General features: G+C 72.3%; 203 protein-coding genes, 4 tRNA genes, 29 pseudogenes and 1 riboswitch (2 of these 237 cut by a window edge). Of the genes and pseudogenes, 108 read left to right on the top strand and 128 right to left on the bottom strand.

Going from position 1 to position 230686, the window contains the following annotated elements:
- The 6 genes and pseudogenes from QQK45_RS13185 to QQK45_RS13165 all read left to right on the top strand — a co-directional run.
- Nucleotides 1–1056, top strand: the end of a protein-coding gene (locus tag QQK45_RS13185; protein WP_284293645.1) for a glycoside hydrolase family 15 protein. 1266 nt of this gene lie to the left of the window's left edge; only the last 1056 of its 2322 coding nucleotides appear in the window; the start codon falls outside the window, past its left edge; the stop codon is at nt 1054–1056.
- Between the two features lie 204 nt (nt 1057–1260).
- A complete protein-coding gene (locus QQK45_RS13180) occupies nt 1261–2175 on the top strand; it encodes an alpha/beta fold hydrolase (RefSeq protein WP_284293644.1) in 915 nt (304 codons plus the stop codon).
- Between the two features lie 111 nt (nt 2176–2286).
- On the top strand, nt 2287–2778 hold the full coding sequence (locus QQK45_RS13175) for a TetR-like C-terminal domain-containing protein (protein WP_284293643.1): 492 nt from the start codon (nt 2287–2289) through the stop codon (nt 2776–2778).
- Between the two features lie 91 nt (nt 2779–2869).
- A pseudogene (locus tag QQK45_RS23590) lies at nt 2870–3577 on the top strand (hypothetical protein); the annotation flags it as partial.
- 257 nt (nt 3578–3834) lie between these two features.
- The gene (locus QQK45_RS22330) at nt 3835–4326 is read left to right on the top strand and encodes a class I SAM-dependent methyltransferase (protein WP_348525229.1); all 492 of its coding nucleotides are present in this window, start codon (nt 3835–3837) and stop codon (nt 4324–4326) included.
- Complete coding sequence (locus tag QQK45_RS13165) at nt 4323–5270, top strand: MBL fold metallo-hydrolase (protein WP_284293642.1); 948 nt, start codon at nt 4323–4325, stop codon at nt 5268–5270. The genes QQK45_RS22330 and QQK45_RS13165 overlap by 4 nt, the downstream gene beginning before the upstream one ends.
- 73 nt (nt 5271–5343) lie before the next feature.
- On the opposite strand, the gene QQK45_RS13160 is transcribed toward QQK45_RS13165, so the two are convergent.
- Entirely contained in the window at nt 5344–5763 is a 420-nt protein-coding gene (locus QQK45_RS13160; protein ID WP_284293641.1) for an FKBP-type peptidyl-prolyl cis-trans isomerase, read from the bottom strand.
- Nucleotides 5764–5931: 168 nt separating this feature from the next.
- On the opposite strand from QQK45_RS13160, the gene QQK45_RS13155 reads away from it, so the two are divergent.
- Nucleotides 5932–6570, top strand: a complete 639-nt coding sequence (locus QQK45_RS13155; RefSeq protein ID WP_284293640.1) for a dihydrofolate reductase family protein — start codon at nt 5932–5934, stop codon at nt 6568–6570.
- Between the two features lie 54 nt (nt 6571–6624).
- Here the strand turns inward: QQK45_RS13155 and QQK45_RS13150 are convergent, their stop codons facing one another.
- On the bottom strand, nt 6625–7434 hold the full coding sequence (locus QQK45_RS13150) for a Bax inhibitor-1/YccA family protein (protein WP_431310275.1): 810 nt from the start codon (nt 7432–7434) through the stop codon (nt 6625–6627).
- Between the two features lie 229 nt (nt 7435–7663).
- Here QQK45_RS13150 and QQK45_RS13145 point away from each other — a divergent pair, with 229 nt between their 5' ends.
- Complete coding sequence (locus QQK45_RS13145) at nt 7664–8647, top strand: ABC transporter ATP-binding protein (protein WP_284293639.1); 984 nt, start codon at nt 7664–7666, stop codon at nt 8645–8647.
- Nucleotides 8644–9474, top strand: a complete 831-nt coding sequence (locus QQK45_RS13140) for an ABC transporter permease subunit (RefSeq protein ID WP_284293638.1) — start codon at nt 8644–8646, stop codon at nt 9472–9474. Before QQK45_RS13145 ends, QQK45_RS13140 begins: the two co-directional genes overlap by 4 nt.
- A 414-nt stretch (nt 9475–9888) precedes the next feature.
- On the opposite strand, the gene QQK45_RS13135 is transcribed toward QQK45_RS13140, so the two are convergent.
- On the bottom strand, nt 9889–11121 hold the full coding sequence (locus QQK45_RS13135; RefSeq protein ID WP_284293637.1) for an MFS transporter: 1233 nt from the start codon (nt 11119–11121) through the stop codon (nt 9889–9891).
- A gap of 60 nt (nt 11122–11181) precedes the next feature.
- Here QQK45_RS13135 and QQK45_RS13130 point away from each other — a divergent pair, with 60 nt between their 5' ends.
- Nucleotides 11182–11712, top strand: a complete 531-nt coding sequence (locus QQK45_RS13130) for a MarR family winged helix-turn-helix transcriptional regulator (protein WP_284293636.1) — start codon at nt 11182–11184, stop codon at nt 11710–11712.
- Nucleotides 11713–11818: 106 nt separating this feature from the next.
- Here QQK45_RS13130 and QQK45_RS13125 read toward each other — a convergent pair whose 3' ends face one another.
- Both QQK45_RS13125 and QQK45_RS13120 read right to left on the bottom strand, forming a co-directional pair.
- Nucleotides 11819–12733 (bottom strand): alpha/beta hydrolase, encoded by a 915-nt coding sequence (locus QQK45_RS13125; protein ID WP_348525228.1) that lies wholly within the window; start codon nt 12731–12733, stop codon nt 11819–11821.
- Nucleotides 12734–12742: 9 nt separating this feature from the next.
- Nucleotides 12743–13654, bottom strand: coding sequence for an NAD-dependent epimerase/dehydratase family protein (locus QQK45_RS13120; RefSeq protein ID WP_284293635.1), 912 nt, complete (start codon nt 13652–13654; stop codon nt 12743–12745).
- A 79-nt stretch (nt 13655–13733) separates the two neighbouring features.
- Between QQK45_RS13120 and QQK45_RS13115 the strand changes: the two genes are divergently transcribed.
- Together QQK45_RS13115 and QQK45_RS13110 are read left to right on the top strand one after the other, a co-directional pair.
- The gene (locus QQK45_RS13115) at nt 13734–14306 is read left to right on the top strand and encodes a TetR/AcrR family transcriptional regulator (protein ID WP_284293634.1); all 573 of its coding nucleotides are present in this window, start codon (nt 13734–13736) and stop codon (nt 14304–14306) included.
- Nucleotides 14307–14337: 31 nt separating this feature from the next.
- Nucleotides 14338–14793, top strand: a complete 456-nt coding sequence (locus tag QQK45_RS13110) for a YdeI/OmpD-associated family protein (RefSeq protein ID WP_284293633.1) — start codon at nt 14338–14340, stop codon at nt 14791–14793.
- Between the two features lie 81 nt (nt 14794–14874).
- On the opposite strand, the gene msrA is transcribed toward QQK45_RS13110, so the two are convergent.
- From msrA to QQK45_RS13095, 3 genes and pseudogenes are all read right to left on the bottom strand, one after another.
- On the bottom strand, nt 14875–15429 hold the full coding sequence (gene msrA, locus QQK45_RS13105) for a peptide-methionine (S)-S-oxide reductase MsrA (RefSeq protein ID WP_284293632.1): 555 nt from the start codon (nt 15427–15429) through the stop codon (nt 14875–14877).
- Nucleotides 15426–15904: pseudogene (msrB, locus tag QQK45_RS13100) on the bottom strand (peptide-methionine (R)-S-oxide reductase MsrB). The gene msrA and the pseudogene msrB overlap by 4 nt, the downstream one beginning before the upstream one ends.
- A gap of 87 nt (nt 15905–15991) precedes the next feature.
- On the bottom strand, nt 15992–16282 hold the full coding sequence (locus tag QQK45_RS13095; RefSeq protein WP_284293631.1) for a hypothetical protein: 291 nt from the start codon (nt 16280–16282) through the stop codon (nt 15992–15994).
- A 338-nt stretch (nt 16283–16620) separates the two neighbouring features.
- Here QQK45_RS13095 and QQK45_RS13090 point away from each other — a divergent pair, with 338 nt between their 5' ends.
- Genes QQK45_RS13090 through QQK45_RS13075 form a run of 4 tightly spaced genes read left to right on the top strand, consistent with a single transcriptional unit; the run spans nt 16621 to nt 19048 of the window.
- The gene (locus tag QQK45_RS13090; protein ID WP_284293630.1) at nt 16621–17229 is read left to right on the top strand and encodes a dihydrofolate reductase family protein; all 609 of its coding nucleotides are present in this window, start codon (nt 16621–16623) and stop codon (nt 17227–17229) included.
- A 50-nt stretch (nt 17230–17279) separates the two neighbouring features.
- Nucleotides 17280–17603, top strand: a complete 324-nt coding sequence (locus QQK45_RS13085; protein ID WP_284293629.1) for a YciI family protein — start codon at nt 17280–17282, stop codon at nt 17601–17603.
- Nucleotides 17604–17617: 14 nt separating this feature from the next.
- Nucleotides 17618–18850 (top strand): RNA polymerase sigma factor, encoded by a 1233-nt coding sequence (locus QQK45_RS13080; RefSeq protein ID WP_284293628.1) that lies wholly within the window; start codon nt 17618–17620, stop codon nt 18848–18850.
- Between the two features lie 45 nt (nt 18851–18895).
- Nucleotides 18896–19048: a hypothetical protein gene (locus QQK45_RS13075; RefSeq protein ID WP_284293627.1), complete on the top strand. Its 153-nt coding sequence runs from the start codon at nt 18896–18898 to the stop codon at nt 19046–19048.
- A gap of 43 nt (nt 19049–19091) precedes the next feature.
- Here QQK45_RS13075 and QQK45_RS13070 read toward each other — a convergent pair whose 3' ends face one another.
- Nucleotides 19092–20108 (bottom strand): aldo/keto reductase, encoded by a 1017-nt coding sequence (locus QQK45_RS13070; protein ID WP_284293626.1) that lies wholly within the window; start codon nt 20106–20108, stop codon nt 19092–19094.
- Nucleotides 20109–20139: 31 nt separating this feature from the next.
- The gene (locus tag QQK45_RS13065; RefSeq protein WP_284293625.1) at nt 20140–21099 is read right to left on the bottom strand and encodes an SDR family NAD(P)-dependent oxidoreductase; all 960 of its coding nucleotides are present in this window, start codon (nt 21097–21099) and stop codon (nt 20140–20142) included.
- A 78-nt stretch (nt 21100–21177) separates the two neighbouring features.
- Here QQK45_RS13065 and QQK45_RS13060 point away from each other — a divergent pair, with 78 nt between their 5' ends.
- Nucleotides 21178–21780 carry a TetR/AcrR family transcriptional regulator gene (locus QQK45_RS13060; RefSeq protein ID WP_284293624.1) on the top strand — a complete coding sequence of 201 codons (603 nt, stop codon included), beginning with the start codon at nt 21178–21180 and terminating at the stop codon, nt 21778–21780.
- Between the two features lie 102 nt (nt 21781–21882).
- Here QQK45_RS13060 and QQK45_RS13055 read toward each other — a convergent pair whose 3' ends face one another.
- Nucleotides 21883–22314: a MarR family winged helix-turn-helix transcriptional regulator gene (locus QQK45_RS13055; protein WP_284293623.1), complete on the bottom strand. Its 432-nt coding sequence runs from the start codon at nt 22312–22314 to the stop codon at nt 21883–21885.
- Nucleotides 22315–22551: 237 nt separating this feature from the next.
- Between QQK45_RS13055 and QQK45_RS13050 the strand changes: the two genes are divergently transcribed.
- Nucleotides 22552–23013: an NAD(P)-dependent oxidoreductase gene (locus QQK45_RS13050; protein ID WP_284295046.1), complete on the top strand. Its 462-nt coding sequence runs from the start codon at nt 22552–22554 to the stop codon at nt 23011–23013.
- A gap of 24 nt (nt 23014–23037) precedes the next feature.
- A protein-coding gene (locus tag QQK45_RS13045; protein ID WP_431310274.1) for an IS3 family transposase occupies nt 23038–24209 on the top strand; the annotation gives its coding sequence in 2 pieces (ribosomal slippage) (nt 23038–23316 and nt 23319–24209; 1170 coding nt in all).
- 207 nt (nt 24210–24416) lie between these two features.
- On the opposite strand, the gene QQK45_RS13040 is transcribed toward QQK45_RS13045, so the two are convergent.
- Nucleotides 24417–24977: an isochorismatase family protein gene (locus QQK45_RS13040; RefSeq protein WP_284293621.1), complete on the bottom strand. Its 561-nt coding sequence runs from the start codon at nt 24975–24977 to the stop codon at nt 24417–24419.
- A gap of 281 nt (nt 24978–25258) precedes the next feature.
- Here QQK45_RS13040 and QQK45_RS13035 point away from each other — a divergent pair, with 281 nt between their 5' ends.
- Together QQK45_RS13035 and QQK45_RS13030 are read left to right on the top strand one after the other, a co-directional pair.
- Nucleotides 25259–26770: an MFS transporter gene (locus tag QQK45_RS13035; protein WP_284293620.1), complete on the top strand. Its 1512-nt coding sequence runs from the start codon at nt 25259–25261 to the stop codon at nt 26768–26770.
- Nucleotides 26767–27369, top strand: coding sequence for a TetR/AcrR family transcriptional regulator (locus QQK45_RS13030; protein ID WP_284293619.1), 603 nt, complete (start codon nt 26767–26769; stop codon nt 27367–27369). The genes QQK45_RS13035 and QQK45_RS13030 overlap by 4 nt, the downstream gene beginning before the upstream one ends.
- Before the next feature lie 80 nt (nt 27370–27449).
- On the opposite strand, the pseudogene QQK45_RS13025 reads toward QQK45_RS13030, so the two are convergent.
- A pseudogene (locus QQK45_RS13025) lies at nt 27450–28783 on the bottom strand (ISL3 family transposase).
- 165 nt (nt 28784–28948) lie between these two features.
- Nucleotides 28949–29947: an IS481 family transposase gene (locus QQK45_RS13020; RefSeq protein ID WP_284293618.1), complete on the bottom strand. Its 999-nt coding sequence runs from the start codon at nt 29945–29947 to the stop codon at nt 28949–28951.
- Between the two features lie 16 nt (nt 29948–29963).
- On the opposite strand from QQK45_RS13020, the pseudogene QQK45_RS13015 reads away from it, so the two are divergent.
- Nucleotides 29964–31211, top strand: a pseudogene (locus QQK45_RS13015) (recombinase family protein); the annotation flags it as partial.
- Nucleotides 31212–31817: 606 nt separating this feature from the next.
- Here the strand turns inward: QQK45_RS13015 and QQK45_RS13010 are convergent.
- The 9 genes and pseudogenes from QQK45_RS13010 to QQK45_RS12970 all read right to left on the bottom strand — a co-directional run bounded on the left by QQK45_RS13010 (nt 31818) and on the right by QQK45_RS12970 (nt 39258).
- Nucleotides 31818–31895, bottom strand: a tRNA-Leu gene (locus tag QQK45_RS13010).
- Between the two features lie 118 nt (nt 31896–32013).
- A complete protein-coding gene (locus QQK45_RS13005; RefSeq protein ID WP_284293616.1) occupies nt 32014–33447 on the bottom strand; it encodes an NAD(P)/FAD-dependent oxidoreductase in 1434 nt (477 codons plus the stop codon).
- 149 nt (nt 33448–33596) lie between these two features.
- Nucleotides 33597–34940 (bottom strand): hypothetical protein, encoded by a 1344-nt coding sequence (locus QQK45_RS13000; RefSeq protein ID WP_284293615.1) that lies wholly within the window; start codon nt 34938–34940, stop codon nt 33597–33599.
- A pseudogene (locus QQK45_RS12995) lies at nt 34937–35271 on the bottom strand (PadR family transcriptional regulator). Before QQK45_RS12995 ends, QQK45_RS13000 begins: the two are co-directional and overlap by 4 nt.
- Before the next feature lie 112 nt (nt 35272–35383).
- Nucleotides 35384–36457, bottom strand: a complete 1074-nt coding sequence (locus QQK45_RS12990; protein WP_284293614.1) for a fatty acid desaturase family protein — start codon at nt 36455–36457, stop codon at nt 35384–35386.
- Entirely contained in the window at nt 36441–36887 is a 447-nt protein-coding gene (locus QQK45_RS12985; RefSeq protein WP_284293613.1) for a hypothetical protein, read from the bottom strand. The genes QQK45_RS12990 and QQK45_RS12985 overlap by 17 nt, the downstream gene beginning before the upstream one ends.
- A 277-nt stretch (nt 36888–37164) precedes the next feature.
- Nucleotides 37165–38117 (bottom strand): annotated as a pseudogene (locus QQK45_RS12980) (Ppx/GppA phosphatase family protein).
- A 156-nt stretch (nt 38118–38273) separates the two neighbouring features.
- Nucleotides 38274–38791: pseudogene (locus QQK45_RS12975) on the bottom strand (DUF501 domain-containing protein).
- Nucleotides 38792–38832: 41 nt separating this feature from the next.
- Nucleotides 38833–39258, bottom strand: coding sequence for an FtsB family cell division protein (locus tag QQK45_RS12970; RefSeq protein ID WP_284293612.1), 426 nt, complete (start codon nt 39256–39258; stop codon nt 38833–38835).
- On the opposite strand from QQK45_RS12970, the gene QQK45_RS12965 reads away from it, so the two are divergent.
- Nucleotides 39236–39460: a hypothetical protein gene (locus QQK45_RS12965; protein WP_284293611.1), complete on the top strand. Its 225-nt coding sequence runs from the start codon at nt 39236–39238 to the stop codon at nt 39458–39460. The two genes, QQK45_RS12970 and QQK45_RS12965, sit on opposite strands and share 23 nt — an antisense overlap.
- 268 nt (nt 39461–39728) lie before the next feature.
- Here QQK45_RS12965 and eno read toward each other — a convergent pair whose 3' ends face one another.
- Nucleotides 39729–41012, bottom strand: coding sequence for a phosphopyruvate hydratase (eno, locus tag QQK45_RS12960; RefSeq protein ID WP_284293610.1), 1284 nt, complete (start codon nt 41010–41012; stop codon nt 39729–39731).
- 98 nt (nt 41013–41110) lie between these two features.
- Nucleotides 41111–41827 carry a class I SAM-dependent methyltransferase gene (locus tag QQK45_RS12955; RefSeq protein WP_431310339.1) on the bottom strand — a complete coding sequence of 239 codons (717 nt, stop codon included), beginning with the start codon at nt 41825–41827 and terminating at the stop codon, nt 41111–41113.
- 332 nt (nt 41828–42159) lie between these two features.
- Here QQK45_RS12955 and QQK45_RS12950 point away from each other — a divergent pair, with 332 nt between their 5' ends.
- Entirely contained in the window at nt 42160–42888 is a 729-nt protein-coding gene (locus tag QQK45_RS12950; RefSeq protein ID WP_284293608.1) for an alpha/beta fold hydrolase, read from the top strand.
- Between the two features lie 412 nt (nt 42889–43300).
- On the opposite strand, the gene QQK45_RS12945 is transcribed toward QQK45_RS12950, so the two are convergent.
- Together QQK45_RS12945 and QQK45_RS12940 are read right to left on the bottom strand one after the other, a co-directional pair.
- Nucleotides 43301–44467 carry a glycosyltransferase 87 family protein gene (locus tag QQK45_RS12945; RefSeq protein WP_284293606.1) on the bottom strand — a complete coding sequence of 389 codons (1167 nt, stop codon included), beginning with the start codon at nt 44465–44467 and terminating at the stop codon, nt 43301–43303.
- Nucleotides 44468–44689: 222 nt separating this feature from the next.
- Nucleotides 44690–48187 (bottom strand): glycoside hydrolase family 3 C-terminal domain-containing protein, encoded by a 3498-nt coding sequence (locus QQK45_RS12940; RefSeq protein ID WP_284293605.1) that lies wholly within the window; start codon nt 48185–48187, stop codon nt 44690–44692.
- A 238-nt stretch (nt 48188–48425) separates the two neighbouring features.
- On the opposite strand from QQK45_RS12940, the gene QQK45_RS12935 reads away from it, so the two are divergent.
- Nucleotides 48426–48827 (top strand): hypothetical protein, encoded by a 402-nt coding sequence (locus tag QQK45_RS12935; protein ID WP_284293604.1) that lies wholly within the window; start codon nt 48426–48428, stop codon nt 48825–48827.
- Complete coding sequence (locus QQK45_RS12930; protein ID WP_284293603.1) at nt 48824–48952, top strand: hypothetical protein; 129 nt, start codon at nt 48824–48826, stop codon at nt 48950–48952. The genes QQK45_RS12935 and QQK45_RS12930 overlap by 4 nt, the downstream gene beginning before the upstream one ends.
- A 42-nt stretch (nt 48953–48994) precedes the next feature.
- On the opposite strand, the gene QQK45_RS12925 is transcribed toward QQK45_RS12930, so the two are convergent.
- The 9 genes from QQK45_RS12925 to QQK45_RS12885 all read right to left on the bottom strand — a co-directional run bounded on the left by QQK45_RS12925 (nt 48995) and on the right by QQK45_RS12885 (nt 58488).
- Nucleotides 48995–49387, bottom strand: a complete 393-nt coding sequence (locus tag QQK45_RS12925; protein ID WP_284293602.1) for a PIN domain-containing protein — start codon at nt 49385–49387, stop codon at nt 48995–48997.
- A complete protein-coding gene (locus tag QQK45_RS12920) occupies nt 49384–49659 on the bottom strand; it encodes a type II toxin-antitoxin system Phd/YefM family antitoxin (protein WP_284293601.1) in 276 nt (91 codons plus the stop codon). The genes QQK45_RS12925 and QQK45_RS12920 overlap by 4 nt, the downstream gene beginning before the upstream one ends.
- A gap of 35 nt (nt 49660–49694) precedes the next feature.
- Nucleotides 49695–50375: a phosphatase PAP2 family protein gene (locus QQK45_RS12915; RefSeq protein ID WP_284293600.1), complete on the bottom strand. Its 681-nt coding sequence runs from the start codon at nt 50373–50375 to the stop codon at nt 49695–49697.
- Nucleotides 50376–50450: 75 nt separating this feature from the next.
- Nucleotides 50451–54119: a transcription-repair coupling factor gene (gene mfd, locus QQK45_RS12910; protein ID WP_284293599.1), complete on the bottom strand. Its 3669-nt coding sequence runs from the start codon at nt 54117–54119 to the stop codon at nt 50451–50453.
- 82 nt (nt 54120–54201) lie between these two features.
- Nucleotides 54202–54798, bottom strand: coding sequence for a hypothetical protein (locus tag QQK45_RS12905; protein WP_284293598.1), 597 nt, complete (start codon nt 54796–54798; stop codon nt 54202–54204).
- Nucleotides 54795–55724, bottom strand: a complete 930-nt coding sequence (locus tag QQK45_RS12900; protein WP_284293597.1) for a glycosyltransferase family 39 protein — start codon at nt 55722–55724, stop codon at nt 54795–54797. The genes QQK45_RS12905 and QQK45_RS12900 overlap by 4 nt, the downstream gene beginning before the upstream one ends.
- Nucleotides 55725–55826: 102 nt before the next feature.
- A complete protein-coding gene (locus QQK45_RS12895; protein ID WP_284293596.1) occupies nt 55827–56870 on the bottom strand; it encodes a glycosyltransferase family 4 protein in 1044 nt (347 codons plus the stop codon).
- Nucleotides 56863–57954 carry a glycosyltransferase WbsX family protein gene (locus QQK45_RS12890; protein ID WP_284293595.1) on the bottom strand — a complete coding sequence of 364 codons (1092 nt, stop codon included), beginning with the start codon at nt 57952–57954 and terminating at the stop codon, nt 56863–56865. Before QQK45_RS12890 ends, QQK45_RS12895 begins: the two co-directional genes overlap by 8 nt.
- A 60-nt stretch (nt 57955–58014) precedes the next feature.
- Entirely contained in the window at nt 58015–58488 is a 474-nt protein-coding gene (locus QQK45_RS12885; RefSeq protein WP_284293594.1) for an acyltransferase, read from the bottom strand.
- 208 nt (nt 58489–58696) lie between these two features.
- Between QQK45_RS12885 and QQK45_RS12880 the strand changes: the two genes are divergently transcribed.
- Together QQK45_RS12880 and QQK45_RS12875 are read left to right on the top strand one after the other, a co-directional pair.
- Complete coding sequence (locus tag QQK45_RS12880) at nt 58697–59542, top strand: hypothetical protein (RefSeq protein WP_284293593.1); 846 nt, start codon at nt 58697–58699, stop codon at nt 59540–59542.
- Entirely contained in the window at nt 59535–60551 is a 1017-nt protein-coding gene (locus QQK45_RS12875) for a glycosyltransferase family 2 protein (protein WP_284293592.1), read from the top strand. Before QQK45_RS12880 ends, QQK45_RS12875 begins: the two co-directional genes overlap by 8 nt.
- Here QQK45_RS12875 and QQK45_RS12870 read toward each other — a convergent pair.
- Nucleotides 60548–61327: an ABC transporter permease gene (locus QQK45_RS12870; protein ID WP_284293590.1), complete on the bottom strand. Its 780-nt coding sequence runs from the start codon at nt 61325–61327 to the stop codon at nt 60548–60550. The two genes, QQK45_RS12875 and QQK45_RS12870, sit on opposite strands and share 4 nt — an antisense overlap.
- Nucleotides 61328–61442: 115 nt before the next feature.
- Entirely contained in the window at nt 61443–62570 is a 1128-nt protein-coding gene (locus QQK45_RS12865) for an ABC transporter ATP-binding protein (protein ID WP_284293589.1), read from the bottom strand.
- Nucleotides 62571–62904: 334 nt separating this feature from the next.
- On the opposite strand from QQK45_RS12865, the gene QQK45_RS12860 reads away from it, so the two are divergent.
- From QQK45_RS12860 to QQK45_RS12845, 4 genes are read left to right on the top strand one after another with little or no spacing between them, the layout of a single operon-like run.
- The gene (locus QQK45_RS12860; RefSeq protein ID WP_284293588.1) at nt 62905–63603 is read left to right on the top strand and encodes a glycosyltransferase; all 699 of its coding nucleotides are present in this window, start codon (nt 62905–62907) and stop codon (nt 63601–63603) included.
- Nucleotides 63570–64058, top strand: a complete 489-nt coding sequence (locus QQK45_RS12855; RefSeq protein ID WP_284293587.1) for a glycosyltransferase — start codon at nt 63570–63572, stop codon at nt 64056–64058. Before QQK45_RS12860 ends, QQK45_RS12855 begins: the two co-directional genes overlap by 34 nt.
- Complete coding sequence (locus QQK45_RS12850; RefSeq protein ID WP_284293586.1) at nt 64051–64833, top strand: glycosyltransferase family 2 protein; 783 nt, start codon at nt 64051–64053, stop codon at nt 64831–64833. Before QQK45_RS12855 ends, QQK45_RS12850 begins: the two co-directional genes overlap by 8 nt.
- Before the next feature lie 14 nt (nt 64834–64847).
- Nucleotides 64848–64982 carry a hypothetical protein gene (locus QQK45_RS12845; RefSeq protein WP_284293585.1) on the top strand — a complete coding sequence of 45 codons (135 nt, stop codon included), beginning with the start codon at nt 64848–64850 and terminating at the stop codon, nt 64980–64982.
- Between the two features lies 1 nt (nt 64983).
- Here QQK45_RS12845 and QQK45_RS12840 read toward each other — a convergent pair whose 3' ends face one another.
- On the bottom strand, nt 64984–66066 hold the full coding sequence (locus QQK45_RS12840) for a phosphotransferase family protein (RefSeq protein ID WP_284293584.1): 1083 nt from the start codon (nt 66064–66066) through the stop codon (nt 64984–64986).
- A 52-nt stretch (nt 66067–66118) separates the two neighbouring features.
- Nucleotides 66119–66679 (bottom strand): annotated as a pseudogene (locus QQK45_RS12835) (acyltransferase); the annotation flags it as partial.
- Between the two features lie 97 nt (nt 66680–66776).
- On the opposite strand from QQK45_RS12835, the gene QQK45_RS12830 reads away from it, so the two are divergent.
- Nucleotides 66777–67895 carry a glycosyltransferase family 2 protein gene (locus QQK45_RS12830; RefSeq protein WP_284293583.1) on the top strand — a complete coding sequence of 373 codons (1119 nt, stop codon included), beginning with the start codon at nt 66777–66779 and terminating at the stop codon, nt 67893–67895.
- Here QQK45_RS12830 and QQK45_RS12825 read toward each other — a convergent pair.
- The 6 genes and pseudogenes from QQK45_RS12825 to QQK45_RS12805 form a co-directional block, all read right to left on the bottom strand.
- Nucleotides 67822–68769 (bottom strand): glycosyltransferase family 8 protein, encoded by a 948-nt coding sequence (locus tag QQK45_RS12825; protein ID WP_284293582.1) that lies wholly within the window; start codon nt 68767–68769, stop codon nt 67822–67824. The two genes, QQK45_RS12830 and QQK45_RS12825, sit on opposite strands and share 74 nt — an antisense overlap.
- Entirely contained in the window at nt 68766–69293 is a 528-nt protein-coding gene (locus tag QQK45_RS22325; RefSeq protein ID WP_348525361.1) for a DegT/DnrJ/EryC1/StrS family aminotransferase, read from the bottom strand. The genes QQK45_RS12825 and QQK45_RS22325 overlap by 4 nt, the downstream gene beginning before the upstream one ends.
- A complete protein-coding gene (locus tag QQK45_RS22320) occupies nt 69290–69895 on the bottom strand; it encodes a DegT/DnrJ/EryC1/StrS family aminotransferase (RefSeq protein ID WP_348525227.1) in 606 nt (201 codons plus the stop codon). Before QQK45_RS22320 ends, QQK45_RS22325 begins: the two co-directional genes overlap by 4 nt.
- Nucleotides 69896–69897: 2 nt before the next feature.
- A pseudogene (locus QQK45_RS12815) lies at nt 69898–71024 on the bottom strand (DegT/DnrJ/EryC1/StrS family aminotransferase).
- A gap of 32 nt (nt 71025–71056) precedes the next feature.
- Nucleotides 71057–72051: pseudogene (locus QQK45_RS12810) on the bottom strand (NAD-dependent epimerase/dehydratase family protein).
- A complete protein-coding gene (locus QQK45_RS12805) occupies nt 72048–73142 on the bottom strand; it encodes a Gfo/Idh/MocA family protein (protein ID WP_431310273.1) in 1095 nt (364 codons plus the stop codon). The pseudogene QQK45_RS12810 and the gene QQK45_RS12805 overlap by 4 nt, the downstream one beginning before the upstream one ends.
- Before the next feature lie 264 nt (nt 73143–73406).
- On the opposite strand from QQK45_RS12805, the gene QQK45_RS12800 reads away from it, so the two are divergent.
- From QQK45_RS12800 to QQK45_RS12780, 5 genes are all read left to right on the top strand, one after another.
- On the top strand, nt 73407–74384 hold the full coding sequence (locus QQK45_RS12800; RefSeq protein ID WP_284293580.1) for a class I SAM-dependent methyltransferase: 978 nt from the start codon (nt 73407–73409) through the stop codon (nt 74382–74384).
- Between the two features lie 9 nt (nt 74385–74393).
- Entirely contained in the window at nt 74394–75068 is a 675-nt protein-coding gene (locus tag QQK45_RS12795; protein WP_348525226.1) for a glycosyltransferase, read from the top strand.
- The gene (locus QQK45_RS12790) at nt 75050–75214 is read left to right on the top strand and encodes a hypothetical protein (protein WP_284293579.1); all 165 of its coding nucleotides are present in this window, start codon (nt 75050–75052) and stop codon (nt 75212–75214) included. Before QQK45_RS12795 ends, QQK45_RS12790 begins: the two co-directional genes overlap by 19 nt.
- A 150-nt stretch (nt 75215–75364) precedes the next feature.
- Complete coding sequence (locus QQK45_RS12785) at nt 75365–76195, top strand: glycosyltransferase (protein ID WP_348525225.1); 831 nt, start codon at nt 75365–75367, stop codon at nt 76193–76195.
- A 17-nt stretch (nt 76196–76212) separates the two neighbouring features.
- The gene (locus tag QQK45_RS12780; RefSeq protein WP_284293577.1) at nt 76213–77259 is read left to right on the top strand and encodes a GNAT family N-acetyltransferase; all 1047 of its coding nucleotides are present in this window, start codon (nt 76213–76215) and stop codon (nt 77257–77259) included.
- On the opposite strand, the gene QQK45_RS12775 is transcribed toward QQK45_RS12780, so the two are convergent.
- From QQK45_RS12775 to QQK45_RS12765, 3 genes are all read right to left on the bottom strand, one after another.
- A complete protein-coding gene (locus QQK45_RS12775; RefSeq protein WP_284293576.1) occupies nt 77233–78345 on the bottom strand; it encodes an ATP-grasp domain-containing protein in 1113 nt (370 codons plus the stop codon). The genes QQK45_RS12780 and QQK45_RS12775 overlap by 27 nt on opposite strands.
- Before the next feature lie 179 nt (nt 78346–78524).
- Nucleotides 78525–79331, bottom strand: a complete 807-nt coding sequence (locus QQK45_RS12770; RefSeq protein ID WP_284293575.1) for a polysaccharide deacetylase family protein — start codon at nt 79329–79331, stop codon at nt 78525–78527.
- Nucleotides 79332–79412: 81 nt separating this feature from the next.
- On the bottom strand, nt 79413–80312 hold the full coding sequence (locus tag QQK45_RS12765; RefSeq protein ID WP_284293574.1) for a glycosyltransferase family 2 protein: 900 nt from the start codon (nt 80310–80312) through the stop codon (nt 79413–79415).
- 88 nt (nt 80313–80400) lie between these two features.
- Here QQK45_RS12765 and QQK45_RS12760 point away from each other — a divergent pair, with 88 nt between their 5' ends.
- From QQK45_RS12760 to QQK45_RS12735, 6 genes are all read left to right on the top strand, one after another.
- Nucleotides 80401–82410 carry a glycosyltransferase gene (locus QQK45_RS12760; RefSeq protein WP_284293573.1) on the top strand — a complete coding sequence of 670 codons (2010 nt, stop codon included), beginning with the start codon at nt 80401–80403 and terminating at the stop codon, nt 82408–82410.
- Between the two features lie 448 nt (nt 82411–82858).
- Nucleotides 82859–83545, top strand: coding sequence for an O-antigen ligase family protein (locus QQK45_RS12755; RefSeq protein ID WP_348525224.1), 687 nt, complete (start codon nt 82859–82861; stop codon nt 83543–83545).
- The gene (locus tag QQK45_RS12750) at nt 83494–83802 is read left to right on the top strand and encodes a hypothetical protein (RefSeq protein WP_284293571.1); all 309 of its coding nucleotides are present in this window, start codon (nt 83494–83496) and stop codon (nt 83800–83802) included. Before QQK45_RS12755 ends, QQK45_RS12750 begins: the two co-directional genes overlap by 52 nt.
- A complete protein-coding gene (locus QQK45_RS12745) occupies nt 83799–84836 on the top strand; it encodes a glycosyltransferase family 4 protein (RefSeq protein ID WP_284293570.1) in 1038 nt (345 codons plus the stop codon). Before QQK45_RS12750 ends, QQK45_RS12745 begins: the two co-directional genes overlap by 4 nt.
- Nucleotides 84833–85276, top strand: coding sequence for a hypothetical protein (locus tag QQK45_RS12740; protein ID WP_284293569.1), 444 nt, complete (start codon nt 84833–84835; stop codon nt 85274–85276). The genes QQK45_RS12745 and QQK45_RS12740 overlap by 4 nt, the downstream gene beginning before the upstream one ends.
- Complete coding sequence (locus tag QQK45_RS12735) at nt 85231–86031, top strand: glycosyltransferase (protein WP_284293568.1); 801 nt, start codon at nt 85231–85233, stop codon at nt 86029–86031. The genes QQK45_RS12740 and QQK45_RS12735 overlap by 46 nt, the downstream gene beginning before the upstream one ends.
- Here the strand turns inward: QQK45_RS12735 and QQK45_RS12730 are convergent.
- The 5 genes and pseudogenes from QQK45_RS12730 to QQK45_RS12710 all read right to left on the bottom strand — a co-directional run bounded on the left by QQK45_RS12730 (nt 86028) and on the right by QQK45_RS12710 (nt 91655).
- Nucleotides 86028–87218, bottom strand: coding sequence for a glycosyltransferase family 4 protein (locus QQK45_RS12730; protein WP_284293567.1), 1191 nt, complete (start codon nt 87216–87218; stop codon nt 86028–86030). The two genes, QQK45_RS12735 and QQK45_RS12730, sit on opposite strands and share 4 nt — an antisense overlap.
- On the bottom strand, nt 87215–89086 hold the full coding sequence (locus QQK45_RS12725) for a polysaccharide biosynthesis tyrosine autokinase (protein ID WP_284293566.1): 1872 nt from the start codon (nt 89084–89086) through the stop codon (nt 87215–87217). Before QQK45_RS12725 ends, QQK45_RS12730 begins: the two co-directional genes overlap by 4 nt.
- A 48-nt stretch (nt 89087–89134) precedes the next feature.
- Nucleotides 89135–90325, bottom strand: a complete 1191-nt coding sequence (locus QQK45_RS12720) for a glycosyltransferase (RefSeq protein WP_284293565.1) — start codon at nt 90323–90325, stop codon at nt 89135–89137.
- A gap of 2 nt (nt 90326–90327) precedes the next feature.
- A pseudogene (gene pth / locus QQK45_RS12715) lies at nt 90328–90931 on the bottom strand (aminoacyl-tRNA hydrolase).
- 115 nt (nt 90932–91046) lie between these two features.
- Nucleotides 91047–91655 carry a 50S ribosomal protein L25/general stress protein Ctc gene (locus tag QQK45_RS12710; protein ID WP_284293564.1) on the bottom strand — a complete coding sequence of 203 codons (609 nt, stop codon included), beginning with the start codon at nt 91653–91655 and terminating at the stop codon, nt 91047–91049.
- A 393-nt stretch (nt 91656–92048) separates the two neighbouring features.
- Between QQK45_RS12710 and QQK45_RS12705 the strand changes: the two genes are divergently transcribed.
- The 3 genes from QQK45_RS12705 to QQK45_RS12695 are packed head-to-tail and all read left to right on the top strand — an operon-like array spanning nt 92049 to nt 95637.
- Nucleotides 92049–94508 (top strand): hypothetical protein, encoded by a 2460-nt coding sequence (locus QQK45_RS12705; protein WP_284293563.1) that lies wholly within the window; start codon nt 92049–92051, stop codon nt 94506–94508.
- A gap of 59 nt (nt 94509–94567) precedes the next feature.
- On the top strand, nt 94568–95158 hold the full coding sequence (locus tag QQK45_RS12700) for an alpha/beta hydrolase (RefSeq protein WP_284293562.1): 591 nt from the start codon (nt 94568–94570) through the stop codon (nt 95156–95158).
- Nucleotides 95159–95199: 41 nt separating this feature from the next.
- Nucleotides 95200–95637: an alpha/beta hydrolase gene (locus tag QQK45_RS12695; RefSeq protein WP_284293561.1), complete on the top strand. Its 438-nt coding sequence runs from the start codon at nt 95200–95202 to the stop codon at nt 95635–95637.
- A 3-nt stretch (nt 95638–95640) separates the two neighbouring features.
- On the opposite strand, the gene QQK45_RS12690 is transcribed toward QQK45_RS12695, so the two are convergent.
- The 4 genes from QQK45_RS12690 to QQK45_RS12675 form a co-directional block, all read right to left on the bottom strand.
- Complete coding sequence (locus QQK45_RS12690) at nt 95641–96324, bottom strand: SIMPL domain-containing protein (RefSeq protein WP_284293560.1); 684 nt, start codon at nt 96322–96324, stop codon at nt 95641–95643.
- Between the two features lie 91 nt (nt 96325–96415).
- Nucleotides 96416–97402, bottom strand: coding sequence for a ribose-phosphate diphosphokinase (locus tag QQK45_RS12685; protein ID WP_284293559.1), 987 nt, complete (start codon nt 97400–97402; stop codon nt 96416–96418).
- Nucleotides 97399–99066, bottom strand: coding sequence for a bifunctional UDP-N-acetylglucosamine diphosphorylase/glucosamine-1-phosphate N-acetyltransferase GlmU (gene glmU / locus QQK45_RS12680; RefSeq protein WP_431310338.1), 1668 nt, complete (start codon nt 99064–99066; stop codon nt 97399–97401). Before glmU ends, QQK45_RS12685 begins: the two co-directional genes overlap by 4 nt.
- Nucleotides 99067–99198: 132 nt before the next feature.
- Nucleotides 99199–99269, bottom strand: a tRNA-OTHER gene (locus QQK45_RS12675).
- Nucleotides 99270–99584: 315 nt separating this feature from the next.
- Between QQK45_RS12675 and QQK45_RS12670 the strand changes: the two genes are divergently transcribed.
- From QQK45_RS12670 to QQK45_RS12640, 8 genes and pseudogenes are all read left to right on the top strand, one after another.
- Nucleotides 99585–100196: a TetR/AcrR family transcriptional regulator gene (locus tag QQK45_RS12670; protein WP_284295044.1), complete on the top strand. Its 612-nt coding sequence runs from the start codon at nt 99585–99587 to the stop codon at nt 100194–100196.
- 132 nt (nt 100197–100328) lie between these two features.
- A pseudogene (locus QQK45_RS23260) lies at nt 100329–100850 on the top strand (ABC transporter ATP-binding protein); the annotation flags it as partial.
- 182 nt (nt 100851–101032) lie between these two features.
- The gene (locus tag QQK45_RS23255; protein ID WP_431310272.1) at nt 101033–101278 is read left to right on the top strand and encodes a hypothetical protein; all 246 of its coding nucleotides are present in this window, start codon (nt 101033–101035) and stop codon (nt 101276–101278) included.
- Nucleotides 101275–102492 (top strand): ABC transporter permease, encoded by a 1218-nt coding sequence (locus QQK45_RS12660; protein WP_284293557.1) that lies wholly within the window; start codon nt 101275–101277, stop codon nt 102490–102492. Before QQK45_RS23255 ends, QQK45_RS12660 begins: the two co-directional genes overlap by 4 nt.
- Nucleotides 102493–102682: 190 nt before the next feature.
- The gene (locus QQK45_RS12655; RefSeq protein WP_431310337.1) at nt 102683–103846 is read left to right on the top strand and encodes an FAD-dependent oxidoreductase; all 1164 of its coding nucleotides are present in this window, start codon (nt 102683–102685) and stop codon (nt 103844–103846) included.
- 79 nt (nt 103847–103925) lie between these two features.
- A pseudogene (locus QQK45_RS12650) lies at nt 103926–104428 on the top strand (MarR family winged helix-turn-helix transcriptional regulator).
- A gap of 29 nt (nt 104429–104457) precedes the next feature.
- Nucleotides 104458–105489 carry an MFS transporter gene (locus QQK45_RS12645; protein WP_284293556.1) on the top strand — a complete coding sequence of 344 codons (1032 nt, stop codon included), beginning with the start codon at nt 104458–104460 and terminating at the stop codon, nt 105487–105489.
- The gene (locus QQK45_RS12640) at nt 105486–105689 is read left to right on the top strand and encodes a hypothetical protein (RefSeq protein WP_284293555.1); all 204 of its coding nucleotides are present in this window, start codon (nt 105486–105488) and stop codon (nt 105687–105689) included. The genes QQK45_RS12645 and QQK45_RS12640 overlap by 4 nt, the downstream gene beginning before the upstream one ends.
- A gap of 14 nt (nt 105690–105703) precedes the next feature.
- On the opposite strand, the gene QQK45_RS12635 is transcribed toward QQK45_RS12640, so the two are convergent.
- Nucleotides 105704–106321 (bottom strand): transposase, encoded by a 618-nt coding sequence (locus QQK45_RS12635; protein WP_284295042.1) that lies wholly within the window; start codon nt 106319–106321, stop codon nt 105704–105706.
- A 74-nt stretch (nt 106322–106395) separates the two neighbouring features.
- On the opposite strand from QQK45_RS12635, the gene QQK45_RS12630 reads away from it, so the two are divergent.
- From QQK45_RS12630 to QQK45_RS12605, 7 genes and pseudogenes are all read left to right on the top strand, one after another.
- Nucleotides 106396–107919, top strand: a complete 1524-nt coding sequence (locus QQK45_RS12630; protein WP_284293554.1) for an RNA-guided endonuclease InsQ/TnpB family protein — start codon at nt 106396–106398, stop codon at nt 107917–107919.
- 177 nt (nt 107920–108096) lie between these two features.
- Complete coding sequence (locus QQK45_RS12625; RefSeq protein WP_284293553.1) at nt 108097–109770, top strand: thiamine pyrophosphate-binding protein; 1674 nt, start codon at nt 108097–108099, stop codon at nt 109768–109770.
- Nucleotides 109771–109841: 71 nt separating this feature from the next.
- Nucleotides 109842–110063 (top strand): annotated as a pseudogene (locus QQK45_RS22315) (MarR family transcriptional regulator); the annotation flags it as partial.
- Nucleotides 110064–110173: 110 nt separating this feature from the next.
- Nucleotides 110174–110362, top strand: coding sequence for a hypothetical protein (locus QQK45_RS22310; protein ID WP_348525387.1), 189 nt, complete (start codon nt 110174–110176; stop codon nt 110360–110362).
- A 198-nt stretch (nt 110363–110560) separates the two neighbouring features.
- A complete protein-coding gene (gene fdhD, locus QQK45_RS12615) occupies nt 110561–111490 on the top strand; it encodes a formate dehydrogenase accessory sulfurtransferase FdhD (protein ID WP_284293552.1) in 930 nt (309 codons plus the stop codon).
- Nucleotides 111487–113861, top strand: a pseudogene (locus QQK45_RS12610) (FdhF/YdeP family oxidoreductase). Before fdhD ends, QQK45_RS12610 begins: the two are co-directional and overlap by 4 nt.
- Before the next feature lie 86 nt (nt 113862–113947).
- Nucleotides 113948–115783: an ABC-F family ATP-binding cassette domain-containing protein gene (locus QQK45_RS12605; RefSeq protein ID WP_431310271.1), complete on the top strand. Its 1836-nt coding sequence runs from the start codon at nt 113948–113950 to the stop codon at nt 115781–115783.
- Here the strand turns inward: QQK45_RS12605 and QQK45_RS12600 are convergent.
- Nucleotides 115764–116381, bottom strand: coding sequence for a TetR/AcrR family transcriptional regulator (locus tag QQK45_RS12600; RefSeq protein ID WP_284293551.1), 618 nt, complete (start codon nt 116379–116381; stop codon nt 115764–115766). The two genes, QQK45_RS12605 and QQK45_RS12600, sit on opposite strands and share 20 nt — an antisense overlap.
- A gap of 160 nt (nt 116382–116541) precedes the next feature.
- Here QQK45_RS12600 and QQK45_RS12595 point away from each other — a divergent pair, with 160 nt between their 5' ends.
- Together QQK45_RS12595 and QQK45_RS12590 are read left to right on the top strand one after the other, a co-directional pair.
- A complete protein-coding gene (locus QQK45_RS12595) occupies nt 116542–117462 on the top strand; it encodes a zinc-binding dehydrogenase (protein WP_284293550.1) in 921 nt (306 codons plus the stop codon).
- Between the two features lie 106 nt (nt 117463–117568).
- Nucleotides 117569–119089 carry an arylsulfotransferase family protein gene (locus QQK45_RS12590; protein ID WP_284293549.1) on the top strand — a complete coding sequence of 507 codons (1521 nt, stop codon included), beginning with the start codon at nt 117569–117571 and terminating at the stop codon, nt 119087–119089.
- Nucleotides 119090–119238: 149 nt separating this feature from the next.
- Here the strand turns inward: QQK45_RS12590 and QQK45_RS12585 are convergent, their stop codons facing one another.
- From QQK45_RS12585 to metG, 14 genes and pseudogenes are all read right to left on the bottom strand, one after another.
- On the bottom strand, nt 119239–120288 hold the full coding sequence (locus QQK45_RS12585; protein WP_284293548.1) for a sodium:solute symporter family protein: 1050 nt from the start codon (nt 120286–120288) through the stop codon (nt 119239–119241).
- Entirely contained in the window at nt 120285–120959 is a 675-nt protein-coding gene (locus QQK45_RS12580; RefSeq protein WP_284293547.1) for a sodium:solute symporter family transporter, read from the bottom strand. The genes QQK45_RS12585 and QQK45_RS12580 overlap by 4 nt, the downstream gene beginning before the upstream one ends.
- Nucleotides 120956–121342, bottom strand: coding sequence for a DUF3311 domain-containing protein (locus QQK45_RS12575; protein WP_284293546.1), 387 nt, complete (start codon nt 121340–121342; stop codon nt 120956–120958). The genes QQK45_RS12580 and QQK45_RS12575 overlap by 4 nt, the downstream gene beginning before the upstream one ends.
- 102 nt (nt 121343–121444) lie before the next feature.
- Nucleotides 121445–122388 (bottom strand): annotated as a pseudogene (locus tag QQK45_RS23250) (4-(cytidine 5'-diphospho)-2-C-methyl-D-erythritol kinase).
- A pseudogene (gene rsmA, locus QQK45_RS12565) lies at nt 122385–123252 on the bottom strand (16S rRNA (adenine(1518)-N(6)/adenine(1519)-N(6))-dimethyltransferase RsmA). The pseudogenes QQK45_RS23250 and rsmA overlap by 4 nt, the downstream one beginning before the upstream one ends.
- 38 nt (nt 123253–123290) lie before the next feature.
- Entirely contained in the window at nt 123291–123521 is a 231-nt protein-coding gene (locus tag QQK45_RS12560) for a transglycosylase family protein (RefSeq protein ID WP_284293545.1), read from the bottom strand.
- On the bottom strand, nt 123431–124600 hold the full coding sequence (locus QQK45_RS12555) for a resuscitation-promoting factor (RefSeq protein WP_284293544.1): 1170 nt from the start codon (nt 124598–124600) through the stop codon (nt 123431–123433). The genes QQK45_RS12560 and QQK45_RS12555 overlap by 91 nt, the downstream gene beginning before the upstream one ends.
- A 235-nt stretch (nt 124601–124835) precedes the next feature.
- Nucleotides 124836–125729 carry an aggregation-promoting factor C-terminal-like domain-containing protein gene (locus QQK45_RS12550; protein WP_284293543.1) on the bottom strand — a complete coding sequence of 298 codons (894 nt, stop codon included), beginning with the start codon at nt 125727–125729 and terminating at the stop codon, nt 124836–124838.
- A gap of 283 nt (nt 125730–126012) precedes the next feature.
- Nucleotides 126013–126240: an aggregation-promoting factor C-terminal-like domain-containing protein gene (locus QQK45_RS12545; protein WP_431310270.1), complete on the bottom strand. Its 228-nt coding sequence runs from the start codon at nt 126238–126240 to the stop codon at nt 126013–126015.
- Entirely contained in the window at nt 126237–126722 is a 486-nt protein-coding gene (locus QQK45_RS12540) for a G5 domain-containing protein (RefSeq protein WP_431310269.1), read from the bottom strand. Before QQK45_RS12540 ends, QQK45_RS12545 begins: the two co-directional genes overlap by 4 nt.
- 110 nt (nt 126723–126832) lie before the next feature.
- Nucleotides 126833–127081 (bottom strand): hypothetical protein, encoded by a 249-nt coding sequence (locus tag QQK45_RS12535; protein WP_284293542.1) that lies wholly within the window; start codon nt 127079–127081, stop codon nt 126833–126835.
- A gap of 387 nt (nt 127082–127468) precedes the next feature.
- The gene (locus QQK45_RS12530) at nt 127469–129175 is read right to left on the bottom strand and encodes a resuscitation-promoting factor (protein WP_284293541.1); all 1707 of its coding nucleotides are present in this window, start codon (nt 129173–129175) and stop codon (nt 127469–127471) included.
- A 284-nt stretch (nt 129176–129459) separates the two neighbouring features.
- Nucleotides 129460–130437, bottom strand: a complete 978-nt coding sequence (locus tag QQK45_RS12525) for a TatD family hydrolase (protein WP_284293540.1) — start codon at nt 130435–130437, stop codon at nt 129460–129462.
- A gap of 5 nt (nt 130438–130442) precedes the next feature.
- Nucleotides 130443–132236: a methionine--tRNA ligase gene (metG, locus tag QQK45_RS12520; protein ID WP_284293539.1), complete on the bottom strand. Its 1794-nt coding sequence runs from the start codon at nt 132234–132236 to the stop codon at nt 130443–130445.
- 347 nt (nt 132237–132583) lie between these two features.
- On the opposite strand from metG, the gene QQK45_RS12515 reads away from it, so the two are divergent.
- From QQK45_RS12515 to QQK45_RS12490, 6 genes and pseudogenes are all read left to right on the top strand, one after another.
- Nucleotides 132584–132889, top strand: a complete 306-nt coding sequence (locus QQK45_RS12515; protein ID WP_284293538.1) for a putative quinol monooxygenase — start codon at nt 132584–132586, stop codon at nt 132887–132889.
- Nucleotides 132890–132924: 35 nt separating this feature from the next.
- Entirely contained in the window at nt 132925–133914 is a 990-nt protein-coding gene (locus QQK45_RS12510; protein WP_348525221.1) for a LacI family DNA-binding transcriptional regulator, read from the top strand.
- Between the two features lie 19 nt (nt 133915–133933).
- Nucleotides 133934–134641 (top strand): alpha/beta fold hydrolase, encoded by a 708-nt coding sequence (locus QQK45_RS12505; protein WP_284293537.1) that lies wholly within the window; start codon nt 133934–133936, stop codon nt 134639–134641.
- Nucleotides 134642–134683: 42 nt separating this feature from the next.
- Nucleotides 134684–135778 (top strand): substrate-binding domain-containing protein, encoded by a 1095-nt coding sequence (locus tag QQK45_RS12500; RefSeq protein WP_284293536.1) that lies wholly within the window; start codon nt 134684–134686, stop codon nt 135776–135778.
- Between the two features lie 28 nt (nt 135779–135806).
- Entirely contained in the window at nt 135807–136838 is a 1032-nt protein-coding gene (locus QQK45_RS12495) for an ABC transporter permease (RefSeq protein WP_284293535.1), read from the top strand.
- 7 nt (nt 136839–136845) lie between these two features.
- Nucleotides 136846–137615 (top strand): annotated as a pseudogene (locus tag QQK45_RS12490) (ATP-binding cassette domain-containing protein).
- A gap of 153 nt (nt 137616–137768) precedes the next feature.
- Here QQK45_RS12490 and QQK45_RS12485 read toward each other — a convergent pair.
- Complete coding sequence (locus QQK45_RS12485) at nt 137769–139067, bottom strand: PQQ-dependent sugar dehydrogenase (protein WP_284293534.1); 1299 nt, start codon at nt 139065–139067, stop codon at nt 137769–137771.
- A gap of 56 nt (nt 139068–139123) precedes the next feature.
- On the opposite strand from QQK45_RS12485, the gene QQK45_RS12480 reads away from it, so the two are divergent.
- Nucleotides 139124–139969, top strand: a complete 846-nt coding sequence (locus QQK45_RS12480; RefSeq protein ID WP_284293533.1) for an aldo/keto reductase — start codon at nt 139124–139126, stop codon at nt 139967–139969.
- A complete protein-coding gene (locus QQK45_RS12475) occupies nt 139966–140829 on the top strand; it encodes an aldo/keto reductase (RefSeq protein WP_284293532.1) in 864 nt (287 codons plus the stop codon). The genes QQK45_RS12480 and QQK45_RS12475 overlap by 4 nt, the downstream gene beginning before the upstream one ends.
- 11 nt (nt 140830–140840) lie before the next feature.
- Here the strand turns inward: QQK45_RS12475 and QQK45_RS12470 are convergent, their stop codons facing one another.
- From QQK45_RS12470 to QQK45_RS12450, 5 genes are all read right to left on the bottom strand, one after another.
- Nucleotides 140841–141341 (bottom strand): copper chaperone, encoded by a 501-nt coding sequence (locus tag QQK45_RS12470; protein ID WP_284293531.1) that lies wholly within the window; start codon nt 141339–141341, stop codon nt 140841–140843.
- A 316-nt stretch (nt 141342–141657) separates the two neighbouring features.
- Nucleotides 141658–142125, bottom strand: a complete 468-nt coding sequence (locus QQK45_RS12465; RefSeq protein ID WP_488803255.1) for a DUF7868 domain-containing protein — start codon at nt 142123–142125, stop codon at nt 141658–141660.
- The gene (locus QQK45_RS12460) at nt 142032–143126 is read right to left on the bottom strand and encodes a tyrosinase family protein (RefSeq protein ID WP_284293529.1); all 1095 of its coding nucleotides are present in this window, start codon (nt 143124–143126) and stop codon (nt 142032–142034) included. Before QQK45_RS12460 ends, QQK45_RS12465 begins: the two co-directional genes overlap by 94 nt.
- A gap of 108 nt (nt 143127–143234) precedes the next feature.
- Nucleotides 143235–143426, bottom strand: coding sequence for a hypothetical protein (locus QQK45_RS12455; protein WP_284293528.1), 192 nt, complete (start codon nt 143424–143426; stop codon nt 143235–143237).
- 17 nt (nt 143427–143443) lie between these two features.
- Nucleotides 143444–144403: a hypothetical protein gene (locus QQK45_RS12450; protein WP_284293527.1), complete on the bottom strand. Its 960-nt coding sequence runs from the start codon at nt 144401–144403 to the stop codon at nt 143444–143446.
- 238 nt (nt 144404–144641) lie between these two features.
- Between QQK45_RS12450 and QQK45_RS12445 the strand changes: the two genes are divergently transcribed.
- Nucleotides 144642–146048, top strand: coding sequence for an AAA family ATPase (locus tag QQK45_RS12445; protein ID WP_284293526.1), 1407 nt, complete (start codon nt 144642–144644; stop codon nt 146046–146048).
- 41 nt (nt 146049–146089) lie between these two features.
- Here the strand turns inward: QQK45_RS12445 and QQK45_RS12440 are convergent, their stop codons facing one another.
- From QQK45_RS12440 to QQK45_RS12415, 6 genes and pseudogenes are all read right to left on the bottom strand, one after another.
- On the bottom strand, nt 146090–147175 hold the full coding sequence (locus tag QQK45_RS12440; RefSeq protein WP_284293525.1) for an LLM class flavin-dependent oxidoreductase: 1086 nt from the start codon (nt 147173–147175) through the stop codon (nt 146090–146092).
- 1 nt (nt 147176) lies between these two features.
- Nucleotides 147177–148540, bottom strand: a pseudogene (locus QQK45_RS12435) (LLM class flavin-dependent oxidoreductase).
- 12 nt (nt 148541–148552) lie between these two features.
- Nucleotides 148553–149347 (bottom strand): ABC transporter ATP-binding protein, encoded by a 795-nt coding sequence (locus tag QQK45_RS12430; protein WP_284293524.1) that lies wholly within the window; start codon nt 149345–149347, stop codon nt 148553–148555.
- On the bottom strand, nt 149323–150192 hold the full coding sequence (locus QQK45_RS12425) for an ABC transporter permease (protein WP_284293523.1): 870 nt from the start codon (nt 150190–150192) through the stop codon (nt 149323–149325). The genes QQK45_RS12430 and QQK45_RS12425 overlap by 25 nt, the downstream gene beginning before the upstream one ends.
- Nucleotides 150189–151304 (bottom strand): ABC transporter substrate-binding protein, encoded by a 1116-nt coding sequence (locus tag QQK45_RS12420; RefSeq protein WP_284293522.1) that lies wholly within the window; start codon nt 151302–151304, stop codon nt 150189–150191. Before QQK45_RS12420 ends, QQK45_RS12425 begins: the two co-directional genes overlap by 4 nt.
- 385 nt (nt 151305–151689) lie before the next feature.
- Nucleotides 151690–152973, bottom strand: a complete 1284-nt coding sequence (locus QQK45_RS12415; protein WP_284293521.1) for an ROK family transcriptional regulator — start codon at nt 152971–152973, stop codon at nt 151690–151692.
- A gap of 230 nt (nt 152974–153203) precedes the next feature.
- Here QQK45_RS12415 and QQK45_RS12410 point away from each other — a divergent pair, with 230 nt between their 5' ends.
- Nucleotides 153204–153638, top strand: a complete 435-nt coding sequence (locus tag QQK45_RS12410) for a phage holin family protein (protein ID WP_284293520.1) — start codon at nt 153204–153206, stop codon at nt 153636–153638.
- Nucleotides 153639–153664: 26 nt separating this feature from the next.
- Here QQK45_RS12410 and QQK45_RS12405 read toward each other — a convergent pair whose 3' ends face one another.
- Nucleotides 153665–154858 carry an aminotransferase class I/II-fold pyridoxal phosphate-dependent enzyme gene (locus QQK45_RS12405; RefSeq protein ID WP_284293519.1) on the bottom strand — a complete coding sequence of 398 codons (1194 nt, stop codon included), beginning with the start codon at nt 154856–154858 and terminating at the stop codon, nt 153665–153667.
- Between the two features lie 1508 nt (nt 154859–156366).
- On the opposite strand from QQK45_RS12405, the gene QQK45_RS12400 reads away from it, so the two are divergent.
- Nucleotides 156367–156774, top strand: a complete 408-nt coding sequence (locus QQK45_RS12400; RefSeq protein ID WP_284293518.1) for a hypothetical protein — start codon at nt 156367–156369, stop codon at nt 156772–156774.
- Between the two features lie 314 nt (nt 156775–157088).
- Here the strand turns inward: QQK45_RS12400 and QQK45_RS12395 are convergent, their stop codons facing one another.
- From QQK45_RS12395 to QQK45_RS12370, 7 genes and pseudogenes are all read right to left on the bottom strand, one after another.
- Complete coding sequence (locus QQK45_RS12395; RefSeq protein WP_284293517.1) at nt 157089–157406, bottom strand: hypothetical protein; 318 nt, start codon at nt 157404–157406, stop codon at nt 157089–157091.
- Nucleotides 157407–157417: 11 nt separating this feature from the next.
- The gene (locus QQK45_RS12390) at nt 157418–158146 is read right to left on the bottom strand and encodes an RHS repeat-associated core domain-containing protein (protein WP_284293516.1); all 729 of its coding nucleotides are present in this window, start codon (nt 158144–158146) and stop codon (nt 157418–157420) included.
- Nucleotides 158143–160521 (bottom strand): RHS repeat domain-containing protein, encoded by a 2379-nt coding sequence (locus QQK45_RS12385; RefSeq protein WP_284293515.1) that lies wholly within the window; start codon nt 160519–160521, stop codon nt 158143–158145. Before QQK45_RS12385 ends, QQK45_RS12390 begins: the two co-directional genes overlap by 4 nt.
- Nucleotides 160461–160961: a hypothetical protein gene (locus QQK45_RS12380; RefSeq protein WP_284293514.1), complete on the bottom strand. Its 501-nt coding sequence runs from the start codon at nt 160959–160961 to the stop codon at nt 160461–160463. Before QQK45_RS12380 ends, QQK45_RS12385 begins: the two co-directional genes overlap by 61 nt.
- Nucleotides 160962–161516: 555 nt before the next feature.
- Nucleotides 161517–161882: pseudogene (locus QQK45_RS23245) on the bottom strand (hypothetical protein); the annotation flags it as partial.
- Between the two features lie 869 nt (nt 161883–162751).
- A pseudogene (locus tag QQK45_RS23240) lies at nt 162752–163810 on the bottom strand (DNRLRE domain-containing protein); the annotation flags it as partial.
- A gap of 1042 nt (nt 163811–164852) precedes the next feature.
- The gene (locus QQK45_RS12370; protein WP_284293512.1) at nt 164853–165236 is read right to left on the bottom strand and encodes a hypothetical protein; all 384 of its coding nucleotides are present in this window, start codon (nt 165234–165236) and stop codon (nt 164853–164855) included.
- Between the two features lie 69 nt (nt 165237–165305).
- Between QQK45_RS12370 and QQK45_RS12365 the strand changes: the two genes are divergently transcribed.
- Entirely contained in the window at nt 165306–165890 is a 585-nt protein-coding gene (locus QQK45_RS12365) for an isochorismatase family protein (RefSeq protein ID WP_284293511.1), read from the top strand.
- A gap of 127 nt (nt 165891–166017) precedes the next feature.
- Here the strand turns inward: QQK45_RS12365 and rsmI are convergent.
- Nucleotides 166018–166925: pseudogene (gene rsmI / locus QQK45_RS12360) on the bottom strand (16S rRNA (cytidine(1402)-2'-O)-methyltransferase).
- On the opposite strand from rsmI, the gene QQK45_RS12355 reads away from it, so the two are divergent.
- The 3 genes from QQK45_RS12355 to QQK45_RS12345 are packed head-to-tail and all read left to right on the top strand — an operon-like array spanning nt 166837 to nt 169953.
- Nucleotides 166837–168738 (top strand): phospholipid carrier-dependent glycosyltransferase, encoded by a 1902-nt coding sequence (locus QQK45_RS12355; protein ID WP_284293510.1) that lies wholly within the window; start codon nt 166837–166839, stop codon nt 168736–168738. The pseudogene rsmI and the gene QQK45_RS12355 overlap by 89 nt on opposite strands.
- A 5-nt stretch (nt 168739–168743) precedes the next feature.
- A complete protein-coding gene (locus QQK45_RS12350) occupies nt 168744–168959 on the top strand; it encodes a GrpB family protein (protein WP_284293509.1) in 216 nt (71 codons plus the stop codon).
- Nucleotides 168960–168969: 10 nt separating this feature from the next.
- Entirely contained in the window at nt 168970–169953 is a 984-nt protein-coding gene (locus QQK45_RS12345) for a nucleoside hydrolase (protein ID WP_284293508.1), read from the top strand.
- A 113-nt stretch (nt 169954–170066) separates the two neighbouring features.
- Here QQK45_RS12345 and QQK45_RS12340 read toward each other — a convergent pair.
- The 5 genes and pseudogenes from QQK45_RS12340 to QQK45_RS22290 all read right to left on the bottom strand — a co-directional run.
- Nucleotides 170067–171508, bottom strand: a pseudogene (locus tag QQK45_RS12340) (beta-N-acetylhexosaminidase).
- Nucleotides 171509–171584: 76 nt separating this feature from the next.
- Nucleotides 171585–171998 carry a DUF4190 domain-containing protein gene (locus QQK45_RS12335; protein WP_284293507.1) on the bottom strand — a complete coding sequence of 138 codons (414 nt, stop codon included), beginning with the start codon at nt 171996–171998 and terminating at the stop codon, nt 171585–171587.
- Nucleotides 171995–172813, bottom strand: coding sequence for a Nif3-like dinuclear metal center hexameric protein (locus QQK45_RS12330; protein WP_284293506.1), 819 nt, complete (start codon nt 172811–172813; stop codon nt 171995–171997). Before QQK45_RS12330 ends, QQK45_RS12335 begins: the two co-directional genes overlap by 4 nt.
- 48 nt (nt 172814–172861) lie before the next feature.
- Entirely contained in the window at nt 172862–173449 is a 588-nt protein-coding gene (locus QQK45_RS22295; RefSeq protein WP_348525360.1) for a fibronectin type III-like domain-contianing protein, read from the bottom strand.
- 93 nt (nt 173450–173542) lie between these two features.
- Nucleotides 173543–174879 (bottom strand): annotated as a pseudogene (locus QQK45_RS22290) (glycoside hydrolase family 3 C-terminal domain-containing protein); the annotation flags it as partial.
- 491 nt (nt 174880–175370) lie between these two features.
- Between QQK45_RS22290 and QQK45_RS12320 the strand changes: the two are divergent.
- Nucleotides 175371–175925 carry a TetR/AcrR family transcriptional regulator gene (locus QQK45_RS12320; RefSeq protein ID WP_348525359.1) on the top strand — a complete coding sequence of 185 codons (555 nt, stop codon included), beginning with the start codon at nt 175371–175373 and terminating at the stop codon, nt 175923–175925.
- A 27-nt stretch (nt 175926–175952) separates the two neighbouring features.
- Here QQK45_RS12320 and QQK45_RS12315 read toward each other — a convergent pair whose 3' ends face one another.
- Nucleotides 175953–176594: a LysE family translocator gene (locus tag QQK45_RS12315; protein WP_284293505.1), complete on the bottom strand. Its 642-nt coding sequence runs from the start codon at nt 176592–176594 to the stop codon at nt 175953–175955.
- A gap of 71 nt (nt 176595–176665) precedes the next feature.
- Nucleotides 176666–176738, bottom strand: a tRNA-Ala gene (locus QQK45_RS12310).
- 673 nt (nt 176739–177411) lie between these two features.
- On the opposite strand from QQK45_RS12310, the gene QQK45_RS12305 reads away from it, so the two are divergent.
- Nucleotides 177412–178470 (top strand): IS110 family RNA-guided transposase, encoded by a 1059-nt coding sequence (locus QQK45_RS12305; RefSeq protein WP_284293504.1) that lies wholly within the window; start codon nt 177412–177414, stop codon nt 178468–178470.
- 16 nt (nt 178471–178486) lie between these two features.
- Complete coding sequence (locus tag QQK45_RS12300) at nt 178487–179440, top strand: helix-turn-helix domain-containing protein (protein WP_284293503.1); 954 nt, start codon at nt 178487–178489, stop codon at nt 179438–179440.
- 14 nt (nt 179441–179454) lie between these two features.
- Here the strand turns inward: QQK45_RS12300 and QQK45_RS12295 are convergent, their stop codons facing one another.
- The gene (locus QQK45_RS12295) at nt 179455–179628 is read right to left on the bottom strand and encodes a hypothetical protein (protein ID WP_284293502.1); all 174 of its coding nucleotides are present in this window, start codon (nt 179626–179628) and stop codon (nt 179455–179457) included.
- Nucleotides 179629–179936: 308 nt separating this feature from the next.
- On the opposite strand from QQK45_RS12295, the gene QQK45_RS12290 reads away from it, so the two are divergent.
- Nucleotides 179937–180464 carry a hypothetical protein gene (locus QQK45_RS12290; RefSeq protein ID WP_284293501.1) on the top strand — a complete coding sequence of 176 codons (528 nt, stop codon included), beginning with the start codon at nt 179937–179939 and terminating at the stop codon, nt 180462–180464.
- Between the two features lie 161 nt (nt 180465–180625).
- Here QQK45_RS12290 and QQK45_RS12285 read toward each other — a convergent pair whose 3' ends face one another.
- Entirely contained in the window at nt 180626–181291 is a 666-nt protein-coding gene (locus QQK45_RS12285) for a GNAT family N-acetyltransferase (RefSeq protein WP_431310268.1), read from the bottom strand.
- Between the two features lie 125 nt (nt 181292–181416).
- Between QQK45_RS12285 and QQK45_RS12280 the strand changes: the two genes are divergently transcribed.
- Together QQK45_RS12280 and QQK45_RS22285 are read left to right on the top strand one after the other, a co-directional pair.
- Nucleotides 181417–182070: a 5-formyltetrahydrofolate cyclo-ligase gene (locus QQK45_RS12280; protein ID WP_348525220.1), complete on the top strand. Its 654-nt coding sequence runs from the start codon at nt 181417–181419 to the stop codon at nt 182068–182070.
- A 70-nt stretch (nt 182071–182140) separates the two neighbouring features.
- Nucleotides 182141–182281, top strand: a pseudogene (locus QQK45_RS22285) (FmdB family zinc ribbon protein); the annotation flags it as partial.
- Between the two features lie 14 nt (nt 182282–182295).
- Here the strand turns inward: QQK45_RS22285 and QQK45_RS22280 are convergent.
- A complete protein-coding gene (locus tag QQK45_RS22280; RefSeq protein ID WP_348525386.1) occupies nt 182296–182475 on the bottom strand; it encodes a hypothetical protein in 180 nt (59 codons plus the stop codon).
- 337 nt (nt 182476–182812) lie between these two features.
- Here QQK45_RS22280 and QQK45_RS12270 point away from each other — a divergent pair, with 337 nt between their 5' ends.
- Both QQK45_RS12270 and mscL read left to right on the top strand, forming a co-directional pair.
- A complete protein-coding gene (locus tag QQK45_RS12270) occupies nt 182813–183430 on the top strand; it encodes an SAF domain-containing protein (RefSeq protein WP_284293499.1) in 618 nt (205 codons plus the stop codon).
- Between the two features lie 106 nt (nt 183431–183536).
- The gene (gene mscL, locus QQK45_RS12265) at nt 183537–183977 is read left to right on the top strand and encodes a large conductance mechanosensitive channel protein MscL (protein ID WP_284293498.1); all 441 of its coding nucleotides are present in this window, start codon (nt 183537–183539) and stop codon (nt 183975–183977) included.
- Between the two features lie 90 nt (nt 183978–184067).
- Here the strand turns inward: mscL and QQK45_RS12260 are convergent, their stop codons facing one another.
- The gene (locus tag QQK45_RS12260; protein WP_284293497.1) at nt 184068–184715 is read right to left on the bottom strand and encodes a TetR/AcrR family transcriptional regulator; all 648 of its coding nucleotides are present in this window, start codon (nt 184713–184715) and stop codon (nt 184068–184070) included.
- A gap of 222 nt (nt 184716–184937) precedes the next feature.
- Here QQK45_RS12260 and QQK45_RS12255 point away from each other — a divergent pair, with 222 nt between their 5' ends.
- Both QQK45_RS12255 and QQK45_RS12250 read left to right on the top strand, forming a co-directional pair.
- Nucleotides 184938–185528, top strand: a complete 591-nt coding sequence (locus QQK45_RS12255) for a DUF6230 family protein (RefSeq protein WP_284293496.1) — start codon at nt 184938–184940, stop codon at nt 185526–185528.
- 89 nt (nt 185529–185617) lie between these two features.
- Nucleotides 185618–187192, top strand: a complete 1575-nt coding sequence (locus tag QQK45_RS12250; RefSeq protein WP_284293495.1) for a DUF6114 domain-containing protein — start codon at nt 185618–185620, stop codon at nt 187190–187192.
- 172 nt (nt 187193–187364) lie between these two features.
- Here the strand turns inward: QQK45_RS12250 and QQK45_RS12245 are convergent, their stop codons facing one another.
- Nucleotides 187365–191963, bottom strand: coding sequence for a hypothetical protein (locus tag QQK45_RS12245; RefSeq protein ID WP_284293494.1), 4599 nt, complete (start codon nt 191961–191963; stop codon nt 187365–187367).
- 364 nt (nt 191964–192327) lie between these two features.
- On the opposite strand from QQK45_RS12245, the gene QQK45_RS12240 reads away from it, so the two are divergent.
- The 4 genes from QQK45_RS12240 (at nt 192328) to QQK45_RS12225 (ending at nt 195145) form a co-directional block, all read left to right on the top strand.
- Nucleotides 192328–193329 (top strand): metalloregulator ArsR/SmtB family transcription factor, encoded by a 1002-nt coding sequence (locus tag QQK45_RS12240; RefSeq protein ID WP_284293493.1) that lies wholly within the window; start codon nt 192328–192330, stop codon nt 193327–193329.
- A gap of 42 nt (nt 193330–193371) precedes the next feature.
- On the top strand, nt 193372–193764 hold the full coding sequence (locus tag QQK45_RS12235; RefSeq protein ID WP_284293492.1) for a hypothetical protein: 393 nt from the start codon (nt 193372–193374) through the stop codon (nt 193762–193764).
- Complete coding sequence (locus QQK45_RS12230) at nt 193695–194297, top strand: putative glycolipid-binding domain-containing protein (RefSeq protein WP_284293491.1); 603 nt, start codon at nt 193695–193697, stop codon at nt 194295–194297. Before QQK45_RS12235 ends, QQK45_RS12230 begins: the two co-directional genes overlap by 70 nt.
- Nucleotides 194298–194452: 155 nt before the next feature.
- Complete coding sequence (locus tag QQK45_RS12225) at nt 194453–195145, top strand: SAM-dependent methyltransferase (RefSeq protein WP_284293489.1); 693 nt, start codon at nt 194453–194455, stop codon at nt 195143–195145.
- A 13-nt stretch (nt 195146–195158) separates the two neighbouring features.
- Here QQK45_RS12225 and QQK45_RS12220 read toward each other — a convergent pair.
- The 3 genes and pseudogenes from QQK45_RS12220 to QQK45_RS12210 form a co-directional block, all read right to left on the bottom strand.
- Nucleotides 195159–196975: pseudogene (locus QQK45_RS12220) on the bottom strand (glycoside hydrolase family 2 protein).
- Nucleotides 196976–197171: 196 nt separating this feature from the next.
- Complete coding sequence (locus QQK45_RS12215; RefSeq protein ID WP_284293488.1) at nt 197172–197948, bottom strand: LacI family DNA-binding transcriptional regulator; 777 nt, start codon at nt 197946–197948, stop codon at nt 197172–197174.
- A gap of 35 nt (nt 197949–197983) precedes the next feature.
- On the bottom strand, nt 197984–198208 hold the full coding sequence (locus tag QQK45_RS12210) for a LacI family DNA-binding transcriptional regulator (protein ID WP_284293487.1): 225 nt from the start codon (nt 198206–198208) through the stop codon (nt 197984–197986).
- 200 nt (nt 198209–198408) lie between these two features.
- Here QQK45_RS12210 and QQK45_RS12205 point away from each other — a divergent pair, with 200 nt between their 5' ends.
- From QQK45_RS12205 to QQK45_RS12190, 4 genes are all read left to right on the top strand, one after another.
- A complete protein-coding gene (locus QQK45_RS12205; RefSeq protein ID WP_284293486.1) occupies nt 198409–199716 on the top strand; it encodes an extracellular solute-binding protein in 1308 nt (435 codons plus the stop codon).
- 17 nt (nt 199717–199733) lie between these two features.
- On the top strand, nt 199734–200696 hold the full coding sequence (locus tag QQK45_RS12200; RefSeq protein WP_284293485.1) for a carbohydrate ABC transporter permease: 963 nt from the start codon (nt 199734–199736) through the stop codon (nt 200694–200696).
- A gap of 1 nt (nt 200697) precedes the next feature.
- Nucleotides 200698–201657: a carbohydrate ABC transporter permease gene (locus QQK45_RS12195; protein ID WP_431310267.1), complete on the top strand. Its 960-nt coding sequence runs from the start codon at nt 200698–200700 to the stop codon at nt 201655–201657.
- A gap of 208 nt (nt 201658–201865) precedes the next feature.
- Nucleotides 201866–202054, top strand: coding sequence for a hypothetical protein (locus QQK45_RS12190; protein ID WP_284293484.1), 189 nt, complete (start codon nt 201866–201868; stop codon nt 202052–202054).
- Nucleotides 202055–202126: 72 nt separating this feature from the next.
- On the opposite strand, the gene QQK45_RS12185 is transcribed toward QQK45_RS12190, so the two are convergent.
- The 3 genes from QQK45_RS12185 to QQK45_RS12175 form a co-directional block, all read right to left on the bottom strand.
- Nucleotides 202127–202333: a hypothetical protein gene (locus QQK45_RS12185; RefSeq protein ID WP_284293483.1), complete on the bottom strand. Its 207-nt coding sequence runs from the start codon at nt 202331–202333 to the stop codon at nt 202127–202129.
- Nucleotides 202326–202949, bottom strand: coding sequence for a hypothetical protein (locus QQK45_RS12180; RefSeq protein ID WP_284293482.1), 624 nt, complete (start codon nt 202947–202949; stop codon nt 202326–202328). The genes QQK45_RS12185 and QQK45_RS12180 overlap by 8 nt, the downstream gene beginning before the upstream one ends.
- A 1323-nt stretch (nt 202950–204272) precedes the next feature.
- Nucleotides 204273–204767, bottom strand: coding sequence for a hypothetical protein (locus QQK45_RS12175; RefSeq protein ID WP_284293481.1), 495 nt, complete (start codon nt 204765–204767; stop codon nt 204273–204275).
- A 182-nt stretch (nt 204768–204949) separates the two neighbouring features.
- Between QQK45_RS12175 and QQK45_RS12170 the strand changes: the two genes are divergently transcribed.
- Nucleotides 204950–205750, top strand: coding sequence for a tyrosine-type recombinase/integrase (locus tag QQK45_RS12170; protein ID WP_284293480.1), 801 nt, complete (start codon nt 204950–204952; stop codon nt 205748–205750).
- Nucleotides 205738–205929, top strand: a complete 192-nt coding sequence (locus tag QQK45_RS12165; RefSeq protein ID WP_284293479.1) for a hypothetical protein — start codon at nt 205738–205740, stop codon at nt 205927–205929. The genes QQK45_RS12170 and QQK45_RS12165 overlap by 13 nt, the downstream gene beginning before the upstream one ends.
- Before the next feature lie 57 nt (nt 205930–205986).
- Here QQK45_RS12165 and QQK45_RS12160 read toward each other — a convergent pair.
- Nucleotides 205987–206059: transfer RNA gene (locus QQK45_RS12160), tRNA-Arg, on the bottom strand.
- A gap of 251 nt (nt 206060–206310) precedes the next feature.
- On the opposite strand from QQK45_RS12160, the gene QQK45_RS12155 reads away from it, so the two are divergent.
- Nucleotides 206311–206505 (top strand): hypothetical protein, encoded by a 195-nt coding sequence (locus QQK45_RS12155; RefSeq protein ID WP_284293478.1) that lies wholly within the window; start codon nt 206311–206313, stop codon nt 206503–206505.
- Between the two features lie 5 nt (nt 206506–206510).
- Here the strand turns inward: QQK45_RS12155 and QQK45_RS12150 are convergent, their stop codons facing one another.
- Together QQK45_RS12150 and QQK45_RS12145 are read right to left on the bottom strand one after the other, a co-directional pair.
- Nucleotides 206511–207080, bottom strand: coding sequence for a dihydrofolate reductase (locus QQK45_RS12150; protein WP_284293477.1), 570 nt, complete (start codon nt 207078–207080; stop codon nt 206511–206513).
- The gene (locus QQK45_RS12145) at nt 207080–207919 is read right to left on the bottom strand and encodes a thymidylate synthase (RefSeq protein ID WP_431310266.1); all 840 of its coding nucleotides are present in this window, start codon (nt 207917–207919) and stop codon (nt 207080–207082) included. The genes QQK45_RS12150 and QQK45_RS12145 overlap by 1 nt, the downstream gene beginning before the upstream one ends.
- 222 nt (nt 207920–208141) lie before the next feature.
- On the opposite strand from QQK45_RS12145, the gene QQK45_RS12140 reads away from it, so the two are divergent.
- Genes QQK45_RS12140 through QQK45_RS12130 form a run of 3 tightly spaced genes read left to right on the top strand, consistent with a single transcriptional unit; the run spans nt 208142 to nt 209879 of the window.
- Nucleotides 208142–208507, top strand: a complete 366-nt coding sequence (locus QQK45_RS12140) for an OsmC family protein (RefSeq protein WP_284293475.1) — start codon at nt 208142–208144, stop codon at nt 208505–208507.
- Nucleotides 208508–208509: 2 nt separating this feature from the next.
- The gene (locus QQK45_RS12135) at nt 208510–209346 is read left to right on the top strand and encodes a hypothetical protein (RefSeq protein WP_284293474.1); all 837 of its coding nucleotides are present in this window, start codon (nt 208510–208512) and stop codon (nt 209344–209346) included.
- Nucleotides 209343–209879, top strand: coding sequence for an SRPBCC family protein (locus QQK45_RS12130; protein WP_284293473.1), 537 nt, complete (start codon nt 209343–209345; stop codon nt 209877–209879). The genes QQK45_RS12135 and QQK45_RS12130 overlap by 4 nt, the downstream gene beginning before the upstream one ends.
- Here QQK45_RS12130 and QQK45_RS12125 read toward each other — a convergent pair.
- Nucleotides 209866–210633 carry a PadR family transcriptional regulator gene (locus tag QQK45_RS12125; RefSeq protein ID WP_284293472.1) on the bottom strand — a complete coding sequence of 256 codons (768 nt, stop codon included), beginning with the start codon at nt 210631–210633 and terminating at the stop codon, nt 209866–209868. The genes QQK45_RS12130 and QQK45_RS12125 overlap by 14 nt on opposite strands.
- Before the next feature lie 328 nt (nt 210634–210961).
- On the opposite strand from QQK45_RS12125, the pseudogene ddaH reads away from it, so the two are divergent.
- Both ddaH and rocD read left to right on the top strand, forming a co-directional pair.
- Nucleotides 210962–211714: pseudogene (ddaH, locus tag QQK45_RS12120) on the top strand (dimethylargininase); the annotation flags it as partial.
- Between the two features lie 70 nt (nt 211715–211784).
- Nucleotides 211785–212987, top strand: a complete 1203-nt coding sequence (rocD, locus tag QQK45_RS12115) for an ornithine--oxo-acid transaminase (RefSeq protein WP_284295036.1) — start codon at nt 211785–211787, stop codon at nt 212985–212987.
- Between the two features lie 170 nt (nt 212988–213157).
- Here rocD and QQK45_RS12110 read toward each other — a convergent pair whose 3' ends face one another.
- From QQK45_RS12110 to QQK45_RS12100, 3 genes are all read right to left on the bottom strand, one after another.
- Nucleotides 213158–214129: a universal stress protein gene (locus tag QQK45_RS12110; RefSeq protein WP_284293471.1), complete on the bottom strand. Its 972-nt coding sequence runs from the start codon at nt 214127–214129 to the stop codon at nt 213158–213160.
- Nucleotides 214130–214211: 82 nt separating this feature from the next.
- Entirely contained in the window at nt 214212–214961 is a 750-nt protein-coding gene (locus QQK45_RS12105; RefSeq protein ID WP_348525219.1) for a C40 family peptidase, read from the bottom strand.
- Nucleotides 214962–215060: 99 nt separating this feature from the next.
- A riboswitch (cyclic di-AMP (ydaO/yuaA leader) is annotated at nt 215061–215253 on the bottom strand.
- Between the two features lie 138 nt (nt 215254–215391).
- Entirely contained in the window at nt 215392–216099 is a 708-nt protein-coding gene (locus QQK45_RS12100; protein WP_284293470.1) for an iron-dependent transcriptional repressor DtxR, read from the bottom strand.
- Between the two features lie 96 nt (nt 216100–216195).
- Here QQK45_RS12100 and serC point away from each other — a divergent pair, with 96 nt between their 5' ends.
- Nucleotides 216196–217329: a phosphoserine transaminase gene (gene serC, locus QQK45_RS12095; protein WP_284293469.1), complete on the top strand. Its 1134-nt coding sequence runs from the start codon at nt 216196–216198 to the stop codon at nt 217327–217329.
- A 9-nt stretch (nt 217330–217338) separates the two neighbouring features.
- Here serC and QQK45_RS12090 read toward each other — a convergent pair whose 3' ends face one another.
- The 7 genes and pseudogenes from QQK45_RS12090 to QQK45_RS12060 form a co-directional block, all read right to left on the bottom strand.
- Nucleotides 217339–218343 (bottom strand): epoxide hydrolase N-terminal domain-containing protein, encoded by a 1005-nt coding sequence (locus tag QQK45_RS12090; RefSeq protein WP_284293468.1) that lies wholly within the window; start codon nt 218341–218343, stop codon nt 217339–217341.
- Between the two features lie 46 nt (nt 218344–218389).
- Nucleotides 218390–219750 (bottom strand): annotated as a pseudogene (locus QQK45_RS12085) (MFS transporter).
- Complete coding sequence (locus QQK45_RS12080; RefSeq protein WP_284293467.1) at nt 219747–220217, bottom strand: MarR family winged helix-turn-helix transcriptional regulator; 471 nt, start codon at nt 220215–220217, stop codon at nt 219747–219749. Before QQK45_RS12080 ends, QQK45_RS12085 begins: the two are co-directional and overlap by 4 nt.
- Nucleotides 220218–220382: 165 nt before the next feature.
- Nucleotides 220383–220940 carry a hypothetical protein gene (locus QQK45_RS12075; protein WP_284293466.1) on the bottom strand — a complete coding sequence of 186 codons (558 nt, stop codon included), beginning with the start codon at nt 220938–220940 and terminating at the stop codon, nt 220383–220385.
- Between the two features lie 266 nt (nt 220941–221206).
- Nucleotides 221207–221602, bottom strand: a pseudogene (locus QQK45_RS12070) (type I phosphomannose isomerase catalytic subunit); the annotation flags it as partial.
- A gap of 13 nt (nt 221603–221615) precedes the next feature.
- The gene (locus QQK45_RS12065) at nt 221616–223064 is read right to left on the bottom strand and encodes an NCS2 family permease (protein ID WP_284293465.1); all 1449 of its coding nucleotides are present in this window, start codon (nt 223062–223064) and stop codon (nt 221616–221618) included.
- 72 nt (nt 223065–223136) lie between these two features.
- Nucleotides 223137–224654 carry a sugar transferase gene (locus QQK45_RS12060; protein ID WP_284293464.1) on the bottom strand — a complete coding sequence of 506 codons (1518 nt, stop codon included), beginning with the start codon at nt 224652–224654 and terminating at the stop codon, nt 223137–223139.
- A 264-nt stretch (nt 224655–224918) separates the two neighbouring features.
- On the opposite strand from QQK45_RS12060, the gene QQK45_RS12055 reads away from it, so the two are divergent.
- Both QQK45_RS12055 and QQK45_RS12050 read left to right on the top strand, forming a co-directional pair.
- Nucleotides 224919–225173 carry a DUF2530 domain-containing protein gene (locus QQK45_RS12055; protein ID WP_284293463.1) on the top strand — a complete coding sequence of 85 codons (255 nt, stop codon included), beginning with the start codon at nt 224919–224921 and terminating at the stop codon, nt 225171–225173.
- 175 nt (nt 225174–225348) lie between these two features.
- On the top strand, nt 225349–227880 hold the full coding sequence (locus QQK45_RS12050; protein ID WP_284293462.1) for a choice-of-anchor D domain-containing protein: 2532 nt from the start codon (nt 225349–225351) through the stop codon (nt 227878–227880).
- A gap of 59 nt (nt 227881–227939) precedes the next feature.
- Here the strand turns inward: QQK45_RS12050 and QQK45_RS12045 are convergent, their stop codons facing one another.
- A protein-coding gene (locus tag QQK45_RS12045) for an ATP-binding protein (protein WP_284293461.1) crosses the window boundary here: on the bottom strand, nt 227940–230686 show its 3' portion. The gene runs 163 nt beyond the window's last position; the window shows 2747 of its 2910 coding nt (coding positions 164–2910); the start codon falls outside the window, past its right edge — the gene reads right to left on this strand; it ends in the stop codon at nt 227940–227942.

Below are 230686 nucleotides of genomic sequence, written 5' to 3'. Positions count from 1 at the left end.
CGGCCCGTGCGCGTCGGGAACGACGCGTACATGCAGACCCAGCACGACGTGTGGGGTGCCGTCCTCGACTCCGTCTACCTGCACGCCAAGTCCCGCGAACAGCTCCCCGAGTCGCTGTGGCCCGTCCTCAAGCAGCAGGTCGAAGAAGCCGCGAAGCACTGGCACGAAAAGGACCGCGGCATCTGGGAGGTGCGCGGCGAACCCCAGCACTTCACGTCCTCCAAGCTGTTCTGCTGGGTCGCCCTCGACCGCGGCGCCCGGCTCGCCGAGCTGTACGACGAGCACGACTTCGCGTCCCAGTGGTCCAAGATCGCCGACGAGATCCACGCCGACATCTGCGCGCACGGCGTCGACGACCGCGGCGTGTTCACCCAGCACTACGGCACGACGGCGCTCGACGCGTCCCTGCTCCTCATGCCGTTGCTGCGGTTCCTCCCGCCCGACGACGAACGCGTCCGCAACACCGTCCTCGCCATCGCAGACGAGCTCACCGAGGAAGGGCTCGTCCTGCGGTACCGCACCGACGAGACCGACGACGGGCTGTCCGGCGAAGAAGGCACCTTCACGATCTGCTCGTTCTGGCTCGTGTCGGCGCTCGTCGAGATCGGGGAGGTCGACCGCGCGCGGACCCTGTGCGAGCGGCTGCTGTCGTTCGCGAGCCCCTCGGCCTGTACGCGGAGGAGATCGACACCCGCAACGGCCGGCACCTCGGGAACTTCCCGCAGGCGTTCACGCACCTGGCGCTCATCAACGCCGTCATGCACGTGGTGCGCGTCGAGGAGTCGGCGACCTCGCCCGTCGGGTTCGCCGCGGCGCACCGGTCGGCGAGCTGACCGGTGCACACCGACGGTGACGCTGGGTGCACCGACGGTGACGTGGTCGGGTTCGCGGGTGGGTGCGGCGAGCATGCGATCGTCCACCGTCGCCCGCGCCGACCATGCGAGCAGACCCCTGTTCGGCGTCGAGAAGGTGCCTGTTCGCATGGTCGGTGGAGCGGGGGCGTGGAGCGCGTCTCACCGACGCGGACTCTCGCCGCAGCGGGTCTGGGGCGGGTGACCGGCTGTGGAGGTGAGCTGACCGCTAAGGGTGGGGCGGGTGGGGTGCGCACGATCGTGGAGGGTCTGGCGGGAGCCGAAGCGAGGAACGAGCGAGGCGGATGGAAGACCGCGCGCACCCCACCCGCCCCACCCGCCCCGCCCACGAGAACGTTCGGACCGCAGGGGGTTGCACACTCTGGCTAACACGCATAGCTTTATGGCTATGAGCAACACACCCGGACCCGTCCAGCACCTCTCCCGCCCCGAGGGCCGCATCGCGTACAGCGTCACGGGCACAGGCCCGCTCGTCGTCGCGACCCCGGGCATGGGCGACCTCCGCTCCACGTGGGACGACCAGGTCCCCGCCCTCGTCGCGGCGGGATACCGTGTGGCGGTCGCGGACCTGCGCGGCCACGGCGACTCCGACACGACGTTCCGCACGCACGGCGACGCCGCGACCGCGTCCGACGTCGTCGCGCTCGTCGAGCATCTCGTCGGCCCGCACCCCGCGGCCGACGACCGCGCCGTCCTGCTCGGGAACTCGATGGCCGGTTCTGCCGCGATCATCGCGGCCGCCGAGCGCCCCGACCTGGTCCGCGGGCTGGCGCTGGTCAGCCCGTTCGGTCGCGAGCACGCCGAGGGAGCCAAGCGGGCTCTCCTGCACGGCGTCCTTCGCGTGCTCCTCGCCCGGCCCTGGGGCGCCAAGGCCTGGGCCGGCTACTACACCAGCCTCAACAAGGGTCACCGGTCCGCCTGGCTCCCCCGCCACACGGCGGAGATCCGCTCCTCGATGCGGGACACCGCCCATCTGCGTTCCTTCCGCGAGCTGGCCCTCCAGCTCGACCACCACGAGGTCGACGACGCGGTCCGGACCCTTGCCGCGCAGCCCGTCCCGACGGTCACGCTGGTCGGCGCGCTCGACCCCGACTACCCGGACCCGGTCGCCGAGGCCGCGTGGCTGCGGTCGCGGCTCGGCGGGACGGCCGTCGTCGTGCCGGATGCCGGGCACTACGCCCAGCACCAGGCGCCCGACGTCGTCAACGACGCGATCCTCGCCCTCCTCCGCGAGCTCGACGCGCCGACCCCTGCCGCCACGACCGAGTCGGCCGAGACCGAGGCGGCCGAGCACCGTGCCTAGGGCGGGCCTGTCCCGGGACGCGGTCGTCGAGCACGCGCTCGCGCTCGTCGACGACGGCGGGCCCACGGGGTTCGCCGACCTGACCCTGGCCCGGGTGGCCGCGCGAGCGGGGTGGCGACGCCGAGCCTGTACAAGCACGTCGGGTCGGTCGAGGACCTGCGCCGCGGGGTCGCGCTCGTCGCGGTCCGCGAGCTCGGGCGGGCGTGCGCGGCGGCGACGGTCGGGCGGAGCGGCCCCGACGCTCTCCGGTCTCTCGCGCGGGCGATCCGCGGCTACGCCGTCGAGCACCCCGGGCGGTACTCGGCGACGCAGGTGGCGCCCGACCCGTCGTCGGCGGACGACCTGGAGCTCTCCGCGGCGGGCGCCGACGTCGTCGCGGTCGTCGCAGCGACGCTGCGGGGGTTCGACCTCGACGAGGCGCGCACGGTCGACGTGGTCCGCGCCGTCCGCTCCGCCGTCCACGGGTTCGTGGCCCTCGAGCTGGGCGGGGGCTTCGGCCTGCCCGACGACGTCGACGCGAGCTACGACGTCCTCGTCGAGCTCCTGGTGGACGGACTCGAGGGGCTGACGGCGGATCCTGGGACCGTGCCGCCCGCTTCCTAGGACGGGGTGGCGCGCGGCCCCCGGTGTGGGAGAACGGGAGGGCTGCGCTCGACGAGCCCTTCGACGCCGTCCGAGCGCCTAGGCACGGGAGATGGACCAGACCGTGCGGTGGGGCGTCACCGTCGACTGCGCGGACTCCCGCACCCTGGCGCCGTTCTGGGCGCTCGCGGGTGCGACCACGTCGCCAAGGCGGACCCCGGGGGCAACGAGCTCTGTGTCGTCTGACGCGGCAGCGCATTCGGGGCAGACTGGACGCGTGCCCGCCCCCGACGCTCCCCCGCTGCCCGCCGCCGTGACCGACGTGCTCGCCGGGCTGCGCCGCTGGCCCGACGTCGAGGGCCCGGACCTGGTCGCCGCCGACGGCGCGGACCGCCTCCTCCTCGCGGAGCTCGCCGGGCTCCTGGCCGGGCCGGACCGCGAGGCGCTCACCCGGGCCGGCGCCGTGACCGTCCTGGACGACGCCCACGGCGCCCTGACGCTCGGCGCGCTCGCACTGGGGGTCCGCCGTCCGCGCGTCTGGCAGGACTCCGTGGTCGCGGAGCGCGCGCTCGACGCCAACGCCGGACGGCTCGGGCTCGGCGGTGCGTTCGAGCGCCACGCCGCCGGGGCACCCGGGGCGGCGCTCGTCCCGGCCGACGCGCTCGACGGCGCACGGCTCGTCCTCCTCCGGCTGCCCCGGTCGCTCGCCGCGCTCACCGAGCTCGCGGAGGCGGTGGCGCGGTCAGCGGCACCGGACGTGGTCGTGCTGGCGGGCGGGATGGTCAAGCACATGACGCCCGCGATGAACGACTCGCTCGGCCGGTGCTTCACCGCTGTCCACGCGACGCGCGGCCGGCACAAGGCGCGCGTCCTCGTGGCCTCGGGGCCGCGGGACGTCGAGCCCACGTACCCCGTCTCGGAGCCGATGCCGGGCGGCCTCGCGCTGTGGGCCCACGGGGCGGCGTTCGCCGGGCCACGGCTCGACCGTGGCGCCCGCGCGCTGCTCGAGGCGCTCGGGCTTCCACCTGGCGGCTCCCCGGGCCGGCGGACGCGCCCGCGATCCCCGACGGTGCACGCGTGCTCGACCTGGGCTGCGGCACCGGCGTCCTCGCCGCGAGCGTCGCGCGCGCCTTCCCCGACGCACGGGTCGTCGCGACCGACGTGTCCGCGGCCGCGGTCGCGTCGACGGCGCTCACCGCGGCGCACGCGGGCGTCGGCGACCGGGTCGAGGTCGTCCGGGACGACGCCGGCCGCGACCTGCCCGCCGCGGCGTTCGACGTCGTCCTGTGCAACCCGCCGTTCCACGTCGGCGCCGCCGTCCACACGGGCGCCGCGTCCCGGATGTTCCTCACCGCGGCGCGCGTGCTCCGTCCGGGCGGCGTCCTGTGGACGGTCTACAACTCGCACCTGCGGTACCGCGCGGAGCTCGCGCGCGTCGTCGGCCCGACGACGCAGGTCGCCCGCGACCGCACGTTCACCGTGACCCGTTCGGTCGCGCGGCCGCCCGGCCGCGCGACGCCGCACGACCGACCGGTGAGCGGCACGCCGCCGGAGGAGGAGTCGCCATGACCGAACCGACCCCGGACCCGCCTCGCACCCCGCCGGTCCCCGCGACGTTCCCCGACCGGTGGGCCGTCGCCGCGCCCGTCGCCGGGGACACGACCCCCATCGAGGTGCACGCGCTCGAGGACGACACGGTCCTCCTGCGGCAGTCGAAGCGGTCGAACCACGAGGCACCCGTGCTCGCGCTGATGTTCGGGTCGGAGCGGGCGCTCCTCCTCGACACCGGCGCCACCGCCGACCCGACGGCCTTCCCGCTCCGCACGACGGTCGACGCGCTCGTCGCCGACTGGCTGGGGCGGAACCCGCGCGAGGACTACGGGCTCGTCGTCGTGCACTCGCACGCGCACGGCGACCACGTCGCCGCGGACGGTCAGCTCGCGGACAGGCCCGGCACGGTCGTCGTCGGGAAGGAGCTCGCGGACATGCAGGCGTTCTTCGGGCTCGGGGAGCCGGGGAGCGACGACGACGAGGTGGCGTTCGATCTCGGCGACCGCGTCCTCACGGTCCTCGCGACGCCCGGGCACCACCCGACCGCGATCACGCTGTTCGATCCCCGGACCGGGATCCTGTGGACGGGCGACAGCGTCTACCCCGGGCGTCTCTACGTCGACGACCGCCGCGCCTTCGCGACCAGCACGGCGCGGCTCGCCGCGTTCGCCGCGGACCACGCGGTGACCTGGGTGGTGGGGGCGCACGTCGAGGCGAAGCGCGAGCCACGCACCGAGTACCCGCTCGCCGCACGGTCCCAGCCGGACGAGGCTCCGCTCGCCCTCGCTACCGACGTCCTCACCGAGGTCGCCGACGCCGCGGCGGAGCTCGCGCTCACCCGGCCCGGACGGATCGTGCGCGACCGGTTCACCGTCGTCGACGTCACGAGCAGGCGCGCGCTCGCGCGGCTGCTCCTCGCGAGCTGGGCGCACCGGCTCCGCGGGCGCAACCGGCTCCCCTGAACCTCGCGACGTGTCAGAAGCTCGTGAGCCTCGAGGCTCACGAGCTTCTGACGAGCGCGGAGACGCAGAGCTCTCAGGCGATGTCGACGAGGTCGACGACGAACACGAGGGTGTCCGTGCCGCCGATCCCGGCCTGCGGGACGCCACGCTGGCCGTAGCCGTACTCCGGCGGCACCGACAGGAGCACGCGCGAGCCGAGGTTCTGGCCGACGAGGCCCTGGTCCCAGCCGCCGATGACCATGCCGACACCGATCGGGAAGTCGATCGTCGCGCCGCGGTCGTACGAGTTGTCGAAGACGTGCCCCTCCCAGGTCTGGCCGAGGTAGTGCACGACGATCGTGTCGCCCTTGCTGATCTCGGGGCCGTCGCCCTGCTCGAGGACCTGCACCTGCAGGCCGGCGGGCGCGCCACCCTCGGGGAAGCTCAGCGTCGGCTTGTCGCCGAACGAACCGGACGCGGCGGGCAGCGCAGGTGACTGCGAGGACTCGGACATCAGGGGTTCCCCTCTCGATCGGATTGACTCCCCACCCTAACGGGGTGCGCCGCCTGCGGCGGCCGGGACGCACAGCCTCGACGACGGCGCGGACGGCCGGCGATGAGTCCGTCCTGCCCCGCGGGTCTACCCGGGTGACGACGCCCCAGCGACCTGGAGGAGCACACCATGAGCCTCATCCACATCGAGCTGTTCACGACCCTCGACCTCGTCGCGCAGGCGCCGGGTGGCCCGGAGGAGGACCCGGACGGGTTCCCGTTCGGCGGCTGGCAGGCTCCCCTGCTGGACGAGTCGTCCGGGGCGCAGATCGCGGCCGCGTACGACGGCACCGACGCGCTGCTGCTCGGGCGCCGCACGTACGACATCTTCGCCGCCTACTGGCCGCACGTCGGCGACGAGGAGGGCGGCGGCTTCGGCGCCCTGTTCAACAGCATCCCCAAGTACGTCGCGTCGCGCGGCGCGCCCGACCTCTCCTGGGAGGGCTCGGTGCTGCTCGGCCCGGACCTCCCCGCGGCCGTCCGGGAGGTGCGCGAACGGCACGAGCACGTGCACGTCGTCGGGAGCCTCGACCTGGTGCAGACCCTGCTCCGCGAGCGCCTGTACGACCGCCTCGACCTGCTGGTGCACCCGATCGTGCTCGGTGTCGGGAAGAAGGTGTTCGACGGCGGCGCGGTACCGACGAACCTCACGCTCCTCGAGCCGCCCGCGGCGGGTGAGAAGGGCGCGGTGATGCTGCGGTACGGGCTCGCCGACGGCGTCCCCCGCACCGGCGACATGTCGGCCCCGGACCTGGGCCTCGAGAGCTGAGGCGTGGACCGGGGCCGGCTGCGGGACGCGCCGTTCTAGCGGCGCGCCCGCAGGTCAGTTCCTGAGGATGGAGAGGAGGCGGAGGAACTCGACGTAGAGCCAGACGAGGGTCACGACGAGCCCGAACGCGGCAGCCCAGGCGAACCGCGCCGGGACCCCTCGCTCGACGCCGCGCTTGATGGAGTCGAAGTCGACGAGCAGTGACGCCGCGGCCATGGCGACCGCCACGATGCCGATGACGACGCCGAACGGGCCGCCGCGCATGCCCCACCCGCCGAGCACGCCCGTCCACACCAGCACCAGGTTGACCAGCGAGAAGATCAGGTAGCCGCCCATCGCGACGAGCAGCCAGCGCGTGAACTTGGGGGTGACCCGGACCTTGCCGGAGCGGAAGAGGATCAGGGTCGCGGCGAACGTCGCGACGGTGGCCAGGACCGCCTGCAGGACCACGCCGTCGTAGAAGTCCTCGTACATGCGGCTGATGCCGCCGAGGAACGCACCCTGCGCCACGCCGTAGGCGAGGATCATGGCCGGGCTGGGGACGCGCTTGAACGCGTTGGCCAGGCCGAGACCGAGGCCCACGAACATGCCGACGACCCACACCCACGGCGCCTGGGGCGTGATCGCGTAGGTCACCGCCCCGACGGCGACGAGCACGGCGAGCAGCGAGCCCGTCCGGACGATGACGTCGTCGTAGGTCATCCGGCCCGTCTGCGTGGACGTCGCCGACGGCGACTTGTACATCGCCTCGAGGGTCGCGGCATCCACGGTGCCTGGGACGGTCGTCGTCTGGCCCTGCCCGGACGGCACGGCCCCTCCGCGCGCGTTGAAGGCGGGGTTCTTGTCGAAGTACGGGTTGGCCACGTGTCCTCCTGGGTCGTTCCGGATGCCCTCCGGAGCGGTCTCGACCATCCTATTCGGACGGGGCGACGCCGTGACAGGTGCGAGGGCTCCCTGGGGACAAGACCAGGGAACCCCCGATCGAACCCTGGACATGACAAATGGCCCATCCCAACCGGGCCTCGACTGTCTAGGCTCGGACGCAGGGCCCGGGAGCGCGGCTCATCACACGAACGACACAGACAGGACACCCATGATCGAAGCTCATGGCCTGACCAAGAGGTACGGGCCGAAGACCGCCGTGGACGGCATCTCGTTCACCGTCCGACCGGGAACCGTGACGGGCTTCCTCGGCCCGAACGGTGCCGGGAAGTCGACCACCATGCGCATGATCATGGGGCTCGACCGTCCGACCGCCGGCAGCGTCATCGTCAACGGCAAGCCGTACGCGCAGCACCGCTCGCCGCTCACCGAGGTGGGCGCGCTGCTGGAGGCGAAGGCCGTGCACACCGGCCGGTCCGCCTACAACCACCTGCGCGCGCTCGCCGCGACGCACGGGATCCCCGCCTCGCGCGTGGGCGAGGTCATCGAGATGACCGGCCTGCAGTCGGTCGCGAAGAAGCGCGTGGGCGGCTTCTCGCTCGGCATGGGCCAGCGCCTCGGGATCGCCGTCGCGCTGCTCGGCGACCCGAAGACCCTCATCCTCGACGAGCCGGTCAACGGGCTCGACCCCGAGGGCGTGCTGTGGGTCCGCAACCTCGCGAAGTTCCTCGCGTCGGAGGGCCGGACCGTCTTCCTGTCCAGCCACCTCATGTCCGAGGTCGCGCAGACCGCGGACCGGGTGCTCGTCATCGGCCGGGGGAAGATCCTCGCCGACGCGTCCGTGCAGGAGTTCGTCGACGGGTCGTCGCAGAAGTCCGTCAAGGTCCGGTCGCCCCAGGCCGCGCAGCTCGCCGAGCTCGTGACCGGCGACGGCGTCACCGTCACCAGCAGCGAGCCCGGCCTCCTCGACGTGGCTGGTTCCGACGCGGTGAGCATCGGCGAGACGGCCGCCGCGAACGGGATCGTCCTGCACGAGCTCACCCCGGTGACCTCGACCCTCGAGCAGGCGTACATGGAGCTCACCGCCGAGTCCGTCGAGTACCACGCCAGCACCGGCCACGAGGGCGACGCCCAGGCCGTTCCGGCCGGCGCCGCCACCGACGCCCCCACGAGCACGGAAGGAGGCGCACGATGAGCGCCGCCGCAGCCCTGGCCAAGTCGCCCGTCGAAGGCACCCTCCCCGCGTCGAAGTACCACGTGACCTTCGGGCGCGTGGTCACGTCCGAGTGGATCAAGTTCCGGACCGTCCGGTCGACCGTGTGGACGCTCGGGGCCACGTTCGTCGTCCTGGTGGGCCTGGCGCTGCTCGTCGCCGCCACGACCGGGTCCTCCGACCCCGGGATCGGCCTGGACAACGCGGACATCGCGACGACCCCGCTCGTCGCCGGGACCGGGTTCGGGCAGCTCGTCCTGGCCGTGCTCGGCGCGCTCACCATCACCGGCGAGTACTCGACGGGCATGATCCGGTCCACGTTCTCGGCCGTGCCGACCCGCACGCCCGCCCTGGTCGCGAAGGCCGTCGTCGTCGTGATCGCGAGCTTCGTGGTGGCGGCCGTGTCGACCGTGGTCGCGGTGCTCATCGTCAAGCCGATCTTCTCCGGCACGCCGCACGAGCTCGACTTCGGCAACGACGACATCCTGCGCGTCGTCGTGGGCGTGCCGCTCTACCTCGCCGCGACGGCGCTCCTCGCACTCGCGTTCGGCATCCTGATCCGGAGCTCCGCGGGCTCGATCTTCGCGGTGATCGGCCTGGTCCTCGTCGTCGGCCCGATCCTCGCCAACATCCCCGTGCACTGGCTGAACAACATCGCGGACTACCTGCCTTCGCAGGCGGGTCAGCAGCTCTTGACGATCGATCCGAGCCAGGGCCCGGCGCCGTGGTTCGGTTTCATCGTGATGGTGGCTTGGGGCGTGGTGCTGTTCGGCATCGGGGTCTTCCTGGCGAAGAAGCGCGACGCCTGACACACCACCCGCACGTCGAAGGGCTCCGCGGCATCAGCCGCGGGGCCCTTCTATCTCTCCGACGGCGACGTCCCGTTCGCCGACGGTGACGTCCCGTTCGCCGACGGCGACGTCAAGATCACCGACGGTGACGTCAGGACCGCCGACGGTGACGTTCGTCCACAGACACGCGTCGTTCACCTGTGTACGGGCGTCACCATCGGCGCGGCGAGCGTCACCATCGGCGCGGCGAGCGTCACCATCGGCGCGGCGAGCGTCACCGTCGGCGCGGCGAGCGTCACCGTCGGCGAACACAGCGTCGCCGTCGGCGAAGGGCAGGGCCCGCGGCAGCAGCCGCGGGGCCTCTTCTTGCATTCAGGTGGTGCGGCCCGCCCGGACCGTCCCCGTCGACGCCCCGGACGAACCGGTCCGGGGTCAGACCTCGCCGAGGATCTCCTCGGGCGTGCCCTCCTCGACGCGGGCGGCGGCGTTCCACTTCGCCCAGAGGAACCGCTCGCCCATGCCGCGGGCCATGACGTGCCCGGCGGCGAGGAAGACGATGATCCCGACGGCGAGCACCGCGGCACCCACCCAGAACGGGGCGGCGACGTGCGTCTTGGAGATGATGCCGGCGATGACCGGTGCGGGGGCCGCGAAGCCCCAGCGCACGAGGTTGAACGCACCGGTGGTGACGCGGCGGTCGGGCGAGCCGAGCGCGAGCGACATGTCGGTGAGGTTGGCGTTCATGATGCCCATGCAGATGCCGGCGAAGACGAGCACGACGACCATCCACGCGGTCGAGGGGTGCAGCGCGAAGATGATCACGGAGACGAGGACGCCGAGGATCGCGACGAAGATCGTCTGGACGGCGCCGATCTTGTGGGCGAGCTTGTGCCCGACGACGAGGATGCCGAACGCGAGTCCCACACCCCAGCCGGTGAACACGAAGCCGAGGGCGATGACGCCGAGGTTGAGGAAGACCGGCGTGTAGCCGAGGACGACGAAGAACACGTAGTTGTAGGCGGCGGTGATGACGCAGAGCACGAGGAACGCGGGCTTGCCGTAGAGCTTGAAGATCGAGCCGAGGCGCAGGGGCGCGGGCTTCTCGGCCGGGTCCTTGAGGCGGGACGCGGACACGACGAGCGCGATGATCATGAACAGGCCGCACGCGAGGAACGGGATGCGCCACTTGATCTCGCCGAGCAGGCCGCCGAGCAGCGGGCCGACGGCGAAGCCGAGGCCGACGCAGGTCTCGAAGAGCTCGACGACCCAGGCACGGTCGGACGCGAGCGACACGAGGAGCACCATCGCGGTCGCGAAGAACATGGCGTTGCCGAGGCCCCAGAACGCGCGGAGCACGGCGAGCTGGGCGATGTTCTGGCTGAACCCGGCGAGGATCGCGGCGACACCGACGGTGCTGACGCCGGTGATGAGGATCTTCTTGTAGCCGAACTTCCCGGTGGCCATGACGGCGGGGATCATGCCGAGCGCCATGAGCGCGATGTAGGCGGTGAAGAGCAGCTCGATTTGCCAGGTGGACGCGCCGAGGTCCGCCCCGATGACGGGGAGGATCGGGTCGACGATCGCTATGCCGGCGATCGCGAAGAACGCTGTGAGGGCGGTCGCGTAGATCGCGGTCTTGTTGGGTTCGTTGCGTGTGGACGCCACGGGAACGGGTCTCCTTGAGATTAGCTGTATCTACCAGGTACTTGCCTGTATCATACACCTATGACGATCGAGGACGTGAGCGGCCCCGCCACCGGCCGGCACGACGACGACCCCGGCGGACCGCAGGACGACGCCGCGGCGGCCGTCCTCTCCCGCATCGAGTACCAGGTCGCCCAGCTCATGCGCCGGGCCGACCGCTCCGTGAGCCGGGGCTCCAAGCGCCCCGGGACCGGGACCATGGACCGAGCCGCCTACCTGCTCCTGCACCACCTCGTCAGCGAGGGTGCGGAGAACGTCAACGTGCTCGCGGACCGGCTCGGCCTCGACGCGTCGACCGTGACCCGTCAGGTGGCCGTGCTCGAGAAGGCCGGGCACGTCCGCCGTACCCGCGACCCCCACGACGGCCGCGCCGTCCTCGTGGAGCCGACCGACGAGGGCGTCGAGGCCCTCGCGGAGAACCGTACGGAGCGCCGCGCCCTCTACGGCGAGGTGCTGGGCTCGTGGACGAGGCTCGACCGCGCGCTGCTCGCGGAGCTCCTCGGCCGCCTCAACTCCTCGCTCACCGACTACCGCCGCCGCGCCGAGGACTGACTCCCGTACGCGTCCGCCCAACGCCCGAGCACCCGGTACGCGTGCGCGCGGACCTCGGGAGCCGAGAGGACGACGTCGTGCAGGGCGCCCTCGATCCGCGCGAGGGTCACGTGCGAGCCGAGCTGCACGGCGCGGACCGCGACGCGCCCAACGTCGAGCGCGGTGTCCGACGACCGCATCGCGTCCGACCAGACCGGGAGCAGCGTCGAGCGCGCCGAGAGCAGGACGAGCACGGGGAGGTCGAGCCCGAGCCCGCGGGCGACGTCGGCCTGGGCACGGAAGACGGCGTCCAGCCAGCCGGGGTGCAGCGCGAACCCGTGCTCGGGCCGCCAGGCGTCGTCGTAGTCCCACTCCCCTCGAACCGGCTCGACACGGTACGCGTGTAGAAGCCGAGGTCGACGGTGACCATGCGTCCGCGGGGCTGCAGCCGCGAGCGCAGGCCGAGCGCGGGCGCCACGACGGCGCGGCCCGTCGCGCCCGCCTGGAACTCGAGCCACGGGCTGTTGAGGACGAGCGCCGTCGCGCGTCCGGGGAACGCCGCGGCCCACAGGCTCAGCGTCAGCCCGCCCGTCGAGTGGCCGACGAGCACGAGCGGGCGGTCCTCGCGCGAGCGCTCGTCGGGCAGGATCCCGTGGCCCATGACCGCGAGCGCCGCCTCGACGTCGCGGAAGTAGTGCCGCAGGTCGGTGGTGAAGCCCGGCGTCTGGCCGGGGCGCAGGCTGCGGCCGTACTTGCGCAGGTCGAGGGCGTAGAAGCGGGCGCCGCGGTCGTGCCAGAAGCGGGCGTGCTCGACCTGGAAGAAGTAGTCGGACCAACCATGCACGTACAGCACGTCGGCACCCGCGCGCGACCCGTCAGAAGCTGGTGGCCGTACACCGGCACCAGGCCCTGACAGGTCGGGGACGAAGCGCACGAGGGTCGCGACGAGCTCGCCCTCGTCGTCCTCACCCAGCGTCAGCGTGCGCTGCTCGAAGCCGTCACCGAGGATGTCCGGCCGCCAACCCGCCTGCTCGTCGTCCATGGCGCCACGCTAGGTGCGCGACTCCGGCGGCGCGCGGCGGTCAGCCCGGGTAGCCGCCGGCTGCGAGGTCCTCGAGCAGGCTCGGATGGGTCGGCTCCCAGCCGAACCGCTCGCGGGTGAGCGTGCTCGACGACGGCTGGTCCACCGCGAAGACCGCCCCGAGGAAGCCGAAGCTCTCCGCGGGCACGGGCTCCCCGGCAGGTCGAGTGCGTCGCCGATCGCCGTCGCGATGGCGAGCATCATCTCACCCTCGTCCGCGACGGCGTGCGCGATGTCACCGGGCTCGGCCTGTTCGAGCACGAGCCGGAAGAGGCGCGCCGCGTCGAGGCGGTTGACCGCGGGCCACCGCTGGCTGCCGTCGCCGACATAGCCGGAGACACCGATACGCCGCGCCGCGGCGATCAGCATGCCCGCAAAGCCGTAGGCCGAGCCGCGCAGGTGCACCGAACGCGGTAGCCGGACGGCGGCGGGCCGCACGCCACGTTCCTGGAGCGCTAGCACGATCTGGGCGGTGCGGGCACGCTCGGCCATCGGTCCCTCGGCCGGGGTCGGGTCGTCCTCGGTGCTGGGCCGGCCGGGGACGGCGGGCGTCCCCGATGCGAACACCAGAGGCTTGTCGGTGTCCTCGAGAGCGGATCCGAGCGCCTCGACCGCGGCACGCTCCTCAGCGATCCCCTCGGCGACGCGCGTGAAGTCGTTGCTGAACGCAAGGTGCACGACGCCGTCGGCGGCGGTCGCCGCGGCGCGCAGAGCGTCGAGGGTGGTGAGGTCGCCCCGCAGCGGCTCGGCCCCGAGCGCGGCGACCCGGGACGCAGCCGCGTCCGAGCGGGCGAGGCCGACGACCGTGTGCCCGGCCGAGAGGAGCTCGGGAAGGACGGCGGAACCGATGCCGCCGCTGGCCCCGGTGACGAAGACGCGCATGACTGCTCCTAGTGATGGGACTTGTGTCTCATCACGGTAGCAAGAGACGGGACCTTTGTCTCGTCACTAGGATGGGGCCATGCCACGCTGGGAGCCCGACGCCCGTGAACGCCTCGTCGTGGCGGCGCTGCACCTGTTCAACGAGCAGGGGTACGACGAGACGACCGTCGCGCAGATCGTCGAGCGCGCCGGGCTCACCCGCAGCACGTTCTTCCGCCACTTCCCCGACAAGCGCGACGTCCTCGCGGCCGGCCAGGAGACGCTGTCCCGGCTGCTCGTCGAGGGGATCGCCTCCGCGCCCGACGACGCCGGGCCGCTCGACGCGGTCCAGGCAGGCCTCCTCAGCGCCGCGCAGGCGATGGGTCCCGCGAACCGCGCCTTCGGCCCGCAGCTCCAGGCCGTCATCGCGGCGAGCGCCGAGCTCCAGCAGCGCGACCAGCTCAAGCGGGTCGGGCTCGCCGCCGCGGCCGCCGACGCACTGCGCACCCGCGGCGTCGACCGCCGCACCGCCGACCTCGCGGCCGAGCTCGGCATGCTCGCGTTCAAGGAGGCGTACGCGACCTGGGTCGCTGCGGACGACGAGCAGGACTTCGGCACGCTCGCGACCGAGGCGCTCGAGGAGCTGCGCGTCGCGGCGGCCACCCTGGGCTGAACCAGCGCAGCACCGACGAGAGGAGACCCGCATGGAGTTCCGCAGCACCGTCGAACCGCCGGAGCCGATGCACGGCCTCGAGATCCCGCCGGGCGTCGTCGAGTCGCTGGGCGGCGGGAAGCGGCCACGCGTCGTCGTCACGCTGGGCGGGCACACGTGGCGCACCCGCGTCGCGATCCTGCGCGGGCGCGACCTGATCGGCCTGAGCAACGCCAACCGCGCGGCGGCGGGGGTCGCCGTGGGCGACGAGGTCACGGTAGGCCTCGAGCTCGACGACGAGCCCGTCACGGTCACCGAGCCCGACGACGTCGCCGCGGCCCTCGATGCGGCGCCGGCGGCACGGGCGGCGTTCGACCGGCTGACGGTGAGCCAGCGGAAGCAGCACGTGCGCGTCGTCGAGCAGGCGAAGCGGCCGGAGACCCGCGCGAAGCGGGTCGCGGCGCTCGTCGAAGGGCTCGCGGGCACCGGGACGACGGCCCCGGACTGACCGCCGACAGGGGCCGATCGACGAACGGCCGCCAGCCGGCGGAGGACCCGGACGAGTCCCCGCCGACCGGCGGCCGTTACCTCAGGCCGACGCCTGCTCGCGCTTCGGCAGCACCCAGCCCGGGCGCACGAAGTGGCACGTGTACCCGTTCGGGTACTTGAGCAGGTAGTCCTGGTGCTCCGGCTCGGCCTCCCAGAACGGCCCGGCGGGCTCGATCGTGGTCACGGCCTTGCCCGGCCACAGGCCGGAGGCGTCGACGTCCGCGATGGTGTCCCGCGCGACCCGCTCCTGCTCGGGCGTGAGCGGGAAGATCGCCGAGCGGTAGCTCGTCCCGACGTCGTTGCCCTGCCGGTCCAGCGTCGACGGGTCGTGGACCTGGAAGAAGAACGCGAGCAGGTCACGGTAGGTCGTCTGCGTCGGGTCGAAGACGATCTCGACGGCCTCCGCGTGGCCCGGGTGCTTGCGGTAGGTGGCGTGGTCGTTCTGCCCGCCCGTGTAGCCGACGCGCACCTTCTCGACGCCGGGCTGGCGCCGGATCAGGTCCTCGAGGCCCCAGAAGCAGCCGCCCGCCAGGACGGCCGTCTCGGTCCCCGGCTCACGGGTGATCTCGCCGGTGTCGTTGATTCCGCTGGTCATGACGCCTTCTCCTTGGTGCTCGGGCTCTCGGGTGACTCGAACAGCGCCCGGTACCGACCGTAGCCCTGCTCCTCCAGCTCGGACGCGGGGACGAACCTCAACGCGGCCGAGTTCATGCAGTACCGCTGCCCGCCGGCGGCGACCGGGCCGTCGTCGAACAGGTGGCCGAGGTGGCTGCCCGCGCCCGCGGAGCGCACCTCGGTCCGGACCATCCAGAAGGACGAGTCCGTCGACGTGGTCACCGCGTCCTCGGCGATCGGCCGGGTGAAGCTGGGCCAGCCGGTGCCGCTGTCGTACTTGTCGGTGGACGAGAACAGGGCTGACCGGACACCACGTCCACGTAGATCCCGGGCTCGTGGTTGTCCCAGTACTCGTTGCGGAAGGCAGGCTCGGTGCCGCCGTCCTGCGTGACGTGACGCTGCCGCCGGGTGAGGTGGCTCAGCGCCCCGGGAGACTTGCTGTAGTCGTTCGACACGTTCTTTCTCCTTCGTTCCGACGTCGCTGGCTGCGGCGTCGTTCCTTCCAACACCGTGCGCCCTGGGATTGGTCCCGAGCTCACCGACTACCGCCGGAGCTTGCCGACCAGACCGCACAGGTCGAGCCCCAGGAGGCCATCCACCTGCGAGAACGCCGCGAACTTGCTCCCGGACGCAAGCTGGTGCCGCACCTCGAGCCGATGCAGCTCCGTCAGCACCGCCGCGGTGTCGAGCCGGTCGCCGAGCAGCTCACGCACCACGACCTCCAGCCCCGTCGGCGGCGGCGCGACGGGCATGTCCTTCCACTCGGCAACCTTGATGCGCCGACGGTGCGACGTCTCCTCCGCGCGGTGCAGACGCGCGACCGACAGCTCCACCGGATCCGGAGGACGGGATCTCAGCAGCGCCAGCCGAAGCACCAGCGGCGACTCCAGGTCGTCGGCGTCGAGCTCTCCGCCTGCCCGGTACGGCTCCGGTGTCCGCACGGTGTGACGGGTTACCACGGCGCCCACTTCCGCTCGAGTCCTGCTCCACCACCGTAGTCAGTGACCGGCGGACGCCGCCCGTGCCGGTGCGATCCGCCCACGATCGGCCTCACGGCCGACCAGGGTGAGCAGATTCGTCCGAGCTGAGGTGTCGGATCGGCGTGGTGCTCTTCGTGGAAAGGGTGAGGCCGCCTCACCGGAGGCGGCGCCGAGCCGGAGGAGTCCCGACCATGAAGCTGACGACCATGACCCAGGTGACCCTCGACGGGGTGATGCAGGGCAACGGCGCCACGTCCGACGACCGCAGGAACGGGTTCACGCGGGGCGGCTGGGCGCTCGGTGCGGGCGACGACTCGACCCGCGACCTGATCACCGAGACCTACGAGCGCGCTGCGGCCTTCCTGTTCGGCCGGCGCACCTACGAGCTGTTCGCCGGCTCGTGGGGCACGGTCGACGCGATGCGCGCCCACCCCATCGGCGTCGCCCTCGAGCAGGCGCCCAGGTACGTCGCCTCGACGACGCTCGGCGCACCGGCCTGGGCCCGCACGACGGTTCTCGACGGCGACCTCGCGGATGCCGTCCGTGAGCTCAAGGCCGCGCCCGACGGCGAGCTGCAGGTCCACGGCAGCGGCGCCCTGGTCCGGTGGCTGCTGGAGCACGACCTCGTCGATGAGCTGACGCTGATCACGGTCCCGGTGGTCCTGGGCCAGGGCGGCAGGCTGTTCCCCGAGAACGGCCCCGACCGCGCGCTCGACCTCCTGGAGTCGCGGGTCGACTCGAAGGGCGTGACGATCCAGGTCTACCGACCCGCCGGGCGCCCGCACTACGCCACCGCCTGATCCGCGACCGCCCCCACCACACAGGCTCGCCACCCGAGGAGATGACTTCGATGCAGTACCTGGTTTCCGTGATCGACGACAAGACCAACCCCGGCCGCGACGACCGCGAGCCCCTCATCAGCGCGTTCAACGAACGGCTCATCGCCGACGGCCACTGGGTGTTCGCGGGCGGCCTCGCGGACACCGACGCGGCGACCGTCGTCGACAACCGGGGCGACGAGCCGATGCTCACCGACGGACCGTTCGTGGAGTCGAAGGAGTTCCTCGCCGGAGTGTGGATCTGGGAAGCCCCGGACCTCGACGTGGCGCTCGCGCTCGCGGCCGAGGCGTCGAAGGTCTGCGCCCGGAAGATCGAGGTGCGGCCGTTCCTGTGAACGGCGCCGTTCCCGTGAACGAGACCGTGGAGGCGGTCGCCCGGGCCCACCGCGACGAGTGGGCCCGGCTGGTCGGCTCCCTCGCACGCCGCTTCGGCAACCTCGACGTCGCCGAAGAGGCTGCGGCCGAGGCGTTCGCGACGGCCGTCGCGCGCTGGCCCACCGACGGCGTGCCCCGCAACCCCGCCGCGTGGCTCACGACGACGGCGCAGCGCAAGGCCGTCGACAGGCTCCGACGCGAGAACCAGCGTGACGCGAGGCACCGGGAGGCTCGGATGCTGCACGACGACACGCCGCCCGAGCCGCTCGGCCTCGTCGACGACGACCGGCTGCGGCTGATCTTCACCTGCTGCCACCCGGCGCTGGCGATGCCGAGCCGGGTCGCGCTCACCCTGCGCCTCGTCGGTGGGCTGACGGTCCCCGAGATCGCCCGCGCCTTCCTCTCACAGGAGTCCGCGATCGGGCAGCGCATCACGCGCGCCAAGGCCAAGATCAAGGCCGCGCGCATCCCCTACCGCGTGCCGTCGGCCGACGACCTCCCGGCCCGGCTGTCCGGCGTCCTCGCCGTGCTCTACCTGGTGTTCAACGAGGGCTACCTGGCGAGCGGGCCCGGCACCGACCCGGTGCGGCAGGACCTGACGGCCGAGGCGGTCCGCCTCGCCCGCCTGGTCCGCGAGCTCCTGCCCGACGACGGCGAGGTGGCCGGGCTGCTCGCGCTCATGCTGCTGACCGAGGCGCGCCGCGAGGCCCGGGTCGAGGGCGGCGAGCTCGTGACGCTCGACGAGCAGGACCGCACGCGCTGGGACGCTGCGCTCACCGCCGAGGGGCACCGCCTGGTCCGCGAACGTCTCGTCGCCGCGGCCGCCGGGACCGCCCCCGGCCGCTACCAGGTCCTCGCGGCGATCAACGCCGTGCACACGTCTGCCCGCGACGTGCGCGACACGGACTGGTCGCAGGTCGTCGCCCTCTACGACCAGCTCGCCCGGCTCGACCCCTCGCCCGTCGTCGCGCTCAACCGGGCCATCGCGGTGGCGGAGCTCGACGGTCCGGAGGTCGCGCTGGCGCTCGTCGAGCATCTCGGGTCCGACCTCGACGACTACCACCCGTACCACGCGGCCCGCGCCGACCTGCTGCGACGCCTGTGCCGTGACGCCGAGGCCCGCGCGGCCTACGACCGCGCCATCGGGCTCACCGGCAACACGGCAGAGTCCGCGGCCCTGACCCGCCGCCGGGACACGCTGCGGTGACCCACTGGCGCCCGCCCACACCCAGTCGACCCCCGGAGCCACGAGATGACCCGCACCACCGCCGACGTGGTCGCCCGCTTCAACCAGGCGCTCACCGACCACGGCCCTGCACTGACGGCGGACCTCGTCGCGTCGGCCCGCGTGATGGAGACGGACTCCGGTCCCACGCTTCGATCCCTGCTCCGACTCCCCTCGTGACGGGAAGACGACCGGCCTCACGACCCTCGACGTCTGCCCTCGATCAGCTCCGCCGGCGCAGGCGCTTGTCCGCGATCGCCGGGACGACGGCGTCGTAGTTGTCCTCCACATTCAGCTCGACCCCCGGCGCGACGATCTCGTCGATCCGGTCGAGGACGTCTCCGCTCAGCACCACGTCGGCGCCCGCGAGCAGGTCGTCGAGCTGCTCGGGCGTGCGTGGACCGATCAGGGCGGTGCTGACTGCGGGGTGGGCGCGGGCGAACGCCAGTGCCAGGTGGGGCATCCGGATCCCGGCGTCGTCAGCCAGGGCGCGCAGCTGGTCGACGGCCCGCAGCTTGGCCTGGTTCCCGGCGCTGTCGAGGTCGAACACCTGAGGTGCGAGAGCCGCACGCCTGCCCTCGGCCGGGTTCGGCCGCCCGGAGAGCCATCCGCTCGACAGCGGTCCGTAGACCAGCACTCCCATGCCGAAGCGCTGGAGGGTCGGGAACACGTGGGACTCCGGGCGGCGGTTGAAGATCGAGTACCTCGGCTGCTCGGTGACGAACGGGCGGAGACCGCCCTCACGCGCCGCCCACTGTGCCGAGACGATGAGCTCGGCAGGAAAGGTGGACGATCCGATCGCGCGGACCTTGCCCTCGCGGACGAGATCGGTGAGCACGCCGAGCGTCTCGGCGACGTCCGTGCGGTAGTCCGGGCGGTGCATCTGGTAGAGGTCGATGCGATCGGTGTCGAGCCTGCGCAGGCTGTCCTCGATCGCCTGTCTGATCCACAGCGCCGAGCCGCCGCCCTGGTTCGGGTGGTCGCCCATCGAGAGGCCGAACTTCGTGGCCAGCACGACCTCGTCCCGCCGGCCCTTGATGGCACGCCCCACCACCCGCTCCGACTCGCCGTGCGTGTAGACGTCAGCGGTGTCGACCAGGTTGATGCCGGCGTCCAGCGCCCTGTGCACCATCCCGGCTGCGGCATCCTCGGTCGGCCCATCGGGATAGCCGAAGTTCATCGCTCCGAACGCGAGGTCGCTCACCACGATGCCCGAGTGGCCCAGGGTCCGATATTCCATGTCTGCTCTTTCGTCGCTTCGGTCGGTCTTGCTACAGCGCAGACGTGATGTCGGCGCCTGCTCGCGTGATGTCGACGGACATGTCCCACAGTCGGCGAGCAGCCTCCTCGTCGAGCGCGTAGTCCTTCACGCCACGACGCACGCCCTCGATGAACGGCTCCGCCTGCTGGCAGTCCTCGAAGTAGGTTCCGGTGACGCCCTCGACCAGCGGGGAACCCGCGAGCAGCACCGTGGTCGCCGCTCCCTGGGCGATGCTCTTCTCCGAGACGCCCGTCGACCCCGAGGGGTCGAATGTCAGCGGCGGGGTGTCGACGTGCCGACCGAGGCCGGTGCCCCAGATGCGGCCCGGGTTCAGTGCGTTGACCGCGATCTCGTCGCGGGCCCACCGCTTCGCGGCCTCGACGGCGAAGAGGATGTTCGCCGTCTTGGACTGTGCGTAGGCTAGCCAGGGGTCGTACGGCTCCGCCGTGAAGTCCGGGTCGTCGAAGCGCACGGGCCCGTTGACGTGACCGACCGAGCTGAGGACGACGACGCGCGCACCGTGCGCCACCGCCAGGGCGTCGTGGAGCCCGACGGAGAGGGCGAAGTGGCCGAGGTGGTTGATCGCGAACTGCAGCTCGTGGCCGTCGGCGGTGCGCTGCTCCGGAGTCGCCATCACGCCGGCGTTGTTGACCAGAACGTGGAGCGGCCCCATCCAGCCCGCCACGAAGGCACGCACCGACCCGAGGTCGGCGAGGTCCAGCGAAGCGGCGTGGACAGCCTGGTTGCTCGTGCTCTCGGCGATCTCCTCTGCCGCCCTCCGGACCGCGTCGAGCCGGCGGCCGGCGACCGTCACGTCCGCGCCCGCAGCAGCGAGCACGCGCGCGGTCTCGTACCCGAGCCCCGACGCGCCTCCCGTCACGATCGCGCGACGACCGGTCAGGTCGACCCCGGCGAGCACCTCCTCCGCTGTCGAGTGCGCGCCGAACGGGGTGATGAAGCGATCCGCCATGGTCCTGTTTCCTTTCCTGAGCGGGCGTCGGCGCCACGTATGATGACAACCGGAGTCACGTCCGCTTACGGTCCGACCATGACCGGACCCGGGTCCGTTTACAAGAGGGGTGTGCCAATGGGCCTATCACTACGCGCCGACGCACAGGCCAATCGCGATCGCCTCCTCGAGGTCGCCGCCAACGTGTTCGCCCGGTCCGGCGCGGACGCGTCACTCAAGGCGATCGCCGCCGAGGCAGGCGTCGGGATCGGTACGCTGTACCGCCGCTTCCCCACGCGCGACGACCTGATCGAGGCGGTGTACCGAACTCAGACCGACAGCCTCGCCGGCACCGCAGCCACACTCCTCACCGCGCATGAGCCGACCGAGGCGCTCCGCGCATGGATGGAGCGATTCGTGGACTACATGCTGACCAAGCAGGGCATGGCGGACGCGCTCCCCGCAATCCTGGCCGCGCACGACGGGCTGAGCGCCCACAGCCGGGTCGCGTTGCACGATGCGGTCCACAAACTGGTCGCCGCAGGCCAGGAGGCGGGAACGCTGCGCCGCGACATCGACGCGGGCGACGTGCTCATGGCGCTCGGCGGCATCACACTGATCACCGGGCACGAGCATCAGCGCGAGCTCGCGAGCCGGTTGATCACGCTCCTGCTCGAGAGCCTTGTCCTCGGGCGCCCCTGACGGCCGAGCCCGCATCCCGGCCCACTCCCCACACCCGAGCCCGCGACTGGTCGTCGCAGGTCGCACCTGCTGTGGCGAGCCGTCGAACCTGGGCGACGACGCCTACGATGCTCCCCGCCGACCGCCTCCCAGCTCCTCCGCCGAGTCCGCGGCGGCACGCTGAACCCGCTGGAGGAAGCCGGCGATCAGCTCGAGCTGGGCGTCGTCGTAGTCGGCGCAGATCTGGTCGAGGCGGGCGTTCATCCCCGCATAGAGGTCGAGCACCTCGGCGTTCCTGTCCGGAAGGACCCGGAGGACGACCGCGCGCCGGTCGATCGCGTCACGGTCCCGCACGATCCAGCCGCCGCGCTCGAGACGATCGAGGATGCCGGTCATCGTCGCGGGCCGCACCCCGGCGAGCCTCGCGAGTGCGCCGGGGCTGATGGGCCCGTAGACCGAGACGAGGTCGAGGCAGTCGAAGTCCGTGTCCCGGACGTCGACGCCGCTGCCGATCCGGTGGTTCAGGGCGGACAGCTGCACGCGTGCCTCGCGCATGGACGTACGGACCGGGTCCGCACGGTGCGCAGGAGAGCGGAGTGTCGAGGGTCGTTCGTTTTTCATATGCTACGCTTTCCGTAATATACGAGTTCTAAGACCAGCGTACCGGAAGGGTGCCACCATGAACATCGTCGTGTTCGGAGCCAACGGGCCTACGGGCCGGCTCGTCACGAGCCAGGCGCTCGCGGCCGGTCACCGGGTGACGGCGGTCACCCGCCGGCCCGAGTCGTTCCCCTGCACGATGAGCGGCTGCGCGTCCTCGGGGCCGACGTGCACGACGCCGAGGCGGTCGACTCGGCCGTGGCCGGACAGGACGCGGTGCTGTCCAGCCTCGGCGTCCCCTACAGCCGGCAGCCGGTCACGGTGTACTCGACCGGCGCCACCAACGTCGTCGCGGCCATGCGTCAGCACCAGGTCCGGCGCCTCGTCTGCGTCAGCGCCAGCCTCACGGACCCCACCCTCGGACCGCACGGCGGGTTCTTCGTCGACAAGGTCGCCGGGCCCCTGGTCGCGTACTTCGGCCGGACCGTCTACGCCGACATGGCCCGCATGGAGTCCCTCGTGCGCGCGAGCGGCCTGGACTGGACTGTCATGCGGCCCAGCGGCCTGTTCGAGACGGGACACGTCACCGACTACCGCACCGCCGAGGACGGGACTGCTGCACGAACAGGTGACATCCGACGTGTGGTGCCGTGAGGCGCTGCTGGAAGGATGTTCATCGTGCCTGCACCCCATCCCAAAGAGTTCCGTGATGACGTCGTGGCGATCGCCCGTCGCGGTGAGGCTCCGGTCAAGCAGATCGCGAAGGACTTCGGGATCTCCGAGTCCTGCCTGCGTAACTGGATGCGCGCGGCTGACGTCGAGGACGGCGCCAAGCCCGGCGTGAGCGCGGCCGAGTCTGTCGAGCTGCGCGAGGCCCGCCGCCGGGTGCGTCTGCTCGAGCAGGAGAACGAGGTGCTGCGCCGGGCTGCGGCGCACTTCGCCCAGGCGCACCTGCCGGGAAAATGAGCTACCCGCTGGTCCGTGAGCTCGCCGGCGACGGTATCCCCGTGACGGTGACCTGCCGGGTGCTCGACCTCGCACACCAGCCCTACTACCGGTGGCTCGCCGCTCCCGTCACGACCCGCGAGCTGGAGCAGGCACATCTCGCGAACGCCCTGTTCGACGCCCACCGTGACGACCCGGAGTACGGGTACCGGCTGCTCGCGGACGAGGCCCGCGAGGCCGGGCACGAGGCGTGCGACCGGACCATGTGGCGTCGCTGCACGGAGAACTCGTGGTGGTGCGTGTTCGGGAAGAAGAAGGGCAAGGGCGGCAAGCGACCCGGGCCGCCCGCGCATGACGACCTCGTGAACCGGGACTTCACCGCCGAGGCACCGAACGAGCTGTGGCTGACGGATATCACCGAGCATCCCACCGGCGAGGGAAAGGTCTACCTGTGCGCTATCAAGGACGTGTACTCGAACCGGATCGTCGGGTACTCCATCAGCGACCGGATGAAGTCCTCCCTGGCCGTCCGGGCGCTCGAGAACGCCGTCGCCCGGCGGGCCGTGGACGGTGCCGACGTGGCCGGATGCATCGTCCACTCCGACAGGGGCAGCCAGTTTCGAAGCCGGAAATTCCTGGCCGCGATGCGACGTCATGACCTGGTCGGATCCATGGGCCAGGTCGCCTCCGCCGGTGACAACGCCGCGATGGAGTCGTTCTTCGCGCTCCTGCAGAAGAACGTCCTCGACCGGCGCAGGTGGGCCACCCGCCACGACCTGCGGATCGCGATCATCACCTGGATCGAACGCACCTACCACCGGCGCCGTCGCCAGCAGCGTCTGGGACGTTTGACCCCGATCGAGTTCGAGACAATCATCACCACTCAGGTCGCACTCGCCGCCTGAGATCACCTGTCACCTGTTCGTGCAGCAGTCCCGATGGTGGGTGCGCCGACACACCCCGTAGCGTTGGACAACGTCGAGGTCCTCGAGAAGAGCAGAGAGCTTGGTCGCCTCTGATCCTCGGGGACCTCGACCCCATTACTCCAGCACCACGCTCACCGGCGAGCCGCCCCCACCCGATGTCCCATGAGCCACTAACGCCACGCGCCACTAGCTTTTCGTGAGTGCGGTGATGATCTCGGTGACCGTTCCGGTCTCTCCGAGGTCGGGGAAGACGCTGGACAGACTGTGCTGGTGGGCCGACTCGGTGAAGTCGGTCATGGCGTCAGTGGCGAGGGTGACGTGGAAGCCGTGGTCGTATGCGGCACGTGCGGTGGATTCGACCCCCTTGCTGGTCGCGAGTCCGGCAAGGACGACCTGGGTGACACCGAGCGCCGTGAGGTGCTCGTAGAGGCCGGTGTCGTGGAATGCGCCCCAGCGGTTCTTGGCGAGGGTGTGGTCGCTGTGATGCCAGCCGAGCTCAGGCAGGAGGTCGGCGAACCCGTCGGGAAAGGCGCGTGCGCTGGCGTCACCGTTGTCGGTTCGTCCGGGAGCACTCCCGGTCACGGCGACGAGGACGACGGGTTGTCCGTGCCGGCGGAACGCGTCGGCGAGTTCGCCGGCACGGGCCGCGATGTCGCGGACGGGGTGGATGGTCTTCGCCCCGGCAACGCCTTCCTGCAGGTCGATGACGAGCAGCGCGGTACGCGGATCGACGGTGGTGATCGGCATGCAGGAATCTCCTAGGTGCTTCGAGCCGGACGCGAGCAGTCGGTCGCGCGGGACGCAGCCGGAAAGAGGGCTCGACTGAGGGGGCCGGACCGGCGCCGAGCCCGCCAATCGATCTCACCCACGACTCGCCTGCACTGTCGCGGAAAACGATGCCGCTGATCGCGGAAGTAGCGATGGAGCCAATATATACGAGCGAGGGAGTAGTCTTCATCTGTAGACATCAGTTGCTGACTTAGCTTGGGAGGTGGGTTGTGACCACAGTCAATGCCGGCACACCCCTCGTGATCGAGGCGAACGTTCCGCACGGTCGGGCCCTGGTTCCTGTTCTGGTGTTCGTCGGCGTGCTGGTTGCGGTGGTGAGCAGTCTCGGGGCTCCGCTGATTCCGACGATCGGCACTGACTACGGCGTTTCGTTCGGCACCGCGCAGTGGTCCCTCACGATCACCGTGCTCGTGGGCGCGGTGATCTCGCCGGTGGTGGGACGCTTCGGGGATGGCCCTCACCGCAAGCGGATGCTGCTCGTCGGACTCGGTGTGGTGGTCGTCGGCAGCGCACTGGCCGCGCTGCCGACGACGATCTTCACCCTCTTGCTCATCGGCCGGGGTCTGCAGGGCGTCGGACTGGCATTGATGCCGTTGGCGATGGGTGTGGCCCGCGACCACCTCCCCGTGGAGCGCAGCCGTTCCGCGCTGGCGACGCTCTCCGTGACAACGGTGGTCGGTGTCGGACTGGGCTACCCGATCACCGGAGTGATCGCCGAATACCTGAGCTTCCGTGTCGGCTTCTGGATGGCCGCAGGACTAGGTGCGCTGGCGATGGTCGCGGTGGCGCTCGTCGTCCCGAAGAGCACTCACCGCCTGAGCCAGCGATTCGACCTCGCTGGGGCGGCACTGCTGGCTCCAGCCCTGACCGGCGTGCTGCTCGTGATCAGCGAGGGTGAAACCTGGGGATGGGGGTCATGGCCACTCTGGACCGTCCTGGCCGTGTCACTGGTCATATTCGCCATCTGGATCTGGCACGAACTGCGAACCTCCGCGCCGCTCGTCAACCTGCGACTGTTGCGCGACCGGATCGTGCTGACCACCAACGCAACCGGAATGGTCGCCGGGATCGGCATGTACATCCAGACATCACTCATCGTCCGATACATCCAGACGCCGACCTCGATCAGCTACGGATTAGGAGCCACCGTGATCGTGAGCGGACTGGCGCTCGTGCCGATGTCGGCCCTCAGCTTCTTCTCCAGCAGGCTCACCACCCGCCTGGGCCAGCGGATCAATCCCGGACGACTCCTGCCGTTCGGTGTTCTAGCGCTGGCCGCATCGCTGGTGATGACCGCGTTCGCCCGAGGCAGCCTGTGGGAGATCTTCGTGATCATGGGGATCAGCGGCATCGGCACTGGCTGCGCGTTCGCGGTGATGCCCCGCATGATCGTCGGCGCCGTCCCAGCCGACGAGACCAGCAGCGCACTGGCAACCAACCAAGTACTGCGGACGATCGGCTACTCGATCGGCAGCGCGCTCGCCGCCGCCATCCTCACCGCGCACACCGCGGCCGGCGCCACATTCCCCGCCGACGACGGATACACCGTCGGCAGTCTGGTCGGCGTCGTACTCTGTGTCGTAGCCGCGCTCCTCAGCTGGCTGCTGCCCACTCGACGCAGCCAGCCCCTTGTGTTGAGCGCGGATCAGCAGCTTGAGGTCGAAGAAGACGTCGACGCCGCGATCTCCGGAACGATCGCCCTCGACGAAGGACTCGAGAACGCCGACACGCACGAGCGAGACATCCGATGAACCCAACAACGGCCACCCAGGCGAGCGAGCCGACTCCGCGCCGGCGCAATGCCGCGGACAGCCGGGAACGGCTGCTCCGTGCGGCGCAGGAGCTCTTCGCGGAGCGGGGCTACGAACGCACCACGGTCCGCGAAATAGGACACCGCGCCGAGGTCGATCCGGCGATGATCGCCCGCTATTTCGGGAGCAAAGCGACCCTGTACCTGGAGACGCTGCGCCGCGATCAGGCGATCGACGACGAACCCTTCGACCTGACCGACGTCACGACGATCCAGGCGCTACTTGACCGGGTCGGCACGCGCGGCACGACGCCGACGCTCTATGCAGCAGCACACCCGCATGAAGACACCGAGCTCCAGGCCGCAGCGATGGACGTCCTGCAGCGGCGCATGATCAGCCCGTCCCGGCGCAGTGCCGAGCAGGCCGACCGCGACGAGCCGCAGCTCCGAGCCGAGATCGCCACCGCGGCGTTGGCCGGGATCGTGCTGAGCCGAACATCCGGAACGCTGGGCGCGTTGGCCGCAGCACCATCGGCCGACGTCGCCAAGCTGGTCGCCGAACTGATCAGTTCGGTTCTGCGCCCCGACCGCGTTGCTTGACCGGTGTGGCGGGCGCCCCCACCGGCCTGGATCGTATCCGTCGTGGATGCGCTCAAGCGGTGACTGACCCGATTACAGGCTCATGGGATATCCGGTGGGGGCTTGAGGTCGAGTCCGCCGGCGGCGAGGAGCATGCGGAGGCGGTAGTTGTCGCGGTTGCGGTAGCCGCGGGCGAGGCGGCGGTGGAGCTCGATGATCCCGTTGATGGGTTCGGTGGGGCCGTTGTTCTGGCGGCGGTGGTGAAGTAGGCCAGGAATGCCCCGGACCAGCGCCGCAGGGTCCGGCCGAGGCGTGCGACTTCGGGGATCGGGCAGGTGTGGAACGAGTTCAGGACCTTCTCGGCGCGCTTGCGGCCCTCGGCGAGGTCCGCGGCGCGGTAGGCGGCGCGTAGGTCCTGGGCACACTGCCACGCGACGAACACTTCTTCGTGGGCCTCGTTCGCTTCGATCGCACGGGTCAGGCGCGCCCACTGCTTGTCGGTGAGGTTCTCGGCCCCGGCACGCAGGATGGTCTGGATCCCCAGCAGCGGGTCGCCCTTGCGTCCGCGGTGCCCGGTCGTGGTCTGCTGGACGCGGCGTCGGACCTCGTCGACCACGGCGGTGCCGAGCTTGACGACGTGGAACGCGTCCAGGACCGCGGTCGCGTCCTCGAGCTGTTCGTCGATCGCGGACTTGTAGCCCCCGAACGGGTCGAGCGCGGCGACGCCGATCCCGGCCCGGAAGCCTTCGCCGCGCTCGGTGAGCCAGTCGACGTAGGCCTTCTTCGATCTGCCCGGGACCAGGTCCAACAGGCGGGCGTGCACCCGACCCCCGCCGTCGCGGGTCAGGTCGACCATCCCAGTCAGCTCCTTGGGGCCCTTGGTGCGGCGGTCACCGTGGTGCCACACGTGCTCGTCCACACCCAGCGACGTCACGCTGGCGAACCGGGACTCATCGCCCGCCAAGTCCTCCAGGACCGGCCTGACCGCGCGCCACAGCGTCTTCCACGCGACTGCGAGGCGGCGGGCCAGACCAGCGATCGTCGCGTGATCATGACGCAGCTGCCCGATCGCCCAGATCACCGCCCGGCGCGTGAGCGACCCGCGCGGGCGCACCAGCGCGCGATGCTGCTCGACGAAGGCCCCTACGCCGCATCCCGGGTCCGGGCACCTCCAGGTGCGCTGACGCCACCGCACGACCACGGGCTGTTCACCGGGCACGTCGTGCAGCACCCGCACCCGCCGACCGCGCGCCTCGGCCACGACCCCGCAAGCCGGACAGCCCATCACCTGTGACGGTGTGGAGACCGTGACCGTCAACCGCGTCGGGCCACGCTCGACACGCTCGACATGAACACCCTCGACACCCAACAGGGCATCACAGCGCGGGCACGGCTCGATGGTGGGTGCGCCGACACACCCCGTAGCGTTGGACAACGTCGAGGTCCTCGAGAAGAGCAGAGAGCTTGGTCGCCTCTGATCCTCGGGGACCTCGACCCCATCACTCCAGCACCACGCTCACCGGCGAGCCGCCCCCACCCGATGTCCCATGAGCCCTCAAACCCCGTCGAACGACGGGCGAACCTAAGTGGCCGTTCCGGCCTAGTTGTGATGTCCAGGCAGGTTGTTGTCGATCCTGCTGATGGGTGGGGCTCCGATGGCGGAGTGGTGCCTGTGGTGATTGTAGAAGTGGAGCCAGCCGGGTAGCGCGGATCGGCGCTCGGATTCGGATCCGTAGAAGCGGGCGTAGGCCCAGCCGTCGGCGAGGGTGCGGTGGAAGCGCTCGATCTTCCCGTTGGTCTGCGGCCGGTAGGGGCGGGTCTTCTTCGCGGTGATCCCGAGCTGCGTGCAGGCGTCGCGCCAGGCGTGGGACTTGTAGGCAGACCCGTTGTCCGAGAGAACCCGCTCGACGGTGACGCCGCGGGCAGCGAACCAGGACACCGCGCGGCGCAGGACACCGATCGCGGTGTCTGCCTTCTCGTCGGCATGGATCTCTGCGTAGGCGACGCGGGAGTGGTCGTCGATCACGGTATGCACGAACGCAGTGCCGAGCTTGGGCTCGTGACGGTGGTTCCTGTTCTTCGTGCGGTTGGCGGTGGCTTCCCGGTTGCGCTCGCCTTGGACGCGTCCGACGAATCGCCAGCCGCCACCATCGGGGATGTTGCCGAACTTCGTGACGTCGACATGGATCAGCGAGCCGGGGTGGTCGTGCTCGTAACGGCGGATCGACTCACCGCTAACTCGGTCGATATGGCTGAGCCTGTTGATCCGGCAGCGCACCAGGACCGCGTGAACGGTCGATGCGGGCAGGCCGAGCTCGCCGGCGATCTGTATCGGTCCCAGTCGGCGTCGCCACCGCCTCTTCACGATCTGCTTAACCACGGGCAGTGGTGTCTTCGTCGGCATCGACCATGGTCGGCTCGAACGATCGGCCATCCCGGCGGGTCCCTCCGAACGCAGCCGGGCCGCCCACTTGCGGGCAGTGACGGGCGAGACCATGAACATCTTCGCTGCGACCTGCGGCGACCAGTGATCCTCGACGATCAAGCGCGCCAGCCGCAGCCGGGCACGCGGGGTCAGAGCAGCGTTAGCGTGGGACACGAGGGCCTCCCGGTTCGTGAAGCGGTTGAACTCAACAACTCCACTTCACAACCGGAGGCCCTCACCCTCAGCTCTTCACGGCCGTGTCGCCGAAACAACGTCCCTGGACATCACACCTAGTCCTAAAGCCTCCGGGCTTCTCTCACGATCAGCACCCCTCGGACGTACAAGCCCGAGCGCGAGGGCCGATTCCCGTGAGAGAAGGCCACAAGTGACTTCCGCGTTCGTGCGCACCCCCGATCCGGTGCGCAGTCTCATCGACCCTCCCCAGGGCACCGCCCTTGCGGTGTCCTACCTGCGCGTATCGACCAAGGAGCAGGCCGAGAAGGGCGGCACCGAGGAGGGGTTCTCGATCCCCGCCCAGCGGGAAGCCAACCGCCGGAAGGCCGAACAACTCGGCGCCGTCATCGTCGAGGAGTTCGTCGACGCAGGCGAGTCCGCCCGCAAGGCAGACCGCCCCGACCTCATGCGCATGATCCAATACGTCAAGCGCAATCGCGTCGCGTACTGCATCGTCCACAAGGTCGACCGGCTCGCCCGCAACCGTGCCGACGACGTGACCATTCACCTCGCGCTCCAAGAGGCCGGGGTCATGCTCGTCTCGGCCACGGAGAACATCGACGAGACCCCGAGTGGGATGCTGCTGCACGGCATCATGTCCACGATCGCGGAGTTCTACTCCCGCAACCTCGCCACCGAGGTCATCAAGGGCATGACGCAGAAGGCGGCCACTGGCGGCACGCCGTCCAAGGCGCCCATCGGCTATCTCAACGTCCGTGTCCGTGACGAGCTGGGCCGCGAGGTACGCACCGTGCAGCTCGACCCGGACCGGGCGCCGTTGATCGAGTGGGCCTACAAGGCATACGCTTCCGGGAGCTGGACGGTCAGCCAGCTCCACGACGAGCTGACCTCGCGCGGCCTGCTGAGTCTGCCGACGCCGAAGCACCCGTCCAAGCCGCTCGCGGTGTCCTCGGTGCACCGGCTCCTGACGAACCCGTACTACAAGGGCGACGTGATCTACCGCGGCGTCGCCTACAAGGGCGCGCACGACCCGCTCGTTCCGGCCGAGGTCTGGTATCAGGTGCAGTCCGTCCTCACCGCGCACAAGAGCGCGGCCGAGGCGACCCAGGTGCACGACCACTACTTGAAAGGCACGGTCTACTGCGGAGCCTGCGGCTCTCGACTCATCGTGAACAACGCGAAGAACAACCAGGGCAACGTCTACCCCTACTTCGTGTGCTCCGGCCGGCACTCCAAGCGAACCGACTGCACCCGGCAGGCCATCCTCATCGAGGACGTCGAGCACTTGATCGAGGACTACTACCAGCGCGTGCAGATCGCACCGGGCCGCCGGGAGGCGCTGGCCGGGATGCTGCACCACGAGTTCGACCGTCTCATGTTCGCCGAAGCCGACGAGCTCGGCCAGCTCACCGCCAACCGCGACCGGCTGGAGCACGAGCAGGACCGACTCATGCAGGCCCACTACGCCGACGCGATCCCGCTGGCCGTGCTCAAGCGCGAGCAGGACCGGATCAGCGGAGAGCTTGACCTGGTGAACCGTCGACTCGACGCCCACCACGGTGAATACACCGACGCACGCGCCCACCTGGATGACGCCCTCAGTCTCCTGACTCACTGCGCCGACATCTACGCCCGCTGCGACGACGCGAACCGCCGACTGTGCAACCAGGCGTTCTTCACCAAGGTCTACGTCGAGGAAGACAGCGAGCTCCGCGTCGAGAACGCTCGACCGTTCGAGATGCTGCTCGACCCCGCCGTCAACTCCGACGCCCTCACCTGGGCCGCGGACGCAGGCAAGGCGCGAACCCCGGCCATTGATTCTTCGGGCCAAAGTTCGAGCCTTGTGCGTTGGGTGCCCCGGTGGGATTCGAACCCATACTGGATCGGGTTTAAGCCGACTGCCTCTGCCGGTTGGGCTACGGGGGCGTGCGCTCGCGCGCACGGCGAGCGTACGTCGTCGGGCGCGGGACGACGCAGCCCGGGGACGACGACGGGGACGGACCCCGGAAGGCCCGTCCCCGTCGTCAGCGCTCAGGAGCGCGAGATCACTTCGCGTCGGCGGCGGCCGACGTCGCGACCTGCTTCAGCGGCTCGTCCGTCTTCTTCGGGGCCGGGGCCGCGGCGCGGAACGCGGCGCGCGGGTCCTGGACGGCGCCCAGCGCGACGGTCTCGCGTCCGTAGACGGCCTGGCCGACCCAGCCGTTGAAGATGTGGAGCTTGCGGTTCCACGTCGGCATGGCGAGCACGTGGTAGCCGCGGTGCATCGCCCACGCGAGCGGGCCGCGGAGCTTGAACTTGCCGAACAGCTCCGCGACGCCCTTGTAGAGGCCGAGCGACGCGACCGTGCCGATGTTCTTGTGCGAGTACTCCTTGGTGGGCTCGCCCTTGAGGTTCGAGACCAGGTTCTCGGCGAGCTGCACGCCCTCGCGGATCGCGTGCTGGGCGTTCGGCGGGCAGAACTTGCCCGGGTTCAGCACGTCCGGGACGGCGGCGCAGTCGCCCGCGCCCCACGCGCCGGGGACGATCGTGCCGTCCTCCTGCGCGACCTGGAGCGTCGCGAGGACCTGCAGGCGGCCCAGCTTGTCGAGCGGGAGGTCCGAGTCGTTGAGGACCGGGTTGGACTTGATGCCCGCGGTCCAGACGATCGTGTCGGTGTCGAACTCGACGCCCGTCGACGTGACGACGTGGCCGTCGACGCACGAGCTGAGGAACGTGTTGAGGTGGAACTCGATGCCACGGTCCTTGAGCTGGTCGAGGGCGTACAGCGCCATCGGCTCGGACAGCTCGGGGAGGATGCGGCCCGTCCCCTCGATCATCACGAAGCGCAGGTCCGACTGGGTGAGGGTCGGGTGCTTCTTGACGGCGGCGCGCGCCATGTCCTCGATCTCCGCGATGGCCTCGATGCCCGCGAAGCCGCCTCCGATGAACGTGAACGTGAGCAGCCGGCGCCGCAGCGCCTCGTCGGTCACCGTGCTCGCGACGTCGATCTTGTCGAGGATCTGGTCGCGGACCGCGATGGCCTCCTCGACGGTCTTGAGGCCGATGCCCTGCTCGGCGAGGCCGGGGATCGGGAGCAGACGAGCGACCGAGCCGAACGCGACGACGACCTCGTCGTAGGTGAGGACGAACTCGTCACCCTCCTTCGGCACGACTGTCACGCGACGGTCCGCGTGCGCGATCGACGTGACCTTGCCCTCGACGATGTCGACGCCCGGCAGCGCCTTGCGCAGCGGCGCGACGACGTAGCGCGACTCGATCGAGCCGGCCGCCGCCTCGGGGAGGAAGGGCGCGTACGTGAGGTACGGGTTCGGGTCGACGACCGTGATCTGCGCCTGGCTCTTGCCCAGCCGCTTCCGGAGCCGACGTGCGGCGTACAGGCCGACCGACCCGCCGCCGATGACGAGGATGCGCGGCACCGTGGTGCCTGCGGGGCTGCCGTTCTGGGCAGGGCTGACCGAGGTCAGATCGTTCTGAGGCATGGGCAACAGACTATTACCGCACGTGTCCAGCAAGAAATCACGTGTTCACCAGGTGACATGGACCTCACCACAGGACCCTCAGGCGGCTTCCGCGCTCGCCGAGGTAGTACGGCGGCCGTACTACCTCGCGAAGTAGTACGGCCGCCGTACTACTTCGCGGGCTTGGTGGGCTCCGGGGTCGGGGTCGCGTCCGACGACGGCGCGGGGCTGGCCGCGTCGCTCGGCACCGGCGAGGGCGTGGTCCCGTCACCCGGCCGCGCCTCACCGGCCGGGACCGCCGCCCGGGACGTCAACGGCGACACCTGGTCGAAGGGTGCGACCGGAGCGGTGGGCGCCACCCCGGTCTGCGGCAGCGGCATGCCCTGGTCGTCGTACTGCGCGTTCCCGTCCTCGTCCACCGCGATCTGCGCCCGCTCGAGCGGGTAGGCGTTCCAGAGCTGTCGGCCCGACCGGTCCAGCGACGGCACCTCGAACCAGCCCTGCCCGTCGTCGTCGTTCAGGGTGCCCAGATCCTGCGGGTCCGCGACCAGGACCGGCTTGCCCGTGTCGTCGTAGACACGGGCGCCGTCGACGAGCTTGCCGTCCGCGCCGTAGACGTAAAGGTTCTCGGCCTCCTGGCCGTCGACCCACACCCCGTTCGTCGGGCTCGCGTCACTGACACCCTGCTCGTAGGACGACGCGTCGTCGTACGGCGACGTGCTGCCCTCGCTGTACGCGGTGGCGAACGTCGGGACCAGCAGCACGACGGCCGTCACGCCGACCAGCCGGCCCACCCACTCCCACCGGTGCGGGAGCCGCCACGCCCCGCGACCCCACTGCACCGAGCACACCACGGCCGCCAGGAGCAGGACCCAGCCGAGCAGGTTCTCCGGCAAGAGCGCGACCGGTCGCTGCGTCCACAGGAGCGCCGTCACCAGCACCCACGCCCGCCCTACCCACCAGACGGGCCGCAGCACCTCGAGGAACTCGAAGACCGGCCTCCACCCGGGCGCGCCCTTCAGCTCCCGCCACCGCTGGGCCCAGCCCGCGCGCGTCTCGGCCCACGCCGCGCCCACGCCCCGGCGCGTCGCCGCCCCCTGCGCGGCGACGCGCGGCGCGAGCCCCGCCGACGAGCGCAGCTCCGCCGCGTACGCCGCCGGCGTGCCGAAGCGCGTCGTGAGGGTCGCCGCCGTGAACGGCACGTCCGACGACGGCGCGGCGCCCGTGCCCGGTGCGCCCCAGGAAGCCGCACCACCGGCAGGCGGGGCGACCACGGTGTCGGTGAGGTCCGCGCCCGGGCGAGGGCCGTCGTCGGGCCGGAAGAGCCCGGCCGGGGTGTCGGCGAGCGCGTCGAGGAGGTCGGCCTCGAGGCCGTCGGTGAGGTCGTCGACGGTGTCGGCGGGCAGGTCGTCGAGCTCGGCGCGCACGCCGCGGGCGTAGTCGGCGACGAGCGCGTGCAGCGCGACGGACGCGGGCGCGGGCGCGGGCGCGGGCAGGGGGACGGTGGTGCTCATCGGGCTGCTCCTTCGGTGGGGTCGAGGAGGGACGTGACGGTGCGGGCGAACGAGCCCCACTCCTTGCGCTGGACGTCGAGCATCGCCCGGCCCTGCGCGTTGATGCCGTAGTACTTGCGGTGCGGGCCCTCGTCGGACGGCACCACGTAGCTCGTGAGCGCGCCCGCCGCGTAGAGGCGGCGGAGCGTGCCGTAGACGGACGCGTCGGCGACGTCGTCGAGGCCGGACGAGCGCAGGCGCCGGACGACGTCGTAGCCGTACCCGTCGGCGTCGGCGACGACCGCGAGCACGGCGGCGTCGAGCACCCCTTGAGGAGCTGGGTCGTGTCCATGCGGTCCCTCTCGCCGTCGTGATCTGCGGTGTCGCACCACGCACGCTACTACGCGATGTGCACTACTGGCCAGAGCCGTCTACCGCGTGTCGGGATCTGCCGGGCCCGCCGGTCAGCCGCGGCCCAGCGCCGCGGCCACCGGGCACACGAACGGCTCGCGCGCGCTGTGCTCGACGTCGTTCAGGTAGGCCAGGACGATCGCGTACGAACGGAAGAACCCGACCTCCGTGTACTCGACCCCGAGCTCCGCGCAGTAGTCGCGCACGACGGGCTGCACACGCCGTAGGTTGGGGCGCGGCATCGCCGGGAAGAGGTGGTGCTCGATCTGGTGGTTCAGGCCGCCCATGAGGAAGTCGACCGCGACGCCGCCGCGGATGTTCCGCGACATCAGCACCTGACGGCGCAGGAAGTCGACCTCGACGCTCGCCGGCACGATGGGCATCCCCTTGTGGTTCGGCGCGAACGAGCCGCCGACCATGAGCCCGAACACCACGAGCTGGACCCCGAGGAACGCGCCCGCGATCCACGGCGGGAGCAGGACGAACAGGACGACCACCGGCAGCGCGAGCCGGGTCATCAGGACGGGCACCTCGAACCCGCGGTGGCGCACCGGCCGACGTCCCAGCACCGTCCGCACGCTCGCCACGTGCAGGTTCAGGCCCTCCAGCGTCAGCAGCGGGAAGAAGAACCAGCCCTGACGCCGCGCGAACCAGAGGGACACCGGGCCACGGCGGCCGCGCACCACCGCGGGCGTGAACGCGATCACGCCCGGGCCGATGTCGGGGTCCTTGCCCTCGTGGTTCGGGTCGGCGTGGTGCGCGTCGTGCTTCTGGGTCCACCAGCCGTAGCTGATCCCCACCAGCACGTCCGCGATGACGCGCGCCACCCAGTCGTTCCAGGCGCGTGAACGGAACACCTGCCGGTGGGCGCAGTCGTGCCCCAGGAACGCGAGCTGCGTCAGGGACACCGCCATCACGGCCGCCACGGCGACCTGCCACCACGAGGGCCCGACGAGGACGACGGCGCACCAGGCCCCGCCCAACGCCAGGGCCGCGAGGATCAGGCGGGTCCAGTAGTAGCCGTACCGGCGGCGCAGCAGACCCGTCGCGCGGACCCGGCGGGCCAGCGCCGAGTAGTCGTGGGCCATGCGGCCCTGCGCGGTGCCGGCCTCAGGTGAAGCGGACACGATCGGCCTGCGCCTTCACCGCCGCGGCACGCTCCGCCTCGGCCGCGCGCCAGCGCTCCGCCTCGTCGGCGCGCCGCGTCGCCTCCACCGCCAGCCGCTCGTGCATCGCGCGCAGGAGCGAGCCGATCTCCGCAGCGAGACCGCCCTCGAGCATCGCCAGGTTGGTGTTGCCGATCAGGAGCCGACGGTCGGAGACCGCGAGCGTGACTCCTGGGAAGCGGGCCGCGAGCTCGTCGCGCAGGGCAGGATCCTCGATGGCGTTCTGCTCGTCGGTGGACACGCGCCGCGAGAAGACGGCCGCGACCGTGTAGGTCTCCGGTGCGTCGGCCGTCCCGAGCTCGGGCGGGAGGGCGGTGTCGAGGATGCCGACGACGGTCAGCGCCGCGTCGCGTCGCTCCGCCTCGACCTGGGGTGACGCTGCAAGGCTCATGAAAGGATCCGATCTGTGGGGCCGCCGGGGCGGCCCGTCCCGCCGGTCAGGCGGGGTGCGAGGCGCCGGGCGCTCCGCTCGCGGGCGACACTTCGTCGTCGTCCGCGTCGGGTTCGAATCCGCCGTCGTCGTCCCACCGCGCGCTCGCCTCGGTCCGCTCCTGGCCGGTCTCGGGGACCGGGAGTCGAGCGGAAGTCTCGACCTTGCGTGGGCCTTCACGGCCAATCACCACACTTCGACCGTACACCCCGCCGGGGTGTACGCCGTCCATCGCACCTCAGCCCAAGGAGAGGGCGATGCCGTCGAGGATGTCGTGCTCGCTCGTCACGACGCGTGTGAGCTCGCCACCGGCCGCCGCGACCTCGTCGCGGACCCGGGTCACGACCTCCGACCACACGAGCGCTCCCGCCCCGATCACGTCGACGCGTCCCGGGTGCATGAAGCCCAGCGCCGCGCGCTCGGCGCGGGTCATGGCGAGGAGCTCGTCGCACGCGCGCAGCACGTCGCCGGTCGGGAGGACGGAGCCGTTGATGCGGTCGCGGTCGTAGTGGTCGAGGCGCAGGGCGTGGGCGGTCACGGTGGTCACGGTGCCGGCGAGCCCGACGAGCGTCGCGGTCTTCGCGACCGGGACGACGGCGAGCGCCTCGTCGAGCGCCGCCCGGACGTCCGCGCGTGCGGCCGCGACCTCGTCCGCCGTGGGCGGGTCCGTCGCGAGGTGCCGCTCCGTCATCCGCACGCAGCCGACGTCCATCGAGAACGCGGCGTCGGGCTCGCGCGAGCCCAGGACCAGCTCGGTCGAGCCGCCGCCCAGGTCCACGACGAGGTATGGGGCCTCGAAGCGCCCGCCCACGACGCTCGTCGCGCCCCGGAACGACAACCGCGCCTCCTCGTCCCCGGTCACGACCTCCGGGTACACGCCGAGACGCTCGTGCACGCCCTCGAAGAAGTCGTCCTTGTTGCTCGCGTCGCGCGACGCGCTCGTCGCGACGAACCGCACGCGCTCGGCACCGAGCTCACGGGCGACGTCGGCCGCACGGGCCGTCGCGTCGAGCGTCCGCTGCAGCGCCTCGGGCGCGATCATGCCGGTCCGGTCCACGCCCTGGCCGAGCCGGACGACCTCCATGCTGCGGTGCAGGTCGGTGAGGGTGCCGTTCTCCGGGTCGAGGTCGGCGACGAGGAGGCGGAGGAGTTGGTACCGCAGTCGACGGCCGCAACACGGGTGGAGCTCATGGCGACCAGCCTGCCACAGGCCTCCCCGCGAGTTGTCAGAACGTGGCGCCCGTATACGGGGTCCACGTTCTGACACGTGCAAGCCACTCTCGAGTCGTCAGAACGAGGTTCACGTCGACGGGCACCAGGTTCTGATAGGTCGACGACGACGGCGCGTCAGCAGGTGCAGCGGTCCGCGCGCCAGAGCCCCTCGTCCGCGGCCTGCTCGAGCGCCAGGTCCCCCACGACGTCGACGCCGGGACCCGCCACGAGCGCGTGCCCGGCGAGCGCGTGCAGGCACTTCACGCGCGTCGGCAGCCCGCCCGCGGAGATGCCCGCGATCTCCGGGACCCCGCCTGTCCCGGCCCGCTCGGCCACCTCCGCCCGACGCGCGAGGTAGTCGTCGTGCGCGCGCGCGTGCCCGGCGGCGAGCTCCTCGTCCTCGGCGAGCCGGTCGTTCAGCTCGCGCATGACGCCGCGCGCCTCGAGCGTGCTCATCGCCGCGACCACGCCCGGGTGCGTGAGGTAGAACGTCGTCGGGAAGGGCGTGCCGTCGTCGAGCCGGGGGCCGTCACCGCGACGAGCGGGCGGCCGCACACGCAGCGCGCCCCGATCGCGACGACGCCGCGCGGGGTGCGGCCGAGCTGCTCCGCGAGCACGGTCAGGTCGTCGGCGGTCACGTCGGTGAGGGGCATACGTCCATTGTCCCCGACCCGCGCCGTCGCCCGGCGCGAGGCTACTTCGACCCGGTCGTGACGCCCTCGCCCGCGACCCGGACCGACGTCCACATGGTGCGGTACCAGGGCGAGGCCTCGTCGCTCGTGGAGTCGACCACACCCGCCGACACCGGCTTGCCGGTGATCGGGCTGACGCCGTCGTCCGCGTTCCCCGGGTCGATCACGCGGTACGCCTTGTCGCCCGGCATCACGTAGCCCAGCCGAGCACGCGCCTGCGCCTTCTGGAATGCGGGGTCCGACCAGCGGTCGAGCGCCGTCTGCGCGTCCTCCTTCTGCTGCTGCGTCGCCGCGAGGTCCGCGTGCAGCGCGCGCAGGTCCGCCGACTGCGTGACGTACTCGCGCGCCGTCGGGAGCAGGATGACGAACGCGAGCAGGATCGCGCCCGCGAGCACGAGCGTGCGGGTGGTGATCGTCTCGGGCACCATCCCCGCGACGCGACCTGCGGCACGGCGGCTCCGGCTGGTCCGGCGCACGCGCGGCGTCGCGCCCGTCGCCGGGCGGGAGGAGCCGCGGCCGCTGCCCGACGACGTCGTGCCGCGCGAGGCGGACGTCCGTGGCGCCGGGGCGCGGCCCGAGGAGGAGGTGGCGCGCGCCGTCGGGCGGCCGGACGACGCGCCCGAGCCCTGAGCGGCCGGCCGGGTGGACCGGGCCTGCGGGGCGGACGGGCGACGCGGAGCCATGGCCCGATTCTGCCCGTTCGTCCCCTGCGTTGCGCGAAGCACACGCCGCACCCGCGCGAGTTGTCAGAACGTGGTGCACGCATACGGGTACGTGGTTCTGACACGCGCGCACCCCGACGACGACGCGCCGCCACCCCGCAGGGTGACGGCGCGTCGCGTGTGGGTCGGGTCAGGACCCGGTAGCCGGTCGGACCGGCCGGCTGGTCGAGCGACTGTCAGGCGCGCTTCCAGCGCGGGAACGCCGAGGCGCCCGCGTAGGTCGCGGCGTCGTCGAGGGACTCCTCGATGCGCAGCAGCTGGTTGTACTTGTTGATGCGCTCGCCACGGGCGGACGCACCGGTCTTGATCTGGCCCGCGTTCACGGCCACCGCCAGGTCGGCGATCGTCGTGTCCTCGGTCTCGCCCGAGCGGTGCGACACCATCGCGGTGTAGCCGTTGCGCTGCGCGAGCTCGACGGCCTCGAGCGTCTCGGTGAGCGTGCCGATCTGGTTGAGCTTCACGAGGAGCGAGTTCGCGGCCTTGAGCTCGATGCCCTTGGCGAGGCGCTCCGGGTTCGTGACGAACAGGTCGTCGCCGACGACCTGGACCTTGTCACCCAGTCGCTCGACGAGCGCGACCCAGCCGTCCCAGTCCTCCTCGTTCAGCGGGTCCTCGATCGAGACCAGGGGGTAGTCCGCGACGAGGCCCTCGTAGTACTCGATAAGGTCGGCGGCCTGCAGCGACTTGCCCTCGAACGCGTACTTGTCGTCCGAGAAGAACTCGCTCGAGGCGACGTCGAGCGCGAGCGCGACGTCCTTGCCCGGGGTGAAGCCGGCCTTCTCGATCGCGACGACGATGAGGTCGAGCGCGTCGCGGTTGCTCGGCAGGTTGGGGGCGAAGCCGCCCTCGTCGCCGAGGCCCGTCGACAGGCCGCGCTCCTTGAGGACGCTCTTGAGGGAGTGGTAGACCTCCGCGCCCGTGCGCAGCGCCTCACGGAAGGTGGGGGCGCCGATCGGCGCGATCATGAACTCCTGGATGTCGACGTTCGAGTCCGCGTGCGACCCGCCGTTGAGGATGTTCATCATCGGGACCGGGAGGACGTGCGCGTTCGGGCCGCCGATGTAGCGGTAGAGCTCGAGGCCCGCGCTCTTCGCGGCGGCCTTGGCCACGGCGAGCGAGACGCCGAGGATCGCGTTCGCGCCGATGCGCCCCTTGTTCGGGGTGCCGTCGAGGTCGATGAGCGCCTGGTCGACGAGGCGCTGGTCCTCGGCGTCGAACCCGATGAGCTCGGGGGCGATCTCGTCGATCACGGCGTCGACCGCGCCCTGGACGCCCTTGCCGCCGTAGCGGGCCTTGTCGCCGTCACGGCGCTCGACGGCCTCGAACGCGCCGGTCGAGGCACCCGAGGGGACGCCCGCGCGGGCGAACGTGCCGTCGTCGAGCACGACCTCGACCTCGACGGTGGGGTTGCCGCGGGAGTCGAGGATCTCGCGGGCGCCTACGGCTTCGATGCTGGCCACAGTGGCTCCTTACGAAGGGTGGGAGGGGATACGACCTCAGCGTAGTGCCCGCCGCGCGCCGCAGCAGTCCCGGCCGTCAGGCGAGACTCACCGCGCCCTCAGTCCGTACGTCGCGCCGGGGCACGGACTTTGGTCCGACGGGCGAGCCCGCGCGCTTCCCGCTGCAGCCGCTCGCGGAGCGCCCGACGACGACGCCGGTACGAGTCCGGCTCGCTCAGAGCCTCGCGGATCTCCTCGAGCCCCTTGTCGCGGGGGTGGAACGGCAGGTGGCCGCGGTGCAGGCAGCCCCACAGCGGTGAGCGGAGCAGCGTCGCAGGATCCAGCGCGCCCGCGCGCCGCAGCACGTCGTCGGGCACGTCCTGCGGGTCGTCCTTGACGTAGCGGGCGACGATCTCGTCGTACTTGTCCTCGAGCACCGTCGACGCCGGGTCGAGTCCCGTCACCAGGAGCAGGCCGGTCGGGTTCGTGTCGGCGACCAGGATCGTCAGGTCCGGGCGGTAGGTACGCAGGACGTCCTGCATGTGGAAGACGTCTCCCGTCCACGCGTTCGTGTGGCGGTCGCGGGCGGCCTCGTCGACGGTGCGGGGGAACATGTCATCGAAGACGATCACGCTCGACCAGGAGCAGTGCTTCTCGACGTTGATGAAGTCGCGCAGCGCGAACTCGAACAGGTGCATACCGTCGATGAAGGCGAGCTCCACCGGTCCGCCGAGCCATGCGGTCGCGTCAGGGCGCGCGAAGTACTCGTCGCTCGTCGTGCGCTCGAGACTGACGGTCCCGCGCAGCGGCGCCTTCACGGCGAACTCCGGGTCGATGCCGATGTTGCGGCTCTGTGGCCGGGCGCGCGCGAGGCTGTCGCCGTTGCGGACGCCGACCTCCAGGTAGGTCCGGGGCGCAGCCGCGCGTGGAGCTCGCCGAGGAAGTCCAGGTATGGCATCCGGGTCGAGGTCCGGGCCTTCTTCGTCTGGGTGCTCGCCATCGCCCCATCATGCGCGCCGAGGCCGGACTTGTCCCAGGACGCGACGAGATCCGCAGATCCCGACGTGGGACCGAGCCCGGTCGGCGCGCCCGGAGATGGATCGCGAGGTACGTTCCGATCGACCGGGCCGCGCGCTCGCGGTCTGCCCGCTCGACGAGAGGCAAGGCCATGGCACTTCCGACGATCGTCCTCGTGCACGGCGCATGGGCGGACGGATCCAGCTGGGACGCCGTCGCGTCCGACCTCCAGGGCCAAGGCTTCACGGTCCTGACCCCACCGAACTTGCTGCGACGCGTGACCGTCGACGCCCCGTACATAGCGTCGTTCCTCCAGCAACGGACGACCGGCCCTGTCGTGCTCGTCGGGCACTCCTACGGCGGGTTCGTCATCACCAACGCGGCGACCGGAGGCGGTGACGTCCGAGCGCTCGTGTACGTCGACGCTTTCGTGCCCGACGAGGGCGAGTTCGTGTTCCAGATCCTCGGCGGCTCGGGGTCCGCGCTCGACGTCCCCGACCCCACGACCGTGCTCGACGTCGTCGGCTACCCCGATGCGCCGGAGGGAGACGCGGAGGCGTTCCTCAAGCCGTCGACGGTCGACGAGTCCTTCGCGCAGGACCTCCCGGAGCGCGACCGGGCGCTCATCGCGGCGAGCCAGCGCCCGATCACGATCTCCGCCAACACGACCCCGTCGGGCCCGCCGGCCTGGAAGACCCTGCCGAGCTGGGCCGTCGTCGGGACCGAGGACCGCGTCATCCCGCCCGCCACCCAGCGGTCCATGGCGGAGCGTGCGGGCGCGACGATCAGCGAGGTGGCCGGCTCGCACGTGTCGATGGTGTCGCACCCGGACGTGACGGTGGAGGCGATCCTCGCGGCAGCGGCGTCCATCGCCGACTGAGTCGGCTTCACCCGGCGGGTTCCCGGCGCTCCCACAGCTCGAACGGGTCCACCGTGCGCACGTGCACGAACTGCTCCTCGAAGACGCGCTGCGACTCCTCGCAGCCAGCGCCCGTCCTGCGGGAGGGGCAGGAACGCGGCGTCCGACGTCGCGAGCTGGCGCAGCATCTTGGCCGTCCAGGCGGGGTTGTCGTCGAGCACGGTCCCGGTCACCGTCGCGCCGGACCGGGTCGCGGCGAGGACGCCCTGCCCGTAGACGTCGGGCGGGACGTCGCAGCCGCGCTCGGCGTTCGGTGTCGCCGCGTCCGCGCGGACCACCGCCGACGCCAGCCCCCACACGCACCGGTGACCGGCCGCCCACGCGGCCACCGACGCGTTCGACGGCTGCGCCGGCTTCGTGGGCAGGCACGCGCTCACCGCGCACACCGCGAGGACCGCGACGCCCAGGGTCGCCGCGCCCGCGGCCCACCGCACGTCCCGCTCCCCGCCCGACGGCGCAGCCCCCGCACCCACGACCAGCCGGCGGCGCCTGCAGCCCCCGCGAGCAGGGCGAGCGCCGGCGCGGGGAAGGCGGCGTAGTGGTAGAAGAACGACGGCGCGACCAGCACCGTCAGCGCCTGTGCCACGGCGAGCAGCGCCCACGTCGTCGTCTCGTCGCGGCGCGCGTCGGACCGCGAGCGCGCCCACCGGGCCACCCCGACGGCGACCGTCGCCACCAGCCCCAGGGCGACCGCGACCCCCGCCGCCCTGAGTGCCGCGTCCGACCACAACGTCGAGCCGAAGCCGTCGAACGGCGAGAACCGCCGCAGCCGGTACGCGAACGCGTCGACCGTCGCGGGCCGCCCCGCCTGGGCCGTCACGGTGTCGTGCCACATCGCCGAGCCCGCGAGCGCCACGAACGGCCCGACGACGACCGCCACCACCGCGGCGGCCCCGGCGGCGAACCACCCCGCCGCGCGCAGGCCACGGGTCGCCACGACGACGACCCCCAGGACGACCGCGGTCACACCGGCCCACAGCTTGAAGGTGAGCGCGACGCCGGTGAACGCACCCGCGAGCAGGGGTGCCGTCGTCGTCGGGCGGAGGCGAGGCCACGCCGGACCGGCGCCGTCCGACCGCTGGAGGACGAGCAGCGCGAGCAGGAGGCACAGCGTGAGGACTGGCTCGAGGAGCGCGACGCGCTCCGTGCGGACCACGGGCGTCCACACGGCGTACAGCCCCGCGCCCACCAGCACCGCCGCCGTCCCCCGGCGCCGCAGCAGCACGCCCACCAGCACCGTGCACACGACGCCGAGCAGCACCGTCCCGACGCGCCCGACCGCGAGCGCCCACGCGTCACCGGTCCAGTGCGCGAGCCAGGCGAGCAGCGTCATCGCGAGCGGCATCCCGGGCGGGTGCAGGTAGAGCACGTCGCCATACGGCAGGTGCCCGTGCACCATCTGGACCGCGACCGAGTACATCGTCGCGTCGTCGAGCTCGCGGGCGGCGACCAGCTGCCGCGGGTCGAGGTACGCCCAGCCGCGCGTCAGGAGCGCGAGCGCCGCGACGGCGACGAGCGGCCAACGCGGGCGGCGGGTCACGGCGCCATGTTAGGTGGTCGGGTCGTCCCAGGGACCGGTGTGCTCATCCCGGGAGGTCGTCGGTGCGGGGGTGCGCGGACGTCGGAGCGCGTGGGCGCGGGGAGGTGTCGAAGGGCGTCGAGGAGTCCGCACGGCCCCCAGGGCCGAAGGACGACAGCCCGAGACAGCTCGCAGCGCCCACGCGCGCACCCGACCGTGCGGGCAGTGTGGGCGACGCAGCCGTCAGCTCGTGATGTTCGCCGCGAACACGTGCAGCCTCCCGTTCTGCGGGAAGGTCACGTAGGCGATCGTCTTGCCCGCCGTGACCGGGACGGTCGTGGCGTACAGGCTGACCTTCTGGTTCTTCTGGTTGGTCGAGCCGGCCGGACGGTTCCAGTACGGCGTGGTGGCGACGAGCACCGAGCCCGCGACCGCCTTGTTGCTGTACCAGTCGTTGACGTCCACACTCGCGGACGACGTGGTGCCGTCCGTGTAGGTGATGGTCACGTCGCCCTTCTGCTCGCCGTTCGTGCCGACGGCGAGGAGCGCCAGACCCGTGCCGGAGCCCGACAGCGCGACCGTCTGGCCCGCCGTCGTGACGGCGTCGGACTCGTCGGCCGCGACGTCCGGGAACACCAGGCCGCCATAGCCGCCCGGGACCGCCTGACCCGGCACCATGCCGACGCCCGCGAGCGCCTGCAGCGAGAACGAGTAGCCGGAACCGTCGAGGTTGCCCTTCGTCTCGTCGGCGTCGTCGCTCACCCCGACCGTGTCGTACGCGGCGGCCAGCGACGCGTACGGGACCTGGGTGGTCGCGGTGCCCGACGATGCCCCGCCCGTGTACGCCGACGTCGCCGTGATCGTCGTGTCACCGGGCGTGGCGTCAGAGGGCACGGTCACGCGCCACGTGGCGCTGACCGAGGTCCCCGCCGCGACCTTGGTGGTCGTGGTCGAGCGTGGCGACGTGGTCCAGCCGTCCGGGAGGGCGAGGCTCGTCCGGACGTTCCGCGCCGTCGTCGTGGACTTGTTGATGAACTTCGTACGGACCGTCACCGTCTTGCCGGCCTTGGCCAGACTCGGCGCCTTCACGGTCACCCAGCGCGGCTGCGTCGTCTTGGTGACCGAGAAGTAGTCCTTGGTGGGCAGGCTGGACGACGAGTCCCCGGCCCGGACGGTGTAGGTGCCCGGGGTGAGCGCCCAGGTCTGCGCCTGGGTGTTCCACACGGACGCGTCCTTCGCGGTGATCGTGACGGACACCTTGGTGCTCTTGCCCGGCTTGAGCGTGACCTTCTGGAAGCCGACGAGCGACTTCGGCGGCTCGCCCGCCTTCGTGGGCTGCGTGAGGTAGACCTGCACGACGTCGGAGCCCGCGACCTTGCCGGTGTTCGTCACGGTCGCGGTGGCCTTGACCGTGCCGCCCTCCTTCAGGGAGGCCTTGTTCAGGTGCAGCCCCGACACGCGGAACTTCGTGTACGACAGGCCGTACCCGAACGGGAACAGCGGGTCGATGTCCTTCGCGTCGTACCAGCGGTAGCCGACGTCGAGGCCCTCGGAGTACTGGACCTTGCCGTCCACGCCCGGCCACTGCGCGTCCGTGGCCGCCGGGACGTCCGCGAGGGACTTCGGGAACGTCACCGGGAGCTTGCCGGACGGGTTCGTGTCGCCGAACAGGATCGACGCGATCGCGTTGCCCGACTCCTGGCCGGGGTACCAGGCCTCGACCACGCCCGCGACGTCGTCGACCCACGGCATCGTGACCGCCGAGCCCGTGTTGAGCACGACGACCGTGTGCGGGTTGGCCTTGGCGACGGCCTCGATCAGCGCGTTCTGGTCGCCCGGGAGGTCGATGTTCTCGAGGTCGCTGCCCTCCGACTCGAAGTCGTTGGCGTAGACGACCGCGACGTCGGCCTTCTTCGCGGCGGCGGCCGCGTCGGCGAGCGGATCGCTGCCGGGCACCGCCCAGCCGAGGCTGACGAGCGCGTCGCCCGTGCCCTGGTAGTAGTCGACCTCGACGTCGACGGGCTGGCCCTGCGTGAGGTCGAGCGTGGCCGTCTTCGTCTGCGACGCGTGGTCGCCCCAGTTGTCGATGACCGTCTTGCCGTCGACGATCAGGCGCGACCCGTCGTCGCTGGTCAGCGACAGCGTGTACGTGCCCGCGGCGGGCGGGGTGAGGGTGCCCTTCCAGGACGCCGAGAAGTTCGTCGCCGGGACGCCGTCGGCGGGGGCGCCGTGCCATGTGAAGTCGACGTCCGGGTCGGTCTGCGTGACCGCCGGGTCGCCGCTCAGGTCCTTGTCGGCGTAGTACGCAGCGGTGAGGCCGTGACCATCGCCCGCGCTGGGCGCCAGGACGTCCGTCGGGACCGCGGGCAGCTTGCCCGAGCTCGACGGGCCCTGCGCGTACGTGACGTCGACCCCGGCCTTCGCCGCGCGGGCCGTGATGCCCTCGAGCGGTGTCACCGTCCCGGTGCCCGCGACCGCGGCGCTGCCTCCGCCCGCGCTCATCGTGTTCGAACCGGCCCCGTCGCCGATCACAGCGATCGACTTCGTGCTCTTCGTGAACGGCAGGACGTTCCCGTCGTCCTTCAGGAGCACCGTGCCGTCCTCGGCGACCTGCCGCGCGGTGGCGACGTGAGCGTCCGTGGAGGCGACGGCGTCGGGCGTGTCAGGGCTCGGGTTCGTGACCAGGCCGAACCGGAACTCCTCGCGCAGGATGCGGGTCACCATGTCGTCGACGCGGCTCTGCGGCACCTGGCCGTTCTGGACGGCGGTCTTGAGCGCCGTCCCGAAGTACGTCGAGCCGGGCATCTCCATGTCCATGCCGGCGTTCGCGGACGCGACCGTGGAGTGCGTGCCGCCCCAGTCGGACGTGATGAAGCCGTCGAACCCGAACTCGTTCTTCAGGATGTTGTTGAGGTACGAGTTCTCGCACGCGAACGGCCCGTTGATCTCGCTGTACGAGCACATCGCGGACGACGGCTTCGCCTCGTCGACGATCGTCCCGAACGCGGCCGTGTAGATCTCGTGGACCGTGCGGTCGTCGACGATGGCGTCGTCGGCGGTGCTGTTGCGGTTGGTCTCCTGGTTGTAGACGGCCCAGTGCTTCACCTGCGCCATCACGCCCTGGGACTGGATCCCCTCGATGTCCTGCGCGCCGATCTGGCCGGTCAGGAAGGGGTCCTCCGAGTACGACTCGAACGCGCGGCCCCAGCGTGGGTCGCGGACGATGTTGACGGTCGGGCCGAGGTCGACGTCGACGCCCTTGGTCTTGTCCTCCTGGCCGATGACCGTGCCGTACGCCTTCGCGGCGCTCGTGTCCCAGGTCGCGGCGAGCGCCGCCGCGGACGGGAGCTGGGTCGTGTCGTTCATGCGGACGCCGACCGGCCCGTCCTGCAGCTTGAGCTGTGGGACGCACAGGCGCGGGATGCCTGCCACGAGGCCCGTGTACGAGCCCGCGGCGGTCCCGTGGACCAGCGTGATCTTCTCGTCGAGCGTCATCTGCGCGACGACCTGCTGGGCCCGCTTCGTGTCCGACGCGTGCGACGTGACCCACGGGCACGCCCCGCTCGCGGCGGCTGCGACGCCCGAGCCGTGGGCCGCCGTCGTGCCGCCGGGCGAGCCCGACGCCTGCGCGACGGCCGGTGCGGCCGCGAGCGCCAGGGCCGCTGCCGCGGCGACGCCGACGGCCCGGGCGCGCCCCGCTCTCTTCCTGGGATCCTGCGGTGCTGCTGTCGTTCCGGACACGTGGTCCTCCTGAGATACCTCGTCGTGCTCAGGACCGTGCGGAACCGGACCGCTGTGGCGGCCGGGCACGGTGGGGTCTCCCTGGATCCCCCGGTCCATGTCACTCGCATGCTTGACCTTCGGCAACTTGAGACAGCGTTGTCTGAGGATGGGCGGGTGCATCGGCCGACGCGTGATGCGCGGCATACTGGGGCACCGGCGCACCACGCCCCTGCGACCCCGCCACGGATGAGGACCCATGACCGACCCGACCGACTTCTCGCTGCCCGACCCGCTCGAGGACGCCCACGACGCCATCCGCCAGCTCGGCGCCGCCATCCAGGCCGCCGAGCTCAACGTCGCCCAGCTCCCCGACACCAGCGTCTCGAGCAACCTGCTCCTCGGGTTCGGCGACGACGGGTACGTCCTCGTCACCGTCATCGGCGGCAACGAGGTCACCACCTACCTCACGACCGGCGCCGCCGCCGACCTCCAGCACGACCGGCTCGCGGCGCTCGAGTTCGCCAACGCGCGCACGCGCGAGAACCCCGCCCTCCCCGTGTTCCTGCACGACGGCGGCGACGAGCACTGGGACTTCCTCGTCCAGCAGAGCCACCCCACCGCGATCCTCACGCAGAACCCCCGTTCCTGCGGGGCATGATCACCGCGAACATCGCGCGGAGCGTCGCGGTGCGCGAGGCGCTCGACGGCAACCCGCTCGGCGGGCGGGCGTACGAGGCGACGCCCGAGGACCTGCAGCGGCTCGCTCAGCGCGCGGTGGTCTGAGACCTCACGTCGGGCCGGGTCCGCTCGGCCCGACGGCGCAGCTCAGCTCGCGCGGCCGGGCGGCGGGACGACCTGCACCAGGTGCGCGAACGGCGCGAAGTCGTCGAGGTTCGCCGTCATGACCGCCGCGCCGTGCCGGTGCGCCTGTGCCGCGATGAGCGCGTCCTTGCTCCGCACCTTCGCCCCCGTCGCGCGGGCGCGCGCGGCGATGAAGCCGTAGGACCGGGTGCAGTCGAGGTCGAATGCCATCCAGGCGAAGATCTCGTCGAGGTCGTTGAGCCTCTGGGTCCGCCCGGCCGCGAGCTCCACGGCCGGCGCCGAGCAGATTCCGAACTCCAGCTCGGCGCGGCTCAGGATGCTCGCAGCCATCGGCTCGTCGTCGGGCAGGTCGAGCAGATGCAGGTCGATCAGGACGTTCGTGTCGAGCAGGATCATGCCCGGTCCGCCCACGGGTCGACGAGGTCGTCACCTTCGCGAAGCTTGGCCATGTCGGCCTGCCACGCCTCGTGATTCGCCTCGTCGAGGGGGCGGATCGTCTTGAGCCGGCTGCCTCGCACCCACGTCTCAGGCCGACGCTCGTCCGGGACCAGGCTCACTCCCGTCGGCTTCCCGTAGGTCGTGACCTCGATCGGCTCCCCGGACTCGAGGACACGACTGATCACCGCCTGGGGGTTCTGCTTGAGCTCGCGGGTGCCGACGGTCTCCATGTCCCCGGAGTAGGGGGCGCAATGTAGACGTGCGTCTACAAGTCGCCGGCTGTTCGAACGGGTGCACGCCGGGCCTCGAGACCGAACGCCGCCAGGGTGAAGCCCTGGAGCGCCGTCGCCACGAGGACTCCCCCGACGACGTCGGACGGGCGGTGCGCGAAGCCCGTCACGTTGTAGACGGCCGCGACCAGCGTCAGCAGCACGACGACGAAGGTCGCCTCCGCGCGCCACCTGGGCATCCCCCAGAGCGCGACGACGGCGCACGCGAGCGCCGCCGTCGTCGCCATGTGCGACGACGGGAAGGTGTTCTCGACGTACGCGAACGTGCCGTGGAACGGACGGGACAGCGTCTCCTTGAGCGCCTCCGAGCCGGCTGCGGCGAGCAGTACCGCGACGACCTGGGCGACGACGGGCCGAACGGCGCGGCGTATGACCGCGCGCACCGCCAGGACGACGACCGCCACCCCAAGGAGGATCGGGACGCCGTCACGGATTACGCCCGCGTGCTCACCGAGCGGCACCGCTTGGAACCGCGCGAAGACCACCACGTCGTGGCGCTGGCCCGCCTCCGTGCCCACCTCGACGAGGTAGACGAGGACGAAGCCGAGCACCGAGACGCCGGCCGTCACGAGCAGGTGCGCGCGGTCGAGCGGCACCGCGTACGCCGTCCGGCTCGGCGCGGCGGACGGCGCGTGCGGCCGGGCGGGCGCGTCCATACGCGCAACGTACGCGAGGTGCGCACGCCCCGACCCGCGTCGGGCACGACTTTCACCCCACGGGCAGTAGCGGGCTCAGTGGCCGCCGGTCCCGACCGCCGCGGCCGCCGCCACCTCGCCGACGATCACCGCGTCGATGAGCTGCTTGGCCCACGCCAGCACCTCGACCCCGTGCAGCGGCTTGCCGCCGATCCTGGCCGTCGTCGGGAACGGGACGAGGATGGTCCGGACCGCGGGCTTGAGGACCGTCCCGGGGTAGAGCCGCTTGAGCCGCAGGCTCGCGGACTCCGCGAGCTCGACGGGCGCGAACCGCACGAACTTTCCCTGCGCGGTGACGTCGGTGAGTCCCGCGCGTCGGGCGTGGTTGCGGAACGCGGCGACGTCGAACAGCGCGGACGCGACCTCGGGCAGCGCCCCGTACCGGTCGACGAGCTCGGCACGGATCTCCGCGAGCTGGGCGTCGTCCTGGGCGCCGGCGATCTTCTTGTACGCCTCGAGGCGCAGCCGCTCGTGCGCGATGTACTCGACGGGCAGGTGCGCGTCGACCGGCAGCTCGATCGTGACGTCCGCCTGCTCCTCCTCGACGTCGCCGCGGAACGACGCCACGGCCTCCCCGACCATGCGCACGTAGAGGTCGAACCCGACGCCCTCGATGTGGCCCGACTGCTCGCCGCCGAGCAGGTTGCCGGCGCCGCGGATCTCGAGGTCCTTCATCGCGACCTGCATGCCCGCGCCGAGGTCGGTGTGGGCGGCGATGGTCGCGAGGCGGTCGTGCGCGGTCTCGGTGAGCGGCCGCTCCGGCGGGTACAGGAAGTACGAGTAGGCGCGCTCCCGGCCGCGGCCCACGCGCCCGCGGAGCTGGTGGAGCTGCGAGAGCCCGAGCTGGTCGGCCCGCTCGAGGATGAGGGTGTTCGCGTTGGAGATGTCGAGGCCGGTCTCGATGATCGTCGTGCAGACGAGGACGTCGAGCTCCTTCTCCCAGAAGGCCCGGATCACCCGGTCGAGCTGGCCCTCGCTCATCTTGCCGTGCGCGACGTCGACCCTCGCCTCGGGCACGAGCTCCCGGAGGCGCGCGGCCGCCCGGTCGATGGACTCGACCCGGTTGTGCACGTAGAAGACCTGGCCCTCGCGCAGCAGCTCGCGCCGCACGGCCGCGGTGATCTGCTTGTCGTCGTACGCGCCCACGTAGGTGAGGACGGGGTGCCGCTCCTCGGGCGGGGTCGCGAGCGTCGACATCTCGCGGATGCCGGTGACGGCCATCTCGAGCGTGCGCGGGATCGGGGTCGCGGACATCGCGAGGACGTCCACGTTCGTGCGTAGGGCCTTGAGCGTCTCCTTGTGCTCGACGCCGAACCGCTGCTCCTCGTCGATGACCACGAGGCCGAGGTCCTTGAAGCGGATGCTGCCCGTGATGAGCCGGTGCGTGCCGATCACGACGTCGACCGACCCGTCCGCGAGGCCCGCGATCGTCTCGTTCGACTCCTTCTCGGACTGGAAGCGGGAGAGCGCGCGGACCGTCACCGGGAACTGGGCGTACCGCTCCGAGAAGGTCTCGAAGTGCTGCTGGACGAGCAGCGTCGTCGGGACGAGCACGGCGACCTGCTTGCCGTCCTGGACGGCCTTGAACGCGGCACGGATCGCGATCTCCGTCTTGCCGTAGCCGACGTCACCGCAGATCAGCCGGTCCATCGGCACCGACTTCTCCATGTCGGCCTTGACCTCGTCGATCGTCGAGAGCTGGTCCGGGGTCTCGATGTACGCGAAGGCGTCCTCGAGCTCGCGCTGCCACGGGGTGTCGGGGCCGAACGCATGCCCCTCGGTGGCCATGCGCGCCGAGTAGAGGCGGATGAGCTCGCTCGCGATCTCCTTGACGTGCTTGCGCGCGCGGCTCTTGGTCTTCGCCCAGTCCGAGCCGCCCATCTTGGACAGGCTCGGCGACTCGCCGCCGACGTACTTGGTGACCTGGTCGAGCTGGTCCATCGGGACGAACAGCCGGTCCCCGGGCTGGCCGCGCTTCGAGCTGGCGTACTCCAGGACGAGGTACTCGCGCGTCGCAGCGTTCGCGCCGGTGCCGAGCGTGCGCTGCACCATCTCGACGAACCGCCCGACGCCGTGCTGCTCGTGCACCACGAAGTCGCCCGCGCGCAGCTGCAGCGGGTCGACGACGTTGCGCCGCCGGCTCGGCATGCGGCGCATGTCCTTGGTGCCCTGACCCGCCCGCCCCGTGAGGTCGGACTCGCTGAACACCGCGAGCTTGAGGTCGGGCATGACGAAGCCCGGGACGCCCGGTGCGACCGTCACGAGGACGATGCCGGGCTCGGGGCCCTCGGGAGCATCCGTAGCATTCAGCGACGGGACCAGCCGAGCCGCCGTGTCCGACGCGCGGAGCTGCTCCGTCATGCGCTGGGCGGGGCCGTGCCCCTCCGTGGTGAGGACCAGGCGCCACTCGGCGTGCTGGAGGCCGCGGACGTCGTCGACGGCGCGGGCCACGTCCCCCGCGTAGCGCTCGACGTCGCGCGCCGGGATCGTCAGGGTCTCGACCCCGTCTTCGACGAGCGCGTTCAGCTCTTCGTCGCCCAGGCCGAACGACGAGAACGTCCACCAGCCGAGCCCTCGCCGGGCCGACTCGTCGCGGACGTCCGCGAGCGTCAGGAACGACGCCGCCGACAGGTCGAGCGGCGTGTTCCCGCCGCCGGCCGCGCCGGTCCACGCCGCGGCCAGGAACTCCTCGGTGGTCGCCACCAGGTCGTGCGCACGACGGCGCACACGCTCGGGCTCGACCGCCACCAGGAGCGCGTCGTCGGGCACGAGGGACAGCACCGGGACCATCCGGTCCACGAGGACCGGGGTGAGGGACTCCATGCCCTCGGTCGCGATGCCGTTCGCGATCCGCTCGAGCATGTCGACGGCGCCCGGCAGCTTCTCCTGCAGGCTCAGCGCCCGCGCCCGGACCTCCGGGGTGAGCAGCAGCTCGCGGCACGGCGGCGCCCACACGCCGCGCTCCGCGACCTCGAGGCTGCGCTGGTCCGCGACCGAGAACCAGCGGATCTCCTCGACCACGTCGCCCCACAGCTCGACGCGCAGCGGGTGGTCCTCCGTCGGCGGGAAGACGTCGAGGATGCCGCCGCGCACCGCGAACTCCCCGCGCCGCTCGACCATGTCCACGCGCGCGTACGCGGCGTCGGAGAGGCGCTGCGCGACATCCTCCAGGTCCACGCGGGTGCCCTGGTGGAGCTCGACGGGCGCCAGCTCGCCCAGGTTCTCCACGACCGGCTGGACGAGGGCTCGCACAGAGACCACGAGGACCCGGACCGGTCCCGTGTGGCTCGTGCCCGACGGCCCCAGCCCGCTCCCGGGGGTCGCTGCGGCCGCGTCGGCGCTCGCGGGGGCGTCGGGGGTCGACGGGTGCGCGAGGCGGCGGAACACCGCGAGGCGCCGCGCCACCGTGTCCGCCCGCGGCGACAGGCGCTCGTGCGGGAGGGTCTCCCAGCTCGGCAGCACCGCGACGGACTCGTGCGCGTCGTCCGGGAGGTAGGCGCGCACCGCGGTGGCGAGCTCGTCCGCCTCGCGGCCCGTCGCCGTCACGACAACCAGAGGGCGCTTCGCGCTCGCCGCGGCCAGGAGGGGCGGGCGGGCACCCACCGACGCGACGACGTCCAGCTCGCCCCGGGCACGGACGCGCTCGACGACGGACGCGGCCGTCGGGTCGGCCAGGACGGCGGGCAGGAGTCCAGTGAGGTTCATGCGATTCCTTCGACGTGCGCGGGCGGTGCCGACGGGCGGGCAACACGAACGGCCCGATCCGTCGACCGGAGCGGGCTGCTCGTCAAGAGTACGCGGACGAACAGGCACGCACCGGAGCCCAATCGGACGCGGAGAGCCGGAGGACGACGGTGGACGGGCCGCTCCAGATGACGTCCACCGACGACCATCCTTCGGTGGCGAGGCCGGTGACCGCGGCATCGAGAGTGGTCTCTCGCAAGGACACGAGCCCGACCGTGCACGCGCCGCGCGAGACGTCGCTCGGCGACGTAGGACGTCCCGCGTCGAACAGCTGGCCGTGCTCGCTCCCCCGAACCGCGAACCCGACGTCGGCCAGTCCGACGAAGTCGGACGGGTAGGCGTCACGTGCTCGCCTCGGGGACCGCGCTGAGCCGTCGTCGGGCACGAAGACCACCGCATCGCAGGTCGCTCCGTGCGTCGACACGACCTCGGCCGCCGCGGACCAGTCGCTGTTGTCCTTCGCGCCGACCGACCATGCCTGTGCGACCGCCCATGCCCCCAGCACGGTCAGCACGGCGCCGGTCGCGACTGCCCAGCGCAGACCGATCGACGCGAGGAAAGCTCCGAGGAGAAGGGCGACGGCCGGCGCGGTGTAGGCGAGATAGCGAGGTACGAACATCGGCGACACTGCGAGGCTCACCGCCAGCACCAGGACGTTGGGCACGATGGCCCATGCGAGCGCCAGAACCGCGGGGGAACGGGAGAGCTCCGCCACGCCAGGGGAAACCCCCACGGCAGCAGCACGACGGCGGCCATCGCAAGCCAGGCCGGTGCGGCGAACGGTGCCTGTCCACCGAACCACTCGTGCACGCTGAGGGTGCGCGCGACGTCCCACGCCGTGGGAGCCTCGACCCAGCCGATCTGCCCCTTTTGCCGCTCGGCGAGGACGACGAACGGCGCGAGCGCCGCGAGAGCGCACCCGACGGTCAGCGTGAACCGACGCCAGACCTGACCACTCGGACGGACGGCGAGCAGGACCAGGGCGTGCGCCACGACCAGCGTCAGGGACTGCACGAAGGCGAGGGCCGTCGCCGCGATCCCACATGCGTAGAGGATCCACCACGACGCCTTACGTTCCCGGACCGCGAGCACGAATGCCACGGCGGTCCAGGTCGCGAGCGCAGTCACGAACGCCTCGGACCGGGCTTCGATCGCCGCGCCCGTCGACACCGGGAGCACCAGCATCGCGAAACCTGAAGCGACAGCCAGCCGTCGTCCGGCCAGCACCGCCCCCAGAACCACCACGCCGGCTGTCGCGCAGCCCGTGAAGACCGCGCTCAGGATGCGGACCGCAACCACGCTGTCGCCGAACGTGGCCGTCCAGGCCTGGACGACGACGTACCAGAAGCCGTGGACCAGATCCATGTGACCGAGGAGCGCGACCAGGACCGGCATCGACCTTCTGACGGCCACCAGGGTCGCCACCTCGTCGGTCCATGCGGAAGGGCGACCGGCACCCCACAGCCCGACCAGGACCGCAATACATGCGAGGAGCACCGACCATGCTGCGACCGAGAGGTCGCGCCATGCCCGCACGGGTGTGCCACTGCTCGACGACGGCTCCACGCGCGAAGCGTACGGACCTGCCGCCTCGAGGACGCGCGATGGGCCGGGTGAATCTCCGTGCGCGCACCCGACACTCGTTCGGACGATGCCGCCGGCCTTGCGTCAGCCTTGGTAGAGGCGCTCGTAGTCGTCGACGACCGTGGTCAGGGCGAACGTTGCGGCGCGCTGGAGTCCCGACTGACGGAGCTCTACGAGCCCACCGGGGTCGCCGAGCAGTCCGCGCAGGGTCGGGCCGATCTCGGAGAGCTCGGCGAGCACTCCCACGCGCCCCTCGTCGGTCACGTATCGAGCGCCAGGGTTCGGAGTCGCGACGACCGGTACCCCGCTCGCCATTGCCTCGACGTACGGGATGCCGAAGCCCTCGTAGTCGGACGGCAGACAGAACACCCAGGCGCGTCGGTACACGTCGGCGAGCTCGGCGTCCGACAGCTCCCCGAGCACGCGTACCCCGTCCCCCGGGTTCGGGGGCGCGTCGCGCGTGACCATCCAGAGCTCAGCTTCAGGCAGGGTCGGCCGGACGACGTCACGGAACTGCGTCGCGAGCTCGGCCCCGCGCTTCCGCCCGGCCCAGGTGCCCACGAACAGGACGACCGGGTGGTCGGCGCGCGCGCCGTCGTCGGGGGCGAAGCGGGTGAGGTCGACGCCGTTCGGGATCACGCCGTGCACCCACGGGTACCAGCGCCGGGTCGCAGGCGAGACGACGACGGTCCCGTCGGCGACGAGGCTCGCGAGCACCTCGGACAGTCCGAGCAGCACCATACGCGCCTTCTCCTTGAGCCCCTTGATGGTGCGGGCCTCCTCGAAGCAGGACCCGTGCAGCGTGCGCACGTGCCGCGGTACCCGGCGACGCCACATCCAGTAGTCGTCGCCGTGCGCGTGGATGACGTCGTACCCGGAGAAGTCGAGGCGCCGGAGCGCGAGCGCGAACCGGAACGTCCTCCCGACGCCGGCCATCTCGATGTGGCGGTGCCGGTAGACGGCGCCCTCCACGGGTGGGCAATCGCTGAAGACGTCGACGTGGTGGCCACGGCGCGTCAGCTCGGTTGCGAGCGCATGGACCTGGTAGCCGATGCCCATCTTCGAGGTGCTCGGGAGGTAGTACGAGATCATCGCGATCCGCAGGGAACGCGTCGTCGGGTCAGCCACGCAGACCGTCCCGGAGAGCCTCGAGCCAGCGGCGCCCGAACCGGAGGTCGGGCTCGAGGTGGTTGCCCTCGGCCCACTCGTTCCACGACTTGACCCACAGGAGCCGCTCGTCCGCGGGCCGCGAGGCGAGGCTCTCGGCGGCCTGTCGGACGTTCGCGCCAAAGGCTTCCGGCGTCGCGCCGCGGAGCACGACGCCGCCCCGGCCCGACCGGGGCGTGTTGTCCCAGTTTGGATAGACGCACGGCTGGACATGGGGACCGGTCAGGTTCTGCGACGTCCAGTCGGTCGTGTACGGGTAGATCTCCGGGCCGCCACGCAGCTTGCGGTAGGCCCGCATCCGGTACAGGGCCACGGGTGACGTGTCCGCCGGCATGCGCATGTACACGCCGGCGTCGAAGCCGTCCTCCTCGACCCGGTCGTAACGCACGCCACGGCCCAGGAGGTCGCTCATCTCGGCGATCAGGTACAGCGCCTCGAGCCCCGCGTCGCGCGCCCAGCCCTGCCACAGGTCGACGAACGCCGCGGCGTCGGGCAACTCCTCGGGCCGGAACACGTAGAAGACCGGCCGGCCGCCGACCCGCAGGTAGCGCTCGTCTCGGAACGCCGGGAGGACCGCGTCGAAGTGGGCGCGGTAGTCGTCCACGCCGGGGTACCGCTGTTCGACGAGGACGCGATCGGCGTCCCCGTGCCAGATCCCGCTCCACGTCTGGTTCGCCCACGCCAGGCAGAAGGAGATGCCCGGCTCCCCCGACGTGAGCACCTCCTGGAACGGGCGCTCCAGGATCCGTCGACCGTCACCGAACCAGTAGTGCCAGTAAGCGAACGCCTCGACGCCGTACTCCATGGCGAGCTCCGCCTGCGCCCGCCGCGCCTCGGGGAGGCGCAGGTCGTAGAACCCGAGGTCGGCGGGGACGTCCGGCTGATGGTGGCCTGGGAAGAGTCGGCGAGCGCGGGCGACGTTGGTCCACTCGGTGAACCCCGCACCCCACCACACGTCGTTCTCCGGGATCGGGTGGAACTGCGGCAGGTAGAACGCGACGGCGCGGGACAGTCTGCTGCCGGTACCCGTGTCGATGTCGCTCACGCGCCCAAGATACGGTCTGCCCCCACCGTCTCCGGCACCCGCACGGAGACTTCACCCCGGTCAGACGAAGCGCTTCGCGTAACCCAGCCGGTACGTCAGGTCGTGGCTGCGTTCCCGGACGAATCGCGCCGGATTGCCGGCGACCATGGCGAACGGCGCGACGTCCTTCGTGACGACCGCACCCGCCGCGACGACGGCGCCCTCGCCGACGGTCACCCCGGGCAGCACGATGGCGTGGCTCGCGATCCAGGCGTGGTCGCCGACCACGACCGGCGCGCCGACCTCGGCGAAGTCCGGGGAGTCGACCGCGTGCTGCCGGGTGTAGATGGTGACGTGGCTCCCGAGGTTGACCGAGTCCCCGATCGTGAGCCCGGAACGACCGTCGAGGAACACGCTGTCACCGATCGTGCAGTGGTCGCCGACGACGATGCGCTCGGGCGCGTAGAACTCTGCCCGCCAGTGGATGCTCGAGGTTGGCGGCAGCACCATCCCCGCCCGCCGGTAGAACCAGTTCCTGACGGAGTGGGAAGGCACGCGCCCCAGGTCCGTCAGGAGCCGCAGCCGTAAATCGCCCCATACCTCCCGGCGCCACCGCGCAGCCGCGAGCAACGGGGCCGGAGCGAGGATTTCACCTCGTCGCGAAGGGTCATGGAGACTGCTCCTCGGGCGCGTGACAAGCGATGATCGTGACCATACCGCCGCGCGACCCCTCTCGCGGCCGGTCGACGTCGACGGAGGACCTGTGACGAGACGCATCGGCGCATACGTGCTGCCGGGCGACGCGACGTGGCTCGACCGAACCCTCCCTGCCTACTACGGACTGGTCGACGAGCTGGTTGTCCCCGTACCGACCGACGGCCGCGGCTGGACCGGTGCGCCGATCGAGGTCGAGCGCTGCCTGGAGATCGTCCGGGCCGTCGACACGAGAGGGCTCCTCCGGATCGTCGAGGGCCGGTGGACCCGTCCGGACGATCCGCTCGCTGCCGACACCGCGCAGCGGCAGGCCGCCGTCGACGCTCTCTCCCCGTCGGTCGACTGGGTCCTTCAGGTCGACAACGACGAGCTCCTCCCAGACCCGACGGTCCTGCGGACCGCGATCGACCGCGCGGAGGAGCTCGGCGTCGTGGGCGTCGAGGTTCCCATGCGTGTCGTGTTCCGGCGCACACGGCGTCACGTCTTCGAGGTCGCCTGCACGGACGGCAGCCCGCACCACGAGTACCCAGGGCCGCTCGTCGTGCGCGCGGGCGCCCGCCTCGTCGATGCCAGGCGCGCCGACGGGCCCTTCCTGCGGCTCGTGGTCGCCGGCGGCGACAGGTCGCTGCAGGTGGGCCGGCCGGCGGAGCCCGGTGAGCTGCGTGAGGCCACGCTCAGCGCGGAGCAGGCCGTCGTCCACAACTCCTGGGGCCGCCCGAGCGCAGACATCCGGCGCAAGGTGCACTCGTGGGGGCACGCGAACGACACGAAGCAGCGCCGCTACTTCTGGGCGGTGTGGTGGCCGGCTCCGCTCACCTGGTGGGCGCTGCGCGACTTCCATCCGTTCGCGCGCGGACTGTGGCCGCGCCTGCTGCGGCGGCGTGGCGATGCCTGACCGACCGGTCGTGCTGGCGCGCCTCGACGGGTCCTCCGGGCGCGACGCCGACGCCCTCGCCGGGAGGAGCCTCGTCGTGGTGCTGTCGTTCGAAGGACGGGAGGACACGCTCCGCTGCGTCGCCTCGCTCGTCGACGGCTCGCCGGCGCACACCGTGCTCGTGGTCGACAACGGGTCGGGCGACGGGACGGTCGCCGCCGTCGAGGAACGGTTCCCGCAGGTTCGCACGCACGAGACGGGCGCGAACCTCGGCTTCGCGGGCGGGATGAACGTCGGAGTCGCCCGCGGGCTCGCCGAGGGCTTCGACGCGATCACGATCCTCAACAACGACACCGTGGTCGAGCCCGGCGCGATGGACCGGCTGGTCGCGGCCGCGATGCGGGATGCCGTCGCGGTGAGCCCGAGGGTCGTCTACCTCGCAGATCCGACCCGCGACTGGTTCGCCGGCGGGGTGCTGGACCCCCACGACGGGCTCCCGCGGCACGCCCCGTACGACGAGGCCCGCTACCGCGCCGAGACGGCGGACGCCGCCGGGGGCTGCTACCCGGTCGACCTCCTGGCCGGGTGCTGCATCGCGGCGAGCTCCTCGGCGTGGCGACGGGTCGGGGGCTTCGACGAGCGCTACTTCCTCAACTTCGAGGACTCGGACTGGTCGCTGCGCGCCCGCGCGGCCGGGTTCTCCCTGCAGGTGGACCCGCGGGCCGTCGTGCGGCACCGGGTGTCCGCGTCATTCGTCGGTCAGCACTCTTACCTCGGGACGTTCTACTACACCCGCAACCTGCTGCTGTTCGCGCGGACGTGGCGGGGGCACGGACCACGGGGTTGGGCGATGCTGTGGCGCCGGGTCGTGCGTCCGCTGCCGTCGCAGCTCCGCGGGACCGGGATCCGCGAGTCCGCCCGGCGCACCGCCGTCGTGGCGTCGGGCGTCGTCGCGCACCTCACGAGGCGCTACGGGCGCGCGCCGAGGGCGCTGGAGCGGCGTGCGACGTCGTGGGCGGGACGCCGCTAGATCACGTCGGCAAAGTTGCGCTCCCACGACTGGAAGAACAGCGCACCCAGGTAGAAGACGACGACCGCCGCACCGGCGAACGCGCCGATCTGCCACAGGGGCGGCCGGTCCAACCCGAGGAGCGACCACCGGAAGAGGCCGAGCATCCAGGTCAGCGGGTTCGCGTTGAACAGGCCGCGCAGGTTCTCCGGCACCTCCGAGACCGCGTAGGCGACCGGGGACGCGTACAGGAGGACCTGCGTCAGCCACGGAAGGACGTAGCCCACGTCGCGGTACTTCACCTGGAGCGCGGCTGCCGCGAGGCCGAGACCCATCGACAGCAGGACGACCAGCACCACCCAGACCGGGACCAGCAGGACGGGCCAGCCTGGGTTGATCCCGTAGAGGATCAGGAGCACCACGCCCAGCACGAGGGCGACGAGGAAGTCCAGCAGCACGGACGCGGCGCTCGCTAGGGGCACAATCATGCGCGGGAAGAAGACCTTCGACACGAGTGACTGGTTGGCGACCATCGACGGGGCGCTGCGACCGAGCACGTTGTTGAAGAGGTTCCACGCCAGCATGCCCATGTACGAGAAGACGAAGTACGGGACGCCGTCGGAGCTCAGGTTCGCGACTTGGCCGAACACGATCGAGAAGATGCCAGCCGACGCGAGCGGCTGGAGGACCACCCAGGCGACGCCGACGACCGTCTGGCGGTAGCGGAGGAGGATGTCACGCTGCGCGAACCGGTACGCGACCTCGCGCGCCTCCCACAGCTCGGCCCAGCGGGGCAACGCGAACCGGCCCGGCGGCGTGATGACCGTCGTCGCGGTGCGCTTCCCCGGGCCGACCCGCGTGCGGTCGACCTTCCGTGGCGGGCGCCGGTGCTCAGCGCGAGATCCTCGCGGTTCACCCGGCGGCACCGCCAGCGGGCCGAGCCTGGTAGGAGTAGTCCGACAGGACGAGCCCGGAGGCCAGCGCCTCGTCGCCAGCCAGGACCGGGTACGGCGAGACCGGGAGCACCTCGAACACGGCCGCACCCTCCCACGAGTCGAGAACCCCGGTCTTGCAGACGAAGACGTCGACCGTGTAGCGGCCGGGTTTGAGCCACAGGTCCCGGATCGCGAGGGTGAGGGACTGTGGCGTGGCGGGATCGAGCCACACGCCGACGTTGCGGGAGTCGCACTGGACGACGACGACGCCGTTCTCGTCGTTGACGTGGACGGACACGAAGTATTGGCCGATCATCGCCGTGTTCGCATCGATGTCGATCTCGAGGATCTTGTCCTCGGCGGGCTCGAACGACTCCTCCGCCAGCCGGACGGACCGCGCCCGAAGCTCGCCGGTCCCCGCGCGCCGCGACGCGTCGGTCTGCTCGGCCGCGAATGCGGAGAAGCTCGCCCGGTAACGTTCGAGCGCGCCGTCGACGGGGCCGTAGTAGGAGAGGCGGCCCCGCTCGAGGTAGAGCGCGGACGTGCAGAGCGCCGTGACGGTCTGCATCTGGTGGCTGACGTAGAGGACGGTGCGCCCGTCCTTGGCGACGTCCCGCATCTTCGCGAGCGACTTGGCCTGGAACTCGGCGTCCCCGACCGCGAGAACCTCGTCGATCGCGAGGATCTCGGTCTCGAGGTGGGCAGCCACCGCGAACGCCAACCGGACGTACATCCCGGACGAGTAGCGCTTGACGGGCGTGTCGAGGAACTTCTCGACCCCGGAGAACTCGACGATGCTGTCGAACTGGCGCCGGATCTCCACGCGGTTCATCCCCAGCAGGGAACCGGACAGGAAGATGTTCTCCCGGCCCGTGAGCTCCGGGTGGAACCCTGTCCCCACCTCGAGCAGGCTGCCGATCCGGCCTGCGAGCTCGATCCGCCCGTGCGTGGGAGCCGTGATCCGGGTCAGGAGCTTGAGGAGCGTCGACTTGCCGGCGCCGTTGCGTCCGACGATGCCGACCGCCTCACCCCAGGGGACGTCGAAGGAGACGTCGTCGAGGGCGCGGAACTCCTCGAACCGCGTCCGGCGCAGCGGATGCCTCATACGCTCGACGGCGGCCTCGACGGCGGTGTTGGGCCGGTAGCCCTTGCGGCCGACTCGGTAGGATTTGCCGAGCCCGCTGACGACGACGGCCTTTCCCCGGCCCGGCTCATGCGCGCCCTCGGAACCGGGAGCGGGCGCGGGCGCCGCTCCGAAGGCCCGCGGCCGCAGGCCGGGGGTCGTGGTTCGTCAGGTTCGGCACCTCGCCATTATCGGGGAGACTCCCCGGACGACGGCCCGGCCACGGCCATTTCACCCCGGCACCAGCCATCTCACCCGCATGGCCGGTCGATACGATCGACGCTGATCCGGACGGCCGCGAAAGGTGGGGACACGCATGGCGCAGCGCCTGACCCACCTCATCACGCCGGGCGACCACTACTCACCGTTGACGGGCAGCGCCGTGCCCACGGTCGTCCACGGCCTGAGCAGCGCGACACCGGTCGGGGAGGCCTCCCCCGTCGTCGTGGTCGCCCGTGGCACTTACGCGGAGCGCTACGACGACGCGCGGATCGTCGAGTACGACGACCACGTCCCGGGGCGGCTCGCCGGGAAGGCGATGCGGTACGTGGACCCCGTCTGCGGCGCCGTTCTGGGTACCCGGCCCGCCGCGCGGCGGCGCAGCCGCCCGGCCGTGGAGGCGTCGGGGCAGGGCGACGGGGTCGTCCTCGCCCACAACCTCCCCCAGTCGGTCCCACTGCTCCACGCAGCCGGGCACGCCTCGGCGCTGTACGCCCACAACCAGTTGCTCGGCACCTACACCAGCCGTGAGGCGAGCCGCGCGCTCGACGGCGCCACGGCGATCGTCGCGGTGAGCGACTACCTCGCCGACGCGCTGAGCGAGCGTCTCCCGCCCCGGCTCAGGAGTCGCGTCACCGTGGTTCGCAACGGCGTCGACGCCGACCAGTTCGCCGCGCCGGAGCGGGTCGACGACGGCGTCGTCGACGTGGCCTTCATCGGCAGGGTGATTCCGGAGAAGGGGTCCACGTCCTCGTCGAGGCCGTGGTCCGGACCGGGCGTCCCGACATCCGGCTGACCGTCGTCGGTGGGGCCGGATTCGCCCCGAACGCGCCGCTGACCCCCTACGAGAAGTCCCTCCGACGCGTCGCGGCCCCCGCCGAGGACCGGATCAGGTTCGTCCCCTTCACAGCGCGAGCCGACGTACCGCGGCGGCTGGGAGCGGCCGACGTGACCGTGGTGCCGTCGACGTGGCCGGATCCCTGCCCGCTCACGGTGCTGGAGGGTGCGGCGTCGGGTGCGGCCGTGGTCGCGTCGCGTATCGGCGGGATCCCGGAGATCGCGGGCCCCGCGCCCGGAGCGACCCTGGTGCGCCCGGGGGACGTCGACGAGCTCGCGGGAGTGCTGCGAGGGTTCGCGGAGTCGCCCGCCGCGCTGAGCCGCGCCCAGGCCGCTGCCGCGGCCTACGCGCAGTCGCACGAAGCGTCCTGGGACCTGGCGCTCGCGACGTTGCAGGGAGCGCTCGATGGCTGAGCCGGACGTCGTCGTCATCATCCCGGCCCGGGACGCCGAGACCACCATCGGAGACCAGCTCGCCGCGCTCCACGCCCAGGACTGCGGTGTCCCGTTCCAGGTCGTGGTCTGCGACAACGGCTCCACCGACGCGACCGCCGACGTTGCGCGCTCCTGGGCGGACCGTCTCGAGCACCTCACCGTGCTGGACGCGTCGGCGCGGCGCGGGCCCAGCGCAGCCCGTAACGAGGGCGCGCGGCGGACGACGGCACCGTTCCTCGTGTTCTGCGACGCCGACGACGTGGTCGCGCCGGGCTGGCTGCGCGCGATGCGGGAGGGATTGGGCAAGGCGGCGCTCGTCGCCGGCGTGCTGGAGGGGGACAGCCTGAACGCCGGGCACCGGGGCGCTCTGAGCTGGGTGCCTGACGGCGTGTACCGCAAGCCGTTCCTCGACCTGCTTGCCGTCTCGTCCAACAACTTCGGGATCCGACGGGATGTGTTCGAGGCCCTGGGCGGATTCGAGGAGCGGCTGTCGACGAACGAGGACACCGACCTGTCCTGGCGGGTGCAGCTGGCGGGTCACGCGCTCGTCCGCGAGACCGAGGCCGTCGTCCACGTCAGGAAGAGAGAGGGTCTTCGCGCCATCTACCGGCAGGCATACACGTACGGTGCCGGGGACAAGCTGCTGAAGGCCCGCTACGCAGAGGTCATCGCCGCATTCGACGAGAGCCCGCGCCCCCTGCTGCGGCAGACGACGCACCCCCGCCCACGGAGCACGTCGTCCGGCGAGCGCTGAACAAGGCACGGCGGGTGCACCGCCCGGCCGACCTCGCCGACCAGGTGTGGCGGGCGGGGCACTGGGTGGGCGACCGGTTCGGGCGGGACGATCCGACGATCCCGCGCGTGCCGGCGCCCGAGCACCTTCCCCCGGTGTCGCTCGGCTGAGTCAGGAGTCGGCCGTCGCCCCGAGACGTCGCGCGACGCCGCCCGCGCGCGTGCGTGCCCGCCGCGCGGCCTCGGTGATCCCGGCGCCGTACCGTGCGAGGCTTCCCCGGTTCAGGAGATCCACGGCGGCCCGTACCTGCCCGACGGCGAACTCGTGCTGTCGCGCGTCCGTGTGCCCCCGGTAGGCTGGCTCGACGGCCATCGTCACGGCGAGGTGCAGGCCGTACAGCCGGACGCGCAGCGCCTCTCCTTTGCTCAGCGAGCTCGTCCCGTAGCCGCGCAGGAACGCGGACGAGTGCCCGAACGCTGGGAGCTGCGACCCGATGAAGCCGTACTCCATCAGAGGGTCGGCGTACATCGCCCGCTCGTGGTCGATCAGCGCGACGATGCGACCGTCACGGACCATCACGTTCGAGTCCCAGAGATCGCGCTCGACGAACCGCGGGGTCACCACGTCGTCCAGGACGGAGGCGTGCCGCGCCACGGTCGCACGCACCACGTCGTAGGGGAGCCCGAGGTCGACGGCGCGTCGTTCGCCGTCGGACAGGACGTCCTCCACCATCGTCACGAAAACCGTCCGCCAGGACCCGCTCGTGGCCTCGACGATCCGCCCGAAGGACTCCCCCGGGATGTCGTTCAGCCGGCGGTTGAGCCGGCCGACGTTCTCGAGCTGCCGCTCCCGCTCCCCGAAGGAGAGTCGCGAGCTCAGCACCCCGAGGTCGCTGCCCTCGACGAACTCCATGAAGAACCAGGTGGCATTCGCCAGGTCGTGCGTGCGGTCGACGTGGTCGATGCGGGGGACCAGGTCAGGCACGTGGCTCCTGAGGACGTCCATCGCCGCTAGCTCGACCTCCATGGCGTCCCGCTCATGCGTGAGCACCTCGACGTCCGAGGGCGGCGCGATCTTCAGCGCGACGTCCCGGCCGTCCCGCAGCCGGATCCTGTAAGCGACGTTGAACCAGCCGTTGCCCAGCTCCGTGCACCAGCCAGAAGGGCCACCGACGGACCGAGGCACGGCGGCCGCGCCGTAGGCACGCTCGACCATCGCGGCCAGCACCCCCGCGTCCTGCCGGTTCTTCGTCACGCTGTCCACGGACTGCCCTCGACCTCCGGGACGAGCTCGAGTCCTGCCCCTTCTCCACGTACCGCTCTCCGGTCGCCGGGCAGGCCCATCCGCCGTCCGCGAGCGGCTTGAGCGGCTGACCGGCACGTCCCACCCAGCCGATCCTCCGCGCGGGCGTACCGGCGACGAGCGCAAAGTCGGGCACGTCGCGGATTACCACGCTGCCCGCCGCCACGGTGGCCCAGCGGCCGACGGTCACCGGCGCGACGCACACGGAGCGCGCACCGATCGCGGCTCCCGTCCTGATGCGGACACCGACGGCCTGCCAGTCGTCCCCGGACTTGAGGCTCCCGTCGACGTTCACGGCGCGTGGGTAGAGATCGTTCGTCAGCACGACCTCCGGCCCGACGAACACGCCGTCCTCCAGGACCGCCGGCTCGTAGACCAGCGCGTAGTTCTGCAGCTTGCAGCGCGCCCCGACCGTGACACCGGGGCCGATGTACGCGCCACGGCCGACCGTGGTCTCCTCCCCCACGACGGCGTCCTCACGGATCTGCGCCAAGTGCCAGACCCGCACGTCACGTCCCAGCCTCGCGCTCGGGTCGACGTCCGCCGTGCTCTCGATACGCGTCACTGCTGCCTCCGTACGGGTGAAACCGCGCCGCTCCTGACCGCGTGCCGTCCACGGCTCACTAGTCTGGCGTATCGAGGAACCGACAGGAGGTTGGCTCGTGGATGAACCTGCCGCTCACCCGCGGTTCTCGGTCGTGGTGCCCTGCTACAACTACGGCCACTTCCTCCCCGCCTGCGTCGCGAGCGTGCTCGACCAGGACGTGGAGGTCGAGATCGTCGTCGTCGAGGACAGGTCGACCGACTCGAGCGGCGAGGTCGCCGACGCTCTCGCCGCGCAGGACGGTCGCGTGCGGGTGCTCCACAACGAGGTCAACCTGGGTCTGATCGGCACCGCCAACCGCGGCCTGGCCGAAGCGCGCGGCGAGTTCCTCGTGCTCCTCTCCGCGGACGACCTCCTGGCTCCGGGTGCCCTCGCGCGCGCCGAGCGGCTCTTCGACGCCGACCCCGCCGTAGGGCTTGTGTACGGCGACGTCGAGCTCTTCGAGGACGAGGTCCCGCCCAGGCGCCCGGACGCCACCCCACGCTGGTACGTCTGGCCGGGACGCCGGTGGGCGCGCATCGTGGCGCGTACCGCGGACAACCCCATCTCCAGCCCGGAGGCGATCGTCCGGCGCGACGTGCTGGACGCCGTCGGGCCGTACCGCGCGGAGTTCCCGCACACCAGTGACCTCAAGTACTGGCTGGAGAGCGCGCAGCACGCCGACGTCGCGCGCATCGCAGGGCCGGTGGCGGCGTACTACCGACGGCACGGCGACAACATGAGCGCGGTGCACTTCGGGGAGCCGCTCGTCGACGCGACCGAACGGCTGCGCGCCTTCGACTCCAGCGACACGGGCCCGACGGCGTGGGACGCACGGGCCGCTCGGCGGGCGGTCGCGCACCACTTCCTCTGGATGTCGCTCGTGCTGTCGGGGACTTCTGAGGACGGCCGCTCCGAGCACTACCGGACCTGGGCGACCGAGATCGACTCCCGTCGGCGCTTCCTGGTGATGTGCCGGGTGACGGACGCCTTCCGCCCGGGCCACGGCCCCCGGCTCGTGCCGAAGGTCGCGCCGAAGCTGGCCGGAGCGCGGTGGCGCGTACGACGAACGCTCGGCCGGGCCCGCTGGCGGCTCGGCGCCCGGCGCGTCGTCCGGCAGCCTGTCACCACTCCTGGCGGCTCAGCCTCGCGTCCCGCTGCGCCCGCAGTCGACGAGCGGCGGACAGCACGCGGTTGACCAGGGGTGAGCCGCTCCGGCCGGGAGGCGGCGTCCAGTCCGACCAGTCCGTGTACCGGACCGCCTCGATCCAGTAGTCCTTGAGCGGGTGACCGGTCAGCGGCTGCCACGGCTTGTCGCTCTCGGTGTAGTGGACGACCGCGGGGTCGGCCACGGCCGCGGACGTCTCCTCCGGCCACAGCGCCCACGCCTCGCCTCCTCGCACGTCGACGGTCTGGAGGTTCCAGCGCCGCAGCAGCTCGTGCCACCGGCCGGCGACGACGGCGTTCAGCGCGTCCTGGTCGGCGAAGTACGGCTGGGTCGTCCGGAGGATCTCGAGGCACCGCTCCCCGACGCGCTCGGACTTCCATCGCTCGACGTCGATCACGAGGAGGCCGGCGTTGAAGTACGGGGTGTCGGGCTCCATCCCGAGCTCCTGCCAGCACGGGAACCGGTTGCGAGCAGCCCACGGGCAGCCACCGTCGCGCACGGCCGCCAGCAGTGCCCCGTCGTCCAGGGGCGCGGCGAAGGCGTCGTCGAGGGGCCGGCGGACCACGACGTCGGCATCGAGGTAGAGGACCCGCCCGATCCCTGCCGGGAGCAGCTCGCCGAGGTGCAGACGGAAGAGCGTCGCCGGCGAGATCCACGGCGGGTAGTGGGCGCCGTCGACGCTCGCCGCGTCGATGCGGTACCAGCGGAGCTCGAGCTTCTTCAGCGGGGCAGCCACCCGCGTCATCTCGTCGCTCGACAGCCCGCTGTGAAACACGTGGACGACGACCTCGCCGTCGTCCGCCGTGGACTGCTCGAGCGAGGCCAGAGTGACGGCGAGCGGAAGGGCGTAGCGGTCGTCGACGCACATCATGACGTCGATCCGGCCCGCGGCGGAGGCCATCATGCGCCCCCGGTACCCGCGACCGAGCGGCGCAGTGCGTCGACCACGACGTCCTGCTGACCCGAGGTCAGGTGGGGGTGCATCGGCAACGACAGGATCCGGCGCGCGGCCGCCTCGGCGACCGGGAAGGCTCCCTCGCGGTACCCGAGGTGCCCGTACGCCCCCGTGAGGTGGATCGGGGTCGGATAGTGGATCGCGGCGCCTATCCCGGCGGCGCCCAGGTCGGCCAGGACCCGGTCGCGCGCCTCGACCTGCACGACGTACAGGTGCCAGACGTCGGTGTTCCCCGCCCGCCGGACGGGTGTGCGGACACCTGCCACGTCGGCCAGGAGCTCGTCGTACCGGTCGGCCGCCGCGCGCCGCGCCGCGTTCCAGACGTCGAGGCGCCGCAGCTTCGCACGCAGCACGGTCGCCTGGACGGCGTCGAGCCTCGAGTTGAGCCCGACCCGGTCGTGGACGTACTTGACCGTGCTCCCGTGGTTAGCGGTGCTCCGGACGAGGTCTGCGACGTCGGGGTCGTCGGTCAGGACCGCGCCGGCGTCGCCCCCGCGCCGAGGTTCTTGCCGGGGTAGAAGCTGGTCGCCGCGACCGTTCCCAGCGCTCCCGCTCGCCCGGCCGACGACGACGCCCCCTGGGACTGGGCGGCGTCCTCGACGACGGCCAGACCGTGAGCCTCCGCGATCGAGCGCAACGCCTCGACAGGCGCCGTCTGGCCGTAGAGGTGGACCGGCACGACCGCGCGGGTCCGGGGCGTGACGGCGGAGGCGACCTGGTCGGGGTCGATGAGGAGGTGCTGCGGGTCGCAGTCGACGAGGACGGGGACACCACCGGCGCGCGAGACGGCCTCCGCGGTCGCCACGAAGGTGTTCGCGGGAAGGATCACCTCGTCCCCGGGGCCTACACCGACGGCACGCAGCGCGAGCTCCACGGCGTCGGTCCCGTTCCCGACCCCGACGCAGTGCTCGACACCCACGTACCGGGCGTACTCCTCCTCGAAGCCGGCGACCTGGGGTCCGCCCACGAACTGCGCGCCGTCGAGCTGGTCGCGCCAGCCGCTCAGGACCTCGTCCGCGATCTCGGCGGACTGGGCGGCCAGGTCGAGGAAAGGGACGGTGACGTCGGACCCCACGGTCACGACCTCCGCTCGGCGGCGGCGCGGATCACGGAGACGACGCGGAGCAGGTCCTGCTCGGTCATCTGGTGGTACACGGGGAGGATCAGCGTCGCGTCGGTCAGGCGTTCCGTCACGTCGAGGGCCACCGACCTGGTGTCCCTGCCCGCATAGGCCGGCTCCCGGTGGGCCGCCATGATGCCGCGGCGCGCGGAGATCCCCGCCTCGGCCAGCGCCTGCAGGAGCTGCTCCCGATCGAGCGGGTACTCGGGGAGGACCTCGAGCCAGAGCGACTGGAAGTTCGAGGTGCCCCAGGCGGGGTCCGCGACCAGCCTGATGCCGGGCATCCCGGTGAGCTCGGCGCGATACCGGTCGGCGAGCTCGCGGCGGCGCTCGACCATGGCGGCCAGCTTCCCGAGCTGCACGAGCCCGATCGCTGCCTGGAGGTCCGTCATCCGGAAGTTGAAGCCGACCTCGTCGTACTCCTCCTGGGGGACACGAGGCTCGCGTGACGGTCCGCCGCGGAGACGCTCATCGCGTGCTCGCGGAGGCGACGCGCCCGTGCCGCGCGTTCGGGGTCGGAGGTCGTCAGCATGCCGCCCTCCCCCGTCGTCAGGAGCTTGCGCGGATGGAACGACCAGGTCGTGACGTCGGCGTCCACGCCCACCGACCGGCCACGGTAGGTGGACCCGGCGCCGCACGCGGCGTCCTCCACGAGGACGAGCCCCCGTTCGTCGCAGAGGGCGCGGATCGGGTCGAGGTCGACGGGGACGCCGCCCTGGTCGACCGCGATGACCGCGGTCGTGGCGGGTGTCAGCGCGGCGGCCAAGGTCTGCGCCGTCAGGTTCCCGGTCGCGGGGTCGACGTCCGCGAACACCGGACGGGCCCCGACGTACGTCGGAGCGTTGGCCGTCGCGATGAAGGAGAAGGACGGCACGACGACGTCGTCACCGGGCTCGACGCCGGCGACGACCAGCGCGAGGTGGAGCGCCGTCGTGCAGCTCGAGACCGCGACCGCCTCGGCCGCACCGACCGTCTCGGCGAACGCCCGCTCGAACGCGGCCACGCGCGGGCCCTGAGCGATCCAGCCGGACTCGATCGCCTCGGTCACGGCGGCGACCTCCTCGGCACCAAGCCACGGCTTCATCACGTGGACCGGGTCGAGTCCCTCCGGAGCGCTCACGAGCCCACGGCCGTCCGCCCGGCGGCGATCTCCGCGCGGAGCGGGCGCCACCAGTCGACCAGCATGCGCAGGCCGTCCTCGAGGCCGATCGTCGACTCGAAGCCGAGGTCGCGGCGGGCGGCGCTGGTGTCGGCGAGCCGCCGGACCACGCCGTTGACGGCACGTTCGGGACCGTGCTCGACGCCCAGGTCGGAGCCCATGACGGCGAGCAGCGCCTCGGCCAGCTCGAGCAGCGAAGTCTCGGTGCCGCTCGCGATGTTGTAGTGACCCTCCACGACGTCGGAGGCCGCGGCCAGGACGTTGGCCCGCGCGATGTCGGGGACGCACACGAAGTCCATGGTCTGCGCGCCGTCGCCGAAGATGAGCGGTGGCTTGCCGTCGGCGATGCGCTCCATCCACCGGACGAGCACCTCGGTGTAGAGCCCGTGGACGTCCATCCGGGGGCCGTAGACGTTGAAGTAGCGGAGCGCGACGTAGTCGATCCCGTACATCGCCCGGAAGGACCGGAGCATGCCCTCGTCGAACGACTTGGCCGCGCCGTAGAAGGTGTCGTTGTTGTGGTGGTGGTGGCGCTCGGTGGTCGGGAACTCCTCCGCCATCCCGTACACCGACGCGCTCGACGCCACGACGAGCTTGTCGACGTGGTGCTCGGCCGCCGCCTCGTAGACGTTGAACGTGCCGTCGACCAGGACCTCGAGGGCCAGCCGCGGCTCCTCGGCGCACTGCGTGATCCGGATCGCGGCCTCGTGGAAGACGAGGTCCTTGCCGCGGGTCAGGTCGTGGACGAGGTCGCGGTCACGGATGTCCCCCTCGACCAGCGAGACGGTTCCACCGGCGAGGGCGTCCTCCAGGTTCGCGCGGCGCCCCCGGACCAGGTTGTCCAGGACGTCGACGTGCGCCGCCCCTCGGCGACGAGCTGGTCGACCAGGGTCGAGCCGATCGTCCCGGCCCCGCCGGTCACCAGGACGTTCGCGCCCCGAATCTCTGTCATGGAAGTCCTCTCACGGGTTCCGCCGTCACGTCGGCCGGGACCTCCCGGCCGCCGCTCGCCAGGCTACGGGTCGCGGCCTCGAGGATCCGCACGACCCGGAGCCCCGCAGCCCCGTCGGTCGCGGGGGCGCGAGAGCCACGGATCGAGTCGGCGAACTCCGAGATCATCGCGCCCAGCGCCTCACGCTCCTTGAGCGCGGGCGACCAGGTGTCCCCGAGGCGGTACGACACCATGGTCTCGGTCCGGTCGAGCCGGTTGAGCTGCTGGGTGGCGAGGTCGACGCCGCGGTCGAAGACACTGACTCGCTGCGCCAGGTTGAGGTCGTCCCAGACCAGGGTTCGCCGGGAGCCCCCGATCGTCATGTTGCGGATCTTCGTCGGGCTCAACCAGTTGACGTGGACGTGCGCCGTCGCGCCGCCCGGCAGCGGGAGGAAAAGGTATCCGACGCAGGACTTTCCGGCGCCGATGGGGTCCGCCCCCTGCGCCGAGACCCACTCGGGCTCGAGGCCACCGGGAAGGACGTAGTCCATGATCGAGAGATCGTGGGGCGCGAGATCCCAGAACACGTCGATGTCCGGCTGGACCAGCCCGAGGTTGATCCGGACGGAGTCGACGTACAGTACCTCGCCCAGCTCGCCCGCCGCGATGATCTCGTGGACCTTCTCGATGGCCGCCGTGTAGCAGAAGGTGTGGTCGGTCATGAGCACGAGCCCGCGGGCCCGCGCTTCCTCGACCATCCGGTGCCCTCGCTCCGTCGTGTCCGCGAGCGGCTTCTCGACGACGACGTGCTTGCCGGCCCGCAGCGCCTTGAGCACGACCTCGTAGTGGGTCGCGGCGGGCGTCGCGACCGCGACGGCGTCGATGTCGTCCCGTGCGAGCAGCTCGTCGACGGAGGTCTCGACGTCCGCGTCCTTGGAGGCCCGAGCGACGGCCCGGGCACGCTCCCGGTCGAGGTCGCAGACGGCTGCGAGCTCCCAGTCGTCCGAGGACGCGAAGTTCCTGGCGAGGTTCGGGCCCCAATAGCCGGCGCCCACCACCGCCGCACGGAGTACGGGTGTCGCAGCTGCCACGCTCTGGTCGTCTCCTTGCATCGGTACCGTCGCGCCACCTGCGGTGACGCTTCGTCCGCACACCAGGAAGCCCTCGCACGGAGCACGCTCAGCCTCTTGCACCGACAGCCACGCGTCAACCGAGGGAGCGCGAGTTTCACCCCGGTCGTCCGGTGCTACGAGGCAAGCGAAGTGCCACGATCTTCTGGTCGGGCGGAGGTAGGCTCTGCCGACCGTCGACGTCGGGAACGTCAGGCAGGAGGATCCGTCACGAGCGCGCCTCAGACCACCCAGCACCCGGACCCGTTGCTGCCCGGCGCGGTCCGCCCCGATCCGGCCGAGTACGCTCCCGCGCGCCTCGTCGCGTGGGACAGCACGACGATGGAGCTCTTCCGGGAAGCGTTGCGCTCGCCAGGCCGGTCCGACGTGCGGACCGCTGTGCTCGACGACCTGAGCAGCGGCTACGGGTACTCCCCTGAGGAGTGCGTCGAGCGATGCATCCACTGGGAGGCGCACAACCTCGAGGAGTACGTCAGGCGCGAACGGACCTCGAGCGAAGGGTTGGCGGACTTCTACGACACGACGACCTCGTGGAGCTTCGACCTGCTCTGGTACGCCTACCTCCAGGCCGAGGGCTACGAGTACCCCACGAGCGTCGTCGTCGCCCTGGACGCCATGTCGCGGACGTCGGGCCGCGACCACCTCGACTTCGGGTCCGGCGTGGGAGTGACGAACCAGCTCTTCCACCGGCTCGGGTTCCGCTCGACGGGCGCCGACGTGTCGACGTCGCTGCTCCGGTTCGCCCGTCACCGCCTCGACCGGCGGCCCGAGGACGCGGGGATCGATCTCGTCGACCTCGATTCCGCGACCCTCGAACCACGGTCGTACGACGTCGTGACGGCCATCGACACGCTGACCCACGTCCCCGACCTCGCCCCCACGCTCGAACGTCTCCACGGGTGGCTCCGCCCAGGTGGCCTGCTGTACGCGAACCTGGACGTGCGCCCCCGGACCGAGGCGAACGCCCTCTTCCTCTACGAGGAGGCGGCATCGCTCCGAAGACTCATCGCGCGCTCGGGCTTCCGACGGGTGGCGATCCTCGACGGCTGGATGCGCGTCTACGAGCGGATCGACGTGGGGTCCCGGGCGCACCGCCAGGAGATCGTCCGTGCCACCGCACGCGAGTCTCGGGCGGCCGAGCTCGGCAGGCGGGTGCAGCGACGGATCGACCGAGGGCTGAGGGCCTTCCCCGCACGCTCCGGACGACGCGCGGCCAGCAGGTGATCTGACGTCGTGCGCTACCTGACACCCCTCGTGGCACGGACCTCCTCGCCACTCCTGCGCCGGACGCTCCGACGGGCCCCGCGGACGTTCTCCGCCATGATCCGGGTGCGCAACGAGGAGCAGTTCCTCGAGGCGGCCGTGCGCTCGATCGCCGACTCGATGGACGAGATCGTCATCGTCGACAACCTCAGCACGGACGGCACGCCCGACGTGATCGCCCGGCTGCGCGAGTCCCTCGGCACGAAGGTCGTCCCGTTGCGCTATCCCTTCGAGGTCGCCCGCTACGGCGAGGAGAACCGTCGGCTCGCGAGCACCAAGGACGGGCTGCGGTCTCCGCACCTCCTCGCGAACTACTACGAGTGGTGCCTGGCGCACTGCACCCGCGGCTTCGTCGTCAAGTGGGACGGGGACATGATCGCGACCGACGCCTTCCCCGCGCTGATCGACGGCCTGCGGTCCGCCGAGATCGCCGTGCGCTACTTCCACGGCGCGAACCTCCACGCGAGCGGCACCTCGCTGATCGCTGGTCTGCCCTACGAGGATGCCGAGCCGCGGGCGTTCCTCCGCCGCTTCGCCCGGTACGACAACGGGTTCGACGTGTGGGAGCGGTTTCGCTCCCCTACGACGACTGGCCGTCGCTCGGCATGCGTGACGAAGCACCCGACGTGGCGTACCTGCACCTGAAGTACTGCAAGCGGGACCGGTTCGAGAACGTCTCGCCGGAGCGCGTGGCCCTCGAGCGGAGCCTCGCGGCGCCGGGCGCACCGCTGGACCCGGCACTCGTCGCATCGCTGCACCGGTGGCTGCCGGAAGTGACCTTCCGCGCCTGACGGCGTCGCTCTCCGACTTCACCCGGCGCTCGCACCCTTCGCCCTTTACACGAACCGAGGCGAGCAGCGAGAGTCGTGCCGAGGGGGCACCGATCGCCACCGCCTGGGTCGTCGACGGCGCACGGGCACGACGGAAGGGCGGGTGTGCACATGTCGCTACGCACGACCTTGCGGCCCGCTGTCACCGCAGCACGACGTGCCAAGCGGTCGATCTCCGCACCCGTGCTGCGACGTCTGGCCGACGCCCAACCGCGGACCCTCTCCGCCATGGTCCGGGTCCGCGACGAGGAGGAGTTCCTCGAGACGGCGCTCGAGTCGATCGAGCCCGCCGTGGACGAGATCGTCGTCGTGGACAACCTCAGTACGGACGGCACGCCGGAGATCATCCGACGCCTTCGAGAGAAGTACCCGGCGAAGGTTCGCGCGTTCACCTATCCGCACACGATCGCTCGGTACGGCGAGGAGAACGCCACGCTCGCGGCCTCCCCGGGCGGAATGGCATCGCCACGGCTCCTTGCCAACTACTACAACTGGTGCCTCGAGCGGTGCACCCAGGGCTTCGTCCTCAAGTGGGACGGCGACATGGTCGCGACGGAGGCGCTGGAAGTTCGCGCAGCGGAGTTCCGCAGCAGCCGTCTCGACATTCGCCACTTTCTCGGGGTGAACCTGCATCCGGACCGTCGTCACCTCGTCGCCGGCCTGCGCTACGAGGACCCGGAGCCCCGGTTCTTCGTCCGGCGGCTGGCGAAGTACGACAACGGGTTCGGCGTCTGCGAACGGTTCACCTCACCGTACGAGCAGGCCGAGGTGGGCCGGGTCGACAGGGTCGACGAGCCGCTCTACGTCCACCTGCGCTATTGCAAACACGATCCCTCGGGCCATATCTCACCGATCACCGCGGTACAGAAGGTCTACGACCTGTCCGCCGGAGAACCCGTCTCGGCCGACGTCGCCGCGACCGTGGCCCGTTGGCACCTCTGAGGACGATTGAGAGCACGATGCGCGCAACCCGCTCGCTCGAACTGACGTCGGCCAGCGTCAAGGCACGGACGAGGCGCCTGCGCGTGGTCGTCGAGACGCTCCCGAGCGCGACGTTCAAGGATGCCCTCGGGGAGCTCTGCCCCGACCTGGAGCAGACCTCGCGCGACGTGCTCGGGGTGCTTGCCGAGCCGACCTCGGTCCCCAAGCGGAACGTGCTGGTGATGCACGGCGACGAACCCGTCCTCGCCACGACCCTGCGGGCACGGCACGGCGCCTGGGAGGTGGCGACGGCGACCTGCGTCCCGACCCTCCCAATACCCCACCGACCCGGCATGCTCCGGACGACACTCTCGGTGCTCGGGGCCGACGTCCTGGTCCCCGAGTACTTCGGTGACACGCACGACTTCCCCAGCGACGAGGTGGAGCCCTTCGACGTGTTCGTCGCCGACCTCACGGACGGCAGCCTCGAGGGCTACTGGAGATCGACGGGTCTGCTCGCCGACGCCCGACGGACGGCCCGCAAGACCGAGTCGCTCCACATCACGGTGGACAAGGCCGAGGCCCTCACCTGGATGATCGACACCTGGGAGACGAACTGGAAGGACGACCCCGCGGACGAGACGGGCGCCGCAGACGACCTCCGCACCGTCTGGCCAGAGCTCGTACGCGGCGGTGCCGTCCGTGTCATCGCGCTGGCGGACGACGACGGCCGACACGTCGCGGCGGCGTCGTTCGGCGTCCATGACGGCAGCGCGATCGCTCTCGTGACGATCCGCGACCACGCCTGGCCCCTCAAGGGCGGCTCGCTCGGGACCCGGATCGCCGTGGAGACGATCACCTTCGCACGGGAAGCCGGTCTCGCCAGGTTCGACCTCGGTGGGTATCACGACTACAAGCGCCGGATCGCACCGCCGGACGGCGTTCGCGTCACGCTACGGGTCGGGCCGGCCGTCGTCCCGCACCCGCTCGGACGGCGCGTGCGCGGCTTGCTGCGCCCCGCCGTCAGGCCGCTTCGCTCGTTCGCTCGAGGCGCGGCCTCACTGACGGAGGCCCGCGCGTCGTAGCGCAGCACCCGCTGCCCGGCGAGGCCGCCGCAGGGTCCGTCGGGCGCCGGAGATCCCGATGCGCCGGAGCTTGTCCGCCAGCAACACAGCCTCGTACGCCGGGTCGAGCGCCAACACGTGCCAGTCGGTCGCACGGCGGACCGCGACGACGTTCCGCAGGCCGATCCTCAGCGCAGGGGCGGTATCCGTGATCGTGTGGAAGTCCGCCCAGCGGGTCGGCAGCGGCTGCGACGACTCCGGGTCGCCGCCCCGAGCACGGCCCACGTGGGCGTGCGGGAAGTTCACCCCCGCGGCGAGGCTCCCGAGCAACGTCTGCCAGTAGCGCGGGTTGATCTCGACGACGAACAGACGCCCGTCGCCCCGGCGACGACGCAGATCGATGTTGGCGACACCGTCCCACCGCGTCGCCGCTGCGAACTCCTGCGCGAGCTCGAGCACGTCCTCCTCGGCGGCGACGTCGAGGCCGACGGGGGTGGTGAACCCGTCCGGGACGCCGTCCAGCCAACCGACCTGGCTGGTCGCGAGCACGACCTGCCCGTCGACCGCCAGGAGGTTGCACCCGACGTGCTCGCCCGCGATGAACTCCTGCACGATGTAGCGATCGAGCTGGTCACGTCTCGCCTCGAGGGCCTCGTCGAGCTCCTCGACGGTCCGGCACCGGACGATCCCCCGGCCACCGGCGCCGAGGCGGGGCTTCACGAGGGCGCCGTCCGGCCAGGCCGAGGCACGCGCCAGGACACGCGCGCGGTCGTCGTCGGCCGCGGCCGTGTCGATCACGGGCAGTGCGGCCGACTCCAGCAGCTGCTGGCACTCCCACTTGTCGTCGATCGTCCGGCAGAGCGCCGGCGAAGGGCCGGCCGCGACGACGACCTGCGGAGCCGCGGACCAGTCGACCTCGCCGGTGAGCCGGATCAGCTCCTCCTCCACCGGGACCACCACCACGGGCTCGCCGGCGCTCGTCGACGTGACCATCTCCTGGACGGCCTCCTGGACGGCTGCGAGCACCTCGTCGGCCGTGGCGAGGGCGTGCCGGTGGATGGTGCAGTGCCGCGAGTACCGGAGCGTCGTCCGGCTCTCGGCCGTCACGACGTGCACGTCGTAGCCTCCCGCGGCCTGGAGGCATCGGACCACCGCTGCGGGAACGCCCCGCGTCTCCCTCGTCACGAGGCACACCACGGTCCGGGGTGCCCCGGACGTACCTCCCGCTCGTCGTTGCTCACGAGTCACGAGCCCACGCTCCGTTCCCGGACCCCGACGCGGCGACGTCAGAACCACTCTTCCCACCGGTCGTAGCGACCTTCGAGCAACGCGTCCCAGATCCGCGGGCGGTCGAAGGTCGTGACGAACGACCGTGCGACGGTCCCCGGCGGCCGGGTCTCCTCACCCTGGGCGTAGACGACGTCGTAGCCGAGTTCCTGGGCCGCGCGCGCGGCGTGCTCGGGCCAGTTCCCCGACTGCCCGAACGGGATCGCGAAGGACGTCGCAGCGATCCCCGTGCGCCGTTCGATGAGCTCGCTCGCCCGCCCGATCTCGTCCGCGGCCTCGCCCGCGCCGATCGTGGCGAAGTCGGGGTGGGTCGCGGAGTGGTTGCCGATCTCGCCGCCGAGCTCGGCGACGTGGACGACGTCGTCCCACGACAGGACGGCCTCGTCCCCGGGGCCGGCCGTCCCCTCCGACCAGTCGGAGACCACGAAGAGCGAGAACGGCAGCCCGTACTCCGCCAGGATCGGCGCGGCCGTCGTGAGGACGCTGCGGGGGCAGTCGTCGAACGTCAGCGCCAGCTCCTTGCGCCCCCCGCCTCCCACGGCGATGCTCGTGGCGTCGACGAAACGGTAGCCCGCTCCGAGGGCACGTTCGAGCTGCTCCCGGAACCGGGCGGCCCCGACGTCGTTGACGCCCCAGACGGCATGCTGTCCGACCGAGTGATAGCAGAGGATCCGGCCACCCGGACGTTCGCGCCGGTGCCCGACCGTCGCGAGCGTGTGCCGCTCGACGGCCATCCGTGCCGCGGCGACGTGGGGCCGGGCGCGGCGCACGCGTGAGCGGAGCCCCCAGCCCAGATGAAGCTGCATGTGTCGCATTCTCCCCACCACGCGGCGGCCGGGGAATGCCACGGGTGCCCAACCCCCGCTATTCACCCGGTCGGGTCCGGGTCAGGGCCGCCGACGGACCCGCTGACGCAGCCACAGGAGCGGCGCGCGAGGCGCGAACCGGGCGGCCCAGCCGATGTCGCCGAGCGCCCGCCCGACGTCACGGGCGCGGAGGGCGGCACGGACCGACCGCGCCGCGGACCAGGCCGCGAAGCGGTCGTTCGCGGCGTCCCGTTCCCGCAGCGCGGCGACGAGCGGCTCGTCGCCCGCCTGCAGGGCGGCGCGCTCCTGGTCCCGTACGACGGCGCGGATGCTCGCCGCGAGCTGGCGGTATCGCGCGGTGGTGTTCTGCCCGTGGTGGCGGTAGTCGACGAGCGCGTCGGGCACGAAGCCGAACCCGCCGAGAGCGGAGAGCCGAAGGACGAGGTCGAGGTCCTCGGCCGTCCGGAACCGGGTGCTGAAGCTCCCGACGCTCTCGACGGCGGACCGTCGGAGCAGCAGGTTCGGGAGCAGCATCCCGCCACGGCCCCGGGCGACGTCGACGCGTGACGCGACGGGTACCTGGTCGGCCTCGACGAGCACGATGCCGTCCGCGTCGATCGTCCGCAGCCCGCAGTAGCCCGCGACGAGGGCAGGGTCGGCGGCCAGCGCGGGCACCTGCAGCTCCAGGCGGCGCGGGTCCCACCGGTCGTCGTCGTCGAGGAACGCGACGAGCTCGCCGCGGGCCTCGGCGAGACCGCGGTTGCGCGCAGCCGAGATCCCTGACGTTTCCGTACGGACGACGCGCACGTCGGGGAACGGTGCGAGAAGCCCCGCCAGCGCCGCGGGGTCGGGGACGCCGTCGTCGACCAGGACGCATTCCACGGCGTCGTACGTCTGCGCCCCCACGGAACGCAGGGCTTCGTCCAGGTACGGGCCGCCCCGGTTCGTGCAGACGACCACGCTGACGAGAGGCCCGCTCACGGCTTCGCTCCTCGAACCGGGCGCCGCAGGAGGTGAACTCTGCGACCGCTGATCCCACGGACCCGCAACATGCCCGACAATCTTTCACATGCGTGTCCTCCGCGTCTCCCACAGTGCCGTGGTCGACGCGTGGCGCGAGCGCGAGCGCGAGCTGCGCCGTCGCGGGGTCGAGGTGCGCCTCCTGTCGGCGCGCGCGTGGGACGAGACGGGGCGCGTGATCCCGCTCGAGCCGCGTCCGGGCGAGGACGTCGTGGGGGTCCGGACGTTCGGTTCCCACCCCGCCCTGTTCCTCTTCGACCCGGTGGCGCTGTGGCGCGAGCTGGGGCGCGACGTGGACGTGCTCGACCTGCACGAGGAGCCGTACGCGCTCGCGTCGCTGGAGATCCTGGTGCTGCGCCGCCTCCGTCGTCTGCTGACGGGCCGGCCGCGGACGCTCGCCCCGTACGCGCTGTACTCGGCCCAGAACATCGAGAAGCGCTACCCACCACCGTTCCGCTGGTTCGAGCGCGCGGTGCTGCGCCGGGCGGCGGCGCTGTCCGTGTGCAACGTGGCCGGCGAGATCGCCGTCCGCAAGGGGTTCCGCGGCCAGGTGCACTGGATCCCGCTCGGCTTCGATCCTGCGGTCTTCCATCCCGACGACGCGCGGCCCGAGGCGGTGCCCGGCACTGGCGGCCGGGTGCGCGTCGGCTACGCGGGGCGCCTGGTCGACTACAAGGGCGTCCGCGTCCTCCTCGACGCCGTGGAGACGTCCGACACCCTGCGCCTCGACCTCGTGGGCGACGGCCCGCTGCGCGACGAGGTCGCCGCACGTGCCGCTCGCTCGGACGGACGCGTGACGCTCCACCCGGGCACGGACGCCGAGGGGCTCGCGGCGTTCTACCGCTCGGTGGACGTGCTGGCCGTCCCGTCGCTGGTGACCCCGGGATGGGTCGAGCAGTTCGGCCGGGTCGTGGTCGAGGCCATGGCCTGCGGGACCCCGGTGGTGGCGACGTCCACGGGGGCGCTGCCCGACGTCGTCGGGGACGCGGGGCTGCTCGTCACGCCCGACGACGTCCCCGCCCTGCGCGACGCCCTCGAGCGGGTGGGCGACGACCCCGCGCTGGCGGCACGGCTCCGGGCCGCCAGCATCGAGCGCGCCGCGACCTGCACCTGGGCGTCCGTCGCGGACGACTACGAGGCGATGTACGCGTCGATGACCGGCAGTCGTACACGGCAGGTCGCTCCGCCCGCACCCGGCGCCGAGCCCGCGCGCGACGTCGAGGTTGTCGTCGTCGCGTACCACCGCCCCGACCTGCTCGCGCAGGCGCTGGCCCCCGTGGCCGGCCAGTTCCCGGTGACCGTCGTCGACAACTCGTCGTCGCCCGAGGTGAAGTCCGTCGCCGTGGCAGCCGGCGCCCGCTACCTGGACCCGGGCCGCAACGGCGGCTTTGCGGCCGGCGTCAACCACGCCCTCGCGGACCGGCTCGCCCCGGGTGCCGACGTGCTTCTGCTCAACCCGGACGCCGTCGTGGAGCCCGCCGACGTCAGACGGCTGTCCGACGCTCTCGCCATCGGCCCGCGGCTCGCCAGCGTCGGCCCCTCCCAGGTCGACGACGGCGGCGCCCCCGCGCGCGTCGCCTGGCCGTTCCCGACCCCCGGAGGCGCCTGGCTCGAGGCCGTCGGGCTCGGTCGGCTGCGCACGCGGGAGGACTTCGTCATCGGATCCGTGCTGCTCCTGCGCGCCGAGGCGCTCGACGACGTCGGCACGTTCGACGAGACGTTCTTCCTCTACGCCGAGGAGACCGACTGGGCACGGCGAGCCGTCGCCCGCGGGTGGCGCCACGCGGTCGTCCCCGGCGCAGTCGCGACGCACGCCGGCGGCGCGACGAGCGCCGACGAGGCCCGCCGTGAGCGCACGTTCCACGCCTCGCAGGAGCGCTACTACCGCAAGCACTTCGGCGCGCTCGGCTGGCAGGCCGCACGAGGCGCGGCGCTCGCGGGGTCGGCCGTGCGCGGCGTCGTCCTGCCGGGCCAACGGGGCGCGGCGGCGCGCCGCAGGGTCACGCTCTACGCCCGCGGGCCCGTGTCCCAGCTCGAGCGGACGGACGGTCCCGCATGAGCGTCCGCGGCACGAGCCTGAGGCCACGTCTGCGCGGCCTCGGCGGAGCCGACCGGGCCGTCCTCGCGCGTCGCTGGTTCGCGGCGGCGTTCGGCGCTGTCGCGGCGCTCGGGGTGCTCGCTGCGATCGGGGTCGCCGTCCCGCACGACGGGACGTACGCCCTCGCGGCCGCCGTCGCCGTGCTCGTCACGGGCGCGACCGTCTACAACCCGGTCGCGATCCCCATCCTGGCGATGCCGGCGCTCGTCGTCGTGCAACGCGTCGGCGGCGAGAGCACCAACCTGTCGTTCAGCGACTTCGCGCTGTTCGGCGCGTTCTGGGCGGCGCTGCTGCTCGGCCCGAGGCCCTACTCGCGCCCCGTGCGCAACCTCCTCTGGCTCTCCGCCGTCTACCAGCTCGCGACCCTCTTCACCGTGATCGCCAACCCGTACCGCGCCAACACCGTCGAGTGGTTCCACGCCTGGCTGTCGGTCGCCGGCGCGCTCGTCGTGGGGTGGGTCGTCGGTCGCTCCGGCCAGGCGCGGCTCGGCGTCGGCCTCTATCTCGGCGCGTGTGCGATCCTGGCCGCGGCCACGTGCCTGCAAGGACTCACCCAGCTCGCCCAGGGCAACACCGGGGCCGTGTTCCTGAGCTGGCCGTACGGGATGCACAAGAACTTCGTGGGCGACCTGCTCGGCATCGCCGCCCTCGTCGTCTACGCCCGACCACCCTGGCTGGGGCTCCCCGGCGGATTACCTACCCGGCGTTCTGGCTGTTCGTCCTGGCGATCGCCGCAACGCAGTCGCGCCAGGCGATCGTGGGGCTCGGGTTGCTCGTCCTCGTCGTCGCGGTGCGGCCAGGGCAGAGCGTGCGGCACACGAAGTTCGTCCTGCTGGCCGTGGTCCCCGCCGCCTTCTTCGTCGTGCAGGTCCTCGTCGACCAGCTCCAGTCCGGGAACCAGTTCAACTCCGCGTACCAGCGGATCAGCTGGTACCAGGACTCGCTCGTCGTGTGGAACCTCAACCAGTGGTTCGGCGCGGGGCTGCGCTGGTGGTACTCGGGTCGCACCCCTACTCGTTCCAGCCGCCGAACGCCGAGCTCGAGGTGCTCTCGTCCGCCGGCACCATCGGCCTCATCGGGTTCCTGCTCCTCATGATCGGCTCGATGGTCGTCCTCTGGCGGATCTCACCCGTCTACGGCACCCTCGGGTTCGCGGTCATCGCGTCCCGGCTCGTCCAGGGCCAGCTCGACCTGTTCTGGGTCTCCGTCCAGACGTCCATCCCGTTCGTCCTCGCCGGCGTGTGCGTCGGCGCACTCGCGAAGCACGAGGCCGACCCACCGCCCGCGCCCGACGCCGAGACGACCGCCGCCGATCCCGAGATCGCACCGCCCGTCGGCACGGTGGCCGCATGAGGGTCCTGCACGTCGTCGACTCCGACGCGTTCGCGGGCGTCGAGCGGCACGTCGCACGACTCGCCCGCGCGCAGTCGTCCCACGGTCACGAGGTCCGCGTCGTCGGTGGGGAGCCGGCGTCGATGCGGAGCGAGTCCGGCCGGGACGTCACCGCGGAGCCCGCCAGCGGCCTGACCACCACGGTGGGTGCCGTCGCCCGCCTCGGGACGGCAGCGGACATCGTGCACGTCCACATGACCGCCGCGGAGGTCGCCGCCGCGCTCGCGGCCCCGCTGGCGCGGTTGCATGGCCGGCGCCTCGCGCCGGTCGTCACGACCCGGCACTTCGCACGCGGCCGCGGTTCCGGCCCCGCCGGCACCCTGACGGCGACCGTCGCCCGGCACCCCGTCCGAGCGCAGATCGCCATCAGCGCGTACGTGGCAGAGCACGTCGACGGCGCCGCGACCGTGGTGCGCCCCGGCGTGGACACCGTCGACGACGCTCGTCCCGCCGCGGGACGCAGCCGCGTCGTCCTCCTCGCCCAGCGGCTCGAGGCGGAGAAGGACGGCGACGTCGGGCTCCGGGCCTTCGCGGCCTCGGGCCTGGCCGCCGACGGCTGGCAGCTCCACGTCGCCGGCGACGGTGCGCTCCGCCCGGGGCTCGAGGCGCTCGCCGCGGGTCTCAGGATCGACGGTGCGACCCGGTTCCTCGGGCACCGGCAGGACGTCCCGGCCCTCATGGACGACGCCGCCCTGCTCCTCGCCCCGTGCCGGGTCGAGGGCCTCGGCCTGAGCGTCCTCGAGGCGATGTCGCGCGGGCTCCCCGTCGTCGCGGCCGACGCCGGCGGCCACACGGAGCTGCTCGCCGGGCTCGCGGACGGCGCCCTCTTCCGCCCGGGCGACACGCTCGGAGCCGGCACTGCGCTCCGCGCTCTCGCCACCGACCCCGACCGTCGCGACGCCTACGCGCGAGCCGAGCAGGCTCGCCAGCGCGCCGACTTCACGCTCGACGCGCAGGTAGGCGCGACGGATGCGGTCTACCGTTCGGTGTTGTGAGCTCACGCCCCGCCCCGGTCGGCGTCCCCGCCGGCGAGCCCGAGTCCCTCGTCGTCGTCTCGCTCGAGCCCTGGGACGAGGTGTGGCGCCGCAACCAGTACCTCGTGTCGGAGCTGCTGCGCGCCGATCCGACGCTCCACGTGCTGTTCGTCGAGCCCCCGTCCGACCTGGCGTACGCGGCCCTGCGCCGCACGACCCCCGGCCTGGTCGGGGTCTGCGGCCGGGCCCTGAGCTCGACGGCGTCGGGCCCGACCGGCTCTGGCTGTACGAGCCCACCAAGACGCTGCCACGCCGGCTCGCCCACCGGTACGACGAGCACCGCGCGAGCCGCATCCTGCGCGCGGCCCGCCACGCGGGCCTCGTCCGGCCGACGCTGTGGATCAACGACGCCGGCGTGGCGCCGCTGCTCGACGCCGGCCTCCCGGTCCTGTACGACGTGACGGACGACTGGCTCGCCGCCGACCGACCGCCCGCGGAGCGCGAGCGGCTGCGCCGTGACGAGTCGGCGGTGCTGACCCGCGCCGGCGCGGTCACGGTGTGCTCGCCGACGCTCGCCGCCTCGAAGGGTGCCGAACGCCCCGCAGGGGCATCACCGGTGACGCTCGTGACCAACGGGGTCGACGTCGAGCGCTACCGCGCGCCGGCGCCCCGGCCGCACGACCTGCCTCCCGGCCGGACCGCCGTCTACGTCGGCACGCTCCACTCCGACCGCCTCGACGTCGACCTGTGCGTCACGACGAGCGAGGCCATGGACGGCGACGGCACGCTCGTGCTCGTCGGTCCGGTCGCGCTCGGTACCGACGACGTACGTCGGCTCCACGAGGCCGGTGTCGTCCTGCTCGGGCCCCGCCCGCGCGACGCCGTGCCCGCGTACCTGCAGCACGCCGACCTCCTCGTGGTGCCGCACGTCGTCGACGCGTTCACCGACAGCCTCGACCCCATCAAGCTCTACGAGTACCTCGCCGTCGGCCGGCCCGTCGTCTCGACGCCAGTAGCCGGGTTCCGCGACGCGGGGCAGAGTGTGGACGTCGCAAAGGGCGACGACTTCGCGGACGCCGTCGTCGCGGCCGTCCAAGGGCCGCGTGCCGCAAGCGTCGCGGCACCCGACGACCTGCCCACGTGGGACCGGCAGGCCGCGCTGTTCCGCACCGCGCTCGACGGTGCGAGGTCCGCGACGAGCGGGGGCCAGGTCTAGCGGCGGCGCCCGCCGGCGCGCCGCCAGGTCGCGGTGACGATCTCCGCCGTCCGCTCGACGGCGAAGCGCTCCGTCGCCACCGCGAACGCGGCCTCGGCCCGGCGCCGTCGGCCGGCGGGGTCGTCGAGGACGCCGACGAGCGCCTCCGCGAGCGCGTCGCTGTCACCGGGCGGGACGAGCACGCCGAGCGGACCGGCGTCGTCGCCCCGGAGGATCTCGGGAACGCCCCCGGCGTCGGTCGCGATCACCGGCACCCCGCGCACCATCCCCTCGACGACGACCTGACCGAACGGCTCGGGCACGGGCGACGCGTGGACGAGGACCGTGAGCCCGTCGAGGACGCCCGCGACGTCGTCGACGTGGCCCGTGACCTCGACGGCGTCGCCGAGGCCGCGACGGCCGATCTCCGCCTCCACCTCGGCCGCGTAGTCCTCGCCGCCGAACAACGGTGCCCCGACGAGCCGGAACCGGGTGCCGAGGTGTGCGGCGAGCACCCCGGGTGCGGCCGCCACGAGCTCGAGCTGACCCTTGGTGGGGCTGATCCGCCCCACGAGCCCGACGACTGCCGGGTTCGGGTCGACGTGGGTTCGTCCGCCGTCGGGCCGCACCTGCTCGGGGGCGAAGCCGGGGTACGCGACGACGGCGTCGGGACGCCCGAGCGTCACCGCGGTGGCCTCGGAGTTGGCGACGACCGCGCGCGGCACCCGACGGATGAGCCAGCGGAAGACGCGGGCCACGCGCGGCGGCAGGTAGTCGTCGGCGATCCGGTCGTGAACGTGCCACACCACCGGTGTCCGGGCCAGTCCGGCCGCGACGGAGCCGAGGACGTCGGCCTTGAGCGACTGCGTGTGCACCAGGTCGGGGCGCAGCACCCTGAGCCTTCGCGCGAGCCGGAGCACGAACGGCACCGCGGCCCACGCCGACCGCGCGCTCCCCCACGTGCCGAGCGCGTCGCGAGACCGACTGCGCACGCCCTCCCCGAGCACCAGCACCTCGACGTCGGTCCCCTGGTCGCGCAGGCGTCCGACGAGCGGGCCGTCCGCGAAGACGATCACCTTCACCTGGACCTCGGCGGGGTCGAGCGCGGCGCACAGCCTCGCGAGCGCCAACTCACCACCGCCCAGGTCGGCCGTGTGGTCGAGGACGACGACCCGGAGCCGCTCGTCCGACCGAGCGCCGCGCCTCACCGCGCGTCAGGCGAGGCAGCCGGGCGATCCGTCGTCGTCTCCTCGACGACGGCGATCGCACCGGTCCGGGGCCGGTTCTGCACGGGGCTCCAGGCGGGCTGGATGCGCGGCCGGCCCTGCCGCAGCGACGGCGCAGCGGTGCGCACGGCACCGGTGGTCGCGGGGACGGGCCGTGCCGGCACACGTCCCGCGACGGGCGCCGTCGTCTCCGGAGCCTCGGGGCGTACCGGGCCCGGCCGGGCAAGAGGGGTTTGAGCAGCGGGCGCCTGGTGTACGGACGGGTCGCGCTGCGGGACGGAGCTGCGACGCTCGGCGCGCGTCCCGGACGCCGGCTCGGAAGGTGCGGTGACCGGCGTTACGGCAGGCGTGGCTGTGCTGGACGAACCGACGGCCGGTGACGCGGAGGCCTCGCCGTAGGTCGCCGCGTAGGCCATGCGCCGGCTGCCCTTCACGCCTGCGACCGCGAGCCCGGACAGGTGCACGTGGTTGACGCGGAGGCGCTTCACGGCCTCGACGAGGACGAGCTCGTCGGTCTTCCCGACGCTCGCGACCAGGACGGCCCCGTCCGCGTAGCTCCCCAGGATCGTCGCGTCCGCAGCCGCGAGGACCGGCGGCGCGTCGATCACGAGCACGTCCGCCTGAGCCCCCAGGGACTCGACGAGCTCGCGGGCCTGGGCGGTCGCGAGGAAGTCGGCCGGGTCGAGCGGCTGGTCCGGCACGGGGAAGAGCGAGAGGTTGGGGACGCGCGTCGGGCGGAGCGCGCGGGGGTCGCCCTTCCAGTCGTCGGGCGCGGGCAGGATCTCGTCGAGCTCGGGACGACGCATGTCCGCGGACATCGCGATGGTGCGCCGCCCGGACAGCGCCCACGACGCCGCGAGGTTCGCCGCGATGAAGGAGCGGGGCGCGCTCGGGTCGGCGGCCGTGACGACAACGGAGATCCGGTCGTGCTGCAGCGCGGACACCTGGACCGCGGTGCGGAGCTCGCGGATGGACTCGGTGTAGGGTGTGGCGACGCGGCTCGCGACCGGAAGGCGGCCGTGGTGCGTCGCGTCCTTGAGGGCCCGTCTGACACCGTCGATCTCGGCGAGCACCGGCGCGTCGGCGATCTCGGCGGCCTGCTCGACGGTCCGTAGCCGGAAGTCCACCCCGCGTCGCGCGAACGCGAGCCCGACGCCCGCGGCGAGTCCGGCGAGGAACGAGAGGGCGAGCACGCTGTCGCGTCCGAGCCCGAGCGGCACCCCAGACGTCGCCTGCTGGGCGACCTGCCCGGGCGGGCTCAACGACCCGTACGCCGACCACGTCCGCGTGAGGTTGTTCAGCGTCTCGGTGCCCGACGACTGCAGCGCCTTGGCCTTGGGGTCGTTCTTGTCCTTGCGCAACGTCGCCTGGGCGTCCGTGATCTGCTTGCTGGCGGCATCCATCTGCTTCGAGAGCTTGTCCGCCTGCTGCTCGACGATCGTGGGGAGGTAGGCCACGTACGCCTTGGCGAACGCGTTGGCGAGGGTCGCGGCCCGCAGAGGGCCGGCATCCTTCGCCTGGATCGTCATGACGAGCGTCTCGGAGTCGTAGCTCGCGGCGATCCGGGAGGCGAGCTCCTGCGGGTTGGCGCCGCCTCCGACGTCCTGGGCCGCGGCCTGCGCGACAGCTGTCGACGTGACCAGCGTCGGGTCCGGGTTCGCCGTCACCGCGGTCCCGCCCTGGTCCCCGCCGCCCGCCTGCACCGAGTTGAGCTGCACGGTCGCACCGGCCTGATACGTCGTGACCTGTCGGTTGAGGTAGAGCAGGGCCGCGACCATGACGATCACGACGGCGGCCAGCACGTACCACTTACCGTCCCACACCGTGCGCAGGAACTCGCGGACCGTCACGCGCAGCCTCGCCTTCTGGAGCTTCTCGACGAGCCTTCGCGGCCCCGTCTACCCATCATGACGCTCGTGCTCCACGACCGCGCGGATTCTGTCCAGAAATCGCCCGGTCCCGAAGCGGGCCACGTGGGCCGCGAGCGCCTGATCATCCCACGGCGTCCTGGCGGCTTCCTCGATCGCGTGCGCGATCTCCACAGGATCCGGCCGGTCGAAGAAGGTGCCGGTCACGGCGTCGGCGACGGTGTCGAGGTACCCGCCGTCGCGCAGGACGACGGACGGTGCTCCGAACGCCCCGGCCTCGAGCGGTGAGAGCCCGTAGTCCTCGTAGGACGCAGCGACGAGCGCGGAGGTGTTGGCGTAGAGCCACCGCAACGTCGCATCGTCGACCCGGCCGAGCAGGCGCACCCGAGGCTCCCCGACGCCGTCGGGCGTCCGGGCAGCTCCCCCGCCCGACGACGGCACGGCCCCCGCGGCCCGGGCGAGGCCCTCGAGCCGCGCCCGGTCGGGACCGTCCCCGACCACGACGAGCCGCCGGTCCCCGAGCTCGCGCACCGCACCGATCACGGCGTCGACGTTCTTGTAGGGCAGCAGCCGGGCCACGCACAGGAGGAACCCCGGGGCGACGCCCTCGACCGGACGCGTGGCGCCGTCGTCGGGCAGGAGGGCGGGTGGCGGGGGGACGACCTCGGCCTCGATCCCGTAGGCCTCCCGGACGGCGCGCGCGGTGACCGTGGAGTTCGCCAGGTAGCGGTCGGCGCGCTGGGCAGCCCGACGGTCCCACGCGCGAAGCCCCGGAGCGAGGACGCCGAGCGCGGCGCCGGCGACGAACCGGCGCGCCCGGTCGGACGCGCGGGCGCCCTCGTCCCCTGACAGGTAGCGGTCCCGCTGGTACAGCCAGCGGGCCGGGGCGTGGCAGTAGACGACGGTGCGCCGCGCGCCGCGGTAGCCGTGCGCCCACCCCGTCGAGCTGGCGACGAGGACGTCGGCGTGGACGCGGTGCGTGGCCACGGCCGACGCCAGCAGCGGCAGGGCCATCCGGTGCGACCGGCGCAGCGGCCCGACCCTGTTGAGGTAGGACGTGCGCACGTCGAGCCCCGCGAACTCGGGAAAGGTGCCCGCGGGGTCGTAGAGGGTGGTGTACAGCGGCGAGCCGGGAAAGGCCTCGGCGAGCAGCAGGACCACCCGCTCCGCACCGCCACGCTGCGTCGCGTAGTCGTGCGCGAGCGCCACCCCGTCGGTCATCCTCAGCCCTTCGTGTGGAACTTGCCCTGTGCTGCGAGCAGCCCCTGGGTGAGGACCATCTCCACGGCGTCGGCGGCGTCGTCGAGCAGGAACGGGAGCTCCTTCTTCTCCGCCGGCGAGAAGTCCTTGAGCACGTAGTCTGCCGGATCCGTGCGCCCGGGGGACGCCCGACGCCCACTCTCACCCGCACGTAGTCCTTGGTGCCGAGGGCCTTGGTGGTGTCGCGGAGGCCGTTGTGCCCGCCCTCGCCGCCACCGATCTTGAGCTTGAGGTCCCCGAACGGGATGTCCATCTCGTCGTGGACCATGACGACGTTCTCGGGGGCCACGTCGTAGTACTTCGCGAGCGCGCTCACGGCGCCGCCGGACGTGTTCATGTACGACGTCGGCTTGGCGAGCACGACCCGCGGACCGGGCGCTCCCCGGGCAGCGTCCCGAGGCGCCCCTCGCCGGCGAGGGCGAGGCCGTGCGAGCCCTTGTGCGCGGCGAACGTCGTGCCGGCGCGGCGGGCGAGCTCGTCGAGCACCATCTGGCCGACGTTGTGCCGGTTGCCCGCGTACCGGGTCCCGGGGTTCCCGAGCCCGACGACGAGCCAACGGTCCGCCATGCGTCATCCTCCTGATCGTGGCTCGCCCCGGCGCGGGACGGGCGGGGACGCACGACGGCGCCCGGCCCCTCGCAGGGTACCGGGCGCCGTCGTGCGTGGTGCGTGAGCGGGAGGCTCAGGCCTCCGTGGTCTCCTCGGCCGCGGCGGCCTCGCCCTCGGCGGCCTCCTCGGTCTCCTCCACCTCGGTCGCACGGGCCTCGTTGACGGCGACGACGAGCGTCTCGGGGTCCGACACGAGGGTCGCGCCCGTCGGGAGGGCGACGTCGGCGGCGTGGACCTTCGCGCCGTCCTCGAGACCCTCGATCGAGACCGTGACGGACTCGGGGATATGCGTGGCCTCGACCTCGAGCTGGAGGTGCGTGGCGTCCTGCAGGTGCGTGGTGCCCGGGGCGGACTCGCCCTCGACGACGACCTGGATCTCGACGGTGATCTTCTCGCCGCGCTTGACCGTGATGAGGTCGACGTGCTCGATGACGTCCTTGACCGGGTCGCGCTGGACCTCCTTGGCCACGGCGAGGTGCTCGGTGCCGTCGACGTCGAGCTCGAGGAGCGCGTTCGAGTGCTTGAGCGCGAGCATCGTGTCGTGGCCCGGCAGGGCGACGTGCAGCGGGTCGGCGCCGTGGCCGTAGATGACGGCGGGCACCTGGCCGGCGCGGCGCAGGCGGCGGGCGGCACCCTTGCCGAACTCGGTGCGGGTCTGGGCGACGAGCTTCGTCTCGGACATGAGGTTCTTCTCTCCAGTGCTGTGCGGGCCGACCGCCAGTGGGGTGCGGACGGCTTCGTCCGGAGGACGATGGACCGCGGCGTGCAGAGAGGGCTGCTGCCACGGGCGTCCGTCCGGACGGCGGCTGCATCGGCGCGGGACGCATGACGGACGCGCGCGTGCACGCCGCCTGTGTCGATCACGGACGCCGGAGAGCCTGGAGCGGTACCAGGATTCCGATGTTGTGTGATGACGGGCTCTCATGCTCTCGCGAGCTGCCGGCCCGTCAGACGTCCCTCGCCGAGGCAACCTGACCACTGTACCGGTCGCGCCGCCGCCGACGAAACCCGCGACGGGCGGGTGAAATCTCGCCGTGGCGGTACGCACGCGGACCCGCGGGCGCACATTCGAGTCATGGACGCGATGTCCCTGCAGGTCGCGCTGGTCTCGGCCGCGTCGAAGTGCGGCGAGCCGACCGGTCCGTGCGCGTTCTCCGACCGCTGGGCGGACTTCTACGCCAGCTACGTGGCGCCCGCACGCGACGTCACCGTGCCTGCGCTGTGCGTCTTCTTCGCGATCCTGGTGCTCGCCCGGCTCGTGCCGGTGGTCATGCCGCTGCCGCGCGAGCGCGTCGGAGTCTGGGACCGTGTGCCGTCGTCCGCGGACGAACCGCCGACGTCCACCGCAGCGGGCAATGCCGGGGACGCGCCGCGCACCGAGCCGACAGGGACTCCGGCGCGGCTGCGCGCGCGGTGCGGGTCGACGCCGGTCTACCGCACCGTCCGCCGCGCGCGAGCCGCCCGCAGGCAGGATCCGGACTCGTGGGTCGACCTGGTCGCGTGGCCGCGCTTCTGGCGCAGGTCTCAGGTCGTGGCGGGGCTCGCACTCGCGTGCGCCGCGTCGCTGGCCCTCGTGCTGTGGCTCCCCGGCCTCGGACGTGGCCGCTGGCTCGCGGTCTTCGGCTCGCTCGGTGCCGCGCTCGCGGCCGCCGGGCTGCTCGGTACCTGGCTGGGCTCGCGGCTGCGACTGACCATCGACGCCGCGACGGACGACGGAACCTCTGCCACGTCGGCCGCGGCCCACATCGCCGCGCGCGTCGCCGACCTCGGGGCGTCGAGCCCTCGCGGCCTCGAGCTGCCTCGAGGGACCGACACGTCAGCCCTGGTCGGGTCCGTCCTCGGCGACCTGCCAGAGAGCAAGCTCGTCCAGGCCGCCGTGCGCATCGTCCAGGGCCTCTTCGGGACCACGCCCTGGCGGGCCGACGTCAACGCTCTCGACCAGGACACGGTGTCCGTCGTCCTGACCCGCAACGGGCGCCAGGCCGCCTCGGCCGTGGTCGACCGACAGCTCCTGCTCGCGGAGACCGGGCTGCTCGATCTCGATCCGGACGCAGGGAAGACCGACCTCCACCGCTTCGTGGCCGCCCTGATCGTCGTGACCCTCGCGCGTTACCGCCCGCGCGAGTTCGCCGGGCTCTGCGGCGCGTCCGAGTGGCGCAGCCTCGGGCTCTACGACCTCGCCTCGACCCGCTACGGCGGCAAGCAGCAGCTCGCGATCCAGCGCCGTCTGCTCGCCCGCGCCGTCGAGCTGGACCCCGGGAGCTGGCTGGCGCAGCTCAGCTTCCGGCGCGCCTGCGAGCGGTACGCGACCACGCCCCGCGAGCTCGCCCGCTACCGGCGCTGGCTCGACGAGCTCCTCGCACGGGACGGCGTGCTGCGGCGACCCGGCTTCGAGTCCCTGCGGCTACGGGCGCTCTACACCTGCCTCTCCTTGTCCATCAACGCGCGCTTCGCGAGCGCGGAGGACGCACGGGAGCCGAAGAGCCCGGTCGACGACGCCTGGCAGACGGCGCTCGCGGACGCGACGCGGCTCCTACGCGCCGTCGACCGGGTGGATCCCCGCAGCACCCGGGTACGGCTCGCCTTCGACATGGGTAGGACGGCACTCCCGCTCGCGCGCACCGTGCGCGCGTACGTCGGAGCGCTCGAACGGTACGTCGCCGCGAAGAATGCCGCGGAGCCCGACCGACGTCGACACCTGCGTCCACCGAACCCCGACCAGGTCCAGGCCTTGCACGTCGGCATCACCCACCTCGAGTCCGCCGAGCTCGACGCCGCCAGACGTCCCACCCGGCGGTTGAGACGAGGAGCACGGGGCGCCGACCGCCAGGACGCACCCGCAGGCGCCTACGGGACGAAGACCCTCTACAACCTTGGGTGCTATTACGCCTCCAAGCCCACACCCTCGCGCAAGGATCGCGCCGAAGCGTTGCACGCGCTCGGGCTCGCGACCCAGGACCCGACGTTTCGGAGCTGGGCCGTCAGCGACCCGCAGCTCGCCGGGATCCGCGCCGACCCGTCGTTCTGGTACGCCTTGGGCCTGGAATCGCGAACCGACTTCCTCGACCTGCTCGTCGTGGCCCCATTCGCCGACCGTCTGCGAGGGGCCGGGCTCACGACTGCTCGTGAGATCGAGGTGCGCGACGCCGACGAGCTGGCCGAGCTGACCGGGGCGCACACCGCAGAGGTCTCGGCGATCCTCGAGCTCGCTGCGCTCCGCGGCCAGACCGCGCCGCCCTACGGGCTCGGACCCGACGTGCCCGTGCCCTCGGGACCGCGCGGAGAAGCCCTCGCCGACCCGATCGCGATCGAGGTCCTGCACGTGCTGCTCCGTCGAGGATGCGCCTCCCGGCACGCGCTCGCACGGCTGCGCGGCACCGCCGAGGGCGAGCGGCTCGTCGAGGAGGTCGTCGCCGCGCTCCGGACGCACCTCATGGTGCGGCCCGGCCTCGACGCGGCGCTCGCCGACTGGCTCGGCCTGCCACGGACCTCGGGGACCGCTCCGGTGCGGGCCTCGTCGGACGCCACGGTGTGACACTCGCGATGAGCGCGGCGGACCGTGGTCCTGCACCGGGACGCTCTACTCTTCGGACCGTGGAGATCGTCCCGGGCCGCGGCCGCCGCCACCGCCACCTCACCGCGCGGATCCTCGTCTGGCTCGCCGGCGCCCTGTCGGCGTTCGTGGTGCTCGCGGTCGTCGTGCTCTCCACGAACGTGTGGCCGGGCGCGCTCCTCATCCGCTCGACGTTCGACCGCGGTGGCGAGCAGACCGACAAGGTGCTGCAGCGGTTCGCGCCCGACCCCGGTGCCGTCCTGCGTACCAAGGACGTCACCTACCGCCACAGCGACCCCGACGGGCAGCTCGACGTGTACACCCCGGCGGGTGTCGTCGGGACGGACACCCGACTCCCGACGATCGTGTGGTTCCACGGTGGCGGCTGGCTGGCTGGGAACAAGTCCGGGACCGCGACGTGGGCGCGGATCCTCGCCGACAAGGGCTACACCGTCGTCGTGCCGGACTACACGCTCGCACCAGCCGCGCACTACCCGTGCCAGCTCCAGCAGGTCCTCGACGCACTGGCCTTCCTGCACACCGACCCGCCCGACCACGTCGACCCGGACCAGCTCGTCCTCGCCGGCGACTCGGCGGGGCCAGCCTCGCCGCCCAGGCGGCGACGGTCCTGACCCACGAGGCGTACGGCGAGGAGGTCGGTGTCACGGGGAGCGTGCCCGCCGAGGCGATCCGTGGCCTCCTGCTGAACTGCGGACCGTACGACCTGAGCATCGTGGACGGCCCCTCCGGCCTCCTCGGCTGGGCTGCGCACACGATCGGCTGGTCGTACCTCGGGAAGAGGGACTACCTGGACGACCCGCTCACATCGACGCTCTCGCTCGTCGACCACGTCTACCCCGGGTTCCCGCCCGTGTACCTCTCGGGCGGGAACGGCGACCCGCTGACGACCGGCGGCAAGCTGTACGCGCAGCGGCTCGCGGAAGCCGGGACGCAGGTCGACACGCTCTTCGTCCCGGACGACTACACCGACCCGACCTCGTCGGAGAAGCCGCCCCACGAGTACCAGTTTGATCTGCGCCTCGACGCCGCGCAAACCTCGCTCGAGCGAACGCTCGCGTTCCTTGACGCGCACACGTCCGGCAAGGCGTGAGGCTCAGTCCGCGAACGCCCACCGGACGGTGACGGACGCCTTGACCTCGTGCTGACCGGGCTCGAGCACCATCGCCGCCGAGGCCTTGAGCGCTCGCGGCGCCGGTGCGCCGGGGCCCGATTCCTCCCGCACGTCCAGCACGTCGCCGAGCGTCTTGCCCGCGAGCCCCGCGTACTGCTCAGCACGTGCGCGAGCGTCGAGGAACGCGGCCTCGCGAGCCTGCTGGGCCAGCGGACCGACGTCGGACAGCGCCGTCGAGAGCGACTCCAGACGCGCCACCGAGCCTGCAGCCGCGAGAGCATCGCGCACGACGGCGCCCGCGCCGGCCGCGTCACGGAGCACCACGCGCAGGGTCGCCTGCGCGGTCGTCCGGGAGGCAGACTCCAGCTGCGGCGCGGACCGCAGGCTCGCCACGGGGGCCGGCACGGCCCGCTCCGTCCACGTCGACGTCTGTGAGGTGCGGATGTCGACGGCGTCCACTCCTGCCGCCGTGAGTGCGTCGCGCAGCGCCACGAGCCCCGACGTCGCCGCGTCGAGCGCGGCCTGGACGTCGGGCGAGACGGCCTCGGTGCCCAACTCCGCGACGACGACGTCCGGCACGCCGCTCGCGGTGCCCTCCCCCGTCACCGTCACGCTGCGTCGCGGGCCGCGAAGGCGGTCCTGGTCACGTCCGTCGGGCCACGCCATGGCACGTCCTCTCGAGAGCCGGGCCGGTCACGTCGATCCTGCCGCGAACCGGGCCGGACCGCCCGGCCGACCGGCGCGAGACGGCTCCGGGTCAGGAGTTGCCGTCGAAGAGCGAGGTCACCGAGCCGTCGTCGAACACCTCGCGGATCGCGCGCGCGATCACCGGGGCGATCGAGAGGACCGTGAGCTGGCCGAACTGCTTGTCGGCCGTGATGGGCAGCGTGTCCGTCACGACGACCTCGCGCGCGCCGCACTCCGACAGGCGCTGGGCCGCCGGGTCCGACAGCACGCCGTGCGTCGCGGCGACGATGACGCTCTTCGCGCCCGCCGCGAGGACGACCTTCACGGCCTCCGCGATGGTGCCGCCGGTGTCGATGAGGTCGTCGACGAGCACGCAGTCGCGGCCCTCGACGTCACCGACGACACGGTTCGCGACCGACTGGTTGGGGCGCGTGATGTCGCGGGTCTTGTGGACGAACGCCAGGGGCCCGCCGCCCAGCTTCGCGGCCCACTGCTCGGCGACACGGATGCGGCCGGCGTCGGGCGAGACGACCGTGACGTTGCCCAGGTCCACCCGGCCGCGCACGTAGTCCGTGAGGATCGGCATCGCCCACAGGTGGTCGACCGGGCCGTCGAAGAAGCCCTGCGCCTGCGCCGAGTGCAGGTCGACGCTCATGATCCGGTCCGCGCCCGCCGTCTTGAACAGGTCCGCCATGAGACGGGCCGAGATCGGCTCGCGGCCGCGGTGCTTCTTGTCCTGCCGGGCGTACCCGTAGAACGGGACGACGACCGTGATGGTGCGCGCCGAGGCCCGCTTCGCGGCGTCGACCATGAGCAGCTGCTCCATGATCCACTGGTTGATCGGCGCCGTGTGGCTCTGCAGCAGGAACACGTCGGTGCCGCGCACCGACTCGCCGAACCGCACGTAGATCTCGCCGTTCGCGAAGTCGTACGCCGTCGTCGGGAGCAGGTCGACGCCCAGCTCGCGGGCGACATCCTTCGCGAGCTCCGGGTGCGCGCGGCCCGACGCCAGGACCAGCGTCTTCGTGTTCTTCTCGCCGGTGAGCAGCGTGGTCATCGGTCGGTCCCCTCGGTGCGGGCGGTACGGATGGTGAGCGTGTCGTCCAGCGCCTCCGAGTGGGGCGAGGTCGGGCGTGGCTGGTCGGCGGCATCGGCGTGCTTCGCGAGCTCGCGCAGGGCCTGCGCACCCAGGGCTGGCATCGCACCGGTGAGGGTCGCGGGCTCGGTGGCCGGCACGACGGCGTCGTCCGAGGAGTCGTCGTTGCCCGTGGGCTCGCTGCCCTCGCCGCGGGCCGCGGCGGCGGCCTGCGCGGCCGCGGTGCCAGGACGACGACGCTCGACCCAGCCCTCGATGTTCCGCTGCGCCCCCGCGCTCACTCCCAGAGCCCCGGCAGGCACGTCCTGGCGGATGACCGAGCCGGCCCCCGTGTAGGCGCCGTCGCCCACGGTCACCGGGGCCACGAAGAGGTTGTCGGCACCCGTGCGGGCGTGCGAGCCGATCGTCGTGTGGTGCTTGTGGACGCCGTCGTAGTTGACGAAGATGGATGCCGCACCGATGTTCGTGCCCTCGCCGATCGTCGCGTCGCCCACGTACGACAGGTGCGGGACCTTCGAGCCCGCGCCGATCCGCACGTTCTTCGTCTCGACGAACGTGCCGATCTTGCCCTTCTCACCGAGCACGCTGCCCGGCCGCAGATAGGCGAACGGGCCGACGTTCGCCCCGGCGCCGATGACCGAGAGCGACGCGTGCGTGCGCGAGACCACCGCGCCCTCGCCTACCTCCACGTCCGTGAGCGTAGTGTCCGGACCGATCGTCGCGCCCGTCGAGACGACCGTCGCGCCGTGGAGCTGCGTGCCCGGGAGGATCGTCACGTCCGGGGCCAGGTCCACGTCGACGTCGATCCACGTGGTCGCCGGGTCCACGATCGTGACCCCCGCGCGCATCCAGTCCTCGAGGATGCGGGCGTTGAGGATCCGGCCCAGCGCCGCGAGCTGCACCCGGTCGTTGACGCCCTCGACGGCGTGCGCATCCTCCGAGAGGATCGCCCGGACCTGGCCGCCGTCCTCGCGGGCCAGCGCGACGACGTCCGTCAGGTACAGCTCGCCCTGCGCGTTGTGCTGGGTGATGCGGGCGAGGCCCGCGCGCAGGACGCCCGCGTCGAACACGTAGACCGATGTGTTGATCTCGGCGACCGCGAGCTCCTCGGGGCTCGCGTCCCGGTGCTCGACGATCCTCAGGACGTCGCCCGTGCCGTCCTCGCGGACGACTCGGCCGTAACCCGTCGGGTCCGCGACGACCGTGGTGAGGACCGTCACCGCGTTGCCGTCCGCGACGTGCGACGCCACCAGCTCGCCGAGCGTCCCGGAGTCGAGCAGCGGCAGGTCGCCCGCCACCACGAGGACCGGGCCCTCGAGCCCCGCGCCCAGCACCTGGCCCTCCTGGCCCAGCGGCACGCCGTGCGCCGCCCGGTCTGCGTGGGCCGCGGCGTCGAGCACCGACAGCGCCGACCGCACCGCCGCACCCGTGCCCGGCAGCTCGTCCTGCTCGACGACCAAGACGCCCTCAGCGATCGCGCGAGCGTGCTCCGCGACGCGCTCCGCCTGGTGCCGCACGACGACGGCCGTCCGACGGGCGTCCAGCTCCCGGGTCGCGGTCAGCACGTGACCCAGCAGGCTACGGCCACCGATCGTGTGCAGCAGCTTCGGAGTGGTGGACCGCATGCGCGTGCCCTCGCCCGCCGCGAGGACCACGGCCGCAGCGAGGCGCGGCGTGTTCTGCGGGGTTCCGGAGTCGTCGCTGGTCGGTGCGGTCTGGGCCGTCACGTGAGCTCCCGTCGTCGTTCGTCGCGCTCGCTCCGCCCCCAGGACTCGAACCTGGACCAAGGGCACCAAAACCCTTGTGCTGCCGATTACACCAAGGCGGACAGCCGGCGGATCTTCTCTCCACCGGGCGGGGGCGTGCGCAGGTGGCGCGTCCAGCCCTAGTCTGCCAGGTCCGCGTGACCTGTCCGTGACACTCCCGCCGACGGCGGCACCGTGCTCGCCGACGGACGTTGCCCACCATCTCGGCCTCGATCAGGGGCACAGCCTCATGCTCGGCGCGGAAGGTGGAGGACCACCGCATGGTCGACCCGCCCGACGACGTCACCCTCGGCGAACGGCAGGTCACCGCCGGCGGAAGCCCTGACGGGCACAATGGGGCGATGACCCCGGAACCGAAGCGGCCGGCACGCTCCCGCATGACCGCGAGCCAGCGGCGCGAGCAGCTCCTGGCCGTCAGCCGCCGGCTGTTCGCCGAGAAGGGCTTCGACGGGACGAGCGTCGAGGAGATCGCCCAGCGCGCCGAGGTCTCCAAGCCGGTCGTGTACGAGCACTTCGGCGGCAAGGAAGGGGTGTACGCGGTCGTCGTGGACCGTGAGATCCAGGCGCTCACGGCCGCGCTCATGGGCGCCCTGACGTCGCGGGGGCACCCGAAGGTGCTGCTCGAGCGGGCGTCGCTCGCGCTCCTCACGTACATCGAGAACTCCGAGGACGGCTTCCGGATCCTCGTCCGCGACTCTCCGGTGGCGCAGGCGACGGGCACGTTCTCGAGCCTGATCGGCGACGTCGCGACCCAGGTCGCGACGCTCCTGCGCAGCCAGTTCCGCGACCGTGGGCTCGACCCGAAGTTCGCGGCGCTGTACGCGCAGATGCTCGTCGGCAGCGTCGCGCTCACCGGCCAGTACTGGCTCGACGCGCGGAGGCCCCCGAAGGCCGAGGTCGCGGCGCACCTCGTCAACCTGGCCTGGAACGGTCTCTCCCACCTGGAGAAGCGACCCACGCTGCACGAGCAGCCGCCGTCGCGCGCCTGACGTCCCGCGGCCGACGCCGTTCCCGGGCCACGGAAAGCCCGCGCGCCTGGTCGACACGGTTGCCTCGGGTGTGGTTCGGTGTGGTCGGCGCCCTGAGCGCCCTCACGGACAGCCGACGGAGCCTGGAGCGCGATGCCCACCCTCGAGATCGACCACCTCGACAAGGCGTACGGCCCGGTCCGCGCCCTGCGCGACATGACGTTCGACGTCCCGTCGGGGGAGATCTTCGGGTTCGTCGGTTCCAACGGCGCCGGCAAGACGACGACCATGCGGATCGCCCTGGGCGTCCTCGCTCCCGACTCGGGTCAGGTGCGGTGGGACGGGCAGCCCGTCGACCTCGAGGTGCGGCGCCGGATCGGCTACATGCCGGAGGAGCGCGGCCTGTACCCGCGCATGCGCGTCGACGAGCAGCTCGTCTACCTGGCCCGCCTGCACGGCAAGACGCCGGCCGAGGCCCGGGACGCGATGGAGCGCTGGACGGAGATCCTGGGCGTCGCGCACCGCCGCACGGACGAGGTGCAGAAGCTGTCGCTGGGCAACCAGCAGCGCGTCCAGCTCGCCGCGGCGCTCGCCCACGACCCGGAGATCCTCGTGCTCGACGAGCCGTTCTCGGGTCTCGACCCGGTCGCCGTCGACGTCATGAGCGGCGTGCTCCGCGAGCGCGCCGCCGCCGGCGTGCCGGTGCTCTTCTCGTCCCACCAGCTCGACCTCGTCGAGCGCCTGTGCGACCGCGTCGGGATCATCAAGGACGGCCAGATGGTCGCCGAGGGCCCGATCGACGAGCTCCGCTCCGCCGGCCGCCCCCAGTGGTTCGTCGACGGCGCGACCGCGAGCGCGTGGGCGTCGGCGCTCGCGTCGGGCAGCGGGCTGCGGGTCGTGAGCTCGGACGGGCCGCGCACCGTCGTCGAGCTCGACGGCGTCTCCACGGCGGGCCGCGCCCCTCCGCCGACGACGCGGCCCAGGCCGTCCTGCAGGCGGCGCTCGCCGCGGGGCCGGTCCGCAGCTTCACGCCGGTGCGGCACTCGCTCGTCGACCTGTACCGCGACGTGGTGTCCGCCCCGACCGAGGAGCCCGCAGCGTGAGCACACCCCTTTCTCCGAGCGCCCCGTCGTCGGGCTGGTCCACGGTGCGCCTCGTCGCGGGGCGCGAGCTGACGACGCGCATGCGCTCGCGTGCGTACATCGTCACGACGCTCGTCATGCTCGTCGCGGTGATCGTGGGCGGGGTGGTGCTGCACCTGGCGCAGGGGTCGTCGTCGGCGAAGGTGGTCGGCCTGACGCCGCAGACGGCGTCCCTCACCCAGCCGCTCCAGTCCGCCGCGAAGGCCGCGGGCGACGACATCGAGGTCACGCAGGTGCCGGACGACGCGGCCGCGAAGTCCGGCGTCGAGGACGGCTCGCTCGACGCGGCGCTCACGGGCGACCCGGAGTCCTTCACGGTCGTCGTGAAGAAGGAGCTCGACACGACGAGCGCCGCGGTGCTCACGAGCCTGCGGCAGCAGACGGCGCTGGCGCACGCGATCATGCAGCTCGGCGGCGACCCGAGGAAGGTGTCGCAGCAGCTCAGCGACGTCCAGCTCGACGTGGCTCCGCTCGAGCCCCAGCTGGAGCGCGACAGCGCCCAGATCGTCGCCGGCTACGTGGCGGGGATCCTGCTGTTCATCACGCTGCAGACCTGCGCGCAGCTCGTCGCCCAGGGCGTGGTCGAGGAGAAGTCGAGCCGGGTCGTCGAGCTGCTCCTCGCGACGGTCCGGCCGTGGCAGCTCATGGCGGGCAAGGTGCTCGGCATCGGCGTGGTGGGGCTCGTGCAGGTCGGCGTGGTGGTGCTGGGAGGCGCCGGGACCGCGGCCGCCCTCGGCCTGGTGAAGGCCAGCGACATCGACCTCGGCGCGACGGCGCTGTGGGCGCTCGTGTGGTTCGTGGTCGGGTTCCTCATGTACTCGCTCGCGCTCGCGGCGCTCGCGGCTCTGGTCTCGCGCCAGGAGGACATCGGCTCCGTCACCGCGCCCGTGGTGATGCTCATGATCGTGCCGTACATCATCGGCATCTCGATCGCGCCGTGGAACCCGGACAGCCCGATCGTCGTGTGGCTCAGCTACCTGCCGTTCTGCGCGCCGCTCGTCATGCCGATCCGGATCGCGCTCGGCACGGTCGAGACGTGGCAGGCGGTCGTGTCGGTGCTGATCTCGCTCGCTCTGCTGCCGGCGCTGGTCTGGCTCGCGGGCCGCATCTACTCGAACGCCGTCCTGCGCACGGGTGCCCGCGTCAAGCTCAGGGACGCCCTGCGGGCCGCGTGAGCGCGCCGCGCTTCACCCCGTGACCGGCAGGAACGCCGCCGCCGCGCACGCCCCGGCGCGCCGAGCAAGAGCGCTTCTCGTCGAGCAAGCGGAGATCCCCTACTTGCTCGACGTCGAGCCCGCTTGCTCGGCGCGACACCGCGTGACCGGGCGCCCGGATGACGACGGCGGCCGGGCGCGTTGTGCGGACGTGATCCCCTCCCCGACCACCGGACCCGGCCCGAGCGGGCTGGACGCCGTCGGGACGGTGGACGCCGTCGTCGTCGGGGCGGGGCAGGCCGGGCTCTCGGCAGCGTGGCACCTCCGGCGACGGGGATTCGTGGCCCCGTGGGAGCCGGCCACGGCCGGGCGGCGCACGTTCGTGGTGCTCGACGGCGAGGACGGCCCGGGCGGTGCGTGGCGGCACCGGTGGAAGTCGCTGCGCATGGCGACCGTCAACAAGGTCCACGACCTGCCCGGCATGGCGCTGCCGACCGTCGACCCGGCCGAGCCCTCGCGCGACGCGGTCCCCCGCTACTACGCCGCGTACGAGCGCGAGGCCGGCCTCCCGGTCGTGCGCCCGGCGCGCGTGACGCGCGTGACGCGCGTCGAGCCGGTCGACCCCGACGACGGCGCAGCGCCCCTCCGCGTCACGCTCACCGACGGGCGGACGCTGCTCGCCCGGACGGTGGTCAACGCGACGGGCACGTGGACCAAGCCGTTCTGGCCGTACTACCCCGGCCAGGAGACCTTCCGGGGCCGCCAGCTCCACACCGCCGACTACGTGCGTGCGGAGGACTTCGCGGGGCAGCACGTGGTCGTCGTCGGCGGCGGGATCAGCGCGGTGCAGCTCCTCGCGGAGATCAGCGAGGTCGCCTCGACCACCTGGGTGACGCGGCGCGAGCCGGTGTGGCGCGACGACGAGTTCACGCAGCAGGCCGGGCACGACGCCGTCGCGCTCGTCGACGAGCGGGTGCGCGCCGGGCTGCCGCCCGGGTCCGTGGTCAGCGTGACGGGCCTGATCCTCACGCCCGCGCTGCGCGACGCCGCCGCCCGCGGGGTGCTCGTGCGCCGGCCGATGTTCGAGCGGATCACGCCCGACGGCGTCGCGTGGGCCGACGGCACCGAGCAGCACGCGGACGCGATCCTGTGGGCGACCGGCTTCCGCGCGGCGCTCGACCACCTCGCCCCGCTGCACCTGCGCGGGCCGGGCGGCGGGATCATGATGGACGGCACGCGCGTCGTCGCCGAGCCGCGCGTGCAGCTCGTCGGGTACGGGCCGTCGGCGTCGACGATCGGCGCCAACCGTGCGGGCCGCGACGCCGCGCGCGAGGTCGCCCGCTACCTCGACGCCCTCCCCATCCCCGCCACGTAGACGGCGCGGACGCCTCCCTCGCGGGACTCCTGAGCGCCGTCAAGACTCTTGACGTCAAGAGACGGGATACGCTCGCTCCATGCCCGCCGCCCCGCACCCCGACGAGGTCGACCGCATCGTCGCCGCGTGGCAGCGCGTGCGCCCGGACCTCGACGTCGAGCCCCTCACCGTCTTCTCGCGCGTGAGCCGGCTGGGCCGCCACCTCGACCTCGCCCGCCGCGGCGCCTTCGCGCGGTCCGGCCTCGAGCCGTGGGAGTTCGACGTCCTGTCGGCGCTGCGCCGCGCCGGAGAGCCGTACCGCCTCTCGCCCGGGGCGCTCGTCACCCAGACGCTCGTCACAAGCGGCACCATGACCAACCGCATCGACCGGCTCGAGGAGCGCGACCTCGTCCAGCGCCACCGCTCCCCGACGACCGCCGCGGCGTGCTCGTCGAGCTCACCGACGCGGGCCTGCGCCGCGTCGACGCGGCGATGACCGAGCTCCTCCAGGTCGAGGCGAGCATCCTCGACGTCCTGCCCGCCGCGGACCGGTCGCGCCTCGCGGCCCTGCTGCGCGTCGTCGTCGGCCCGTTCGAGGGCTGAGCATGAGCACCCCGTCGATGCCTCGACGCATGCCTGCGGGCAGCGCGTCCGGCCTGCTGCTCACCGCCGTCGTGCTGGTCGCGCTCAACCTGCGCACCCCGATCGTCGCGCTCGCCCCGGTCACCGGGAACGTCCGTGCCGACCTCGCGCTCTCGGCCGCCGCCGTCGGCGTGCTCACCGGACTCCCGGTGCTGTGCTTCGCGGTCGCGTCACCGCTCGCGTCCGCCGCGATCGCCCGCCTGGGGATCGAGCGCGTCGTGCAGCTCGCCCTCGCGACCATCCTGCTCGGCACCGTCGTCCGTTCGGCCGGGTCGTTCCCCGCGGCGCTCGCGGGGACCGTGCTGATCGGGCTCGCGATCACGGCCGGGAACATCGCGGTGCCGCTCGTCGTCGCGCGCGACTTCGCGGGCCAGGCCGCGCGCGTCACGGGCATCTACTCGGCCGCCCTCAACGGCGGGTCCGTCCTCGCGACCGCGTTCACGGCGCCCGTCGCCGACGCCGTCGGCTGGCAGTGGGCGCTCGCCGGCTGGGCGGTGCTCGTCCCGGTCGCGTGGGTGGTCTGGCAGGCGGCGACCCGGCGCCGAGGACCGGAGGCCACGCCTCGCACGGCGCGCGTGGACGCCGCCGACGAGGTGCACGCGCTGCGTCGCCCGCTGACCTGGCTGCTGGTCGCGATGTTCGCCGGCCAGTCGTTCGGGTACTACGGCACGACGGCGTGGCTCCCGACGATCCTGCACGACACCCGCGGCCTCGACCCGAGCGCGTCGGGCGGCGCGGCCTCGCTGTTCCAGCTCTTCGGTGCGATCGGCTCGATCGCGATCCCGATCCTCCTCGGCCGCCGGGTGACGCCGCGCGGCGCCTTCGGGGCGATCGCCGTCGCCTGGCTCTCGCTCCCCCTGGGCCTGCTGCTCGCCCCGGGCCTCTGGCCGCTGTGGGCGTCCTCGCCGGTGCCGCCCAGGGCGCCAACTTCACGGTCATCTTCACGATCGTCGCGGTCCGCGCCACGTCGCTCCGCGAGGCGCGCACCACCTCGACCGCCGTCCAGACGTTCGGGTACGTGATCGCAGCGCTCGCGCCGTCGATGATGGGCGCCGTCCACACCGCGACCGACGGCTGGACGGCGCCGCTCGTCCTGCTGCTCGTCGTCGTGGCCGTCATGGTCGCGGCCGGGCTCCTCGCCACCGCGCCCCACCGGCCCGACGCGCCCACCGCGCCCGACGCGCCCGACGACGCACCTGATGCGGCCCCCGACCCTGGCTAAAGCCTGTCGAACAACTACCTGCGGTCGAGTCGTCGGAGCAGTATGCGGATCTGGAGGGTGACGAACGCTTCGTGGGCTGCCAGGGATGCTTCGTACTGGCGCACGAGACGGCGGTGCCGGTTGCTCCACCCGTTCGTCCGTTCAACGACCCATCGTCGAGGTTGGACGACGAACCTGCTTTCGGGCTTGGGTACAGAGACGAGCTCTAGCTTGATCCCGGCCTTGGCCGCTGCGTCGGCGGGCGCTTGCCCTGTGTAGCCCTTGTCGGCCCAGACGTGCGACAGGCTGGCGCACGGGTTCTTGGCGAGGAGGTCGGCGAACGCGGCCCTGTCCTGGACGTTCGCCGCGGTCGGGTGCTCACCGCGACCATCATGGACGCGGTCCTCGGCGCGCAAGACGGCGAGAGCCTGCTCCCAGACCTGCTTCCTGGTCCACCAGGTGAAGTGCTTGTGGGTCGCGGACCAGGTGACAGCGAAGTCGTGCGGGAGCGCACGCCAAGGGCAGCCCGTGGTCACGACGTAGAGCAGTGCGTTGACGTACTCGCGCCATCGATGCTTGCAGCACGGACGCCCGCCATGGGCATGGACGGGGATCACGAGCGCGCGGATGCGCGCCCAGGCGGTATCGGTCAGGTCAGACGGGTGCGGGCGGCGACGGCTACGGCTACGGCTACGGCTACGGCTACGGCTGGCACGCTCGCAGCGTCTTGGGCAACGACACCGACATTCGCGGGCCCGTGACCTGCCTGGTCATGTCGGTGGTGGTCGGTAGCTTGCTGGTCGTGGCCCGGCATACGACGTTCCAGTGGGTGGTGGACCCCACGGTGGAACAGGCGCGTGCCCTGGCTCGCCATGAGGGCGCGGCACGGTTCGCGTTCAACCAGGGACTGCGCCTGCACCTGGACGCCCGCCGAGCCTCCGTGTCGCGGAAGGCGGCTGACGCGGATGGCGATATCGCTGCGGTGCCGTGGACGGGGTTCGACCTGATCAACGCGTTCAACGCCTGGAAGAAGTCTGAGGCTGCCGGGCGCCGGTTCCTCATCGACGCGGCCGGTCAAGCCGAGGTTGAGGTCACAGGCCTGTCCTGGCGGGGTGAGGTCTCGGCGCAGGTCTTCGAGGAGGCCGTGGTCGATCTCGGCAAAGCCTTGAAGGCGTGGACCGGCTCCCGGCGTGGCAAGCGCGCGGGGCGGGCTGTGGGGCACCCGAAGTTCAAGAAGAAGAACCACGAGCGGGGCTCGTTCCGGATGCGGAACAAGACCTCGAAGACCAAGGCCGGTGAACGGTCCACGATCCGTCTCGGTGAGGCAGGACCCCGGTCGGTGACCTTGCCCGGCATCGGCGCCGTCCGCGTGCATGACGACACCCGCCGGCTGCGGCGCATGCTCGACAAGGGTCGGGCACGGATCTTGTTCGCGACCGTCTCCCGGCGTGGTGGGAAGTGGCGCGTCAGCCTGAACGTCGAGGCCGCTGACCTGCACCCTGCTGCCCGACATCAACCGTGCGATGATTCCGACAGTGCTGGATGGGCCGGAGTCGATCGCGGCCTGCACGCACCCGTCGTCGTCGCTGTGGCGGACGGCACCCCGACCCTGCGCATCGACGATGCACCCAAGGCACTGCGGGCCGCGCAGCCGGTCACCCGCCGACTTCACAAGTCCGTGTCGCGCAAGTTCAAGGGCTCGAAGAACCGCCGGGACGCCGTCCGTCGTCTGGCCCATCATCACGAACGGGTCCGCGCCCGCCGCCACCACTTCCTGCACCAGGTCTCCAACCTGCTGGTCAAGACCCACGACCGGCTCGTCATCGAAGACCTCAACATCACCGGCATGCTCACCAACCACCGGCTCGCCGCCGCGATCTCCGACGCGGCCTGGGGTGAGCTCGCCCGCCAGCTGGCCTACAAACAGGCCTGGCGCGGCGGGCAAGTCCTGATCGCGGACCGGTGGTTCGCGTCATCGAAGACTTGCTCGGCGTGCGGGAACGTCAAGAGCACGCTCACTCTCGCCGAGCGGGCATTCACCTGCGCGCACTGCGGGCTCACCCTCGACCGTGACCTAAACGCCGCGGTCAACCTCGCCACCTGGGGCGCCATGCACTACTCCCAGGTCCTGGACCCCGAAGCACGAGGCCAGGTCACCAACGCCCACCGACGGGACGGCTCTGGTCGACGCACACGCGCCGACGAAGCCAGCCCGGACGACGTGGGAACCCTGACCGCCACCGCGGCATAGGGACGTCCGAGAAGGACGCTGCCAACGGCCTCACCGAGGTTGTTCGACAGGCTTTAGACTGCGAGCGTCGAGGCGGGCAGAGCCCGCCGGCGCCCTCAAAAGGGGCGCGTGCGGGCGCGCGGTGAGCCCCGGGACACATACGGCAGCGCATCCGTCCGTGTCACCGTGAGGTCCCCCGTGCCCGCATCCACCACCGTCTCCGCCCACGTCGCCCGTACCCTCGCCCGCCACGTCGACCACGTGTTCGGCGTCATGGGCAACGGCAACGCCTGGTTCCTCGACGCGCTCGAGCGCGAGACCGCGGTCCCCTTCTCCGCCGTCCGGCACGAGTCCGGGGCCGTCGTCGCTGCGGACGCGTACTTCCGCGCGTCGGGCCGGATCGCCGCGGCGACCGCGACGTACGGCGCCGGCTTCACCAACACGCTCACCGCGCTCGCGGAGGCCGCGCAGGCGCGCGTGCCGCTCGTCCTGCTGACGGGCGACGAGCCGACGTCGGGCCCCCGCCCCTGGGACGTCGACCAGATCGCGCTCGCCGCCGCCGTCGGCGCCCGGACCTACACCGTCGGGCGCGCGGACGCCGCCGCCACGACCGTCATCGCGATCGAGCACTCGCTCGCGTACCGGGTGCCCGTCGTGCTCGCGATCCCGTACGACGTCGCCGCGCTCGACGCCGGACCGCTCCCCGAGCCGCCCGCGCCCGTGCTCCCGGGGCCCCTCGCCCCGGCCGGGCCCTTCGACGCCGCGGCGATCGAGGAGGTGGCACGCCTGCTCGCCGACGCCGAGCGTCCGCTCCTGCTCGCGGGCCGCGGCGCGTGGCTCGCGGGCGCCGGGCCGGCCCTCGGCGAGCTCGCCGAGGCGACCGGCGCGCTCACCGTCAGCACCGCGCTGGGCCGCGGCGTCTTCCCCGACGGCCGCTACGACCTCGGCGTCGCCGGCGGGTTCGGGGCCGACGGCGCGATGGCGCTCGTCCGCGAGGCCGACGTCGCGGTCGTCGTCGGGGCGTCGCTCAACCAGTTCACGATGCGGTTCGGCGAGCTGTTCGCGCCCGGCACGCGCGTCGTCCAGGTCGACACGGCACCGTCGGCGACGCACCGGCACGTCGGCACGTTCGTTCGCGGCGACGCCGCTCTCGTGGTGCGCGCCCTCGTCGAGGCCCTGCACGCCGCCGACGCCAAGCCGTCCGGCTGGCGCGAGACGGTCGACGTCGCGGGCGCCCGCTGGTACGCCACCGGTCCCGTCGACGGGATCGCCGCCGACGGCCGCCTCGACCCCCGGACCGTCGCCCACCGCCTCGCAGCGCTCCTGCCCGAGGACCGGGTCGTCGTGTCCGACGGCGGCCACTTCATCGGCTGGGCCAACATGTACTGGCCCGTCGCCTCGCCCGACCGCATGCTCATGGTCGGCACCGCCTACCAGTCCATCGGCCTCGGGTTCCCGAGCGTCGCCGGGGCGGCCGCGGCCCGGCCGGGCTCCGCCGTCGTCCTCACCACCGGCGACGGCGGCGGGCTCATGGCCCTCGCCGACCTCGAGACCGCGGTCCGCACCGCGGGCGGCCGGGGGCTGGCCGTCGTCTGGAACGACGCCGCGTACGGCGCCGAGGTGCACGTCTACGGGCGCCAGGGCCTCACCGACGGGCCCATGCGCATCCCCGAGGTCGACTTCGCGGCGCTCGCGAGCGCCGTCGGGGCGGAGGGCGTCGTCGTGCGGACGCTCGCCGACCTCGACCGGGTCGCGGCCTGGCGCGACGAGGCGGTGGACGAGCGCCGGTTCCTGCTGCTCGACTGCCGGGTCTCGCCGGCCGTCGTCGCGCCGTACCAGGAGGAGATCCTGCGGGCGAACCGCCGCCACTGACGCGCGTCGCCCGGCACCCGGAACACGCCGACCGCTAGGTTGGTTGCGCCGTCGTACGCAGGGAGGGAACGATGTCGGAGCCGCGGTGGCTCACCGCCGACCAGATGCGCAGCTGGCTGCGCCTGCAGGCCGTGGTCGAGCTGCTCCCGGGCGTGCTCGACCAGCAGCTCCAGCACGACGCGCAGCTCACGCACTACGAGTACCTGGTGCTCGCGATGCTGTCGGAGTCGGAGGGCCGGTCGCTGCCCATGTCGGCCCTCGCCCGGCGGACGAGCGGCACGCTGCCCCGCCTCTCGCACGTCGTACGCCGGCTCCAGGACCGCGGCTACGTGCGGCGCTCCCCGCGCCCGACGACGGCCGGGTCACCGTCGCGACCCTCACGGACGCCGGATGGGAGAAGGTCGTGGCGTCGGCACCGGGCCACGCGCGCACCGTCCTCGAGCACGTGTACGACCGGCTCGACGACACCGACGTCGCCGACCTCACGCGCGTGCTCAGCAAGCTCGTGCAGGGCATCGACCCCGAGGACCGGTTCGGCGTCCTCGCCGACGACCACCCCGCGATCCGCGAGGACGGCACCGGCCGCTGCTGACCCCCGGACCTGTCAGAACCACGCTCCCGTACACGTGCACCCCGTTCTGACAGTCCTCCACCCTCGCGAGTTGTCAGAACGACGGTCCTGTATACGGGCACCACGTTCTGACAGACCCCGTTGTGCGGAGCGCCCGGACGCTGGTAGGCCTGAGGGTATGGACGACGACGTCACTCCCCTCGCCCCTCGGGTCATCCCATGAACCGGCTCACCGCGCGGCGGCGGATCCACCGGATCCGCTTCGACACCGCGGCCGCCCCGAGCGTCTCGGTCCGCGAGGACGTGCTGGCCGTCGAGGAGCCGCTCGAGATCCGCGTGGGCGGGCGCTCGTACGCGGTCACGATGCGCACGCCGGGGCACGACGTCGAGCTCGCGTCCGGCTTCCTCGTCTCGGAGGGGATCGTCACGCGCGGCGAGCACCTGTCGGGCGCGCGCTACTGCGCGGGCGCGACTGCGACCGGCCCCGCCGGGACGCCCGAGAACACGTACAACGTGCTCGACGTCGGCCTCGCGCCCGGCGTCCGCCCGCCGGACCCGGCGCTCGCCCGGGAGTTCTTCACGTCGAGCGCCTGCGGGCTGTGCGGCAAGGCGTCCGTCGACGCCGTCCGGACCCGGTCGGCGTTCGCGGTCGCCGACGACCCGCTCGTCGTCGGCCCGGAGCTCCTCGCGACGTTCCCGGACCGGCTGCGCGCGGCGCAGGCGATCTTCGAGCGCACGGGCGGGCTGCACGCCGCGGGTCTCTTCGACGGGCGCACCGGCGAGCTGCTCGTCGCCCGTGAGGACGTCGGCCGCCACAACGCCGTCGACAAGGTCGTCGGGTGGGCGCTCCAGCACGACCTGCTGCCCCTGCGCGGGACGGTCCTCATGGTGTCGGGGCGCGCGAGCTTCGAGCTCACGCAGAAGGCCCTCATGGCCGGGATCCCCGTGCTCGCCGCGGTGTCGGCCCCGTCGTCCCTGGCCGCCGAGCTCGCCGACGACGCCGGGCTCACGCTCGTCGGGTTCCTGCGGGGCGCCTCCATGGTGGTCTACGCCGGGGCGGGACGGTTGCACAGCGAGAGCCAGGACGGTGCCGGCGGGGCGAGCGCCGTCGTCGGGCACGAGGCCACGAAGGAAGCGGGTGCGGCATGAGCGTCGACCAGGGCGAGGGCACGGTCCCGGCGGGAGCCCCGAACCACGACGTCGGCGCCGACGACGACGGCCTCACGGTCGGCGCGCCCAAGACGTGGGCCGCGGGGGTCCCGGGCATCCTGCACGCGCTCGACCCGTCGCTCAAGGGCATGGGCCCGGCCCGGACGGCCAAGCTGCTGCTCCGGATGAACCACCAGCACGGCTTCGACTGCATGAGCTGTGCCTGGCCCGACCCCGACCGTCGCAAGGCCGCCGAGTTCTGCGAGAACGGCGCCAAGGCCGTCAACTGGGAGGCCACGCCCCTCACCGTCGACAAGGGCTTCTGGGGCGAGCACTCCGTGACCGAGCTCGCGCGGCAGTCGGAGTACTGGCTGGGCCAGCAGGGGCGCCTCGTCGACCCCGTCTACAAGGCGGCGGACTCCGACCACTACGCGCCGGTGTCGTGGGAGCAGGCGTTCCGGATCCTCGGCGAGCACCTGGCCGACCTCGACTCGCCCGACCATGCCTCGTTCTACACGAGCGGGCGCACGTCGAACGAGGCGGCGTTCGCCTACCAGCTCTTCGCGCGCGCGTTCGGCACCAACAACCTGCCCGACTGCTCCAACATGTGCCACGAGTCCACGGGCGCGGCGCTCGGCGAGACGATCGGCGTCGGCAAGGCGACCGTCCTCTACGACGACTTCGCCCAGGCCGACCTCATCATCATCATGGGGCAGAACCCCGGCACCAACCATCCCCGCATGCTGACCGCGCTCGAGGAGGCCAAGCACGCCGGGGCGAGCATCGTCGCCGTCAACCCGCTGCCCGAGGCCGGCCTCCTGCGCTACAAGAACCCGCAGACGCCGCGCGGGATCGTCGGGCGCGGGACGGCGCTCGCCGACCAGTTCCTCCAGGTGCGGCTCGGCGGCGACATGGCGCTGCTGCAGGCGGTCAGCAAGCGCGTGCTCGACGCCGAGGCGCGGCACCCCGGCGCCGTGCTCGACCACGACTTCCTCGACACGCACACGACGGGGCTCGACGCGTTCGCCGCGTCGCTCGCGGACCTCGACGAGGCCGAGGTGCTCGCGGCCACCGGCGTCACGAGCGCGGAGATCGACGAGCTCGCCGACCGCTACCTCACGGCCCAGCGCGTGATCATCACCTGGGCGATGGGCCTGACCCAGCACAAGAAGGCCGTGCCGACGATCAAGGAGATCATCAACCTCCTGCTCCTGCGCGGGAACATCGGGCGGCCCGGTGCGGGTGCCTCGCCGATCCGCGGGCACTCCAACGTGCAGGGCGACCGGACGATGGGGATCTGGGAGCAGATGCCCGACACCTTCCTCGACGCCCTCGACGCCGAGTTCGGGATGTCCGTGCCGCGCGCCCACGGTCTCGACGCCGTCGGGACCATCGACGCGATGCGCCAGGGCAGGATCCGCACGCTTGTCGCGCTCGGGGGAACCTCGTCGCCGCCGTGAGCGACACGGGGGCCGCCGAGGAGGGGATCGCCCGCTGCGACCTCAGCGTCCAGGTCTCCACCAAGCTCAACCGCTCGCACACGATCACCGGGAGAGAGGCCCTCATCCTGCCGTGCCTCGGCCGCACCGAGATCGACCGGCAGGCCTCCGGCGAGCAGTTCGTCTCGGTCGAGGACACCGTCTCGGCGGTGCACGCCTCGCGCGGGGCCGTCGAGCCCGTCGGCACGAACCTGCTGTCCGAGGTGGCGATCGTCGCGCGGATCGCGCGCGCCGTCGCCGACGCCCGGCGCGACCGGGGCGCCGACGCCCACGACCTCGACGCCGTGGACTGGGAGGCCTTCGAACGCGACTACGACGTGATCCGCGACCACATCGCCGCCGTCGTGCCGGGGTGCGACGACTACAACGCGAAGATCCGGCGGGAGAGCGGGTTCGTGCTGCCGCACGGGCCGCGCGACTCCCGCACCTTCCCCACCTCCGACGGCAAGGCCCACCTGACGGTCAACGCGCTCGAGCACGTCGCGTGCCCGCCCGGCCGGCTGCTGCTGCAGACCGTCCGCGCGCACGACCAGTTCAACACGACGATCTACTCCCGCAACGACCGGTACCGCGGCATCAAGGGCGGGCGCGACGTGGTCTTCGTCCATCCCGACGACGTCGCCGAGCTCGGGCTGCGCGACGGCCAGCAGGTGGACGTCCACAGCGAGTTCGAGGACGGCGTCGACCGGGTGCTGCCCGACGTGCGGGTCGTCGCGTACCCCACGGCGCGCGGGTGCGCCGCAGCGTACTTCCCCGAGGCGAACGTGCTCGTGCCCCTCGGCGCGGTCGCTGAGAAGAGCAACACGCCGGTCTCCAAGGCCGTCGTCGTGCGACTCGAGCCCGCGGCGGTCCCGGCACCGCAACCCTCCTGACGGCCCGGCCTACGGCACCGAGCCCCCGGACGGCGCCAGCTCGGCGCGCGCGAGGCCACCGGCCGGCGCGCCTACCCTTGGACCCGATGGCACATCTTCTCGGGGCGGAAGCCCTGCACCTGGAGTACCCGACGCGGGTCGTGTTCGACTCCGTCACGATCGGGATCAACGAGGGCGACCGCGTCGGCATCGTCGGCCGCAACGGCGACGGCAAGTCGTCGCTGCTCGGCATGCTCTCCGGCCGCATCCGTCCCGACGCCGGCCGCGTCACCCGTCGTGGCGGGGTCCGGATGGGCGTCCTCGACCAGTCCGACACGCTCGACGACGACGCCGTCGTGGGTCACGCGATCGTCGGCGGCCGGGACGAGCACGAGTGGGCGGGCGACCCGAAGGTGCGCGACGTCATCGCGGGCCTCGTCCCCGACCTCGCGTGGGACGCGCGGATCGGGACCCTCAGCGGCGGCCAGCGTCGCCGTGTCGCCCTCGCGGCGCTGCTCGTCGACGACTGGGACGTCATCGCGCTCGACGAGCCGACCAACCACCTGGACGTCGAGGGCATCACCTGGCTCGCCGGGCACCTGCGCGGCCGGTGGGCCAGGAACGCGGGCGGGCTGCTGATCGTCACCCACGACCGCTGGTTCCTCGACGAGGTCGCCACCACGACGTGGGAGGTCCACGACCGCGTCGTCGAGCCGTTCGAGGGCGGGTACGCCGCGTACGTGCTGCAGCGCGTCGAGCGGGACCGGCAGGCCGCCGCGATCGAGGCCAAGCGCCAGAACCTCATGCGCAAGGAGCTCGCCTGGCTCCGCCGCGGCGCCCCCGCACGCACCTCCAAGCCGAAGTTCCGCATCGACGCAGCGAACCAGCTCATCGAGGACGTCCCGCCGCCCCGGGACCGCCTCGAGCTCTCACGGCTGGCGACCGCGCGCCTCGGCAAGGACGTGGTCGACCTCCTCGACGTCGGGGTGTCGTTCGACGGCCGCGAGGTCCTGCACGACGTCGAGTGGCGCATCGCGCCCGGCGAGCGCACCGCCGTCCTCGGCGCGAACGGGGCCGGGAAGTCCACGCTGCTCGCGCTGATCGCCGGCACCCTCCAGCCGACCGCCGGCCGGGTCAAGCGCGGCAAGTCCGTGCGGCTCGCGATGCTCGACCAGCAGTTCAGCGAGCTCGAGGACATCGCCGGCGACCGTGTGCGGGACGTCCTCGCCCGCACCCGCACCAGCTACGTCATCGACGGCAAGGAGCTCACGCCCGCCCAGCTCCTCGAACGCCTCGGCTTCGCGCGCGAGCACCTGTCCGCACGCGTCGGCGAGCTGTCCGGCGGGCAGAAGCGACGCCTCCAGCTCCTCCTCGTGCTCCTGTCCGAGCCCAACGTCCTCGTGCTCGACGAGCCGTCCAACGACGTCGACACCGACATGCTCGCCGCGATGGAGGACCTCCTGGACTCGTGGCCCGGCACCCTGATCGTCGTCTCGCACGACCGGTACCTCCTCGAGCGCGTCACCGACCAGCAGTACGCCATCCTCGACGGGCGGTTTCGGCACCTGCCGGGCGGGGTCGACGAGTACCTGCGGCTTCGTGCTTCCGGGGCTGGTTCCGGGGGCGGAGGGGAGACGTCGCCCCCTCCACCCCTCGGCGGTCGACTCACCTTCCGCGCCCGAGACCCCCGCACTCTCCGGCTCCGCGCTGCACTCCGCGCGCAAGGAGCTCGAGGCCGTGGACCGGAGGCTCGGGAAGCTGGCCGGGCAGGTCGACGCGCTGCACGTGCGGATGGCCGAGCACGACCAGTCGGACTACGGCTGGCTCGGCGAGCGCACCGAGGAGCTGCGCGTGCTCGAGGGCGAGGTCACCTCGCTCGAGGAGCGGTGGTTGGAGCTGTCGGAGCTCGTCGGATAGGCGCCCTCAGATGCCCGCCGAGCTGAGGACGTACGTGCTCAGGCTGGCCCCGCGCGGGAGGGGCGCGTTCGTGTCCGACGCCCGCAGCGCGTCGACCGCGAGGGTGGCGAACCGCCGCGCGGCCGCAGTCCGGTCCTGGGACGGCGCGGACGCGAGCCCTCGTCCGGCCATCAGGACGAGCAGCAGGTCGTCGAGCTCGTAGTCGCGGCGCAGCCCGTCGACGGCCTGGGCGCGCACGCCGAGCGCGACGAGCCGGCGCAGCAGGGCGGCGCGATGCGCGACGAAGGCGTCGGCGTGCGGGTTCGCGGACATGAACGCGTCGACGAACCCGCGGTTCCGGGAGTTCAGGACGGTGAGCTCCTCCACCACGGTCCGGAAGCCCCTCCAGGGGTCGGGGTCGGAGCAGCCGTCCTCGACGATCCGTTCGCAGGCGCGCAGCTCGTCGGCGAACGCCTCGTCGACGAGAGCCTGCCTGGTCGGGAACCGGCGGTAGAGCGTGGCCGGCCCGACGCCGGCGCGGCGTGCGATCTCGCGCATGGTGACGCCGAGCCCGCGCTCGGCGAAGAGCGCCCGGGCCGCGTCGAGGACGCGGTCGCGGTTGTCCTGGGCGTCGGCACGCAGCATCTGAGGCAGCTCCTCGCGCATCGTTCTCACTTCGACCAAGTGGACGGGTGCGTCCACTAACGTCCGACGATAGCGGGTCGCCCACCACGGTGGCCCCGGACGAGACGAGGAGACGACGGTGCAGGCAGTGAGGATCGCACGCTTCGGAGACCCGAGCGGGATGACCCTGGTGGACGTCCCGGCCCCCGAGGCCGGACCGGGCCAGCTGGTCGTCGCGGCCGAGGCGATCGGCGTCGGCGGTGTCGACGCGGTCATCCGCCGCGGCACCCTGAGCGGGTACGGCTTCACGGAGGGCCTGGTCCCGGGCAGCGAGGTGGCGGGAACGGTGACCCAGGTGGGGAACGACGTCGATCCCGCGTGGGTGGGGCGACGGGTGTGGGCCTTCACGGGCACCGGCGGCGCGTACGTCGAGCAGGCGCTCGCCCGGGTCGGCGATGTCGTCGAGCTGCCCGAGGAGCTCTCGGCCGTCGACGCGGTCACGCTCGGCAGCGCCGCACCCGTCGCCCACTTCGCCCTGGACCACGCGCGGTTCACGCCAGGGCAGTCGGTGCTCGTGCGCGGCGCGGCGGGCAGCATCGGCATCGCGACCGTCGAGCTCGCCTCGCGCGCTGGCGCGAGCGCCGTCGCGGTCACCACGTCGTCACCCGCGCGAGGGCAGCGGCTCCGTGCGCTCGGAGCGACGCACGTGCTCGACCGCGGCGGCGACGGGGACGGGACGGCGCCGGAGTCCTACGACGTGATCGTCGACGTCGTCGGCGGGGCCGGCGTGCCGGCGTTCATCGACCGGCTCGCCCCGAACGGCCGGATGGTCGTCGTCGGCGCCGTGGCCGGGATGCCTCCCGAGGACTTCGGGATGCGCCTGCTCCGGTCGTTCCAGCAGTCGCGCTCGTTCGCGACCTTCAGTCTCGACACCGTCCCGACGGCGACGCGGGACGGCGTCCGAGCGGAGCTGTTCGCCGGTGCCACGCGCGGCGAGCTGCACGCCGTCGTGCACGACGTCCTGCCCCTGAGCGCGGCGGCCGAGGCACACCGCCAGATGGACGCCGGCACGGTGTTCGGCAGGATCGTGCTCGTTCCCTGACAGGTCGCGAGCCCGGGCCGCACGGCACTCAGGGAGCGCCGCAGCGAGCGGTCCGTCATGATCGGACGAGGGGGTCACCACCCGTCCGGTCCTGGAGGGCGCCACCGTGACGACGAGCAGCCGACCGATCCCCGGAGCGCGGAGAGCGCGGGCTGTGCACGGGCTGGGCGCCGTCGTCGTGGGCGTGGTGTGCGCGCTGGTTGCGACCGGGTGCTCCGGGGACGACGACGCCGTCACCGACCCGACGGACCCGCCGGCCGTAGCGCACACGTACGTGACACGGCCCGACCTGACGCCGCCCGTCATGCGGGCGACCGTCGGCTCGCTCCCCCACGACGCCGCGGACGACGCCGCCGAGGGCAACGTCGTCGCCCTCGGACCCAAGGACGAGGACCAGCAACCGGCCATGCAGGGGGCGCTGCTCGTCGACCCGACGGGCGAACCGGTGTGGGTCTCCCCCATGAAGGTCGGCCCGTTCGACGTGCGCGTCCAGGAGTATCAGGGCGTGCCGGTGCTCACCTACTGGGAGGGCACGTCGACGGACTCGGGGACGGGCGAGGGCCGCGTCGTCCTGCTCGACGCCCACTACGACCAGGTCGCGACCGTCACGACGGGCGGCAGCGTGGGGAGGGGCAAGGCCGACATCCACGAGACGACGATCACGCCGTCGGGCACGATCCTCCTCACCGCGTACGTCCCCGCCCAGGCCGACCTGACCGCCGTCGGCGGCCCGAAGGACGGCTGGGTCGAGGAGGGCGTCGCGCAGGAGGTCGACATCGCGAGCGGCAAGGTCCTGTGGGAGTGGCGCTCGCTCGACCACGTCCCCGTCCAGGAGACCTACGCGAACCTCGCGAAGGGCATGGGCACCGAGGAGAAGCCGTTCGACTACTTCCACATCAACGCGATCGCGCTCGACGGCGACGGCGCCCTCCTCGTCTCGGCCCGCAACACCCACACCGTGTACAAGGTGGACCGCGCGACCGGGAAGGTCGACTGGCACCTGGGCGGCAAGCAGAACGAGTTCGTGCTCGGCGCACAGTTCGCGTGGCAGCACGACGTCCGCCTGCAGGACGACGGCACCCTCACCCTGTTCGACAACGAGGGCTCCCCGCGGGTCGGGCCGACGTCGCGGGGGCTGCGGCTCACGGTGGACGAGAAGACGATGACGACGTCGACCGTCGCGGAGTACCTCCCGCCCACCGCCCGCCACTCGGACACCCAGGGCAACGTGCAGGTCCTGCCGGACGGGAACGTCGTCGTCGGCTGGGGGCAGCGCCCGTACGTGACCGAGTACGACGGCGGCGGGAACCTCCTCGGCGAGCTCTCGTTCTCGTCCGGCTCGAGCTACCGGGCCTACCGGGTCACGTGGCACGCGACCCCCACGGACCCGCCCGACGTCGTCGTGCAGGGCGACACCGTGCACGTGAGCTGGAACGGCGCGACGGACGTGGCGAGGTGGCGCGTGGTGAGCGGCGCGGACGAGGCGTCCGCGAAGACGGTCACGACGGCCGCGAGGAAGGGCTTCGAGACGACGGTCCACGCCTCCTCGGGCCTGGGCGCGTACGTCGCGGTGCAAGCCCTCGACGCCGACGGCGCGGTGATCGGCACCGGCACCCCCGCGAAGTAGTACGGCCGCCGGTCTATCTCGCGAAGTAGGCCTCCCGGCGGGGTACCTCGCGAGCACGGGGTCTCCGCCCCGCGAGAACGGGGTCCGCGCCAGTCAGCGTCGGCTGACGGGCGCGGACCCCGTGTTCGGCCTCAGAAGGGGAGGCAGGCTCAGGAGAGCTCGGCGCGCAGCTCGTCCGGCACCGGCTGGACGCGGACGTCGTCCTCGTCGACCTCGTAGTCCGTCGACCGCGTGCTGTCGGCGGTGTCCTCGACCTTGAACGCGCGCAGGACGAGCGTCCCCACCGCGGCGACGACGGCGTTCAGCACGAACGCGGTGACGCCGATGTAGACGGTGGTGTGGGTCCACGGGATCGCGGCGATGGAGCCGCCGAAGTGCTTCCCGGTCGCGGGGTTGACGACGTTGTACGCGGCGATCGTCCCGTAGACCATGCCCGCGGCCCAGCCGACGAGCAGCGCCCACTTGTTGAACCACCGCGTGTACAGGCCCGCGACGATCGCCGGGAACGTCTGCAGGATCCAGATGCCGCCGAGGAGCTGCAGGTTGATCGCGGACGACTGGTCCATCCCGAGCACGAAGACGAGCGCCCCGACCTTGACGAGCAGCGACACGAGCTTCGAGATCTTGGCCTCGGTGCGCGGCGTGACGTCGGGCTTGATGAGGTCGCGGTAGATGTTCCGCGTGAACAGGTTGGACGCGGCGATCGACATGATCGCCGCGGGCACGAGCGCCCCGATCGCGATCGCGGCGAGCGCCACCCCGGCGAACCACGACGGGAAGGTGTCGAGGAAGAGCTGGGGCACGACGAGCTGCGCGTTGATCGTGCCGTTGGTGTCGACGGGCATCGTGCCCGCCTTGATCGCGACGTACCCGAGCAGGGCGAGGAAGCCCAGCATGAGCGAGTAGAGCGGCAGCACGACCGCGTTGCGGCGGATGGTGTTGCGGCTCTTGGTCGCGAGGACGCCGGTGATCGAGTGCGGGTACATGAACAGCGCCATCGCGGACCCGAGCGCGAGGGTCCAGTAGGCGTTGAAGCTGGTCATCCCGGGGATGATCGCCCCGGCGGGCTTGCCGGTCGCCGGGTTCGTGGTGGACATCTTGGCGTCGGCGTCGTCGAAGATCGAGCCCCACCCGCCGAACGTGCTGGGCAGGTAGATCACGGCGACGACGATCGCGAGGTAGATCAGCAGGTCCTTCACGACGGCGATGAGCGCCGGGCCCGCAGGCCGCCCGTGTAGGTGTAGGCGGCGAGCACGACGAACGCGATGATCAGCGGCAGGTCGTTGACGAACGAGTTGCTGCCCGAGCCGAGGCCGAGGACGGTGAGCACGGCCTTCATGCCGACGAGCTGGAGGGCGATGTACGGCATGGTCGCGACGATGCCGGTGACGGCGATCGCGGTGGAGAGCACCTTGCCGCCGTACCGTCCGCCGACGAAGTCGGCCGGGGTCACGTAGCCGTGGCTCCGCGACACCGACCAGAGCCGGCTCATGAGGATGAAGACGATCGGGTAGAGCACGATCGTGTACGGGACGGCGAAGAAGCCGGACACCGCGCCCGTCGCCCACATGGCGGCGGGGACGGCCACGAAGGTGTACGCCGTGTACAGGTCGCCGCCGAGCAGGAACCAGGTCACCCAGGACCCGAAGCCGCGTCCGCCCAGCCCCCACTCGTCGAGGCTGTGCAGGCCGCGCTCCTCGGAGCTCGTGCGCCAGCGGGAGGCGAGGAACCCGATCGCGGCCACGACGAGGAAGAGCACGATGACGACCGCGAGCGCACCGCCCGCGATCGACCGGTGGCCGTTGGCGTCCGGCCCGTCCGCCGGTGCGGCGAGGGACAGGGACGCGGGGAGCGTCAGGAGCGTGCTCACCGGGCACCCCCGTCCTCGGTGGCGTCGCCCGCCGCGTCAGTGGCGGCCGCGTGCCGTGGCGGGTGACCGCCCGGACCGGAGCCCTGGGCGCGGACGACGTCACGCCGTCGGCGGTCCTCCTTGCGCATCAGCGTGTACGCCACGAAGAGCAGACCCGCGTCGATGAAGACCCAGAGGAGCTGGTACCAGTAGAAGAACGGCATCCCGGCGAGCTCCGGGTCGTGGCGCGCGTAGATCGGCACGACGAGCGGCAGCACGATCCCGATCGCGACGAGCACGCCGGCGGCCACGTAGGGGCCGGGGCGGGCCGACCCTCGGACCGGCGTGTCGGGGCGCGGGCCGCCGTGTCGGGGCGCGTCGGGGCTGGGCACAGGTTGGGGCACGTTCGACTCCTTCGTCTCTTCGTTGAGCGAAGTCCATCGGGTCCACGCCGGGGTCGCCGACCGGGCCTGAGCCCGGTCCGCGGATCGGTCGGCGGGGTGCCGTCAGACGATCCGCGCCCCGGGCGATGGGCCGACGGCAGTATAGACATCGTCGGCGGCACCGACCGCGGTCCACGACGCGGCGATCGCGAGCGCGTGCTGGCGGCTCCGGGCGAGCGCGGCGACCGTCGGACCGGAGCCCGACAGCATGACGCCGAGCGCCCCCGCGTCGCGCGCGACGTCGATGGTCTCGCGCAGGTGCGGCGCGAGCCCGAGCGCCGGCTCCTGGAGGTCGTTGTGGAGCAGAGCGCCGAGCGCCGTCGGGTCGCCCGCGCGCAGCGCCTGCATGAGGGGCGTGTCGTCGGCGAGCGCGGGGTCGGCGGGGATCCCGCGGCCGCCCGCGTGGGCGGCGTCGAACGCGTCGAACACGCGCGCGGTCGACAGGCCCTCGTCGGTGACGGCGAGCGCCCAGAAGAACTCGCCGCGCACCATGGCGGGGGTCAGCTCGTCCCCCGCCCGACGCCGACGGCGACGTGCCCGTGGAGCGCGAAGGGGACGTCCGCGCCGAGGGCGGCGGCGAGGTGCGTGAGCTCGTCGCGGCCGAGGCCGGTCTCCCACAGGGCGTCGCACGCGACGAGCGCGGCGGCGGCGTCGGCGGACCCGCCGGCCATCCCGCCGGCGACGGGCACGCCCTTGACGATCGCGAGGTGGACGTCGGGCTCGACGCCGGTGCGCTCCGCGAGGAGCTCGGCGGCACGCCAGGCGAGGTTCGTCCGGTCGGTGGGGACGCGGTCGGCGTGCGGGCCGTCGACGGCGATCGACACGCCGCGACCGGCGGGCACCGCGGTCGCCGTGACCTCCTCGTAGAGGGACACGGCCTGGAAGATGTTGACGAGCGGGTGGTACCCGTCCGGTCGCACGCTCCCGACGCGCAGCGACAGGTTGACCTTGCCGGGAGCGCGGACGGTGACGGACGGCTCGGGGGCGGCCGCGAGGTGCGCCGTCATGCGGTGTCCTGGGCGGCGAAGGCCTCGGCGATGCGCGCGAAGTCGGTCACGGTGAGGGTCTCGCCGCGTGCCGACGGGTCGACACCCGCGGCGACGAGCACGCGCTCGGCGGCCTCCCCGAGCCCGCGGTGCGCGCCAGGGCGGCCCGCAAGGTCTTGCGGCGCTGCGCGAACGCGGCGTCGACGACGGCGAACACCTCTTCGCGCGTCGCGGTCGTCGTGGGCGGGTCGCGCCGCTCGAGGGCGACGAGCGCCGAGTCGACGTTGGGGACGGGCCAGAAGACGCTGCGACCCACGGTCCCGGCGCGGCGCGCGGACGCGTACCAGGCGGCCTTGACGCTCGGCACGCCGTAGACCTTCGAGCCGGGCGCGGCAGCGAGGCGGTCGGCGACCTCGGCCTGCACCATGACGAGGACGCGCTCGAGGCTGTCGAAGCGTTCGAGGAACGTGAGGAGCACCGGGACCGCGACGTTGTACGGGAGGTTCGCGACGAGCGCCGTGGGCGGCTCGCCGGGCAGCTCGGTGACGTCGAGGGCGTCCGCGGGGACGACGGTCAGCCGGGCGGCCAGGTCGGCCGAGCGTCCCGCGACGGTCTCGGGGATCTGCCGTGCGAGGGTCGGGTCGATCTCGACCGCGACGACGCTCGCGCCGGCCTCGAGCAGCCCGAGCGTGAGGGAGCCCAGCCCGGGACCGACCTCCACGACCCGCTCCCCGGCTCGACGCCCGCGGTGCGGACGATGCGGCGGACCGTGCCGCCGTCGTGCACGAAGTTCTGGCCCCACGTCTTGGTGGGGCGGACGCCGAGACGCCCTGCCAGGTCCCGGATCTCGGCCGGGCCCAGCAGGGCGCCTCGGTGGTCGGTCATGGCAGATGAGCCTACCGGCCAGGGGTGTGCCAGGTCGCTCAGAGCAGACCGAGCTTGGCGGCGCAGGCGGGCCACTGGCCCCAGCCCGAGCGCGCCTGGAGCTTCTGCGCGAGCGCGGTCTGCGTCGCGGCGGAGGCGTCCGTCGGCAGGCCGCTACCGCCGAGCGAGTGCCACGTGCTCACCGTGAACTGGTAGAGCCCGTAGTACCCGGCCGGGTTGACGGCCTTCGGGTTGCCGCCCGACTCGCACGCCGCGAGCTTGGCCCACACGCCCGAGGTGGGGCGCCGCCGCCGCCCGACGAGCTGGAGGACGACTTCTTCGACGACGAGCTCGACGAGGACGACTTCGACGACGAGCTCGACTTCGACGACGACGACGTGGCGGTGGTGGCCTTCGGCTTCTCGACGACGACGGGCCGCGCCTTGGTGCCGGTCACGACGACCTTCGACACGGGCTTCGTGGTCACGCCCTTGGCGGTCACGGCCTTCGTCTCGACCTTGCCGTCGACGTAGGTGACCTTGTAGGTCGTCGTGTAGACGCCCTTCTTGCCGGCCTTCGTGACGACGGAGCCCAGGTCGGCGTAGCGCGACGCGTCCTTCTTCTGGACGGTCTTGAACGCGACCGGCTTGGTCGACTTCTCGGTCTTGACGGCGACCCGCTCGACGACGAGCGCGACGTCGGGCGAGCCCGTGCGCGGCTCGACGGAGACCCGGTCACGGGCGCCGAGCGTGAGGCCGAGCTGCGTGAGGACGCTGTCGACGCCCTCGCTCGGGTCCTGAACGACGCGCGTCTTCCCGTCGGCGACGACGGCCACGGGGCCGGACTCGGCGAGATCGACGCCGAGGGCCGGGCGGCCGTCGGACTGCGAACGGTTGGCGACGAGGCTGACGTCGGAGCCGCGGGCCTCGAGGGCGCCGAGCGCCTCGCCGGCGTCGAGCGCGGTGGTCCAGACGGTGGTCTTGGTGCCGTCGACGTCCACGGTGACCTGGTGGCCGTAGCGGACGACGATGCGCTCGCCGTCGTGCAGCGAGCTGCTCGGGGCGGGCGAGACGACGTCGTACTCGCCGAGCTCGATCCCCTTCTTCTGGAGGAGGTCGCCGACGCTGCCCGAGAACGTGCCGGTCTTGGTGGTCTCGCCCGCCACGTCGAGCGTGACGGACTTGTGGGCGCCGGCGTAGACAGCGCCTCCGCTCACGAGGACCGCGACGGCGGCCCCGGCGGCGATCCAGGGCCAGCGGCGGTGGCGGGCCCGGGAAGTGGTGGCAACGGGCTCGGTGCCCGGCGTGCTGCCCTGGGGGGTGTCCTGCGGAGAAGTCACTCGAGTCCAGTCGTCGAGCTGTCCGGGCACGGAGGCGAGGTGGCGCGCGTGGCGCCCCGGGGCCGGGTCGCGGGGTTGCCGCGACCCGGTGCGCGGGCCGTGGCCCGCCCGGTCCTCGTGCTCCGATCCGGCTGTCAGCGTTCGACCGTAACCGATCCGTGATCTACTACGAAACCCCTGTGCGGATTTGTGCCCGGTATTACCGGAAACTTATCCAAGGCGGCGGGAATTCGTGGAGAAAACGGCGGGAGACGGTCAGGCCAGGTCAGTACCAGCCGTAGTGGTGCGAATGGGACAGCGCGCCGCAAGGGGTGTGATAACGGCCCTTGATGTAGCCGAGCCCCCACGTGATCTGGGTCTTCGCGTTCGTGCGCCAGCCCGGTCCCGCGCTCGCCATCTTGCGGCCCGGCAGAGCCTGCGGGATCCCGTGCGCGCCGCTGCTCGCGTTGTGCGCCGACACCCGCCAGCCCGACTCGCGGTTCCACAGCGAGACGAGGCACTGGTACTGGTGGGTGCTCCAGCCCTTGCGGCGGACCAGGTCCTTCGCGATGGCCTTCGAGTAGCCGACGGTGGCGTGCTTGGGGCTCTTGCGGGTGCCCTTGACGACGACCTTCGTGACCATCGTCGAGCGGTTCTTCAGCACCTTGCGGGCCGTGACCTTGCCGTCGACGCGCGTCACGCGGGCGACGGTCGTGCGAGTGCCGGCGTGGCCCTTGCGCTTCACGTAGGAGCCGAGGACCTTGTAGCGCTTGCGGTCCTTGACGACCTTCGTGGTGCGCTTGACGTGCTTCTTCGTCGTGACGTTGCCGACCGTCACACGCTGGACCGTGACGGTCGCGGCCACACCGGCACGCTTGTCCGCGGCGCTCGCAGGGCTGAGCCGCAGGCGGTCGTTCCCGTCGGGGCTGACCTTCTTGGCGGCGAGGAGCGCGCCGACGGTCGCCGGAGCGGTCGTGACGAGGTTCCGCTTCCAGCTCGTCGCGACGAGGCGGACCGTCGTCCCGGCGGGCAGCCTGGTCGTGCGGTGCGCCGTGGTCGTCGTGGTGACCGCGCCCGCGACGGGCGTGGTCGCCGTCGCCGCACCTGCGGTCGTCGGGGCGAGCGCGACGCTGCCGGTGACGCCGACGCTCGTGAGCGTCAGGGCGACGAGGCCGGACACCAGCGCGCGGCGGGGCCGACGGCGCAGGGGCGCGCGGTCAAGGGGCTCAGGGCCATGGGGAGAGTCCTCGGGTCATGCCGCACGGCCCTCCGGACGCGGCGCGGGGCCGACGGAGAGGACCGAGGAAATGTGCGGTCGTGATCGTTTCGTGATAGCGCTGGAAGTGCGCTCTTGTTGCCCGACAGGGCGGACGACGGCCGTGCGCCGACATTCCGAGAAATGCCGGCGCACGGCGGCGGTCAGGTGTGGGACGGCTTCGCCGGCGCCCCGCACCGTGTGCCGGTCAGTACCAGCCGGTCGCCTGCGAGTGGCCCCAGGCACCGCACGGGGTGCCGTAGGAGCCGGCGATGTAGTTCAGGCCCCAGGTGATCTGGGTCCGGGCGCTCGTGCGCCAGTCCGAGCCCGCCGAGGCGAGCTTCGAGGCCGGCAGCGACTGCGGGATGCCGTAGGCGCCGCTCGACGCGTTGGTCGCTGTGACGCTCCAGCCAGACTCGCGGTTCCAGAGGTTCACGAGGCACTGGAACTGGTCGCTGCCCCAGCCGCGGGCCGCGACCATCGAGGCGGCGATCGCCTTGGCGCCCGAGGGCCGGCCGGCCGCGGGTCGGCCTTGGTGCCCTTGACGAGGATCGCGTCGACCGCGGTGTCCGTGGTCTTGAGCGTCTTGCGGTCGGCGACCTTGCCGTCGATCGTCGTGACGCGCTGGACCGTGGTCTTGACGCCGTCCTTGCCGGCGCGCTGGACCTTGGTCCCGGCCGACGCGAGGCGGTGCGAGTCCTTCTTGACGACCGTGCCGGCCTTCGATGCCGCCTTGGTCGTCTTCTTCGTGACGTCGACCTTGTGCACGGTGACGGTGGCGACGACGCCGGCCTTCTTGTCGGCTGCGGCCGGGGGCGTCAGGACGATCCGGTCGTTGGAGTCGGGGCGCACATCGTGCGTGGCGAGCAGCTTGCCGACGGTCGTCGGCGTGGTGCCCGTCGCCGTCGTCGTGCTCACCTTCCACGAGGTCGCGACCACGTGGATCGTCCCCGTCGGCAGGGCGGTGGACGTCGTGGCGCTCTTCTTGGCGCTGATCGGCGTTCCGGTCAGCGGGGTGCGGCCGTCGGTCAGGTCGCGGCTCGCGTGCTGGCCGCGGTCGAGGAGGTCGAGCTGGGCGACGCGGCGGCGTCGGCGGGGGTGCTGCCGAGGCTCGAGGCCTGGGCGACCGCGATGCCGCCGACGACGGCGAGGCCGCCGACCGTGGCGCCGACCGCGACGAGGCGGCGGCGGAGGCGATGGGCGCGCTCGGCGCGGTGGCGCTCGGCGCGGGTGTCGAGGGTGCTGGTGGGCTCGGAGTGCTGGCGAGGCGAAGTCATGCAGATCCTTGCTGGTGCCGTCCGGGCACGACGGGCGGTGAGGGCCGTGACAGCGCTCCCAGCCATGGGCCCCGGAGGCGTGGCGGGACGCGACGCCGCCGCGAGGCTGCGCCGGACCCGGACGAGCTCCAGGGCACGGTTCGGGCGACGCCCGTAGCGTCGCCCGGTGGCTCCGTCCGCCGATCCGGCGGTTCGAGTGCACGACGCTAGGCGTCGCCCGGGCGCCTACCAAACCGCCGGTGCGAGGTGTGCGAGGTCGCGCCCGGTTCATCCGTAACGGAAGCCGAGATCTTCACCGGGCGAGCACAGGCCGTCCCGGGGACGACTCCAACTGGGACGACCGTCCAACTGGACGAGTGACCTGGACGGCCGACCCACTTCGGCCGGTCAGTACCAGCCCGACGCCTGCGAGTGGGCCCACGCGCCGCACGGCGTGCCGTACCGGCCCGCGATGTAGCTCAGGCCCCACGTGATCTGGGTCTTGGCGTTCGTCCGCCAGTCCGACCCGGCGCTCGCCATCTTCGAGCCCGGCAGCGCCTGCGGGATGCCGTACGCGCCGCTCGGGTTCGCCGCGTTCACGCGCCAGCCCGACTCACGGTTCCACAGCGACACCAGGCACGAGAACTGCGACGAGTCCCAGCCCCGGTCCGCGACCATCGCCTTCGCGATCGCCTGCGCCGAGCCCGGCGAGACCACGACCGTCGCCGGGTCCGGCACGTCCATCGTCCCGACCAGGACGACCTCGTCGACCGGCTCCGCGGTGACCTTCTCGCTGAGCAGCGTGCGCGAGACCTCGACGCCGCCCTTCGTCGCGATCTTGTAGGTCCGCTCGATCGTGCCGACCCGGCCCGCCGTCTTGACGACCTTCTGGCCCTTCGGGAGCGACGGGTCCTTGGTCTCCTTCGAGTCGAACGCGACGACCTGCGTCACGTGCGACGTCGACGACTTCCCGCGGTTCACCACGACGACCATGCCGTCGACGGCCGCGGCACCCGCCGGTGCCGACGTCGTGTCCTTCGAGCCCAGCTCCACGCCCGCGTCCGCGAGCACCTCGCCCACGGTCGCCGCCGCCGTCGTCACGGGGACGTCCTGGCCGTCGACCAGCACGTGCACCGACTTGGTCGTGGAGATGCGGAGCGGCTCGCGGCCCAGGGCCTCCGACCGGGACGCCGAGGCGACGGCACCGTCGGCGCGGTCGCCGAGCGAGTCCATCAGCTCGCCGACCGTGGACGCCGTCGTCGTGATGGTCTTGAGCTCGCCGTCCTTCTCGATCGTGACCTGACGGCTCGTCCGCACGACGATCTCGTCGACGCCGCGCGCCGGCGCGGACAGCGCGGGCTCCACGACGTCCCCGGCCTTCACGGCGACGTGCTGCTGCTTGAGGACGTCGCCGACCGTCCACCCGTACGCGTCGACGCTGCGCGTGCTCCCGTCGACGTCAAGGTCGAGGTGACGGTGGTAGACGGTGAACGCGCCGGTCGTCCCGACGACGGCCGCCAGGACCATCGCCTGCGCGCCCCAGCGCACATGCCGGCTCGTGCCGTGCGTGCGCTCACGGGTGCGGGTCCGCTGCGACCGCGTCTCCGCGCGGAACAGCGCGGGGTGGGCGTCCGCAGTGTGCCGCACCTCCGCGTCGACGACGGGCTCGACGGTCAGGTCCGGCGGCGGCGGTGGCGCGGTCGGGACGACCGGCACCGGCCCCGACGGCGTGTCCACCATCGGCATGAGCCCCGACGGCGCCTCGGCGACCGGGACGGCCCCTGAGGGCGTCTGCAGCATGCCCCACGGCGGCGGGGGCACCGGCGGCGTGGACGGGACGGCCGGCGTCGGGAAGGTCCGGCGCGACCACGCACCCGCGAGCCGCGGGACGTCCACGTCGCGCGCACCGTGGCGGCCGACGCCGTCGGCACGGTGCGAGCGCGAGGGCGCCGTCCGGGTCGGGCTGGCGAGCGGCGGAGCCGGACGGGTGGTCGCCGGGCGCCCCGTCGCGACGTCGCGGGCCCGGGTGGGCGGCCCGACGTGCAGCGACGCCGTGGAGCGCGCCGTGTCCGGGGCGCCACCGACCGGGGCGAAGTGGAGCTCGCGTCGCAGCACGGTCTCCGGCGCCGGGTGGTCCGCGGCCTGCGCCCGGCTCAGCTCACGGGCGCGCTCCTCGCGCTCGCGTGCCTCGCGCAGCTCACGGCGCGTCGGAAAGACCCGGGGGCGGGCATCTCGTCGATCACGCGTGATCCGATCGTCGGCGGGACAGGGCGGTCCAAGCAGGCACTTCGTCGTTCCCCCGACCGCCGGCAGCCGTGACCGCCGGTCGTTGGAGACGAAGATAACGGACGGGTCACGGTATGCGTCAATCCACCGACCTCCCCGACCTGCCCGCACCGTCACCACGAGCCGTACACCTCGGCGGTGTTCCGGACGACGGCGGCGCAGAATTCCGCCAGTTCGAGCCCCTTCACCTCGGCCGCCCGGCGGACCGTGTGCGGCAGGAGATAGGGCGCGTTCGGGCGTCCACGGAACGGATGGGGTGTGAGGTGCGGGGCATCCGTCTCGACCAGCACGCGGTCGAGCGGCGTCACCACGAGGGCGGCACGCAGCGCGTCGTTGGCCCCGAACGTCAGAGGCCCCGCGAACGACAGGTACCAGCCGTGCTCAGCCGCGAGGCGGGCCAGGGCGGCGTCGCCCGAGAAGCAGTGGAAGACCGTGCGCTCGGGGGCGCCGTCGGCGAGGAGCACGTCGACGACCTCGGCGTGCGCGTCCCGGTCGTGGATCTGCACGGGCAGGCCGAGCTCCTTCGCGAGCGCGAGGTGCGCCCGGAACGACTCCCGCTGGGCCTGCTCCCCCTGCGGGCCGGTGCGGAACAGGTCCATGCCGGTCTCGCCGATCGCGCGGATCCTGGGGTTCTCCCGGGCGACCGTCACGACCCGGGCGATCGCGTCGTCGAGCGGGACCTCGTGGCGCGGCTGCGGGTCCGGCTCGAGCCCGTCGGGCCCGACCTCGCGCACGCCCGCGTGCAGCACCGCCTCGTTGGGGTGGATCGCGACGGCGCCGACGAGCGCGTCGTGCGCGCGGACGACCGCGTCCGTCCACGCCACGGCGTCGAGGTCGCAGCCGACGGTGACCATGCGCGGCACACCGACCTCCGCCGCCCGGGCGAGGTGCTCGACGACCGTCGGGACGTGCACGGGGTCCGCTGCGCCGTCGGGCCCGTCGGGGTACCAGGTGCCGCCGGGCCCGACCCCGCCCAGGACGTGGTGGATCGAGTCGAGGTGCGTGTGGTTGTCGACGACCGGGACCGGGAGGGGCTCCGGGGTCGGCGGCCACGCATACCTCTGCCGCCGGCGCTCCTCGCGCGACGCCACGCGCGTCAGGCCTTCTCGCGCAGCCGCTCGAGCTCCTCGTCGACGATCGAGTCGTCGAGCTTCGTGAAGATGGGCGTCGGCTTCGCGACCGGCGTCCCCGGCACGACGGCGCGCGGCTCCCACGTGAGCAGGTCGCCGCCCGTGTAGTCGCCCGTGATGACCGGGTAGTGCCGCGCGTCGTCGTCGAGGTCGGTGACCTCCTCGATGCGCGGCAGCGGCGTCACCGTGCCCGACCCGCCGAACGTCTCGTGGACCTGCTGCGCCGAGTGCGGCAGGAACGACGCGAGCAGCGTGTTGCAGTCGCTCACCGCCTGCGTCACCGTGTGCAGCACCGTCGCGAGCCGGTCCGGGTCCGACTTGAGCTTCCACGGCTCGGTGTCCGAGACGTACTTGTTGACGTCGCCGACGACGCGCATCGCCTCGCCGATCGCCGCGCGCTGGCGGTGCGTCTCGAGCAGGTTGCCGACCGTGCCGAACGCCGACGTCGTGGTCGCGAGCAGCGCCTCGTCGACCGGCTGCCGCTGGCCCGGCGTCGGGATCGCGCCGAAGTTCTTGTGCACGAGGTTCGCCGTGCGGTTGACCAGGTTGCCCCAGCCCGCGACGAGCTCGTCGTTGTTCCGGCGCAGGAAGTCGGCCCACGTGAAGTCCACGTCCTGGCTCTCTGGGCCGGCCGCCGCCACGTAGTAGCGGAACGCGTCCGTCTGGTAGCGCGCCAGCATGTCGCGCACGTAGATCACCACGCCGCGCGACGACGAGAACTTCTGGCCCTCGACGTTGAGGAACTCGCTCGACACGACCTCCGTCGGCAGGTTCAGCTCCCCGTACCGTCCGGGCGTGCCGCCCTTGCTGCCCTTGCCTGCGTACGCCAGCAGCTCCGCCGGCCAGATCTGCGAGTGGAACGTGATGTTGTCCTTGCCCATGAAGTAGTTCGACACCGTCGCCGGGTCGTTCCACCATGCCCGCCACGCCTCCGGGTCGCCCGAGCGGCGCGCCCACTCGATCGACGCCGACAGGTAGCCGATCACCGCGTCGAACCACACGTACAGACGCTTGGCGGGGTTGTCCTCCCAGCCCTCCAGCGGCACCGGGATGCCCCAGTCGATGTCGCGCGTCATGGCCCGCGGGCGGACGTCGTCGAGCAGGTTGAGGGAGAACTTCAGGACGTTCGGACGCCAGTTCGTGCGCGTGCGCAGCCACGCGTCCAGCGCGTCCACGAGCGCCGGCAGGTCCAGGAAGAAGTGGTTCGACTCCACGAACTTCGGGGTCTCGCCGTTGATCCGGCTCACCGGGTTGATGAGGTCGATCGGGTCGAGCTGGTTGCCGCAGTTGTCGCACTGGTCGCCGCGCGCACCGTCGTACCCGCAGATCGGGCACGTGCCCTCGATGAAGCGGTCCGGCAGCGTGCGGCCCGTCGACGGCGAGATCGCACCCATCGACGTCTGCTCGACCATGTAGCCGTTCTTGTGGACCGTGCGGAACATCTCCTGCACGACCGCGTAGTGGTTCCGCGTCGTCGTGCGCGTGAACAGGTCGTACGACAGGCCGAGCTGCGCCAGGTCCTCGACGATGACCCGGTTGTAGCGGTCAGCGAGCTGCTGCGGGGTCACGCCCTCCTGCTCCGCCTGCACCAGGATCGGGGTCCCGTGCTCGTCCGTGCCCGACACCATGAGCACGTCGTGACCCGCCATCCGCATGTGCCGGGAGAAGACGTCCGACGGGACACCGAAACCAGCGACGTGACCGATGTGGCGCGGGCCGTTCGCGTACGGCCACGCCACGGCCGAGAGGATGTGGGTCATGGCGTCATCCTAAGTGGGCTCCCGATGCCCTCGTCGCTCACTTTCGGGTGCGAGGCGACCTGTCTCGGTCGACGAGGGTCTGGACCAACGTACGGGCCGCCGTCTGACGAAGCCCGACCACCGACTCCTCGACGCCAGTCGGACCGACGCTCCGCGCGCTCATTCCGAAGGAGAAGGGCCTGATGCGACATCGTTGTCACCCTCAGTCACATGACTGAAATCGGGACTTGGACTTGACACTGAGAGATGACCTTCTTCAAGATGATCACGTTGTCACTCGCATCGAGGCGAGTGCCGGTTCGAGGAGGAACCACCGTGCCTGTCGCCACAGTCCGGCGGATCAGTCGATGAGCGTCATCGTTGTCGCCTACATGCGCTGCATGTCTGCTATGCAAGGGACCGTCCACGCGATGGTCGTCGACCACGCCAGGACCGTCCGCCGAGAGCCTGGATGCATCCGTTTCATGCCCTACGTGGAGCATGGCGACGAGGACGTCGTCGTCGTGCTCGAGGAGTACCGATCCGAGTCCGACTTCCAGTCGCACCTCGCCGCTAATCACAGCAGAGCGTTCAATCGGGCGATCGCGTCCCTCGTCGTCGGCGGGAAGTCGACTCTGACGCATCTCCGGTCGCTCGAAGCGGCCAGACCATGAGCGCGACTCCTCGCCGCAGGCCGACGCTGCGGGATGTGGCCGCGTTGGCGGGCGTCAGCCAGAAGACGGTCTCACGCGTCGTCAATGACGAGCCCAAAGTCTCGCAGGAGGCACGCGAGAGGGTCGAGACCGCCATCGCGCAACTCAGCTACCGCCCTGACCAGCGTGCCGGAAGCCTTCGGCGCAACACCACGAGCGACACGATCGGGGTGGTCGTCTCGAGTGTTGCCAACCCGTTCGCAGCGGCCGTGAACCGTGCGATCGAGAACGAAGCCGCCACCCGCGGGGTGGCCGTGCTCGCGTCGAGTACGGACGACAACCCCGAGCGTGAACAGCCCACGGTGGAGGCGCTCCTGCGCCGCCGCGTCGATGGGCTCGTCATCACAGCGAGTCTGCCCAACCAGGGCTATCTTCACGCGGAACAGTCTTTCGGCACTCCCCTGGTCTTCGTCGACCGCGCCCCCACCGGGATCGAGGCCGATGTGGTCATGAGTGACCACGAGAAGGGCGCCGCGGTGGGTACGCGCCATCTCGTGGAGCACGGCCATCGGCGTATCGCCTATCTCGGCGACCTCGACTCGATCCAGTCGGCTCGCAGCCGCCGTGCTGGGTTCCTCGCCGAGATCGGGCGCCACGGCATACCGACAGGCGACTGCCACACCGTGATGGGCGTGCACGACGAAGCGACCGCCACTGCGGCTGCCATCTCGTTGCTCGACCTGGCGGAACCCCCGACCGCCATCTTCAGCAGCCAGAACCTGCTGACGGTGGGTGTGATCAAGGCACTTCGCCAGCGTGGCCTTGAGCGAACCGTGGCATTGGTTGGGTTCGACGACCTGCCTCTTGCGGACCTGCTGGCACCCGCTCTGACGGTGGTCGCACAGAACCCGGAGCGCATCGGTGCACTGGCAGCCGATCTGCTGTTCGACCGCCTGGACGGCACCGACACCCCGACGAAGACCCACATCATCCCCACGGAACTGATCCCGCGCGGATCCGGAGAGATCCACCCGGCGACAGCCTGACAAAAAGGTAGGTGCAGCAATGAAGCTGAACGTCCGCGAGTCCGGGGAAGGCGACAAGATCGCCGTCCTCATCCACGGGTTCAACTGTGACTCTGGTGACTGGTGGGAACTGACTCCCGAGCTCCTGAGGCGCGGTTACCACGTGAAGGCGGTCGACCTTCGCGGACACGGCCACAGTCCCAGGGCCACGTCCTACACGCTGCCCGAGTACGCGGCCGACGTCGTAGAAACGATCGGCGAGAGCCCCGAGCTGATCATCGGGCACTCGCTGGGTGCACAGGTGACGGCGCTGACCGTGCCGGAACTGCTTCCTTCGAAGGCGATCTACTTCGATCCGCCGTGGTCGCTGCCCGAGGAGGGCGCCCCCAACCTCTTCCCGGACTTGAGCGCGATCCCATCGATGACCGATGAGGAGCTCGCCGCAACGCTTCGCCACGACTTCCCTGCATGGAGCGAGAAGGCGATCGAGGTGGACGTCGCTTCGTGGCGGCTGTGGGACCCAGCCACCGCAGCAACCATCACCGATGTGAGGCTCAGCGGTATGCCCGAGCGCGCTCTGGTCCCCTCCCTGGCGATCGCGGCGGAGAAGGACACGGTCTTCGCCGCGAAGGACCACGCGACCGCTCAGGAGCGTGGGTTCGTGGTGCGCCTTGCACCCGGCCTCACGCACTCGCTGTTCCGGGACGACTTCGACCTCGTCCTCTCGCTCATCTCCGACTGGCTCTGACCAGCAATCCCGATCAACGACGATCCAGAAAGCAGCAATCCCATGAACTCTTCTCTTGACGGACGCTGCTCGCGTTCGGTTCGCGCTCTGGCCGCGGCGGCAGCGCTCGGCTCTGTGCTCACCCTGGTCGCGGCGTGTGACCGTGGCTCGAGCGGCGGCAGTGGGGGCGATTCCCCCATCAAGATGGCGCTCGTAGGGGTGGACTTGACCAACCCGTACTACCTGAAGATGAAGACTGATGCCGAGGCGGAGGCGAAGAAGCTCAACGTCTCGCTGTCGGTGCAGACGGTGGCGTCCGGGGCGGGTGCGGACGTTGAAACTCAGCAGATCGAGTCCGCGGTCGCCTCGGGTGCAAAAGCCATTCTCGTGATGCCGTTCGCCGAGGGCATCAACCCAGCGATCAAGAAAGCGCGCGACGCGGGAGTCGTCGTGTACGCGGTCGACAACCCTACCAACCCAACCTCGGCCGTGGACATGTCCTACGTGACCGGCAATCGTGTGGTCGGGAAGCAGCTCGGCGCGTGGGTGGCCGCCAAGGTCAAGGGTGAGCACGTGAACATCGCCATGCTCGATGTCTTCGCCGACCAGACGATCCCGGTCGACATCGACCGCGACCAGGGCTTCCTCGCCGGGATGGGCATCGACGTCAAGGACGAGAACGTCAAGGGCGACGAGGCGGCGAGCGGCTCGTTCGACGGTGGGACGTACACGGTCATCTGTCACCAACCCACACAGGCCACCCAAGATGGTGGGCGAACGGCGATGGAGAACTGCCTGTCGAAGAACCCGGACGTCAACGTCGTCTACACGATCAACGAGCCCTCGGCGTTCGGTGCCTACCAGGCCCTGAAGGCCGCAGGAAAGACCAAGGACGTCACGATCGCGACCTTCGACGGCAGCTGCGACGGCATCGACGCGATGAAGCGCGGCGAGCTGACGGTCGACGCACAGACGTACCCGGGGAAGATGGCTCAGCTTGCGATGCAGGCCGCTGTCGCCCAGATCAAGGACGGGACGAAGCCGAGCCCGTCGGATGGGCTCGACTACTACAACAGCGGATCGTCGCTGGTCACAGACGACCCGATCTCCGGGGTGGACAGCATCACGTCCGCCGAAGCGGCCAAGCTCTGCTTCTGACGGCTGCCGAACGACACAGGAGTCCCTCATGACAACCATCGAGGTCCAGCCCCGCACGGCGGACGAGGAGTTTGCGGAGCGCAGACGCCACATCGGGCAGAAGATCCAGCACTTCGTCCACCGCCACCCGTGGTCCAGCCCGCTCGCGATCCTCATCGTGACGGTGATGTGCTTCTCGGCGATCAGTGCTCAGTTCTCGGCGGCGGTCAACCTGTCGCTCGTGCTCCAGCAGTCAGCGGTCCTGGCGGCCGTCTCAGCCGGTCAGGTTCTGGTTCTGATCTCAGGAGGAGTCGACCTCTCGGTGGGCTCCCTGATGGTGCTGACCACTCTCGTCGTGGGCAAGCTCTCGGCGGACGCTGGACTGCCCGACGTGATCGCATTGCTTGCCGGAGCCGCGGCCGGCGCGGCCCTCGGCGCGTTCAACGGCAGCATGATCGCCCGATTCAAGCTCAACCCGTTCATCGTGACGCTCGGCTCTCTCAGCATCTTCGGCGCTCTGGTCACGCTCGTCTCAGGAGGCGAGTCGATCGATGCCGGCAAGTTCGGCAGCCTGATCAACCTCACCGGCAAGTCGTTCAAGATCGCTGGGTTCACGTTCACCTGGGGCATCGTCGTCGTCGCAGTGCTCTACCTCGTCCTCTCCTACATGCTGCTGCAGACTTCCTGGGGACGGCACGTGTTCGCTGTCGGCGACGACTCCGAGGCGGCACGACTGGTGGCGATCCGCGTCTCACGCGTACGCATGAGCGTGTACATCGCTGCAGGCGTGATCATGGCGATCGCTGGCTGGGTTCTGATTGGCCGGACAGCTGCGGCGAGCCCGCAAGCAGCGACAACAGTCAATCTGGACTCGATCACTGCGGTCGTCATCGGTGGCACCAGCCTTGCCGGTGGTCGCGGGTCGATCATCGGCGCGGTCGTCGGGTCGGTGCTCGTGACGGTCTTTCGCAACGGGCTCTTCCTCGTCGGAGTCGACGCGCTCTACCAGAACCTCGCCGTCGGCGTGCTCACGATCGTCGCCGTTGGACTCGACCAATGGATCCGGAAGGTGAAGGCATGAACACCGCATCGCCCGCAACGAAGGCAACCCTGTTCTCGCCGCCAACGGTCTGATCAAGACCTACGGGAAGGTCGTCGGTCTCGACGGCACAGACTTCGAACTCATGCCAGGAGAGGTCCTCGCAGTCATCGGCGACAACGGCGCCGGAAAGTCGACACTGATCAAGTGCCTGACCGGCGCCGAACGTCCGGACGGCGGGACGCTCGAGCTTGACGGTTCTCCCGTCACGTTCCGACGCCCACAAGACGCGCGAGCAGCCGGAATCGAGACCGTGTACCAGACCCTCGCCGTCTCCCCCGCGCTGACGATCGCGCAGAACATGTTCCTGGGCCGGGAACGGCGGCTGCCCGGCGTTGCGGGCACTGTGTTCCGCAAGCTCGACGCTGCCGGCATGACCCGTGACGCCGCGGCAAAGATGAAGGACCTCGGCATCGGGACGCTCCAGAACATGCATCAGAGCGTCGACACACTTTCCGGGGTCAACGCCAGGCTGTCGCCGTCGCAAGGGCTGCCGCGTTCGCCGACCGCGTCATCTTCCTCGACGAGCCGACTGCTGCGTTGGGAGTCAAAGAATCCCGGCAGGTGCTCGACCTGATCCTGACGCTTCGCGACCGCGGGATCCCCATCGTGCTGATCAGCCACAACATGCCCCATGTGTTCGAGGTCGCTGATCGGATCCACATCCAGCGGCTCGGCAAGCGAGCAGCTGTGGTCACTCCTCAGAGCCATTCGATGACCGATGCCGTAGCGATCATGACGGGCGCCACCGAAGCCTGAGCAGACGGAGCAGACGGAGCAGACGGAGCAGACGGAGCAGACGGAGCAGACGGAGCAGACGGAGCAGACGGAGCAGACGGAGCAGACGGAGCAGACGGAGCAGACGGAGCAGGATTGGGTCTGCTGGACCACGTCGGCAGGAGATCGACCGGCTCAGCCTGCGTTCGGGACCGTCACGCGCAGGAGGCGGTCGTCGTCCGACCCCGGGTTGCCCCGCCCGTCCGTGTTGCTCGTGAGGACCAGGAGCGTGTCGGTCGTCGGGGTGTCCTCGACGGTCGGGTCGAGCATGACCGTGCGGAGCCGGCCGTCGGCGCCGTGGAGGAGCCGTTGGGGCGTGCCGACGGTCGCGCGCGCGGACGTCGAGGTGCCCGCGACGGCCGGCTGCAGCGGGACCCGCCAGAGCGTCTCGCCCCGCAGCCCGGTGAGGTAGACGGCCGAGTCGGAGACGGCCAGACCCGACGGGCTCGCGTCGGACGTCCGCCACGTCACGAGAGGGTCCTGGTAGTCGGCGGGCGGGTTCGCGGGGTCGGTGCCGGCACCGTCGGCCCGCTTGCCCTCGACCTCGGGCCAGCCGTAGTTCTTCCCGGGGACGACCTGGTTGAGCTCGTCCCACGTGTCCTGCCCGAACTCGCTCGCGAACATCCGCTGGCTCGCGTCCCACCCGATGCCCTGCACGTTGCGGTGCCCGAGCGTCCACACGCGCGTGCCGGACGGGTTGTCGGGCGCCGCCTTCCCGTCCTGGGTGACGCGGAGGATCTTGCCGCCCAGCGAGTCGGGGTCCTGGGCGTGGGTGCCGGCCGTCGCGTCGCCCGTCGTCACGTACAGGTCGCCGTCGGGCCCGAACGCGAGTCGGCCGCCGTTGTGGACTTGCGCGGACGGGATGCCCGTCACGACGGCCGTGAGCTCCCCCAGGCTCGGCGACGACCCGAGTGTGAGCCGCGCACGGACAACCTCGTTGCCCTGCGCCGTCGTGCGGTAGAGGAACACGCGCCCGTCCGACGCGAACGACGGCGAGAGCGCCACGCCCAGCAGCCCGCTCTCGCCCGCGTGGACGGTGCTGCTGCGCAGCTCGTCCGCGCCCGCGCCGCCCACGTCGGTCTGCTTCCCCGACGCCAGGTCCACGACCACGACGCGCGCTTGGTCGCGCTCGGTGACGAGGACCGTGCCGCCCGGCAGCGCCGCGAGACCCCACGGCGTGTCGAGGTGCGTCGCGAGCACGGTCACCGTCGGGGTGCCCGCCTCCGGCGGCACGGTGGGCACCGACGACGACGTCCCCTCCGTCCCGGGCGACGCCACCGGCGCGGTGGGCGAGTCCGCGGTGGTGGCGGGCGCCGTCGTCGACGACACCGAGGACGGTGCGGGCGACGAGCCCGTGCACCCGGCGAGCGCGAGCGCGGCCGCGGCGCCGACGGCGGCGAGCCGCGGAACGGACGATCTCCCGGGGTGAGCCATACCCCATCGTCCGACGCGAGGTAGCACCGCGCGACCGGCCGTGACACGGTGGAGGCATGTCTGAGACCGCCGTGCCCGAGATCATGCTCAACAACGGCGTCCGGATCCCGCAGCTCGGGTTCGGCGTCTTCCAGATCCCGCCCGACGAGACGCGCGACGCCGTCGCGACGGCCCTCGAGGTGGGCTACCGACACATCGACACCGCGCAGATGTACCGGAACGAGAAAGGTGTCGGGGAGGCGATCCGCGACTCGGGGATCCCGCGCGACGAGATCTTCGTGACGAGCAAGCTCTCCAACGCGTTCCACGCGCGCGACGCGGCGCTCGCGTCCTTCGACCGGTCGCTCGAGGCGCTCGGCTTCGACCAGCTCGACCTGTTCCTCGTGCACTGGCCCCTCGCTACCGTGAGCGACTACGTCGAGACGTGGAAGGCGATGGAGGAGATCTACGCGTCGGGCCGGGCCCGGGCGATCGGTGTGTCGAACTTCCAGCCGCACCACCTGCGCCGCCTGCACACCGAGACGACCGTCGTCCCAGCGGTGAACCAGGTCGAGATCCACCCGTACCTCGTCCAGGACGAGCTGCGCGCGTTCGACACCGAGCACGAGATCGCGACCGAGGCGTGGTCGCCGCTCGCGCAGGGCCTCGTCCTCGACGACCCGGTGATCGTGCAGATCGCGAAGGACCACGACCGAACGCCGGCCCAGGTCGTGCTGCGCTGGCACCTGCAGCGCGGCGAGATCGTCTTCCCCAAGTCGGTCACGCGGGCGCGCGTCGAGGAGAACCTCGCGCTCTTCGACTTCGAGCTCTCGGACGGGGACGTCGCCGCGATCACGGCGCTGGACCGCGGGCAGCGCACGGGTGCCGACCCCGACACGTTCGACTGGATCCCTGAGTCGTGAGCGCGACCGGCCGCACACGGGCCCTACCTGCCCCTGCCGTCCGGCTGAACAACGGCACGACGATCCCTCAGCTCGGCTTCGGGACGTACAAGATGCCGCCGTCGGACACGGCACGCCTCGTCAGGACTGCGCTCGAGCTCGGCTACCGGCACGTGGACACGGCCGAGATGTACGGGAACGAGCGCGAGGTCGGCCAGGGCGTCAGGGACTCGGGGCTCCCGCGCGACGAGGTCTTCGTCACGAGCAAGCTCGACAACCCGCACCGCACGCCCGACCAGGCCCGTGCCGCGTTCGACCGGACCATGGCCGACCTCGGCCTCGAGCAGGTCGACCTCTTCCTCATCCACTGGCCGCTGCCCACGGTGACCGACTACGTGGCACGGTGGCGCGTCCTCGAGGAGGTCTACGCGGACGGTCGGGCGCGGGCGATCGGCGTGTCGAACTTCCAGGTCGCGCACCTGCGGCGACTCCTCGACGAGGTGGACGTCGTCCCGGCCGTCAACCAGATCGAGGTCCAGCCGTACTTCGTCCAGGACGAGCTGCGTGCGTTCCACGCCCAGCACGGCATCGTCACGGAGGCGTGGTCGCCGCTCGCGCGCGGCAAGGTCCTCGACGACCCCGTCGTCGCCCGGGTCGCCGCGCGGCACGACCGCAGCCCCGCCCAGGTCGTGCTGCGCTGGCACCTGCAGCGTGGCGACGTCGTCATCCCCAAGTCGTCCAGCCGGGCCCGGATCGCGGAGAACGGCAATCTGTTCACCTTCGTCCTGTCCGACGACGACATCGCCGCGATCACCGGGCTCGACCGCGACGAGCGGACCGGCAGCGCGGACCCGAACACCTTCGACGGCCTCCGGGGCTGAGCGGGGGCTCGTCAGTGGCGTGCCACCGGCGCGGTGTACTTCGGCCGGTGACGACGCACCGCGGTCAGGAGGATGCGTGCCGCCCGCCAGGGGATGTGAGGCCCCCATCCGGGCCGTCGCGGCGGATCGAGGTGCTCGACCCACAGCCACGACGCCACGAGAGCCATCAGCCCGAGCCCTGCGAGACCGTTCGCGAGCATCGCGACGAGCATCAGCGCCCAACAGGACCCTGCGCACCACACACCGTGACGTAGCCCCGCCGCGACCGTCCCCACGTCGGCGCGCAAGCCGAACACCGGCAGCGGACGACCTCCGTGCATCCGCTTCACGCAACGGTGGCGGCCGGGCGCACACTGCCAGGTGCAGGTCCCTACGAGGACGGCCACCAGCACCCACCACGGCGCCGCGTGGACCGTGGCGGCCGCACGGTCCAGCGCGAGCAGTCCGACCGTCCACACCGCGCCGTAGCCCGCGAGCAGTAGGACGACCCGCCGCAGCCGGAGCCTCGGCAAGCCTCGGTCGACGACCTGGCGAAGGGCTCGATCGTCATCGGCCCCATCATCGCGACCAGCATGAGCAGGGGTGCGACCGCCCCTGCGACGCCCAGCAGCCCACCGCCCCCGACCACCCCCATCGCGTGGCCCGCGAGGTGCCCAGCGTGGGCGTCCGTCTGCCCCGGTGATCGTCCGGCCGACGCGATCGCCGGGGTGCCGCCGGACGCCGCCATCAGGCTCGCCTGCACCTGCAGCGTGACGAGGAGGATCCAGGCGACGGCGGCGGCCCCGACGACGGGGGCCCGGACCCGACGGCGCTCCCACGCCGCCGGTGTCACGACGCGTCGCCCGCGCGCGGCGCCTCGCGGAACACGCTGATCCGTGACACCGAGACGTCGTCGCCGGGCTCGAGCGGCGTCATCGGCACGATCGTGACCGTGAGCGCACGAGGATCGAGGGCGTCCGAGCGGCGGAGACCAGCGACGACATCCGTCACGTCGAGGACGTGGGTCAGGCCCCGTCCGCCGTGCGGCCCGTCGGGGTCGGTGGCGGCCTGGGTCCCGAAGAGCCCGATCGACCCGGCGAGCAGCTCCGGGTGATCGGCCGGAACGGCGCCGACCGGCAGCCCGACGTAGACGTCCAGGACGATCGCGTCCTCGTTGGCGCGGAGGCCCTCGAGGTTGAGGAACAGCCGGTCCCCGGGCTGCACTATCGAACCCACCCCACCGTCGAGGCGGGCGGCGACCGCTTCGACCGTCGGCTCCAGCCGCACGACGTCCTGCCCGCCACCGGGTTCCAGCACGAGAGGCTCCGCGTTCGCACCCACGAGTTCCACGCGACTGTCCATCGCTGCCCGACCTTCCTCGCCGACGGCCGCTGCATCCCCTCCGGGGCCGTGGTGACGGCTACCGCCCCGACGTCGAGCGAGTCGTACCCATACCCGAGGTCGTCGATGCGACGCATCTCACTCGGCTCGAACTCCTCGATCTTCCCGCTGAGCCGAGGCAGCGCGAACCGTCGCGCCGTCGGTCCCTCGAGCCAGGCCTCCCCACGTGGGTCTTGCTCGCCTGCGGCGTTCCACGCGGCCCACATGCGATCGATGTTCGCGTGGTGGAGCCAGAAGACCGGGTCCAGTCCCGCAGTGCGAGGATCCGACATCACGCCGCTCACCGACCGGCCGTCCAGCACACCACGTCCGCCGATCAGGACGTGGACTACGTTGTGCGGCTGCGACTCGAGCGCACCCGACGTCTCACCCTCGTGTGAGAACCCGGTGTCGAGGCCGCCGAACCCGGGCGACCCGTTGCGAGTCCCTGTGAAGGCGTGGAGCTGCATCGCGCGAGCGTTGATCTGCGCTCTCGGGATGCGGATGACGCCGTCACCGGCCGGCCCGAACCGCGCGCGGACCCGGAGCGGGTTCGGCGCGCCGTCGGGGGTCGACACCTCGGTGAACGCCGGCGGGATGGCAGGGTCGCGGAAGTAGTTCCAGTACGGCAACGCCCAGTCCTCGGGTCCGCCAGACGCGACCACCGCTGCCCGCACCTCCTCCTCGAGCGCCAGGACGTAGCCGCGATGCCACGGCAGGAAGTACCAGCTCTGGTGCTGGCACTGGTCCCACAGCACGTTCCGGAACCCTGCGCCGGGCGGCGGGGTGGCCGGCATCAGACCGACCTCCCTCCACCGGTCCAGGCCGAACCCGTGGATGGCTGCGAACGTCCACCAGCTCGTGGGATCGGAGAAGGCCCGGGCCTGCAGCACCCGGACCCCGTGGCATACCAGAGCAGGTCGGACGACCACGGCCATCCCGGTTCTCCTGCGCCCGCCCAGGCGCTCTTCCTGATGTACATCGTCTCCCCCGGTGCTGATCTCGTGTCGGTGCTGGTCGGCTGGTGCGTCGAGCCTGCGGGCGTCTCAGTGCTGTCGAGCGACACCTCCGTCCGACCGTTCGTCCCCGTCGGACGCGCTCTTCGGCGGTGTCGGCGCCTTGCTGAGCGTGTACTGGGTCGGGGTGACCAGGTAGGGAGTCGTCGCGGACTTCCCGGCGTAGAACCCGAGGGCCGCGGGCGTGTCGAGCGTGCCCGTCACCGAGAACGTCGTGCTCATGGACTGGATGTTCGCGGTCACGTTCGCCGTCGACGGCCCCGCCTGTCCCTCTGCCGGAACGACGCGGAGCTCGATGCTCTCCCCTTCGCCGGGGCCTGAGGACTGTTGTCGAGGAAGGCCCCGACGATGACGTACTCCTCGCCCGGCACGAGTACGCCGGGCGCGAGGCCTCCGCGCGTCGTGTTCACCCCAGTGATCACCGGCCGCCGCACGACCAGGTCCGAGAGATAGCTGACGAACTCTGCGAAGTCGACATCGTCCTCAACCGACGCGAGATCGCCCGAGTACTGCTTGATGAACCTCGGGGTGACGAACATGTACGTGTCCTTGTGCATCACCATGTCGAACGTCGTGCTCGACTCCTTGAGGCACGGACCCGCCTGGAACTGCTGCTTGTACTGCTTCGCGTCGACCGACACGACGAGCGCGCTGACGATGGGCATCCCCAGGAGGTACTCGCACACGAACACGATGGTCGCGACCTTGCTGCTGGTCGACGCCGAGCTCCCGGAGATCTTGAGGCCCTCCTGCCCCATCGCGGCGATCATGCCCTCGGCAAAGCTGAGCTCGCCCGCGCCGGTGGCAAGACCGAGCAAGCCCTCGACGAGCTCCTTGCTGAGCTCAGCCCCGAAGCTCTGGCTCGAGTGGTGCAAGTCCTCCTCGGTGACCTGGACGAAGAGGCCCGAGCCGTCGACGATGCCCTGCAGCACGTCGTAGTCGTAGATCGAGTACGACTGGTTGGTCGCGGGGTCGATCGTCGTCGAGATAGCCTTCGTCATCGCCGCGAAAAAGACCGCCACCTCAGCGAACACGTCCCTGACCTGCCGCGAGATCTTCTTCGATCCGAGCGCTGTCGAGGCGAGCATGATGTTGCCGGTCTCGTTGAAGATGTATTCCTTGACCGCCTGCCGGTTGTACGGGTTCGGCTGCGGGATAGTGAGCTCGGAGATCTGGTCCGCCATGATCGTGCCCCTCACGTCCTCGGCGAGGCCGGGCTGCGGCACGGCTGCCGGCAACGCTGCGACCCCCTTTCACCGGACGCTAGCGAGGGCACCCAGCGAAGTCCTTACAGACTTGTTCGAGTCCGCTGGCTTTCGACCGGCGCCGCCGAAAGCCACCGCATACGATGCAAGACGTCTCAGGTTTCCGGCACGACGAACCAGCGACGGAAGGGCGCGTGAGCTGAGCGAGGGGTGGCGCACCGAAGACTGGTGGGTGCCTGCGCGCGCATATTTCTTCGCGGACCGCAGGTTCGAGGTTGCCGAGGCGCTCCTCGTCTCGCCGCAAAGCTGCGCGCATCTGCGCCCCAAGGTCGCCGAAGTGCTCCTCGAGTTGCTCTCGCACGCGGGGGACACCGTGTCGCGACAGCACCTGCTCGACGCCGTCTGGCACGAACCCGTCGCAGACAACGCGCTCACCGTCTGCATCAACGAGCTCCGGGGCCGTCTGGCGGGCCAGCGCTCGGACGGATCGCCGCCTGACGGTTTCATCGCCACCGTCCACAGGTACGGCTACCGATTCCTTCCCCCGGTCCATCGCGATCTCCCGCCGCTGAGCGCTCCGCTCGGTGCGCCGCCACCGGCCGACCGCCTCGCCGTCCTCGAGTCCTGGTGGACTGCGGCACGATCGGGAAGGCGGACGTCCGGCGTCGTGATCGGTCCGCGCGGCACAGGAAAGTCGACGCTGCTCCAGGCGTTCCACCATCGGCTGACGCATAGCGGGTACGCGGCGGTGGCGCTGGTCCGATGCGTCCGTAACGCACCCGGGCGGCCTCCGGACGGACACCCGGGTGCGTTCGTCGAGGTCTTCGGCGCTCTCTGCCGTGGGCCCGCGGCGGCCGCGGCACGTTCGACCTTGGTGCGCTACGCGCCGTCGTGGCTCGCTCTGCTGCCGTCGCTCATCCGTCGCGAGGTCTACGAGCAGATCGCTGCGAGCGCTCGAGGCGCCTCGACAGAACGGCTGCTCCGGGAGGCGGCGGACGCCCTCGACGCGTTGTCGGCACGCGTCCCGGTCGCGATCCTGCTCGACGACGTAGACGCCTCGAACAGGATGGATGCCGCACTCGTGTCGCTCCTCGCCGGTCGTTCCGGCTCGGCACGGCTGCTGCTCGTCGCGACCTCGGCGACGCCGGTCTGCGTGACCGAGGTACCGGTCGAGCACATCGACCTGCCTCAGAGCGACGGTCTCGCGGTGCTGAACGACGCAGTCGTCCGTGCGCGGGCACTGCTGGCCGGGAACCGGCCCGACGTCGCCTTGCGCACGTGGTTGCGGCACGTCGCCCTCCAGTTCCGCACGCGACCCGAAGCTCTTGCGATGCTGGTCTCGGCGGCACCACGACGACGGACCGAAGCCACCGCACACCGACTCGTCTTGGCCGCGGTGGCCACCCTCCTCGACGAGGGGACTCGGCACGGTTCACTGCGTGCGGACATCAGCCCCGACGACGTGGCCACGCTGCTGTACGGGGTATTGCGTGCGACCGCGCACACGTCTCCGGAGACCGTCGCCCGCCTCGTCGACCTGGTGGTCGACGGGCTCCACGTGGCAGGAGGCACGGGCCGGGGCAGCAGAGCGCACCGCGCCGCCGACGTACGGTTCCGTTCCGCCCGCATCCACAGCTGAGCGCAGGGTGCGGTACTGGCGGTGCCGACCGCCTTCGCGGATCAGCCGTCGACCGCTCGTGCACGCAGCCGGGGGACCAGCGCGTCGCCGACCCGGGCCGTCTCCTGCTTGTACGGGGTGTCCGACAGCACGAAGTGCGTCACGCCCAGGTCCGCGTACTTCCGCAAGGAGGCTGCGACGTCGTCGGCGGACCCGACGAGCCACGTGGTGCCGGCTCCCCCGCCGCCGTAACGGCCGGGCGCGGTGTAGAGGTTGTCGTCGAGGACGTCGCCGCGCTCGGCGAGGTCGAGGAGTCGCCGCTGCCCGACGGCGGTCTGGCGCCGGAACGCGGGCGTGAGCCGCTCTCCCTGGCGGGCGGCGAGCTCCGCGACCTTCGCCTCGGCGTCGCGCCACGCCTCCTCGGTGGTGTCCCGCACGAGCGTCGTGACGCGGAGCCCGAACTCGAGCGGCGGCAGGTCGCGGTCGAGGTCCTTCGACAGCTCCCGGAGCCGGGAGATCCGGGCCTCGATGCCGTCGAGCGGCTCGCCCCAGAACAGCTGGACGTCCGCCTCGGTGGCCGCGACCCGCTCCGCGGCCGGCGACGCGCCCCCGAAGTACAGCCGCGGCGCACCAGCGGGCAGTCGCGGCACGACCGTCGAGTCGGTGACGCGGAAGTGCTCGCCCTCGAACGTGACGTTCTCCTCGGCCCACAGCCGCCGGACCAGCCGCATGAACTCCTTCGTGCGGGCGTAGCGCTGCGCCTGGTCGCCCTCGACGTCCCCGTACGCGGCGAGGTCGTCCTGCCCGCTGACGATGTTGACCAGCAGGCGGCCGCGACTCAGGTGCTGCAACGTCGCTGCGGCGCTCGCGAAGTGCGCGGGCTGCCAGTAGCCCGGCCGGATCGCGACCAGCGGGCGGAACGTCGTCGTCAGGGCGGCGACCGCCGTCGCGACCGTGAACGTGTCCGGACGGCCCCAGCCGGTCCCGAACAGCGCACCCGACCAGCCGTGCGCCTCCGCGGTCCGTGCCAGGTCGACCGTGAAGTCGAGGGTGCCCCAGCCGTCGGCGGTGAAGTCGCCGCGGTGGCCGGGATCGACGGTGTTGGGGACGTACCAGAGGAGCTCCGGCTCCCTCGGATCGGCGCCCATCTCAGGCAACCCCGGCCGTGACGCGGCCCAGCTCGGGGACGCGGACGCCGTCGTCGTGCCGGTTGCGCGGCCGCGCGAGGCCGTAGTGGTCTCGGAGCGTCGTCCCCTCGTACTCGGTCCGGAACAGCCCGCGCTCCTGCAGGATCGGCACGACCTGCGACGTGAAGGCCTCGATCCCCGACGGGAGCACCGCGGGCATGATGTTGAAGCCGTCGGCAGCGCCGTTCTCGAAGTAGTGCTGGATGGTGTCGGCGACCTGCACCGCCGTGCCCGTGAAGGTGCGGTGCCCGCGCCCTCCCCGAGCTTCCCGATGAGCTCGCGCACGGTCAGGTTGTCGCGGCGCGCCCAGTCGACGATGAGCGTGCGACGGCTCTTGGAGCCCTCGATCTCGTCCTCGTCGGGCAGGTCGAGCGGGAGAGGCTCGTCGAGCGACAGCCGGTCCGGGTCGACCTTGAGCGTGCGGGCGAGCGTCGTGAGCGCGTACTGCGGCGCGATCAGCCGGTCGAGCTCGGCGTCCAGCTCGCGCGCCTCGGACTCCGTGTCACCGATGACGGGCACGATGCCAGGCAGCACGACGACGCCGTCCGGATCCCGCCCGACGGCGGCCGCCCGCCGCTTGAGGTCCGCGTAGAACTCCTGGCTCTCCTCGAGCGTCGGCTGGGCGGTGAAGACGGCCTCCGCCCAGCGCGCGGCGAACTCCTTGCCGTCCTCGGACGACCCGGCCTGCACGAGCAGCGGGTAGCCCTGCGGCGAGCGCGGGACGTTGAGCGGCCCCTCGACACGGAAGAAGGGTCCCTCGTGCTCGGCGCGCCGCACCCGGTCGCCGTGCGCGTGCACGCCGCCGGCCTTGTCGGCGACGACGGCGTCGTCGGCCCACGAGTCCCACAGCTTCGTCGCGACGTCGAGGAACTCGTCGGCGCGCTCGTAGCGGGCCTTGTGGAGCGGCTGCTCGTCGAGGCCGAAGTTGCGCGCGGCGGCCTCTCCGGCGGTCGTCACGATGTTCCAGCCCGCGCGCCCGCCCGACAGGTGGTCGAGCGACGCGAACCGGCGCGCCAGGTTGTACGGCTCGTTGTACGACGTCGACGCCGTGGCGATCAGGCCGATCCGGCTCGTGCTCACCGCGAGCGCCGCGAGCAGGACGGTGGGCTCGAGCTTGCCCGACGGGCGCCGACCGGGGTCGCTCCACAGGACGGGGCTGTCGGCGAGGAACACCGAGTCGAACTTCGCGTCCTCGGCCACCCGGGCGAGGTGCTGGTGGGCCGCGAGAGACAGGTTCGAGGTCGGGTCCGCGTCGGGAAGGCGCCACGAGGCCTCGTGGTGCCCGGTGTCGTGGAGGAACAGGTTGAAGTGGAGCTGGCGTGTCATGGGGAGGTCTCCTTAGGAGGGAGTGGCCGACGTGGCGCGGCGTCGACCGGGGGCGATGAAGTCGGCACCGAGGTGCTCCTGCACCCCGAGGCGGCCGAGGAGGAAGTCGCGGAGCTCGCCGAAGCCGGGAGCGACCGGCGAGCGTTGCGTGAGCTCCACACGGACGTCCGTCTGCACGGTCCCGCCGTCGAGGACGACGATCCGGTCAGCGAGGACGATCGCCTCGTCGACGTCGTGCGTGACGAGCAGGACGGCGGGTCGGTGGACCTCGCAGAGCCGGCGCAGGAGCTCGTGCATCTTGATCCGGGTGAGCGCGTCGAGCGCCCCGAACGGCTCGTCGGCGAGCAGGAGCTGGGGCTCGCGGACGAGGGACCGCGCGAGCGAGGCCCGCTGTGCCTCGCCGCCGGACAGCTCGTAGGGCCAGGCCCGCTCGCGCCCGGCGAGGCCCACCTCGGCGAGGGCTCGGCGCCCGCGCTCGTCGGCGTCGGGGGCTCGGAGCCCGAACGTGACGTTGTCGAGCAGCCGCTTCCACGGCAGCAGCCGGGAGTCCTGGAACACGACGGACACCGCGACGGGTACCTCGATCTCGCCGTAGCCGTCGACGTCCCGGTCGAGGCCTGCGAGCGCCCGCAGCAGGGTGCTCTTGCCGGTCCCCGAGCGTCCGAGCACCGCGACGAACTCGCCGGGCGCGACGTCGAGGTCGAGTCCCTCCAGGACACCACCGGAGCGGTTGAAGCTGCGGTGCAGGTCCCGGACGCGGACCGCGGGGGCCTCGGTGGAGGTCAGCCCTCCAGGGTGCGTCGCCATGACAGCGCCCTCCTCTCGATCAGGCGGACGGCCGTGTCGGCGAGGAAGCCGAAGACGCCGTAGATGACGAGCCCGACCACGATCACGGAGGTCTGGCCGTACTGCTGGGCGAGGGTCATGACGTGCCCGATGCCCGACTCGGAGTTGAACTGCTCGACGACGACGAGGCCGAGGAGGGACACGGTGACCGCGAAGCGGAGCCCGAGCAGGAAGCCGGGCAGCGCTCCCGGAAGGACGACGTTGCGGACGAACTCGACCCGCCCGACGTCGAGGGTCTCCGCGAGCTCGGCGTACCGGCCGTCGATGCCCCGCAGCGCGTTGTGCGTGTTGACGTAGATCGGGATCAGCGTGATGAGCGCGATCGTGGTGACCTTCATCGACTCGCCGATGCCGAACCACGCGACGAAGAGCGGGATCAGGGCGAGGGTGGGGATCGACCGCTTGATCTGGATCGGCCCGTCGATGAGCGCCTCGCCGACGCGGGACAGCCCGGAGGCCACGGCGAGGACGACGCCGCCGAGCACGCCGAGGGTCAGGCCGAGGACCGACCGGCGCAGCGACGTGCCGATGTTGCCGAGGAGGTCGTGGTCGACCCACTGGTTCTGGAACTCCTTGGCGACGTCCCAGGGCGCCGTCAGCACGGCGGGGCTGATGAACCCGGCCCACGAGCCGACGGCCCAGACCGCGAGGAGGAGCAGCGGCCCCACCCAGAACGACAGCCGGGTCCGTGGCCCGGGGCCGAGGCGACGGCGCACGACGCGCACGTCCGGGTGGGGGCCGCCCGCGCGTGACGGCGGGACGGCGGGGGCGACGTCGGCCCGGGTCGCGGCGGTCGCGGCGGTCACGACGCGTCTCCCGTCACGACGGCGGAGCCCGCGGCCTCGGCCTCGACCGCGGCGAAGCGGGTGTCGACGACGGTGTGGACGTCGAACTTCGGGTTGTCCTGCTCGGAGGCGAGCAGGTCGGCCGTCGCCTGCAGCCGGTCGACGGCGGCGTCCCACGTCTTCGGGATCGCCTTCGTGCCGCCGGCCTTGACCGCAGCGGCAGCGTCAGCGGCGCTCAGGCCCTGGTTCTTCACGTAGTAGGCCTGCTCCCACTGCTCGGGGTGGTCGTTCTGCCACAGGAGCGCCTTGGTCCGCGCCGCCACGTAGACGCGGAGGGCGGCAGACTTGGCGGGGTCCTTGACCGCCTTCGTGAGGCAGTAGACCGTGGACGCGTCGTCGCGGATGCCCGTGTCGATCGCCGTGGCACCCGGGTACTGGCTCAGGTAGGCGCTCTGGATCGTGGCGGCGCCGAGGGGCGCGACGTCGACGGCACCGCTGCCGAGCGCCTGCGCGTAGGTGCTGGCGGTGCTGGGCAGCTCGACGAGCTTGACGTCCTTCTTCGTCAGCCCGGCCTTCTGCAGGACGCGCAGCACGAGCGCGCCCTGGGCCTGCCCCGCCGAGTAGGCGATCTTCTTGCCCTTGAGGTCGGCGAGGGTCGTGACGTGGGCGCCCGGCGCGACGCCGAGCTGGTAGACGGGGTGCTGGAGCGGGTCCACCGTCACGGACTGGAAGACGATCTGGGTCGACGTCCCGGTCCAGTGCGCGAACAGCGAGGGGATGTCGGCGACCGAGCTGCAGTCGAGCTTGTCGGCGCGGAACGCCTGGATGCTCTGCGGGCCGCCGCTGATGTCGGCCCACTCGACCTTGACGCCCGCGTCGCTGAGCTCCTTGTCCAGCCCGGACGCCTCGAGGGCGACCTGGATCGAGGGGTCCCCGATCCGGATGACGGTCCCGCCGGGCACGGTGGTCGGCAGGGGCGCGTCGAGCGCGAGCGCGGACGCGGAGTCGCCGCTGCAGGCCGTGAGCCCCGGCAGGACGGCGGCGAGCGCGACCGCGAGGACGGCGGCGGCGCTGCGGCGGGAGCGGAGCACGCGGCGGGGGCCGGGCGGTGGACGGAGTCGGGGGCTGTTCATGTCGGTCCTCTCGGGAGGCTGGAGGGTCGTGCCGACGACCGCCTCCCGGCCGGGCCGGTGGGCGGGTGCGTCGTGCGGGGAGGGGCTCCGGTGTCGAGCCGGCGGGACCTCGTCGTACGGGTACGACGACGTCGTGAGCCAGGGACCGGGGGCCGTGCGCGAAGTCCTGGGACAGGACGCCGGAGGGCGCCACGAGACGGGAGGCCGGCCTGGCCCGCCGCGGGGCGGGGACCAGCCGGGTGCGTGGCGCGGGTCGCGTGCCGTCAGCGACAGCGACAACAGCCACGGCGACAGCGGCGCGGCGAGAGGGCCGCGGGTGCGCTCGTGGTCATGTCCTCAGCCTGTGGCAGCACGAGTCCCCCTCACAACAATGCAACGAACTGAATTAAGTGGGTCGCCCGGGACGGGCCACCCGCAGCGGCGACGCGTAGAGCCCTTCGAGCCCGACGGCCGCCCCGGCGACGGCGAGCGCGTGCCCCGGGAAGCTCGTCCGGTGGACCACCGCGGCCGGATCCGTGCAGGTGGCGGAGGCGCGCGCGACGGTGTCGCGCACGATCTCGAGGCATCCCGGCACGCGTGAGACTCCCGGCTCGACGACCGTCAGGAGCTCGGGGTCGAACAGGTCGAGCAGCAGTGCCGCGGCACGTCCGACGTCGCGCGCCCGGTCCCGGAGCAGGGCGACCGCCCCCGCGCCGCCCGCGACGGCGGCGTCGACCAGGGCCCTGAAGCCGGCGTCCGGCGGCACGAGCCCCTCCTCGACGGCACGACGCAGCAGGGTCTGTTCGGACACCGCGGCCTGGAGGCAGCCGAGACGGCCGCACGGGCACGGCGCGGTGCTGCCCTCGACGGGCAGGTGCGCGACGACGCCCGCGGCGGCGTGCGGGCCGGTGTGGACGCCGCCGTCGGTCGCGAATCCCGCGTCGACGACGTTCCCCACGAACAGGTTGACCATGCTCGACCGCGCCCTCGCCCGGTGCTCCCCGAAGAGCTGCTCGGCGTGCACGAGTGCCCTGGCGTGCCCGTCGACCCGCACGCGCAGCCCGGGCCGTTCACCGAGCACCCGGCCGACGGGCACGTCCCGCCACCCGAGCAGCGGGTGCTCGACGACGACGCCACGCTGGGCGTCGACCCAGCCTCCGGTCGCGAGCCCGACGCCCCGGACGCGCGGACGCTCGGGGTGCGCGACGAGCAGCTCGTCGAGGTGGTCGGCGAGGTCGGCGAGGACGACGTCCGGGTCGGTGGACCGGTGCGGGTCGCGCCGCTCGGCGACGACGCGACCGCGGAGGTCGACGATCGCGAGGGTGGTGTGCGGGACGGCGACGTGCGCGCCGACAACGTACGCGCCGTCGGGCCGGACCTCGAGCGGGACGTGCGGCCGGCCGACGCCCTTGGGCGGCGCGTGCTCGGGCGCCTCGCGCACCAGGCCTCGTTCGACGAGCCGGCCGACGAGCCCGGTGACGCTCGCCGGCGACAGGTTCGTGAGGCGGGCGACCGTGCTGCGAGCGACGGGGCCGTGGTCGAGCACGGCCCGCAGCACCGTGCCGGCGGTCTGCGACGTGCGTTCCTGCACGGGTGCGGGGCGGGGGCGGCCGACGGCGGCGAGCGCGGTCGGGACGTCGGCGCGCCGGACTCGCGGTGCGCTGCGTTCCGGGTTGCGGAGGGTCGGCATGGGGCACGCTAACCAGCCGTCCGACGTCGCGGCGAGGCCCGGTCCGCGGTGCGGCCCGAGGTTTCGCAGCGGGCGTTGCGGCCGGTAACGCCGTCTCAGCGGGGACGGTCGCCGTCTCGCCCTGTGTGCACCTGCCGGGCGTGGCGTCGCGCGCGACGGCGCCCGGAAGCGCATGCTGGAAGTGACCTGAGCGTCCCGACGACGGGACCTCGCGGACGGGAGGCACTGCCATGAGTCCCAGGATCGTCAGCTTCGTCGTCGCAGCGATCGCCTACGGCGTCCTGCTCATCATCGCCAACATCGTGCTGTCCGGGATGAGGATCGGGTGGCTGTGGGGCATCGTCGCGGTCGCCCTGTTCACCGTCCTGATCTCGATCGTCCGGCCGCTCCTCACGAAGTTCCTCACCAAGCACGTGCACGAGTACACGTGGGTGATCGGGCTCGCGACCGTGCTCGTGTCGCTCATCCTGACCGTGATCCTGTCCCCCGAGTCCGGGTTCTCGATCCACGGGTTCTGGACGTGGGTGTGGGCCACGCTCATCGTGTGGGTGGGCACCCTGATCTACGACGTCGTCGACGACCGCCTCGTCGCGATGGCGCAGAAGCAGGTCGACTCGCGCAAGTCCAAGGGGTCGGGCACGACGTCGGGCGCCGCGCCGGCCTGAGCCGCCCCGGGCGGGGGCGGACGCGGTCAGAGCCGCTCGAGCCCCCGCTTGAGGTTCCGCACGGCCTGGCCGATGCGCTGCTCGTTCTCGATCAGTGCGAACCGCACGAAGCCGTCGCCGCCGGGCCCGAACCCGACGCCCGGCGACACGGCGACGTCGCACCGCTCGATGACGTGCGTCGCGAACTCGACCGACCCCATGTCCTGGTACGGCTCGGGGATCCGCGCCCACGCGAACATGGTGCCGCCCGGCTTGTGGATGTCCCAGCCGATCCGCTGGAGGCCGTCGTAGAGGGCGTCGCGCCGCGCCTCGTACACGGCCGACGCCTCGGCCGGGTAGTCCGTCGCCTCGTTGAGCGTGACGGTCGCGGCGATCTGGATGGGCTGGAACGTGCCGTAGTCGAGGTAGCTCTTGAGCTTCCCGAGCGCCCCGACGACGTCCTTGCGCCCCACGAGGAACGCGACCCGCCAACCCGCCATCGAGTAGGACTTCGTCATCGAGTACAGCTCGACGGCGACCTCCTTGGCGCCCTCGCACTCCATGATCGACGGCGGCACGAACCCGTCGAACGTCATGTCCGCGTAGGCGAGGTCGTGCACGAGCACGACGTCCCGCTCGCGCGCCCAGTCGACGAGCCGCTGCAGGTCCTCCTTGGTGGCGATCGTCGTCGTGGGGTTGTGCGGGAAGCTCAGGACGACGACGCGCGGCTTGGGCCACCCGTACTCCCACGCCTCCATCACGCGGTCGATGTAGCCGGCCGCGTCGGTGCCGTCGCCGATGTCGACCTGCCGCGCGTCGGCGCCCGCGAAGTACGGCCCCCAGATGTGGATGGGGTAGCTCGGCGTCGGGACGATCGCCGCGTCGCCGGGCTGCAGCAGCACCCACATGAGGTGGCTGAAGCCCTCCTTGGCGCCGATCGTCGAGATGATCTCGGTGTCCGGGTCGAGCAGGACGCCGAACCGGCGCGCGTAGAGGCCGGCGACGGCCTCGCGCAGCTTGGGGATGCCGCGCGACGCCGAGTACCGGTGGTTGCGGGAGTTGCGCGCCGCCTCGGCGAGCTTCTCGACGGCGATCTCCGGGCTCGGCAGGTCCGGGTTCCCGAAGCCCAGGTCGACGACGTCGCGCCCCGCCCGGCGTGCCTCGATCTTCAGCGCGTCGATGATCGTGAAGACGTACGGCGGCAGGCCGGGGATGCGGCGGAACTCGATCTCGCGAGGCATGTCACGCAGGTTACCCGCGGCCCTCAGCAGCGGCGGCGCACGTCCGCACGACGACCCGCCGATCCTCGCGAGACCCTCACGCGCGTTTCGCCTTGGGCGTGCGCGGCACCGCGGCCTGCGCGTCCGACCAAGGTTCACTGACGGGCGTACCGACGTCGTAACCGGGTACTCGGTCGCGGAAACGACCCCAAGCCCGCGAGCGGCCGATCTGGTACGGCGGGGGCCAGCTCGGACGCGACCTGACGCTCCCGCGCCTGCGCGATGGGTGGGTCGACACTCCGCACGCAGCCAGCGCGGCCGCGGCTGAGTGGGAGGCAGCGAAGCGGGGCCGTCGCGTCGTCGCGCCGGGGCGCGAGACCCAGGCTCCGAGCCCCGAGCAGTGGGCGAAGCGCGACGACGAGCTGCGCGAGCTCCTGGGCCGGCTGCGCGCGGTCCCCCTCGAGAACAAGGACACCTGGGCGGCGGTCGCCCGGCAGACCGCGGGCGCGCTCGCCGCGTGGTCGAACGCCACCGAGCAGACTCCCGGCGACCTCGCGGCCGCGGCGGAGGCACTGTCCAGGTCGGCGCAGACGTTCCGGCGCACTGTCCGACCGGACAAGGCGCGGACCGTCGCGCTGTCGGGGGCGGCGATGCTCCTGGCCAGTGCCGCGCACGGCGGCCAGGGTCCCGTTGCCCAGGCCGCGATGGTCCGCCAGCTGCTCCGTCTGACGCAGGCGGTGCACGACGCCGCCGTAGCGACTCAGCAAGCCCGGCAGGCCCGGCTGCTAGCCGAGGACACCAGGGCGAAGCTCGTGCGGGTGCGCGACGCGCTCACGACGACCGGCTCACAGGTCGTGGGCGGCGCATCAGGTGCCGAGGTCTCACCCGCGCCGGCGCCCCCCAGGCCGAGGCGCCCGAACTCGACCCGGAGGCACAGAAGGTCCTGGACCGGCTGCACGCCTCGTACGGCACCGCAACGGCCTCACCGGTGCCGAACAAGGTCGAACCTCGTCGGCGCGCGACGAGCACCACACGACCGGATCGCGAACGCGGTCCGGAACGCTAAGGAGAAGGGGGCGTTACCGCCATGGAGTTCGACGGGATCGAAGAGGCATTCGAGGGGCACCTACGTGTTCTGGTCACCACGGCCGCGCAGCTCGGCGAACGCATGGCCCGAGCGCGGGAGCGGGCCCAGCGCCGCGCCCAGGCGACCTCGGAGCAGAAGGCGCGTGAGCTCGCGTCCCGGTTCGAAGCGGAGAAGAGGGTGGCCCGGGTCGAGCTCGCGAACGTGCACCAGAGCCGTTGGTGGGACAACGCGCGACCTGAGGATGTCGCGCACACCTACCGGCTCGCGACGGCGTGGGTACGCGAGGACGCCGAAGCCGCGCAGACTGTCGGGCGGATCCGGGACGAGCTGCGGACGCGCTATGGCGTCGACGCCCAGAACACCGGTGCGATGCCCGCCGACGTCGACCGGGAGCTGCGGGCTTGGGCTGCCCGCGACGGCGACCTCGCCGCCGCGGCGGCGAGTGTCGAAGCACGAGAAGCGCCAGCCGGAGGCGGAAGCCGCCCAGCTCATGACGTTCGCCGCGCGGGAGGCGGCCGCGGCCGCGCAGGCACGCGAGGCTGCACACTACGAGCCCGACGACAGCGACCGCATCGACGCGGCCGCTGATGCTGAGCGTCACGAGGCCCGCGCCGCGACGGCACTTGAACAGGGCCAGGACTCGTACGACTCCGCCGAGCGGCGCCAGGGCACAGCGGACGCGCTGACCGCCAAGGGGCTGGACCGGGAGCTCGTCGCGACGGCACTGACTGCCGACGTCAGTCAGGGCCGCCCGGCCGCCGATGCCGTCAAGGACGGCGGGCCCCGCAGCGCGCCGAAGGCCCGGAAAGTCGCGCACTCGTGGGCGCTCTGTCGAAGCACAACGCGGTAGCCATAGCAGGTGACCGAAGGTGCGCACGGCCGCACTCGTACGGGTGCGGCCGTGCTCATGGCTGCGCGACTCGATCGGCAGGGCACGCGATCGTCAGGTCTCCGTGGGCGAGTTGAGCCACGTGTTCAAGGTCTCGACAATCTTCCGACTGGACCAGTAGGCCCACGATGAGAACCGTGACTGCCAAGACGTCGACGAAGAATATTGCAACGAGCCCCGGCGTGGCGGATGGGCGGTCGGCGAAATTCAGACGGTCGAAGTCCGCGCGTTTATCGTCGGTCACGGAGCCATTCGGCGCCGCGCCAGATGGGCGACTAAATGATCCGTTGAATGGATCGCAACACGGTGAGCGCAACCTCATCGGGATAGCCCGTTACAGTTTCCCACTCTGGACCGGCCCCATTAAAGGTCGAAGCAAAGGTGAGCTCGGCAATTTTCACCGCAAATCTAAGGTCTGCGCCGTTCAGCGTGCCACTGACAGAGATTGATTCCTCGAGTCGGTCGATGATGTCATAGAACTCGTCACGGTCCGAGATCTCAAGATAAGCAAGCAGTGGCTCGTTTGGTTGAAGAGGCCCGGACCACTGGGCGATCGCGGCGGCGATGAATCCAGCCTGGTCCCGTGTGAGCAAGATTTGCCCTTCTAGTCGAGTTTGTGTGTGAAATAGAGCCTGCCGCGAGTCGGCCTGAAGACCGTTCCTCCGTCGCGATCCCACGGATTATGAATGACGAGCGTGTTGCTCCTCTGGTGATAGAAAGCCGTGCGGTCGTTCGAGAGAAAGCGAACTTCACCATGGCGGATCACATGTGATACGTGGCGGCTCATCTCTCCGCGGCGCTGGAAGCCGAATTCTGATCGATGCTTGGTCCATGCGTGTCCACGAGAGATTGAATCGCCGATGTCGTCTGCAAAGCGCCTCAGAAAACCTAGCTTGATCTTGAAATGAACTGGGCGCGATCGCCCGCTAAACTCTGCACCGCCCATGAAGTCGCCTTCATTGCCACCGCAGTCGCAGACGGATCGCCGGATGTACCGCTGACCATTGAGGTCGATCCCGCCGACCGGATCCTGAGGGTAAGCGTACGCGGCGGAGTTGCCGCCAGCGACGGGATCGATGCTCGTGAACTGGCCGGTAGCGGGGTTGAACAGTCGGGCGCCCATGAGGATGAGGCCGGTGGTGTCGGTGGCGCGTTGTTTGGCGCCAAGGTACCCGTAGGTCAGGGCTCCGGTGTTCACGGGGGTGACGGAGTCGCCTGGGTAGGGGTAGCCGTCGGCGTCGGTCTCGACGTCGTCGATGGTCTGGTTGCCGTACTCGTCGAAGCACGCCACGGCGCCCATCTGGACGGTAGACCCGTCGGTCGGGACGGTCACGGTGGTGATGGTGTCCCCGTGCGGGTCCGCGAGATCCAGGGTGCCGACCCCGGCGGTATCGGTGAACCCGAGGTCGCCGCCGATCGAGGACCCGTAAACGCTGACGACCGGGTCACCGGTCCCGATGGTCTGGGTCGCGTAGGAGGGGTTGTCGGAGTCGTCGCCGTAGTCCCGGGTCGTGGTGACGTTGTCCGCGCCGTCCTTGGTGGTGATCGACGTGGACCGCCGGCCCCCGGGTCCAGGGTGTAGGACGTCGTCGTGCCGTCCTGGCTGGTGGTGTGGGCGGCGTCAGTGTCGTAATAGCTCAGCGTGACATCGCCCGCGGTGGAGCCGGTCCACACACCGCCGAGGGACTCGATCAGCTGGTTGGCGGGGGTGTCCCCGGCAGGAAGAGTCGTGACCCGGCCGAGCGCGTCGTAGACGTACCCGGTGGCCCCGAACGCGTCGGTGGTCTGGGTGGACTCGTTCCCGTCGTCGTCGGTGACGTCGGCCACGGTGTGGACCGCGGCTTCGGTCTGGACCCGGTCGGCGGGGTTGTAGGCCCAGGTCTTGGTCACGGTCGCTGCCGCTGGGTCGGCACAGGAGTCCGTCAGGGTCGTCGTGTTGATCTGCCCGGTCCGGTTCCCGTTGGCGTCGAAGCTGTACGCACGGTCCTGGCAGAAGTTGTCGCGCTGGTCGACGACGTCCGTCAGCCGGCCGGCGTTGTCGTAGGCGTAGCCCAACGTCCGCCCGACGGTGTTGTCCCCGGACCCGGCGTTGGTGTCGACCTCGGTCGTCCGGTCCTGGACGTCGGAGGTGATCGTCCACGCCAGGCCCGGGATGGTGGTGCCGTCCGAGTCGATCGCGTCGTACTCGAGACCGGTCTGCTGCCCGTCACGGGAGTAGGTGTTGGTCTGGGTCACCCCGGCGGGCAGGGTCTGGGTGAGCATGTCCCCGACCCCGTCGTAGGTCGCACCGTAGGTGTAGGTGCGGGCTCCGACGGTGGTGACCTGCTTGGTCGTGTTTCCCGACGCGTCGTAGGTATACGCGGTGGAGCTCGCGTCCGCGGTAGTCGACTCGGTAGCGACGCTGCCAGCACCGTTGGACGTGGCACCCGCGCTTGATGCCGCGGACGCCACGTACGTCGTGGTGGTGATGACGCCGTTGCCGTCCTTGTACGAGGTGACCCTCCCCCACGTGTCGTACAGGGTGGAGGTACGCCCGGTCTCGGCGTGGGTGGTGGGGTTCTGGGTCGCGGTGTAGTCGACCAGGCCCGTGCCGTCCTGGTAGTGGATGTAGGTGTCGTCGACCGGGTTTGACCCGGCCAGCCCGCTCACCGTGGTGTGCACCAGGGTGGTGCGCCCCGCCGCGTCGTAGCTCGTGGTCGTGGTGCGAACCGCACTCCCCTGGGTTTCGGTCTGGGTCTCCGGATCGCCCCACAGCGAGTACTTCGTGGTCGCGTCGACCGGGACGGACGGCGTGGTCTCGGCGGTGGTGGTCCGGCAGACCTGGCCCGCCCACTCCGGGTGGGCCGGGCAACCCGTCGACCCCGCGACGGTGTAGTAGCTGGTGAGCTGGGTCCCGGCGTCCAATCCGTTGGACTTCGCGCCGATGGTCTTGATGGTGCGCCCCTCGGAGTCGAACAGGGTCTGGGTCTTGATCCCCGTGTTCGCGGTGAAGTTGGTGACCGTGGTCGAGGTGGTGGGCGACCCGAGGGTCCACCCGGACGTGTTCCCGGTCGCCGGTGCGCTGTCGATCGGGTTGTACCCGGTCACCGACTTCCCGATCACGGTCTCACCTGAAGCGGGTGTGGTGTCGGTACCGGCGACCTGGGTCGTGGTGACGGTGGTAGCCAGCCCGTACGCGAGCCCCGTGGCCGGGCTAACGCCGTGGTTCGGGGCACCGGCGTCGTAGTCCGTGTGGGTGTGCGTGCGCACCGGGTCACCGCCCGCATCCGTGGCCGGCGCCCACACATCGGTCACCCGGGTATTCGCAGGAACGATGACGGTCCCGGACGGCACCGTCCCGGCGCCGCCTGGGCCGTCGGCGGCCGCGGTGGAGCTGATGTTGGTCGGGTTGTAGTGGGTGACCGTCGCGAACGAGTCCAGGTCCGCCTGGTCGAGCGCCGCCGCCCCGCCAGCGGAGAGGATTCCAGCGATTCCCCGCGAATCCAGAGACTTGATGACATTGCCGGTCTGGTCATATGAGGTAGCGCTGAACTGCCAGGCACCCTCGTTGGAGGAGGCAGTGTTCACCACACGGCCGTCGGTACGGGCGTACTGCAGATCCGCGTACGGCCAGTCCGTGGCCGCGACCGAGGACGCGGTCGAGGTGGTCACGGTGTGGTCGGCCCCGAAGACCGCGACCCCGACGGTGGGGACGTCGTTCTCCCCCACCGGCTCACCCCGACGGTGTCGTCGGAGGTGTTGCGCATGTCCGGGAGCCCCGAGGTCAGCACGGCCGGGTTGATCCCGTACACGAACCGGGCCACCTGCGAGGACCCGGAGGTCGGGTTCGCCCGGGACACGACCTGCAGACCGTGCGCGTCGGTGCCGGCACCCGCTGCCACTGACCCATAGACCAGGGCGTACGCCTTCTGCCCGGCCGGGGTGAACCCGGTCAGCAGCGGCTGCCCCGAGGACGAGGTCCCCGAGTACGCGTAGCTGGTGGCCAGATTGGTGCGGGGATCGGTGACCGTCACCAGCTGCTTGGAGGCGTTGTACTTGTACAGCGCGACGGCCACGGTTCGGATGCTTCCAGTCGTCGTCTTGCCATCGCAGCCCGTCGTGCCGGGGTCCGTGTCGGGGTCGTACGCCGTGTAGGAGATGCAGCTCACCTGCCCGGCCACATCCCCCGGTGTGGTTGAAGTCGCGGTCGTCGTGGGCGCATAGCTAACCGTTAGTGCGCGGCATCCTGCCGCCATTGGGCTGCAGGAGATCGCTTTGCCGGATCCGTCTAGCGGGACCGCACCCAGGATCTGGGTGACCCGGCCCGCACTGTCGTAGCTGTAGGTCGTCGCGCTTGTGGAGGCCGGGGCCGTTACCGACTGCGCCTGCCAACCCTTCGAGAGGCTCCCGGTGAACTTGGTGACGGTGCCGTCGGCGTCGGTGAAGGTCATCGCGGTGGTGGACGTGAGCAGGAGTGTGGCTCCCGATGCCTTGGTGTCCGCGTCAGCTGCGGGGTAGGTGCCGGTGGGGTCGGTGGCATGAGCGGTTCCCGGGGCGCGGAAGATGAGTGCGTCCCCGTCGTCGTCGAGCAGGGCGATGGTGCCGTCGCCCGTCGATCCGGTGCTGTCATACACGTCCCACCCGGCCACACCGGAGTCGTCACCGTCGAACGACGCCGACCACCCAGGCCCGAACACGGGGTTGGTCTCCGGGGCTGAGTCGGAGGAGTAGGTGCGGGAGATCGACAGGTCCCCGTTGTACCCGGGCACGTCCGCGTCCGTCGCGGACTGCTGGTACTCCCCGTCCACAGCGCAACCTGGCCGGGGCCGGCGTCCGCGACCGGGAAGTCGTCCCCGAACGCCGACGGAACTCGGGTGATCGTCGGCTTGCCAGATGGTGCCGCGCCTGAGCTCCACGAGCAGCGGGTCAGGCTTGGTGAGGAGTAGGCGAAGCAGACCTGCACCTGCAGCTGGACGGTGCCGCGAAGGTTGGCCTGGACCTGTGATAGCGCGCTCGTCGAGAACCTGGACGAATATGACACCGCCTGACCGGCGGCGAAGGTCGCTCCGCTTCCCGTGATCGCAGTCCATCCGGCTGTCGAGCCATTCACGGTGGCGTCGCCTGCTCCGGCCGGGCCGCCGGCGATCCGGTAGTACGCAGTCGCAGCGACGCTCCCGCTTGAGGCGGTGGGCCCGTTAGCCGCGAGGTTGAACACGTCAGTCGACCGCTGGTCCGGGGCGGGGGCGGTTAGCGCTGCACCCGCTGCGGTGAACGTGAAGGACGTCGGCGTCGTCGAGACGTTGCCCGCCTTGTCGACCGTTCTGACCTGGACCGTGTGCTTTCCCGTCGGAAGAGGTGCCCAGGTCCACGTCGCGGTCGGCGTGGTGGTCCACAAGGTACTCGAGGAGACCGGGACCTCGTTCCACGAGGTGTCGGTCTCGGTCTTGTACTCAAGCTCGTACACGTCCGTGTTGGACCCGACCGCCGTGAACGTGCTCGAGGACGGTGCAGGGTCAGCGGTCTGGTTCGCCGTCAACCCTGTGGCGGTCACGGTCGGCGCGGCAGGCGCACCTGTGTTCAAGGTGAACTTGCCCGCAGAGTTCCACGGCTTGTACACGGTCTTGGAGGACAAGGATCCGTCGTTGGCTCGGATCTGCAGCACGAACGTGTGCCCCGCGGGCAAGTTCGTGGTCGGGGTGTACGAGGACGTGCCGCCCGAGGCGACTGTGGACCCGGACACCCAGTTCCAGATCACCTTGTTCGAGTCGCTCGAGTCGGTCAGGTAGAACTGCGCCTTGACGTTCCCACCGTCAGGGTCGGAGACCACGGCCTTCACCGTCGGGGTCAACGACTTGACCTCGAGCTGCCCGGTGGTGTCGTTCGCCGGATACCACACGTACGGGGAGATCGACCCGGACTTCGCGGTGGCCGGATACGAGTTGTACGAGACCGTCAGGGTCGGCTTGCCGGTGTCGGCGTTGGCGGAGTTGAAGTACTTCCACCCGTAGGAGTCGGACTCGTCCGAGGCCCGCAGGGACGCGGTGTGCGTGGTGGACGAGGAGTCGGCCCAGTCCTGAGCCATGCTCGTCACGGTCGCCACCGAGTTCCCGGCCGCGCACGAGGAGGAGTACCCCTTCGCGTCCGTGACGGTGGTGTACGTGGTGTGCCAGGCCGGCTGGTTCGACCACACCGTCGAGGTCGAGGAGTTCGTCGTGGTGTCACCGACCTTGTACCCACGCGCCGAGCACGACCACGAGTAGTACTCCCACAGCGTCAGCTTCGCCGACGAGATCTGGGTGCCCTTGAACGAGGAGGAGGAGAACTGCAAGAAGCTGCGCGCGACATCCGTCCCGTCGTCGTACGTCCCGACCCGCAGCTGAGTGGAACCGGCCTTGGAATCGGTCGAGTTGCTTTGCACCCAGGTGTCGGTGGTCACGTGCAACGACACCGAAGGGTCGACCACCACCGGGAACACCGTGTCCGGGTCCGCGAGCACGTCCGCGACGCTCGTCGCCTCAGCCGGGTCGTCCGGACTGGTGTCGTCTCCCGGGGTCAGGTCGACCTGCGCGCTCGCGCCCGTAGCCTCCACCCCCACCGACAACGGGGACACCGCCTCCGCGGCGGCCGCAGCCTCAGCAGGCGTGGGCGCCGGGTCGGAGGCCTTCACTTTCGCCGCCGCCTCGGTCTGGGCCTGGCCCTGCGCCGTGCCCGTCCACACCCCCGGCTGCGCCGCGGTGTCGAACGACTTCGCGACCGGGTTCGCGAGCGTGTCGTCATACCTCGAGTCCCACACCTGCGGCAGCCCCACCGCCGCGACCGGGTCCCCCGCCTTCGTGACCAGGGACGCGACGTCCCCGCCCTTGGCCGGGTCCGTCTCCTTCGCCTTCACACCCAGGCCCTGCGCCGTCTTGCCCGTCGCGGCGACCGTGGTCGACAGGACCAGCGCCGCCGGGTCGGTGGGCTTGTCCTTCACCACGAAGTACTGCTCCACCCCGGTGCCGGTGACGTCGACGACCATGTCGACACCCGGCTGCACGTCCGCGTAGGTCGCCCGGGGTCCGTCCACCGTCGGGGCCGGCAGGTCACCCGGGTACGTCAGCTGCGAGGCGACCTTCGTGTCCGGGTCGGTGAACGACGCCACCACCGACGTCCCGTCGCTGGCCTTCGTCGCCCCGGCGATCTTGATGTCCCCGGCCTGCGCGACCGGAGAGAACGACCCATCCGCGTTCTTCCCCAAGGTCGCATCCACACCGGCCCAGTCCGCCAGCTGGGTCCCGTCCCCGCCCTTGCGCACCCACACCGGGCCCGTCGCGGTCGAGGTCTGCCAGGTCCCGTCCGGCATCGCGAACGTCGAGGTGTCCTCGGTCCGGGCGGCGAGGTTCTCCACCCGCTCCCCCGCCAGCCGGGCATTGATCGACGCAGACACCGCGTCCGGGGCCGTCAGGTCACCTTGTGGATCACGGGACGCCGACACCTTCGTCGGCGCGGACTTCGCCACCTCCGAACCCGTGTCCGCGCGGGCCGCACCCGTCGGAACCTCGATCACACCCACCGCGACCGCGGCCACCGCGCCCGCCACCAACGCGGACTTACGCCACGAACCAGGCATGCCAAAAGCAGCAGAGAAGACACCCATCGAGCGCTCCGACTACTCGGTGCCGGTCGACCTCGGCCGGCACGACCGAACCTCGCCCCCTCGGGCAGGCCCCAGAGCGCTCCGCCCAGGCTCAGCCCGGCTCACGGTGGTGAGCAGAATCTAGACCACGAGGTACCGGGATCCGCTACGTCACGCATCTTTTTCACCCGCTCCGATCTCGGGCGGTTCACCGGCGGACGAGGCGCGTCCGAGAACAGGCCTCGCCCGAGCCAAGTACTGGGGCGCCACAGGCGCCCTTACCAGCGACGGCAGTACTGCCACGTTCAGTGGACCCGAACCTCCCAGAACGCGATCTCAGCTGATGGCTCGTGCGGCGGCGGCGTGCACTTCCCGGCCTGGTCTCTCCTCGAGGAGCGCCCTCCAGGAACGCTCGCAGGACAACCCGCCGATCCTCGCGAGACCCTCACGCCCCGGGGCGCAGGTTCTCCGCGACGCGCCTCAGCATCTCGATCGCCCGCCCGACCTCGGCCGGGTCGATGCCCGCGGTGACGCGTTCGCGGGCCGCGGTGACATCGTCAAGGAGGCGGTGGTACGCCGTCTGGCCCTCCGCGGTGATGGCCCAGCCTTCCGACGTGCCCTGCACCCAGCCCCGCGAGACGAGGTCCTGGACCTCCGTCTCGAAGCCGTGCAGGACGCCGTCCGGGGTGTCGGCCTGTGCGGACCCGCCCGCGAGGAGCGTGAGGACGTGCCAGTGCCGGCGGCCGAGGCCGGCGTGGGGGACGGCGTCGCCGAACTGCTCGTCGAGCAGCCGCGCCACGAGGCTCACCCAGTACCCGATCGTCTCCATCGACCCACCTCCTGCGTCCACGGTAGGCCGCGCTCCCACGGCCGGCAGGGCGGGTGGCAGAGTGGAGGCATGAGCGAGGAGAACCGCCGGGCCCTGGTCGTCGTGGACGTGCAGCCGACGTTCTGCGAGGGCGGCGAGCTGGGCGTCGACGGCGGGAACGACGTCGCGCAGCGCATCGCCGACTACGTGGCAGCGCACCGCGACCGGTACGCGTTCGTCGCGACGACGCAGGACTGGCACATCGACCCGGGCGACCACTTCTCCGACCACCCCGACTTCGTCGACACGTGGCCCCCGCACGGGCTCGCCGGGTCGGCGAACGCCGAGCTCCACCCCGCGCTCGCCGGCCTCGACCCCGACGTCAGCGTCAAGAAGGGCCAGCACGCCGCGGCCTACTCGGGCTTCGAGGGCACCGACCCCGCCGGCCGGTCGCTCGCGGACGCCCTGCGGGACGCGGGCGTGGACGCGGTGGACGTCGTCGGGATCGCGGAGTCGCACTGCGTGAAGGCGACCGCGCTCGACGCGCACGCGCTCGGGCTGCCGACGCGGGTCCTGACGGACCTCACCGTGCCCGTCTCTCCCGAGCTCGGCGCCGCGGCGCGCGAGGAGCTCGCGGCGGACGGCGTGACGCTCGTGCCGTCGTCGGGCGCCTGACCCGCGCCGCCCCGTGTGTCAGAACGACGGTCCCGTATCCGGGAACCACGTTCTGACAACCGGCGCACGTGAGCTGCGTGTCAGAACGACGGTCCCGGATACGGGAACCACGTTCTGACAACTCGCGTCAGGACGCGCGAGCCGCGAGCGCCGCCGCGTACAGGTCGCGCTTGCTGACGCCCCCGCCGCCGACGCCGGACGCCTCCGCGACCGCGGCGACCGCCTCCTTGAGCCGCTCGCCCGCGGCGACGCGCTCGAGCACCTCGTCGACGAGCTCCTCCACGCTCACGGCCGCCGCCCGCGACGCCCCGGCGACGACGACGGCGATCTCCCCGCGCAGCGGCTCGGCCTGCGCGCGCTCGGCAAGCTCCCCGAGGCCGCCGCGCAGCACCTCCTCGTACGTCTTGGTGAGCTCGCGGCAGACGGCGGCCGGCCGGTCCGGGCCGAACGCGTCGGCCATCGCGGCGAGAGTGTCCGCGATGCGGTGCGGGGCCTCGAAGAAGACCATGGTCCGGGGCTCGCGGCCGAGCGCCTCGAGCGTCCGACGCCGCTCGCCGGGCTTGCGGGGCGGGAACCCCTCGAACGTGAAGCGGTCGGTCGCGATCCCCGACACGGCGAGCGCCGCGAGGACCGCCGACGGTCCGGGCGCCGTCGTGACGGGCAGGTCCCGCTCGACCGCGCGGGTCACGACCCGGTACCCGGGGTCGGACACGGACGGCATCCCGGCGTCGGTCACCACGAGAACCGTCCCACCGCCCTCGACGACGTCGAGCAGGTCGTCGGCGCGGGCCGTCTCGTTGTGCTCGTGGTAGCTGACGACGCGGCCGCCGACCTCGAGCCCGAGCCGCCCGGCGAGCGCGTGCAGGCGCCGCGTGTCCTCGGCCGCGACGACGTCCGCCTCGGCGAGGAGACGACGCAGACGGGGGACGCGTCGTCGGCGTTGCCGATGGGGGTGGCGGCGAGGACCAGGACGCCCCCGGGGCGGACGACGGATCGGTCGGCAGGGCTCTCGGCTCGGCTCTGGGCGCTGCTCATGGCCCCCACTGTCCCACGCCGTACCATGACGGGCGTGTCCGCCACGAGCAGCGCCGACGAGCAGCCCACCGCGCCCGAGCCGTCGTCCGGCACGCCCGCGGACGGAGTCCCGAACGGGCGCCATGTCGCGGGTGCCGCGCTCGACGCGCCACCGTTCGACGCGACCGATCCTGACGCGACCCCGGACGCCGGCGACACGACCACCGGACCGGGCGCCGGGCCGTCGTCGGACGCGCCCGAGCCGAGCGCGCGCGACCGCTACCTGCTCAAGCTGTTCGGGCCGCGCCGCCTGGCTCTGGGCTCGACGCCGCGCGACCGCCTCTGGGGCTGGCTCGGCCCGCTGCTCGTCACGGCGCTCGCCGCGATCCTGCGCCTGTACCACCTGGGCTATCCCAGGACCCTCGTCTTCGACGAGACGTACTACGTCAAGTACGCGTACTCGCTGCTGAGGTCCGGGTACGAGGCGAAGTGGCCCGACAACCCGAACCCGGCCTTCGAGGCGGGCCACGCCGACACGTACCTGCACCAGGCCGACTACGTCGTCCACCCGCCGCTCGGCAAGTGGATGATCTCGCTGGGCCTGCGGTTCGGGGGCGCGGAGAACCCGTGGGCGTGGCGCATCAGCACGGCCGTGGTCGGGATCCTCGCGGTGTGGATCGTGGCGCGGATCGCGCGCCGCCTCTTCGGGTCCACGCTGATCGGCGTCCTCGCAGGCCTGTTCATGGCCGTCGACGGCGAGGCGATCGTCCACTCGCGCACCTCCCTGCTCGACAACTTCGTCATGTTCTGGGGGCTGGTCGCGTTCGCGTTCCTGATCCTCGACCGGGAGCAGGCGAGACGCCGGCTCGCGGACCGGTGCGCGGCGGTCGTCGAGGCGGGCGGCGAGATCGGGAAGTACGGGCCGCGGCTCGGCTGGCGCTGGTACCGGTTCCTCGCGGCTGTGTCGCTGGGGCTGATGTGCGGGACGAAGTGGTCGGGGATCTACTTCATCGCGGTGTTCGGGCTGCTGACGGTCGGCTGGGACATGACCGCCCGGCGGGCGGTGGGGATCAAGCGCTGGTGGGAGGACGCGATCCTCGTCGACGGGATCCCCGCGGCCCTCGTCATGCTCCCGACGGCGCTGATCGCCTACCTCGCGACGTGGTGGGGCTGGTTCCGCAACCCGATGTCGTACATGCGGCAGTGGGCCGAGCAGAACCCCGGCCAGGGCGTGAGCTGGCTGCCGCCCACGCTGCGGTCGTTCTGGCAGTACCACGTCCAGATGTGGCACTTCCACAACACGCTCGACACCCCGCACCCCTACCAGGCGAACCCGCTCGGCTGGATGCTGCAGTGGCGGCCGACGTCCTTCTACTACGAGTCGATCCAGCCCGGGAAGCAGGGCTGCGGGTCGTCGCCGTGCTCGCAGGCGGTCACCTCGCTCGGCAACCCCGTCCTGTGGTGGGCGGGCGCGCTGTGCCTCGCGGTCGCCCTCGTGTGGCTGTTCATCGCGCGGGACTGGCGGGCGACCGCGGTGCTCGCGGGCGTCGTCGCGGGCTGGTTCCCGTGGTTCGCCTACATGCACCGGACGATCTTCACGTTCTACTCGATCGTCTTCACGCCCTGGGTCATGATGGCCGTCGCCTACGTGATCGCCTTGCTGCTCGAGGAGACGCAGGGCGAGAGACGCGCGAGACGCCGGGTCGTCGTCGGGGTGAGCATCTTCGTGACCGTCGTGGTCGCGGTGAGCCTGTTCTTCTACCCGATCTGGACGGCGCAGACGGTCCCGTACACCTTCTGGCACCTCCACATGTGGCTGCCGAGCTGGATCTGAGCACCGTGACGGCGGACGCACCCGACCCCGACCGGCCCACCGACCTGCGCCACGACGACGCAGCCCGCGCCCGGTACGAGGGCGTCAAGCGCCGCCTCGCCCGACAAGAGTGGTCGGACAAGAACGCGTACGCCGACGCCAAGGGCCCCGTCATCGAGGCGATCATGTCCGGCGCCGAACGGTGGGCCGCGTCGACGGGGTGGACCGTGTCCCGGGCCTAGGCTGGCGGCCGTGCCTCCCACCGACGCGTCCGCGCCTCCCGTCCGCCTCGTCCTCGACTGCGACACCGGTACCGATGACGCCGTGGCGATCATGGCCGCCGTCGGGCATCCCGGCCTCGACCTGCTCGCCGTGACCACCGTCAACGGGAACGTGGCCCTGCCCCGGGTCACGGAGAACACGCTGCGGGCTCTCGACGTCGTCGGGTGCACCGTCCCCGTGCACGCGGGGTCGCCGCGCCCGCTCCTGCGGCCCGACTTCCCGATCCCCCGGGACGTGCTCAACGGCCGGGACCCCGACTTCCAGCCGGCCTACCTCGACCTGCCGCCGGCCCGCAGCCGGGCGGCCTCCCACGAGGCGGTCCGGTTCCTCGTGGACTTCTACCGGGACCCCGCGCACGACGACGTCACGCTCGTCGCGACCGCGCCGCTCACCAACGTGGCGCTCGCCCTGTCGGTCGCTCCGGACCTGCGTGAACGCATCCCCCGGCTCGTCCTCATGGGTGGCGGCGTGGCGGGCGGGAACGTGACCGCCGCGGCGGAGTTCAACCTCTGGGTCGACCCGGAGGCCGCGCTGATCGTGCTCGAGGCAGGGATCCGCGACGTCACGATCCTGCCGCTCGACGCGACGCAGAGCGTCCCGCTGACGCTCGCTGACTGTGACGCGCTCGACGCGCTCGGCACTCCGGGCGCGGTCGCGGCGGCGCGCCTGGTGCGGCACCGGATCGAGCACGACCCCGACGAGGAGCGCGCCGCGACGTACGGCCCGTGCGCGCCCGTCCACGACGCGCTGTGCATGGCGGCGCTCGTCGACCCGGACGTGGTCACGAAGTCCGTGACGTGCCCGGTGAAGGTCGAGACGAGCAGCGAGCGGACGCTCGGCGCGCTGCTCCTGGATCGGCGCTCGTGGAGCACGGACGCACCGAACGCCACCCTGGCGCTGCGCGCCGACCGCGACCGCTACCTGGCCTTCCTCACGGCCGCGCTCGGCGCCTGAGCAGGCGCCGACGGGGAGCAGCGGAGCTCACGTCGCGCAAGCGGATCTCGCAGCGAGCAAGCGGCCGGAACCCTCTTGCTCGACGCCGAACCCGCTTGCTCGGCGACCCCGACCTACGCCCAGTCGACGCCCGGGCTCGCGTGGAACGCGAGACCACGCTCGCGCCACCCCGCCGACTCGCGGGCGACGCGCGACGCAAAGTCCTCCCACGACCGCGCGCCGGCGGGCGTCCACGCGACCTCGGCCGACGCCGCGAGCCGCGGCAGCAGCCGCATGAAGAGGGTGTCCTCGTCGGGGATGCGCTCACTCCAGATCGCCGCCTCGACGCCGACCACCGCGTCCCCGTCGACCCCCTCGACGGCGGTGTCGGGCTCCCAGTCGTAGGAGTCGCGCAGCTCGACGGGCGGCATCGAGGCGCCCCAGTCCTGGCCCCGCACGTCGTCGGCGTCGTACTTCATGTCGAGGTAGACGCGGTCCGCCGGCGACAGGAGGATCTTCGCCCCGCCCGCGACCGCGCGTCGCAGCGGCTCGGTGTCCTTGCGGACCTCCCAGTACTGCACGACCGTGCCCGCGGGCAGCTCGGCCTCGGCGATCTCCTGCCAGCCCACGACCTTCTTGCCGGCGGCGGTGACGACCTCGTGGGCGAGCAGCACGAACCGGCTGTACTCCTCCGCGCCCAAGGTGAAGACCTCGTCGCCGCCGATGTGGACGTACTCGCCCAGCGTCGCGGCGGCCATGTCGCCGAACACGTCCCGCAGGAACGGCTCGGTCTCCGGCAGGTCGAACGACAGCTTGCTGAACCCGACCTCCTCGCCCCCGAACCGGTCGGTCGGCTCGCCGCCCGGGACCAGCGCGCCGTACGCGTGCGTCGCGGCGTTGGTGTGCCCCGGCATGTCGAACTCGGGCACGACCTGCACGTAGCGCTCGGCCGCGTACTCCTGCAGCCGGCGGAACTCGTCCATCGTGTAGAACCCGCCGACGCCGTCGCCGATCTCCCCTTGCCCGAGATCTCCGTGAGCAGCGGGCGCGACGGCAGCTCGAGCCGCCAACCCTGGTCGTCGGTCAGGTGCAGGTGCAGCACGGACAGCTTGTAGCGGGCCATCACGTCGATCACGCGCTCGACGACGTCGGGCTCGAAGAAGTGCCGCGCCACGTCGAGCGACAGCCCGCGCCACGCGTACCGGGGCGCGTCCTGCACGACGACGGCCGGCAGCACCGCGCGACCCTCGCCGTCGGCGGTGACGAGCTGGGCGAGGGTGGTGAGGCCGCGGAAGAGGCCCTCCGTCGTGGGCGCCGTCACCGTGGCACCGGCCGACGCGACCTCGACCGTGTACCGCTCCGGTGACATGGCGCCGTCGGGCCCCGCGGCGTCGTCGAGCACGAGGGTGAGCGAGGGCCCCTCGGAGGCCTCCCCCGTCAGGCCGAGCAGGTCGCGGGCCACGGCCGCGAGGCGCTGCTCCTCGTCGGACGGCCCGGCGACGACGCCCAGGCCGTCGAGCGGCAGGCTCCCGTCGGTGGTCCGGACCTGCGCGGGGAGCGGGACGAGCGGGGGCATGCGAATCCTTTCGACCGGACGTGGAGCCCCGATGCTCTCACGCCTGTGTCACGCGTGCGTGACACAGGCGTGGCCGTCAGGTGGTCAGGCCCGGAACCTCGACCGATGGCCCCGTACCACCGTTCAGGTCGTGCGCGCCGAGGAACAGCGTGACTCCGAGGACGAGGAGCAGGATCGTCACGCCCGAGATCACGACCCCGGCGATCGCGAAGCCCCTGCCCCGCTGACCGGTCCGCTTGATCTGACGCAGCGCCACGAGCCCGAAGACCAGCGCGAGGATCGATCCGACGCCCCAGAGCCAGACGAGCGACAGCACGAACGACGCGATCGCGAGTCCCGACATGGGCGCCTGGACCGGGTAGGGCGGGTAGCCGTACCCGGGGTACGGCGGGTAGCCGGACTGGGGCGGCGGGTAGGCGCCGTTGGGCTGCTGCGCCGGCTGAGGCTGGACGTACGGCCCGCCGGGCTGCGGCGGGTACGGGTCGCTCATGCGGGGAGTATGGCACCGCCGAGCGTGCGGTAGGGGTCGGTCGCGGGGAGGAACTGCACGGGGATCTCCGGCACGAGCCCGCGCAGCCACCGTGCGGCGTCCGCCATGCCCTCCTGCTCCGACGGCACGTGCCCGACGACGACCAGCCCCTTCTGGATCCCGGCCGCCTCGAGGTCGGCCGCGTAGGCGCCGGTCTCCCACTCGTGCCCCTCCCCGATCACGGCGACGTCGACGTCGTCGCGCTGCAGGAGGTGCCGGTTGCGCTCGAAGCCGCGGAAGCCGAGGTCGAGCCCGACGCCGGACACGGGCAGCGCCGGGTCCCCCACGAACCGCAGCGCCCGTGCGCCGAGCGCGGACGCGACGTGCGCGCCCAGCTCGCCGAGCGTCGTCGGCGCGAGCGCGTAGACCCCCACCGCGCCGGGGACCTCGCGGCCCGCCCAGCCGAGCGCGCCCGCCGTCCCCTCGTCGACGCCGTCGGGCGTGCGGTCGTGCCACGCGTCGTGCAGGTGCCACACGCGCAGCCCGCGCTCGGCGACCAACGCCGCCTTGGCCCGGTAGACGGGGTCGTCCTCGGCCGCGAGCCGCGGCTCGGCGTCGTTCCGGTGGTCGTAGTAGAGCGGCTCGTGGGTGATCACGAGGTCGAGCCCCTCGTCCGCAGCGCGGCGCAGGACGTCGAACGTCGCCATCATCGTGACCGCGACCCCTCGGACGGGAGCCTGCGGGGCGCCTGCGAGGAACATGTCGACCGTGTCCGGGCGGCGGGGCGCCCCCACGTGCTGGGTGATGCGGTCGACGACGTCCTGGGCGGTCAGCATGGCGCCCACCCTAGAGGTCGCGTGGGCGGGCGCCCGCCGGGTGCACGCCTACCGCGCGCCCGCCCGGTACGCGGCGTCGGCCTGCGCGGCCGCCGCCTCGAGCTCGGCCTCGGGCACGGGAAACCCGGGGAACCGGGCGATCCGGCGCAGCGGGATCGCGCGCATCATCTCGCCGACGCCGGGCGCGAAGAACATCGCCGCCGCGCGGGGCTCCGCCTCGAGCTGCGCGCGCAGCGCGGGGCCGGCCACGGGGTGCGCGAGCCAGGCCTCGACGGTCGAGTCGATCGTCAGCTCGGGGACGACGACCTCGCCCGTGAGCTCGACCTCCGTCTCGAGCCGCACCTCCCGCGACGATGCGCCCACCCGGATCCCGAACCGTCCCGGCTCGGCGACCCACCGCGACACCTCGGGGTGCCAGAACTGGAACGCGCGTGCGTCGAGCTCGACCTCGACGCGCTCGGACGCTCCTGCGGCGAGCTCGACGACGCCGAACCCGCCGAGCTCCTGGACGGGCCGGAACACGGTCGACTCGGGGTCCGTCACGTACACCTGGACGACCTCGTGACCGGCCCGCTCGCCCGTGTTGGTCACGGTGAGGGCGACGCGCACGCGCGGGGCGGGGCCGTCGTCGAGCACCTCGACGGCGAGGCCGGAGTACGCGAACGTCGTGTACGACAGGCCGTGGCCGAACGGGAACGCGACCTCGAGGGCGCGCGCGTCGTACCAGCGGTAGCCGATGAGCAGACCCTCGCCGTAGCGGACGTGCCCGGCCTCGCCGGGGAAGTTCCCGAGCGCGGGGTTGTCCTCGTAGCGCAGCGGGAAGGTCTCGGCGAGCCGCCCCGACGGGTTGGCGCGGCCCAGCAGCAGGTCGGCGACGGCGCCGCCCCCGCCTGGCCGAGCAGCCAGGTCTCGAGGATCGCGGCGGCCCGGGCGCGCCAGGGTGCCACCTCGACGACGGACCCGTTGCTGAGCACGACGACGACCCGCGCACCCGCCTCGGCGAGCGCGTCGAGGAGCGCGAGCTGCTGGGGCGGCAGGTGCATGTGCGCGCGGTCGAAGCCCTCCGACTCGTACGCGTCCGGGAGCCCGAGGAACAGCACGACGACCTCGGCGTCCCGCGCGGCGGCGACCGCCTCGTCGCGCAGGGCGGCCGTCGTCTCCGCGGGGGCGTCGTCGTCGAGCGCGTAGCCCGCAGCGAAGACCACGCGCTCGCCGAGCACGTCCTGGAGCGCCGGCAGCGCCGCGTCGACGCGCGTCGGGGTGACCTGCGACGAGCCGCCGCCCTGGAAGCGCGGGGTGCGGGCGAGCTCCCCGACGACCGCGACCGTGCCCGACGACGCCGGGTCGAGCGGCAGCACGCCGTCGTTCTGCAGGAGCACCGCGGACCGGGTGGCGGCCTCGCGGGCGAGCGCGTGGTGCGCGTCGAGGTCGGCCGCAGGCCGGTGCGTGAGCGCCGGCTGCGACTTCGCGACGAGCTCGAGGACGCGCGTGACGGCGAGGTCCACGTCCGCGAGGGACAGCTCGCCTGCCGCGACCGCGTCGAGCACGCGCTGGGTGCCGAACCCGCCCGACGACGGCATCTCCAGGTCGAGGCCCGCGTGCACGGCCTTCTCGCGGTCGAGGACGGCGCCCCAGTCGGACACGACGACGCCCTGGAATCCCCACTCGTCGCGCAGGACGTCGGTGAGGAGCCAGCGGTCCTGCGACGCGAAGACGCCGTTGATCCGGTTGTACGAGCACATGACGGTCCAGGGCTGCGCCTGCGTGACGACGCGCTCGAACGCGGGGAGGTAGATCTCGCGGAGGGTGCGCTCGTCGACGTCGGCGGACACGCTCATGCGGTCCGTCTCCTGGTTGTTCGCGGCGAAGTGCTTGAGCGACGTGCCGACGCCCTGGCTCTGCACGCCCTGGACGAACGCCGCCCCGACGGTGCCGGCGAGCCGCGGGTCCTCGGAGAAGTACTCGAAGTTGCGCCCGCACAACGGCGAACGCTTCATGTTGACGCCCGGGCCGAGGACGACGGACACGCCCTTGGCGCGCGCCTCCTCGCCGATCGCGGAGCCCACGCGGGTGAGGAGGTCGGCGTCCCACGTCGAGGCGAGGGCGGCGGCGGGCGGGAACGCGACGGCCGGGTCGGCGGCGAGGAGGCCGAGGTGGTCGCCGTCCTCGGCCTGGGCGCGCAGGCCGTGCGGGCCGTCGGACAGCCAGATCTTGCCGATGCCGAGGCGCTCGACGGGCGTCGTGCGCCACACGTCGGAGCCGCCGAGGAGCGCGGCCTTCTCCTCGAGCGTGAGCTGCTCGACGAGCGCGGCGACGTCGAGGGCGGGGTCGGTGGTGGTGGTCACGGTGAGGACTCCTGTGTCCGGGCGGCCCGGGGCGGCCGCGTCGGGACGACGGTAGCACCGATACCGACCGTACGGTCGGGTTTCACCAGTCGCGGCCCTGCGCGCGCGGCTAGGGTTGAGGACGTGCCGACGCCGACCACCGCCCCCACCGCCCCCGCCCGGCGGGATCGCGCGCGGGCGGGTACGCGAAGGGGCGGGCGCGACGGCGGCAGATCATCGACGCCGCCACCGAGCTCTACGCCGAGCAGGGGTACCGCGGCACGTCGCTGCGGGACGTCGCGGCACGCGCCGGGATCTCCCACCCGGGCCTCCTGCACCACTTCCCCACCATGGAGGCGCTCCTGCTCGCCGTCCTCGAGCACCGTGTCGCCGAGGACGTCGCACGCTTCGGCCTCGGCGCGGGGCGCGGCGTCGAGGCCCTCCGACGGCTCGTCGACCTGGCCGCGTGGAACCAGGCCCGGCCCGGGATCGTCGAGCTGTTCGTGGTGCTGTCCGCCGAAGCCACCGCCCCCGACCACCCCGCGCACGCGTACTTCACGGCCCGCTACGACGCCGCTGCCGAGACCATCGCGACGGCGTTCGCCGACGCACAGGAGGCGGGGCAGCTGCGCGGCGACGTCGACCCCGACGTCGCCGCCCACCGCGTCGTCGCCCTCATGGACGGGCTGCAGGTCCAGTGGCTCTACCGCCGCGACGCCGTCGACATGGCCGGGGAGCTGCGCGACGCGATCGACGGGCTGCTCCGCGACCCGCTCCCCGGGCGCTGACGCGCCGCAGCTCGTCTGCGGGTCGCGTCAGACCTTGTTGCCCGCCAGGACGAGCGTCCCGCCGAGGCCGATCATCATGCCCCCGCCGGTCGCACGGACGGCGGCGAGCCTCCGCGGCGAGCGCGCGAACCAGTGGCGGGCCGTCCCCGCCACGAGCGCCCACGTCCCGTCGCACACGAGCGCGATCGCGGTGAAGACCGCCCCGAGGACCATCATCTGGAGCGGGACGTCGGAGGCTCGCCCGTCGACGAACTGCGGCAGCACGGCGACGAAGAACACGACGGTCTTCGGGTTGGTCACGCCGACCACGAAGCCCTGGCGCAGCACGCGCCACGACGAGCCCTCGCGACATCGCGGCTCGTCGCTCTGCTCGACGGCCACCCGCCGGTGCCGGATCGCCTGGACCCCGAGGTAGACGAGGTACACACCACCCACGAGCTTCACGGCGCTGAAGAGCAGGATCGACTCGGCCACGACGGACCCGACCCCGAACGCGACCGCTCCGACGAGCACGAGTGCGCCGAGCTCGTTCCCGACGACGCTCAGCAGCCCGCCGCGACGCCCGAGCGACAGCGACCGGCCGATGACGAAGAGCACGCTCGGGCCTGGGATGAGGATCAGCAGCAGCGACGCGAGGGCGAAGGCCAGGACGCTGTGGGACGACGGCACGAGGCTCAACGTAACCCGCGCTGGGCATGAAAGAAAGGGCCGCTGACCTGGGTCAGCGGCCCTTCCGAGGGTGGAGCTAGGGGGATTCGAACCCCCGACCTTCTCATTGCGAACGAGACGCGCTACCAACTGCGCCATAGCCCCTCGAGCGGGCACCAGAGTAGCACCCCACCGGGGGTGGAGTGGAAATCGGCGACGCGGCGGGCGTGGGCCGGGTCGGCGCCGCGGGGGCCGCCTGGTGCGCGACGAAGCGGGCCACGGGGCTGTCGTCGCGCCACCCGGGATCGACGGGCGGTCGCTCCCGTGCCGAGCGCAGGGCGGTCAGCTCGACCGGGTCGGGCAGGTCGGCCCCGTCGCCCCAGATGCCGTGCGGCACGGGTGTCGTCCCGCGTCGCCGGGCGACGACGTCCCACGGGGTCCCGCGCAGCAGCAGCACGACGACCGAGCCGATCAGACCGAGTGCGATGGCGATGGCGAGCACGAGCTCGAGGACCTGTTCCATGCCTCCACGGTCCGCCGGACGGCCGGACGGGACGAGTGGCAGTCACGACACCCTCGACAACATCCTGCCAACGGTCGTACGGTCGGATCAGTGTCAGGGTGACGTTGCCGCTTCGCGGTGGTTGGGTCCTGACCACCGGGGTGTCTGACGCGTACGGTCGCTGCCTTCGTGGCTTGCATCCGAATTGTCGACGTCCTGGTGGGAGGGACCGGCCGGCGTGACTTGATAGGAGCGTGGCATCGCCCCCGACTGAGGTTTGTCCGCCGGCCGGCCCGACCGTTCCTGTCCCGTCGCGAAAACGAGGAGGCGATCACCATGGTCGTCGTGATCGGTGCGGGCGTCCACAAGGCCACACACACGCTGGTCGCGGTGGACGAGGTCGGCAAGGTGCTCGGGCAGGGCGTGTTCCCCGCCCGCCGTGAGGGGCACCTGCGGGCGCTGGGCTGGGCCCGGCGAGCGTTCAAGGACCGCGAGCTGGTGTGGGCCCTGGAGGACTGCCGGCACCTGACAGGCCTGCTCGAGCGTGACCTGCTCGGCGCCGGGCAGCGGGTGGTGCGGGTCTCCCCGAAGCTGATGGGGACCGCGCGCCGGGCCGGGCGTGAGCGTGGCAAGTCCGACCCGATCGACGCGACCGCGGTCGCCCGGGCCGCTCAGGCCCACCCGGACCTGCCCGTGGCCCGCCACGACGAGGCCTCCCGGGAGCTGAAGCTCTTGGTCGACCGGCGTGAGGACCTGGTCACCGAACGCACCAGGATGATCAACCGGCTGCGTTGGCACCTGCACGAGCTCGACCCCGACCTCGCACCCTCAGCAGGGTCCTTGGACCGGGCCGTGGTCGTGACCGGGTTGCGTGAACGGCTCCTCACGCTCTCGGGCCTGGTCGCTCAGATCGCCGTAGAGGTCCTGGACGACATCGGCGTGCGTAACGCCCAGGTCCGTGACCTGGATCGACGCATCGCTGCGGCAGTGGAACAGGCCGCGCCGGTGCTGCTCGAGGTCCCGGGCTGCGGGCCGCTGACCGCGGCGAAGATCGTGGGCGAGACCGCCGGGATAGAACGGTTCCGCTCCGAGGCCGCCTACGCGATGTTCACCAGGACCGCCCCGATCCCTGTCTGGTCCGGGCAGACCGCGGGCCGGGTGCGCCTGAACCGTGCCGGGAACCGGCAGCTGAACTGCGCCCTGCACCGGATCGCGATCACCCAGGTCCGTCTCGGTGGCCCCGCCCGCGACTACTACGACAAGAAGCGCGCCGCCGGGAAGACCTCGACCGAGGCCTACCGGTCCCTACGCCGCCACCTGGCCCGAACGATCTACAACACCCTCAACCACAACGGCCAAGCCGCCGCGGCAGCACCCCTGCCAGCCGCAGCTTGACATAGGAGATTCTCAGATGTTGCACAGCGTGGGCGCCGTCGTGGTCGACGGCCTGTCGATGTTCGAGTTCGGGATCGTGTGCGAGGTCTTCGGGATCGACCGCACCGAGGACGGTGTGCCGAACTTCGACTTCCGCATCTGCGGCGCCGAACCCGGCCGGCCCGTCCGCACCAAGCTGGGGCTCGACCTCGTGCCGTCGTACGGCCTCGACGCGCTCGACGACGTCGACCTCGTCGCCGTCCCCGCGACCACGATCCACCGCGGCCAGGACCCCGCGGTCCTCGATGCCCTGCGCCGCGCCGACGCGCGCGGCGCCCTCCTCCTCAGCGTCTGCTCGGGCAGCTTCCTGCTCGCGGAGGCCGGGGTGCTCGACGGTCGCCGCGCCACCACCCACTGGATGTACACGGACCGGCTCGCCCGCGAGTACCCCGAGATCACGGTCGACCCGGACGTCCTGTTCGTCGACGACGGCAACGTCGTCACGAGCGCGGGGACCGCGGCGGGCATCGACGCGTGCCTCCACCTCGTGCGGCGCGAGCTCGGCAGCGAGGTCGCGAACATCGTCGCGCGTCGCATGGTCGTGCCCCCGCAGCGCGAGGGCGGTCAGCGCCAGTTCATCCCGCAGCCGGTGCCGCCGTGCGACGACGACTCGCTGCGCGAGGTGCTCGAGTGGGCAGGCGAGCACCTGACCGAGCCGCACACCGTCGCGAGCCTCGCGGCCCGCGCGTTCCTGTCGCCCCGCACGTTCGCTCGACGGTTCACGGCCGAGACGGGCACGACGCCGGGGCGCTGGCTCACCACCCAGCGGGTGCTGCGCGCCCGCTACCTCCTCGAGAGCACCGAGCTCGACCTCGAGACCGTCGCCCGCGAGTCCGGGTTCGCGACCGCCGCGCTGCTCCGGCACCACTTCCGCCGCGTCGTCGGGAACACGCCGTCCGGCTACCGCGATGCGTTCTGCCCCGCGGCCTGAGCTCGGCGGGCGAGCTACTCGCCGACGGCGCGGCGCCGCGCGAGGATCGCGTCGAGCGAGAGCCCGAGGGTCTCAGTCGTGGCACGCGGCTCGTCGCCGGCCGGCGGGGCGGGGGTCGGGGTGCGGAGCTCGGCGGGCACGCGGACGCGCCCGGGAGCAGCCAGCGGCGCCAGCTCCTCCGCGGACACCGGCGCCGGGGTCGGCTCCGGCAGCGGCGCGGGGAGCGGCGGACGCGGGGCGCCCCCGCGGTCGGCTTCATCGTGTACGTGGGCGGCGGCACGGGGACCGGCTCCCACGTGGCGCTGGCCCCCTGGGCCGTCGGAGCGGCCTCCCGACCGCTCGCCGCGCGGGGCGGCGAGGGCACCGCGGACGCGTCCTGCGCCGTCGGGCGCTCGGCACGCTCGGTGCGCCGGGCAGCGGCCCGGCGTGCGCGGTCGAGGTCCTCGGCGGTGATCCGCGGGATCATCTGGGTCGCGGTCTGCGACGTCTGCACGGCGTGGCCGGTGACGCGACGACGGTCGCCGCGCGCCGTGTTGCGCGGGGCGAGCGGGCTGCCGAGCGCCTGACGACGGGCGTCGAGCGCCCGACGACGCGCAGCCTCGAGCCGGGCCTGGTCGGCCCGCCGTGCCGCGACGACGACGCGGCGTCCGAGCGCGAGCACGCCCGCCAGCAGCACGACCGGCACGAGGAGCACGGGCCACGGCAGCGCACCGAACCCGGCGAGCACGCCGGCGACCACGGTCGCCGCCACGAGCGCCAGGGTGAGGACCGCGCGACGCCGCGCGGCCGCGCGCCGGGCGTCAGGACGGGTGGCGGGTGCCGGCCCGAGGGCGCGGCGGGGCTCGGTGTCGTCCTGCGACTCGACGCTCATGTCCCCCGCCTCCTCACGACCTCGGATCCCCCGCGCCTCGTGCGCGCTCATCGCGAGCAGCGGGACACCTCCCGTGACGACCGGGCCCTCCGCCGCGAGCGCGACCTCGGGCATCCTTCGCCCGACGACCGCGAGCACGCGCAGGCCCCCTGAGAAGCGGTCCGACGTCCGCGCGTCGGCGACCTGCTGCCGCATCCCGACCCGCAGCGGCACGTAGTACGCGAGCCAGGCAGCGAACAGCACCACGGCTGCCGGCCCGGCCCACGACGTCATCACCCCTCGACGGTAGGCGAGGGTGCGGTGCGACGCCGGACTCACGACGGCGTGTCGCCGCGCCGACCTGCGTCGGTGGTGCTCCAGGTCCGCCGCCAGCGTGCGAGAAGCCCGTCCGGGGCCTCGTCGGCGGTCACGGCGAAGCTCCGGTGGTCGCACCAGCGCCCGTTGATGTGCAGGTACCGGCGACGCAGTCCCTCGTCGCGCAGGCCCAGCTTCTCGGCGACTCGCAGGCTCGGCCCGTTCTCGGGACGGATGTTGACCTCGACGCGGTGCAGGCCGAGCGCGGTGAAGCAGTGGTCGGCGGTGAGCGCGACGGCCGTCGGCACGATTCCGCGGCCCGCCACGTGCTCGGAGACCCAGTAGCCGATCGTGGCCGAGCACAGGGAACCGTACGTGATCGACGACGCCGTGAGCTGCCCGACGAGTTCGCCTTCGTACTCGATGGCGAACGGGAGCGTCGTCCCGGAGCGCGCCTGGGACGCGAGCAGCCGCACGTAGCCGCCGAAGGTCGGTGCGGCACCGCGCTGCGGACGGGGCGACGTCGCCTCCCACTGCCCGAGCCACGTGGCGTTCCGACGGCGCAGCTCCATCCAGTCGTCGGCGTCACCGCGCCGCAGCGGTCGGAGGACGACCTCGCCGTGCGGCCCGAAGCCGCGCAGCACCACGGGCCACGGGCGCCCCGAACCGGCCGGTCTCAGTGGCACCCGGCACCGCCGCAGGCGTCGAAGGTCATGGGCAGACAGTAGCGCTCCGCGGGGTTCCCGTGCCGGTTCGTCCGAAGTGTTCCCGCGGACCGGTCGAGGCCGGACGGTGTCGTCGTGGGTTCCGTTTGCCACAATGTCCCTATGACGTCCGGCAGCGCACAGCCCTACCCCCGACCTCCGGCCTCGAGCCGGAGGACGCGAAGGAGGAGCTGCGGCGGGCGATCCGCACGGTTCGGGAGGCCCGCTCCGAACGCCTGCGGCGCGAGGCCGCCGAAGCGCTGGCCGACGTCGTGGAGACGATCCCCGAGATCCAGGACGCCCGGTGCGTCGCGGTCTACGCGGCCCGCGCGACCGAACCGGGGACGACTCCGCTCATGGACCGGCTCGCGGCGCGCGACGTACGCGTCCTCCTCCCGGTGCTCGGAACGGGGCTCCAGCGCAACTGGGCCGAGTACGCCGGGCGCGACGACCTCCGTGTCCGGGCGCCCGGCCGACCGCCGGAGCCGGGCACGCCCGAGCTGCCCGCCGAGGCCGTCGGGGACGCCGACGTCGTGGTGGTGCCCGCGCTCGCCGTTGACACCACCGGCATGCGCCTCGGCCAGGGTGGCGGTTGGTACGACCGGGTGCTCCAGCACACGCGCTCGGACGCGCGGGTCGTGGCCGTCGTGTTCCCGGACGAGGTCTACGACGCGGCCGAGCGGCCCCTGCCGTCGGAGTCTCACGACCAGCGCGTGCAGGCCGTCGCGACGCCCGCGGGGTGGCGCGAGCTCGGCGTATGATTAGCACTCGGATCATCTGAGTGCCAGCCGGCGGTGGGTCCGCCGGTCCACTGCCCGAGGAGCCTCTACCGTGCCCACCTACGCCTATCGCTGCGCCGACTGCGGCCACGCTTTCGACATCCAGCAGTCCTTCTCCGACGACGCCCTGACCGTCTGCCCCGAGTGCGGCGGCACACTGCGCAAGGTCTTCTCGGCCGTCGGCGTCGTCTTCAAGGGCTCCGGGTTCTACCGCAACGACTCGCGGTCCTCGAACGGTTCGAAGAGCTCGTCCTCGACCAGCTCGACCACCACGCCGAAGAGCACCACGGACAGCACCGGCTCGAGCTCCCCCTCGTCGACCACGACGAGCAGCACCCCGACGAGCTCGGGCACGAGCGGGTCGTCGACGTCGAGCAGCTCGGCCAAGGCCGCCTCCTGACCGCACGGGACTCGGCTGCCCGCCGGTCCTGAAGGTCGACGCACGCCCTGGGGACGGCGCGCGTCGTGCACATCCTGCGTCCACCGCGCGCCGCCCGGGCGGTGCCGACGCCTAGCGTCGCGCCGTGCCCTTCTTCCGCAGCCGTCCTGTCGGCGTCCCGCCCGCGCACACCCCGTCGTCCCGCCACGGCAGCGGTGGCGCAGCCCGGTTCCGACACCACGCGGCGCGCGCCTTCTGGCGGGCTCGGTTCGCGGTCGCCGCGATCGGCCTGGGTCTCGCCGCGTCCCTCGTCGTCGGTGCGCTGCGCCCCGCTCCCCTGCCACCGTGGCGGTGCTCGTCGTCGCGCACGACGTCGCCGCCGGCACGAGGCTCGACTCCCACGACCTGCGGGTCGCCCGGGTCGCGACGGCCCTCGCCCCAGGGAAGGCGTTCCACGCCCCCGACGACGCAGCGGGCCGGGTCGCCTCCGTCGCCTTGGCTGCCGGGACGGTCGTGACGCCGGGGCTCGTCGCTGCGGGCGGCGTCGCGGCGAGCGCCCCCAAGGGCCGCGTCGTCGTCGCCCTGAGCCTCGGTGACGACCCCGCCGCCGCACTGCTGGGGCCCGGCGACCACGTCGACCTGCTCGCCTCCACGACGGACGCGGCCGCGAGCGAGGCCTCCGCCGGCGCCGCCACGACCGCCGACGACGCCAGCGCCGACCCGGGCGACGGCGACGCGGCGAAGAAGGACCGGGCTCCGCGGGCGACGTCGTCGTACCTGGCGCACGACGCGCTCGTGCTCCCGGCGCCCCGCGTCGACGACGACTCCGGCGGCGGGGTGCTCGGCGGTGGCGGGACCTCGGACTCCGCACCGACCCTGGTCGTGGCGGTCACCGCCACGGAGGCAGAAGCCATCGCGGGCCGCCCCGACTGGGCGCGCGTGACCGCGGTCTTCGTGCGCTGACGACACCCGGACGCGACACGTCTCTACACCTCAGTTCCGTGACGCAGGCACGCACGCATGCTTTGATGGCTTCGACCCGATCGCAGCACGAGGGGATTCCCGACCCATGCGCAACGTCTTCAGTGGTTTCCGCGACTTCATCCTGCGTGGCAACGTCGTCGAGTTGGCCGTCGCGGTCGTCATCGGCGCTGCGTTCAGCGCAGTCGTGACTGCGGTCGTCGACTACTTCGTCAACCCGATCATCGGCGCGATCTTCGGCAAGCCCAACTTCGACAGCATCTGGGACATCACCCTCCGCCACGGACCCAACCCGGGATCCAGCAGCGACGACGCGGTCATCAGCGTCGGCCACCTGCTCACGGCGATCGTCAACTTCCTCATCATCGCGGCGGCGATCTACTTCATCATCGTGCTGCCGATGAACAAGATCAACGAGCGCCGCAACCGCAACAAGGTGGCCGAGCCCACTCCCGTGGCGGACGACGTCCAGCTCCTGACGGAGATCCGCGACCTCCTCGCGCAGCAGCAGCGCCCCGGCCAGTCGTAGGCCACCGGCCTCGCGTCCGGACGTCTCGTACGCAGGCGGGCCGCCGCCGGACATCCGTCCGGCCGCGACCCGCCTGCGTCGTGAAGACGGTCAGTTCGGCGACGCGACGTCGGGGCGCAGGTGCGCCCCGTAGGAGGGGTCGACGCACGGCACGACGGCGAAGAGCGTGCGCTCGAGGAAGTCGACGAGCTCCTCGGGCGACAGCTCGCTGACCAGCACCCCGTCGACGAGCGACTCCTCGGCGAACGCGACCCACGAGCGCAGCGTCATGCGCAGCATCGCGGTGTCGGGGATGCCGAGCTCCTCGCAGACGATCCGGAGCCGTTCCATCTGCAGCGCGCGCGCCTGCTGGACGACCTCGCGCACCTCCCGGTCCCCCGACGCCGCACCGCGCACGAGCGAGAAGAACGTGTCCTCGTGCTCGCGCACGAACCGGACGAGGTTGCTGAGCGTGGCGTGGAGCCGGTCGAGGGGCGCGAGGTCGAGGTCGGGCTCGGTGGCGCGGAGCAGGCCGTCGCGGGCGGCGCGCACGACCTCGCGGTGGAAGCCCTGCTTGGAGCCGAAGTAGTAGAAGAGCAGCCCGCGCGAGACCCCCGCCTGCTGGGACAGCCGCTCGATGGTGAGCTCCTCGAGCGAGTGGTCCGCGAGTGCCTGCACGCCGATCGCCACGAGCTGGGCCCGACGCTCGTCGGGTGACAGACGTGTGCGTCGTTCGTCGCGCCTGCGCTGGTCCGCCATGCCCTGAGCATAGCCACGACGGGCCGTTACTGACTCGATGCAAGTTAGCTATTGACACGCGTTCAGTAGGCTCCGTACCGTCTCCCCCATGAGCGACGACGACGTCATCGACGACGTGCTGCCCGGGGGTTCCCGGTACGCGCGCTCACGCACCGCTGCGATGCGGCAGCACCGGCGGAGCGACGCCTCGTCGCCCGCCCCGTCATGAATCGAGGAGGATCCGTGAAGTTGAAGAAGCTCACGAGCACGCGCCGGGGTCGCGTCGCGCTCGCTGCGGTGCCGGCCGCTGTCGCCGTCACCGTCCTGATGGGTGGCGTCGCCAGCGGCGCCGTGCCCGTCTCGTTCGCCGTCTCCGGCGTCCCGTTCCAGGTCGGCGCGACCGACCTCGAGGGCGACGGCTTCTCGCAGTACTCGGGTGTCGCAGTCGACGCGGACGGGAAGCAGAACCCCGTCGCGATCTCGGCGATCCAGGACGCGACCCTCACCAACCTGTGCCAGTCCGTCTCGATCCCCGGCGCCCCCGTGGGGCTCAAGATCACGGCCGGCGGCGGCAAGAAGCCGGCCACGGCACAGAACCTCCTGATCGGGATGACCGACCTCAAGGGTGACGCGACGTTCTCGAACATTCGCATCGGGATCGACGCCTCGAAGGTCCAGACCACGGCCAAGGGCACCAAGGGCGACTTCGCCCAGGACGCGGACCACGTGAGCATCAAGGACCTGCAGCAGACGTCCCTGAGCACCCAGGCTGGCACCTTCACGCTCAACGGCCTGCACCTGTTCATCACGTCCCCCAAGGACACCTGCTTCTGACGCACGACGTCCCGCCCGTGGGTCCGCGGCCCACGGGCGGGACGCCCCCGCGACGTACCACCACCTCGACCGACGAAGGAGTCCTGAGGGTGACCACGACACCGCACGAGACCGACGACACCACGGCCGTCGACACCGCGACCGTCGACACCTCCGAGCGCGCAGCCGCGACGGCAACGCGCCGTGAGCGGTTCCGCGCCTGGCGCCGGTCACGTCCGTTCTGGGGCGGGCTCGTGACCATCGTCGCGGGGTTCGAGCTCTTCGGCTCCGGCCAGCTCGACTTCGGGCACCTGCACCTCCAGTTCGGCATCCAGGGCATGCAGGCGACGATCCTGCCGATCGTTCTGGTCCTCCTCGGAGTCCTCGCGTGGACGATGCCCGTACACCGGGTGTTCTACGGCGTGATCGCGCTGGTGGTCTCGGTCTACTCGCTCATCGGCGTCAACCTCGGCGGATTCCTCATCGGCACGATCCTCGGCATCGTCGGCTCGATCATGTCCCTCTCGTGGCTGCCACGGGACACCGCGAACGCTCAGGAAGCGAGCGAGACCGAGACCGCACGCCCCCGCCACGCCGAGGGCCTCGACCTCACCGGCTCCGCCCCCAGCACCGACGACACGCTCGTCCTCGACGCCGCCCCGGGGCCGCGCCCTTTCTCGGGAACGCCGGCTGAGGCCGGCGTCTCGCCGCGCCGCCGCGCACGGCTCAACGCGATCGGTGCGGGCGTCCTCGCGTCCGCGCTGAGCGTCGGGGGCACCGGGCTCCTCGGTGCCGGCGCCCTCCCCGTCGCGGCCGCCGCCAGCAGCGAGCAGAGCGGCTGGTGCGTCCTCGACCCCCTCCACGTGTTCTGCCCCGCCGCCGACGAGTCCGCTTCGGACGACGCGACCAGCGCGCCGAGCGAGTCGCCGACGTCGACGGCCTCCCCCACCGAGGACGCCACCACCGACGGCGGCGCGGCCGCCGGGGGCACGTCCGGCGATGGCACGTCCGACGACGGCCCGTCCGGCACCGAGACCTCCGCACCGACGGACGGGGCGACCACGGACGAAGGCGCCGGGTCCACCGGCGGCGGCACGCCGTCGTCGGGCACGGACGACGGCGCCGGGACGGACGGCTCCGGCGCCGCGACCACCGATCCTTCGGACGGCGCTGCCGGTGACGACAAGGCCGATGACACCACGACGGACGACGACACCACGACCGACGACAAGAGCGACGGCACGACCGACCAGGAGTCGATCGAGGCCGCCGCGAAGGAGGGCGTCGCCGCCCTCGCCGACGAGCTCAAGCTCTGCCTGGGCGAGGGGAAGGACCTGGGGTCGTCGTCGGACGTGACGGTCCCGAACCTGGCGGCCCACCTGTCCGGCTCGAAGTTCCAGATCACCAACTCTTGGTACAAGGGCAACGTGACGCTGCCGCGCGTCGACGGCACGACCGTGCGGGCCATGAAGTTCACGGCCGACAAGGCCGTCGTCCCCGGGTTCCGGCTCGACGTCCCCGCCAAGGCCGACGGCAGCCAGGGTCTGGTCGCGACGTCCGACTCGATCACGATGAAGGGCGACGTCCTCCTCTACGCGACGAAGTTCTCGGGCAAGCTCCTCGGCATCCCGCTCACGTTCACGCCCGAGTGCGCGCCCCCGGCTTCATCCCGCTCCCGTCCATGACGGACGTCAAGATCGAGATGGTCGCGAACACGGCCGACTCGCTCGCCTACGACAACCCCCACCAGGAGGTCTACGAGCACTGACGGTGCCCGTCGATCGACGAAGCCCCCGCACACCGGTCGGTGGTGTGCGGGGGCTGCCGCCCGTCTCGGCGCCGGTGCGGGCCTCGCGACTACTGCCAGTGCGGCGGGACGTCGCGGCGCAGGCGCTCGTCGTTCGCATCGCCGCCTCGCTCCGCGCCGTCCGCGTCGACGTCGTCGCTCGTGCTGCCGAGGACGCTCTCACGCTCCGTGCCGGGCCGCACCACGCGCCGTCGGGCGCCGCGGCGGCCCGTGCTCCCGTCGTCCGGCGTGCCCTCCGTCGGGGCTTCGGGCGTGGTGTTCACGTCAGCGTCCGTGCCCGATTCCCCCGACGGCGTCGTCCCGCCCGACGACGCAGGCTCGCCCGAGCCGGTGGGCTCCCCCGCCTGTGCGACGGGAGCGACCGGCACGACCGGCAGCACGGGCTCCGGGGCCGACGGCTCGACGCGCCGCCGAGCGGCCGAGGCCGTCCGGGGCAACGACGTCGCGCCCGTGACGACGGACTGGCGCCCGACGCCGAGCCGCGCGTCCCGGACCGCGAGGGCCGCGCGTCGGATCCGCTCGGCCTCCTTCTCGGGATCGAGGAACGCCGCCGCCGACCACACCTGCACGACCGTCCAGCCCAGCCGTTCGAGCCGCTCGCGGCGCTGCCGCTCCCGGACCCGGACGCTCGGCTGCGCGACGTACGCCTCGTCGTCGGTCAGCACGGCCACGAGCAGCTCGCCGGGCACGTCGGGGTGCCCGACGACGAGCGGCACCCGGTCCGCCCCCGCCGGGCCGAAGTCCGTCTCGACGACCAGCCCGGTGCGCCACAGCCGCTCGGCCAGGTCGAGCACGAGGCGGTCGGTGCCGCGCGCGACGTCGACGCCGTTCCACAGTTCCAGGGCGTCGGCCTTGCCGTCGCGCTCCTCGGCGAACGCCAGGAGGTCGGCGAGGAGACGTGCCCCGGCCCCGCGCAGGCGGTCGGGATCGAGCTCGTCGGCGCGGAAGCACGAGACGACGTCGAGCCGTTCGCGGCTCGCGCCGACCGCGTCGAGCAAGAGCGCGTCACCGCCCGCCTCCCCGACCAGGCCGAACCGGTGCAGGACGCGCCCGTGCGGCGTCTTGCCGAAGCCGAGCGTGAGGATGATCGCGTCGCGCGTCAGGCCGGCCACGCCGGTGAGGTCCGCGACGACGACGGGCTCGGGCCGGCTCCCGGCGAAGAACCCGGCGAGCCCCGGGTTGCGCCGGACCTCGGCGAGCAGCGCCTCGCGGATCCGGGCGGCGTGCGCGGGCGTGACGGCGACGACCCCGAGCGTCTGCTCGGGCCGCGTCATCGCGTGCTCGATCGCCAGCTCGACGACGCGGTCCAGCTCGGCCTGCGTCGACTCGACCGCCCCCGACACCGGGTCCGGCATCCCGAGGCCGTCGGTCACGTGCAGGTGCACCGTCGCGCGCGACGCCGGGAGCGGCGCGGGCGCGAGGACGCCGTCGTACCCGTGCTTCGTGAGGAAGCCGACGAGGTGCGGGTCGCGGCGGGTCGCGTCCGACCGGAGCGTCAGCGTCGGGAGGACCCGCGCGAGCTCGCGGACCGCGGGCGTCGACGCCGACCGGACGTCCCCGACGACGACGATCTGCCGCCCGCGCGCGATCGCCGCGAGCAGCATCTCGAGCGGGACGTGCTGGACGGCGTCGAGCACCACGAGGTCGACGGTCCGCGTCGTCGGGAAGAGCTGCGGCACGAGCGTCGGCGTCGCGACCACCACGGGACGCAGCGCACGCACGAGCTCGGTGTGCCGCTCGTGCAGGTCGCGCACCGTCCGCAGGCGGCCCTCGATGAGCTCCGAGAACAGCGCCTTGGTGGCCTCGGGGTCGACACGCATCGCCTCGACCGTGCGCGCGTGCACGTGGTTGAGGACCGAGACCGGCAGGGCGGTCACGTGCCGGCGGTCCAGGTCGCGGAACCGCGCCGCCAGGGCGTCCAGCCCGGGACCGTCCTGACCGGTCAGCGCCGGGTCCGTCGCGACGATCTGCTCGAACACCGAGCTCCACCACGCCAGCTCGAGCTCCGTGCCCACGAGGCCCGGCGCCACCGCGCGGCGCGACAGGTCGTCGACGAGCTCCGAGAGACCCGCGGCCCGCGCGCGCCGGACGGCGGCCGTCCGCTCGGGCAGGTCGTCGAGCGCCGAGCGGTCCTCGGCCAGGGCGTCGAGCCGAGCCCCGAGGTCGTCGAACGACAGGTCCAGCAGCGCCCCGCCGCCCGGCGTGGGCGCGAGGACGCGAGACAGCTCCTCCACGTCGATCCGGACGGCCTCGTTCGTGTCCTCGATCGCCGACAGCCCCTCGGGCAGCCGCGGCCAGCTTCCCGTGGGGCAGTGTGTCGCCCACACGGCGCGCTGCGCCTCGACCTGCAGGAGTGCCGCGTGCAGGTCCGAGACCCGGATCCCGGGCCGCAGCATGTCCTTCGCGCGCCTCACCAGCCGACGCCTCGCCACGCCGCCCATCTCGATCCCGTGGTCCAGACGCCACTGCTTCGTCGCCGTCGCCTGCACCATGTCGACGGCCGGCTGCTCGAACACGAGCGGCTGGAACACGTCGAGCGTCCCGCGCATCCCGCCCAGCATCTGCAGCACGGCCTGCCACTCGCCCAGCGTCGTCGCCGCCGTCAGGTCCGTCTCGCGCGACACGTACTCGATCTGCTCGCGCAGCCGCGGGAGCGTCTGCGTCCGCAGCCGGTCGAGCCGCAGCAGCGTCGACCGGGCGTCGTCCTCCGTCTCGAGGTCCGCGTCGAACCACGGCGTCGTCGCCGCGTGCAGCGTGAACGCCCCCAGGTCCGCGGCCCGCTCCAGGTCCGCCGCGGCACCCGCGCGGGTGTCGTCGTCGAGCGCGCTCGTGACCTCCGACGACAGCCGGACCGCCGTCTCCGGCGCCGGCCGCTCCGACATCAGCCGCGCCAGCGCCTGCAGCGCGTCATACGCCGACACGCCCCACGGCGCCCGCGGCAGGTGCAAGGCCTCGATGTACGCCGTCAGACGCGCCCGCGCACCCACCAGCGCGTCCATCGTCTCCGCGTGCACCGACAGGTCCGTCTGCGCCGGCTCCGACGCCATCGCCGTCAGCAGCCGGTTCGCCGCCGACGCACGCCACCCCGGCTCCGCCGCGATCTCGAACGTCAGCTCGCCCAGCCCCAGGTCCCCCAGCCGCGACGACACCGCGTCCGCGGCCCGCCGGTGACCCGTCACGTACAAGGCCTGACGACCGCTCGCCGCGGCCTCCGCGAGCAGCGCCGCGACCGTGCCCACCACGTCCGAGCCCGACGGCGCGTCGATCGCGAAATGACCGCCCGCCACCAGCGCGTCCACCGCGCGGCGCTGCGCCTGGTCCAGGTCGCCCACGCCCCGCTCCAGCACCGGGTCACCGTCCGCCGCACGCTCCGGCGGCAGCGGCGTCCCCACCGGGACCGTCACCTGCGACGACCCCGCCAGTGCCGCCACCACCTCGTGCCGCGCCAGACCCGGCGCCAGCTCGTCCAGGTCGTCCACCAGGTGCTGCCCCGGGTGCACGAACGACCCCACCAGCCGGCGGTCCGTCAACGAGAAGTCCTCCAGCACCGCCGCGCCCAGCGTGCCGATCCGGGCCAGCACCGCCGACGGGTCGAACCCGACGCCCGTGAACGCGCCCTGTGCCAACGACACCGGGTCGATCAGCGCACCGTGGTCCCGCAGCGCCCGGACGAGGAGGGTGTTGAGCTCGACCGTGGGTTCGAGGGTGAGCTCGAAGTCGGTGCCGGAGCGACCGGCCGTCGAGATCGTCAGCGAGCGGAGGAGGACGGGGGCGTTGACTCGTCTCGGTGGTGGGCCGTCCCCGGTCGGGTCCGGTGCCGACGGTCCCGAGGCGCTCGGACTGGGCTCGGCCGCACGGACCGCGGTCGTGTCGCCCTCCGGCGGAGCGGCCGAGCCCTTGACGTCCTTCGCCGCCTCGGCCCCGTCGGCACCTCGAGTGCCCGTCGCGTTGCCGTCCTCGCTCGTGCGCGCCGAGGCTTCCAGCGCCAGCGGGGACGACGACGCGGCGAGCGCCGGGTGGACCGCGCGGAAGGAGGAGGTGGCCACCTTCGCGAGGGCCGCCATGTCGTCGGAGCGCGGGCCCGGGCCCGGGCCCGCCGTACCCGACCACGAGGCCACGCCGATCGCGAGGTAGGTGGGCGCCGTGCCGTAGCGCTGCGCGTAGTCCTGGGTCTGCGCGACGACGGCGCGCGCGTGCCGACGGGCCGTCGGCAGCGCGTCGGGCTCGCGGAACAGGTTGGACAGGCGCGTCGGGCGGCCCGCGAGGAGCTGCGCCAGTCCCGACGGGTGCGCCGAGGACAGGTCGAGGACCGCGTCGCCCAGCACCGTGATGTCCTCGAGGGACGAGCCGCCCACGTGCTCGACGAGCGCCACGCGCCAGCGCGGGAGAGCCGCCTCGACGGCCTCCTCGCTCGTCAGCGGGCCCGTCGGCTGCGTCGGGACTGCCGGGCCCTCGTCGCGGCCCACCACGGTTCCCTCGGCCTCGGCACTGCCGGACGGTGGCTGCGCAGCGGTCCGCACCGCGGCGTCGTCGCCGGGTGCGGGTGCCGTCGTCGGTGCGTCGCCGGTGCGCGCCCTGTCGCGCCGCCAGAGGCGGGCGAGCGGGGAGCCCGGCCGGTCCGGTTCGGGGTCGGGGCCTGCAGCAGTCACGCTGAAACGCTAACCGCAGGGCGGGAAGGCGCGGCACCGGCGCGCCGACGGCGGCGGGATCGCCCGGAAGCGCGGCGGCAGGCCGCGACCCGCACAGCCCCGGAAGACGACGAAGGCCCCGCCGGAGCGGGGCCTTCGCCTTCACGAGGAACGGCGCGCACCACGCAGGGGGCAAGCGGTGCGCGCCGTCGTAGAAGAGTGTGCAGGTTCAACTTTCGCCGCGTCAACACCCCGAGGCCGATTCGGCCGAACTTTTTGGACGACCGTCCATTTTCACAGGTCAGGAGCCAAAACAAGTATGTGGGACAAGCGTCCCGATTAAGCCCGGGAGGCCGAGCGTATCGACATCTGTCAATATCGCCTCATGCCCCAGGAGTCCCGCGCGACGTCCCGACGCGTCCTCGAGGCGGGCGCCATCAGCGCCCAGTCCGCGCGAAACCTCGCCACGATCCTCGGGGCGCTCGGGGACCCGGTACGGCTGCGCATGCTCTCGCTGCTCGGCACGGTCGACGAGGCGAGCGTGCGCGACCTCGCGGCGCTCTCCGACCTCTCCCAGCCGACCGTGTCCCATCACCTGCGGGTGCTGCGCGACGTCGGCCTCGTCACCTCCGAACGCCACGGGAACTGGGTCCGCTATCGCATCGCGCGGGGCCGCGGCCCGACCGTCGGGACGCTCTTCGACATCCTCGCGCCCGTCGCGCTCGACCCGCCCCGCACGCTGCGGCCGATGCGCCCCGAGGTCGTCGAGGACTCGCTCGACCGCCTGATCGGACGCCTCGCCGCGGTCTACCCGGAGGCGAGCTTCGACGTCGTCGGCCGGATCGTCCGGGAGTGCGCCACGACCCTGCTGCGCACCCGGACGACGGCCGGCTCGGTGCCGCTGCTCACGCTCGTCGAGCGATACGCCCGGCAACGGCTGTCCGACGCGTCCCGCGACCGGGCTCGCAGCGCTCCGCACGTCCTGTTCGTCTCGCAGACCGACACCGCCCGGTCGCAGCTCGCCGCGGCGCTGACGCGCCGGCTCTCCCAGCACCGCGTCGTCGTCCGGACGGCGGGCCTGACCCCGGGCGCGCAGATCCCCCGCAACGTCAGGACGCTGCTCACCGAGCTCGAGGTGCCCGAGGCCGCCGCGTTCCCCAAGGCGCTGACGGACGACGCGCTGCGGGCCGCCGACGTCGTCGTCACGCTCGGCTGCTCCGACGCGTGCCCCGTGCTGCCGCACGTGCGCTACGAGGACTGGGCCGTGGGCGACCCGACGTTCTCCTCCCCCGTCGGGTTCGCGGCGCTGCGCGACGAGTTCCAGGACCGTGCGGCGCGGCTCGTCGCTGACCTCCTCGACGAGCAGCTCGCGCCGACGCCGGAGTAGCGTCGGCCGTCCCGCCACCTGCGACCGCACCCCGGAGGACCCGTGCCGCGAGACCACACCGACGCGCTCAGCTGGGCGCAGGCCGGCGCGCGCGTCGCGTACGTGGACGACGCCCAGCCCGACGTCGTCGAGGAGCGCACGATCACGCGCGTCACCCGGTCCCTGGTCGTCACCGACGACGGCGCGCGCTGGCGCCGGCAGGCGCTCCAGCGCTCCGGGCCGTGGTCGGGGGCACTGCGCGTGCTGTCGGGGATCCGCGGCAAGTCCCTCGCGCCCCTGGACCACCCCGAGGTCGCCCGACGGCGCACCCCTCCCCCGCTGTGGGCATCGGACCGGGAGGCGCCGTCCCGCGGACGCGCCGGGTCGTGTGGGTCGGCGAGGACGACCCGCACCGGCTCGACGCCGCCACGCTCCGACTCGGCGCCGACGGCCTGAGCGCGACCGGGACCTCGCGCACCGACGCCTACGCCCTGAGCTGGACCCTCGACACCGGGCCCGGCTGGGTCACCCGACGCCTCGAGGTCGCGGTCCGCGGCCTGACGTCCCAGGGCGCGCCCTGGTCGCGCGACCTCGTGCTCGAGCGCGGCGACGACGGGCGGTGGCGCTGCGACGCCCGGGCCGCCGGCACGCTCGACGCCCCGCCGCCCGGGATCGCCGACCCGGCGCTGCTCGACGACGCGCTGGACTGCGACCTCGGTCGGTGCCCGGCGACGAACACGATGCCCGCGCTCCGGCTCGGCGTGCTCGACGGCGACGTCGCGCCCACGGAGCTCGTGATGGCCTGGGTCGAGGTGCCGTCGCTGCGCGTCGTCGCGGACCGGCAGACGTACGCGAGCGCCGTCGCCGGCGGGCCACGGGTCGCCCGGTACGCGAGCGAGCGGTACACGGTCGACCTGGAGCTCGATCCGGACGGCGTCGTCGTCCGATATCCGGGGCTCGCGCGCGCCGCCGAGCTGCCGGGAGCCTGAGCAGCGGACACCGAGAACGGCGAATCCGTTCTTCAGGTGGGCGCTGAAGAACGGATTCGCCCTTCTCGACGACGACGCCGGGCAGAGTGGCGACCGACTTGCCGTCTTCGCAACCGGGATTGCCGCCGACACCCGCGACCGCCGATGCTGGGCCCATGCCCGAGCACCAGCACGCCCACGCGCACGCGCCGCGCGACACCTCCGACGCCGTCGACGAGACGACCGCGTTCTGGGACGCGCGCTACGCCGAGCGGGACCGCATCTGGTCGGGCCGCCCGAACGCGGCGCTCGTCGACGCCGTCCGGGGCATGACGCCTGGGCGCGCGCTCGACCTCGGCTGCGGCGAGGGCGGGGACAGCGTGTGGCTGGCCGAGCAGGGCTGGCACGTGACCGGCGTCGACGTCGCGTCGTGCGCCGTCGCCCGCGGGCAGGACGCGGCGGTCGAGCGGGGCGTCGGCGACCGGGTCCGCTGGGTCGTCGCCGACCTCGCGTCCTGGCAGCCCGACGAGACCTACGACCTGGCGTCGGCGTGCTTCCTGCACTCGCCGGTGGCGTTCCCCCGCACCGAGGTCCTGCGCCGCGCGGCCAGTGCGGTGTCCCCGGGCGGGCACCTGCTCGTCGTCGGGCACGCCGGGCCGCCGCCGTGGGCGACGGACCACGACCACTGGCACGACCGCCCCGACCACGAGGCGGCCGCCCTGCTCGCCCCCGACGAGCAGGTGGCCGCGCTCGGGCTCGGCGACGCGTGGGAGACGATCGTCAGCGAGGTGCGCACGCGCGACGCCGTCGGGCCGGACGGCGAGCCCGCCCACCTGGACGACAGCGTCGTCCTGCTGCGTCGCCGCTGAGATATTCGGCCCGTCAGTCCTCCGCGGACTCGAACGCCGCAGTCTGCTCCTGCACCGCACGCACCCGCTTGACGTCGAGCTTCTCGCTGCGGTCGAACCGGTAGATCCCGTTCTGCTCCTGGAACACGTCCGTGAGCTGCGTGTAGCAGTAGCCGAACATGCGCGGGTCGCCGAGCAGGGCGTTCGTCAGGCCGGCGAAGCGGGCGTGGAACTCCTCCTCGTCCGCGACGCGCTGCCCGTAGCCCCACGACTCGGCGAGCTCGTCGCCGTGCGCCGCGGCGGCAGCGGCCTCGGGGTTCCACCAGATGCCGCCGTACTCGCTGACGAAGTACGGCTGGCCCTGGTACGGCAGCGACCAGGGCGCCTGCTCGGACCGGTTCTCCCACGGGCGGCCCTCGGCGAGGCCCCCGACGAGCCGGGCGAACGTCTCCGGGTCCTGCTCGTACAGGTGCGAGTCCCAGACGTCGGTCTCGCGGACGCGGTGCGAGTAGCCGCTCGCGTCGATCACGGGCCGCGACGGGTCCGCGAGCTTGGTCGCGAGGAACATGCCGCGCGTGACGTCGTCGAGCACGGTGATCCGGTCGTGCAGGTCCTGGAAGGTCTCGTTGAGCGGGCACCAGCCGACGATCGACGGGTGCGAGTGGTCGCGCTCGAGCACCTCGAGCCACTCCGCGACGAACGACGCGGGCGGGCGCTGGTAGTCGCCGCGCGGCCCCTGGCCCGAGACGCCCCAGTCGCCGAACTCGCCCCAGACGAGGTAGCCGAGCCGGTCGGCGTGGAACAGGTAGCGCTCCTCGAAGACCTTCTGGTGCAGCCGTGCCCCGTTGAACCCGGCCTCGAGGCCGAGCTCGATGTCGCGGACGAGCGCGTCGTCGGACGGCGCCGTCATGAGCGACTCGGGCCAGTAGCCCTGATCGAGGACGAGCCGCTGGAAGACGGGCTCGCCGTTGATGCGGATCGCCTGGCCGTCGATCGAGACCGAGCGCAGCCCAGCGTAGGAGCGCACGGAGTCGACGACCGCGCCCTCGCCGTCGCGGATCTCGACCAGCACCCCGTAGAGGTTCGGCTCACCCGGGGCCCACAGCGCCGCCCGCTCCGGCGGGACGACGACGCGCAGCGCCGGCGCCAGGTCGAGATCCGCGCGGGCGCTCGCCCGGCCGACCTCGCCGTCGCCGTCGCTCACCACGACGGTCACCGTGTGCCCGCGACGGTTCGCGGACAGCGGGACGACGACGTCGAAGGCCGAGCTCGCGACGTCGGGCGTGATCCGGGGCGACGCGCGTGCACGGCCGGGACCGGCTCCATCCAGACGGTCTGCCAGATGCCCGTGGTCCGGGTGTAGTTGCAGTGCGAGTTCTCGTACCAGGTGGCCTGCTTGCCGCGGGCCTGAAGGGCGTGCCGGGTGTCCCGGGCCCGCACGACGACGGTCACCGTGTCGCCCGCGGCGGCCACGCCGTGCAGGTCGGCCGTGAACGGGCTGAAGCCGCCGCGGTGCCGCGCGACCTCGACGCCCTCGACCCAGACGGTCGTGTCGTGGTCGACCGCGCCGAAGTGGAGCAGCACGTGGTGGCCGGCGCCGACCTCGGCCCACTCCGCGGGGATCGTGATCTCCCGGCGGTACCAGACGGCCTCGAGGAAGTCGACGTCCTCGATCCCCGACAGCGCTGACTCGGGGGCGAACGGCACGGTGATCGTGGTCGCCAGCGGGCGCTCGCGGAGGCCCCGCTCGAGGCCCGAGTCGCCACGGTCGATCTCGAACTCCCACGTGCCGTTGAGGTTGAGCCACCGGTCGCGGACCGCCTGCGGGCGCGGGTACTCGGGGCGCGGCACGGGGGCCGGGAGGGTGCGCTCGTCGGGTCGTAGGCGTCGAGGGGCAGCGGCTTGGTCATGACTTCTCCGTCGCGGTCGCCGGTGGTCGGGGCGCGGAGCGGTGCTCCGGCTCGCCGTGGATCATCGCCATAGTGCAACGTTGAATCACACCCACGCAAGCCGCCACCGGCCGCGTCCGCCACAGCCTCGGGACCGCTCAGGCCCGCGCGGTGCTCTCGCGCACCAGCAGGCGGTGCGGGACGACCACGTCCGCGGGCTCCCCCGGCAGCCCCTCCACCTGGGCCAGGACCCGGTCGACCGCGCGCTCGGCGATCGCGCGGACGTCCGGGGCCACGGTCGTCAGCGACGGGTTGGCGAAGCGCCCGTCCTCGGTGTTGTCCCACCCGACGACGCCCACGTCCTGCGGCACGCGCACCCCGTTGCGGCGCAGCGTGTGCATGACGCCGAGCGCCAGCTCGTCGTTCGCGCACAGGATCCCGTCGACGTCCCCGACCCGGGCCAGGACGTCCTCGACGGCGCGCGCCCCCGAGCGCCGGTCGTAGACCGAGGCGGGCAGCACCCAGTCCTCGCGGACCGGCACGCCCGCGGCCTCGAGCTCCTCGCGGAAGCCGCGCAGCCGCGGCATCCCCGACCGCTCGACGCCGGGCTCGGCGCCGACGAACGCCAGCCGCCGGCGGCCCGTGTCGAGCAGGTGCCGCGTGGCCTCGCGGGCCGCCAGGACGTTGTCGATGCTCACGTGGTCGGTGTGCACCGTGCCGCTCGACGGGTCGCCGGGCCGCTCGCCCAGCAGCACCATGGGGGTCGCGCCGCGCAGCGCGTCGGCCTCCGACAGGCTCAGCTCGAGCGGCGAGAACACGATGCCGTCGATGAGGCGCACCTCGTAGCCCCGTGCGGCCGCCTCCTCCGCGGAGCGGTCGCCCCGGGTCTCGTCGATGAAGACCCGGTACCCCCGGGCGGCCGCGACCTCGATCACCTCGTGGGCGAGCGTCGCGAAGTACGGGGCCTGGATCAGGGGACCGCGAGCGCCAGGATGTGCGTCCGGCCCTGGCGGAGCTGGCGTCCGGCGAGGCTCGGGCGGTAGCCGAGCTCGGCGATGGTGCGCTCGACGCGCTCCCTGGTCGCGTCCCCGACGCGGCCCGTCCCGTTGACGACGTTGGAGACCGTCTTCCACGAGACGCCTGCCGCCGCGGCCACGTCCTTGATGCCCGGTGGCCGGCGTGTCTCGTCGCCCACGTGTCACCTCCCGCTCGATCGTGCGTCCGTCCCGATCCGGCCGCCGCCACTTGACGCGCGAGCCTCGGGTAGTCCATCTTGATGCAACGTTAGATCGCAACGTTGCACCAAGGAGGTCGAGGATGACCGCGCGACGACGACCGGGGTACGCCCCGGCGGGTCCGGTACCACCGGGCCGGGGACCGGGCGGCGGCCCGGGGATGTCACGACGAGGGTTCCTGCAGGCGGCGCTCGTCGGCGCCGGCGCGGTCGCCATCGGCGGGGCGCTCGCCGGCTGCGCCACGGGCGCCGACGGCAGCGGCCGCACGACCGTCCGCATCTGGGACCTCTTCTCGGGTGCCGACGGCGCGAACATGCAGACCATGCAGGCCGCGGCCATGAAGGCCAACCCCGACGTGTCGATCCAGTCCGTCACCCTGGCCTGGGGCTCGGCCTACTACACGAAGCTCGCGATGGCGTCGTCGGGCGGACGACCGCCCGAGGCCGCCGTCATGCACATGTCGCGCCTCGCGGGCTACGCCCCCGGCGGTCTGCTCGAGCCGTACGACCTGGACAAGCTCGCCGAGGTCGGCATCCGCAAGGAGAACTTCGCCCCCGCCGTCTGGGAGCGCGCGACGTACCAGGGCGAGCTCTACGCGCTGCCCCTCGACACGCACCCGTTCATCTCGTTCTACAACCCGAAGATCGCGAAGCAGGCCGGCCTGCTGGGCAGCGACGGGAAGTTGGTCTCGCTCGACGGCGTCGACACGTTCCTCGACGCCGGACGCGAGATGGCCAAGGTCACCGGCAAGACGGGCATGGCGTTCGGGTACCTGCTCGACACCGCCCAGGCGTGGCGCCTGTTCTGGGGCCTGTACGGCCAGACAGGCGCGGGCTACGAGCTCGTCCCCGGCAAGGCCGCGCAGCTCGACGAGAAGGCCGCGACCGAGGTGATCGAGCTCATGCAGTCGATCCTCGACGGCAAGGTCGTACCCGCCAACCAGGACTACGCGGGTGCGATCGCGAGCTTCACGACCGGGCGCTCGGGCCTCATCCTGTCCGGCGAGTGGGAGCTCCCCGCCTTCAAGGCCGCCATCCCCGACGTCGGCGGCATGCCGCTCCCGACCCTCCTGGGCACGCCGGCCAACTACGCCGACTCGCACTCGTTCGTCCTGCCGAAGCAGGCCCACCCGGACCCCGCGCGTCGGGACGCCACCTACCGCGTCCTCGCGAACCTGCTCTCGCAGGGCAGCCTCACGTGGGCCTCCGCCGGCCACATCCCGGCGTACCAGCCCGTGCTGTCCAAGCCCGAGTACCAAAAGCTCACGCCGCAGCGCGACTACGCGCACGCCGGCGAGATCGTCGTGCTCGACCCCGCCGTGTGGTTCGCGGGGGCCGGCAGCGACTTCCAGGCGCGCATGTGCGATGCGATGTCCGCCTCGCTCCAGGGCAAGGCGAAGGCGAAGAGCGCCGTCGACGGGATGCTCCGCGAGATGGACCGCCTGCTCAAGACCCCCAACCCGGCCTGAGACGAGAGAGGACGACGATGACCGTCTCCAGCACCCCCGCCGTGGGGCAGGCCGCGGACCGGCCCGGCCGCCACGCCGGACCGGCTCCCCGGCCCGCGGCCGACGGCGTGAGGACCCGCCGCGGCGTGCGCGACCGCTCCGGCTACCTGTTCGTGCTGCCGTTCGTGATCGCGGGCGGGCTGTTCCTCGCCTGGCCGATCGTGTCCGGGCTCTGGATGAGCCTCACGAACCGCAGCCTCACCGGCCTCGGCTCCGAGTTCATCGGCTTCGACAACTACGTCGAGGCCTTCAAGGACCCACAGGTCTGGCAGACCCTCTGGCAGACCCTGCTCTTCACCATCCTCTCGACGATCCCGCTCGTGCTCGTCGGGCTCGTGATGGCGCTCCTCGTGCACACCGGCCTGCCCGGTCAGTGGCTGTGGCGCACGTCGTTCTTCGCGTCCTACCTGCTGCCGTCCGCCGTCGTGGCGTCGGTGTTCGTGTGGATCTTCCAGCCCGACATCGGCCTCGCGAACACGCTGCTCGACAAGGTCGGCCTCGGCCCGGTCGGGTGGCTCACCGACAAGGGCGTCGCGATGCTGTCCATCGCGATGGTGACCGTCTGGTGGACCGTCGGCTTCAACTTCCTGCTCTACCTCGCCGCGCTGCAGGGCATCCCCGGCACGCTGTACGAGGCCGCGACCATCGACGGCGCGGGCGGCTGGCGTCGCCTGTTCTCGATCACGCTGCCCCAGCTCGGGAAGGTCACGGGGATCATCCTCGTGCTGCAGATCCTCGCGTCGCTCAAGGTCTTCGACCAGGTCTACCTCATGACCGCGGGCGGCCCGAACGGCAGCACCCGCCCGATCCTCGAGTACGTGTACGACACGGGCTTCACGAACTACCGGCTCGGGTACGCGTCGGCGATCTCGTACGTGTTCTTCGCGATCATCCTGGTCCTGACCCTCCTCCGGCTCCTGCCGTCGCGAAAGGGGCGCTGACATGGCCGTCACCGAACTGACCTCTCCCCTCGCCCCCACCCTGCCCGACGGCGCAGCCACGGCCGGGCACGACAGCTGGCGGGACCGGCGTCGGGCACGGCGGGCCGAGCACCGCTCGATGGCCCGGCTGACGCTCGGGACCAGCCGGGCGGCGCGCTGGGGCGCGATCGTCGCGCTCGTGGTGCTGGCCGTCGTCTGGCTCGTGCCGTTCCTGTGGGCGATCGACACGTCGTTCAAGTCCGAGACCGACGCCGCGTCGAGCGCGTCGTGGTTCCCGGCCGCGGGCTTCACGGTCCAGGCCTACCGCGAGGTTCTGGGCCACGGCGACGTGCTGCGCTGGATGCTCAACTCGACCGTCGTGTCCGTGGCGGTCACGCTGCTCACGGTGCTGATCTCGGCGATGGCGGCGTACGCGTTCTCGCGCACCACGTTCCGGGGCCGCAAGGTTCTTCTCGGGCTCACGGTCGCCGCGATCATGGTGCCGGGCCAGATCCTCATCGTGCCGCTGTTCCAGCAGATGCAGGCCTTCGGGCTCGTCGACACGCTCGCGGGCGTGATCCTGCCGCAGATCGTCGCGCCGGTGATGGTGTTCATCCTCAAGGGCTTCTTCGACGCGATCCCCGAGGAGCTCCTCGACGCCGCGCGCATCGACGGCGCGGGCCCGTGGCGGCTCTTCTGGACCATCGTCGTGCCGCTGTCGCGGTCGATCCTCGTGGCCGTCGCGATCTTCGTGTTCATCGGCGCGTGGAACAACTTCCTGTGGCCGTTCATCGTCACGAACGACCCGAACCTCATGACGCTGCCGGTCGGTCTGTCGACCGTGAAGAACGCCTACGGCGTCCAGTACGCCCAGACCATGGCCGCAGCGATGGTCGCGGCCCTGCCGCTGCTGGTCGTGTTCATGGTCTTCCAGCGCCGGATCGTCCAGGGCATCGCGACGACGGGCATGGGCGGGCAGTAGGCCCCCTTCCTCGGAACGCACGGACGCCCAGCACGCAGCGCGTGCTGGGCGTCCGTCGTCGGTGCGCCTGGGCAGATTCGAACTGCCCAATCGCAGCCCCGTAGCCACCCGCGGCTCTCATCACTCTCGAAGGTCTTGGCCGAACGCCAACGCCTGAATCGCCCCGGGTTCGGTGGGACCCCACAGAGTGGCTCGGCCGGGTGCTCCTGTGGCTGCTCCTGCTCCCCGTCGGGATCTGGCGCTCGGTCGCCCACCCCGGAGCACGCGCGACGCGAAGGCCCGGCGCGGGGCCGCTGCCGCTGCCGCTGCCGCCGAGCAGCGCACGCTCGAGCAGCAGCGGCTCGACCTCGAACGCGAGCGTCTTGAGCTCGAGAAGCAGCGCCAGCAGCACCGCTGACGCGCCCGTCGTCGAATAGACACGAGGCCGCCCCGCCAGCACGGATGCCGTGGTAGCGGGGCGGCCTCGTTCTCATGCGGGGTTGAGCGGGACGTACCCGTTCTCCGTCGCATCGAAGATCCATCGCGCTCCTGCATCCTGCGCGATGGCCCAGGCGATCACCTCATCACGGGACCCGTGGATGTCGCGCGACTCCTCGCCTCGCTGCCACGTCGCTGTCCAGAGATCCTCGCCTAGCTCCACCCAGTTCACGAAGACAGCAGCTTGCTCGTCAGTCATCCGAGTAACTCGACAGACGCGGCTGAGACGGGAGCGACTCTTGGAAGTAGTACGCACCCGAAGACTGGCGGTGACCCTTGTACGACTTCGCCCACATGTACCAGCGTCCGGGGTACGCGGACGAGATGTCGCGCCACGACGCCTCGTGAACGATCGTGATCCATTGCGTCGTGTTCTCGTAGGTGGTCGCGCCGGGCTTGGGCCACTGCGACGAGACGTCAGCCGACTTCGTGCCGAATACCTTCGGGCCGAACGTCTTGCGAGGTGACTCCTTGTTTCCACCGGGGTGTGCTGAGGAGACGTAGAACCGCTCGCCCTCGAGCACGGTCTGGCTGGTCCCGCGGGTCGCCTTGAACCAGAACGGGTAGGAGGTCGTCTTGGCACCGGACGCCGTGACCTTGAAGTACATCTGAGCGGACCCGAGTCCGATCGTTCCGTATCCGTAGGCGACTCCGCCGGAGTACGTCGTGTGAGCGGTGTCAATAAGGGTCCAGCAGCCAGAGATGTCGCAGATCGTCCCGGTCGACAGCGGCTTGACGGTCTCCTCTGACGCTTCCGCCTTGCTGATCTTCCCCTCGGCGAGAAGGCTCGAGAGGGCCTCCTTCTCGATGGCCACGGCCTTTGCGGGTGTTGTGTCGGGGCAGGTCCAGGCTCCGACACGCTCTGAGATGTCGAGATCGCATTGGTCGCTCTGGTCGGCCTGGCTGTCGTCAGTAGCCGTCGCGGTGTCCGCGTCGAGGAAGTCGGACGCTGCCAGGGTCGCGCCGTCGGTCGGCGTGCCAGCGTCGTCAGCGTGCGCGCTCGGTGCGACGAACGCCGCGGTCACCAGAATGGCCGCCGCGGCACCGCGAGCAATCTTCTAAGTTGCATCATTCCCCCTGTCTCTTGACTTGTCCGGGCCCCCTCCATCAGGCCCACGCGGACGCTAGCAGCGTTACGTCTGACACTCAATAGGTTGGGGCTACCTAATCGCAGACACGAGCGAAGCCGTCGACGAGCCGCTCACCGCTCCGTACGACGAGCACCGGGTGCGCTATGTCTCGGGCTGCGCCCACACGGCCGTCGCGCCGCACGCCTCGCAGGGGCGCGCGAGGCGGAACGGGTGTATCCCCTCCCCCGTATGCCGGCCGACCTCGCCGCGCGCCTGCCAGAGCGCGTCGGTCACCGTGTCGCCGAGCGTCGGGTCTGCGTCGTAGACGGGCCACAGGGCCGCCCCGAGGAACCGGAGCCCGGCGACGGTGCCGCGCCCCGCGGACGCGGTCCCGGTCGGACCACAGGCCCACGCGGAGCACCCCGCGCACGATGGGGACGTGCGTGTCGACGACGTGGTCAACGACGGCGCGGGTGTCGATGATCTCGAGCCGGACAGGGACGGGGATCGACGCGCCGGATGACCGGCCGCCGCCCCCGCCCGCGGCCGGCGAGCCCTCGCGGACGATGAGGCCGCCGAGCTTGACGTACCCGTCGACGAACTCCTCGACGCACCCGCGCATCTTCTCGAGGTAGGTCGCCCACCGGCGGGCCTCGTCGTCGTCGGCCGCGTGTCGGCCGCTCACGCGGTGGCCTCGGACAGGACGCGGCGGCACTGGTCCGCGCCGCGGTTGGCCCGCTCTGCGGCCTCGGGGTCGTGGAAGCAGACCCGGACGCCGGTCGACTCGACGACGTACCCGTCCGCGTCGCAGAGCGGGCACCGGTCGATCTCCTGGCAGCGGAGCCGCGCCTGCTCCTCACGCTCGCGACGCTCGGCCGCAGCGGCTGCGCGCGCCTGCTCTCGCTGTCCGAGACGGCATCGGTGCGATCGACTGGATCGTCTCTCGCGGTCGCACCTGGCACCAGGACCCGGGAGCACGGCGGCGGATTGAGGCAGAAGCCGAAGAGCAGTTCGAGGGGCGCATCACGATCGACCTCACGACCGGTGAGGACAGGGAGGTCTGACCGCTCACGAGAGCACCGCCTTTCCAGTGATGGCCTGGACGACCGCCCCGACGATGTCGCGGGTCGCGGGTGGGGTGACAGCGTTGTCGGCGGCCTTGACCTTGTCCTGCGCGGACGGGGCCTTGCCCTTCCGCTTGCCCTTCGAGTAGGGGACGTCCCAGTCGCAGGTGTCGGGGAACGCCATGCCCTTCGCGACCTCGTGCGGGCGGAGCATCCGGTACAGCACCTCGGGGACCATGCGCTCAGCGCGCTCGAGGCCGGCCGGCGTGACCTCCGGCCGCGGATGCTGCAGGAGCGACTGCGTGCCGCCCGCCGTGAGCGTGCGCAGTTCCTCGAACACCGGCGTTGTCATCTCCGCGCCACCCGAGTTGTGGCGGTGCACGAGAGCGAACCGGTCGTGCGTGGTCAGGGTGCCGATCGGGTCGGAGGCTGGACGGCCGCCGCGCGAGTTGCCGTAGTACGGGGTGAGCAGCGCCTCCGGGTGCTGGGCGAGCGACATGTTCTCGCCGTTGGCCGTGAGGGTGCGCAGCTACTCCTCCGACGTCGTCGTGTGTCGCGCGGGGTCGCCGCCCTCGATCCCGTAGTGCCGGGCGATGAGGGCGTGGTGGTTGCCGCCCGCGGCGCACCGCGCCGGGCGGGGATGACCTGACCGGGGACACGCGCCTGACCGCCGTCGCCGAGGTGTGGGTCGCGGAGATCGTCGACAGTGACCTCGCGATCAACACGGTGCGCCGGTACCGCGAGGTGCTCGAGATGCACGCCCTGCCCGCCGTCGGGAACCTGCGCGTCCGCGAGGCGACCGTGACGCGGCTCGACGGGCACCTGAAGGCCGTCGCCGACGGCGTCGGGCCGCCGACCGCGATCCTCGCCCAGACCGTGCTCTCCGGGATCCTCGGGCTCGCAGTGCGGCACGGGGCAGCGGCCACGAACCCGATCCGCAACGTCGCGAAGATCCACAGCAAGACGCCGGACCCGCGCCCGCTCACGCTCGAGGAAGTCGAGACGCTCCGCGTCTGCGTCATCTCGTGGCAGGAGCGGGAGACGACGAGCGGTCGCCCGAAGCGCGGCCGGCCGCCCACGCGTGACCTCCTCGACGTCGTCGACCTCATGCTCGGGACCGCGATGCGCATCGGCGAGGTGCTCGTGCTGCGCTGGGACGACGTCGACCTCGACGAGGGCACCCTGCTCGTCACGGCGACCGTCGTTCGCGAGGACCAGGAGCGCAGGCCGCGGAAACTGATCCGCCAGGAGCACCCCAAGACGACGACCTCGCGCCGTCGCCTCCCCCGGTTCGTCGTCGACATGCTCATGCGCCGCCGCGTCGAGCAGACGGGCGAGAACCCTCGGAACCTCGTGTTCCCGTCCGCGGTCGGCACGTTGCGCGACCCAATAACGTGCGCGCGGCGTGGCGGAAGATCCGCGCCGAGGCCGGGTTCGGGTGGGTCACGCCGCACACGTTCCGCCGCACGGTGGCGACGCTGATCGAGCCGGACGAGGGGATGAAAATATCTTCTGAGCATCTCGGACACGGCCACGAGAACGTCACCGCGCGCCACTACGTGCCGAAAACCCACGAGAGCCCGGACGTGCGGAGCGTTCTCGACAATTCCGTGGGCGCTGTCGTGAATACCGCCAGTAAACGGCCACAGGCCGAGGCGTAGACGATGCGCCCGCGCCGGGCGTCTACGCATATGCGCAGGTCAGCGCAACACTTTCGGTGCGCCTGGGCAGATTCGAACTGCCGACACCCGCTTTAGGAGAGCGGTGCTCTATCCCCTGAGCTACAGGCGCGCGGGCCGCTCGTGGAGCGGTCCGGGGACGCGCGCCAGCCTACCGGGACGGCCTGTGCCCGCGCGAACCACGGCGGTTCGCCCGAATCGTTACGACCCGGCCCTGCGAGCCCCCGTTTTTCACCCGCTCGACGGCATCCTTCACCCTGCGTGAGGCTGCCGATCCGGGGAGAGTGGCAGAGCCGGAGCGACGGGTCACGAGGCCGCCGCTCCGGCGTCACGTACGTACGCACCACCCAGGGGCAGTTCCAGATGACAACGTTCGACCTCACGGTGGACGGCGCCGCCGCCTCCACGACCTCGCCCGCGCGCGTCCGCGCTCACGAGCGCGCCGCACGCCGGGCCCGACGGCGCTGGTTCCGCGCCGGGAGCCTCTGGCTGCAGGCCGCGGTGTTCGCCGTCGCGCTGGGCGCCGGGCTCTTCACCGGCTACCTCATCAACCGCTGACCGGCTCAGGCGCGGGCGGCCGCCCGCTCGTAGCTGACGAAGCGGTACCGCACGCCCGAGCGCGACGTCTCCCACGCGCCCGTGTCCCGGGCGGCCCAGACGCCCCCGTCGACGGGTGGCGCCCACGCGTCCCCCTCGACCTCGAGGTCGAGCTCGGTGACCTCGAGCCGGTCGGCGTGCCCGATCGTCGCGGCGTAGACCTGCGCACCCCCGACGACCCACGTCTCCTCACCGCCCGGCGCCTCGACGGCCAGGCGGAGCGCCTCCTCGACCGTCGGCGCGCCCCTCACGTCCGCCTCGCCCGAGGCGAGGTCCGCGCCCGCCGCGGCGCCGTCGTCGGGCACGGGAAGCCAGCCGCGCTGCCGGCTCACGACGACGTTCGTGCGGCCGGGCAGCGGCCGGAACCGCGCGGGGAGCGAGTCCCAGGTGAGCCGGCCCATCACGACGGGGTGCCCGAGCGTGAGGGCCTTGAAGCGGGCGGCGTCCTCGGGGACCCGCCACGGCAGCGCGTTGCCCGCGCCGATCACGGGACGCCCGGCGGCGTCGTGCGCCTGCGCCCAGACGAGCGCGAGCACTAGACGGCCACCGGCGCCTTGATCGCGGGGTGGTGCACGTAGCCCAGCACCTCGAGGTCCTCGTACGCGTAGTCGAAGATCGAGTCGCGGGGCGCGACCCGCAGCGTCGGGTACGGGTAGGGGTCGCGGGCGAGCTGCGTCCTCACCTGCTCGACGTGGTTGTCGTAGACGTGGCAGTCCCCGCCCGTCCAGACGAAGTCCCCGACCTCGAGGCCCGTCTGCGCGGCCACGAGGTGCGTGAGCAGCGCGTACGACGCGATGTTGAACGGCACGCCCAGGAAGAGGTCCGCCGACCGCTGGTAGAGCTGGCACGAGAGCCTGCCGTCGGCGACGTAGAACTGGAAGAACGCGTGGCACGGGGGCAGGGCCATCTGGGGGATGTCCGCGACGTTCCACGCCGACACGATGAGACGGCGCGAGTCCGGGTTGGTGCGGATCTGGTCGATCACGCCCGCGATCTGGTCCACGTGCCGCCCGTCGGGCGTGGGCCACGAGCGCCACTGCACGCCGTAGACGGGGCCGAGCTCGCCGTCGTCGTCGGCCCACTCGTCCCAGATGCTCACCCCGTTCTCCTGGAGCCAGCGCACGTTCGACTCGCCGCGCAGGAACCACAGCAGCTCGTAGGCGACCGACTTGAAGTGGACCCGCTTGGTCGTGACCAGCGGGAAGCCCTGCGCGAGGTCGTACCGGAGCTGGGCGCCGAAGACGCTGCGCGTCCCCGTGCCTGTGCGGTCGTCCTTGTGCGTGCCCTCCGCGAGGACGCGCGCCAGCAGGTCCTCGTACGGGGTGGGGACGGTGCCGCGCGGGGGCGTGGTCGGAATCGCTGCGTCGTCGGCCATGTTGGTCATCGTAGGTGGGCCTGCGGCCCGAGAGCACGAGCCGCGCCCGTGCGTACCGACACACCGATGGGATGATGCCCGGATGAGCACCGAGACGACGACACCCGCGACCGAGACCGACGCGATCCCCACGTCGAGCCCGTCGGCGACCGACCCGCTGTGGGTCGAGCGCACCGGCCCGCGCACGTACCGGGGTTCTCCGGCCGCGGCGCCACCGTGGAGATGGGACCCTCGAGCGCGGGCGCGGTCTTCACGCCCGGCGAGCTCCTCAAGGTCGCCCTCGCGGGCTGCGCCGGGATGTCGAGCGACGTCCCGCTCGCGCGCCGGCTCGGCGACGACTACAAGGTCACGATCCGCGTCGAGGGCGTCAAGAACCTCGAGGAGGACCGCTACCCCGAGCTCACCGAGATCATCGAACTCGACCTCTCCGCGCTCGACGACGCCACGCGCGACCGCGTCCTCGCCGTCGCAGAGCGCTCGATCGAGCAGACCTGCACGGTCGGGCGGACGCTCGAGGCCGGCGTCGTCGTGAAGCGTGAGTTCGTCGAGCCCGCGTCGGCCGTGGACGCCGGCGAGGCGACGGCCTGACCATGGCGAACGAGGCGCTGCCCGGTCTGCCCGTCCCCGCATCAGCGGACGCCACGGGACGCGAGGTCGCGCGCGCGACCCCGGTCCTCGACGCGATCCTCGACCGCGCCGTGGCGATCCCGGCGCCCGCGATCCGGCGGCACGTCGAGTCCCTGCGGCGCCGCAACCCCGAGGCCGGTCCGGCGCAGCTGGTCCGGATCCTCGAGAAGGAGTACGCGACCGTCCTCGGGGCCGCGGGTGGCGCCGTCGGGGTGGCGGCGGCCGTACCGGCGGTCGGGACGGGCGCCGGGCTCGTCCTCAGCTCGAGCGACGTGGCCACGTTCTTCGCGAGCTCCGCGGCGTTCGCGCTCGCCGTCGCCGAGGTCCACGGGATCGAGGTCGTCGACGCCGAGCGCCGCCGCGCGCTGCTCCTCGCCTCCGTGCTCGGCGCGAAGGGCGCGGCGACCGTCCAGAAGGCGGCAGCCGGGTCGGGACTGGCATGGGGTCAGACCCTGCTCACCGCCATGCCCGCCTCGACGCTCGCCCAGGTCAACCGGGCCCTCGCGAACAAGTTCCTGCGGACCCAGCTCACCAAGCACGTCGGGCTCACGCTCGGCCGGGTCGTGCCGTTCGGCATCGGCGCGGTCGTCGGGTTCGCGGGCGGGCGGGCCCTCGCCCGCACCGTCGTCGGGCAGTCGCGGACCGCGTTCGGGGAGCCGCCGGCCGACTGGCCCGTCGTGCTGCGGGTCGTCGAGCCCGCCGCCGACGACGCCCCACCGGTCCTCGAGCACCGCTCGCCACCGCGCAAGCACGGTCCCGCCCGGCCCCGCTGGCTCGGAGGACACCGAGAGGACCGATGAGCGTCCGACTCGTGCACGAGCTGGCGCTCCCGGCCGACGAGGCGTTCGCGCTCGTCGCCGACCCGCGCACGCACGGCACGTGGGTGCCGCTCACGCGGTTCGAGCCGGGAACTGCCGGTGACGCCGCCGTCGTCACGCCGGGCGACGGCACCTGGAGCCCCGGCCCGGGCGCGACGTTCACGGTGGTGAGCGGACCAGGTGCCCGGCGCGGCGGGCCGGGCTTCGTCGACCGCATGCGGATCACCACCTGGACCCCGCCCGCGCCCTCCACCGGGCCCGACGACGCGAACCGGCCCGGGCTCGCGGAGTTCCGCAAGCTCGGGCCGGTGCTGCTCGGGACCGCCGGCTTCCGGGTGGAAGCCGTCTCGGCGTCGTCGAGCCGTGTGGTGTGGTGGGAGGACGTGCATGTCACCGACGTCATGCCGCGGGGGCTCACCGCCCCCGCGGCCGACGTCGTGCTCCGCCTGATGATCCGGGGCGGCTGGCGCCGCCTGGACCGGGTGGCGTCGCGCGGGGGCCTCAGCCCTCGCTGACGTCGCCGCCCTCGTCCTCGCGTGACGCGCCGTCGGACGCGGCCGGCGCCTCGCCCGCGAGGATCAGGTAGACCTCGCGGCGGGCGCGGGCCAGCACGTCGACCGTCGCCGCGACCTGGGTCGCGTCGCCCGTGCGGGCGACCTGGGCGATCGCCTGCGCGAGCGCGCCCCCGGCCTCGCGGAGCTCGAAGCCTCCGCGACGACCGCCGGTCGACGCGTCGGACCACGGCTCGCCGAGCTCGTCGGCGTGCTCGGTCACGTAGGTGCGGCCGGCCTCGGTGAGGCTCGCGAGGCGACGGCCACCGCCGTCCTTGAGCTCGACGAGCCCCTCGTCCTGGAGCAGGTTGAGCGCCGGGTAGATCGCGCCCGGGCTCGGGCGCCACACGCCACCGGACTTCTCGCCGATCCGCTGGATCAGCTGGTAGCCGTGCATGGGCTCCTCGGCGAGGAGGAGCAGGACGGCGGCGCGGACGTCGCCGCGCCCGGCGCGGCGTCCGCGGCCACGGCCGTGGCCGCGCCCGCCGGGGCCACCGAAGCCGGGACCGCCGGGGCCGAAGCCCCCGGGGCCGAAGCCCCCGGGTCCGAAGCCGGGTCCGAAGCCTCCGCGCCCGAAGTCGGCACGGTTGAAGTCGCCGCGACCGAAGTCGCCGTGGTGGCCGCGGCCTCCGCGACCCGAAGGACGGCCCTGGCGAGCGCGAGCATCGCGGGGGTCGGAAGGGTTCTCAGGGTTCTGGAAAGTGAATGCGGATCGCATGGGGGACCTCCTCGAGGTCGGGTCGATGTTGTTCGTGGGGCCGACGGCGTCGCTCCTGCCGGTCGTGGGCCGGGCGCTCTGGCGGGGCCTCGGGCGGGCGTTCCGTCGTCGACAGTCGTTAACGATATATCGCTGATGCATCGCTGTCAACACCTGAGGTTGCCGACCTGACGGGGCGGGTCGGGGTTGCGAAGGAGGCGAAGCCCGTGGTGGGCCTGGCGCGACCCGAGCGTCGCCCCACCACTCGACCTGCGCCGTCGTACGCTGACCGGACAAGGCCCGGGCGGCGCACCACCCCCGCGTCGCGGGCCCCGCCGAAGGAGGCCCGATGCCGCACGCAACCCGTCGCAGCTACCTGATGTGCCGCCCCACGTACTTCACGGTCGAGTACGCGATCAACCCCTGGATGGACACGGGACGCCCCGTCGACACGTCGCGCGCGGTCGCCCAGTGGGAACGGCTGCGCGACGTCTACCTCGACCTCGGGCACGACGTGCAGCTCGTCGACCCGCTCCCGGGCCTGCCGGACATGGTCTACGCGGCCAACGGCGCGACCGTCGAGGACGGCATCGCCTACTCGGCCCGCTTCACCTACGCGCAGCGCCGGCCCGAGGCCCCGGCCTACCTCAAGTGGCTCGCGGACCACGGGTTCGTCACCCACGACGCCGCCCGCACCAACGAGGGCGAGGGCGACCTGCTGCGCGTGGGCGACGTCGTCCTCGCGGGGTACGGGTTCCGGACGGACCGCGCGGCCCACGACGAGGCCGCCCAGCTCTGGGGCCGCGAGGTCGTGGGGCTCGAGCTCGTCGACCCGCGCTTCTACCACCTGGACACGGCGCTCACGGTGCTCGCGGGCAGCGACGGGTCCTCGCCCGCCGACGTCGCCTACTACCCGCCGGCCTTCTCCCCCGCCGCGCGCGAGATCCTGCGCGACCGGTTCCCGGACGCGCTCCTGGCCTCCGACGACGACGCCGCCGTCCTCGGCCTCAACGCGGTGTCCGACGGCACCCACGTCGTCCACACGCCCGCCGCCACCGGGTTCGCGGACGCCCTCCGCGAGCGCGGCTACGAGCCGGTCGGCGTCGACACGTCCGAGCTGCTGCTGGGCGGCGGCGGCGCGAAGTGCTGCACGCTTGAGCTGCGGGGGCGTGATGAGCCACCTCGCGCACAACTACGACCCGCTCCCCGTCGACCTGGCCCGCGCCGACGGCGCGTGGGCGTGGGACGCCGACGGCAACCGCTACCTCGACCTCCTCGCCGGGTACTCGGCCCTGAACTTCGGGCACCGGCACCCGGCCCTCGTCGCGGCCGCGCACCGTCAGCTCGACACGCTCACCCTGACCTCGCGCGCGTTCCGGCACGTGCTCCTGGAGCCGTGGGCCGACCGCCTCGCCGCCCTCACCGGGACCTCGACGGTCCTGCCCATGAACACGGGCGCCGAGGCCGTCGAGACCGCGATCAAGACCGCCCGCAAGTGGGGCTACGACGTCAAGGGCGTCCCGGAGGGCCTCGCGACGATCGTCGTCGGGGCCGGGAACTTCCACGGCCGCACCACCACGATCGTGTCGTTCTCCACCGACGACGACGCACGGCGCGGTTTCGGCCCGTACACGCCGGGATTCCGCGTGGTCCCGTACGGGGACGCGGCCGCCGTCGAGGACGCGATCGACGAGACGACCGTCGCGGTGCTGCTCGAACCGATCCAGGGTGAGCAGGGCGTCGTCGTGCCGCCCGAGGGCTTCTGGCCGCGCGTGCGGGCCGTGTGCGACGCGCACGACGTGCTGCTCGTCGCGGACGAGATCCAGTCCGGCCTCGGCCGCACGGGAACGACCCTCGCGCTCGACCTGTGGGGCGTGCGCGCCGACCTGACGACGCTCGGCAAGGCGCTCGGGGGCGGGATCGTGCCGATCTCGGCGGTCGTCGGGCGCGACGACGTGCTCGGCGTCCTCACGCCGGGGACGCACGGCTCGACGTTCGGCGGGAACCCGCTCGCCTGCGCCGTGTCCCTGGCGGTCCTGGACCTCCTCGAGACGGGCGAGTACCAGGAGCGCGCGAAGACGCTGGGCGCGGTCCTCCACGACGAGCTCCGGAGCATGGTCGCGGACGGCCTCCTCGAGGCGAGCCGCGGCGTCGGGCTGTGGGCGGGACTCGACGTCCCCCTCGACGCCCCCGACGACGGCGCAGCGACGGGCGCGTCCCCCGGCCGTGCGCTGTGCGAGGCGCTGCTGGCACGGGGCGTGCTCGCGAAGGAGGCGCACGGCCGCACGGTGCGGCTCGCGCCGCCGCTCGTCGTCGAGGAGGACGACCTCCTCTGGGGCCTGACCCAGCTCCGAGAAGCCCTCGCCGCGAAGTAGTACGGCCGCCGGTGTACCTCGCGAGGGGACGACGACGGAGCGGGTGGGCGCGGGGAGGTGGTGAAGGACGTCAAGGAGTCCGCACGGCCCCCAGGGCCGAAGGACGACAGTCCGAACCACCTCGCCGCGCCCGCCCGCGAACCCGACCACGGACGACGCGAACGCTGGGCTCAGGAAGCAGCGGACCCTTCGGCGGTGGTCTCGGACTTCGCCTCCGACTCGGCGCAGCGCTTCGTCACGACCAGGACCGGGCACTGCGCGTGGTGCAGCACCGCCTGACTGGTCGAGCCGAGCAGCATCCCCGAGAACCCTCCGCGACCGCGTGATCCCACGACGATGATGTCAGCGGCCTGGGAGAACTCGACGAGGAGCTCGGCGCCCGTGCCGTCGAGGACGATCCGTCGGACCGCGAGCCCGGGCCTCGCCTCGACGAGCCGTTCGATCACGCGATCGAGGTTGGTGCCCGCGTCGGCGAGGACCTGCTCGTGGTCGACGGACGCCGGGAGCCACGCGAGGACACCCGCGCCCGACGCGATCGGTACGCCGGCGACGGCGACGAGCTCGCAGTCCCAGAGCTGCGCGAGGTCCGCGGCGTGCCGGAGCGCGGCCTCGGACGTGGGCGAGCCGTCGACGCCGGCGATGATGCGTTCGGGGTGCCGGACGGCGGGGAGCTGGTCGGCGGTCTCGGGGACGCGTTCGCCGTCGGGGGTCCGGAGCGGCACCACGACGGTCGCGCAGCGCGCGTGGGCGGGCAGCGCGGACGAGACCGTCCCGAGCAGTCGTCCCGCGAACCCGCCGCGCCCGCGCGTCCCGACGACGGCGAGCTCGTGCTCCTCGCTGAGGTCGACCAGGACGCCGGTCGCGTCGCCTGCGGCGAGCGACGCGTTGACGGGGACTCCGTGGGGTCTGACCCGGGCCACGGCCTCGTCGAGCACGGCCTTGGCGCCCGCCTGGACCGCGTCGTCGTCGATCGGCACGTAGCCGCCGTCGAGCGACGCGGACGTCAGCGTGGGCAGGTAGTAGGAGCAGACCAGGTGGAGGCTCAGCCCGGCGTCGGCGGCGTACATCGCCGCCCAGTCGAGGGCGTGCAGGCTCGGCGCCGACCCGTCGACGCCGACGAGAACGCTCTTTGCGCGCGTCATACCCCTAGCCTACCGAGCCCAGAGACAAGAAACGAGCGCCCCGGCCGCCTGGGGCGGTCGGGGCGCTCGGAGTCGTGCTGCGTCAGCCGACGCGGATGAACGTGGGGTTCGTCTGCCACATGGAGCGGAACTGGATCGTCTTGCCCGGGCGGGGCGCGTCGATGATCGTGTTGCCGCCGGCGTAGATGGCGACGTGGCCCGGCGTCCAGATGAGGTCGCCCGGCTTGGCCTCGGCGCGCGAGACGATGGTTCCCGCGTAGTGCTGGGCGGACGACGACCGCGGGAGCGAGATGCCGATCTGCGCGTACACGTACGAGGTGAAGCCCGAGCAGTCGAAGCCCGACGGCGTCGTGCCACCGTAGACGTACGGGACACCCACGTAGCGGCTGGCGATCGCGATGATCTTGGAGCCGTTGGCAGAGGACGGGACCGAGGAGCTCGAGCTCGACGAGGATCCCGAGTCCGAGGTGCCCGAGTCCGAGGTGCCGGAGTCCGAGGCGCTGGAGGCCGAGGTGCTCGAACTCGGCGACGTGAGGGCCGTGCGGACCTCGGAGCGGCTCGCGGCCTGGACCGTGCGGTGGACGACGGGCTCCGGCGCCGGCGTGACCTTGACGGTCGCGGCGTCGGCGGTCCACTTGACGTGCTTCGTGACCGTGACGGTCTTCGAGGTCTGGAGCTCGGCCTTCGCGGCGGCGGTCAGCGCGTCGAGGTCGACGGTGCTGAGCTTGCTCGGAGCGTCCGAGTGCGACGTCGCGGCGTGAGCGGCCGGAGCGCCGAGCATCGAGACCAGCAGGCCCGAGGACGCGGCGACGACGGCGGTGCGGCGACCCACGGTGGAGAGGCTGCCGGTTGCGGCGCTCGCCAGGGTCGCCAGGGGGTTACGGGGCGGCGCGCCGCGCGGTGGCGGGCGCGAGTGGTGGTCGTGCTCACGCGTTGTCTCCTTTGACGCCTACGAGGTCAGCTGTCGGGTTCGGGTGGGAGAAACACCCGGCCTCCGGCACCTTGCGGTACCTCGGGCTTCACCCCAAGGAGGTCGTTTCCGACCCCCGGTCATGGGTCCCCCGTCCCTGTCGTCCAACTCGCTGGGACCCTCGCGGAGTGACAGGGCTTGGCGCTCTCCGTGAGGGCTCCGACGACGTCTGCCGCCGGAACTGCCCCTGAACGTACACGACCCTGCGGTGAATGTCACGCCCCGGTCACGACGTTCGTTCGGGACTCGTCCGAACTGGTACGGAGGTCCCAGCGCGAGGCCCGGGACGGGGTCAGCGCGCGGCCACGAACACGTGCCGCGAGACCTCGTCGGCGAGCGCCAGGGGCTTCTCCGCGTCGCCTCCGCGGACGGACAGCATGCCTCCGTCCCACTGGGCCTCGACCGCCTGCCCCGGCAGGATCCCGGCCTCCGCGAGGCGCGCCAGCAGCTCGACGTCGGGCTGCAGCGGCTCACCGAGCCGCCTGACGTCCGCCCGGACCACCTCGGCGGTGCCCTGGGCCGGCCGCGCGACGTCGAGCAGCGGGACCACGCCCTCGAGGAAATCCTCGTGCGTCGGCTCCTCGCCCAACTCCGAGAGGCCCGGGATCGGGTTGCCGTACGGAGAGAAGTGCGGGTGGCCGAGAAGCTCGGCCAGACGCTTCTCCACGCGGTCGCTCATGACGTGCTCCCACCGGCACGCCTCCTCGTGGACGTACTCCCAGTCGAGCCCGACGACGTCGGTCAGCAGGCGCTCCGCGAGACGGTGCTTGCGCATCACCCGCATGGCCTTGTTGTGGCCCAGCTCGGTCAGCTCGAGGTGACGGTCCCCGGTCACGACGACCAGGCCGTCGCGCTCCATGCGGGCCACCGTCTGCGAGACCGTCGGGCCGGAGTGCCCCAGCCGCTCCGCGATCCGGGCACGCAGCGGGACGATCCCCTCCTCGACGAGCTCGTAGATCGTCTTGAGGTACATCTCGGTGGTGTCGATGAGATCGCTCACTGCTGCTCCCTGACGCGTCGGTGGGTCCCAGTCTAGGGCGGCCCACCCACCGGAATCGGGTACGGCCGCCCGAGGCCGCTCCCCTACCCTGGACGCGTGCCCACGACTCCCGCCGCCATCCGCATCCCCACCGACCTCCTGCCCGGGGACGGCCGCTTCGGCGCCGGCCCGAGCAAGGTGCGCGACGCGCAGGTGAGTGCGCTCGCGGCGGCCGGCCGGTCTCCGCTCGGGACGTCCCACCGCCAGGAGCCGGTGCGCGCGCTCGTCCGCCGGATCCGCACGGGCCTGGCCGAGCTCTTCGCGCTCCCCGAGGGGTACGAGGTCGCGCTCGGCAACGGCGGCTCGACGGCGTTCTGGGACGTCGCGACGTTCTGCCTCGTCCGGGAGAGGGCCCAGCACGCGGCGTTCGGCGAGTTCGGCGCCAAGTTCGCGAAGGCGACGTCGCGGGCACCGTTCCTCGCACAGTCGAGCGTGGTGGAGGCGCCCGCGGGCACGGTTGCGCACTGCCACGCCGAGGAGGGTGTGGACGTGTACGCGTGGCCGCACAACGAGACCTCGACGGGCGCTGCGAGCCCCGTCGAGCGCGTGCCCGGCTCGCGCGAGGCCGGCACGCTGACGGTGGTCGACGGGACCTCGGCGGCGGGCGGTCTCGCCCTCGACGTCGCGCAGACGGACGCCTACTACTTCGCGCCCCAGAAGTCCTTCGGGTCCGACGGCGGCCTCTGGCTCGCGCTCCTGTCGCCCGACGCCGTCGCGCGCGCCGCGGAGCTCGAGGCGGACCGGTGGGTGCCCGAGTTCCTCTCGCTCACCACGGCGCTCACGAACTCGCGCCAGGACCAGACCCTCAACACCCCGGCCGTCGCGACCCTCCTTCTCATGGCCGAGCAGCTCGACTGGATGCTCGAGCAGGGCGGCTTGGAGTGGACGACGGCGCGCACCGCGGCGTCGGCCGCGAACCTCTACGGGTGGGCCGAGTCGCGGCCGTGGGCCACGCCCTTCGTCACGGACCCGGCGGAGCGCTCGGACGTCGTCGGGACGATCGACCTCGACGAGGCCCTGCCCGCCGGCGACGTCCTGGCCGCCCTGCGCGCCAACGGCGTCGTGGACACCTTCGCGTACCGCAAGCTCGGTCGCAACCAGCTCCGCGTCGCGATGTTCCCGGCGATCGACCCCGACGACGTCGCGGCGTTCACGGCGTGCGTCGACTTCGTGGTCGAGCAGCTGGGCTGAGGCGGCGGGTCAGTCGGCGAGGATCGCGCGGAAGGACGCCCGCAGCTCGCGCACGTAGATCTCGGGCTGCTCCCACGCCGCGAAGTGCCCGCCCCGCTCCGGCGTCCCCCAGTACCGGATGTCGGCGTAGCGCCGCTCCGCCCACCGCCGTGACGGGCGGGGGTTGTCGCGGAAGACGGCGGCCCCGACCGGGACCCGCACAACCTCCTCCGGCCGGGGTGGCGTCGTCATCCACCGTTCGACCGTCCGGATGCTCTCGGCGTACAGGCGGGTCGAGGACGCCGCCGTCCCCGTCAGCCAGTACAGCGTGACGTCGTCGAGGGCCTGGGCCCGGCTGAGGACGGCGAACAGGTCGCCGTCGTGGTCGGACCGGGCGGCGACCTTCTCGACGATCCACGCGGCCAGGCCGACGGGCGAGTCCGACAGCCCGTAACCGAGCGTCTGCGGGTGTGTCGCGTGCACGGCCGAGTACGCCGACCCCTCCGCGCCCGCCTCGCGGACCGCGAGGTCCGCCCGCTCCGCCTCGGTGCGGTCACCCACCGTGAGGTCCGGGTCCACGAGCGGCGGCGTCAGGTGGAGCCCGGCGTCGTCGGCCGGTCGCTCAACCCGTAGCCCGGCAGCGAGGGGACCACGACGTGGAAGGCGAGCTCGTCGTCGGGCGGGTGCGTGAGGGGGTCGAGCACGTCGAGGAACTCGAGGAAGGGAGCCCGGCCAGCCGTGCGTCAGGACGAGGGGCGTGGCGTCAGGGCGCGGCGAGCGGGCGTGCACGAGGTCCACGTCGAGGCCGTCCACGCGGGCGCGGAGCTGGTCGAGCCCGGCCAGGCGACGCTCGAGGCGTCGCCAGTCGTACTCGTCGGCCCAGTAGCGGGCGAGCTCGCGCATCGTCTCGAGCGGCACGCCCTGCGTCCAGCCCGACCCCGTCTCGGGGTCCGGCCAGCGCGTCGCGCGCACGCGCCGGCGGAGCTCGTCGAGCTCGGCCGGCGCCACGCTGACCACGAACGGGACGACGTCCATGGGTCCAGCGTGGGCCACGCCTCCGACGCCGGGTGGCGGGTCAGGGTCAGGCGGCGGTGGTCCGCGCCTGCGTGTCCTGCTCGTCGAGCTCCCGCTCGGCCTCGGCCCGTGCCGCCCGGACGGCGGGAACGGGGACCGCAGCGCCGTCGTCGGCGTCGAGGTAGCGCACCACCAGGTGCGGCCGCGTCGCGACCCGGTAACGGACCTGCACGTGCCAGTGGCGCAGCACCCAGATGCCCGCCCCGACGGACACGAGCAGCGCCGTGACGGAGCCGATGCCGATCGACCAGCGCGCCCCGAACTGCTCGCCGATCCAGCCGACGATCGGCGACCCGATGGGCGTCGCACCCTGGAACACCATCATGTAGAGCGACATGACGCGGCCGCGCATCTCGGGCTCGGTCGACATCTGGATGGTGGCGTTGGCCGCCGTCATCATCGTGAGGCTCGCGAGCCCCACCGGGATGCAGAGCACCGCGAAGCTCGCGTACGTCGGCGCGAGGGCGAGGGCCGCCGTCGCCAGCCCGAACCCGAACGCCGCGCCCACCACGAGCCGCACGCGCGGCCGCTCGCGCCGGGCCGCGAGGAGCGCGCCCGCGAGCGACCCGATCGCGAGGATCGAGCCGAGGATGCCGTACTCCCCGCACCCTTGTCGAAGACGGTGCGCGCCATCGTCGCCGAGGTGAGCTGGAAGTTCAGCCCGAACATCGACACCACGCCGACGACGATCATGATCACCACGATGTCCGTGCGCTTCCGCACGTACCGGAAGCCCTCGCGGACCTGCCCCTTGCGGCGCTTCGCCACCGGCATGGGCCGCAGCTCACGGCTGCGCATCTGGGTGAGCGCGAAGATCGTCGCGGCGAACGAGACGCCGTTGATGATGAACACCCAGCCGGGCCCGACCGCCGCGATGAGCAGGCCGCCGACGCCGGGACCGATCAGGCGCGCCGCGTTGAACGACGCGCTGTTGAGACCCACGGCGTTGGACAGCTTGTCGGCGGGGACGAGCTGCGCGACGAACGTCTGGCGGACCGGCGCGTCGATCGTGGCGACGACGCCGAGCGCGAACGCGAACGCGTACACGTGCCACAGCTCGACCGTGCCCGTCAGCACGAGCGCGCCCAGGCCGAACGCCAGCAGGCCCTGCGACGCCTGGGTGAAGGCGAGGAGCCGGCGACGGTCGAACCGGTCGGCCAGCAGGCCGCCCAGGGGCGCGAACAGCAGGAACGGCAGGAACTGCAGGGCGGTCACGACGCCGACGGCGAAGCTCGAGTTGTGCGAGAGGACCGTGAGGACCAGCCAGTCCTGGGCGACGCGCTGCATCCACGTGCCCACGTTGGCGACGAGCGCGCCCGAGAACCACAGCCGGTAGTTGAAGTAGCGCAGCGAGGAGAAGGTGCTCACCGAGCGGCCACCTCCAGGAGGATCTCGGCGGCCTGGTGGAGCGTCTCGCGCTGCGCGGGCGTGAGCTCGTCGAGCTGGACGGCGAGCCACGCGTCACGGCGGCGGCGCGTCTCGACGATCTCGCGGTTGCCCTCCTCGGTGAGCTCGACGACGACCTGACGGCCGTCGTCGGGGTTGCCGCTCTTGCGGACGAACCCGCGCTCGACGAGCGCGTTCACGGTGCGCGTCATCGACGGCGGCTTGACGCGCTCGTGGTCGGCGAGCGCGCCCGGCGTCATCGCGCCGTGCTTGCAGAGGGTGGTGAGGACGGCGTGCTGACCCTCGGTGATGTCGGCGGTCGCGCGCTGCTGCTTGAGCCGCCGGGTCACGCGAAAAAGAGCCACGCGCAGCTCGGCTGCGGGGCTCTCGGGGAGGGTCTGCGTCGTCGCCGTCGTGGCGGTCGAGGCATCGGGTTCAGGTTCGGGCACGCTCGTTACCCTACGCTCATTACCCTTGCTAATCAAATCGTTCCGACGGCGCCGCGCATCGAAGGTGGTGCCCTGCGGGGAAGGGAGGGTGGACACTCACATGCTCGCCGAAGCAGTACGGCGGCCGTACTATTTCGGCGAAGGGTGGCGACGGCGCAGGAGCCGTCAGGGGACGTAGGCGACCGTGACGCGGCCCTCGCCGCTCACGCTCAGCGCACCGGCGGCGTCGGGCACGAACACCGACTCCCCGGCCGCGAGCGTGCACGTCTCCCCTGCCGCGTCGGCACGCAGCCGCAGCACCCCGCCGAGCGCCAGCACGATGCGCGGGCCCTCACCGGGGAGCGCGAGCTCCCCGTCGACGGGCAGCACGTCGCCGACGACGAGCCCGAACTCGCGGATGGGCACGCGGTAGGTGGTGAGCCCACGCGCGAGGAGCGACGTGACGGGCCGTGGGGGTGGCGCGGGAAGGAAGTCGGAGCACTCGAGGAGCGCGTCGACGTCGACGCGCTTGTGGGTGAGCCCGGCACGGAGCACGTTGTCGGAGGACGCCATGATCTCCACGCCCGCACCGCTGACGTAGGCGTGCACCTGTCCGGGCGCGAGGAAGACGGCCTCCCCGGGCTCGAGCGCGAAGACGTTGAGCAGGTAGGACGCGAGGACGCCGGGGTCGCCGGGGTACTGCTCGCCGAGGCGGAGGGCGACGGCGTCGGCGCGACCGCGCACGGCGGGCCCCCGTCCCCAGAGCGAGCCCGCACGGAGGCGAGCGTGCGCTGGAGGTCGGCTGCGACGTCGTCGGACGTGCGGGCGTGGACGGCGAGCTCGAACGCCCGGCGCACGGCGTCGGCGCTGCGCCCGTGGCCGAGGGCGTCGCGCATGCGGCCGACGAGCACCCCGTCGAGGCCGTCGAGCAGCCCGAACGCCTGGCGGGGGCGCCGGAAGCCGGCGAGCCCCTCGAACGGGGTGAGCGCGACGATCATCTCGGGCTTGTGCTGGTCGTCGCGGAACGAGCGCTCGGCCGCGCCGAGGGGCACGCCGGCAGCGTTCTCCCGGTTGTACCCGGCGCGGGCGAGGTGGGGCCGCGGGTGGACCTGCAGGGACAGCGCACGCTCGGCGGCGAGCACCTTGAGGAGGTACGGCAACCGGGGCCCGTACGTGTCCTGGACGCGGCGCCCGAGGGTCGCGACGGGGTCGTCGCGCACGAGGTCGACGAGGCTGGTCGCGGTGCCGTCGTGCAGGGTGCGCGACGGGGCCACGGGGTGCGCCCCCAACCAGAGCTCGGCGGCGGGCGCGCCGTCGACGTCCAGGCCGAGGAGCTGCTGGATGATGTGCGTCGAGCCCCAGTCGTACGGCTGGACGGTGTTCTGGAGGGTGTAGAAGCCGTGCATCGTCGCGCCCGCCTCAGGCGTTCAGCAGCTCCCGGATCGGGCCGAGCGCGAAGTACACGACGAACGCGGCGCCCGCGATCCACATAAGCGGGTGGACCTTGCGCGCCTTGCCGACCGCGATCTGCAGGACCACGTAGGCGACGAACCCGGCGCCCATGCCCGTGGTGATCGAGTACGTGAACGGCATGAGGACGATCGTGAGGAACGCGGGGATCGCGACCTCCCAGTGCTTCCAGTCGATGCCGGAGACCTGGGTCATCATGAGGAAGCCGACGACGACGAGCGCAGGGGTCGCGGCCTCGTAGGGCACCATCGCGACGAGCGGCGAGAGGAACGTGGCGAGCAGGAACGCGACGCCGGTCGTGATGCTCGCGAGGCCCGTGCGGGCGCCGTCACCGACACCCGTGGTCGACTCGACGTACGCGGTGTTCGACGACACCGACCCGACACCGCCCGCGACCGCGGCGACGGAGTCGACGATCAGGATCTTCTTGGTGCCGATCGGGTCACCCTGGGCGTCGAGGAGCTTGGCCTCGGACCCGACGGCGACCATGGTCCCCATCGTGTCGAAGAAGTCCGCGAGGACGAGCGAGAACACCAGCAGGACGACGGTGAGGATGCCGAGCTCGCGGAACCCGCCGGTGAGCGAGAAGTGGCCGACGATCGAGAAGTCCGGAAGGTCGACGACCTTGTGGGGCCACTCGGGCACGTCCAGCGACCAGCCGCGCGGGTTCTTGTCGCTCTGCGCGCCGATCGCGAACGCGGCCTGGAGGATCGCCGCGGCGACCGTCATCGCGATGATCGAGATGAGGATCGCGCCGCGCACCTTGCGGACCATGAGGACGAGCGTGAGCAGCAGCCCGACGACGAACACCAGCAGCGGCCAGCCGGCCAGCGACCCCTGGATCCCGAGCTGGAGCGGGGTGCCGTTGCCCGGCCGGACGAAGCCGGAGTCGAAGAAGCCCAGGAGCGCGATGAACAGGCCGATGCCGACGCTGATCGCGACCTTGAGCTCGCGCGGGACCGCCCGGAACATCGCCGTCCGGAACCCGGTGAGCACGAGGACGAGCATGACGATGCCCTCGAGGACCACGAGGCCCATCGCGTCGGCCCACGTCATCCCGGGCTGCGCCGCGATGGAGAACGCGACGACCGCGTTGAGGCCGAGGCCCGTGGCGATCGAGAGCGGGAAGTTCGCGACCGCGCCCATGAGGATCGACATCGCACCCGCGACGAGGGCCGTGGTCGCGGCGATCGTCGCGCGGCCCTCGGCCCCGCCGAGGAGCGCGCCGGTGCCGTCCTTCCCGCCGAGGATCAGGGGGTTCAGCGCGATGATGTAGCACATCGAGAAGAAGGTGACGAGGCCACCCCGGATCTCGGTGCCGACCGTCGAGCCTCGCTCGCTGATCTTGAAGAACCGGTCGACGGCGGAGCGCTGCGCGGTGGGGGCGGCGGACGTCATGGGAGCATCGTGCCAGATTCCGGGACCGGTGCTGCGCCGTCGGGCACGACGGGCGGGACCCGGGTCAGGAGGTCAGAACGCCCCGTCGCCGCGCAGGACCGCCTTGGCGGTGCGCGCGAGGATCACGAGGTCGCCGAACAGGGTCCAGTTCTCGACGTAGTAGACGTCGAGGCGCACGCTCTGCTCCCACGACAGCTCGGACCGACCGCTGGTCTGCCAGAGCCCCGTCATGCCGGGCTTGACGAGCAGCCGGCGGCGCACGTCGTTCTCGTAGGCGGAGACCTCGCCGGGCAGCGGGGGCCGCGGGCCGACGAGGCTCATGTCGCCGCGGAGCACGTTGAAGAGCTGGGGGAGCTCGTCGATCGAGTACCGGCGCAGGGCGTGCCCGACCCGGGTGACGCGCGGGTCGTCGCGGATCTTGAAGAGCGGCCCGGCACCCTCGTTGAGGTCGGCGAGCGCGTCGACCTCGTCCTCGGCGCCCTCGCGCATCGACCGGAACTTGTACATCGGGAAGAGCGTCCCGTTGCGTCCCACACGCTGCTGGGAGAAGAGCACCTTCCCCCGGCTCGTCGACTTCACGGCGATCGCGACGGCGAGCAGGACGGGGCTCAGCAGGAGCGCGAGCACGAACGCGCCGAACCAGTCGGTGAGCGCCTTGAGCCAGTACCGGCCGCCCGTGAACCGGGGCGCCTCGACGTGCACGAGGGCCGCGTTCTCCGCGGGGGTGATGGCGATGCGGGGGCCGGCGACGTCCGCGAGCGCCGCGGTGAGCATGAGGTCGACGCCGGACGGCTCGAGCTCCCACCCCAGCCGGCGGACGACGTCCTTGGTGAGCGCGCCCGAGCCCGTCACGGCGACGGTGTCGACGCCGATGGCACCCGCGATCTCCGCCGCACCGAAGACGTCGCCGAGGACCGGGACGCCCTGGACGTCGGGCCCGTCGGCGAGCTCGGCCACGGGGACGCACGCGCCGACGACGCGGTAGCCCGAGTCGCGCCGGTTGTTGAGGTCGGAGACGAGGTCCTCCACGTTCGACCGGTGCCCGATCGCGAGGACGGTCGAGACGCACAGCCCCTCGTCACGACGCGCGTGCAGCCACTGCCGCCAGCCGTACCGCCCGAGGAGGAGCGTGACGAGTCCGAGGGGCGCGGCGACGGCGATGTAGCCGCGGGCGCCGTACTCGCGTGCGATGAACGCGACGATCGCGAGCGCGGCGAACACGCGCCAGGTCGCGCCGAAGACGCGCTGGTACTCCGTGGAGCCGACGCCCAGCACCTTGATGTCGCGCGACTTCGTGTAGGCGAGGAAGCCGAACCAGCACAGGGCGATCAGGGCCGCCCGCACCGGGTCGTGCCAGGTGACACCGGCGTCCGGGCGGCCGGCGACGATGCCGCGCCAGTGCACGACGTAGCCGACGACGACGGACAGCAGGATCGCGGCGGCGTCGGTGAGGAGCAGGCGACGGCGGAAGGAGGCGTACCACCGCGACCGGTCGACGTCGGCGCGGGCGGCCCGGACGCGGGCCCGACGGCGCGCCTCGGCGGCCCGGGGCGGGGTGCCCCGGAAGCGGTCGGCGACGATGCCCGCCACGTTGTTCCTTCCGCTCGCGCGAGTCGTTGCTGCGGCCCCGCGACGGGAGCCGTGACCGCCTTCGGGCCCGCGGCACCCGCGTTGCGGGCGGCCCGTCGGACCGAGAGAAGGACCTGAGAAGACGTGAGCGAGGATACCGCCCGCGCGATACGTGCCAACGACGTCATACGACTCTTTCACCCGGATGAACTGGACGAGTGTCCAAGTTACGCCCTGGCGCGACTCGCGACGGCCATGCCCTCCCCGCTGGACTACGCTCGAGGCGTGCCCTCGCTGAAGGACGTCGTCCTCCACCCCGACCGTCGCCGGGCCGAGGTCCCCGCCGAGCGGGTCGACCTCCGGCAGCCGATCTGGCTCGGTATCGCGGCCTGGACGGTCGCGCTCGTCGTCGCGGTCGTGCTCGAGGCGACGAGCACCGTGACGGGCGGCCGGTTCGTGGCGATCGCGTGCGCCGGCCTCGCCCTGGGAGGCGTCGGGCTGTGGTGGGAGCACCGCAACCGCACGCGCTACCACGGCTGATCGCGCGGTCGTCGTCGGGCGTTGCCCTTGTCCAGGGCGACCCCGCGCGCTAGCGTGACGGCGCCTGCATGACCCGCGGAGCGGCTGGTCATTCGCGCATCCCCCGGGGCCCGTGCCTCGCCACCGTCGGCGAGGACGACCGCGCGCCCCCTGGCATCCGCGAAGGAACGCTCCGATGAGACCCGACCGACCCCGCTCCGTCCTGCCCGCCGCCCTCGCCGCGGTCGCGACCGTCGCCGCCCTGGCGGCCGGCGTCGCACCCGCGTCCGCGCAGGGGAGCCACGCTCCGCGCCCCACCCCGACGAGCGTCCCCGGCACGGCGCTCTCCTCCCTCGGCACGTCGCAGCGGCTCGGCGCTACCGGCGACGTGGGTGCCCGCGTCCCGTTCACCGAGTACGAGGCCGAGGACGCCGCCACGAACGGCACGCGGCTCGCGCCCACCCGGGCGTACACGCAGCTCGCGTCCGAGGCCTCCGGGCGCGAGGCCGTGCGCCTGCGCGCCGGGCAGCACCTCGACGTGGTCCTCGCGAAGCTCACGAACGCCGTCGACGTCCGGTACTCCGTGCCCGACGGGACCGACACGACGCTCGCGGTGAACGCGGTCGACCCCCGCGGCCGCGCCACCGCGCTCCCCTCGCTCGCGCTCACGTCCCGCTACTCCTGGGCGTACGGGAACTACCCCTTCACCAACGACCCGGCCGACGGCGGCGCGCACCACTTCTTCGACGACGCGCGGACGCTCCTCGGGAAGACCGTGCCCGCCGGGACGACCATCCGGTTCACCGCCCGCGCCGACGGGACGGTGCTCGACCTCGCGGACTTCGAGGTCGCGACGCGCACGGCCGCGCCCCGCGGCTCCGTCGACGCCACGACGTTCGGCGCGGACCCCACCGGGACCACGGACTCGGGCGAGGCGCTGCAGGCGGCCCTCGACGCGGCGTCGTCGGCGGGGAAGACGCTGTACGTGCCCGCGGGCACGTACCAGGTGAACCGGCAGCTCGTGGTCGACGACGTCACCGTCGTGGGCGCGGGCCCCTGGTACACGGTGCTCACCGGCGACAAGGTCGGCGTGTTCGGCAAGGGCGCGCCCGGCTCGGCGGACGTGCACCTGTCGGGCTTCGCCATCGAGGGCACGACGATCGTGCGCAACGACCAGACGACGGACTCCGGGCTCGGCGGTGTGATCGGGGGCGGCTCGACGATCACGGACCTGTGGATCGAGCACACGAAGGTCGGCGCCTGGCTCGACGGCCCGTCGGACGGGCTCACGCTCTCCCGGCTGCGGATCCAGGACACCTGGGCGGACGGGATCAACCTGCACGACGGCGTCGCGCGCACCACCGTGTCGGACACGTTCGTGCGGAACACCGGTGACGACGGGATGGCCATGTGGTCGGACCGCGACGCCGACCACGACGACGCGTTCACGCGCGACACGGTCGCGCTGCCGATCCTCGCGAACGCCTACGCGATCTACGGCGGCCACGACAACGCCGTGACCCGCTCCGTCGCCGCGGACACCGTGTCGCACGGGGGCGGAGTGCACGTCGGCAACCGGTTCGGGGCCGTCCCGCTGTCGGGCACCACGACGGTCAGCGACGACGTGCTGCTGCGCACCGGCTCGCTCAACCCCGACGAGCCCGTGCAGGTCGGCGCGTTCTGGCTCTGGGCGGCCGACGCCCCCATCACCGGCCGGGTGGTCGCCGACGGGCTGTCGATCCTCGACTCCTCGGACGAGGCGATTCAGGTGCACGGGTCCTCGGTCACGGGGCTCACCGTGTCGGACGTGCGGATCGACCGCGCCGGCACGTTCGCGCTCCAGCTCGAGGCCGCCGGGTCCGGGACGTTCCGCGACGTCGTCGCCACCCGCCTCGGGGGCGCCACGAGCGGGCGGACGTACGGCGTGCTCGACGATCGCAGCGGCTTCGCGCTCACCCGGCAGGGGCTGTCGCGCGTGAGCTGGCTCGGCACGACGCGCACCCTGCCCGCGCTCGGGCAGCTCGAGCTGAAGGAGGCCGACGGGATCGACTTCGGCTTCCAGGAACTCGGCACCAGCACGACCCGGACGCTCACGATCCACAATCCCGGGCCGCGCGCGGTGACGGTCGAGCGGGTGCTGCCGCCCGCCGGGTTCACGGTCGCCCGGGGCTGCACGACGATCCGGGCCGGTGCGTCGTGCACGCTCACCCTCACGTTCAGCCCGACGGCGTCCGCGAACTACTCGGGCCTCGTCACGATCGACTCGACCTCACCGGCCGGGCCGTACGTCGTCATGCTGACCGGCGTCGGGTTCGACCCCGATGGCAACCTCGCGCTCGGCCGGAGCATCACCTCGAGCTCGCAAGCCAGCGGCTTCGGGCCCGCGAACGCCGTGGACGGCAACCCCGCCACGTACTTCGAGAGCCTCGACGGCGCCGACTACCCGCAGACCGTCACGCTCGACCTCGGCGAGGCGTTCTCCGTCGACCGCATCGTGCTCCGCCTGCCCCCAGGGTGGGGCGCCCGCACGCAGAACATCGGGATCGAGGCCGACGGCGCTCCGCTCGTCGCCGCTACGGACTACACGCTCGACCCGGACGTCGACGACAACTCGGTCACGATCACGTTCCCCGCGACCGACCTGCGGACGCTGACCTTCACCCTGAGCGGGAACACGGGCTGGCCGCCCGCGTCGCAGCTCTCGGAGATCGAGGTCTACGCGCACTGACGCGTCCCACCGACGGTGACGCCGGCCCGAGGGCCGAGCGTCACCGTCGGCGCGGTGCGTCAGTCCCAGGCGGTCTCCACGACGAGGGCGTCGGCGGCGGACGGGTCCGCGAGCGCCGCCGCGAGCGCGTGGCGCAGCGACCAGTCCCCCGCGGCGAGCGCGAGCCCGCGAGCGAGCCCGTCGGTCGTCGTCGCGTGCACGACGGCGTCCCCCGCCTCCCCCGGTCCGCTCGCCCGTAGCGTGACCCACCACGGGACCGAGTGGCCAGCCACGACGAGGCGGCGGTGCCGGACGGCGTCGATCGTCACGTCGGGCACGAGTGCGACGACGGCAGCGGGCAACCGCCAGCGCCCAGCGTCACCGTCGGCGGGCGCGGCGTCACCGTCGGCGTCGGGTGGGACGTCGTCGGCCTGCACGTCGAGGTCGAGCGCGTCCGCGACGGCGTCGACCTCGCCCGGCGCCGCCGGCACCACGGACCCGAGCACCGCGGCGTGCGGCCCGGACGCGACCCGGGCGTCCGCGGCGTCGACGACGCGCGCACGGGGCCGGCCGTCGTCGTCGAGCACGAGCGCGAGCACCCGGTCGGGCGGCGGGTCCCAGACCGCCCCGCGACCGGCGGCGGCACGCAGCGCCCGCCACAGGGCCGCGGCGTCCGCGAGAGGCACGTCGTCACCCGCATCCCGGTCGGCGACGCGGTCGAGGACCTCGCCCAGCGCGTCGTCGTCGAGCGCGTCGAGGCTCCGCACCGCCCCCAGCGCCTCAGCGACCCGCGGGTCGGCGAGCACGTCGGCCAGGCCGGCGGCGTCGGGCGCGGTCTCGTCGAGGCCGGGCACGAACGGCACGTGCGGCCCTCGCCCACCGGCCGGGACCGTGAACGGCGCGCCGAGCCTCGCGCGCACCCACCCGGACAGGTGCGACGCCTCGCCGAGCGGCCGGGCGAGGAGCGCGGCGCGCAAGCGGGGCTCGGCCAGCACGTGCAGGACGACCTCGGCGGTCGCGTCGTCGGGCACGGCGTCGAGCGGCACGACGACGTCGAGCTCGTCCACGAGCGTGCCGCCGCCCACCCGGTCCGCGAGCGCCTCGAGGTGGTCGAGCACGTCGTCGCCGAGGAGGTCGTCGAGGTCGTCCGGCAGGGTGGCGTCCTCGCCCGGTCCCGGCAGGACGACGTCGCGCAGCGTCACGACGTCGAGGTCGTCGTGCGCGCCGAGAGCCTTCGCGGCGTCGAGGAGGGCGACGGGGTCGGCGCCGGGCGGGAGCGCGTCGACGTCGAGGAGGTCGAGGTCGAGCACGTCGGCGGCCCAGGTCCCGGGGACGGCGAGGTCGGCGGCGGCCTGCGGGGCGACGGGCTCCCCGGTCTCGCCGTCGAGGGCGGGCAGGAGGACGGCGCCCGCTGCGCGCGGGAGCACCACCGACGGGTGGGCCCGCCGGATCGCGGCGACGACCGCGAGCACCCGGGCCGCGTCGTCGGGCTCGTTGTCGGGCGCCTCCGGTTCCTCGGCGGCGCGCAGCAGCGCCGCCCGGACCGCCGGGAGCTCGAGCACCGCCGGGTCGTCGGGCGCGAGTGCGCCGAGCTCGTGGAGCACGGGATGCGCGGCGTCGGGATGAGCCACGGGCACGCTCCAGACGCGGAACGCGTCGAGGACGTCGTCGGGGGCGTCGCCCGCGACGACGCCGCGGGCACCTCGCACCGTGACGGCCGCGGCGACCGGCCGGCCCGGGGCGTCCGCGGGCGGGACGACGGGGACCGGGAGGGACGCGAGCGCCTCGCGCACGTCCGGGTCGGACGCGTAGGGGGCGAGGGCCGCGAGCACGCGGCCCCAGCCGCCCGGCGGCAGGCCCGGCGCGAGGTCCTCGACGACGTCCGCGAGCGGCCGCACGGACACGCCGAGCAGCCGCGCGGCGCCGCGCGCGGACGGCGGCAGGGTCGTGAGCCCGTGCAGGGCGGGGCGGAGCGCGTCGACGACCGACGCGTCCACCCCGACGGGGCCCTCGATCGCGACGGCCTCGCGCGCGGGCGTCCCGTCGAACAGGGGCGCGTCACGGAGGGCAGCGACCGCGGCGCCCTGCACGACCGCGTCGGCCCATCCCGCGGGGACGCCCCGGGGAACGAGCGCGAGCGCGCCGTCGGGGTGCTCGCGCGCGATCTCGGCGACGGTGCGCGCGAACAGCTCGCCCGCCTCCCGGGCGACGTGCTCGGCGAGCGGCCCCTCGACCGCGTGCCGGCGGGTCGCGTCGAGCGGCAGCGTCGCGACGAGCACACCGGGCAGCGTGGTGCGGTCCGCGGTGGGCGTGGGGGCGTGCACGACGCCCGACCCCGCCGGGCGGGCGGTGCCGGCGGACTCCGCCACGGGCAGCGCCCACGTCACGCTCCAGCCCGTGCGGTCCCGCTCCTCCACCGGACGGTCGGCGAGCAGCGCGACCGGCACGGCGCCGTGGGCCGTGGCGACCCGCCACCCCCGCTCGGGCGAGAACGCGTCCCGTCCGAGCGCACGGACCTCGCCGCCCGCGTCGACCCGCACCACGTCGAGCGCGCCGAGCGCGAGCAGGAGCGCGTCGTCGAGGTCGTCGAGCTGGTGGCGGACCGCGGCGACGGCGTCGTCGTCGCGCAGGGCCAGGACGACGGCGGTCGCCCGGCCGGGCGACGGCAGCGCGCCGGAGCCCACCTGCGCGGCGAGGCGGGCGACGTCGTCGGCGGGGAGCGGGAACGGCAGGCGCAGGACGGGGAGCGCGTCGCCGCGGTCGGGCAGGCGGTCCGCGAGCCCGTGCTCGGCGAGGAGGCCGCGCGTGCGGACGAGGGAGAACGCGA

This window comes from Luteimicrobium album (assembly GCF_030161555.1).
GTDB classification, from domain to species: domain Bacteria; phylum Actinomycetota; class Actinomycetes; order Actinomycetales; family Cellulomonadaceae; genus Luteimicrobium; species Luteimicrobium album.
The sequence above is the reverse complement of the archived record's forward strand: the minus strand, read 5'-3'. Positions and strand labels throughout refer to the sequence as shown.

Bases quoted from the DNA above. Each gene is read 5' to 3' on its own strand.
- QQK45_RS12935 (WP_284293604.1), top strand. From the start codon at position 48,426: ATGACCGACCCGACCGACTTCTCGCTGCCCGACCCGCTCGAGGACGCC.
- fdhD (WP_284293552.1), top strand. From the start codon at position 110,561: ATGAACCGGCTCACCGCGCGGCGGCGGATCCACCGGATCCGCTTCGAC.
- QQK45_RS12780 (WP_284293577.1), top strand. From the start codon at position 76,213: ATGCGCGCAACCCGCTCGCTCGAACTGACGTCGGCCAGCGTCAAGGCA.
- mscL (WP_284293498.1), top strand. From the start codon at position 183,537: ATGCGCAACGTCTTCAGTGGTTTCCGCGACTTCATCCTGCGTGGCAAC.
- QQK45_RS12505 (WP_284293537.1), top strand. From the start codon at position 133,934: ATGAAGCTGAACGTCCGCGAGTCCGGGGAAGGCGACAAGATCGCCGTC.
- QQK45_RS13070 (WP_284293626.1), bottom strand. From the start codon at position 20,108: ATGGAATATCGGACCCTGGGCCACTCGGGCATCGTGGTGAGCGACCTC.
- QQK45_RS12770 (WP_284293575.1), bottom strand. From the start codon at position 79,331: ATGCAGCTTCATCTGGGCTGGGGGCTCCGCTCACGCGTGCGCCGCGCC.
- QQK45_RS12370 (WP_284293512.1), bottom strand. From the start codon at position 165,236: ATGGAGACGATCGGGTACTGGGTGAGCCTCGTGGCGCGGCTGCTCGAC.
- QQK45_RS12495 (WP_284293535.1), top strand. From the start codon at position 135,807: ATGACAACCATCGAGGTCCAGCCCCGCACGGCGGACGAGGAGTTTGCG.
- QQK45_RS12920 (WP_284293601.1), bottom strand. From the start codon at position 49,659: ATGGAGACCGTCGGCACCCGCGAGCTCAAGCAGAACCCCCAGGCGGTG.
- QQK45_RS12760 (WP_284293573.1), top strand. From the start codon at position 80,401: ATGCGTGTCCTCCGCGTCTCCCACAGTGCCGTGGTCGACGCGTGGCGC.
- QQK45_RS12645 (WP_284293556.1), top strand. From the start codon at position 104,458: ATGCCTGCGGGCAGCGCGTCCGGCCTGCTGCTCACCGCCGTCGTGCTG.
- QQK45_RS13040 (WP_284293621.1), bottom strand. From the start codon at position 24,977: ATGCCGATCACCACCGTCGATCCGCGTACCGCGCTGCTCGTCATCGAC.
- QQK45_RS12330 (WP_284293506.1), bottom strand. From the start codon at position 172,813: ATGCTGACCGCCCAGGACGTCGTCGACCGCATCACCCAGCACGTGGGG.
- glmU (WP_431310338.1), bottom strand. From the start codon at position 99,066: ATGCGGTCCACCACTCCGAAGCTGCTGCACACGATCGGTGGCCGTAGC.
- QQK45_RS12970 (WP_284293612.1), bottom strand. From the start codon at position 39,258: ATGGTGCCCGAGACGATCACCACCCGCACGCTCGTGCTCGCGGGCGCG.
- QQK45_RS12875 (WP_284293592.1), top strand. From the start codon at position 59,535: ATGCCTGACCGACCGGTCGTGCTGGCGCGCCTCGACGGGTCCTCCGGG.
- mfd (WP_284293599.1), bottom strand. From the start codon at position 54,119: ATGAACCTCACTGGACTCCTGCCCGCCGTCCTGGCCGACCCGACGGCC.
- QQK45_RS13180 (WP_284293644.1), top strand. From the start codon at position 1,261: ATGAGCAACACACCCGGACCCGTCCAGCACCTCTCCCGCCCCGAGGGC.
- QQK45_RS12985 (WP_284293613.1), bottom strand. From the start codon at position 36,887: ATGAGCCTTGCAGCGTCACCCCAGGTCGAGGCGGAGCGACGCGACGCG.
- QQK45_RS12300 (WP_284293503.1), top strand. From the start codon at position 178,487: ATGTTGCACAGCGTGGGCGCCGTCGTGGTCGACGGCCTGTCGATGTTC.
- QQK45_RS12155 (WP_284293478.1), top strand. From the start codon at position 206,311: ATGACAACGTTCGACCTCACGGTGGACGGCGCCGCCGCCTCCACGACC.
- QQK45_RS13075 (WP_284293627.1), top strand. From the start codon at position 18,896: ATGACCCGCACCACCGCCGACGTGGTCGCCCGCTTCAACCAGGCGCTC.
- QQK45_RS13055 (WP_284293623.1), bottom strand. From the start codon at position 22,314: ATGCGCGAGGCACGCGTGCAGCTGTCCGCCCTGAACCACCGGATCGGC.
- QQK45_RS12145 (WP_431310266.1), bottom strand. From the start codon at position 207,919: ATGGCCGACGACGCAGCGATTCCGACCACGCCCCCGCGCGGCACCGTC.
- QQK45_RS12850 (WP_284293586.1), top strand. From the start codon at position 64,051: ATGGCTGAGCCGGACGTCGTCGTCATCATCCCGGCCCGGGACGCCGAG.
- QQK45_RS13115 (WP_284293634.1), top strand. From the start codon at position 13,734: ATGCCACGCTGGGAGCCCGACGCCCGTGAACGCCTCGTCGTGGCGGCG.
- QQK45_RS12600 (WP_284293551.1), bottom strand. From the start codon at position 116,381: ATGCTGCGTGCCGACGCCCAGGACAACCGCGACCGCGTCCTCGACGCG.
- QQK45_RS12130 (WP_284293473.1), top strand. From the start codon at position 209,343: ATGAGCGTCCGACTCGTGCACGAGCTGGCGCTCCCGGCCGACGAGGCG.
- QQK45_RS12355 (WP_284293510.1), top strand. From the start codon at position 166,837: ATGGGGGTGGCGGCGAGGACCAGGACGCCCCCGGGGCGGACGACGGAT.
- QQK45_RS13000 (WP_284293615.1), bottom strand. From the start codon at position 34,940: ATGAGCACCACCGTCCCCCTGCCCGCGCCCGCGCCCGCGCCCGCGTCC.
- QQK45_RS12515 (WP_284293538.1), top strand. From the start codon at position 132,584: ATGAGCGTCATCGTTGTCGCCTACATGCGCTGCATGTCTGCTATGCAA.
- QQK45_RS12865 (WP_284293589.1), bottom strand. From the start codon at position 62,570: ATGAGGCATCCGCTGCGCCGGACGCGGTTCGAGGAGTTCCGCGCCCTC.
- QQK45_RS12415 (WP_284293521.1), bottom strand. From the start codon at position 152,973: ATGCCGACCCTCCGCAACCCGGAACGCAGCGCACCGCGAGTCCGGCGC.
- QQK45_RS12670 (WP_284295044.1), top strand. From the start codon at position 99,585: ATGACCGCGAGCCAGCGGCGCGAGCAGCTCCTGGCCGTCAGCCGCCGG.
- QQK45_RS13125 (WP_348525228.1), bottom strand. From the start codon at position 12,733: ATGGACGACGAGCAGGCGGGTTGGCGGCCGGACATCCTCGGTGACGGC.
- QQK45_RS12705 (WP_284293563.1), top strand. From the start codon at position 92,049: ATGGACGCGATGTCCCTGCAGGTCGCGCTGGTCTCGGCCGCGTCGAAG.
- QQK45_RS12200 (WP_284293485.1), top strand. From the start codon at position 199,734: ATGACCGTCTCCAGCACCCCCGCCGTGGGGCAGGCCGCGGACCGGCCC.
- QQK45_RS12605 (WP_431310271.1), top strand. From the start codon at position 113,948: ATGGCACATCTTCTCGGGGCGGAAGCCCTGCACCTGGAGTACCCGACG.
- QQK45_RS12205 (WP_284293486.1), top strand. From the start codon at position 198,409: ATGTCACGACGAGGGTTCCTGCAGGCGGCGCTCGTCGGCGCCGGCGCG.
- metG (WP_284293539.1), bottom strand. From the start codon at position 132,236: ATGACCCACATCCTCTCGGCCGTGGCGTGGCCGTACGCGAACGGCCCG.
- QQK45_RS12860 (WP_284293588.1), top strand. From the start codon at position 62,905: ATGGCGCAGCGCCTGACCCACCTCATCACGCCGGGCGACCACTACTCA.
- QQK45_RS13005 (WP_284293616.1), bottom strand. From the start codon at position 33,447: ATGCCTCAGAACGATCTGACCTCGGTCAGCCCTGCCCAGAACGGCAGC.
- QQK45_RS12410 (WP_284293520.1), top strand. From the start codon at position 153,204: ATGAGTCCCAGGATCGTCAGCTTCGTCGTCGCAGCGATCGCCTACGGC.
- QQK45_RS12195 (WP_431310267.1), top strand. From the start codon at position 200,698: ATGGCCGTCACCGAACTGACCTCTCCCCTCGCCCCCACCCTGCCCGAC.
- QQK45_RS12140 (WP_284293475.1), top strand. From the start codon at position 208,142: ATGGGACCCTCGAGCGCGGGCGCGGTCTTCACGCCCGGCGAGCTCCTC.
- QQK45_RS12305 (WP_284293504.1), top strand. From the start codon at position 177,412: ATGGTCGTCGTGATCGGTGCGGGCGTCCACAAGGCCACACACACGCTG.
- msrA (WP_284293632.1), bottom strand. From the start codon at position 15,429: ATGACCAGCGGAATCAACGACACCGGCGAGATCACCCGTGAGCCGGGG.
- QQK45_RS13090 (WP_284293630.1), top strand. From the start codon at position 16,621: ATGAAGCTGACGACCATGACCCAGGTGACCCTCGACGGGGTGATGCAG.
- QQK45_RS13130 (WP_284293636.1), top strand. From the start codon at position 11,182: ATGACGATCGAGGACGTGAGCGGCCCCGCCACCGGCCGGCACGACGAC.
- QQK45_RS12595 (WP_284293550.1), top strand. From the start codon at position 116,542: ATGACCCTGGTGGACGTCCCGGCCCCCGAGGCCGGACCGGGCCAGCTG.
- QQK45_RS12460 (WP_284293529.1), bottom strand. From the start codon at position 143,126: ATGGCCGTGGTCGTCCGACCTGCTCTGGTATGCCACGGGGTCCGGGTG.
- QQK45_RS13030 (WP_284293619.1), top strand. From the start codon at position 26,767: ATGAACCCAACAACGGCCACCCAGGCGAGCGAGCCGACTCCGCGCCGG.
- QQK45_RS12745 (WP_284293570.1), top strand. From the start codon at position 83,799: ATGAGGGTCCTGCACGTCGTCGACTCCGACGCGTTCGCGGGCGTCGAG.
- QQK45_RS12785 (WP_348525225.1), top strand. From the start codon at position 75,365: ATGTCGCTACGCACGACCTTGCGGCCCGCTGTCACCGCAGCACGACGT.
- QQK45_RS12720 (WP_284293565.1), bottom strand. From the start codon at position 90,325: ATGACCGACGGGGTGGCGCTCGCGCACGACTACGCGACGCAGCGTGGC.
- QQK45_RS12110 (WP_284293471.1), bottom strand. From the start codon at position 214,129: ATGACGCGCGCAAAGAGCGTTCTCGTCGGCGTCGACGGGTCGGCGCCG.
- QQK45_RS12485 (WP_284293534.1), bottom strand. From the start codon at position 139,067: ATGGCTCACCCCGGGAGATCGTCCGTTCCGCGGCTCGCCGCCGTCGGC.
- QQK45_RS12225 (WP_284293489.1), top strand. From the start codon at position 194,453: ATGCCCGAGCACCAGCACGCCCACGCGCACGCGCCGCGCGACACCTCC.
- QQK45_RS13065 (WP_284293625.1), bottom strand. From the start codon at position 21,099: ATGGCGGATCGCTTCATCACCCCGTTCGGCGCGCACTCGACAGCGGAG.
- QQK45_RS13155 (WP_284293640.1), top strand. From the start codon at position 5,932: ATGAGCCTCATCCACATCGAGCTGTTCACGACCCTCGACCTCGTCGCG.
- QQK45_RS12175 (WP_284293481.1), bottom strand. From the start codon at position 204,767: ATGTCGCTCGCCCAGCACCCGGAGGCGCTGCTCACCCCGTACTACGGC.
- QQK45_RS12480 (WP_284293533.1), top strand. From the start codon at position 139,124: ATGTCTGAGACCGCCGTGCCCGAGATCATGCTCAACAACGGCGTCCGG.
- QQK45_RS12065 (WP_284293465.1), bottom strand. From the start codon at position 223,064: ATGACGTCCGCCGCCCCCACCGCGCAGCGCTCCGCCGTCGACCGGTTC.
- QQK45_RS12805 (WP_431310273.1), bottom strand. From the start codon at position 73,142: ATGCAAGGAGACGACCAGAGCGTGGCAGCTGCGACACCCGTACTCCGT.
- QQK45_RS12500 (WP_284293536.1), top strand. From the start codon at position 134,684: ATGAACTCTTCTCTTGACGGACGCTGCTCGCGTTCGGTTCGCGCTCTG.
- QQK45_RS13165 (WP_284293642.1), top strand. From the start codon at position 4,323: ATGACCGAACCGACCCCGGACCCGCCTCGCACCCCGCCGGTCCCCGCG.
- QQK45_RS12710 (WP_284293564.1), bottom strand. From the start codon at position 91,655: ATGTCCGAGACGAAGCTCGTCGCCCAGACCCGCACCGAGTTCGGCAAG.
- QQK45_RS12050 (WP_284293462.1), top strand. From the start codon at position 225,349: ATGAGACCCGACCGACCCCGCTCCGTCCTGCCCGCCGCCCTCGCCGCG.
- QQK45_RS12090 (WP_284293468.1), bottom strand. From the start codon at position 218,343: ATGGACGTCGTCCCGTTCGTGGTCAGCGTGGCGCCGGCCGAGCTCGAC.
- QQK45_RS12420 (WP_284293522.1), bottom strand. From the start codon at position 151,304: ATGAACAGCCCCCGACTCCGTCCACCGCCCGGCCCCCGCCGCGTGCTC.
- QQK45_RS12260 (WP_284293497.1), bottom strand. From the start codon at position 184,715: ATGGCGGACCAGCGCAGGCGCGACGAACGACGCACACGTCTGTCACCC.
- QQK45_RS12455 (WP_284293528.1), bottom strand. From the start codon at position 143,426: ATGAGCACGACGTTCTCGGTGACGGGCACGCTCGACACGCCCGCGGCC.
- QQK45_RS13060 (WP_284293624.1), top strand. From the start codon at position 21,178: ATGACCGGACCCGGGTCCGTTTACAAGAGGGGTGTGCCAATGGGCCTA.
- QQK45_RS12950 (WP_284293608.1), top strand. From the start codon at position 42,160: ATGGCACTTCCGACGATCGTCCTCGTGCACGGCGCATGGGCGGACGGA.
- QQK45_RS12405 (WP_284293519.1), bottom strand. From the start codon at position 154,858: ATGCCTCGCGAGATCGAGTTCCGCCGCATCCCCGGCCTGCCGCCGTAC.
- QQK45_RS12135 (WP_284293474.1), top strand. From the start codon at position 208,510: ATGGCGAACGAGGCGCTGCCCGGTCTGCCCGTCCCCGCATCAGCGGAC.
- QQK45_RS12335 (WP_284293507.1), bottom strand. From the start codon at position 171,998: ATGAGCGACCCGTACCCGCCGCAGCCCGGCGGGCCGTACGTCCAGCCT.
- QQK45_RS12185 (WP_284293483.1), bottom strand. From the start codon at position 202,333: ATGACTGACGAGCAAGCTGCTGTCTTCGTGAACTGGGTGGAGCTAGGC.
- QQK45_RS12365 (WP_284293511.1), top strand. From the start codon at position 165,306: ATGAGCGAGGAGAACCGCCGGGCCCTGGTCGTCGTGGACGTGCAGCCG.
- QQK45_RS12825 (WP_284293582.1), bottom strand. From the start codon at position 68,769: ATGATGGCCTCCGCCGCGGGCCGGATCGACGTCATGATGTGCGTCGAC.
- QQK45_RS12915 (WP_284293600.1), bottom strand. From the start codon at position 50,375: ATGGACGCGCCCGCCCGGCCGCACGCGCCGTCCGCCGCGCCGAGCCGG.
- rocD (WP_284295036.1), top strand. From the start codon at position 211,785: ATGAGCCACCTCGCGCACAACTACGACCCGCTCCCCGTCGACCTGGCC.
- QQK45_RS13120 (WP_284293635.1), bottom strand. From the start codon at position 13,654: ATGCGCGTCTTCGTCACCGGGGCCAGCGGCGGCATCGGTTCCGCCGTC.
- QQK45_RS12430 (WP_284293524.1), bottom strand. From the start codon at position 149,347: ATGGCGACGCACCCTGGAGGGCTGACCTCCACCGAGGCCCCCGCGGTC.
- QQK45_RS12925 (WP_284293602.1), bottom strand. From the start codon at position 49,387: ATGATCCTGCTCGACACGAACGTCCTGATCGACCTGCATCTGCTCGAC.
- QQK45_RS13085 (WP_284293629.1), top strand. From the start codon at position 17,280: ATGCAGTACCTGGTTTCCGTGATCGACGACAAGACCAACCCCGGCCGC.
- QQK45_RS13145 (WP_284293639.1), top strand. From the start codon at position 7,664: ATGATCGAAGCTCATGGCCTGACCAAGAGGTACGGGCCGAAGACCGCC.
- QQK45_RS12690 (WP_284293560.1), bottom strand. From the start codon at position 96,324: ATGGCGTGGCCCGACGGACGTGACCAGGACCGCCTTCGCGGCCCGCGA.
- QQK45_RS12125 (WP_284293472.1), bottom strand. From the start codon at position 210,633: ATGCGATCCGCATTCACTTTCCAGAACCCTGAGAACCCTTCCGACCCC.
- QQK45_RS12440 (WP_284293525.1), bottom strand. From the start codon at position 147,175: ATGGGCGCCGATCCGAGGGAGCCGGAGCTCCTCTGGTACGTCCCCAAC.
- QQK45_RS12930 (WP_284293603.1), top strand. From the start codon at position 48,824: ATGATCACCGCGAACATCGCGCGGAGCGTCGCGGTGCGCGAGGCGCTC.
- QQK45_RS13110 (WP_284293633.1), top strand. From the start codon at position 14,338: ATGGAGTTCCGCAGCACCGTCGAACCGCCGGAGCCGATGCACGGCCTC.
- QQK45_RS12535 (WP_284293542.1), bottom strand. From the start codon at position 127,081: ATGACTTCGCCTCGCCAGCACTCCGAGCCCACCAGCACCCTCGACACC.
- QQK45_RS13140 (WP_284293638.1), top strand. From the start codon at position 8,644: ATGAGCGCCGCCGCAGCCCTGGCCAAGTCGCCCGTCGAAGGCACCCTC.
- QQK45_RS12240 (WP_284293493.1), top strand. From the start codon at position 192,328: ATGCCCCAGGAGTCCCGCGCGACGTCCCGACGCGTCCTCGAGGCGGGC.
- QQK45_RS13160 (WP_284293641.1), bottom strand. From the start codon at position 5,763: ATGTCCGAGTCCTCGCAGTCACCTGCGCTGCCCGCCGCGTCCGGTTCG.
- QQK45_RS12685 (WP_284293559.1), bottom strand. From the start codon at position 97,402: ATGACCACGCTGCTCACCGGCGAGAAGAACACGAAGACGCTGGTCCTG.